Below are 186,776 nucleotides of genomic sequence, written 5' to 3'. Positions count from 1 at the left end.
CTTCTAAAGCTTCTGCTGCTCAAAAAGCTCAAGCTAAAAAAGCTTCAGCTGCTTCTGTAGCTTCTAAAGCTTCTGCTGCTCAAAAAGCCCAAGCTAAAAAAGCTTCAGCGGCTTCTGTAGCGTCTAAAGCTTCTGCTGCTCAAAAAGCACAAGCTAAGAAAGCTTCTGCTGCTTCTGTAGCTTCTAAAGCTTCTGCCGCTGCTGCAAAATAATCAGCTTCTTGCCTGATTAAAGAAAAAAGGACGGCTTGCCGTCCTTTTTTCGTTTCTCCACGAGGTTGTGCCGTGAAGTTGATTTGCACTAGTTTTGCTTTGCTCTGTGCGGCAGGGGTCGCGCTGGCAAATCCGTCTGCGCTCAGCAAAGAGCAGCAGGCGCTTTTTTTTGGTCACGATGATCGTACGATGATCAGTGCGCCTTATGCCGCACCTTACAATGCGATAGGCCGGCTGGAGGTAAAATCGGGTGGCACATGTACGGCCACGCTGATTGCCCCTGATGTCGCGATCACTGCGGCGCATTGCTTCTTGATGCAGCCGCGGCAGATTGATGCCGGGCGTTGGTTTATGGCGGGCTTTCACAATGGCCAGTATCAGGCACGCTATCAAGTCGTGGGCCAGCTATTTCATCCGCGTTTCCGCCAGGGGCTGACCTATAAAGGCGATGATGTGTATATCGCCCCTAGCGCCGCACCGTATGATATTGCGCTGATTAAGCTCAAGCTCAAAGACGGAACGCCACCCAGCCCGATGCAGCTGTTTCAGGGTAAACGCCAGCAGTTAATGCGCAGCATTTTGCAGCAAAACCAGCAGGTGAATCAGGGTGGCTTTGCCGAAGACCATGATACCCAGTTGTCGGTGCATCATGGCTGCCAGCTCACCCAGCTGCGCAGTAATGGCACGATCTTCCATCGCTGCGATACCTTGTCGGGTGATTCGGGTTCGCCAATCTGGCTGGATTTGCCGACCGGCCCTACGTTGATTGCCGTGCAAAGTTCGGCCCCGGATTGGTTTAACCGGGCGCTGGCCGATAATGTGGGCGTTACGGTCTTGCAATTGCCGGCCAAGGCGCAGCGCTGGCTGGCGCACTAGCCGTATCGCCGCCGCCTAGTAAGCGATACAATAGGCTGATTCGATTAAAAAAACAGTCACGGATTCATGACGATGGATATTCAAGCTTACATGCAGAATGTAGGCCGTCAGGCGCGGGCCGCTAGCCGCGCGATGGCCAAAGCCTCGACCGGCGCGAAAAACGCCGCGCTGAACGCGATTGCGGATGCAATTGAGCGCGATGCAGCGCTGTTGCTGGCCGCCAATCAGCAAGATATGGCGCAAGCTCGCGCAGATGGCCTGGAACCGGCGCTGCTGGATCGCCTGCAACTAACTGAAAAAACCATCGCCACCATGGCGCAAGGGCTGCGCGAAATGGTCGCGCTGCCCGATCCGATCGGCAATATGGGCGACTTTAAATACCGCCCTAGTGGCATTCAAGTCGGCAAAATGCGCGTGCCATTGGGCGTGATCGGCATTATTTATGAAGCCCGCCCGAACGTCACCGCCGACGCGGCCGGCCTGTGCATTAAATCGGGCAATGCCACCATTTTGCGCGGTGGTCGCGAGGCGTTTCATTGCAATCAGGCCATCGCCGCTTGCGTGAAAGAAGGCCTCGCCAGCGCCGGCCTGCCAGAAACAGCGGTGCAAATCATCGAAACCCCAGATCGCGCCGCGGTGGGCGAGCTGATTACGATGAGCGAATTCGTGGATGTGATCGTACCGCGCGGCGGCAAGGGGCTGATCGAGCGCATTAGCCGCGATGCACGCGTGCCGGTGATCAAGCATCTGGATGGCATCTGCCATGTGTATGTGGATGATGAAGCCGAGCTGGGCAAAGCCGTGCGTATTGCCGACAACGCCAAAACGCAACGCTACGCGCCCTGCAATACGATGGAAACCCTGCTGGTCCACCGCGTGGTGGCGGCACAGTTTTTACCGCAAATCGCCGCGATTTATCAGGCTAAAGGCGTTGAAATGCGCGGTTGTGCGGCGACGCAGGCGATTTTGCCAGCGGCCATTGCTGCCACTGAAGAAGATTGGCGTACCGAATATCTGGCACCGATTATTGCGATTCGCGTGGTGGATGATCTGCAAGCCGCGATTGATCACATCAATACCTATGGCAGCCACCATACCGACGCGATCATCACCGAAAACTACACCAAAGCGCGGCAATTCTTGCGCGAGGTGGATAGTGCCAGCGTGATGGTGAATGCCTCGACCCGGTTTGCCGATGGCTTTGAATATGGTCTGGGCGCCGAAATCGGCATCTCGACCGACAAAATCCACGCCCGCGGCCCGGTGGGGCTGGAAGGCCTGACCAGCGAAAAATGGATTGTGCTCGGGGATGGCGAGGTGCGCAGCTAATGAGCGTGCCGGCTGAATTGCTCGCGCTGCGCGCGCAAATTGACGAGCTGGATCAGCAGCTTTTTACTGTGCTGGCCGCGCGTTTTGCGGTTACCGCGCAGGTAGGGCAACTGAAAAAGCAGCACCAATTGCCGGCGCAAGATGCTGATCGAGAAGCGCAGCAGCTGGCCAAAACGGCGGCGCTGGCAGCCGCCACGGGTTTGGACCCGGCTTTTGCCCAGCGGCTGCAGCGCTTGATACTCGATGAGGTGGTCGCCCAGCATCAGCAGTGCTGAGCGTCTCGGTGATGCGCACTATCGGCGTTTTTGGCGGCACTTTCGACCCGATTCATTACGGACATCTGGCCTTGGCGCGGTGTTTACGCACTTCGCTGGCGCTGGATCAAGTGCGGCTGATCCCAACGGGTTTGCCGCCGCACCGGCCGGCACCACCGGTCAGCCCGCAGCAAAGGCTGGCGTGGGTACAGGCGGCGATTGCCGGTGAAAGCGGCCTGCTGGTGGATGATCGAGAAGTAAATCGCGAGGGGTATTGCTACACAATCGATACCCTGCTTGAGTTGCAGCAAGATACCCCTGACGCCTTGTTGGTGTGGCTGATCGGGGCCGATTCGTGGCGGCAACTGACGCGCTGGCACCGCTGGCGTGATTTATTAGAGGTCGGGCATTTAGTGATTGCGGCCCGGCCCGAGTATGCATTTAATGATTTAAGCCCTGATTTGGCAGCAGAATTTGCCGCTCGGCATGTAAATGCCACCCCGGCGCAGCTGTCTCGGGGTAAAATCAGTCAATTAGCCAGCCCGCTGCTGCCGGTATCGTCGACACTGATCCGCGACAAATTGTCGCGGGGGGAAGATGTCTCCGCACTGACCCCCGTGTCGGCCCTGCTGGTGGCCAGTGGGCTGTATTGTTTTAAGGAATAACTATGAATGAAATGGTAAGCGCCATGCGCGACGTGGCCGTGGCGGCCTTGGAAGACATCAAGGGCAAGGAAATCCAAGTCCTGGATACTACCCAACTGACCGATCTGTTTGAATGCATGATCGTAGCGACCGGCGATTCAAATCGTCAGGTGCGTGCCTTGGCCAACAATGTGTCAGTTGAGCTCAAAGCCAAAGGCTACGAAATCGTCAGTACCGAAGGTGAAGAGAGCGGCGAGTGGGTGCTGGTGGATGCCGGCAGCCTCGTGGTGCACGTGATGTTGCCACCGGTGCGCGATTATTACGATCTGGAACAACTGTGGGGCGGGCAAAAACCGACCTTCAATCCGCTGGGCCGGGCTTGGTCGGCGGTAGGCTCGGCAGAGTAATCTGCTGCAGGCAGGCAATGGCGGCGACAGGCCGCCATTGCTATTTGAAGCCTCACCCCGGCTTCCTTTGGCCGCCAGCTGAAAATGCAGCAGTACCATGCGCAGCGCCTAGAGCAATTAGATCTAACGATATAGCCAAAACGTCTTTTTGGTTTGGGAATTTCTCCGTAAATTCCATCTCCATTCTCTATCGATTTTGAAATCCTGAAGTTCACGCCATGAATACTTTGTCTGAAGCGCGGCTGACGCACTTAAAGCAGCTGGAAGCCGAATCCATCCACATTATCCGTGAAGTGGCCGCCGAATTTGAAAACCCGGTCATGCTGTACTCGATTGGTAAAGACTCAGCGGTGATGCTGCATCTGGCCAAAAAAGCCTTTGCGCCAGGCAAGCCACCGTTTCCGCTGATGCACGTGGATACCACCTGGAAATTCCAGGATATGTACAAGCTGCGTGAAAAACAGAAAGCCGAAGGCTGGAATCTGATCACGCATGTGAACGAAGAAGGCGTGAAAGCCGGCATCAACCCGTTCACCGCCGGCTCAGCCAAGCACACCGACGTGATGAAAACCGAAGGCTTGAAACAAGCTTTGAACAAATACGGTTTTGATGCGGCCTTTGGTGGCGCGCGCCGCGACGAAGAAAAATCCCGCGCGAAAGAACGCGTGTATTCATTCCGCGATAAAAACCACCGTTGGGATCCGAAAAACCAGCGCCCAGAATTGTGGAACATCTACAACTCGAAAGTCGATAAAGGCGAATCGATTCGCGTATTCCCAATTTCGAACTGGACTGAGCTCGATATCTGGCAGTACATCTTCCTCGAAAACATCGAAATCGTACCGCTGTACTACTCGGCTGAGCGCGAAGTAGTCGATTACAACGGCACGCTGGTGATGATCGATGACGAGCGCATCTTGCAATACCTGACGCCAGAGCAAAAAGCCTCCATCCAGAAAAAATGGGTACGTTTCCGTACACTGGGCTGTTACCCGCTGACCGGTGCCGTTGAGTCCAAAGCGCAAACGCTGCCTGAGATTATTCAGGAAATGCTGCTGGCGACGACTTCCGAGCGCCAAGGCCGTGCGATTGACCATGATTCAGCTGGGTCGATGGAGAAGAAAAAAATGGAAGGCTACTTCTAAACACGTCGATTCGCTGGCTGCGCGACTGCATGTCCGCGTTGTGCGCGCCTCGCAATCCGCATGGACTTGATGTCCATTTACGTTTGCTGCGGTGCTGACGCCTTGACCTGAAGCCGCTCGCGGCGCGACTGAACGTGTTTGCGGTAAGTGGCTCGCTACGGCCTTGAATTGAGTGACTCATTCAAGGTGAGCAATAAATAATTGAGATTGGAAGAACACCATGTCACATCAATCTGACTTGATCGCCAATGACATTCTGGCGTACCTGAAACAGCATGAAAACAAAGACATGCTGCGCTTTATTACTTGCGGCAATGTGGATGACGGTAAATCAACGCTGATCGGCCGTTTGCTGCACGACTCAAAACTGATTTTTGACGATCACCTCGCGGCGATTCAGAAAGACAGTAAAAAATTCAACACCACCGACCAAGAAATCGACTTGGCGCTGCTGGTGGATGGCTTGCAAGCCGAGCGTGAGCAGGGCATTACCATTGACGTGGCCTACCGCTACTTCAGCACTGAAAAACGCAAATTCATCATCGCCGACTGCCCGGGGCACGAGCAATACACGCGCAATATGGCCACCGGCGCGTCGACGTCGGATTTGGCGATTATCTTGATCGACGCACGTTACGGCGTGCAAACGCAAACCCGCCGCCACAGCTTTATCGTGTCACTGCTGGGTATCAAGCACGTGATCGTGGCCGTGAACAAAATGGATTTGGTGGATTTTAGCGAGGCGCGCTTCAACGAAATCCGCGCGCAGTATCTGGAATTTGCCAAAGAGCTGAACATCAGCGACATCCGCTTTGTACCGCTGTCGGCGCTGCGTGGCGACAACGTCGTGAATGAATCCGACAAAACGCCATGGTACGAAGGCGAAACACTGATGGGCTTGCTGGAAAGCGTGCAAATCAATAAAGACGCCAAGCTGGATGCATTCCGCCTGCCAGTGCAATACGTCAACCGCCCGAATCTGGATTTCCGCGGTTTCTGCGGCACGATTGCCGCGGGGCATGTCTTGCCGGGCGACGAAATCATCGCGCTGCCATCGGGCAAAAAATCGAAAGTTAAAGCGATTGTGACTTTCGAGGGCGAGCAAGCGGTGGCGTTCTCTGGCCAGGCGATTACGCTGACGCTGGAAGACGAAATCGATATTTCACGCGGCGATATGATCGTGCGCGCGCAAGAAGCGCAGCCGCACGTGGGCAGCGCGTTTGACGCCCACGTGGTGTGGATGAACGAAGCGCCGCTGAGCGTAGGCAAGGAGTATGTGGTTAAACTCGGCGGCAAACAATGCTTCGGGCGCGTTACCTCTATCCAGTATCGTATCGACGTGAACAGCCTTGAGCATATCGACGCCAGCGAGCTGAAACTGAACGAAATTGCCTTGGCGCGTTTCGAGCTGACTGCGCCGATTGCTTTCGACAAATACACCGAATGCCGCGGTACTGGTAGCCTGATCGTGATTGATCGCCTCAGCAACGCCACCGTGGGCGCCGGCATGATTGTGGCCCAGGCCGAAGCCGGTGGCGCCAGCGCCAGCGAGCTGGACGAGCTGAGCCGTCTGCGCGAATTTGAAGTCGAGCTCAATGCACTGGTGCGTAAATACTTCCCGCACTGGGAAGCCAAAGACGTGCGCGAGCTGCTGAAATAAACGCAGTAAGTCGCTAGATGACAACGGCAGCCCGCGGGCTGCCGTTTTTATTGGTTTTTTGTCATCGTTTCTTTATTGTTTCATCATTTTGCCGGCACAATAGCTGGTTTGTGATTCCATCCGCGTGGCCATGCCGGCCGCGCCAGAAGTGAGAAGTCGATGACCCAGTTTCATCGGGTAGTAATCCGCCTGCGCACCGTGCCGCTGGCGGTGGCCGATTGGTTGGCCTTTGATGCCGCCGGCCAGCTTTTGCAGCAGGGGCAAGGCACGCAATGGCCTGCGGCCGAGCAGCTTGATCTGGCCCTGCCGGCCGCCTGGCTGACCCAGCACCGTTTACGCCTGCCCGCCAGCAAAGACAAACAACGCCAGCAGCTGATTGCCCAAGCACTAGAAGACCGCGTGCTGGGGCCTTTGGCCGATTATCGCTGGCAAAGCCAGCGGCTGGGCGATGACACCTGCGTGTGGGTATGGCCAGCCGCCGAGCAACAGCGCTTAAGCGAATGGCTCGCTAGCCAAAGCTGGGCGCCACAGCGCTGGATTGCCGAATTTGCCCTGCTGCCGGTGCAAGATGATGTGCTGCTGCCGGCCGGAGAAGGCTGGCTGCTGCGTAGCGCCGGCCAATGCCTGTGGCTGGCCGATGCCAGCGAAGCCGAGCTGCTGTGCCCCACTGGCGCACCCGCCGCGCAAAGCCGGGCGGCGCTGGCCGCCCCAAGCAAAGACGCCGCAGTATTACTGCGCGGCAAGCTATCTGGGGTATCGCTCCGGGTGGATTGGCAACAATGGCGTTGGCCGCTATACCTGCTAGGTGTATTGCTGGTGTTGCTGTTGCTCGGGCAAATCATTCAGTGGCGCCAGCTGGCGAGCCGTGAGGCGAGCCTGCGCCAAGAGCTGCGCCAAACCTTTGCCAGCCTATATCCGGGCGTGCCGGTAGTTGATCCGGTGTTGCAATGGCAAAGCCTGCAGCAAAATCCGGCCAGCCAAGGGCAGGCCGATGCGCTGGCGCTGGCGCAAAAAATCGCCAGCCAGCTCGATGGCAATTTGGGCGTGGAATCGCTCGCCGCCAAAGAGGGCAACGTGAGTCTGATTTTGCCGGCCAGCCAGGCTGCGGCGATTCCGGCTCGCTTGCAGGCGCAGGGGCTGAAAGTCACTAGCCAAACCTTGCCCGATGGGCGTAGCCAACTGGAGATCACACCATGAGCGCCGCACTGCAACGCGCCCGCGCCTATTGGGCTAGCCGCTCGCCGCGCGAGCAGCGCTTTTTGCAAGGCTGGGCAGTGGCCATGCTGGGCTTAGGGCTGTATTTTGGCCTGCTTTCGCCGCTGTGGCAGCAGATTAGCCGCCTTCAGGTGCAGGTGCCGCGGCTGGAAGCCCAGCTGATGGCCATGCGAGCCACCCAGCCGGCGCTGGCCGCACCCGGCAAGGCGGCCACGGCCGATCTGCGTAGCGCCGCATTTAGTGCCATGTCGGCGCGCCAGCTCAGTGCCGATATCCGGCCGCTGGCGGCTGGGCAGGTGGAAATCAGCCTGACGCAACCCAATGCCACTGCCGCGGTGCTGCTGGCCAGCGCCTTGCGCAGCGAGCTGGCGGCTCAGGTAGTTAGTCTGCAATTAAAACAACAGGGCAGTGAGATTGGCTTAGTGCTGGTCTTGGCCCGCGCCGGCCGGAGCGAATAATGGCCCAGATTCCGTTTTACCGTCGCCGCTGGGTGCTGGGCAGCCTGCTGAGTTTAGCTTTTGTCTTGCTGCTGTTGGCACGCGCCCCGGTGGCCGCACTGGGCTGGGTATTGCCCGCCAATCTGACGTTGAGCCAAGCCAGCGGCACCCTCTGGCAAGGGCAAATGAGCGCGCTGGGGCTGGAAGGCGTGGCGCTGCAGCAAAACCTCAGCTGGCAATTCGAGCCCCGCGCTTTGCTGGCCGGGCAGCTGGCCTGGCAAATTCGCGGCCAAGCCGCCGCGAGCACCAATCCGGCCGCGAGTCAGGCTCGACTAGTGTTCGGCGCTGGCGGGGTGGCGCTGGAAAATGTCGACATCACTCTACCGCTGGAAGGTGCACTGCGCGCCGTGCCAAAAATCGCCGGCTGGGGGCTGGGCGGCACCGCGCAGCTGCGCAGCGCCCGGCTATCCAAGCAAGCCGGCGACAGCGCCGAGCTTACCCTCGATCCGCTATTTAGCCAGCTGGTGCCCGCACTGAGCCCGCTCACCACATTGCGTGCCAATCTGGTGATGAACGAAGGTGGCGCGAAATGGACGATCAGCCCACTGGGCAGCAGCGCCATCGCCGTACAAGGGCAGGGCGCCTTGCAATGGCTGGCGGGCGGCCGTGTCAGTAGCCAGGGCGAAATCAATCTGCAGCCGGATGAAAAAGTAAAACAACAGCTCGCGCCGCTCTTGCTGCAAATTCCGGCTACGGCGAATGGATATCAGATTAAGTTCTGATGTTGAAGGTGTGATGTTAGGGTGGTGATTTTAAGCTCAAGTTTGTGTTTAAGTTTTGAAATTCCACCTAGTTCTTTGCATTTGTGAGCTTGATAGCTTCTAACTTAACAGAATAAGTTTCAGAGCATAGTTTGGCTTCGTATATCTTGGGGCGATGTATCCGTCGCTCTGCCGCTTGAAGAACTCGTTCACGTACACTGTCTTTGATTCTTGCTCCCAAAATTATGCCATGCAGGCATGCAGATTCTAATCTGTATTGGCCTACAGATCGGTTGGGTAAGAAAACCCGCCACTCTTCCTCATATTTCCATACTTCGCTTTTGGTCAGGTAGGTCTTTTTAACCTCTTTCCACTCATCGGCCGCATCAAAAAGATAAATTTCTGGGCGCTCTGGTTTGTACTCAATTTTGAGTGCTTGATCGAAGAAACCGATATTTCTGTACTCAAGACATATCCCCTCGTGATTTGAAGCGTAGTGTGACCACATCAGGATGCTTGTAGGGCATGTGCTCACACAATATATTCGGGTTTTTTCTGCAAAGCCTAAATGCTTTTTAACTGCTTCCTGAAAGTCGGGATGACTAAGCTGGCGATAATATTTTTTACTACCTTCGTTTGCATACTGCTTCTTCTGATTGTTGCCAATCTCAGGGAAGAATGAATCATGTTTCTCAAGTATGAGGCTTCTAAATTTTTTGCGTGTAATTTCGGGGGGAGGAATGCGAATTTTGGGCGCACACTCGAAAGGGTCATTAAACTCGGCAGCAGTTGGTAAATAAATGCTGTCATCAACTATCTGGTCGATTAAATAGTCTAGCTGTGATTTTCCATCGCTATTACTCGTGGTGCTGACCCCACGGTACTTATAGAAAAAATCTGGTATTGATTCAGTCGTGAAGGGCATGGTTTGAAGCAGTTAATTTTTGAGCTGATTGATTTATTTTGGCGAACTAAGGCAATGACGCTGAGGCTCGAGGTTGAGTTTTTCCTGCAGCTGCTGCAATGGCGCATATGTGATGGACTTAATGCCACGCGCCTTAATGGCTTTGTGCAATGCCGGCTCTTGCCATGCCGCGTAGTCGCTTAGGCGCAAGGTTAGGTCGGGGATGGCGGCCTGTGCCGAAGGGCTGTCTTCGGCCGGATGAATGCCAATGGTGTGGACACCGCGCGGCAGCTGCTTGATCAGCTCTAGATAGCCCCGATAAGCGACGCCACGTTGGCGCATGCTCGGATTGTATTGCATTAAAAATGTATCGGGCGTGGCGATGGCGTTTTCAGACTGTATCTGCCGATGCACTTGATATTGCTCTGCAAGCGAGCCATGAAAGGATTGAATCACAACCGGGATGCCCGTTTCTTTGGGCAAGCTGGTGTAGATTTTGAGTAACTCGGGGGTGGCAGGCCAGAACACCATATGGGCATCCAGATGGGTGATTTTCAGTCCGGCGGCTTGCACCTTGGCAATTTGGGCGAGGAGCTCTTTTTTTACTTCGTCCGGTTTGGCGTGTGCGGCCAGCTCGGCTACCGTGGCCCATAAATTGCCTTGCGGATTGTAGAGCGAAGGCACTTCATCGCGTGATAACACGGCGCCCCACGGCTGCTTTTCCTGCCATTCATTAGTGAGCGTCAGGTGGACGCCCACCGCTAATTGACGCGCTTTGGCCCATTGCGCCGCTTGCGCAAAATTGGGTGTTGGCGGCATTAACGATAGATCCTGAATCTGGCCGGCATCAATGAGCTTGAATGCAGCTTTATCCAGATCAGGATGCATGCCCACGTCGTCGGCGTTCACAATCAGCGCGATGTCTTGATTGCTCAAGCCAATGCATTTGGCTAAGGGCGTGGCAAATCCGGGCTTGGCAATCAAGCCCGCGGCAATGAACAAACAAGTGAGTATTGCGCGTAGCGATGCCATGATTTGCCTCGACGAGAGTGATTAGTTACTGCGGGTAATCCTCAGCATTTCCTCCACGCTCGTGACCCCTTCCACTACCCGCTGGGCGGCGTCTTGGCGCAGGCTGTGCATGCCGCGGCTTTCGGCATAGTGGCGGATATCTTGTTCGTTGGCGGCGTTGTGGATATGGCTGCGCAGGTTTTCGTCCACCAGCAGCAATTCGTGAATGCCGGTACGGCCACGGTAGCCGGTGTGGGCGCAGGCGGGGCAGCCGACGGGGCGATATAGGGTAATACCTGCCTGGGTATCTATCCCTAGCTCTTTTAATTCATCACTGCTGGCGATATACCCCTGCTTGCAGCTGGTGCACAGCGTACGCACCAGGCGCTGCGCGAGCACGCCGATGGTGGATGAGGCAAGCAGGAATGGCTCGATGCCCATGTCCACCAAGCGGGTCATTGCGCTGGGGGCATCGTTGGTGTGCAGCGTGGCGAGTACCAAATGGCCGGTGAGCGAGGCTTGCACGGCGATTTGCGCGGTTTCCAGGTCGCGAATCTCACCGATCATGATCACATCGGGGTCTTGGCGCAGAATGGCGCGCAGGGCGCGGGCGAAGCTCATTTCGATGCGCGGGTTGACCTGCGTTTGGCCGATGCCATCCAGATCGTATTCGATCGGGTCTTCCACCGTCATGATATTGCTGTTTTTGGCATCCATGCTGCCCAGCGCGGCGTATAACGTGGTGGTTTTACCCGAGCCGGTGGGGCCGGTCACCAGCACAATGCCATGCGGCGCGGCGAGCAGGGTGGTGAGCTCGTTGAGCGTTTTTTCGCCCATGCCCAGCTTGGCTAGCTCCAAGCGGCCTGCCGATTTATCCAGTAAACGCAGCACGGCGCGCTCGCCGTGACCCGTTGGCAGGGTCGAAACCCGTACGTCGACCGGGCGGCCGGCAATGCGCAGATTGATACGGCCATCTTGCGGCAGGCGTTTTTCAGCAATATCAAGGCCGGCCATGACTTTAATGCGCGACACCAGCGCAGCATGCAGCGCGCGATTGGGCTCGATGACATCGCGCAGCGCGCCATCGACACGGTAACGCACCACCGAGCGGGTTTCGAATGGCTCGATATGAATGTCGGACGCGTTTTCGCGCAGTGCTTCGGTGAAAATGGCGTTGATCAGCTTGATGACCGGCGATGATTCTTCGGCCTCCATCAAATCAGACACTTCGGGCATATCTTGCACCAGCCGCGCCAGATCGGCCGATTCTTCAATGTCATCGACCAGATTTACTGCGCTGCTGCTGCCATGATCACCAAAATGCCGGTTGAGCTGCGCTTCAAATTCGGCGGCGGCCAGCGGCACCAGCCGGTGTGGGCCAAGCTGGCGGCGTAATTCGGCCAGCGCGGCCAGCTCGCCGCCCTGACGCCAGTACAGTGGGGTGAGGCCGTCTTCGGCTTGGCCATCCAATACGCCAAATTCGCGGGCGTAGCTGTAGCTTACGCGCCGGCTCATGGCTGTTTGGCCGCCGGTTGGCTAGCGGGCTGCGCCGCCGGTTTCACCGCGGGCGAATACACCGATACGCCATTGCTATCGGGCAGCTTGGCCGGCAATTGCACGCCCGGCATATCCTGCAAGAACCAATGCTCGCCCACTTTATAATCACCCTGCTGGTTGCGCAGATATTGATAGCGATCGTTGCTCAGCACCGCGCTGGCCCCGTTATCTTTGATCAGCACCGGGCGCAGGAAGATCATCAGGTTTACTTTTTGCCAGCTGCGGTTTTCGTATTTGAATAGCTCGCCCAGCAGCGGAATATCGCCCAGGCCCGGCACCTGATTGCCGCTATTATTCAGGCGATCTTCGATCAGGCCGCCCAGCACCACGATCTGGCCATCATCCACCAGCACCTTGGTTTCGATCGTGCGCACCTTGGTGGCCAAGCCGGCGCCGCCGGTATTCACCGAGTTATCAATGCTGGATACTTCCTGGAACACATTCAGCGTAATGATGCCGCCTTCAGACACCTGCGGGCGTACACGCAGCTTAATCCCGATGTCTTTGCGCTCCACGGTGACATACGGATTGGGGTTGCCGCCCACCGGCTGCTGCGAGCCGGTAATGATCGGGATATTCTGGCCGACGGTGATTTTGGCTTCTTCGTTATCCAGCATCAGCAGATTGGGCGTCGACAGCACATTGCCGTTGCCGCTGCTTTGCAGGGCCGAGGCAATCACGCCCAGTGAGGCGGTGCCTTTGGTCGGGTCGCCATTAAAGAGCCCAAAAGTGGCGCCCAGCGGAATGGCGGCCGGGTTTTTATTGATAACCGCGGTGGCGATATTACCCAGCGTATTGCTGCCGGTGGCGAGGTTAGACACCATGCCGCCGCCGATTTTGTCGTTACCGCCGCCCACCATCCACTGAAAGCCAAATTCCGATAATTTGGATAGATTCACTTCGGCAATCATGGCCTCGACGTAAATCTGGCTGCGCCGCACATCCAGCTTGTCGATCACCGCGCGCAGATTGTTATAGATATTCTGCGGCGCGGTAATGATCAGCGAGTTGGTCACGCTATCGGCCTGCACGCGCACGGTGGCGCCGGCCACTTGCACGGTGGTGCTGGTATTGGTGGGCGCGGGGCTGCTCGTGCTGGTGCTTGGGCTGCTATTGCCCGCGGTATTGCTGCTCATTGCGGTGCTGGTGGGGGCGCTGCTGCTGGCCGCGCTGTCGTCTTGGCCGGTGAGCAGGCCTTTGAGCGTGCCGGCCAGTTTGGCCGCTTCGGCATTGCGCAGGTACACCACATTGATGGCGCTGTCGTTGGTGGCGGCTTCATCCAGCTGGCTAATCAGGCTGCGCAGCTGCGAGGTTTGCGCGGCATTAATCGCGCGCACCATCAGCCGGTTGCCACGCGGATCGGGCACCACAATCGAGCGGCGCACGCCATCGTTTTGCGGAATGGCGCTGGCGACATTCTGCACGCTCACTTCCGGCATCAGGCGGGCGATGTTTTGCGCTGCATCCAGCGCCGAGGCGTGGTTGAGCTTGATGGTGAAGATTTCGCTGTTTTTCGGCTGATCGATATTATCGATAATCCGCGCCAGGCGGCGCACATTGTCGGCGTAATCCGTGACCACCACGGTATTGCTGGTGCCCGATTGGTAGGCGCTGATCAGGCTATTGGGCGTGGCCAGCGGGCGCAGCATGGTGGCCATCTGGTTGGCGCTTTCGTTATTCAGATTAAAAATCTGCGTGACGATCTGCTCGCCATTGGCGGCTTCGCCGCGCACCAGAGTTTTGTTGCTAAGTGATTTGCTGTCTGCCTCGGGCTGAATCTTGATTGCCCCGCGCGTTTCCACGGTGGCAAAGCCCGCCTGCCGCAGTGCCGATTGCAAAATCGGATACACCAGCTCTTTGCTCACCGGCTGGGTCGAAACGATATTGATCGTGCCCTTGACCCGTGGATCCAGAATAAAGTTTTTCCCCGAAATCAGGCTAATGGCTTTGACCGTCGTTTCGATGTCCGAATTGACGAAATTGAGCATGACCTTCTCGTCATTGGCCAGCGCCGGGGTCAGAAGCAGGGCACTTAGCAGGGTGCCGATCAGGGTGTGCTTGATGGTTTTCATGGATTTACGGTGTAGCTCAGGGTTTGCGCCTCGCCGGCGCGGACAATTTGTACGCTCACTGCGCTTTGCTGGCTAAACGCCGCATACAGCAGGGAGAGGTCTTCCAGTTTGGCCAAATTGCGGCCGTTCACGCTTTTGATAATGTCCCCATCGCGCAGCTGCAAGACGCTGGCCAGCGCTTGCTGGCTAGCCGCCTCGACGGCAATACCGCCGCTGGCATGGGTGGCCAGGCCCTTACTCCAGTTGGCCAGATTGCCGCCTTGCAAAATGCCGGTGAGCTGACCACGAGTGAGCGTGGTGGCCGGTGCGGCGCTGGCGGTAGTGGTACTCTGGGTGGGTATGGTGCTGTTGGTATTTCCGGTGTTGGCTTGTGGGGCAATACTCTGCTGCTCTAGAAATACTTTGCGGCGCTGGCCATTGAGCTCAAGCACGATATGATCGCGCTCGGCCGCCACCAGCTTGCCGTGGCTGCCGGCCTCTTGGCCAAGCTTCACTGCCACCGCACTGGCTTCCAGCCCTTCGATAATCGCCACGCCATTGGCGCCCGATACCAGTGCTTTTAGTTTCAGATTGCTGCTGGCTTCGCTTGCCACGCTGCTGGCCGGGCCACTAAACAGCCGGGCGATCAGATTGGGGTCTTGCTGCTGGGCGGCAGGCGCGGCGGCGGGGAGGCGCAGGCTGCGGCCAGCCTGGCTGGGCGTGAGCCCCAGCCACAATAAGCCCGCCAGTTGCCACAGCACCATACTGGCCAGCACGGCGCTGGCCAAGAGTGCCAATTGGCGGGAAGAGAGTCGGAAATTCAGTGCCATGGGTAAACTGCCGGGGCCAAAGTGGGGTGAAAGACCACCAGATCGCCCGCAAAGGTCATCAGTGATGTCAACTTGTCATGATTCTGCCATAGAATGTGCGCATTAAAGCACGGCAACATGACGTTCTGATGAGAATGACCGTGCCAAATGTCAATTGCATGACAAAATCGTCGCGCACCCGCGGGTGGGCGACAAACCACTGAACCCGAAAGACCTATTCATCGTGCCTGCCTATCGTTATCAGGCGCTGGCTGCCAGTGGCGGCCCGGCGCAAACCGGACAGATTGATGCCGAATCGCCCCGTCACGCCCGCAGCCTGCTGCGTGAGCAAGGCTGGCATGTACTGAGCCTGGAGCTGGCGGCGGCGCAAGGCGCCAGTGCCCAGCGGCTCAAGCTTGGTGGTGCCGAGCTCTCGACCCTCACGCGGCAGTTTTCGGCCTTGCTGGATGCGGGCCTCACCATTGATGAGTTGCTGGTGGTGCTGGCCGAACAGGCCGAGCAGGGCAAAACCCGGCAGATTCTGGCCGGCCTGCGCCACGATGTGCTAGCCGGTTTGCCGCTCTCCAGCGCCATGGATCAGTTCCCGCGCGTGTTTCCGCTTTTGTATCGCACCTTGGTGAAAGCCGGCGAAGAATCAGGCCGCCTGGGCGCGGTGATGGCGCGGCTGGCGGATTATCTGGAAGCGCGGGGTGAGCTCAATAGCAAAATCACCATGGCGTTTATTTATCCGGCCGTGGTGATCGGGGTGTCGCTGCTGGTGATTCTGGGCATGCTCACCTGGGTGGTGCCGCAGATGGTGCAGGTGTTCGAGTCGGCCAAGCAAACCTTGCCGCTACTCACCCGACTGTTGCTGTGGAGCAGCGCAGCGGTCAAAACCATTGGCCCGTATCTGGCGCTGGGCTTGCTGTTGGCCGGGGTGGCGGCGCATCGCGCGCTGCAAGATCCGGCCCTGCAATTGCGCTTTCATCGCTGGCGCTTAAGCTGGCCGGTGCTGGGTTATCTGGATCGGCTGGCCAATACCGCCCGTTTTGCCAGCACGCTCTCGATTTTGGTCGGCAGCGGCGTGCCTTTATTAAAAGCGCTGACCGCCGCCGAAGGGGTGATGAGTAATCGCCAGCTGCAATTGGCCGTGGGCGAAGTGGCCGGCCAAGTGCGCGAAGGGGTGAGCCTGGCGCGGGCGATGAAGGCCGCCAATGAATTTCCACCGTTGCTATTGCACTTGGTGGCCAGCGGTGAAGCCACTGGGCGGCTGGCGGCGATGCTGGAGCGCGCGGCCAGCGAGCAAAGTAAAGAACTCGATCGCAAAGTCACCACCTTCACCAGCCTGCTCGGCCCGCTGATGGTGCTGGTGATGGGCGCGATTGTGATGCTGATTGTGTTGGCGATTCTATTGCCGGTGTTTGAAATGAACCAATTAGTCAAATAAGGGAATGCCATGACAGCCGTTCAGATTCGCCATAGCACCACAGCGGATATCGAGGCGATTACGCGGATTTATGCCGGTAAAAAAGCCTATACCGGCACCTTGGGCCTACCTTATCCGTCGCCAGAAGTCTGGCAAAAGAAACTGGGTACGCTGCCTCAAGGCGCGTATAGCCTGGTCGCCGATTTAAATGGCGAAGTGGTGGGCAATTTATTTCTGGGTGTCGAGCAAAATCCGCGCCGCAAGCATGTAGCGATGTTCGGGATTTGGGTGCGCGATGATCTGCAGGGCCAGCAGATTGGCACCCAGCTGATGACGGCCGCGATTGATCTGGCTGACAATTGGCTCAATCTGCACCGGCTTGAAATCACCGTTTACACCGATAATGACGCGGCAATTGCCTTGTACCGTAAATTTGGCTTTGAGATCGAAGGTGAAGGCAAAGATTTTGCTTTTCGCGATGGGCGCTATGCCAATGTGTTTTATATGGGGCGAATTCGCCCCGTGGCATGATGTATTTGCTTGCAGGTTAAATAGATTGTTGTTGATGGGCTTATACCCCTATGGAGTATCTAATGAAAAAGAACCGTGGTTTTACGCTGATTGAGATTTTGGTGGTGGTATCGATTCTGGCGATTTTGGGCGCGCTGATTGTGCCCAAAATCATGGAGCGCCCCAACGAAGCTCGGATTGTGGCGGCCAAGCAGGATGTGTCGGCCATTATGGCTGCGCTGAAACTCTATAAGCTTGATAACGGCCGTTACCCAACGGCGCAGCAAGGCCTGAAAGCGCTGGTGGAAAAGCCTAGCACCGAGCCGGTACCGCAAAACTGGAAATCCTATCTGGATAAACTGCCGAAAGATCCATGGGGCCAGGATTATGTTTACCTGAACCCGAGCGCCCACGGCGCGGAAATCGATGTGCTGAGCTATGGCCCGGAAGGCCAGGCCGGCGCGGATAAGCCGGAAAACCTGATTGGTTCATGGCAGTAAGCGGCATTTGATGCACACGCCAAGCGCTTTTCGTGGCCAGCAGGGCTTTACCTTGCTGGAAATTCTGGTGGTGACGGCGATTATCCTGATCGCCACCAGCATGACGGTTTTTCAGTTTCAGCGTGGCTCGGGCTTGGCCGAGGCCGCGGATAAGCTGGTGCTGCAACTGGATACCGCGCGCGATGAAGCAATGGCCAAAGGCCGGCTAATCGGCTTTTCGAGCGATGGCGCGGCCTATCAATTCTGGTGGCAGAACGAGCGCCAGGAATGGGAGCCGCTCAGTAGCGAAGGCCTGCGCAATACTCGCCTGCCCGAAGGCGTGAAGATCGCCGCTTATCGGGTGAATCAGCAAAATCGCCCGCTGGGCGAGCGGGTGCTGCTGCCTAGCGATGGCGTGATCGAGCCCTTCGAGATCGAGCTACGCGCGGGCAGCGATAGCCTGCGCATTAGCGGTGATGTGATGGGGCGCATTGGGGTGGCCAGCGCCGCCGCGGCGGCAGAGCCATGAAAGCGCGCGGTTTTACCCTGATTGAAGTGCTGGTGGCGCTGGCGGTGCTGGGCATTACGCTGGCGGCCGCGGCCAAGCTCGTGATCGGCAGCACCGATTTGCTGATTGATTACCGCACCCGCACGCTGGCCAGCTGGGTGGCCAGTAATCTGATTAACGAACAACTGGCCCAGCGCGCCTACCCGGAAACCGGCGCGACCGAAGGCCGCGTGCAGCAAGGCGGAGAAACCTTTATCTACCGCATGAATGTCAGCCCCACACCGAATTACAGCTTCCGGCGGGTGGAGTTACAAATCCTGGCCGCCGCTGCGCCCACGCATGTGCTTTCCACGCAGGTGTACTATGCCACGCGCACCCAGTAATGCCGCCGGGGCCTTATCCAGCAAGCCTTGCACGGCCATACGCCGGCAGGGTATGTGCGGCTTTACGCTGCTGGAAGTGCTGGTGGCGCTGACGATTTTCGCCATTCTGAGCTTAATCACCTATCGCGGCGTGAATATGCTGGTGGATACCCGCACCGCCGTGATTGATGAAACGCGCTATTGGCGCGAGCTGACGCTGGCCTTCGAGCGCATCGAAGCCGATCTGGCGCAACTGGCGCCACGCCCATGGCGCGATGCGGCGGCAAGCTGGCAGCTGCCCTTGCAATCGGTGGAGGCGGTCGCCAATACGCCGGGCGTGGGGCTGGAATTTGTGCGTTTTGATGCGCAGCGCGCGCCCTTGCATGGGGTGTATCAGTGTCAGGGCGATCGCCTGCTGCTCTGGCTGTACCCGCGGCCCGATGTGGTGCGCGAGGATGTGCCGCGCCGCTACACCATGCTCAGCAATCTTACCCGCTGTGAATGGGCGTATCTCGATGCGCAAAATCAGTGGCAAAGCAGCTGGCGCAGTACTAGCAAACCGCGTGCGATTCGCGTGCGGCTGGGGCTAGCCCAGCGGGCGGGCGATTACGAACGGATTTTTCTGGTGCCATGATGCGGCTGCGTGGGGTGATGTCTCGGCAAACTGGGGTGGCGATTATCGCCGCGCTGATGGTGGCGGCGCTGGTGGCCTCGGTGGCCGGGCTATTGATGTTGCGCCAGCAGCGGGCCTTGCAGCAGCTGGAAATCCGCAAAGACACAGCCGAAGCGCGCGCGGCCACGTGGTCGGTCTTGCAGCTGGTGCGCCTGACTTTGCGCGATGATGCGCGGCTGGGCCAGCCCGATCATCTGCGTAAACCGTGGGCGGTGCCGATTCCGGAAATCAAAATCGAAAACGGTGGCCTGAGCGGCCGGCTGACCGAACTGAATGGCCGCTTTAATCTGAATAATCTGCGCAGCAGCAATGGCGAATTCGACCCCGCCGCGCTGGCAGCATATCGGGCGCTACTGGCCAATCTGGGCCTGCCGGCTAATCTGGCCGATAGCCTGCAAACGGCCTGGCAAGAGCGCCGGCGCCCACGGGCGGCTGGCGCAGCCAATCCATCCAGTGCGTCGCAGCCGGCCTCAGCCCCCGCCAGCGCGGCCGGCGCCGGCGAGCTGGTGCCGTGGCTGGAGCTTAACGATTTGCAAAGCGTGCCCGGCTATAGCGAGGCGATCGTGCGCCAGCTCGCGCCCTATGTGGTGACCCTGCCCGGCAATAGCGCGCTGAATGTAAATTTCGCCAGCGCCGAAGTGCTGGCCGCGTGGCTACCAAAACTGGGGGTATCGGGCGCTGAGCAAGTGCTGGCAAAGCGTCGCAGCCAATACTTCAATAGTGTGGATGAATTTGTCGCCGCCTTGCCGGCCAATCAGCAAGCCGATGTGCCGCGCGAACGGCTGGCGGTGAAAAGCGATTATTTCTGGGCTGATCTGGGTGCCCGCTTTGGCGTGGTGTTTTTGCAGCACCGTGCCTTGCTCGATCGCAGCCAGAATGAGATGCCCACCGTGCATTGGTTGCGCCGCGAATACGGGCCCTTGTGAGTCGCCTAGCGCAGCCACCGCGCTAGTCCAACCCAGCTTGACTCGCCACTGACACGCCAACGGGTTAAACTGCGCGCAACGATTAATCTGGAGGCATTGATATGTTCAAAACCGCTTTGCGCGCCTTGGCCCTGACGCTGGCTGCGACCGGCGCCGCGCACGCCGCCGATGGCAGCACCCTGACTTACAGCCTGACCCCGGTGCTGATTGGCGATTTCAATCTGGATTCGGGCGGTAAAGCCAGCGGCACCTGGATGACGGCTGATTTTGCCTACACCAAGGCACTGGATGCGCAGCGCCAGGTGGGCCTGAGCTTTGGTGCTGGCCGGCAGAATTGGTCGTTTGATCACCCCACCGCGTGGGGCGGCAAAACGCCATTTGAAACCCTGCATCGCTTTAATCTGGCGCTGAACTATCAATATGCCAGTGCGGATGGCTGGATTTACAATGTCGCCCCCGGCGTGAGCTACGCCGGCGAATCACAAGCCAAAACCAGCGATAGCCTCAGCTACGGCGCCACCGCTTTTGCAGCCAAAATGCTGCAGCCTGGCCTGTTGCTCGGCGTGGGGGTGAGCGCCTGGACTGGCCTGGATGACGCGAGCGTTTTCCCGTTTGTGGTGGTGAATTGGCAAATCAATGAAAACTGGCATCTGGGCAACCCCTTGGCCAGTGGCCCGGCCGGCCCGGCCGGGCTGGAGCTGAGCTACAAAGTAAATCCGAAATTTGAACTGGGCGTGGGCGGCACTTGGCGTAGTTTCGAGCATCGGCTGGCACAGAAAAACGCCGTGGCCGCCGGTGGCCGGGTGGAGCAAAACAGCGTGCCGGTGTTTGTGCGCGCGGGTTATCAATTTAGCCGCGAATTTGCGCTGGATCTGCACGTGGGTGCCGCCATGGCCGGTGAGATCATCATCGACAACGCCCAAGGGCAGGAAATCAGCAAGGAAAAGCACGACGCGATGCCGTTTGCCGCGATTTCAGTGTCTGGCCGCTTCTAAACCCGCGCTCCCATCCTCTCCCTGAGGGGAGCCTCGCTGCGCGAGTGTGGGTACCAATCTAAACCCGCTCCGGCGGGTTTTTTTACGCCGATTGCTGTGCTTACGCAAAAAACAACAGCCATCTATCGCTCAATAGGGCGTGAACACGAACTATGCTGAAATGCAGTCACGGCCAAACCGGCCGTATTGGCTTGCAAACGAGGTTGAGGCATGAAAACGGTACTGATTCTTTCGGCGCTGGGGCAGGATAAACCCGGCTTGGTCGAGCAACTGGCGGCGCTGATTTCGGCGCAGGGCGGCAATTGGCTGGAGTCTTCATTTGCCCGGCTGGCCGGCCAGTTTGCCGGCATCGTCAAAGTCGCGGTGGAGGGCGATGGCGCCACGCTGCTGGCGGCCGTGCAGGCCTTGCCCGATCTGGCGGTAAGTGCGGTGCTGGATCAGGAAGCCGACGCCGCGCCGGTGCAGCAATTTGGGCTGCATCTGGTGGGGCATGACCGGATTGGCATCGTCAAAGAAGTCGCTAGCATCCTGGCCCGCCAGCAGGTGAATGTGGAAAAACTCACTACCTGGCTGGAAAGCGCGCCAATGAGTGGCGATGTGATGTTTCATGCCCGCGCTGAGCTATCGGCACCGGTGCAGGTCGAGCTGGCCACTGTGCGCCTGGCGCTGGAAGCGATTGCCGACGATCTGATGGTGGAGTGGGTGGCATGAACTGGCGGGGTTGGCTCGCCGCTGCTTGCTGCCTGAGTGCGCTGCTGCCGGTTCAGGCCCAGCCACTGGTCACCGTGGTGGAGAGCTATCACCCCGAAAACAGCTGGGATCACGACTATCTACAGGGCATTAAAAGCAAACTGGATGGCGTGGCCGAGCTGGAGTTTCTATTTCTCGATACCAAACGTCTACCGACGGATGAACACCTCGAGCAAGCCCAGCGGGCGCTGGCCAGCATCCAAATCCAGCGCCCCAAGGTGGTGATTTTGGGCGACGATGCGGCGCTGGCGCTGATGGGCCCCAAGCTGGGGGTGATGAAAGTGCCGACGATTTTCCTGGGCATTAACGCCGACCCCACCAGTTATTTCAGCAAAAACCAATTACCCCCTACGATCAGCGGGGTGTTGGAGCGCCCGCAATACCGGGCCAACTTCACGCTGCTGCGTGAGCTGCTGCCGCACGGCAAGCGCTGGCTGGTGCTGCTCGATTCCGATCGCTCGGCCGAGATCTTGCGCAATGATCTGCTGGCGCTGAATGAAAAAGGCGTTGAAGTGCAGCTATGCCGTACCTTCGAGCAATGGAAAAGCGCCATCAAAGCCGCCGAAGGTGTTTACGATGCGGTGCTGATCGGCACGTATCAGGCGCTGATCGATCAAGACATGGCGCATGTGGATGCACGGCAGGTGATGCAATGGACGGCCAGCAATAGCAAATTACCGCTGTTTGGATTTTGGGATTTTCAAATTGGCCGCGATGCCGCTGCCGGTGGGGTGGTGATTACCGGCTTTGAACAAGGCGCGATCGCCGGCAGCATGGCGCGGGCGTGGTTGCTGGTGCCCAATCAAGTGCAAGCCATTCGCCCGAGTGCCGCCGGGCGCGTGATGCTCAGCCGTGCGCAGGCTGAGCGCTGGAAACTGCGGGTGAGCGCCGCCTTGCGCCAGCGCGTTAGCTGGCTGCCCTGAAATCGCTTATAGCTCGCCGGAGCGATCTTGCTGGCGAAAACCCGGTGCGGTGGGGCCGCTCAGGCCGCGCGAAAACGCAATCGCTTTGAATAATTCGCCCATTTCCGCATGCCCCAGCAGCTTTTGCAGCGCGGCGGCGGTGCGCAGGTATTCCACCGATTTACTATCGAGCTGGCGGGCCTGCTCGAGAATGCCGCAATCAATCAGATAGCTAGCCTGGGAGGTATAGCCGTCTAGCGCAAGCCCTGCTTGGTCTGCAGCGGTATACATCGCCGAAAAATCCACATGGCAGGTCAGATCGGTCAGCCCGGGGTGAAAGAAAGGGTCATGCACGGTGTGATGGCGATAGTGGCCAATTAATGTGCCCATGCGCCGCTCGGGGTGATAAAACTCGCCAGCCGGAAAACCGTAATCCAGCATCAGAATCAGCCCGCGCTGCAGGCTTTGCCCCAGCGCGCGGATAAAGCCCTGCGCTTCGAGCTGGATTTCGCTGCAATAGCCGTCGATTTGCGGCCAGCGGGCGCAGTGCGCCAGCAAGACCGGATCTTGGCACGGCCGGTTGGCCCAGCTCAGCTGGCCGTCAGTCAGGCACACCCCGCGCTGCTGCCAAACACCATCTACTAGCTGCATGACTTCGCAGGGCATGGCATCGAGCACTTCATTGCCCACCATCACGCCGGTGAATTCGGCCGGCAGACGCTCCAGCCACACCACTCGCTCGGCCAGATGCGGCACTAGCGTGCGCAAGGTAGCGAGCTGGCGCTCTTGCAGCTCGGCCGAGAGCTCCAGAATGGCGTATTGCGCCGGCAGTTGTTCCAGCCGTTCCAGCTCGGCCAGAATTTGCGCCGCCAGCTGCCCGGTGCCCGCGCCGATTTCCAGCACGGTGCCGCCGGCCTCGGCCAGTACATGGCCGATGGTGTGGGCGAGCGCCCCGCCGAATAGCGGCGAGAGCCCCGGGGCAGTAATAAAATCGCCTGCCGTGCCAAATTTGGCCGCGCCACCGGTGTAGTAGCCGAGCCCCGGGCTGTACAGCGCCAGCCGCATATAGTCGGCAAAGGAAATCCAGCCGCCGGCGGCGGTGATCTGGGTGGCGATATGGGACAGTAGCTGCTGGCTGCTGGCCAGTGCTTCGGCAGAAGGGGCGGGGAGCTGGGCTTCCTGTTGGCGCATGATCAAAGCGGGTCGAGGCAAAAACGTGGATTTTAGCATGCTCGCCCACTGCGCCGCTGGCCGCCAGCCGGCCGCTGCGGCACAATACTGATCAGTAGCGGTGGCTGAGGCGCCGCGTTGTGCAGACATTAAGGGATGGGTTTTGGCCATGGTGCAGGTGGAAGTGCTGATTGTCGGTGGCGGGATTGCCGGCCTCACGCTCGCGCAATGGCTTAGCGGGCTAGAGCGGCGCTGGCTGCTGCTGGAGCGCGGTGAGCTGGGCGGGTGCCTGCGCGAGAGCGACTATCCGCTCAAATGGGTGCCCGGCTTTGCCGACATTAGCGGGCGCGATTATGTTGCTCGCCTGCTGGCGCAAGTGCCCACCGAACACTGCCGCTCACACACCACGCTGGCCAGCATAGCCCCCAGCCCGGCTGGCGGCTGGCAGGGCAGGCTGAGTACCGGCGAAAGCTGGGCCGCGCAGCGGGTGGTGCTGGCCTGCGGGGTGGCGCCCTATGCGCCATTTGCGCCGCACCCGCGGCTGATTGTGGGGCCGGGCCTGAAGCAGCTGGCGCATTTGCAGGCTGGTGATGCAGTGGCGATCTTGGGTGGCGGCGATAATGCACTGGAGCATGCTTTGCTGCTGCATGCGCGAGGCTGCGTGGTAACCGTGTATACCCGCGGGGCGTTTCGCGCCTCGAAAGCGATGTATCAGGCTGCAAGCCATGCGGGTATTAGCTTGCAGCCCTATACCCCGGTAGATGAATTGGCTGAGGCGCCGGCTGGGCTGTGCCTGCCGCAGCTGGCTGGCCAGCCGGTGTATGCGGCGGTGGCCGTGTATTACGGCTATCGGCCACCGGCGATTTTGGCCGAGTTCCCCGCCCTGCGCGGTGCGTCGGGGGCGGGCTTGGCGGCGGGGGTAGCTATGATTGGCGATATGCGCGAAGACCCCGACCCCAACCTCTTGCTGGCGCAGGGGCAGGCGGCGCAGCTGGCGAAACAGCTGGATCGTCAGCTAGCCTAGCCTAGGTCTTTTCAGGTAAAATCCGAAACAATTCAATCATCTATCGCGGGGCTGGCAGATTGCGTGCAATCGGCGGCCCCGCGCGCTTTTGTCATGACCGAAAACACTGTCACGGCGGCGCTCGACGAGGCCGCTGAAGCTGCAAAAAAACAGCAATATAACTTCAACAAACTCGCCAAACGCTTGCGCCACCATGTGGGCGATGCAATCAACGATTTCAATATGATCGAGGATGGCGACCGGGTGATGGTTTGCCTCTCGGGCGGCAAAGACAGCTACACCATGCTGGATATTTTGCTCGGCCTGCAAAAATCGGCGCCGATCAATTTTTCGATTGTGGCGGTGAATCTGGATCAGAAACAGCCCGGCTTTCCCGAGCATGTGCTGCCTGAATATCTGAGCCAGCTGGGCGTGGAATACAAAATCGTTGAGGAAGACACCTATTCGATTGTGAAGCGGGTGATCGAGCCGGGTAAAACCACCTGTAGCCTGTGTTCACGCCTGCGCCGTGGTATTTTGTACCGCGTGGCCGATGAGCTGGGTGCGACCAAAATTGCGCTCGGCCATCATCGCGATGACATCTTGGCCACGCTGTTTCTGAATATGTTTTACGGTGGCAAGCTCAAAGGCATGCCACCGAAACTGGTGTCGGACGACGGCAAGCATATGGTGATCCGCCCGCTGGCTTACTGCAAAGAAAAAGACATCGAAAAATACGCCATCGCCAAAGAATTCCCGATTATTCCGTGCAACCTGTGCGGTAGTCAGCCGAATCTGCAGCGCCAAGTGGTCGGCGATATGTTGCGCGACTGGGATAAACGTTTTCCGGGCCGGCTGGAAAATATGTTCGCGGCCACCTGCAATGTGGTGCCTTCGCATCTGAACGACCCGAAAATCTACGATTTTGTCCACGCCAAAGCCGATGGGGTGGCGCGGGCTGATGGCGACAAGGCCTTTGATAAAGAAGAATTTGCCGATCCCGCACGGATTTCGATTCTGGCCAGCAAACCTGCGGCCAGCGCATGCGGGAGTGACGACTGATGCTGTTTCGCTCCAAACGGTTTTCTAAAGCCAATGATGATGACATCGTGATTGATGTGTCTGAAGAAGGCGGCGTGCGCAAACTGCATTTCGGTCAGGATGACACCCAGAGCGCGATGAAAATCAGCGCGCCCAATGAGTTGCTGCTGGCGTATTCGCGCTGCGTGTTTGCTAGCCTGCTGTTTGTTGAGCCGCCCAAAGACATGTTGCTGATTGGCCTGGGTGGCGGTTCGATTGCCAAGTGGGTGCATGAATATCTGCCCAGCACGCATCTGACCTGCGTCGAGCTGCATCAGCAGGTGATCAATGTGGCGCGCAGCATGTTTTATCTACCGCCCGATGATGAGCGCCTGAGCGTGTTGGCCGCCGATGGTGCGGCCCATGTGTATGGCATGGCCGATGATTCGGTCGATTGCATTGTGATGGATGCGTATTCGTCAACTGGCATCGCCGCGCCGCTGGCCAATGCCGATTTTTTCCAGGCTTGCCGCGATAAGCTCACCGACAACGGCGTGCTGGCCGTGAATCTGTGGAGTATTGACCGCAAATTCGAGCAATATTGTGCCCAGATTGGCGAGCTCTTTGATGGCCGCCTGCTGTGCTTGCCTGCGCGACAAAAAGGCAATGTGATCGCGTTTGCCTTTAAGCGTGGTCAAAACAGCCCGCAGTGGGAGCGTTTGACCGAACGGGCGAAAAAGCTGGAAAGCCAGTATGGGCTCGAATTTGGTGAGTTCGTCAGCGATCTGGCACGGATGAATCCGCATAATGATCGCCGGCTGTTCATCTAGGCCGCTGCTTGCCCGCATGGCGAAAGGCGCAAACGCAGGAAATGGTTTGCAAGATGGCCGGGATGTGAAAAAATTAAGGTAATCAACGAAATTCTGAAATAGGTAGTTTTATGCTCGACCGTGATGGCTATCGGCCAAACGTCGGCATCATCATCCTCAATCGCCAGAACCAAGTGTTTTGGGGAAAACGGGTGCGCGAGCACTCCTGGCAGTTTCCGCAGGGCGGCATCAAGCAGGGGGAAACTCCTGAACAAGCCATGTATCGTGAACTGGCCGAAGAAGTTGGCCTGTTGCCCGAGCATGTCGAGATTGTCGGCCGCACACGGGATTGGGTGAAATATGATGTGCCGACCAACTGGGTGCGCCGTGAGTGGCGTGGTACCTACAAAGGTCAAAAGCAAATCTGGTTTCTGCTGCGCTTGGTGGGCAGAGATTCGGATGTCTGCCTGCGCAAGACCGCGCACCCTGAGTTTGACGCTTGGCGCTGGAATGAATACTGGTCACCGCTGGAGGCCGTGATTGATTTCAAGCGGGGGGTGTATGAAGCTGCGTTGGGAGAGCTGGCGCATTACATTGGCCAGACTCTGACGCCGCCCAATCTGGGTAGTCATATCAGCAATTAAACACAATAACGGGTGGCCACGGTCGCCCGTTTTTTCTGCCGGTCATTCATGGATTTAGTCGCTCGTCAGGTCAGCGAGGCTTTGTGGCGCTCGCTGGCCTTTTTCAATGTTTTCCGCTTGCTGACCATTATCGGCTTGTTGGCAGGGATGTTTTTCTTTGCCCGCTCGCCGGTCAATGAGCTGGCCAATCCCGTTGATGCCGCCATGCTCTTGGGCGGCTATACCATTTTCGCCTTGTTGTTTACCGCCGGGATTGCCAAGCGCTGGCCCAGCTTTGATCTGCAGCTCTCTTATCAGGTCACGGTCGATGTCCTGATTATTGTGAGCCTGATGCATCTGGGTGGCGGGGTAAAGAGCGGACTGGGGATTTTGCTGCTGCCTTATCTCGCTGCCGCCGGCCTGATTGCGCGTGGGCGAATGACGCTGTTTCATGCTTCGGTCGCCAGTATTGCGCTGCTGCTCCAGATGTTGTGGGCCAATCTGACCCAAAGCGGTGAAGACTGGGCCTCTATGCCGACTGCACTCTTGTGTGTGGCCTCCTTTGCTGTGGCGTGGCTTGCGTTTCGCTTATCGCGCTACGCCGAAGAAAACCGCGCCTTGGCTGAACAGCGCAGCGTGGATTTGGCCAATCTCGCTCAGGTGAATGAGCGGATTTTGCAGGATGTATCCGATGGCGTGTTTGTGGTGGATGAGCATGAAACCATTCGCCAATATAACGAACAGGCCGTGCGGCTCACCGGCTTGCGGCCGGCGCTGGGCTCATCACTGGCGGCGGATGTGCCGGAGCTCGCCGGCCCCTTGCTGCGTTGGCGTGCCCAGCCCGGGGTGTCGGCCGAGCTGGTACAAACGGCTGATGGCCGCAATACCTTGCGGGCGCGCTTTGTACCGCTGAACGAGGGCGGTAACGGCAGTGTGCTGATTTATCTGGAAGATATGGCCCGGCTGCGCCGTGAAGCCCAGCAGCTCAAACTCGCTGCCCTAGGGCGGCTCACCGCGAATTTGGCTCATGAAATCCGCAATCCGCTGGGCGCGATTACCCATGCCGCGCAGCTGATGCAGGAAGAGGCGGATAATCCCCTGTTGCAAAAACTAACCCGCATTATCAATGACAACAGCCAGCGGCTAGAGCGGATGGTGAAAGATGTGCTGGAGCTCAACCGCCGTGATCGGGTCAAGCGGCAAGATATCAAGCTCGCCGAATGGCTAGCTACCTTCAACGAAGAGTTTATCTTGCAAGAAGCCGGCGTGCAGGCTTTGCAGATTGAGTGCGAGCCGCAAGTGCTGGTGCGCTTTGATTCTGGGCACTTGCAGCAAGTGCTGTGGAATCTGGCCCGCAATGGTTGGCGTTACTGTACGCAGCAGCCGGGTAGTCTAAAGTTGCTGGTAACTCGGCAGCATGAATTCTGGGTACTGGATGTGCTCAATGATGGCCCACCGGTGCCACCAGATGCCCAGTCGCAATTATTTGAGCCTTTCTTTACCACCGAAAGTAAAGGCACGGGCTTGGGGCTGTATATTGCGCGCGAAATTTGCGCTGCTAATGGTGCCTTGCTTGAATATCTGTCGCCTCCGCAGGGTGGGGCGTGTTTCCGCATTGTCTTTGGATATACCGATGGCCAGAAAATCTAAAAGCTTGCCCCGTGTCTTGGTGGTGGATGATGAAGTTGATCTGGCAGATCTACTGGAACTCACGCTGCTGAAAATGGGGCTTGATGTCGTCAAAGCCAATGGCGTGCAGGTGGCTAAAGGGCTATTGGATAGCCAGCGCTTTGATCTGTGTCTTTCGGATATGCGCATGCAGGATGGCGAAGGGTTGGAGCTGGTGCAGCATATTCAGGCGCGCAAGCTCGATGTCCCCATTGCCATTCTCACCGCCTATGGCAGTACCAATAATGCGATTGCCGCCTTGAAGGCGGGCGCTTTTGATTATCTGGCCAAGCCGGTGGCGCTGGAGCAGCTGCGCACCTTGGTAAAATCAGCCTTAAAGCTTGATGCGCCAGAGCCCGCAGTGAGCGTGCCCAGTGGCGATAATCCACTGCTTGGGCAATCGCCAGCGATGCTGCATGTGCAAGGGCTGATTGAAAAGCTCGCCCGCAATCAGGCGCCGGTGTACATCACCGGTGAATCAGGCTCGGGGAAAGAGCGGGCGGCGCGGTTGATTCATGCCAAATCCAGCCGCAGCGAGCAGCCCTTTGTGGCCGTGAACTGTGGCGCTATTCCAGAAACGCTGATGGAAAGCGAGTTTTTCGGCTACCGCAAAGGCGCGTTTACTGGCGCCAACGAAGACCGGGCAGGTTTTTTTCAGGCTGCCCATGGCGGGACTTTATTTCTGGATGAGGTGGCCGATCTGCCACTGGCCATGCAGGTAAAACTGTTACGCGCGATTCAGGAGCGCAAGGTGCGGCAGGTAGGCGGTGGGGCGGAAGTTGATGTCGATGTCCGGATTATCTCGGCTACCCACCAGAATTTAGCCAAATGCGTTGAGGCCGGTAAGTTTCGGCAGGATTTGTATTACCGCCTGAATGTGATTGAGCTCAAGATGCCGCCGCTGCGCGAAATGGGCGACGATATCTTGCTGATTGCGCGGGCGGTGCTGGCCAAACTGGCCCAGCGGCACAATATGGATGCGCCGCAATTGCAGCCCGATGCCCTACAAGCGCTGCGCCGCTATGATTTTCCCGGCAATGTGCGCGAGCTGGAAAACCTGCTGGAGCGCGCGCTGGCGCTCAGCGATGGCGAGCACATTACCGCCGAAGATCTGCATCTTTCTGATCCCGTTGCCACCGAGGCCGCCGCGCAGGCCGCCGATTTGGGGGAAACCTATCCGCTGCAGGATTATCTGGATCGGGTGGAAAGAGCGGCGCTGCTGGCGGCGCTGGCGAAAACCAATTTCAACCGCACCCAGGCTGCAAAATTATTGGGGATTACTTTTCGCAGCATGCGTTACCGGCTGGATCGGCTGGGCATTGCGCAGGAGTGCGATGAATAAGGCGATGCGTACCACTCGTCTACTGCGATCAACCGCTGGCGGTAGTTTGTAAGACTGGTTACTTAGCCTGCGCAATCAATGCGGTATGATCCGCGCCTTTTGTAAGCTTTTGCGCGGATTAGTCATGTTGAAGTCGGTACGGTGGTGGGTGTTGGGCGGGATGTTGTTGGTGTGGTTGAGCGGGGCATCGGCCGCGCCGACCCTGACCGTGGGCCTGATCGCCCATGGCGAGGCGGCCGAAGCGGTGGCTGCGTGGCAGCCAGTGCTGGATGATCTGGCCAAAGCCACCGGCCGGCCTGTGAAAGCTGTGGCCGCGAAAAACTACAGCGAAATTCTGGATGGCCTGAAGTCTGGCCAGATTCAAGTGGCGCGGCTCGGAAATAAAGTGGCGCTTGAAGCGGTAGAAACTGCGAATGTCGATGTATTTGGCCAACTGGTGCTGGCCGGTGGCATTGATAAATACTCCTCGGTGCTGATCACCCGTAAAGACAGCGGCATTAAGGATCTGCAGCAGGTCCTCTCGAGCAAAGGCCGCTATCGCTACGGCAGTGGCGATCGCAAATCGACCTCCGGTTTTCTATTGCCGCAGTACTATGCCTTTCTGAAAAACAATATCGTGGTGGAGCAGCACTTCAAAGCGGTGCGCTATGGTAATCATCAGGATAATTTCCTGGCTGTCGCGCGCGGTGAAGTCGATGTCGCCGCCAACAATACCGATGATCTGGTCAAATTTGCGCGCAAATTCCCGCAAGAGTCGGCCAAAATCAAAGTGATCTGGCAGTCGGATGCATTTAATTTCGATCCGCTGGTGATGCGCCGCACCTTACCGGCTGAGCTCAAACAAGCCATTAGCAGCTTCTTTTTGCAGTACGCCACCAATCCACAATACCCGAATGCCAAAGCCAATCTGGCCGCCGCCGATAGCCTGGCCGGCTTTAAGCCACTGGCCAACCGCGATTTGAAGCGCATTGCCGAAGTTGAGCTGTTTTACGCGCAATTTAGCACCACGCTGAATACCGCTTTGAGCCAAGCGCAAAAAGAAGTGCAGGAAAAAGCCTTTTACCGCCGGCATGAGCAATTGATCGCCCTCTTGGGGGGTGCGCGCTAAGCTCTGGCAGAGTAGGATGGCTGGCGAATCATTGTGTGGCCATCCTGTTATGCCGATTTCTTATCTGATCGATGCCCAAGGCTGGTGCGCTGGCGCGCGCCGGGTGTCTAGCCCGAATTGCGACGCGCGCAGCCAGCCGGTGGATATGATTGTGATCCACAATATCCACCTGCCACCGCAACCGCCGGGTACACGCGAATTTGCCGGTGATGATATCGAGCGCCTGTTTACCAATAGCCTCAATCCCTTAGCCCACCCTGCTTATCCCGAGCTGGCGCTGTTGCGGGTTTCGGCGCATTTTCTGATCCGCCGGAATGGCGAGCTAATCCAGTTTGTGTCTTGCGCTGAGCGCGCCTGGCACGCCGGCGTATCTAGCTGGGCAGGGCGGGAGCGCTGTAATGATTTTTCGGTGGGTATAGAGCTGGAAGGCTCGGATTATGTAGCTTTCGAGCCAATACAGTATGGGGTATTGCAGCAACTAGTCGATGCCTTGCAGCAACGTTATCCGATTGCGCATCTGGTGGGTCACCAAGACATCGCACCGGCGCGCAAGACCGACCCAGGCCCCTATTTTGACTGGCTACAATTGCAGGCTCAGCGGATGAAATTACGCCCGGCTGGCAACGAATGAAATAGCGCGCTGCTTTGGTGCATTGCCGCAACGAATGCCGCCAAATCATGCATTTAGCCGCCCACAGGCATATAATCCGCTTCCCGCTTTGGACGATTGAATCATCATGTCTCACCCAGATAGCCGTGATCCTAAAAAGCTAGCTGGCCTTGTGGTCGGCGCCATCGGTGTGGTGTATGGCGATATTGGCACTAGCCCGCTCTACACGCTAAAAGAATGCTTTAACGGCCACGTTCCTCTCGCGCTGAATGCGTTTAATGTACTGGGTATTTTGTCCCTGATTTTCTGGGGCCTGATGCTGGTCGTGACCTTGAAATACGTCAGCATCATTTTGCAGGCCGACAATCGCGGCGAAGGGGGGATTCTAGCGCTGATGGCCTTGGCCTTGCGTGCGGCGGGGGATCGCAAAACCACCGCATTCAGATTGGCCGTGCTCGGTATATTCGGCGCCGCCCTGTTTTCCGGCGAGAGCATTATTACACCCGCGATTTCGGTGCTGTCCGCCCTCGAGGGGATTAGCCTCGTTTCCCATACTCTAGAACCCTACATTCTACCGGTGGCGATTGCGATTATGATTGGGCTGTTCGCCATGCAGTCACGCGGCACGGCCCTGGTGGGTAAGCTATTCGGCCCGATTATGCTGACCTGGTTTGGCGTGCTGGCCCTGCTGGGGGTGATTAATATCGTGCAAGCACCGCAAGTGCTGGCCGCGGTGAATCCTTGGTATGCCGTACAGTTTTTTCTAGCCCATCCGTGGGTGGCCTTCGTGCTGCTGGGGGCCGTTGTCTTGTGTCTGACCGGGGTTGAAGCACTGTATGCCGATATGGGGCACTTTGGCCGGCCGGCGATCCGCTATGCCTGGTGTTTGCTGGTGCTGCCGGCCTTGGTGTTGAATTATTTTGGTCAGGGCGCTCTCCTGATCTCTAACCCCGAAGCAATCAAGAATCCGTTCTACCTGCTTGCACCAAGCTGGGCCCAATTGCCGCTGGTGGTCTTGGCGACCATGGCGACTGTCATTGCCTCACAAGCGGTGATTTCCGGGGCCTTCTCGGTGGCTAATCAGGCGGTACAACTGGGGTTCTGCCCGCGGATGGATATTCAGCATACTTCCGAGCGGGAAATGGGGCAGATCTATATCCCCGGGGTGAACTGGTTCTTGTTGGTGTCTGTCATTATTCTGATTTTGAGTTTCCGCACTTCTAGTAATCTCGCTGCCGCCTATGGTTTTGCGGTGACCTGCACCATGGTCATGACGACCTTGCTCGCGTTTTATGTGGCTGGGCATTATCTACAAGGGCAGAAAAAGTATCTGTACTGGGCTGTTTTATCTTTTTTGCTGCTTATTGATCTTGCGTTCTTCTCGGCCAATATCCTGAAGCTGCATGAGGGCGGCTGGTTCCCACTGATGCTGGGCTTGATCGCCTTTACGCTGATGATGACTTGGAAGCAGGGCCGCAAGATGCTGTCGGCCAAGCTGCGTGAGGGCGAAATGCCCTTGCCCGGTTTTGTAGAAAGCTTGGAAGCCTGCCCGCCGCAGCGTGTAGAAGGCTTGTCGATCTTTATGACTGCTAGCTCCGATTCGGTACCGCATGCCCTGCTGCATAATCTGAAGCACAATAAAGTGTTACATGAGCAAGTGGTATTTCTGACGATTCAGACCGACGATATTCCCTTTGTGCCCAGCCGTGAGCGGGTGGTGGTGCGCAAACTGGGGCAAACTTTCTATCAGGTCATTGCGACGTTTGGTTTTAAAGAAGAGCCAAATGTGCCGCTGGTATTGCAGCAGGTAACGCAGCTGCAGCCCGAGCTGGTCTTTGATGATATGAACACGTCGTTCTTCCTGTCGCGCGAGACGATTGTGGAGGCCAAATACCCATCAATGAGCTGGTGGCGCCGGCGGTTGTTTAGTTTGATGAGCCGCAACGCCACGCGGGTGACCAACTTCTTCAAAATCCCGCCCAATCGGGTGGTGGAGATGGGGATGCAGGTCGAGTTGTAATAAGTCGTTGAATTTGAATGGTGAAGAAGCAGTCGGCGTGGTGCCGACTGCTTTTTTTTCGGCCATCTGAGCCAGATTTCAAGGCCAGCGGCATGGCAAAAATACACCAAATGGCTGTGATTTTGTGCCGCGAGCCAAGTTGAGCTGCCGCATACACTGCGAGGCATCTGTCCAGCATCGCTGGATTTTTCAAAGTGTAGTGGAGGCAATCAGCATGAAAATCAAAACAACTGCTCTCGTTATTTCCCTGGCGCTGGCTGCCGGTTTTGCGCAAGCCGACGTGACTATCTCTGGTGACATGACCGGTGGGGTCAAACTGGATGATCGTGGTAGCGATAATAAAGACGGCGTGTATCTGGATGGCACTCTGTCGTTTGACGGTACGCACAAAATTGATGCGATTCCATCATCGATCATCTGGCGTTTGTCGGCTGGCGTAAACAACAGCAGCGGCGGCAGCAAACTGGATGACTGGGTGAGCGTGAAAGATGCTTATGTCGGTCTGCAAGGTGATTTCGGTACTGCGCGTATGGGCCGCTTGATGACACCAAGCTATGATGCACAAGATGCGCTGTTTACTGATACCGGTCTGAGCTGGTTGGCAGGTGACTATGGCCTGGGCCAAGCTACGCGGATTAACAATATCGTGCGTTATGACACCCCTGAGCTGAAAGGCTTCTCGGCGGGTGCGGCGTTTGGCTTTAAAGACTACAACGACGACGGTAACGGCTCAGGTAAAACCTATGACGTGGCTGCCAAGTACAAACTGGCTGGCTTGCAATTGGACGGTACTTACCAGAAACGTGATGGTGTTACGGATGATCTGACCGTGGGTAGCGCTTCTGCGACCCAAACATTCGATACCGAAACTTACTACGCGGGTGCACGCTATGAGCTGCAAAACGGCCTGGGCTTCACCGCGGGTTACAAACACAATATGTTTGACCCAGGTAACGCCAAAATGGAACAAGGCCAATGGTTGGCACAAGCGAGCTACAAACAAGATAAACACGCGGTTTATCTGAGCTACGCCAAACTGGACGATGTATCACTGAATGGTGCTAAACAAGGCGATTCAGGTGCCCAGGCGTACGTAGCCCGTTACAACTACTCGCTGAACAAAAACAACCTCGCCTTTGTGGAAGGTCGTTATGTGGAAAATGAAGCGAACTCTGCCATTGGCGCGGCCGACAATGCCTTTGACTACAGCGGTAAAGCCGGTCAAAACACTTCACGCGTGATGGTGGGTCTGAAATCATTCTTCTAAGCTTGCCGGCTTAGACTGCAGACGCAAAAAAGGGGGCTTAGCCCCCTTTTTTTATCGCATCAACCGAGCGTTAAGTTGAGTCAGTTGATGTAGATGGCGAATCTGATGCTGCGCGGCGGGATGACGCTGTCGGCCAGGGCTCAGCCAGACCGTGTGCATACCCAAGCGACGAGCCATCTGCAGATTATCTATACTGTCTTCGACCATGATGCAATCGCGTAGAGCCACAGCAAAATGCCGACTCATCTGCAAAAACGCCAGGCGTTGAGGTTGGGGTCGTAAGCCTACCGTATCAATCCCGGCAATGCCGGAAAATAGATCGGCGATCCCCAATTGCCCGAGCATCCAGCGGCCATACTCGGCCGGACCATTGGTAAACAGGTATTTATCACCGGTTAGCTGTAATAGGGTAGAGCGTAGGCGGGGCATCGGGTGCAGCGCCATCCCTAACTCGGCAAAGGGATGACAGGCTCGCAGAAAAGTGTGCGGATTAAGCTCGGGATGGTGGCGACGCAAACCCAGTAAAGTCGCACCGTAACGTTGCCAATAGCTGACCCTGAGATGGTTCGCCGTGTGGTGGTCGACCGCCAATTGCTGTTGCAGCCACTGCGTCATCGCCCGGTCAATCACCGGGAAGGCATGGCGGCTGGCGATGTGGAGGGTATTGTCGAGATCAAAAATCCAGTGCAAAGGGCGCATTGAGCAGAAAAAAGGCTGGCACACGGCCAGCCATTGTACGCATTTGTGCGGCGCTTAGCCGTAGATGTAATGGGTCATCTGCCCAATCACGAATTCTTGATCGGCAATTTTCTCGCGCACTAGATCGCCAATCGACAAAATCCCCATCACCCGATCGCCATCCAGTACGGGCAAGTGACGGATGCGTTTTTCGGTCATCAGCCCCAGGCAGTCATCCACATTGGCATTCAGTGGTACGCACAATAGCTTGTGCGTCATGATTTCCGAGATCGGGGTGCCGGCGGAAGTTTTGCCCATCAGCACTACTTTGCGTGCATAGTCGCGTTCGGAAAAAATCCCGACCAGTTTTGCGCCATCCATCACCAAAATGGCGCCAATATTGTGTTCGGCCATCACCTGCAAGGCCTGATACACCGTGGCGTTGGGTGAGACAGAGATCAGCTGTTCACCGCTTTTTTGATCCAGTAATTGTCGTGCTGTTTTCATTGGTGGCTCCCGTGCGTTTGGGTATTACCAATGTAGTTGGCTGCCTTGAATAGGCAAGAAAAAAGGCCGGCACAGCGGGGCTGGCCGACCTTGTTGCAGTGCTGCGATTTGTTATTTCGCGCGGATCATCGTACCCACACCTTGCTCGGTTAATACTTCCAGCAGCAGGGCGTGTTTGACCCGGCCATCAATGATGTGGACCGAATTCACACCGCTCTTGGCGGCATCGAGCGCCGAGCCGATTTTCGGCAGCATGCCGCCTGAAATTGTGCCATCCGCAAACAGCTCATCAATGCGACGTGCTGTCAGCTTGGTGAGTAAGGTGCCTTCTTTATCCAGGACGCCCGGGGTATTGGTCATTAGGATGAGTTTTTCGGCTTTCAGTACTTCTGCCAGCTTGCCGGCCACCAGATCGGCATTGATATTCAGGCTTTCACCACTGCTATCGACGCCGATCGGGGCAATGACCGGAATAAAATCGGCGGCATCCAAATGCTGCACGATGGCTGGGTCGATTTTCTCAATTTCACCCACTTGGCCGATGTCGACGGTTTCTTCGCCGGCTTCGTTTTTCAGCATCATTTTGCGCGCGCGGATGAAGTGACTGTCTTGGCCGGTTAAGCCAATTGCCTTGCCGCCGTGTTTATTGATCAGCGAAACGATCTCTTTATTCACATGGCCGCCCAATACCATCTCGACCACATCCATGGTTTCCGCATCGGTGACGCGCATCCCTTGGATGAATTCGCCTTTTTTGCCAATCCGGTCGAGCAGGTCATTAATCTGCGGGCCGCCGCCATGCACCACCACCGGATTCATGCCCACCAGTTTGAGCAGTACAACATCCGAAGCAAAACCTTCTTTCAGCTCTTCGTCGATCATCGCGTTGCCACCGTATTTAATCACGATGGTTTTATCGAAAAAGCGCTGAATATACGGCAGGGCTTCAGAGAGAATTTCGGCTTTGGTTTGGGCGGTAATGTCGCTCATGGCTCGCTCCGGCGGCAGATGAAAGAGTGCGGCGATTGTACCGCAGAACACCGGGCGTATTAGCCGTTTTTGCGCAATTTGCAGTGCATTTTTATACGCTGATTGGCGTGCTGAGCATGCTTGACGTTGACATACTCGAAGCGCATAATAAATGAACGTTCATTTATTTATTTCCGGTTATGAACTGCCCGCTCAAACGCTGGACTCGTCGTAAAGAAGCCCGCCCGCAGGAAATCCTGGTGGCGGCTTTGTCTTTATTTGTCGAGAAAGGCTATGCCGCCACCAAAATCGAAGACATTGCCCGCGCCGCCGGCGTCACGCGGGGCACGCCCTATCTGTATTTCGCCAATAAAGAAGAAATTTTCAAATCGGTCATTCGCGAATTGCTGCTTCCGCAAATTTCGCAAGGCGATGAAATCGTCAATCGCTGGCAAGGCTCGATTCGCGATTTGTTTGTTGAGTTGATGCATTTCTGGTGGACGCAACTGGGCGCCGAGCAATTATCGGCCATGCCCAAGCTGATGTTGGCCGAAGGCGGTAATTTCCCCGATGTGCTGGCCCTGTACCGCGAAGGCTATGTGCAGCCGGGCAATGCGCTGATCCGCCGGGTGTTGCAGCTTGGGATCGAGCGGGGTGAGTTTGCCGCGGTTGATTTGGATTACGCGCCGCACATTATTAGTTCGCCGGTGATTATGGCGATGATCTCGCAGCATTCGCTGCACTGTTTACCTGAACAATTCGATCCGAAACGTTATTTGCAAACGATTCTGGATATTCTGTTAACTGGACTGCTGCAACGCAAAGGCTAACCATGAACCGCCCTCTACTCGCTGTGCTGTTTGGCGCTCTTACCCTAACGCTGGCTGGCTGCCAGAAGCCGGTGGAAACCAAGCCGGAAATTCGCCCCGTGCGCACGCTCACGGTTAGTGCCAAAGAGGCGCATTCGGTGGGGGAGGTGTATAGCGGTGAAGTCAAAGCCCGGCATACCGTACCAATGGGCTTTCGGATTGGCGGCAAGCTCAATAGCCGGCCGGTGAATGTCGGCGATAGCGTGAAAGCTGGCCAGGTGCTGGCCAGCCTCGATCCGGGCGATGTGCGGCTTTCGGCCGATGCGGCACGGGCGCAACTGGAATCGGCGAAGGCGCAGCTCGCGCAAGCCGAGCTCGATTACAGCCGGGCCAAAGATCTATTGGCGCAAAAATTCGTCAGCCAAGCCGAAGTGGATAAACGCCAAACCTTGCTGACCGCCGCGCGCCAGCAATTTGAGCAAGCCCGCTCGCAAGCGCAGTTGGCGCAAAACCAGAGCAGCTACGCGCAGCTATTGGCCGATGTTTCAGGCGTGGTGACCGCTACGCAGGCCGAGCCCGGCGCCGTGGTGGCCGCTGGCCAGCCGGTGGTGTTACTTGCCAAAGATGGCGAGCGCGAGGCGGTCATTGATGTGCCGGAAGGCAAGGTGAAAGCCTGGAAGGTTGGGCAAAGCGTGAATGTCAGCTTGTGGGCGAATGAGCAGCTTAATCTGACCGGCACGATCCGCGAAGTAGCGCCGGCGGCCGATGCCTTAACCCGCACCTATCGGGTGAAAGTGACTTTACCGGCGAACGAGCAAATCAAGCTGGGTATGACGCTGCAGGTCAATCAGCAAAATGCTTCCCAGCCTATACCTAGTATCTCGCTGCCGTTAACTGCCGTGTTTGGCCGTGAACAGCAGCAGCGCGTCTGGTTGGTGAGCGCGGCGAAAGAGGGTACGGCCACCGTGAAAAGCACCCCGGTCAAAGTGCTGGAAATGGCCGGTGAAAGTGCGCAGGTGAGCGGTATTCAGCCCGGTGCGGTGGTGGTGACGGCCGGCGCGCATCTGCTGCGCGAAGGGCAAGCCGTGCGTGTGCTCGCCACGCCAGCCAAGGAGGCGCGCCATGACTAAGCCGGAAGCCGCGCAAGGCTTTAATCTATCCGCCTGGGCCCTCAAGCATCAGTCGCTGGTGCTGTATCTGATGGCGGTGCTGTCGTTGGCCGGGGTTCTGGCCTACACCCAGCTGGGGCAAAAAGAAGACCCGGAATTCACCTTCAAGGCCATGGTGGTGCGCGCCTTCTGGCCGGGCGCCTCGGCCTCGGAGGTCGAGCGGCAGGTGACGGATCGGCTGGAAGAATCGTTACAGGGCATTGGCTACATCGATTACACCAAGAGCTATTCGCGCGCCGGCGAGGCATTGATCACCATCATGCTGTACGAGAAAGTGCGCGGCAAAGAGGTGAACGATGCCTGGTATCAGGTGCGCAAGCGCGTCAACGACATCAAGGGCAATTTACCGCAAGGGGTGGTGGGGCCGTTTTTTAATGATGAATTCGGTGAAACCTATGGCAGCTTGTATGCCTTTACCGCCGATGGGTTTACGCCGGCCGAGCTGAAAAAATACGTCGAAAAGGTGCGCACCGAAATCCTGCGCATTCATGATGTGAATAAGGTGGTGCTGATCGGTACGCAAGACGAAAAAATCTATGTGCAGTACAACAGCAGCAAACTTGCCACGCTGGGGGTAACGCCATTTCAGATTAATCAGGTCTTGGCGGCCACCAATACCGTGAGTGCCGCGGGCACGGTGGAAGGGCGCGAAGAGCGGGTGTTTGTGCGGGTGTCGGGCGGGTTTGATGCCGTAGACACCATCAAAAACACACCAATCACCCTGAACGAGCGCACCTTTAAAGTGGGCGATGTGGCGCAGGTCTTCCGCGCCAGTATCAATCCGGCCACCACCAAAATGCGCTTTGCCGGTCAGGATGCGATTGGGCTGGGTATTTCGATGAAAGCCGGCGGCAATGTGTTGGCGATGGGCGAGCAAATCGACGCAACGCTGGCCAAAGTGCGGCAGGATTTACCGGTCGGCATCGAGTTTCACGCGGTCTCGGATCAGCCGGCGGTAGTGAAGCACGCGGTGAAAATCTTTATGCATTCGCTGCTGGAAGCGGTGGTGATTGTACTGGCGGTGAGCTTTCTCTCGCTGGGCTGGCGCACCGGGATTGTGGTGGCGTTATCGATTCCGCTGGTGTTGGCGCTGACTTTCCTGTGCATGAAAGTCTTTAATCTCGAACTGCAGCGCATTTCGCTGGGCGCGCTGGTGATCGCACTGGGCTTATTGGTGGATGACGCGATTATTGCCGTGGAGATGATGGCGCTCAAGCTCGAAGAGGGCTGGGATAAATTCCGCGCCGCCACATTTGCCTATACCTCCACCGCCTTCCCGATGCTGACCGGCACGCTGATTACTGCGGCGGGGTTTCTGCCGGTAGGCCTTGCTAAATCTAACGCGGGTGAATATACCTTCTCGATTTTTGCCGTGGTGGGGCTGGCGCTGATTATTTCCTGGGTGGTGGCGGTGCTGTTTACGCCGTATCTGGGTTATCACCTCTTGCCGGAGCATCCGCATGGGCAGCACGAAGCCGGCGCGCCGAATCCGCACAATGGCAAGTTCTACCAGCGTTTTCGCGCCGCGGTGACTTGGTGCCTCACTTACCGCAAAACCACCTTGGCGCTCACCCTTGGGGCATTTGTGCTGTCGGTCGGGCTGTTTGCCGTGGCGGTGCCCAAGCAGTTTTTCCCGGCCTCCAGCCGGCCGGAACTGATGGTCGATTTATGGCTGCCCTATACGGCGTCATTTGCCGCGACCGAGCATGAAGTGAAAAAAATCGAGGCGGTATTGCTGAAAGACCCCGATGTCGCTTCGGTCACCAGCTATGTGGGAGTGGGCTCGCCGCGCTATTACATGCCGCTGGATGAGCAAATGCCGAATATTAATTTTGGCCAGCTCACGGTCATGACCAAAGACGAGCATGTGCGCGAAAACGTACTGAAACGGATTAACACCCTATTTGCCAATGATTACCCGAATGTCCGTGGCCGCGTCACGCGACTGGAAAATGGCCCGCCAGTGGGGTATCCGGTGCAGTTTCGGATTATTGGTGCGGATGAAGCGCTGCTCAAACGCACCGCCGAAGAAGTCGCCGCGGTGATGCGCGCGCACCCTAATCTGCGGCAGGTGCATACCGACTGGGGCGAGCAGGTGAAAGTGGTTCGGCTCAATATCGACCAAGACAAGTTGCGCCAGTTGGGCCTCACCAGCCAGCAATTAGCGCAAACGCTACAAATGGCCATCTCCGGCGTGACTGCGACGCAATTGCGCGAAGACAACCTGCTGATCGATGTAGTGAGCCGGCTGGAAGACGCCGAGCGCACCCAGCTCGATTTCCTGCAAAACCTGCCGATTGCCTTGCCAAGCGGCCGTAGCGTGCCTTTGTCGCAACTGGCCAAACTGTCGCTGGAAAACGAAGAGAGCATTATCTGGCGGCGCAATCGCGTACCGGCGCTCACGGTGCGGGCGGATGTGATGGGCGCGCAGGCGCCAGATATTTCGATGGCCTTGTTGCCCAAAATGCAGGCGATTGAAGCGAAATTACCGGTGGGTTACCACATCGAAGCGGGCGGCACGCTGGAGGCCTCGAAAATCTCGCAAGATTCGATCGCGGCGGTGATGCCACTGATGCTGATCGTGGTGATGACACTGCTGATGCTGCAGCTGCAGAGTATTCAGCGCATGGTCATGGTCTTACTCACCGCGCCCTTGGGCATGATCGGCGTTACGTTGGCTTTGCTGATCTTCCGCGCGCCATTTGGCTTTGTGGCTACGTTGGGGGTGATTGCGCTGTCGGGGATGATTATGCGCAATTCGGTGATTCTGATGGATCAGATCGAGCAGGATATTGCCGCCGGCTCTACGCCTTGGGATGCGGTGATTGATTCGGCCGTGCGCCGCTTCCGCCCGATTATGCTGACCGCTTTGGCCGCGATTTTGGCCATGATCCCGCTCACTCGCGACACTTTCTGGGGGCCGATGGCGATTGCCATTATGGGCGGGCTGTTTGTCGCCACCGTCCTGACTTTGCTGGTGCTGCCGGCCTTGTATGCCGCCTGGTTCCGTTTACAACCGCCATCGGCGTCAACCTGAATCGCCGCCGCTGCGTTAAGTGCCATCTGATAAGGAAGACTTGCAATGATGAAATTCAAACCCCTGCTCCTCGCCATGGGGCTGCTTTCGCTCCATACCAGCGCGTGGTCGACTGATTTGCTGCAGGCTTGGCAATCAGCGGCGCAATTTGATGCGCGTATTTCGGCCGCCCGCAATGCGCAAATTGCCGGTCAGGAAAAAGCCAATCAAGGTCAGGCGCTGTTGTTGCCTAAGGTGACCCTGAGCGGTAATACCGCCTATGCGCGTAGCGAATATCAGCCGGGTCGCACTGTGCCCACTGCGCCGCATACCGAAAATGATGGCCAGACTTATGGCTATAGCATTAGTGCCGCCCAGCCGATTTATCGTGCCGATGCCTTTGCTTCGGCCGAACAATTAAAAAAACAAACCGCACTGGCCGATGTGCAATACCGCGCCGCCGAGCAGGATTTGATTTTGCGGGTCTCGAAAGCATATTTCGAATTATTGGCCGCACAAGAAAAAGTAACCCTCGCGCAGGCGCAAAAACAGGCGGTCAGCGAGCAATTGGCGCTGGCCAAAAAATCATTTGAAGTCGGTGTGGCCACCATTACCGATACCGATGAAGCGCAAGCGAGCTATGACAGCATTCTGGCCGCAGAAATTGCGGCTAAAAATGATCTGGATGTTAAAGCCAGCGCCTTTAGCCTGCTCACCGGTTTACCCGCAGATCAGCTGGCGCGGATTGGTGATCAGCATCAACCGGCGGCGCCTGAGCCAAATGATTTGAGTGTGTGGCTGAATAAAGCCAAAACCAACAGCCTCAATACGCAGGGCCAGCAAATTGCGCTGGAAATTGCCGAGCGGGAAATCGATAAATATAAAGCGCTCAGCGCACCAACCCTTGATCTGGTGGCCAGCTATGGCAATGATTGGACGGGGTCGGGTTTATCGCGCTCGGGTGCGACTGATCAAACCAGCAGCGGCGCGATTAAACTGCAATTATCGATTCCATTGTTCACCGGCGGTGACCGCTCATCTCGCTTGCGTGAAGCTGCCGCCAAGAAAGACGAACAAAAAGATAATTTGCTGGCCACTCAGCGTGATGCCGAACAAGCCACCAAACAATCCTTTTTGGGGGTTAATGCCGGGGCCGCGCAAATTCGCGCCTTGCAGCAGGTATTGAAATCCAGCGAAAGTTTGCTAGCTTCCAGTAAATTAGGCCGGGAAGTGGGCGTACGCACCACAATTGATGTGCTGAATGCCGAACAAAAATATTATGCCACCCGCTATGATCTGGTGGTGGCGCGTTACAGCTACCTTTATGCCAGATTACTACTGGCCGCGGCCGCTGGTGAATTAAGCGAAAAAGACCTGATCGGCGTGAATGAATGGCTGGTAAAAAATTAATATTTTAATTCGCTTAACTTGAATTATTGAAAACCGCACCGCATAATCTGAAAGGTCAGCTGTATAAAACTGTCTTTCTGGAGCAAAACATGGATTTGTCGAACCTCGATTATCAGCAATTGGTAGAACTGCGCGGTCAAGTTGAAGTTGAACTGGTACGTCGTAAAGAGCAAGAAAAAGCGCGCATTCTGAGCCAATTGCAAAGCGCTGCTGCGGCAAGTGGTTTCACCGTTGCCGAATTGATCGGTGAAGTCGCCGGCAAAAAAGGCGCCAAAAAAGCCGTTAAAGCGCAATACGCTAACCCAGCTGATCCAAGCCAAACTTGGACTGGCCGTGGCCGTAAACCACAGTGGGTACACGACCTGCTGGCCAACGGTGGCTCACTGGATAGCATCCGCATCTAATTGTCTGTTCGCAGGCAATGCTGAAAAGGGCAGCTTAGGCTGCCCTTTTTGTTCTGGCGCGTTAAGATAGGGCTGCCAGCCCTCTGTCTTTGGAATTGATCGAGTTTTATTCATGTCGCATCCCCTCACTGCCCAATTAAATCCCCAGCAAGCCGCCGCCGTGGCTTTGCCGGCTGAACACGCTCTGATTCTCGCCGGGGCCGGTAGTGGGAAAACCCGGGTGCTGACCACCCGCATTGCCTGGTTATTATCCACCGGACAAATCAGCCCATCCGGCTTATTGGCGGTGACCTTTACCAATAAATCGGCCAAGGAAATGCTGGCGCGGATTACCACTATGTTGCCACTCAATCCGCGTGGTTTATGGGTGGGGACATTTCACGGCCTGTGTAATCGCATGCTGCGTTTACATCATCGCGATGCCGGTTTACCGCAAGCCTTTGCGATTTTGGATACTCAGGAGCAATTGGCGGCGATTAAGCGGGTATTGAAGCTGTTTAATCTGGATGACGATAAATACCCGCCCAAAACCATCCAGCATTACATCAATGGCCATAAAGAAAATGGCCGCCGCGCTGCCGAGGTGGATGCCTGGGATGATTACTCGCGGCATTTGCGGCTGGTGTACGAAGAATACGAAAAGCAATGCAATCGCGAAGGCGTGGCCGATTTTGCCGAATTGCTGCTGCGCTGTTATGAATTGCTGAGCCACAATGCCGGCATTCGCGCGCATTATCAGCAGCGCTTTGCGCATATTCTGGTCGATGAGTTTCAAGATACCAATCGCTTGCAATACGCTTGGCTCAAATTGTTGGCTGGCGATACTGGGGCGATTTTTGCCGTGGGCGATGATGATCAATCAATCTATGCTTTCCGTGGGGCCAATGTCGGCAATATGCAGGATTTTCAGCGCGATTTTGCGGTGAAACATGTGATCCGGCTGGAACAAAATTACCGTAGTCACGGCAATATTCTGGACGCCGCCAATGCAGTCATTGCCAATAATCGACAGCGGCTGGGCAAACAGCTCTGGACCGATGCCAGCAGTGGCGAGCCGCTGCGGGTATTTGAAGGCGCCAGCGATTTTGAAGAAGCACAATTTATCGTTGAAGAAGCGCAAACGCTGATTCGCGAAGGCATGCCCGCCTCGGAAGTGGCGATTTTGTATCGCAGCAATGCCCAATCCCGCATTATCGAGCACGCGCTGTTTTCAGCCGGCGTGCCGTATCGGGTGTATGGCGGCTTGCGCTTTTTCGAGCGACAGGAAATCAAGCACGCGCTGGCTTATTTACGGCTGATTGCCAACCCATCGGATGATAATGCGCTCTTGCGGGTGATTAATTTCCCGGCGCGGGGCATTGGGGCCCGCACGGTCGAAAATATCCAGGAAAAAGCCCGGCTAGAAGGCTGCACGCTGGGGCAGGCCGCCTGCAATCTGGGTGGGCGTAGCGCGGCGGCGGTGGGTAAATTTATTCATCTGGTGGAAGCCATGCGCAATCAGATGGATGGCCTGCCGATGGCTGAGCTGGTGGATATGATGCTCGATCTATCGGGCTTGCTCAGCCATTACCGCAATGAAAAAGACGCCGAAGAGCGGGTGTCCAACTTGGAAGAGTTGATCAACGCTGCCGCCAGTTTCGAGCCGGAAGAAGAAAACGTGCTGATCGCCTTTCTGGCCCATGCCAGCCTTGAGGCGGGCGATCATCAGGCCAATGCCTATGAAGAAGCACTGCAGCTGATGACCGTGCATGCGGCCAAAGGGCTGGAATTTAAAGCGGTGTTCCTCTCTGGCTTGGAAGAAGGCCTGTTTCCGCACGATAACAGCGCCAATGATCCGCAGGGCCTCGAAGAAGAGCGGCGGCTGATGTATGTGGCGATTACCCGCGCGCGCGAGCGCCTTTACCTCACGTTGGCGCAAAGCCGCATGCTGCATGGGCAAACGCGCTACGGGGTGGCCAGCCGTTTTCTGGATGAAATACCGGGTGGCTTGCTCAAATATCTGAATCGCGGTTACGCGCCCAGTGGTTACAGCGCGCCGGCCAGCTATAGTGCACAGTATCCGGCCCCGAGTCACAAAGCCACGCCCGAGCATGGGCTGGCGATTGGCAAGCAGGTGGAGCATCCGAAATTTGGCCGCGGCGTGATCACCGATCACGAAGGCGGCGCCAACGGCAATGTGCAGGTCAATTTCGAGCAGCATGGCAGTAAATGGCTGGCCGTGGGCTATGCCAAGTTGAAACTACTGGATTGATCCCCCTTGGGGTATTAGTCGCTAGCTTAGATTTAATAAGGTATCGCAGGCGATACCGTTTGGGGTATGTATGCCAGCCAAGGTAAGGGCTTATTCCTTTGTCGATCGGGCGCCGATTGCCGCGGCCGATGAGCCGGTGAGCCTGGATGATCTTTCGGCCTTCCGGATTCTCGTCATCGACCACATCCCGGAAATGCGCGCCACGCTGAGCATGACGCTGAATCAGTTTGGCGCGCAAGCACTGGAATACGCCAGCCGCAGTGGCGAGGCGCTGGGCATGCTACGGCGCACGCCGTATGACATCATTCTCTGCGCCTACGATCTGGGCACGGGGTTTGATGGCTTGTATCTGTTTGAAGAAGCGCGCCGGCATGGGCTGCTCAAAGCCAGCTGCGTGTTTGTGATGCTCACTGGCGAGCGGCAGAGCAGCAAGGTGATCGGCGCTGCTGAGCTGGCGCCCGATGCGATTGTGCTCAAGCCTTTTACGGGCGACACCCTCTTTGCCCGCGTGCAGCGGGCCTTACGCAAAAAACAGCGCTTCAAACCGATTGACGCCGCTATCATTGCCCATGATTTTTTGCGCGCCATCAGCTTATGCGAGCGCGAGATCAGTGAAGGCGGTGATGACACGCTGGATTTCGTGCGCATGAAGGTGCATTTGCTGCTGCGCATTGCCGATTGGCACGCCACTCGCGATTTATGCCGCAGCCTGCTGGCGCGTAGCGATCTGGCCTGGGCCAAAATGGCGTTGGGCAAGGCGCTGTTTCAGCTGCGCGAATACGATGAGGCGCAGCAGATTTTCCGCCAGGTGATGAGCGAGCACGAGCTGGTGCTGGAAGCCTACGACTGGCTCGCGCGCGTGCAGCAGGCCCAGCATCAGGTGGCTGCAGCCAAACTCACCCTCTCGCAGGCGGTGCATAAATCACCGTATGTGGTGAACCGCATGCGCGAATTGGGCGAGGTGGCGCTGGCCGCTGGGGATGTGGCCCTCGCGGAGCAATCGCTGACCGAAACGGTGCGGCTGGCGCGGTTTTCTTTCTGGCCACAGGTCAGTGATTACAGTCAGTTGGCCGAATTGCAAATCGCCCGCGGCGATGTGGGCGCTGCGCGTAAAACCGCCGCCACCATCAAGCGCGATTTCCGGCAAGGCCCCGAGGCGGTGCTGGCCGAAGTGCTGGAAGCCGATGTGCTGTTAAAGCTTGGGGATCGCAGCAAGGCCGCGGTGCAGCTTGATCAGGCCTTGCACACTGCCAGCCTGCTGATCGAGCCGCCCACCGCGGCGGTGGCCTTGGGCTTAGCTAAAAGCTGTTTGGCGCAAAACCGGCATGAACAAGCCCGCCAGCTCACGCTGTCGGTGCTGAAAAACCGCCATGATGATCCGCAGCTGGCCGCCAAAGTGACGCGTATGTATCAGCAGCAGGGGCGGGAAGAAGAAGCACTGCAAATGATCGAAGAAACCGCCGCCAATATTGTCGAGATCAATAATGAGGCGGTCTTGCTGGCCAAACAGGGCAATCTGCAAGCGGCCGCCGAGCGCTTTCTGGCGGCCGTCAAAGACATGCCGGCCAATCTGCAGGTCTTGCTCAACACCATCAATGCGCTGCTCGCTTATGTAAACCAGCATGGCTGGCACGACAGCTATATGCAGCGGGCGAAAGAGCTGCTCACCCGCGTTAGCACGCTCGATCCGGCCAATGGCAAAGGCCTACAGATGGCCGAGATTTTCCGCAAAACCCAGCGCCGTTTTGGCATCAAAGGCTAAACCGGCGCGGGTGCTTTATGGCGCCGGGCTCGGGCTGGCTTGCAGCGCGCGCTGGATCAAGTCGGCGAGCTGCTGATAGCCAAACTCCTGCAGCGGTTGGCCGTTCACAAAATAGCTCGGGGTTTTGTTGATGCCCAGCGTGCGGGCATCGGCAATGTCTTGCGCCACGATGGCCTGTACACCCGGCGATTGCAGATCTTGCTGCAGCTGCGCCATATCCAGATTGAGCGTGGCCAGTTGCTGCAAGGCCAGTTGCAGATCCGCCTGATGATTGATTGCCCACTGCGCCTGCGTGGCCAGCAGTTTTTCCAGCGCGGGCCAGTATTGGCCCTGCTTGCGCGCTGCTTCCAGCGCTGCGACCACTTGCTCGGCGCCTGGGTGTAGGGGGGCATAACGCACCACAAGGCGAATTTGCTCAGGGTGTTTGGCCATCATCTCTTTCACAAAGGGATAAAACGCCGCACACGCTTCGCAGGCCGGGTCGAGAAACTCAACAAGCGTGACTTTGGCATTTTGCGCGCCGTAAATCGGCGAATGCATGCGTTGCAGTGCCTGAGGCTGGCTGGCGATCTGCGCCACCTGCTCGGCCTGGCGGTTTTGTTTCACGTACAAGGCCGCCACGATAAATAAAGCTAGCAGACCAAGAGCGGCACTAAGAAAAATCAGTTTGTGTTTCATGAGCGATGAGGGATCCGTACAGCGATTAACAACAGGCAGATCAGGGCAAAGCCCAATACCGACAGCAGCGGGATGGTGAGCCAGCCAAACCAGCTGATGCTCACTTCCGCGCAGCTACTGCCTTGGGCGCAAGGGCTGGCGCTGGGGCTAATCAGGCCCAGCTGCAGCAACCAGTGAAAAATCGCCGTGCCCAGGCCCACCACACTCAGCGGCAGGGCATAGCGCACCACACCCCGATCCAGCGGAAACAGCGCCGGCGCCAGAATCAACACCAGTGGAAACATCGCAATGCGCTGATACCAGCACAAGGTACACGGCGGCACCGCCAATACTTCGCTAAAAAACAGCGCCCCTAAGGTGCTGACTGCGGCCACCAGCCAAGCGGCAAAGAGCAGCCACCAATCAGTGTGGGCGGAACGGGCAAGAGGGTACATACAGCATCTGCCAGCTAAACAAGGGCAGACTAGGTTTGCTGACAAAAGTTTCGCCCAGCGCACTGGCAGGATTTACCTTGCCAGTGGCGCTGGGTTGCCGGAGGGCGGCTGGGGAAGTTCGGAAAGAGGCGTTGCTAGCCGCTGTGGGCGGGTATTAATCGGCGCGGGTGTCAATCAATGTGGGAGCCGATCAGTGAGGGCTTAGTCCATCCGCCAGCGAGAGCCGATAGGCGCGCCAAGCCGGAATCGCGCTGATGATCAGCCCCACGGCCAGTGTCAGCCCTAGCATCAGCCATTCCAGTAGGCTCGGGGCGGCAATGCCGATGTTAAGGCTATATACCTGCCGCAGTATTGGCCGGCAAGCAAATAACAGTGTGTAGAGCAGCCCCATACCCAGGGTGATGCCACTGATCAGCAGTAAAGCGGTTTCACCCATCACCAAGGCAAAAATCTGCCAGGTGCGTGCGCCCACCGAGCGCAAAATCGCCATTTCGCGCCGCCGCTCATTCAGGCCGGTAAGCAAGGCCGTGAGCATGCCCAACAGGCCAATCACCAGCACAAATGCCGCCACAAATTGCAGCGCTTGCTCAGCGATGCGCATCAGTTGCCAAAGCTCGGACAGCGCCACGCCGGGTAGGATGGCCATTAGTGTTTCATCCGGATATTGATTCACGCTGCGTTGATAGCCAAATAAACCGGTGCGTGATTTCAGGCCGACATAAAAGGCGGTAATCGAGCTGGGCGGCGGGATGGCGCGGCTTTCATCGGCCGCCAGCACACCGGAGCTGGCCAGCAGTGAGGCGCTGCCCGATTCCCAGCCCTCGTGAATGGCGGTCAGGCCATCCAGCGACACATGCACGGTGTCATCCACTGGTGTGCCAGTCGGGGCCAGAATGCCCACAATGGTAAAGGGCTGATCGCTATGCTCGGACAGCGCACCCTCGCCGCTGCCATGAGTGAGGACGATTTTTTGCCCTAGCTGATAACCCAGTTTGCGCGCCACCTGCGCGCCCAACACGGCATCATGCGTACGGCTAAACACTTGGCCACTGGCCAGTTGTAGCGGCCGGTTGTCGGCATAGCGCAGATGGCGGAAATAATCGGGTGTGGTGCCCAGCACGGCAAAGCCATGGTGGCTATCGCCCAGCGACACCGGCACCGTCCAGGCCACGCGGCGATCTTTGGCCAGCGCTTGGTAGCTGTCCCAGCCGATATTATTGGTAGCGCTGCCCACGCGAAACACGCTGTACAGCAGCAATTGCACCGAGCCGGTGCGGGCGCCGACGATCAGATCGGTGCCGCTCACGGTGTTGGCAAAGCTTTGCCGCGCTTCGGTCCGCAGCCGTTCCACCCCCACCAACAATAGCACCGACAGGGCAATGGTCAGCAGGGTGAGGCACACGGTGAGCCGGCGGTGCAGCAGCGAGCGCAGGGCGATTTTCAGCATACGGCCTCCGCTGCGGCTTGGTTGATGGCGGGCAGACTGAGCTGACGATCAAAATGATGCGCCAGCTGCGGATCATGGCTGACCAGCAAAATCGCGGTCTGTTGGGCATTGGCACAATCGAATAGCAGCTCGATAAAGGCATCGCGCCGCTCGGCATCCAGCGCCGAAGTGGGTTCGTCGGCAATCAACAGCTCAGGCGCACCAATCAGGGCGCGAGCCAAGGCCACGCGCTGTTGCTGGCCTACCGAGAGTGCTGCCACGGGGCGGGAGAGGTAAGCGGCTAAATCCAGCCGCGTCAGCAGCTCGCGCGCTTGCGCCTCGGGGCTACCCGCCAGCGTGGTGGCGCGCTGCCGCCGTAGGCGGGAAAACTGGCAACTCAGCAGTACATTATCCAGCACCGACAAATACGGTAGCAGATTAAATTGCTGAAACACATAGCCCAGATGATCCGCACGCAGATGATCGCGTTGGGGGCCGCTTAGCGCAGTGAGGTCGTGCCCCAGTAGGCGAACCTGCCCGCTTTGCGGGCGCTGAATACCAGTGAGCAAGGCCAATAGCGTGCTTTTGCCGCTGCCGCTGGGGCCACGCAGAAAGAGCCGCTCGCCGGCGGCCAGATTAAATTGTGCAAGCTGCAGCGTGGGTCGGGCTGCGCCCGGCCAGCTGAAGGTGACATCGGCCAGTTCAAGCAGCACGACCCTTTCCTTGTTCACAGCAGCGGCGGAGGGCGCCGCTTATTTCAATTTGATGCTGTCGCCTTTTTTCAGTGACAGCTGTTTTTGCCCCTGCGCGGTGGCCAGATTTACGGTCAGCTTTTTCAGGCCGGCGGCGTTTTTCCACAGTGGCAGGGCGATGTTGGTCGGGGCGCTGGTGCAATCAAAGCGGTATTCGGCTTCGATATCGCTGTGCGCGCCTTTGTTAAAAGTGGGCAGCGTCACTTGGGCCGGCGCGGCTTTACATTGTGCGGCGGCATCCGGCACAAACAACTCGGCGGGCTTATTCAGCAGGGTTTTTACCGCGGCGAATTTGGCTTTTTCGGCCTCGGTTTTCGGGGCGTGTTCAAACCCCAGCAAATTATCGGCCGGGCTTTCCAGCGTGATCAGCATTTGGCGCCCGTCAATCGCGACATCCAGCTCGGCCACACCGTGCACATGCGCGGCATGCTCATGAGCCGAGGCGAATAGGGGTATGGTCAGCAAAGCAATAGCAATACTTGATTTCATGGGTATACCTCAGTGGGGTGTTAAAGCGGATGGTGACTCGTGCGCCGCTTATTTGCTGGCTGCGGCGGGTTTGACATAGGGGCGCACTTCGGCGGCCGCCAGCTGGTAGCCCACGGGCACATCGGCTGCGCCATCGGCCAGCGCCAGATTGGCTTTGGCCGCTTTGATTTGCAGCTTGCCCGCCACCGTCACTGGCGCATACAGCTCGGTTTGCTCAAAGCCTTTCGGGTATTGCACCACGATCATCTGATTGGGCGGTGGCGCGGGTACGTGAATGCAGGCGCCAATCACCGGCACCAGCAAAAATTCGGTGATTTTTTTGCCGCTGAGTTTCAGGGGCAGCAAATAGCCATCGATCTGGATGTCCTGATTATTCAGGGTGGTGATCATTTCGCCGGTGCGTTTTTTCTCGAATTGCTCGATCTCGGCAATCAGTTTGTTCAGATCAGCGAAGTCTTCTTTGAGTAATTTGATGTCATTGGCGGTGAGATCGGCAGCTTTGAGCTTGCCTTTGTCGAGCATGCTTTTCACTTCGCGCTGCTGCACGGCGCGCATCAGGCGCATTTTTTGCGCTTGATCCATCTTGGCAATGCTGGCGCGCAGCGCCGGCGCATCGGGTTGGAGGTCAGCCCATTTCACAGGCTTGCTGTCGGCGAGGGAGAGTTGGCAGCACAGCGCAAACACAAGGCCGCAGGCCAAACGGAACAGGGAAGGCATGATGAATTACCGCAAAAAGGATGACTTATTGTAACTGAGTTGCATCTGAGTGGGGAGTATGCCGCACACAGATGAAAAATTGGTGACAAAAAATCCCTGCCTTACTGCACGGGTTTGAATTGCGGCTGCAAATTGCTGAGGATGGGGTCGAGCCGCTGGGCGGCTGCGGCATGCTCCGGCTGCAAGTACAAATACACAGCCAGCGGGGCAAATTGACTGATTTTCCAGCTGCGCTGCAGGCTGGAGAGCTCGCGCTGCAGCGGTACGGCGGAGCTGGTGACGCAGATCTGGCTGCGCGCCGCACGCACCATCGCCAGACAAGATTGCAGGCTATCCACCGGCCACAGCGTAGCCTGGCCGCGTAAGATTTGCTCCAGCTCACGTGAGCCACGCGGGTAGCTCACGCTGAGACCGTGTAAATCTTGCCAGCTATTGATGCGCTGTTGTTGGCTGAAGGCGTAGTAATGGCTGATGGCGAGCGGGGCTTGGAGGCGCAGCAGCTGAGGGTGGCGCAGGCCAAACGCTAGCGTGCGGGCCGGGTCGCCGGCAAATTGGCCGTTTTGCAATTCCAGCTCGGCGCGCTGGGCGGGGCGATAAGTCAGCGTGTAGCTCAGGCCCGCTTTGCCAAAGAGTAAATCCAGCCGCTGGCGTAAGATCCGCTCGGAGGGGCTGCCGGGCTCAATGCTGCTGACCAGTGGCAGCGGTTCGGCTGCCGCCACTGTAGAAAGCAAACCAAGGACTAAGCTAAGGAACACGCGCATGCCCCAGTATAGGCAGTGAAAGTGCGCGGTTCCGTGCATCTGCTTAGCCTGCCAGCTGCCGGCGGAACACCCAGCGCTCGGCCGTGCTGGCCTCGGGCGCAAGTGCATAGCCTTCCAGATCAAACTGACGCAGGGCGCTGGCCTCGGTGATGCCACGTTCGGCCGCGTAGCGCACCATCAGCCCGCGCGCGCGTTTGGCGTAAAAGCTGATGATTTTGTATTGCCCGCCTTTAAAGTCTTCAAACACCGGCGTAATCAGCTGCGCTTGCAGCTGCTTGGGCTTGATTGCCTTGAAATATTCATCGCTGGCCAGATTCACCACGGTGTCTTGCTCCAGCGCATTGACCGCTTCGGTGAGCTGCAGCCCCCAGAATTCATACAGATTTTTGCCGCCGGGGTTGGCAAGGCGCGTACCCATCTCAAGGCGATAGGGCTGCATTAAATCTAACGGGCGCAACAGGCCATACAGGCCCGATAAAATCCGCAGGTGCTGGCTGAGATAACCGAGCTGCGCCGCCGGCATGGCCTGAGCATTTAGCCCTTCGTACACATCGCCCAGAAAAGCCAGCACGGCCTGCTTGGCATTGGCGGGGGTGAAGTCGGGCTGCCAGCTTTGATAGCGGGTGTAATTTAGCTGGGCCAGTTCATCGGATAAATGCATCAGCTCGGCGATTTGCGCCGGGCTATAGTCGCGCAGCACGGCAATCAGCTGTGCAGCCTGCGCCAGATAGGCAGGCTGCGTGTATTCGCTGATCTGCGGCGGGGTGGTGTAATCCAGCGTTTTGGCTGGCGAAATCAACATCAGCATGGGGTTTGATGGGTATATGAATAAAGGCCAGATTTAGGCTGGCCTTGAGGTTGATACATGGGCTAGGTATGTGCAGGCTTAATTGACATCCACCCCGGCATCGCGCAGCTTGGCGGCCAGTTCCATCGCGGTTTTCACCTGCATTTTTTCCAAAATGCGCGCGCGATGTACCTCAACGGTTTTCATCGAAATCGACAAATCATCGGCGATTTGTTTGTTCAGGCGACCGGTGAGGATGAGCTTCATCACTTCGTTTTCGCGTGGGGTGAGGCAAGCCAGACGCTCGCCCACCGCGGTGCGGTTTTCCCATTCGCTGCGATGCAGCTGATCCATCGACAGGCAGCCTTCCACCAGATCGACAATATCATTATCCGAGAACGGCTTTTCGATGAAATCGGCCGCGCCCTGTTTCAGCGCGGCCACGGCCATCGGCACATCGCCATGGCCAGTCAGAAACACCACCGGCGGGCAGTAGGCAAATTCTTGCAGCTTGCCAAACAGCTCCATGCCGCCCATGCCGGGCATGCGCACATCCAGAATCAGGCAGCCGAATAAATCCGGGTTGTAGCTGGTGAGTAATTCTTCGGCGCTGGCAAACAGTTGCACCGAATGATTGCGGGTGGAAAACAGCCAGGAGAGGGCGTCGCGGATCGCGTCGTCGTCATCAACAATGGCAATGTGGCGATTCTGGCTCATGGCGCAAACTCCAGTTTTTGGCGTCGCCGGCACGGGCAGCCAGCCAGTGGGGACGCATAAATGACATATAGCCAGTATTGTGCATGATTCGCCTGCCTGTTGGGCAATTGGTGGTGAAAAATCGCTGCGGATTGCGACAAGGCAGGTTTGGGTGGCCTAAGGCTCGTAGGCTTCGTTTTCGAGCACCAGGGGCAGCGTAAAGCGGAAAATCGTGCCGCCGGCGGGGTTGGCCTCCACCCACAGCCGGCCCTGATGGTGCTCGATAATCGAGCGGCAGATATTCAGCCCCATGCCCATGCCACTGCCCTTGGTGGTGTAGAAGGGCTTGAAGAGCTGTTCCATCTGCTCATCGCTGATGCCGGTACCGCGATCAATAATGCTGACTGCCAGCATATCGTCCTGTTTGCGCAAGATGATCTTGAGCGCCCGATCTTTCACAGGCGTAGCGGCCATCGCTTCGATGGCGTTTTTGCTCAGATTAAACATGACTTGTTCCAGCATTACAGCATCGGCGTATATCGCTGGCAGCTCTGGGTCGCGCTCGACTTGCAGTTTGACTTGGGCTTTTTTGATTTCCGCGCCTAATAGGGTGAGCACAGTTTCCAAAAGCTCACTCACTTCACAGCGAGTGCGGTGCGGGGCGCGGCGCTGCACGAATTCGCGAATCCCGCGGATGATTTGCCCGGCGCGTTTGGCTTGCGCGGCCATTTTTTCAATTGCCTGATCCAGTTGCGCCACATTGGGCTCGGCTTGCGACAGCACATTGCGGCAGCCGGTGGCATAGCTGGCAATGGCGGCCAGCGGCTGGTTGAGCTCGTGCGCGAGGCTGGAGGCCATTTCTCCCATGCTGATCAGGCGGGTGGTTTGCTGGAGCTGCTCGTTTTGCTGGCGCTCTTGTTCTTGGGCTGTTTTAAGTACCGTGACATCGGTGGCGATTTCCAGCCACACTTCGGAGCCATCTACCCACACGCTGCTGCGGCTTTTTACCTGATACCAGCGCTGGTGAAAATCATCAAACCATTCGCCATCGACGGGCAGGCGTTTATGCCGGCTAACCACCGGAATATTGCAATAACGGCCGTGTTTTTCGGGGATATCAAAAGCGCGATCAAATTGCCGGTTGGACAGCAGCAGCTCGCCTGAATTGGCATCGGACACTGATACCGCGGCATCTAGGCCATTGAGCACCGCCACAAAGCGCTCATGCGACGCTTGCAGCGCCTCGCGCTCGCGTTGTAGCTCGGTAATGTCGTAAATTGCGCTAATCCAGCCAGTGTGCACACCTTCACCATCAATCAGCTTGGTGGCATATAGCCGCACATCAAAGCGCTCGCCATTGCTGCGCATAAAGCGCATCTGGTAGCCGGTGCTATCGGCACGGCCACTGAGAATCGCACGGTAAATGGCCATGCATTCTTCGATGTCTTCCGGCGGCCAGTAGGGCATGGGGTGCGAAGCGCCTAAGAGTTTTTCCTGCGAATAGCCCACCATCTCGCAAAACGCGCGGTTCACATAAAATAGCCGTCCTTCCAGATCCATGGCCCGAATGCCGGTGACCAGCGAGTTCTCCATCGATTCGCGCAGGGCTTGTTCCTGGCGCAACTGGGCTTCGGTGCGCTGGCGCTCTTTGATATGTCGGCGCAGCGCCCAGGTGGAGGCCAGCATCAGCAATGACAGCGCCCCCACCACCAGCGTGAGCGCAGTTTGCCAGTTATCACGTTTTTGCGCATACACATGCGCGGTGAGTTTGAGTTGATTGGGGCCCCAGGCCAGATCAATGCTGCTATTGAGGTGGCTGGCGTCGTGCGAGCGATCAAAGCGCCCAGCCAATAGTTTTTCTTGCTGCCATAGGCTGATTTGATAGCGCTGGGCAATCCACCATGGCACTTGTTGTTGCAACATGGTGCGTAAATTCAGCTGGGCAATCAGCACATGGCGGCCATTGAAATTGAGCGTAATCGGCACGGCGATGGCCAGTACCGGCATATCTTCGGCCACCATAATGATTTTGCTGTAGGCGCTGGGCGCGCCAGCCAGCACCGCATCGCGAATCGCGATCAGTTCCGGGTGGCGATAATCGGGCAGCTCGGCCACTTTGATTTCGGGCTCGCGCCAGCGCTGGCGGCCGGTTTCATCCACATATTCCAGTGCGATGATTTCAGGTGATTCTTGTAAGAGACTCAGCGTGCGGGCGGTGAATTCGGCCGAGGCCAGACCATCGGTGGCCATGCTGGCGGCCACGGTGCGCAGCTGGTGGGTGAAATTATCCACCCGGGTGGTGAGCGCCTGCTTTTGCCAGAGCAGATCCTGCGTCAGGCTGTTATTGCGTGCCGAGCGATCACTGTAGGCGGTAAAGATCAGGAAAATGGCCAGCGCAAGGCTGAAAAGCGCGGCGGCAAACGAGGGGAGTGTCAGCAGCCAGCGCGATTCAATGGTCTTGTGGGTGCCAAAGCGCGGGCTAGGCACTCGGCTTCACCTCATTGCGCAAAGGCTGGCCATTGGCTTGGTCGGTGATATTTTGCAACGTGGTTTCAGCGATGTTTTTCAGCGCCACATCGGTTAGATAGCCCTGATGTGAGGTGATAAGCACATTCGGAAAGGTGGTCAGCCGCGCCAGAATATCGTCTTTCAGCACGCTATCGGAGTGATCTTCAAAAAACACGCCTTCCTCATGCTCGTAGACATCCAGCCCCAAGCCGCCAATCTGGCCGCTTTTGAGCGCGGCGAGGGCGGCGCGGGTATCGATCAGGCCGCCGCGTGAGGTATTCAGAATAATCACGCCCGCTTTCATGTGCGATAGCGTCTCAGCATTGATTAAATGCTGCGTGCTGGCCATCAGCGGGGTGTGCAGCGACAAAATATCGCTGCCGGCCATGACTTCTTCGAGCGTCATAAAGGTGCAATCGACATCGCACGCTTTGGGCGGGTAGGGATCATAGGCCAATACCTTGCAGCCAAAGCCGCGGGCGATGCGGGCAGTGGCCAGGCCGATTTTGCCCGCACCCAAAATCCCGAAGGTTTTGCCGTGCAGATTAAAACCTTCCAGCCCTTCAAGCTGGAAATTACCTTCGCGCACCCGATTGTAGGCGCGGTGAATTTTGCGGCTGAGCGTTAGCAGCAGTGCAAAAACATGCTCGGCCACCGCCTCGGGCGAGTAGGCCGGCACACGCGTGACCGGAATGCCCAATTGCTGGGCCGCCACGAGGTCAACGCCGTTAAACCCGGCGCAGCGCAGCGCCACATGACGCACGCCGTATTTGGCGAGCTTGGCGAGTGTGGGGGCATCGAGGCGGTCATTCACAAACGGGCAGACCACCTCAAAACCATCCGCCAGCGGGGCCGTGTGGATGCCCAGCCGTTCCTCGAAAAACACCAGCTCATGCTGGTGGGCGGCATTGGCCGCTTCCAGGGTCTGGCGATCGAATCGTTTGCTGTCAAACACGGCGACCCGCATGGGGCTTACTCCTTAAAATTATGCGAAATGGTGGCGTCCAGATCGTGGCCCTGATAATGCAAGCCGCTGATCTTTTCGTCTAGTACCTTGCCCAGTGCGGTCGGGGCGTCTTCCGGATAGCGCACGCAGGCCAGCGCATTGCGCTCGCCGGCACCGGTTTCCAGGCGGATATCCAGCGGCGCAGGGGCGCCGAGTTGTTCGGTTAGCAGGCGGTGGACATCTTCTGCGGTGGTACTGACGGGCAGGTTACTGATTAACAACTGCATGGTGCTACCTCCGGTTAGTGAGAACGACGGGCCTGCCGACGCAATTCATCCAGCCGCCGGGCTGGGTTTTGGCCGGCAAGATATTCGGGGGCGATGGTTTCCAGCGCGCTGGGCTGCCAGCCCAAAATCGCCGCAAACCCTGCCGGATCAACATTATCCACTTGCAATGAATCTAAATTATCGTGGCTGACTGGGGGGTTGGGCAGCACACTCATCAAGGTGGCTTGCAGGCGCGCCGCCCAGTTTGGCAGCCCGATCACGCAGCGGGGGTGGCCGCTGAGGCGGCCGCTCAGCTGCACCAGCTCGCGCAGAGTATAGACTTTGGGCCCGACCAAATTCAGCGTTTGCCCAATCAGATCACGCCGGCTAACCGCCACGGCAAATGCTTCGGCCACATCGCCCACCCACACCGGCTGAAAGCGGGTGTCTGCGCCACCAATCGGCACCACTGGCGCAAACGCCTGCAGGCTGGCAAACAGATTCAAAAAGCTATCCTGCGCGCCAAACACCACCGAAGGGCGGAAGATCGTCCACGCCAGCTCGCTGGCGCGCACTTTGGCTTCGGCCTCGCCCTTGCTGCGCTGATAGTGTGAAGGGCCGTTCACGTCGGCACCCAGCGCGCTCATGTGCAAATAGCGCTGCACGCCGGCGCTTTTGCAGGCGGCGAGAATCTTTTCGGTAAGGAGTATATGGCTGCGAGCAAAGTCTGCTGCGCTTCCCTGCAATATACCCACCAGATTAATTACCACATCCTGCCCATGGCAGAGCTGAGCTAGCGTGGCCGGATCATGCACATTGGCATTCACCACTTCGCAGCCTGGCAACACCAGCAGATCGGCCTTGATGGCTTCGCGGTGGCGGGTCGGAACGGTGAGGCGATGGCCAGCCCGGGCGAGCTTGGCCGCAATCTGGCGACCGATAAACCCAGAGCCGCCAATCAATAGAATGGAAAGTGCCATTATTCAGAAACCTCCTGCGCGGAATTTTTGCCGGGAATCGCGGGCAGCCGTTTCAAGAGTTGGGTCGTGCTACCCGGGAAATAATGCGCATAATGCGTCGCATTGGTCAGCACCGCTTTGACATAATCGCGGGTTTCGTTAAACGGGATCGTCTCAATATAGATCGCCGCTTCCAATTCGCGCGCATCTCGCCATTTACCCGCATTGCCGGGGCCCGCATTGTAGCCGGCAGTGGCTAGCACCGGGTTGCCGCCAAACCGCTCGGTCCAGTAAGCCAGATAGTAGCTGCCCAATTGCGGATTGATCTCGGGGTCGCTCATATCGCTGAGTTTGAAATCGCTGAGATTCATTTTCTTGGCCACCCACTGCGCGGTGGCGGGCATCAGCTGCATTAGCCCGGTGGCGCCGGCGCTAGAGCGGATGTCGGCGATAAAGCGGCTTTCCTGGCGGATCAGCCCAAAGACCCATGCCGGATCAAGGCCATTGGCTTTGGCCGCACTCTCGACCGAAGCCCGATACGGCAGCGGGAAGCGCAAGCTGAAATCATTGAGCGTTTTCGGGCGCATGGCGGCGAAAATACTGCGGTCGTACATCTGATTGCGGCTGGCCAGCTCGGCGGCGGCGAGCAGTTGCTGATCGCTAAGCCCCCGCATGGCGGCGTTCCATTCGCGATTGGCCTCGATGCGCCAGCCCTGATCATTCAGCAGCAGCGCGCGGCGCACGCCGGGCACTTGATTAATCGCGGCCAGATCGTCTTTGCTGGCTTTGTAGCCCGGTACTGGCGCGCTTAAGATGCTGCCCAGCTCTTCGCGGGCTAGCAGGCCATAAAAGTCGATTTCCTGGCTTAATTCCGTCCACAGCGCATTGGCGGCGGCGGCTTTGTTTTGCGCCAGCAGCGCACGGGCTTTCCAATAGCGCCAGGCGCTGTCTTGTTGCTCATCGGCGGGTAGGGCGTTGATGCGTTGCTCAACCGTTTTCCAGTCGCCACTGCGCAGCGCGGCGCGGATGGTCCAGGCGCGATCATCGCTGCTTAAATCTTGTAAATGCCCGCGGGCGATCCATTGCGAGGCTTCGGGTAGATTGCGCCGGGCAGCGATTTGCCCCAGCTGCTGCCAGCCAAATTGCAGCTCGGCGGCTGGCAGACTGCTATCGCTCAGCAAACGGGCAGCTTGGGCCGGATTATTGCGAGCGATTTTCTCGACCGCAAACAGCCATAGCTCACGGCCAGCGCGGCTGCTGGTGTCGATTTCATCCACCCAGCGCTCGGGCGCGGTGTTGACGGTATTGAGATTGGCGGTGAGGACCGGCGTACTTTTTTTGCCTTTCTTCACCATCACCGGTGGGCGTGGCACCAGATACTCGGGGCTGCCCACGCGGGCCGCCAGCTGCCGGGCGAGGTCGAGCTGATTGTTGCTCAGCGCCTGCCGAATACGCCACCAGATGTCTTCTTCTTTGAGCAGACCTTGGCTAAATAGCGCTTCAAAGTAAGGGTTGCAGGCGCTAGCTTGGGGTTTGGCGCTAAACCACAGCTGGCGATGATTGGCCAGTGCGCTGAAATCATTGCGCTTGAGCATGGCTTGCTGTTTCAAGCAGATCTGCTCGGCGTTCCGGTTCTCAAGCCGGCTGTAATACACCTCGTATTGCGCCCAATCTTGGCGGCGGGCCAGCTCTTTAAGCCAGTCGGCCAGAAAGCGCTCGGCCAGAGGGCTGGGGGCGTAGCGGCTGAGAAACTGGCCGGCATCGCCATCGCTGGTTTGATTAATCTGGGTAGTGAGGTAGTAATAGCGCGGATACATTTCCAGCGGGTCGCCTACGCTTTGCTCGCTCAGCTGGGCGAGCGCAACCATATCGCGGGCGCGCGCGGCTTCGCGCAGCTCGTCAAGATTCATGCGGGCTTGGGCGCTGGCGGCCAGCAGGCAGCTCAGCATAATCAGGGTGGCTTTTTTTAACATGGACAGCAGCAATTTACAGTGGCGGGACGGCAGCGCTAAGGATAAACGAGGGCTGCAGGCTTGTCTTGCATCAATGGGGTGGTTTTGTTCAGTTTTGTGTAGGTAATTTGTGGCATCTGGCGCCGCCGAATGTTGCACTCAGCCCTGCTTGCCGCCGTGGCGTGGCACGGGGAGGGCAAAACCAAGTAGAATTAGCGAGTTTAGAAAATTGTAGCCGCGCATTTGGCGCCCAAAGAACACATGCTGACTTTTCAGGAAATCTTGTTAAAGCTCCAGAATTACTGGAGTGACCACGGTTGTGCCCTGCTGCAACCCTACGATATCGAAGTGGGGGCGGGCACCTTCCACACGGCGACTTTCCTGCGATCACTGGGCCCCGAGCCATGGAATGCCGCCTACGTTCAGCCTTGCCGCCGCCCGAAAGACGGCCGCTATGGCGAAAACCCCAACCGCTGCCAGCATTATTACCAATACCAAGTGGTGCTCAAGCCTTCGCCAGACAACATCCAAGAGCTGTATCTGGGCTCGCTGGAATACCTGGGTATTGATACCAAAGTCCATGATGTGCGCTTTGTGGAAGACGACTGGGAAAGCCCAACGCTGGGCGCCTGGGGGCTGGGCTGGGAAGTGTGGCTCAACGGGATGGAAGTGACGCAATTTACCTACTTCCAGCAAGTGGGCGGTCTGGATTGCAAGCCGGTATTGGGCGAGATTACCTACGGGGTTGAGCGTCTGGCGATGTATCTGCAAGGCGTGGATAACATCTACGACATCGTATGGACCGAATACCCGAACGGCCAGAAAGTCACCTACGGCGACATCTATCATCAGAACGAAGTCGAGCAATCGATTTACAACTTCGAGCAATCGAATGTGCCGTTCCTGTTTGATCAATTCAATCAGTTTGAAGCTGAAGCCAAGCGCCTGATCGAAGGTGGCCTTGCGCTGCCGGGCTTTGAAATGGTGATGAAATGCTCACACATGTTCAATCTGCTGGATGCGCGTGGCGCGATTTCGGTGACTGAGCGTGCAGCCTACATCGCCCGCGTGCGCAATCTGGCGCGGCTGGTGGCGCAGGCTTATTACGATTCGCGCGAAGCCTTGGGCTTCCCGATGTGCCAGCCGGTAGAGAAAGCCGCCAAATAAACGAAGGAGCCGCACATGCAACGTCTGTTATTGGGTTTACTGGTAGTGACTGTGGCAGCGTGCGGCAAATACGAGGACAAGGTGAGCGGCCCGGTGCCGGTGCCGGATCAAAAAGCCGACTGGCGCAGCTACGGCAAAATGCCGGACTTCGAAACCCTGGTGGATGTCAATTCGATCCAGCATGACGCCGGTTATGCCGACCAGAATTACACCTTTGTCTGGATGGTGCAGCGCTTTAACGAAGACCAGATTGATGGCACTTCCAAGGGCAAGTACCGCTACAAATACACCCGGCAGGCCATTGATTGCCCCTCTGGCAAGATGGCCGGCGTGGCGGTGTCGATGAATGATGCGGATGATCTGGAAGTCGCCCGCTACGATGTGCCGGGCTTTCAGTGGGAATTTGCGCCCCAGCAGCCGGGTACTTTCGGGGCGGATTTCGTGGCCCAAGTGTGCAAAATGATGGCCGAAAAAGATCAGGCCAAGCAAGCTGAAGAATAACTGAGGATGCTGCCAATGCAGCAAAAGCATATGAATCCAACCTTACTGATCGAACTGTTTACAGAAGAACTCCCTCCCAAGGCGCTGCCTAAGCTGGGCGCTACGTTTGCCGAAAGTATTGCGGCGGAGCTAGTGAAACTGGGCTTTGCCCCTGCCAGCAGCGAAGTGAACACTTTTGCCAGCCCACGCCGTTTGGCAGTCACTGTGGCCGATGTTGCGGCGGTGCAGCCTGAGCAGGCCATCGAAAAACGCGGCCCCGCAGTGAGCGCGGGTTTTAAAGATGGCCAGCCTAGCCCCGCCTTGCTGGGTTTTGCCCGCTCGTGCGGTCTGAGCGCCGAGCAGCTGGATCAGCTGGGCACCGTGCATGACGGCAAGCAGGATGTGTATGTGTTCCGTTCGGTGAAGGCGGGCGAGCCGCTGGCGACGGTGCTGGCCGACATCGTGGCGGCAGCGGTGAAAAAACTGCCGGCGCCCAAAATGATGCGCTGGGCCGATCGCGATGGCCAGTTTATCCGTCCGGTGCATGGCCTGATCATGTTGCACGGCGATGAAGTCGTGCCCGGTCAGGTGCTGCATTTAAGCTCAGGTCAAACCACACGCGGGCATCGTTTCCTGTCGCAGGGTGAGCTGACCATTGCCAATGCGGCCGGCTATGCGCGCCAAATGTATGAAGATGGCAAAGTGGTGGCCAGCTTCGCCGCCCGCAAAGCCCTGATCAGCGAAAAACTGCAGGAAGCCGCCGCTGCGCTCAATGCCCGCATCGCTGCCGATGAAGCGCTGTTTGACGAAGTCACCGCGCTGGTGGAATGGCCAGTGGTACTCAAAGGCGAGTTTGAAGCCGAATTCCTGCAAGTGCCGCAGGAATGTCTGATTCTTACCATGCAGCAAAATCAGAAATACTTCCCGCTGCTGGATGGCAACGGCAAGCTGATGAATCAGTTCTTGCTGGTGTCTAATCTGCAAACCAGCGACAGTAGCCACATCATTAACGGCAACGAGCGCGTGCTGCGCGCGCGTCTGTCGGATGCCAAATTCTTCTTCGAGCAAGATAAAAAAGCCCCGCTCGACAGCCGGGTGCCGAAGCTCGCTAATGTCGTTTACCACAACAAGATCGGCTCGCAGCTGGAGCGCGTACAGCGCCTGCAAGCGGTTGCCGGCGCCATTGCTGGTTTGCTTGGGGCCGATGTGGCCAAAGCCGAACGCGCGGCTTATCTGGCCAAGGCCGATTTGCTGACCGATATGGTGGGTGAATTCCCTGAGCTGCAAGGCATTATGGGTCAGTACTACGCCAAGCACGACGGTGAAGATACCGAGGTGGCGTATGCGGTTGAAGCCCATTACAAACCTAAGTTTGCGGGCGATACCCTGCCTGAAGGTGCGACTGCGCAAGCGGTTTCACTGGCGGATAAGCTCGAAACACTGGTCGGTATTTACGGGATTGGCCTGATTCCAACGGGCGACAAAGATCCATTCGGTCTGCGCCGTGCTGCGCTGGGCGTGTTGCGGATTGCACTGCAATCGCCGCTGGATCTGCGCGAATTGCTGCGCACTACGGCGGCGCAATTCCCGGCGGGCCTGATTGCCGAAGGCACCGTGGAAGGCCTGTATGGCTTTATGCTCGATCGCCTGAAAAACCTGCTGGCAGCCGATTATCCGGCGGCAGATATTGATGCCGTGCTGGCGCTGAAACCTAGCCGCATCGATGATTTGCTGGTACGTCTGGCGGCCGTGGCCGAATTTAAGGCCTTGCCCGAATCTGCCGCACTGGCGGCCGCGAATAAGCGGATTCGCAATATCCTGAAAAAAGTCGAAGGCGAAGTGCCAGCCCTGAACGCAGCCTTGCTGCAAGAAACGGCCGAGCAAGAGTTGTTTGCCGCGCTGCAAGCCTTGCAAGCGCCCGTGGCGGCAGCGCTGGCGGCCAATGACTTCACCAGCGCGCTCAAGCAACTGGCCGCGCTGAAAGCCCCCGTAGATGCCTTCTTTGATGGTGTGATGGTCATGGCCGACGATCTGGCGGTGCGTGGCAATCGTCTGGCGCTGTTGAGCGCGCTGGCCGAAGTAATGAATCGCGTGGCCGAGCTGTCGCTGCTGGCCGACTAAACCCCGGGCGGGCTTGCCCGCCCTTGCCGAGGAAGATGGATGCCTGCCATGAAGCCCGAAGCCAGCAAGCTGTTGATTCTTGATCGTGATGGGGTGATTAACGAAGACCGGCCGGACTTCATTAAATCGCCGGAAGAATGGCTGCCGATTCCGGGCAGCCTGGAAGCGATTGGCGAATTAACCCGCGCCGGCTGGACTATCGTGGTGGCCACCAACCAAAGCTGTATCGGCCGCGGCATTATCGATATTGATATGCTCAATCGCATTCACGCCAAAATGCACCGCGCGGTGGTGAATGCCGGCGGGCATATCGATGCGATCTTCTTTTGCCCGCATGCGCCCGACACTGGCTGTGAATGCCGCAAACCTGCGCCCGGCATGGTGCAGGATATCGCGCGGCGCTTTCGGGTGGATGTGGATGAATGTCTGATGGTGGGCGATTCGCTGCGCGATTTGCAGGCGGTAAGTCGTGCCGGCGGGCAGGCGCTGCTGGTGCGCACCGGCAATGGCCGAAAAACCGAAGCGGCTGGCGATTTGCCGGCCGGCACGCGTGTGTATGATGATCTGGCCGCCGTATGCGCCAGTTTGCTGGAAAACCCCAATTAACCACCTTGTTGCCCGTTCATGATCTGGTTTCGTTCTGCCCTGTATAGCCTTGGCCTGCTGGTATTAACCCCGCTGTTTACCTTGATTGCCATTCTGGTCTTGCCGCTGCCGGCGGTGACCCGCAATACCATTGTGGCCTGGTGGGCGCGGCTGATGTTTATCTGGCTGCGCATCACCTGCGGGCTGACCTTCAAGGTGGAAGGCGCCGAGAATATCCCGCATGGCCCGGCAATGATTATGTGCAAACACCAATCCGCTTGGGAAACCATGGCGCTGCAGCTGATTTTTCCGGCGCAGGTGTGGGTGCTAAAACGCGAATTGCTGCGCATTCCATTTTTTGGCTGGGGCCTGGCGGCCACTTCGCCCATCGCGATCGACCGTGGTCAGCGCGCCCAGGCGCAAAAACAGTTGATGGAGCAGGGGCGCGATCGGCTGAATAAAGGCCTGTGGATCGTGATCTTCCCCGAAGGCACGCGCATCAAGCCGGGTGAGCGTGGCCAATACAAGCAGGGCGGCGCCCGTTTGGCCAAAGATCTGGATGTGCCGATTGTGCCGGTGGCCATGAATTCGGGCGAATTCTGGCCGAAAAATTCGTTTTGCAAATGGCCGGGTGAAGTGACGGTGCGAATTGGTGCGCCGATTAGCCCTGAAGGCAAAAATTCGCTCACCTTGATTAATGAAGTGGAAAACTGGATCGAAGGTGAAATGGCGCAGATTACCGGCCGTGGGCCGTGTTATGTGGCGCCGAGCAAGGCCGAATAAGGGGTGTTGCCATGCAGGCAATATTTCGCCTGCCTCAGGGCGAAATACCCTATCAGGTATCGCGTAGCGCCCGCCGCCGCAGCATTGGTTTGAAAATCGATGCCGGCGGGCTGACCGTGATCTTGCCCGCCCGGGCGCCGCTGGCTGAGGCCGAGCGGGTGATTCAACTTAAACTCACCTGGATTCAAACCAAGCTGGCGCAGTGGACCGCGCAGCCACCTGCGCTGGGGCCGGCGCCGTGGCGTTGGGGTGATGAAGTGCGCTGGCTGGGCGCGCCGCGCCGCTTGCTGCCCGCCAGCCGCACACGGCTGACGGAGGCCGAGCTGCACTTGGCCGCCGCGCGCGAAGACTTGCTCACTCCTGCGCTCGTGCGCTTTTATCAGCGCAGTGCCCGCGCGTATTTTGCTGAACGCGTGCCATTCTGGGCTGCGCGGATGGGCTTGCAACCGCAGCGCATTTTGCTGACTTCGGCCCGCACTCGCTGGGGCAGCTGCACCAGCCAAGGCGCAATCCGCCTTAATTGGCGGCTGCTGCAGGCGCCGGCCGCGGTGATTGATTACGTGATAATTCATGAGCTGGCGCATCTGCGCGAAATGAATCATTCGGCGCAATTTTGGGCGCTGGTGGCGCAAGCCTGCCCCGATTGGCGGCAATATCGCGCCTGGCTGAAGACCCACGGTCAAGCCTTAATGGTACTGGATCAGCGCTAAATCCAGACCGGCTGTGCCACAGTTCACATCTACGGGTTAACCCTAATCTGGGCTTTGCTTGTCAGCTTTCATGCCAGCGTGGTAAATTGCTCTCGCGAAAATGTAGTCGAATTTTTCGCGCTAAAAATCAAGCAAAAGTATGAATAAAATCATTGGTTTGTGCGGGTTGTAAATCAGAAAATACTGATATGACTGCCAAGCCAGCTCACCAGAAACTGGAGAAGACAATGCAACAACAACGTAATGGGTTTGCTCTGCCCGTGCGTATTGCACTTGCCGTAGGTTGTTTGGGTGCCGCACAACTGGTATCAGGTCATGGCTCGATGGAAGTGCCAATCAGCCGTGTGCTCAGCTGCTTTAACGAAGGCCCGGAAAATCCAAAATCCGCCGCCTGCCAGGCCGCAGTAGCGGTATCGGGCCCACAATTTTTGTACGACTGGTCGGGTGTGAATCAAAACCCGAACGGCAACCATAAAGGCTTCGTGCCAGATGGCCAGCTGTGTGGTGGTGGTAAAGCCAACTACGCCGGCCTGAATCTGCCGCGTACCGATTGGCCAGTGACCAATATCGCGCCCGATGCCAATGGCAACTTCGAATTTATCTGGAATGCGCCAGCGCCACATACCACCAAAGACTGGGTGTTTTATGTGACCAAAGACAGCTGGAATCCAAACCAGGCGCTGTCTTGGGGCGATCTGGAACAATTCTGCCAGCTGGGCAATGTACCGGTAACTGCCGACAAGCGCTACAAAATGACCTGCCCGCTGCCAAAGAAAACCGGCAAGCACATCATTTATGTTACTTGGCAACGTAGCGATAGCCCAGAAGCGTTCTACTCGTGCTCGGATGTGAATTTCTCGGGTGCGGTGTCGACCTACAAAGAACTGGGGCAGATTCGCGCGCAGCAAAATCTGGCGCAAAGCACCAAAGTCACATTCCGTCTGTTTGATAACGCCGGTCGCGATCTGGAATCAGCGCAAATCATCGCCGATTACGATGCGCAAACCGGTGCCGACCTGACGCAAATGAACATCTGGCCGTATTTCCTGGCGCAGAAAGTGAATGGCAGCTCGAAATATGTGAGTGTGGGTGTATTGCAAGCCAATGGCTCGGTCGCGCCTGTGCAAACTGCGCAAGACAACCGCGTGTATAGCCGCTCAGGGGCCGATTACATCTTCCGCGTGGATATCGAAGCGCCGGCCGGTGTAACCCCTAAACCAAGCACGCCAACACCGGCTCCGGTGGTGACGCCAACACCAAAACCTGTGGTGACACCAACCCCAGCACCGGTGGTAACGCCAACGCCAGCGCCAGTGGTTACACCGACGCCTAAACCCGTGGTTACCCCAACTGCGGCTCCGGTGGTGACACCCACTCCGAAGCCAGTGGTAACGCCAACCCCTGCACCAGTGGTGACGCCAACGGCAAAACCGGTCGTGACCCCGACGCCGACACCAGCAACTGGCTCAACCTGCGTTGCAGCCTGGGAAGCGGGTAAAGTGTATGCCGCACCGGGCAACAAAGTGAGCTACGGTGGCCGCAACTTTGAAAACAAATGGTGGACCACGAACGAGAAACCTGATCCAAGCAGCCAGTGGGGTGTGTGGAAAGATCTGGGCGTTTGTAAATAAGTCCAAGTCCAGCTAGCCGCTAGGCCAAACCCGCGAGCAATCGCGGGTTTTTTATTGCCTATTTAATGCTCGGCGTGGGTGACAGCACTGGCGGGCTGCGTCGCGGCGGTTGAGGCCGCGCTAGCTTGGGCGGCGGCGTAGGCGAGCTCGCCGACGGCATAGGCGCCTTTGACGCCAGCTTTGCCGACGTCATAGCTCACCTCAACGGCCGTAGCAGCGACCGACACCGCTGCGCCGGCCACCATGGCGGTGGTGGTTACGACTGCGCATCCCGAAAGTAGCGTGGTGACGGCGAGGAAAAAGAGGCTTTTTTGCATCGGCTTGGCGAAGGTTCAAAGTGGGAACGGGATTGTGGGCTAGAATCGTCGATTCGTCGATCTGCCTGCTGAAAGTCTGTATGCCACGCCGCGTTTTAATCGCCAAGCTCACCTCGCTGGGCGATGTGCTGTTTACCCTGCCCATGGTCAGTGATATTCGCCGGCATCGTCCGGATCTGGAGATCGACTGGGTGATCGACGATACACTGGCCGACTTGCCCGCATTGCACCCCGGGGTGAGTCAGATTCATGCCATCCCTTTGCGCCGACTCAAGAAAATGCCCAAGCCCGAGCGCTGGCCGGCGCTGCGGCAGGCGGTGAAATCGCTACGCCAATCCCGCTATGAAGTGGTGCTCGATTGCCATGGCATGATTAAAAGTGCGGCGCTGAGCTGGCTGGCCAAGGCCGAACTCATCTACGGCCCGGCCGATGAGAGGCTGGGCGAGCGGGCGGCGCGCTGGGTATACGATCAGCGCATTGTGCCCGACCCCGCTTTGCCGGCGGTGCAGTGGTATCGGATGTTTGCGGGTCTCGCGCTGGGCTATCAGCCGCAGGGCTTGCCGGATTTTGGCTTGCAAGCTGCGCCTTTACGCGGGGAATGGTTGCCGGCAGGGCCGTATGTGCTAGGGTTTCACGCCGCCTCAAAAGCCGAAAAATGCTGGTCGGTGGAGTCATGGCAAGCCGTGGGGCAGCAGCTTGCTGCGCGTGGGGGGGCCTTGATTCTGCCGTGGGGCTCACCAGCAGAGCAAGGGGTGGCGCAAGCCATTGCAGCCGCCGTGCCCAAGGCAGTGGTGGCGCCGAAAATGACCGTGGCGGAGCTAGCGGGGGCCATGCTAGGGGCGCAGCAAGTAATCGGGGTGGATACCGGGATGACGCATCTGGCTGAAAGCCTGGGCGTGCCGACGATTGCCCTGTATACCGTGACTGATCCGGCGACTTACCACCCCTATTGGAATTTTGCCGCCCATGCCTTGGGTGGCAATGGCGAAGTGCCACAGGTGGATGAGGTATTAAAACTGCTAGCCTAGGGTATAGCTACCTGGGCCTTTAAGTATAAGGGCTTGCTGCATATACCCTGCTATCGGCCCATGCCACCCACTTGCTGTGCCAGATAGGTAGCGTAGTTGTCGGTCATGCCGCCGACAAAGTCCAGCACCCGGCGATAGGTTTCATACAGCGGCCAATCTTTACGCGGGGCATTGTATTCCATCAGATCAAGTACCCGTTTCATGCGGAATGGCATGTGAGTGCTCACTTTCAGCTCATACGAGGCTTTGCAAAAGGCATCGAGCAGGATGTCGAGACAGGTGAACGAGCCGACTTCGATTTCGATTTTGCGCCGCTCGTTAAAAATCCGATCACGGGCGAGCTGTTTGGCTTCATTAATCCCTTGGCGCATGGCGTAGGGGCAGTCATTGAGTAAATCGCCCTGATACGTGCCAGCCATTAGGCGCGGATAATTGGCCATGAAAGTCTCGGCTACTCCGCGGATGCAGCGATCAATTGCCTTGCCGCGCAGCAAGGAGATTTTGCGGCGGACCGAGGGGGCGGCCGCGACTTCCAGTTCCAGCAGACTACGCTCGCCACCGCAGATTTTCATCAGCAGTGGTTCTACGCTCTCGTAGGGCAACATGCCGATTTCGATGCCGTCTTCCAGATCGAGAATGGCGTAGCAAATATCGTCGGCGGCCTCCATCAGGTAGGATAAAGGATGGCGCGCCCACTTGCCGGGCGCTAATTCCGGCAGCCCAAGGCGTTGCGCTACTTCGGCCAGTAAATGCTGTTCACTCACATAACAGCTGAATTTGCCTTTGCCGCCGGCATGTTCGCTGGTCCACGGGTATTTGAGTGTGGTACCCAAAGTGGCGTAGGTGAGGCGCAAACCGCCTTCAAAACGATGGTTTTCCAGCTGGGTGATAATGCGAAAACCTTGCGCATTGCCTTCGTAGGTCATTAAATCGCGACGCTCTTCGGCGCTGAGGTTTTGCAGCAAATACGCGTGTTCTGGCCGGCGAAACCAGTCGCGGATCGCATATTCGCCGGCGTGACCAAAGGGCGGGTTACCAATATCGTGGGCAAGGCAGGCGGCCTGCACAATGCCGCCTAGGTCATATGGAGTGATATGGGCGGGTAGATCGTCTTTGAGGCGCTCGCCGATCAGTACCCCTAGGCTGCGCCCCACGCAGGCAACTTCAATACTGTGCGTGAGCCGGGTGTGAACGTGATCATTTTCGGTCATCGGGTGGACTTGCGTTTTGCGCCCCATCCGGCGAAACGGCGAGCAAAACACGATCCGGTCATGATCTTTATGAAAATTACTGCGGCCTGCTTCGTTATCCAGTGCTTCGCTGGCGTCGGTGCCCAATCGTGCGGCGGTGAGTAATTGCGCCCAATTCATGCTCATCGTGGTTTCGCCAGGAAAGTGAGTAAGTCCGCCAGTTTGAGTGGGCGGCTGTAGTAGTAGCCCTGAATTTGATCACAGCCATATTGCTGCAAAAGCGCAAGCTCCGCCGCTTGCTCCACGCCTTCGCCGGTCACCATTAATTGCAAACGGTGGGCCAGGGTAATGACGGTTTCGACAATCGCTCGGTCTTCCGCCGATTCGGCCAGCTGCATGACAAAGCTGCGGTCGATTTTTAGCTCATCAATGGGCAGGCGTTTTAAATACGCCAGCGATGAGTAGCCAGTGCCGAAATCATCCAGCGCCAGTTTGCAGCCCATCTGTTTAATTTGTTGCAGGTGTTTGAGCGAAAGCTCGAATTCTTCAATCACTGCCGATTCGGTAATCTCGAAAGTGACCAATTCGGCCGGAATACCCCACACGGCCATCGCATTGCCAATAAAGCCGGCCAGGTGTGGGTCGCGTAGATTGTTTGGCGCCAGATTGATGCTCAGTGTGCCTTGATAGCCCGCGAGGCGTAATTGCGAGAAATTGCGCAAACCGGTTTGAATCACCCAGTGGGTCAGCTGATCCATCAGCCCGAGATAATCGGCAACGCTGATAATTTCGTAAGGGGAGATACTGCCCAGGAGCTCGTCTTCCCAGCGCAGCAGGACTTCAACGCCGCTCACTGCGCCGCTGGCGGGGGTGATTTGCGGTTGAAAGGCTAAATGAAAGCGGTTGTCGTAGAGTGCATTGCGCAATGGTTGCTCGAGCCGTACCAATTGTTGGCCCAGCCAATCGCGATCAGGGTCGTAGACCCCAATATGCTCTTCGGCAAACTGATGGGCCGCAATCTTGGCTGCATCGATTAGCGCTTCGCCATCGCGGCCATGCTCCGGGGCCATGGCGATGCCGATTTGTGGGTAGAGCTTGAGCTCATCGCTGCCCACATCATGCAGCAAGGTTTTGGCCCGATGCGCAGCCAACAAGGCATGGCTGGTGCCATTTAGCTGGCCAAGCAGCAGCCCCACCGAGTGGGAATCGAGCTGAAAGATATGATCGGCCGGCCGCAATAAAGGCAGCAGGCGGCTAATCAGGCATTCAAGTAAATGATCGCGATAATGGCCGGGGTGCAGATGGCGTAATTCGAGGTAAATCAGCGCGCTTTGCTTGTCAGGCCCGCCGCGCTCTAGGGTTTGCCTGATGCATTCATCCAGTTGGCCCAGCGGGGTGAGTTTTTGCTTGATGGGATGCAAAGGGCGCGGATTGCTCATCGGCTACTCCAGGAAATACTCGCGCGGATCAATATTGTAAGCGCCCCGGCTCAATTCGCGCCGCAAAGAGATCGGCAAGCCATTCGGGGCCGTTGGATTGGTGATCAAATCTAGCGTGTGCGGTTTGGCGTAGGGCGTTTTATCCGGCGCCAGAATGACCATTAATTTGGGTTTTAGTCGGCGGACCCGGTTTTGGCCAATCACAATCCCGACTTCACCCGTTGAGAGCTCAACTAAGGTGCCGACGTGGAAAATGCCTATGCACTGCGCAAATTGCTCAACCAGCGCCGGGTGGAAATATTTTTCGCTCCACTTGTACAGCAGTTGCAGCGCTTCATGTGCGGGTTTGGCATCAGAGTAGGTGCGCTCGCTGGTGAGCGCGGTGAAACAGTCAACAATCCCCGCCATGCTGCCAAACATACCAATTTCTTCGGCTTTGAGCCCCTGTGGGTAGCCGCTGCCGTCATAGCGTTCATGATGGCGGGCCACCATATCCACCACATCCAGCGGTACGTTATCCATCTGCCCCAGAATATCGAGACTATGCTGCACATGGGTTTTCATCAGCATGAATTCGCCCGGCGTATAGCGCCCGGTGCGATTAAGCAGATCTTCGGGCAGGCGAATTTTGCCAATATCAAGCATCAGGCCAGCGAGGCCCAGCTTGCGTAGTTCCTCCACCGGGTAGCCCAAATGCCGGCCAAAGGCGAGCAAATACACGGCGGTATCGATCGAGTGTGAGTAGGTGTACTGATCGCGGTCTTTTAGCTGGGTGAGTAGCAGCAGGGCATTGGGGTTGCGTACGATCGAATCCACCAGATCGTTGACCACCGCATTGGCTTCTTCGATCTTGGGGTGTAGCTCTTTACGTACAGATTCCATAAAGCTGCGCATAAAGGTTTGCGAGCTTTTATGGACGGCCTGAGCTTTGGGAAGCTCGACTTCTACTTGCTCTTCGCGATCATACAGAATGACCTGCGTATTAAAGCTGCGGCGTGGCGTGGCGGTGTCGCGCTGAAACAAGCCAGCAAAGAGGCGGCGCAACTCCAGCAAGAGGCTGATCCGTTCGCGGCGCTCTTGTTCTTGCGGATTATGTTGCAGCAAAGCGCTGATGGGCGGGGCGCTAAACGCGGCTTTGTCGGATTTGGGTTTGATATCAAACAGCCCGGCCCAGCGATTGATGCCGCCATTCGAGCGGCTGAAATCGACCGTGACGTATTCGCAGTATTCGCGCAGCTGCTCCAGTTGCTGGTGCTGCTCGATCAGAAAGCCCTGTAGTAGAAATGGGGTATCCAGCCACGGCCGATCCAGCTCGGTGACATAGAGCCCAATTTGCAAGTCCAGAACGTGTACGCGGGTTTCCACAGGCAATTAGTTCTTACGAATGAGTCGCATTTCTATTGGTCTTGCCTGACTCAGAGTTGATCCAAAACGCTATTCTAGGGCAATCCATGGCCTTCGGGGCGAATGAAATGCGCTGTGCAGTTAGAGTAATCCCTACATTTTGCCGCCACACAGCCCTTTTTTCGCCGATTTCCCCCCCCATGGGAGCGAGTTTGCTAAAATGTCGCGGCTTTTTCGTGAGGATAATCATGGCGCTGCTCGAGATTCGTGATGTTGTAAAACAGTTTGGTGATTTTACAGCGGTCAACCACGTAAGCCTCTCAGTCGAGGCGGGCGAATTCTTTACGCTGTTGGGCCCATCGGGCTGCGGTAAAACCACGCTGTTGCGCATGCTGGCCGGCTTTGAGCAGCCTGATTCAGGTGAAATTCTGCTCGACGGCGTCAATATGGCCGGGGTGCCGCCCGAAAAACGCCCGGTGCATACCGTGTTCCAAAATTACGCGCTTTTCCCGCATATGACCGTGGCGCAGAACATTGCGTTCCCGCTGAAAATGGCCAAAGTCCCGGCCGAAGAAATCAAAACGCGAGTAGCCGAAGTGCTGGATGATGTGCGTCTCAGCCAGTTTGCCAGCCGCTACCCGCATGAAATGTCGGGTGGGCAACGCCAGCGGGTGGCAATTGGCCGCGCCTTGGTGAATCGCCCACGCTTGCTGCTTTTGGATGAGCCCCTCTCGGCGCTGGATGCCAAGCTACGCGAAGAAATGCAGATCGAGCTGATTAATCTGCAAAAAGAAATCGGCATTACCTTTGTGTATGTCACGCATGATCAGGGCGAGGCGCTGGCGCTGTCGCACCGTATTGCCGTGATGAATAAAGGCCAGGTGGCGCAGCTGGATGCGCCGGAAACCATCTACAGCTATCCGAAAAGCCGCTTTGTGGCCGATTTCATCGGTCAGTGCAATTTGCTGGATGCCACGATCAAATCAATTGGCGCCGACCGCATGCAGGTGGAAATCGCCGGGGTGGGTATTGCCGAAACGCTGCCGGTGGCGGGGGCGCAAGTGGGCCAAAGTGGTTGCCTGACCTTGCGGCCTGAAAAAATTAAGCTGGGCGCGACCTTGCCCACTGGCGACGCTGACGAAGTGCATTTCAAAGGCCGGGTGCATGATTGCCTGTACTTGGGCGATGTAACGATTTATATCGTTGAGCTGGAAAACGGCATGCTGGTTGAAACCATGCTACCTAACTCGGCACCAGGGCGGGCGAAGTTCTTTGATGATAATGATCAGGTGGAGCTGGCATGGCGCTATGACGCTGGCCACTTCATCTTGGCCTAAGGACGGGCGGTCATGGCGAAAAGCAATCGAATTAATAAATGGCTCATTTCCGGGCCACCGCTGCTGTATCTGATCATTTTCTTTGCAATTCCATCGTTGATCATGGCCTTTGCGGCCTTCCGTTATCCGGGTGATTACGGTGGCTTGCTGCCTTTGATTGGGCCAAACCCCGACACCGGCGCCAACGAATTGCTGGTGACGGCGGAAAACTGGCGCGACTATCTGACTTTCGATAATTTCGGCCTGTTTTTCTCAGACCCGATTTATATCGAGCTGTTTTTGAAGTCGTTCTGGTATGCCGGGATCACCACGCTGGTGTGTTTGCTGTTGGCCTATCCACTGGCTTGGCTGATCGCACGCAGCCCAAAGAAATACCGCGATCTGATGATCTTGCTGGTAATTCTGCCGTTCTGGAGCAACTTCCTGATCCGCGTGTATGCCTGGATGATTATTCTGGGGCCGCAGGGCTATTTCACCATGGCGCTCAATCAGGTCTTGGGTGTGGTGGGTTTAGGCCCGGTGCAGCTGATGTTTAGCCACTTTGCCGTGATTATCGTGCTGGTGTATGTGCACCTGCCCTTCATGGTGTTGCCGCTGTATGCCAATCTGGAAAAACACGATATGGCCTTGCTGGATGCTGCCCAAGATCTGGGGGCATCGGGCTGGCAGCGTTTCTGGAAGGTGACTTGGCCGCTATCCCTCCCGGGGGTATGGGCCGGCGCGGCGCTGGTATTTATTCCGGCGCTGGGGATGTTTGCAGTACCGGATCTCGTTGGTGGTACCGATGGCATCATGATCGGCAATCTGATCAAACAGCAATTCCTGGATAGCCGCGATTGGCCATTTGGCTCGGTGCTGTCGATTATGTTGACGCTGGCCGTATTGCTGCTGGCGGGGCTGGCGGCCATGGTTGGGCGCGGAGGTAAGCGCGATGCACTCTAAACAATCGAAATGGCTGTGGGCAGCGGCGCTGTTGGCCTATGCCTTTTTGTATGTGCCACTGATTATTGTGGTGGTGTATTCCTTTAACGATTCCAAACTCAATGCCGAGTGGGTGGGCTTTACCTTCAAATGGTATGAGCATCTGCTGCATAACGAGCAAATGCTGGTGGCCGCACGTAATTCGCTGTTGATCGCCATCGTGACCAGCTGCTGCGCCACGATACTGGGTACGCTGGCAGGCATTGCCATGCATCGCTACAAATTGCGCTTGCTGCCCTTGCTGGTACTCACGCCGATCGCCATTCCCGAAATCCTGATGGGCGTGTCGCTGCTGATCTTCTTTGTGATGCTGAATATGACGCTGGGGCTGGTATCGGTCACCTTGGCGCATATCGCGTTTTGTATCGGCTTTGTGGCGATTGTGGTGCGTTCGCGCTTGCAAGGGATGGATGATGCCTTGGTGGAGGCCGCGCGTGATTTGGGCGCGACGCCATTGCAGGCCTTCCGCCTGGTGACCATGCCGCTGATTATGCCCGGCATTATTGCGGGTGCACTGATGGCGTTTACCTTGTCGATTGATGATTTCGTGATCACCTTCTTTACCGCAGGGGCGGGTGCTTCAACGTTGCCGCTGCAGATTTATTCGATGATCCGGATTGCGGTTACACCGGAAGTGAATGCGATTTCAACGCTGTTGATGTTGCTCACGCTGGTGCTGATTGTGATTGCCAGCAAGGTGGCACCAAGCGCATTGCGGGCTGAATAAAGCCGCCTTATCGCGATTAAAAAGGCAGCGCAGCGCGCTGCCTTTTTTCTTGCCTGCGGGTAATCAAGGTCTTGTGCAAAAAACCGTCAACCGCATGCAGATTGCCGCGACAAGACAATAATTCGTGGCATAATCGCGCAACTTGGGGTGGCCAAGTTTTTCCACTTTTAATTCTTGATGGTGAACAAAATGAAAAAGTTCTTACTGGCCCTGCTGCTGGCCGCGGGCACCGCAAACGCTGAAGATGTATTGCATCTTTATAACTGGAATAACTACATCACCCCAGAAACCGTCAAGAATTTTGAAGCCAGCTGCAAATGCCGCGTGGTGCAAGATTACTACGGCGCGATGGAAGAAATGCTGGCTAAGCTCTCGGCTGGTGCGAAAGGCTACGACGTGGTCGTGCCAACCGGTTTTGCAGTGCAGCCCCTGGTGAAGCAGGGCTTGGTGCAACCGCTGGATAAATCCAAGCTGCCGAACATCAAAAATCTAAACCCATCGTTTATGAACAGCGCTTTCGACAAGGGCAATCAATACTCGGTGCCATACGCCTTCACTACCACGCTGGTGGGCTACAACGACAAAAAGATCAAAGAACTGGGCATCGATCCAAGCTCATGGGCGATAATTTTTGATCCAGCCGTATTGGCCAAAATCAAAGGCAAAGTGACGGTACTGGATGATAGCCGCGAAGTATTTGCCGCTGCGCTGATGTATAACGGCTTCTCGGCTAATTCGACCAAGCCAGAAGAGCTGAAAAAAGCCCAAGAGACTATCCTGAAAGCCAAGCCATTCTGGGCGGCGTTCAATGGGCAAAGCTATATCAAGGAGCTGACCCTGGGCAATATCTGGGTGGCGCACGGCTACTCGAACGATATGTTCCAAGCCAACACCGATGCCAAAGCGGCCAAGCGCCCATTCGGGATTGCCTACAGTCTGCAAAAAGAAGGTAACACCTTGTCGCTGGATAATATGATGGTGCTGAAATCAGCCCCACGCCCAGATCTGGCGGCCAAGTTCATCAACTTTATGCTCGATGGCAAAAATTCAGCCCAGCTGACCAATGCCATTGGTTCAGGCAACCCAAACGCGGCATCACAAGCGTTTGTGAAGCCTGAAGTGAAAGCCATTAGCGCGGTATTCCCAAGTGCCGACAATATGAAGAAACTGCAGCAGCTGAATGCGCTGGAAGGCAAAGCGCTGCGCGATCTGGGCCGGATGTGGACCCAAGTCAAAACTGCAAAATAAAATGAGCTGAACGACAAGCGGGGGCGTAAGCCCCCGTTTTTCTTCCTACGCTATGGCGCGATTTCCCCCTATCCGCTACCTCGCCCGCCAAGCCGAGCCGACTCGGGTGTCACCCTTCTTTGTGGCGGTGGCTTTGCTGCTGGTGCTGGTAGTGAGCCTGTTTCCCTTTAGCGATTGGCGCTTTACGGGCGAGCCGGTGTTTGCCTTTTACGCCTATCCGCTGCCGTACTACACCACCCTCTTTGATAACACGGTCAATGTGCTGGCGTATATTCCGCTCGGCTTAGGCTGGATGCTGCTGTTTCGGCGGCGCTGGTTTGCGGCGATTTTGGCGGTGTTGCTGTGCGCACTCACGTCCGCCAGTGTTGAATTTGTGCAGCAATTTTTGCCGGGGCGGGTGGCTTCGAATCTGGATATTCTAAGTAATACCGCCGGTGGCGTGATCGGAGTGGCCATTGGTTTGGTGCTGCGCAGTCGGCGCTGGATGCAGCGCTGGTTAATTTTCCGGCACGAAGTTTTAGCCCCTGGCCGGATGATGGAGTGGGGGGCGGTGTGGCTGGTGGTGTGGCTGGTGGCCCAACTTGACCCAAGCCAGCCTTTTTTGGGCGTGGTGGTCGAGCCACGTGGCTTGCCGCAGCCCTTTATTGCGCCGCTGGCGGATGCCGCACTATTTCTGCGCTTGCTGGAAGGCGGCGGCATGATGTTGAATCTGGTTGGGGTGGGCTTGTTTGTGTCGGTGCTGCTGGCATATCAGCGGGATTTCCCCCGTGCGATGTTTGCGCTCCTGGGTACTGCCTTGCTGCTGAAAATGGCTTTTGCCGGCATGTTGCTGCGGCCGGAGCAGTTTTTTGTCTGGCTGAATCTGAATATCGTACTGGGGGGCGTGGGCGGCGTGTTGCTTCTGGCTTTGTGTTGGCGCCTGCAGCGGCGCTATCGCGCCTTGCTGTCGGTGTTGTGTCTATCGCTGGCGACGGTGGTGAGCCTGGTGTGGCCGCTCACCCCGCAATTGTCGGCTACTTTGCCGCTATTTAAATGGCAGTATGGGCACTTGCTGCACTTTAGCGGGCTCTCACAAATCATGGGCGATCTATGGCCGTTTGTTGCCGTGTTGCTGATGCTGGTGTATCTACTCAGCCCACGCCGCAGTGATGAGTGGTACTAGGGTATATTGCTGTAGCCTTTATTGATTGTGCTTTATACGGCCATACCCCTTGGTTTGGCCTTAGGCGTCAACTTGCCGTGGCACGGCTGGATTATAAAACTGCTGCTGGCTGAGCAGTTTCTGGTACATATCGGGGTCTTTCCATTCGGCCTGGCATTGGGGCGAAAAGATGATGTCCTCAAGCCGAATGGTGCCCATGCGCGGGTTGTAGGCATCATCGCGGAAGGCTTGTGCGTAGCCGGTATCGGTTTCATGCGCAATGATCGAATGCAGGCGCACATCGGCTTCGCCATTGGCCATAATCGTTTGTGCCAGAATCTGGTCGATAATCACGAAAAACAGTCGCGCAAACTGTTCGGCCGAAGGGGAGACCGGCATCGCAATCCAGCGCGCCGAGAAGGTCTGGCACAGGCGGATGTACTCGGTATCGTCTTTATCCCAAAAGCACACTGCATGGTCGAACGCATCGATCACATCACGGATCGTGCCTTTCATTAAGCCAAAATCGTAAACCATCTGCCCGTGATCCAGCGCGCTGGCTTCCAGCAGCACTTCAACCTTATAGCTGTGGCCGTGAATGGAAGAGCGGCAACGCTCGGATGAGCAGTTGCGCACAATATGTGCATTTTCAAATTTAAATAGTTTACGAATCAACATTTTAACGCGCCCAAACGGTGAGGCATGGTTTTATCAGATGGCGCCCGAGGCCACAAGGGGCGATTTTACCAAGCCACCGCGTTTAATGCTTGTTTCCTTGCAGGGATAAGCCGCTGGGCGCCGTAGCCTAATACCAGTCCGTGGCGGGTACTTACAAAAAGACTTAGAAATCCAGTGGAAAGCAAAAAAGAAATCATAGTGTAAGTATTTGTGTGGACGAGGTGGAATTCACTTTTTTGAAACACTCAAGCAGGAAAAAAAGTGAAGGCATTTTGTCTGTGAAACTACTCACAGGCGCAATGAAAAGTTACATCAGCAAGCGCTAATGGTGTGGCGCGCTATTTTTATGTTGCAAAAAAAATCAATAAAAACAATAATATTTTGATTAAATTGTGCAGCGCACAACTCTATATTGCGGTTTTTATGTAGTTTTATGTAGTCCACAAAAAAAAGCTTCAGTGGCCTAACTCACAAGCCCAAATCGGGGTGTTGACAAGGTTTTTCTCGGCACGTTAAAACAGTCTCACTGGTTAGGCTCAGCCCTCAAAGCGAGCTGGCTAGCGGTAAAAATCACCAGATACTTACAATACGGTGACAAGCAGGCAGTTGGTGGGCAAGACCACTTATCCACTAGTGCCAATGCCATTTATAAAATCGGAGGAGACATTAATGTCCCGTTTTAATCGTCTTGCACTTGCTGCCCTGCCAGCTGCAATGTTCGTGGCCTACAGCTATGCCGCACCGTTGTGGCAAGAAGGCAATACGTACAATGCTGGCACAGTCGTTACTTATAAAGGCGTGGACTACTCTGCGCTGGTGACCCATACCGCTTATGTCGGTGCTGGCTGGACCCCTGATACCACCCCAACACTGTGGAAAGCAGTGGGTGCTTCAACTAACCCAACTGCTGCACCAACCACCGCACCAACCACCGCGCCGACTACAGCGCCTACTGCTGCTCCAACCGCAGTGCCTAGCGCTGCGCCAACCACCGCACCGACTGCTGCGCCAGCGGGTTGTGGCAATGTGGCGGCTTGGAATTCAGCGACTGCCTACACTGGCGGCGCTGTAGTTTCATATAACGGCCGTAAATTCTCGGCTAAATGGTGGACTCAAGGCCAAACGCCTTCTTCTACTGATCAGTGGGGTCCATGGAAAGATGAAGGTGCTTGTAGCGGCGCTACGGCTACCCCAGTGGTAACCGCATCACCAACGCCAGTTGTGACTGCGTCGCCAACGCCAGTCGTGACCGCAAGCCCAACGCCAGTAGTAACTGCATCGCCAACGCCGGTGGTTACCGCGTCTCCAACTCCGGTTGTGACTGCTCGCCCAACCCCAGTGGTAACGGCTTCACCAACACCTACGCCAGTGGTTACTGCAACCCCAACACCTGTGGGTTCGCCATCGCCAACGCCAGTGGTTACTCCAACCCCAACACCTTCAGTGACGCCACCCGCTGGCAGCCAAGACCAGTGTCGTCCAGTGGGTCTGGTTTCTGAAGTTGCAAACGTTCCATATTGTACTGTTTACGATACCAATGGCCGCGAGAAGCTCGCCAATGGTATGAAACGTCGCAGCATCGGTTACTTCACCAGCTGGCGTAATGGCGCAAACGGTCAGCCTGCTTACCTGGCTGCCGATGTGCCTTGGAACGACATCACGCACGTGAACTACGCGTTTGCGCACATCGACCAGAACTGGAAAGTTTCTGTCGGTACCGATGGCCCAACCAATGCCGCAACCGGCATGTCTTGGGATGATAAAGGTCCGAAATACGCGCTGGATCCATCACTGCCATTCAAAGGCCACTTCAACATGCTGAACAAGCATGCAGATGCCAAAGGCGTGAAACTGCTGCTGTCGGTTGGCGGCTGGGCTGAAACTGGCGGTTACTTCGATGATTCAGGCAAACGTATTGCTAGCGGTGGTTTCTATTCACTGACCGTGGATGAAGCAACTGGTGCGGTTCGCCAAGATCGTATCAATACCTTCGCTAAATCAGCGGCTGAATTCGTGACCAAATATGGTCTGGATGGTATCGATATCGACTACGAATACCCAACTTCAATGTCGGATGCGGGCAGCCCAGACGACTGGAAGATTGCCAATAAGCAGCGTGGCAAACTGTGGGACGGCTACATGGCGCTGATGAAAACGCTGCGTCTGGAGCTGGACAAAGCCGCTGCGGCCCAAGGCAAGTACTACATGCTGACAATTGCTTCACCATCTTCAGGCTACCTGCTGCGTGGCTTCGAAGGCTTCCAGGCACTGAAATACCTGGATTACGTGAACATCATGAGCTACGACTTGCACGGTGCTTGGAACCACTTCGTGGGTCACAACGCCGCGCTGTACGATACTGGTAAAGACAGCGAGATCGCTGATGCCAAGATCTACGACACTGCAGGCGATGGTAAGTACTACAACGCTCAGGGTTACCTGAACATTGACTGGTCATACAAATACTTCCGCACTGCATTGGCAGGTGGTCGTGTGAATATCGGTCTGCCTTACTACACACGTGGCTGGCAAAATGTAACTGGTGGCACCAACGGTCTGTGGGGTACTGCAGCGGTTGCTGATCAGAAGACTTGCTACAACGGTACTGGTGGCAACCTGGGTCCTGATGCGCTGAGCCCGAAAGCCGGTGCGCCATGCGGCTTCGGTGCACAAGGTATCGACAACCTGTGGTTTGACGTGGATGCCAACGGCAAAGAAATGTTTGCCGGTGCTAACCCACTGTGGCACGCCAATAACCTGCGTGATGGCTTGCCAACACCATACGTTGGTATCTATGGCCACGACCTGAGCAAACCAGAATCGAAAGTTCGCGGTACGTATATCGAGAACTACGATGACATCGCTCAGTCTTCATGGCTGTGGAACCCAACTACGAAAGTGTTCCTGTCGACCGAAAACGAAAAATCGTTCAAGGCTAAAGTACAGTACGCGATCGACCAAGGTGCCGGCGGTATCATGTTCTGGGAGCTGGCAGGCGACTACAGCAAACCATCAGAAAACGGTCTGGGTTACTACTACTTCGGTAGCACTCTAACTTCTCTGGCTGGCCAGATGCTGAAAAACGCTACACCGTACGGCGTACTGCCAGGCGATGAGAAGTTTGTTCAGCCAGCTGAGCAACTGGATGTTGATGTTGACCTCGTAGGCTTCCTGCCAAAAGGTGAAGACAACTACCCAATCCAGATTGGTCTGAAGCTGAAAAACAACTCGAATGTTGATCTGACTGGTGCGAAAGTGGCCTTTGATGTGGCGCCTTCGACTCCGCTGACTTCGTCAACGGTTGAGTTCCTGAAACCTTTCGCACCTCCAGCAGGTAAAGGGATCGAGAACCTGGTTGATATCTACAGCGGCGGTACTTGGTCAGCAACTGTAGCTTCAAACAAAGTAGGTAACGTAGGTGGTCTGCCAAATGCCTTCCATCGTCCAGCCTACCAACTGAAGCAAGGTACTGTGGGCACTACTTGGGGCGTGACTGACTTCGGCCCAGGTAAAACCATCACCATCGGTATGCGTATCTTCATGCCAATGCCAGTGCCAACCAACTTCACTCTGACGCTGCCTAACGGCAAAGTCTACGGTATCAAGCGCAAGTAATTCGCGCCCAATCCGCAAAACGCCACGGCTTGCCGTGGCGTTTTTTTATTTGGGCGGTGCAAATTGCGAGATAAATGAGCTGAGATTTTGGCCGACTGAGCAATACCAGTTGCTGACTTTGTGGCGGAGCGGCAGTTTTAAATCGGCTCATTCAGTAAGCTTTTTATTGTTGACGAATTTGTTCTTTATTTGTCAATATTGGGTAAGTATTGTGGGCGTGTGCTATGTCACAGTTGCAGCCAAAATAAGCCACTCCAAGAAAAAAATTAGGTAGTGAATGGACTTAAAACTACATCACGTTATTGAAAAAGCTACATCAACGAGCGCTAATGTTGCGGTGCACATCGCATTTTGCAGTGGTTTTACGCTATTTTTTCGTCTTTGGGTGAGGATTGTTGTGCGGCGCAATAATTCTTTTGTCATGTAGTTGGTAGTTTTTTTACAGAGTTTTTTTTGCTGTTGGAAAAAGACCACTTTTTAGATCACAGGGGGTGTTGACAAGGTTTTTGCTTTGGAGATTAATAGAGTCCAACACCGGTCAGCGAAGAATGCGCGGTGAAAAGAGCAGGTGCAGATCGATATATGCTTTCAATAATCTGACTGCACGGCGGATCTGGTTAGTACCAGTTGCATTGCGCGAGTAATGCCAAAAAACACACGAGGATGGAGACCCTTATGTCGCACTTTAATCGTTTTGCTGTAGCTGCTATTCCTGCTGCACTGATGGCCGTGGCCAGCTTCTCTTACGCTGCTGATGCGTGGAAAGAAGGTTCGACCTATAACGCAGGCACTGTTGTTTCATATGCCGGTAACGACTACCAAGCTCTGGTGACTCACACTGCCTACGTGGGCGCTAACTGGAACCCTGCTTCAACCCCAACACTGTGGAAACTGGTTGGTACTGGTTCTGCTACGCCAGCGCCAACCGCGACGCCAGTAACAACGGCTAAGCCAACCACGGCCCCAACAACTGCGCCAACCACCGCACCGACAACTGCTCCAACTACCGCGCCAACTACTGGCCCAGTAGCAGGTTGTGGCTCTGTAGCGGCTTGGAATTCAACTGCTGCGTATAGCGGCGGCGCAGTAGTTGCCTACAACGGCGGCAAATACTCAGCTAAATGGTGGACACAAGGTCAGGCGCCTTCTGCAACTGATCAGTGGGGCCCATGGAAATACGAAGGCGAGTGCGGCCCAGCTGTCACTGCGACGCCAACTGTAGCGCCAACACCAACCCCAGTTGGCATGACCCCAGCACCAACCGTAGCGCCAACTCCAACTGCAGTACCAACTGCAGCGCCAACTCCAGTAGCTACCTTGGCTCCAGGTCAAGAAGTGCCTCCACCTGCGCAAGCGCAAGTCGGCTCTTACTTCACTCAGTGGGGCGTGTATGGTCGTGACTACCAAGTTGCCGACATCATCTCTAGCGGTGCAGCTCAGCAACTGACCTTCATCAACTACGCCTTCGGTAACATCTACCAGAAAAATGGTGGTTACGAGTGCGGTATCGTGAACAAACTGGAACCAGGTGCAACTGATGCAAATGCACCAGGCGCTGGTACTGGTGGCGATGCTTGGGCCGACTTTGGTCTGACTGCGAAACGTCGTGTTGATCCAGCTGATCAAATCAAGTGGGACGACAAACTGGCCGGTAACTTCCGTGAGTTCCAGGCTTATAAGAAAAAATTCCCAGACACCAAACTGTTCATCTCTCTGGGTGGCTGGACTTGGTCGAAATGGTTCTCTGCTGCATCGAAAACCGACGCACTGCGTAAACAGCTGGTTAAATCGTGTATCGACATCTACATCAAAGGTAACTTGCCAGTGGTGGATGGCCGTGGTGGCGCAGGTTCAGCTGCGAACATCTTCGACGGTATCGATATCGACTGGGAATTCCCAGGTGTTCAAGGCGTGGGTTACAACACTGTAGCGCCTGAAGACAAACAAAACTTCACCCTGTTGCTGGCTGAATTCCGCAAACAACTGGATGAACTGGCTGCAGCTAACCAGAAGAAATACTACCTGACCGTTGCTATCGGTGTAGGTCGTGACAAGATCGAAATGACTGAGCCACGCGAGTACGCACGTTACCTCGACTGGATCAACATGATGACTTACGACTACAACGGCGGCTGGAACGCGCAAGGTCCGACTGACTTCCAGTCTCACCTGTACGCTGATCCAAGCAACCCACAGTACAAGTGCTCTGGCAAACCAGCCGACAAGTGCTACGGCGACCGCAGCCTGGTGTCTTACTACAACACCGATGACGCAGTGAACCTGCTGATCCAAGCCGGCGTGAATCCGAAGAAACTGGTGGTTGGTATTCCTAAGTACGGTCGTGGCTGGACTGGTGTGACCAACGTGAACAACGGTCTGTATCAAAAAGCGACTGATGCAGCACGCGGTACCTACGAGAAAGGCATCGAAGACTTCAAAGTACTGAAAAACGCTGCGGGTACTGTGTATGTACACCCAGTAACTAAACAGTCTTACAAGTTCGACGGTTCTACTTTCTGGTCGTACGATACACCTGAAGTGATCCAAACTAAGATCGACTACGCCAAAGCCAAAGGGCTGAACGGTGGTGTGTTCAGCTGGTCACTGGATGGTGACGACAGCGCAGCAACACTGTCGAAAGCCATGGGTAAAGCCCGTCAGTAATCTGGCACCAAGAACCCCCTCGCAAGAGGGGGTTTTTTTATATCTGCTCGTTAGAAGCAGAACTGAGCTAGCGAAGCCAAAGATGCGCGCAGCCGGGGATTTTCCCCACCAAAAACATATGGAGAAGATGAAATGTTGCACACAACCTCGCGCAAGTCGTTTGCGCTCAAGGCGCTGCCAGCAGCAATGCTGCTGGCAGCCGGCCTGGCTTCGGCCACCGATGTCGCCCCGTATTATGAAATGTGGTACGCGGGCAATAATCTCTCGCTAACACAAGCGCGCCAGCAGCTGGGGCTCAATTCCGTGACCTTGGCTTTTACCATTGCCAAGGGTAATAGCTGCGCAATCAGCAATGACGGGTCGGGTACAGACATACTCAACGGGGGTATGAAGACTGACATCGCCACCTTCCGCCAAGCGGGCGGGCGCGTGATAGCTTCGTTTGGTGGTGCTTCAGGCACGTATCTGGAAGCAGTTTGCTCGGTAGATGCCATGGTCAATTTGATCGACGGCATGATCACCACGCATGGCATTAAGGCGCTGGATTTTGATGTGGAAGGCGGCTCACTCAGCAACGCCACCTACAACAGCACTCGCTCGGCCGCAATCAAGCAGTTGCAAGCCAAATATCCCGATCTGTACGTGTCATTCACTTTGCCGGTGATGCCAACAGGCCTCACTACCGAAGGCGTGAACGCGGTGAAATCAGCCATTAACGCTGGCGTACGCGTGGATATGGTCAATGTGATGGCGATGGATTATGGTTCATCAGCCTCAGCCGGCAAGAAAATGGGTGATCTGGCCGTACAGGCCGCGCAAAGCACTTTTAACCAGATCAAGCCGCTGTTCCCCGGCCTCACTGACGCCCAAATCTGGGCCAAAGTGGGCGTGACGCCCATGCTGGGTGTGAATGATGTGCAATCGGAAGTCTTTGGGCTGGCCGATGCCCAGATCCTCACCGACTTTGCCAAACAAAAAGGTCTAGGACTGATCGCGTGGTGGTCATTCCACCGCGATAACAGCAGCAACGGTGCCAGCAAAGCCAATTTTGAATTCTGGAATATCTTCAAAAACGCACAAGGTGGCGTGGTTGCGCCTACGCCAACCCCGAGCGTAACCCCGACGGCAACGCCGGTGGTGACGCCTGTTGTGACCGCTACCCCCAAACCCGTCGTCACCCCAACGCCAACTCCAGGTGGGGTAGCCGCGTGGGATAAGAGCACGATTTATACCGGTGGCCAGCGTGTGGTCTACAACGGCGTGGTGTATGAAGCACAATGGTGGACGCAGGGCGAAGTGCCCGGTGCTGCGCAGTGGGGCCCGTGGAAAGTGGTGAGCGGTAGCACGCCGGTGCCAAGCAGCGCACCAACAACTGCACCGACGATTGCTCCAACCGCAGTGCCGACCACAACGCCAACGGCGCGTCCGAGCACGCCGACCCCAACCCCGGTCGTGACCGCGACCCCGGTGCCGGGCAATAGCTGCGCAGTTTGGGCTGAAGGTAGTACGTATAAGGCTGGAGACGTTGTCAGCTATAGCGGCCAGAGCTATACCGCCCTAGCTGCCCACACCGCTTATGTGGGCGCAGGCTGGACGCCATCGACAACGCCGACCTTGTGGAAAGTGGGGGGGGCGTGTGGTAATGCAACTCCCGCCCCGACCGCCACGCCAACGGCTACGCCAGTCGTAACTCCGGTCGTGACGCCGGCCGTCCCCACCGCAACCCCAGTCGTTACCCCGGGTGGCACAACGCCAACGCCGAGCGCCCCAGCCGTTACCAATACACCAGCGCCAACCGTACCGGGTGGCGCGGTTCCCGCGCCAAGTGAAAAGCAAGTTGGTTCTTACTTTGCCCAGTGGGGCGTGTATGGCCGTAGTTTTGAGGTGGTGGATTTTGTGAACAACGGCTCGGCCGCACAAATGACCTTCCTGAACTACGCTTTCGGCAATATCTATCAGAAAAACGGCGGCTACGAATGTGCAGCCGGGATCGATAAGCTGGAGCAAGGCGCGACCAACCCGAATGCACCCGATGCGGGTACGGGTGGCGATGCCTGGGCCGATTATGGCCGCCCACCGGCTCGGCAAGTAAACCCTGCCAATGCTATCACTTGGGAAACGCCGCTGGCTGGGAATTTCCACGAGCTCAAAGACCTGAAAGCGAAATTCCCGAACCTGAAAGTGTTTATCTCGCTCGGGGGCTGGACATGGTCAAAATGGTTCTCGGCGGCGGCGAAAACCGATGCACTACGTAAACAATTGGTCGCTTCGTGTCTGGATATCTATATCAAGGGCAATCTGCCGTCGTATAGCGGCCGCGGTGGGCCGGGCTCGTTAGCCGGCGTGTTTGACGGGATTGATGTGGATTGGGAATTCCCAGGCGTTGTCGGTCAGCCCTACAACACCGTTTCGGCGGAAGATAAGCAAAACTTCACCCTGCTGATGGCCGAGTTCCGCGCGCAACTGAATGCGCTGAGCGCCGCCAATGGCAACAAGAAGTACTATCTGACCGCGGCGATGTCGGCGGGGAAAGACAAGATCGAGATGACTGAGCCGGCTAAGTACAGCCAGTATCTGGATTGGATTAACCTGATGACCTACGACTTCCATGGCGGCTGGGAATACACCAGCACCACCTATGTGGATAGTGCGTATGAAAATCATGCCAATCCAAATGCCAAGACCGACTTCCACTCGAATCTGTACGCTGATCCGAAGAGCCCGAATTATCTCGATCCGGTAACCGGGCAACGGGGTGTGGCTTCGTATTACACCATCGATGACGCGGTGACCAATCTGACCGCGGCAGGCTTCCCGGCCAATAAAATTGTGCTCGGGGTGCCATTCTATGGCCGTGGCTGGACTGGGGTGCCGAACGTGAATAATGGTCTGTACCAAACCGCTACGCAACCGGCGCGCGGAACTTGGGAAGGCGGCATTGAAGACTTCAAAGTGCTGAAGAACGCCGCGGGTACGATTTATACCCACGATGTGACCAAGCAATCTTGGAAGTTTGATGGCTCAACCTTCTGGTCTTACGATACGCCGGAAGTGATCCAAACCAAGATCAACTACAGCAAGGCCAAAGGGCTGGCCGGGATGTTTAGCTGGTCGCTGGATGGCGATGACAGTAGCGCGACGCTGATGAAGGCGATGAGCAAAGTGAAGCAATAAGCGTCACCTTGTTCAGCCTTAAAGTGAAAGCCCGGCGCGAGCCGGGCTTTTTTGTGGCGCATGGGCCAGGCATTTTAAGGTGCCAATGGCCCGGGCACATCCAGACACCGATAGGCATGCAGCGTGGCGGCCGCGCCTTGCAGCGAAATCACATCGCGGCCCCAGGGCTTACGCTGCTTGGGTAGGTAGCGCAGCCAGGCCAAAGTGTTGGCGCTGCGGGTCACCAGCTGCTGCACGATGGGATCGTCTTGGCGCAAATAGCGCGCCAAGAGCTGCGCCTGTTCGGCCGGCCCCGCTCTGAGCAGATAACTGGTGGAATGCAGATAAAACAGCCAATCGCGGCTTTGCGCCTCAGCGAGGCTCAATACACTGAGCGGATCATCTTCAAAATCAATGAAATGCACCTGACCGGCGTGGAAAATAATATTCCGGGCAAAGGCCTGGCTTAAGGCTTGTCCGCAGCGGTGAGTGGCCAGAATCGCATTCAGGCCCGCCAGCCATACTTTGCGTTGATCGGCGGGCTGATGTGCGAGCAAGTGATCAATCGAGGTCTTGCCCACATTGCGCATCACCAGATAGCCGGGCTGTGCGGCCAGTAATTCGGGTACTAAGACACCGGCTGCATGCAAGGTTTGTAGTCGCCGCGCTTCAATCGCCTGGCCAGCGGCGCCACCCGGGGCGGGCACTGCGCACAGCAAGGGCTGGCGCAGACTGCGGGCGAGCAGATTGAGTAATGAATACGCCAGCGGGCGGTTGCGGCCTTCTTGGCGTTTCACAATCACGGCCTCGCCGGCCAGCTCTAGCGCTAGCACGCGACCATGCTGTTGCGCGATGGCGCGCTCGAGTTCGGTCTGTTGTTGCGGGCTAAGAAGGGTGAAATGCATGGCGGCCTCAAAGTGAAGCCGGCGATTGTACGCCGAAATGCCGCCGGCTGGCTGTAGCGGATTACCGCTGCAGCACCCACTGAATCAGTGGTCGCCATTCCTGGACGTCGCGCTGATTTTTGCTTGCGGGCAGATCAAACAAGGTCATGCCGCGCTGGATGGTTAGATTATAGAGCTGTGTATCGCGGATGGTGGCGATCAGCGGAATCTCGAATTGGCGCAAAAACTCGGCCAGCTGTTGCGTCGCATTGCTACGCGGGTTCACACGCATGGCGACGGCGGCCACTTGGACTTCTTCGCGGCGCACGGCCTTGGTTTCGGCCAGCTCCGCCAGAAAATCTTGGCAGGCCCATAAATCAAAGGCAGAAGGCAGAATCGGGATAATGACCCGGTCGACGACTTTCAGGGCTTTTTTGAGTTTGCTGCCGCCAAAGCAGGCGGGGCTATCCAGCACCGCCACTTGGCTGCCTTTGGGCGGGCGGGCGATTTGATCGCTGCCGATTTCCCAGCGCTCGATACGGGGTAGATTGCTCGGGCGGCGATCCAGCCAACGCTGGCTGGAGTGCTGGCGATCCAGATCGCCCAGCATCACCTTGGTTTCTTGCCACGAGAACCAGCTGGCCAGATGGGTGGAGAGGGTCGACTTGCCACTCCCGCCTTTGGGGTTGGCAATCAAGATCTTGCGCATATTCAATCACCAAGTAACAGGGGAAACATTATGGCAGGTAATGTCAGCTTTATTGTTACATATTTGTTAAATTATTACAAAATTAGGAAGCTTTAATGAAGATTGGGCTGGGTGTGGTGGAAAAGTTGCGTTTTATTTCGATGGGTATGTTGTTGTGTGGTTTGTTTGTCAATGGGTTGATTGATATACCCTGGTGGGGTAAAAAAACCCGCCTGCTGGCGGGTTTTTTGCTGAAAAACTAGACCGTTTATTTGGTCAGTTCCATCAGTTTGGCAAAGGCTTCGTCAAACTGTTTCAGGCCTTCAACCTGCAGCTGCTCGCCGGCCAGATTGTAGTTAATGCCCAGCTCGCGCACTTTCACCAGTGTTTGTACGGCAGCATCAATGCCGGTATCCAGCGTGTTTGCGGCTTCGCCGTGGTCACGGAACAGCGCCAGGGTGGCATCGGGTACGGTGTTCACTGTTTCTGGGCCGATCAGGTCTTCCACGTACATCACATCGCGGTAGGCTTTGTTTTTCGTGCCGGTAGAAGCCCACAGCAGGCGTTGTGGATTGGCGCCTTTGGCTTTCAGCGCGGCAAAACGGTTGCCGTGGAACAGCGCTTTGTAATGCTGGTAAGCCACTTTCACGAATGATTTAGCCACGGTGCCACGCAGAGCCAGCGCATCGGCCGTGCCAATGGCTTCCAGTTGTGGGTCGATCAGGCTATCCACGCGTGACAGGAATACTGAAGCCACGGCTTGCACTTTATCGATTGGCAGGCCGGCGGCCGCGCGCGCTTCCAGACCGCGGATGTAGGCGGTCAGCACGTTATCAACGTGTTTCAGGTTGAACATCAGGGTGATGTTCACGTTGATGCCAGAAGCGATCAGCTCTTCGAAGGCCACCACGCCAGCATCAGTGGCTGGTACTTTGATCATGGCGTTCGGGCGATTGATTTCCGCCCACAGACGTTTGGCGTTGTCGATGGTGCCTTGCGCGTCGTTCGCCAGTGTTGGAGATACTTCCAAGCTCACGTAGCCGTCTTGGCCATTGGTGGCGTCGTACATGGCGCGAGTCAGATCGCAAGTGGCTTGAATGTCCGGTACAACCAGCGCTTCGTAGCGTTGTTCGGCGGTCAGGTCCTGTTTTTTCAGTTCAGCCAGATCACCGGTATACAGCGGATCAGAAGAGATTGATTTGTAGAAAATCGCAGGGTTGGAGGTAACGCCGGCGATGTCGTCTTCGGCGATCAGCCGAGCCAGCTCGCCAGAGGCCAGAAGGCCGCGCGACAGGTTGTCCAGCCAGATGCGTTGGCCGAAAGGTTTGATTGCTGCGATTCTGCTCATGGTAAAAACCTCATTAGTATTGAACTGATGCAAACAGGGTGGAACGTCGTTGCAAAGGACATGGGGCATTATCACTGCAAAACAAGCCTGATGCCTTTGCGCAGGCGCAAAAAAACCGTGATTGCTGCAATGTACGGATAGTTGTCCGGCAGGGCAAGTGCTGGCCTTGGCTTGATCCACGTTGACGGCAACAAAAAGCCCGCACAAAGCGGGCTCGGTTTATTCGATGATGCGGGTGGCGGGAAACTTCACCGCAAATTCACTGCCTTTGCCTGGCTCGGAGGTGATGCACAGCTGCGCCTGATGGCGGTGCAGAATGTGCTTCACAATCGCCAGCCCCAGGCCGGTGCCGCCGGTATTGCGAGAGCGGCCGCGATCAACGCGATAAAAGCGCTCGGTCAGGCGGGGAATATGCTCGGGGGCGATGCCGATCCCGGTGTCGCGGCAGGTAAAGCACAGCATATCGTCGCGCCGCTCCCAGCCAATGGTGATCTTGCCGCCCGCCGGGGTGTAACGAATGGCGTTGGAAACCAGATTGCCCAGTGCCGAATGCAGCTCGTCGTTATTGCCGATCAGGCGGGCGCGTTCCAGCTTGCCGATTTCGACCGTATGCCGGCCTTGCGAGAGGCCCATGCCTTCGGTGCGCAGCAATTGCATTAGCTGCGGAATATCGACTTCCTCTTCGCGCACCTGCGCGCCGCTTTCCAGTTTGGAGAGCGTGAGCAAATCGTCCACCAGTCGCTGCATGCGCTGGGTTTGTTCGTACATCAGCTGCAAATGCGTTTCACGGGTTTGCGCATCTGACGCGGGCATATCGATCATGGTTTCGATAAAGCCACCCACCACCGTCAGCGGGGTGCGTAGTTCGTGCGAGACATTGGCCACGAAGTCGCGATGCACGGTTTGCACGCGCTCGAGCTGGGTAATATCGCGGCTGAGCAGCAGTTTGCGCGTTGAATCAAACGGCACCATCTGCGCCGAAAGCGTTTGCTCGGTGGGGCGGGTAGTGCGAATCACGATCGGGTGGCTAAAGTCTTCCTGCTTGAGGTATTCACGCAAGCTAGGGTGACGTAGCAAGTGTGTAATCGGTTGGCCGGTATCGGTTTTACGATTCAGCGCCAAATGATCGCAGGAAGCCGGATTGCACCATTCGATGCGATCGTACTCGTCCAGAATTACCACGCCATCGGGCAGCGCCTCGGCGGCCGATAGAAAACGATCCAGCGTATTGGCTAGCCGCTCTTTGGCTTTTTTCTGCTTACGCACTTCGGTGTAAAACTGATCGAAGACTTCTTGCCAGAGCAAAAAGCTGCTGGGCACATTATCGACTTGCGGGTTTTGCAGCCAGTGATACAGACGGTGCAAATTAAAAATATGAAACAGGCAGGTGAGTGAGACGACCACCAGGGCAAAGGTCAGCCCCCACTCCCGTCCGGCAATCCCGCCGATAAACAGCGCGATCAGGGTCACGGACAAATAAAAAACGATGGAGCGGAGCCAGAGCATTCGGTGCCTTTGAGAGCGGGCGTCAGGTCAGGGTAATGCAGTGCATTACCCCGAGGAACTGCGGATTGTACTTAATTGACAGACAGGCGGTAGCCTGAACCACGAACGGTTTGAATCAGATGATCGTGACCAGTTCCCTCCAATGAGGAGCGCAGGCGACGAATGTGCACATCGACCGTGCGCTCTTCCACGAATACATGGTCGCCCCACACCTGGTCCAGCAGGTGTGCGCGGGTATGTACGCGCTCAGGGTGGGTCATAAAGAAGTGCAGCAGGCGAAATTCGGTAGGGCCCAGATCCAGCGCCTTGCCATTGCCCGATACACGGTGAGTGACCGGATCAAGGCGCAGGCCTTGGATTTCCACTGGATCATCAGTGGCCTGCGGCGCACGGCGGCGCAGCACGGCTTTGATGCGTGCTTGCAGTTCACGTGGACTGAAGGGTTTGGTGATGTAATCGTCGGCGCCGGTTTCCAGCCCCGCGATTTTGTCTTGCTCGTCCGAGCGGGCCGTCAGCATAATTAGCGGAATGCCACGGGTACGTTCATCGGCGCGTAGTTTACGTGCGAAGTCGATGCCGGACATGCCAGGCAACATCCAGTCGAGCAGAATCAGATCGGGCAGGGCATTGCGTACAATGCTCTGCGCGCTTTCGACCGAGTCGGCACGCATGATGTGGTGACCGGCTTGGGTCAAGTTAAAGGCAATCAACTCCTGGATTGCTGGTTCGTCCTCGACCAGCAGAATGTTTGCGGCCATGACAGCTCCTCGCGCGATAAGTTCAATTCAGATTGGTTGCGAGAATAAGGCTTTAGTGTGAACTTAATATTACAAGTCTGCAAACTTATGGCATAAATTTCATGGGGTGAAAGCAATGTCACTTCGCTGGCGGCTACAAGGGCGGCGCGGTATCATGGAGGCTATTCAAATCAACCCTTTTGAGCTGGATATGGCCGGTTTGCACGCCAACACCCCGCAGCCCACCGAACTGACGCTGCATCAAGCTTCCCGAGTCCTGGAAATCGCCTTCGATGATGGCGCACGGTTTAGACTGCCGTGCGAGTACCTGCGGGTATTTAGCCCCTCGGCCGAAGTACGCGGGCACGGGGTTGGCAATGAAGTGCTGCAAGTCGGCAAAAAGCACGTCAATATCCGCGCGATTGAACCGGTGGGCCATTACGCGGCCAAACTGGTGTTTGATGATGGCCATGATAGCGGCCTATTTAGCTGGCAATATTTATACGAACTAGGCGCCCAGCAGGACGCCAACTGGCAACAATACCTGAGCGATCTCGCCGCCGCCGGCGCATCGCGTGAACCGCTGTAAGCAGCAAGGGCAAAGCAATGAGCGACGCGAAAACCCACTTCGGTTTTTCTACAGTCAACGAATCGGAAAAAGCGCAAAAAGTCGCCGAAGTTTTCCATTCGGTGGCCCAAAAATACGATGTAATGAATGACCTGATGTCCGCAGGTCTGCACCGGGCCTGGAAGTTCTTCACCATTGAAACCAGTGGCGCCAAGGCGGGTGATCGGGTGCTGGATATTGCTGGCGGCACCGGCGATTTATCCAAGGCCTTTGCCAAAAAAGTGGGTAAATCGGGGCAGGTGTGGCTGACCGATATCAATAGCTCGATGCTGGGCGTAGGCCGTGATCGTCTGCTGGATTCCGGATACCCCCTCCCGGTAGCTCAATGTGATGCAGAAAAGCTGCCGTTTCCAGACGAATACTTCGATATTGTTTCGGTGGCGTTTGGTCTGCGTAATATGACGCACAAAGATGCCGCGCTGAAAGAAATGTGCCGCGTGCTCAAGCCCGGTGGCCGTTTGCTGGTACTGGAATTTTCCAAAGTATGGGCGCCACTCAAGCCGGCTTACGATCTGTATTCATTCAAACTGCTACCGCTGATGGGCAAACTGGTGGCCAATGATCCCGATTCTTACCAATATCTGGCCGAATCCATCCGCATGCATCCGGATCAGGAAACCCTGAAAACCATGATGCGCGATGCGGGCTTTGGCCGCGTGGATTACCACAATATGACCGGTGGCGTGGTGGCGCTGCATAAAGGGACCAAATTCTGATGCTGCTGGCGCGCTTGCTCAATCATTTGCTGGCGCAAGCGCCAGAGCAGTTGCAGGCCCTGCAGCCGCTGGCCGGGCGTAGCTTTGCGCTGCAGCTACCGCTGCTGACTGCCACCGTGGTGGTGATGCCCGATGGCCGCTTGGCTGATTCGCAAGCCGAGCCGGAAGCTACGCTGACGTTGCCAACGGCGTACTTTCTCACCCGACTCACCGATCCACAAGCCGCATCGCGACAAGTTGTGCTGGCGGGTGATCCGGATTTGGCCGCCCGCGCCGGCGCCGTGCTGGGCGCGCTCGCCTGGGATGCAGCTGAAGATCTGTCGCGCTGGACTGGTGATATTGTGGCGCATCGGGTCGTGCGCTCAGGGCAAGCGCTGGCGCAATGGCCCTTGGCAGCCGGTGAGCGGCTGGCCACGGCCGCGGCAGAGTACGCGCGCGATGAAGCGCGCTGGCTGGTGCGTAAAGAGCAGGTGGCCGACTACTGTAGCGCGGTGGATACCTTGCGGCACGATGTGGCGCGACTGGAAAAACGGCTGGCCCGCCTGCAGGCGCGGCTGGCGGACAAAGGCGAATAATGCTGCGTTTTTTTCGCATTCTGTATGTGATTGTCCATTTCGGGCTCGATGAATTTTTGCTGGGGCACGAGCGTGTGCGTGGCTTGCGGCAGCTGATCGGCGCGCTGTTTTTCTGGCGCAAATTACCCGATAGCCGCGGTGTGCGTTTGCGGCTGGCGCTGGAATCACTGGGGCCGGTGTTTGTTAAATTTGGTCAGGTGTTATCGACCCGCCGCGATTTATTGCCCCCCGATCTGGCCAATGAACTGGCCTTGCTGCAAGACCGAGTGAAGCCCTTTGCCTCGGAACTTGCCATTCGGCAAATCGAAACCAGCCTGAATCAGCCGTTGGCGGCGCTGTTTGCCGAGTTTGATGCCACACCGGTGGCTTCGGCCTCGGTCGCGCAGGTGCACCGCGCCCGGCTGCATGCCCCTGAGGGGGGGCAAGGGCGGGCGGTGGCAGTGAAAGTGTTGCGCCCGGGTATTTTGCCGGTGATCGAAAGCGATCTGGCTTTGCTGCGCATGCTGGCGCTGTGGGTGGAAAAGCTATTTGCCGATGGCAAACGCCTGAAGCCCCGTGAAGTGGTGGCCGAGTTTGATCGCTATCTGCACGACGAGCTGGATTTAATGCACGAAGCGGCCAATGCCAGCCAGCTGCGGCGCAATTTTAAAGATTCCGATCAGCTGATCGTGCCCGAAGTGTTTTACGACTATTGCGCGCGCGAAGTGCTGGTGCTGGAGTGGATGGACGGTATTCCCATCGGCCGCATTGACGAGCTAAAAGCCGCGGGCATGGATTTGAAAAAGCTCAGCCGTTACGGGGTGGAGATTTTCTTTAGCCAGGTATTCCGCCACGGTTTTTTCCATGCCGATATGCATCCGGGCAATATCTTTGTGGCGCCGGATAACAGGTATATTGCGCTAGACTTTGGTATTGTTGGCTCGCTGAGCGATACCGATAAGCAGTATCTGGCGATTAACTTTCTCGCCTTTTTTAATCGCGACTATCGGCGGGTGGCGACGGCACATATCGAGTCGGGCTGGGTGCCGAAAGAAACCCGTGTGGAAGAGCTGGAAGCCGCAGTGCGCACCGTGTGCGAGCCCTTCTTTAATAAGCCGCTGAGCCAGATCTCGTTTGGTTTTGTTTTGCTGCGGCTGTTTGAGACTTCACGCCGGTTTAATGTGGAAATCCAGCCGCAGCTGGTGTTGCTGCAAAAAACCTTGCTCAATATCGAAGGGCTGGGCCGCCAGCTCGATCCAGACTTGGATTTATGGCAAACCGCCAAGCCATTCTTGGAGCGCTGGATGAATGAGCAAATCGGCTGGCGCGGTCTGCTCACCACGATCAAACATGAGGCGCCGCAGTGGGCGACCCTGCTGCCGACGTTGCCGCGCAAGCTCAACGAAGTCCTGAACCAAAACCACACCGAGCTCTTGCTGGCGGGCTATAAAGGGCTGATGTGGGAGCAGAAAAAGCGCAATTATCTACTCGGGCTGATCGCCGCTCTGCTGGCTAGTCTGCTCGCGACAATTTGGTGGTACTAACTCGGGAATCAGATGGCATGCAGCGGCGCAGCTTGGCTCCATCGGTATTGCGCCACTGGCTGGCCCCCATCGCGCTCTCGCTCAGTGTGCATGGGCTGCTGCTGTGGGCTTTACGCCCGGATTCGGGGTGGAGCGCGCCGTGGCCGGCGGCTACTACGGGCGGGGTAGGGGCGCTGAGTGTGAGCTTGGCCGCGCCGCCCTCGGCTGAGCAGGCTGCCGCCGAATCAGCGGCAATCCCTTTGCCAAATTTGGCCGACCCAGCTGCATTCACAACCGCTGCCTTGCAGTCTTATCAGCCAGCCCTTGATCTACTCGCCAGTGCACAACTAGCGCCAAGCCCCGCGGCGCCGTCTGCTGCCAGCATGGGGGCGCTGCCTAGCCCTGCGCCAGAGCGGCAAGAGGCGCTGGCATTGAATGAGCCGCAATTTGTACCCAGTGACTTTGCCCGCAGCCCTGCCGAGCTAGTGCTGGAGCTGGAGATTGATGCCACCGGGCTGGTGCAACAGATTCACGTGCTTAGCGGCAATATTCCCCCCGAAGAGCGCCACCCCATTTTGCGTAAAGTGGGCGCCATGAAGTTTCGCCCAGCCATTGAAAATGGACTGGGCGTCGCTTCCAGCAAAACCTATCGCATTGAATTTACCCACTAAGCTTGCGCCGAGCGGGGCACGTGTTTACCAGTTGTCTTCACCGGTATCGGCGGTATCGCCATCGTTATTTTTATCCCAGGCTTTGCGACCGGTGTGCCGCAGCTCCAGAATGCCGTTGCCACTTTGCGCGCCTTTGGGGGTCGCGGTGAGTGTGAAGGTGGAGCCATCGGCACTGCAGTTGCTCATCGCGATGTCGTAATACTTGGTACTGCCATCAATCGGCGACTCGGTATACGGTGGCGTTGGGCAGGTGGATGACGCTGAGTAGCGGCTGTTTTCGGTAAAACGCCGCTCCAGAATTTGTGCGCTTTGCATTAGCACCCCTTGTGCATCTGCCCGCCGGGTTTTGCGCACATAATCCTGATAGTTCGGGATCGCGATCGCGGCCAAAATGCCGATCACCGCCACCGTAATCATCAGCTCGATCAGCGTAAAGCCGCGTTGTGCCGCCAATGTGCGTGTCATTATTTGATTACCTCGCTCCAGTTCACCGGTACAACCACCCGTGAGTCACACACATTGATCTGTGTGGCATTGCCTAGTGGATCAACGTCGATGGCTTTTTCACACGCGCTGGTGGATTTCTTACCGTTATAGTTGCGGCCAAAGCCCCGTTCATCATTGAGGCCTGAAGGAATCGAGCCTTTGATGGTGGTTGTCCCGTTCGGGGTCGAGGTAGTCGACAAAAAGCCGACATTATTAATGCTGACTTTGGTGCCGGTGCCACTATTGGTAATCACAAAACGCGGGCGAGATTGGCCGCCATCATCCAGATTCAGTGCCATCAGCCCCGATTTAGAGGTAAATGCGCAGCTGTTGCTCACGTCTTCGGCTGGCGTCATGGTGTTAAAAACTACTGTGCCGCCCGAAATCCGTGGCATTCCGACGTGACGCTCTTCCCCAAGTGGGAAATTGGCATACCAGCCATATTGAATGCCAGCTGTGTATTTATTGTCATCGGAGCAATTACTTTGGAAAGTGCCGTCCTCTTTTTTCGGCAGGATGCAGCGGTATTTCTCAATGTCGCTGAGCAGCAAGCCGGGGATATTGAATTTGGTCAAATCAGCGCTATTGAACTGGGCAATTCTTTGCTCGACTAGGTTGGTGAGCGCAGGTGGGGTGTAGCTATTGCCCACTGCGGCATTGGTCATTACCCCATCGCTGCCGATGCTCAGTTCTGGATCAACAATGCCATAGAAACTATTGGCATCTGCTTGTCCGGTACAACTGCTGTTATAACGGTCGCAGTCTTCATAAAACTTGCCGGTGCCGAAATACACCATCAGCCGTTTATTGGTGATACTGAGTGAGGATTCGGCCTTTTTCTCCATGGCGATCGCCGGTGGGCTCACAATCGATTGCGCCTTATCACTCCGCACGGCACGGAACATCGGTTTACCACCGAGGCCAACCCGCCATTGCGCGGAGTTGGTGCTGCTCACATCAAATTTCCACAGATTGCCAAACATATCCCCGGCATAGATGTAATCAGCGGTGCCATTGCTATCAATGTCGGCCGCAGTTGGCGCTGACAAACCATTGCTATTGCTGAAAAGACCATTATTGCCCGCGATGGTGGCATCGACCGTCAGTTTCACTACTTTACCGTTCCACCCACTGCTGCCCGGGCCAGTAACATCCAGCATAAACAGGGTGGCGCTACCCGTGGTGCTGTTTAAACCATTGCCGGTAATCACATACCATTTGCCATCATTCATCTTGGTAATGAGCGGGCTAAATGGTTGGTAACCCATATCCGGGCTGCCTTTGGCTGTGTCGTTGCTATTGAAAAACTCCCAGCGGGTGACGCTGGAAATTACCGACGAACCCACGCTCAGAGGATTACTAATATCCAAGGCAAACAGCCCTTTGCCGCCAAAACCGGTGGTAGCGGCCAGTAGGGTGCGCCAAGTGCCATCGTCGGTTTTAACATCTTGCACGGCGGTTTGGCCATTCAGGTAATACTCGTGGCTATATGATTGCTCTTCGAGCTTGCGCAGCTTGTCGAATACAAAAGAGGGAATATAGCCAAAGCGCTCACGGCCATTGTGTTCCTGATTGGTGACCACGTCGTCCATAAAGGCGTGATACACCCCGCCATTGGCGCCGGCATACACGAAATTAATCCGGCTGGCCTGTTGGTTGGCAAATGCTGCGTAGCCTGTATCGGCATAATAGTCGGCGCGTGGTACAGGCCCCACCGCATAGGGTTGAGCGTCCAGAATGTCAGCAATGTAGTTGGTTTCATTCCCGACTTGTTCGCGCACCCGATATTTACCGCTGGTGGTCCCTTCGTTGCTGTTGTCACCACGGATGTATTTGGCGCGCGCTTCCATGCGCGGGGTTACCACAAAGCCACCAGGGTCACCATCTGGGTAATTGAGCGCTGCTTTTTGCGCTGATGAGAGCTGCGCCATTTCGGCTGCCGCATCAAAGGCCCGGCCAGTGCGGGTGTCCGGGTTCCAGGACATCAACACCCGTTCGATCGGTGGAATGAGTTTGCCGGGGTCGTTGGCATCCCAGTACACCGTACCCAGTTGCAGGCTATCGGTATTCAGCGCGAGCGCCGACAGATTACCGCTCCATTGATTGGCTTTGTAGGCGGTACGGTAAATCCGGTACTCCGAACTTTGCGAACTACTGCCGGCGGTGCTACCTACTGGGGCACTGGAGCGGGTGGTAGAATCAATCCGCGAGAATGCCCGATCTAGCTGTTCTTTCAACTTCAATGGGTTGGTAACCAAGAAGTAGTTATCCGGTACTCCATCACCATCGGCATCCCATTCGGCAATGTTATCCAGAACATCTTTGTTGGTGCTCCCTTCTGCGTCATCATCAATGAAGCCACCGTATTTAGCGGCGTACCAAAGTGGTGACTTCAGGTCGGTGATGGTGCTCGCCGCACTATTGGGCGTGAAGGTACGGGTGTCGGTGAGCGCACTCATATTGCCGGTGGCGCCGAACGGTGTGCCCGATGGGTTGCCAGTAGTGGCCGGCAGCGCATCCATCCAGTATTTCACATCGCGGCCACCAATATCTTTTACCACCAGATACACGCCATCTTTAGTCGAGCCAGACACCACGTAGCCCATGTGCTGATCAATCCCGCCTGCGGCGTAGGTCGAGTTGACCTTTACTTCGATGGTGTTGTTGGCCAAGAGGCGAATTTCATATTCGGCGATGGCATCCATATCATGGTCGCCACCGTATTCCACATCTTCAAAGTTGATGCGGAATTTATAGTAAGGGCGGCCAGCATTGATCGACGTATCGGTGGCAAAGCCGGGTACATTGCGGATGGTGTCGATGTAAAAATCGACAATCTGATTGGTTGGCCGATAGTCGCCCTGATTACCTGTGCCACCGCCATTGGAAGGCGACTTGGCAAACGGCGTGAAGACTACTTTTTGGCCCGCTACCGGAATCTCGATTTTGGGCAGGGCTGAAGCCAGGGCAATCGAGAAGGTGCTAATGGTTTGCTTCGATGGCGCTGCATTGATGTCATTTTTGCGGGCAAAGTCTGCCACAGCTGCGCTATAGAAAGTCCCGGCTTTGCCTGGTTCTTCTGGCAAGCCTTTTAGGCCAAAAAAGCTGCTAGCGGCTTTGGTGGTAGGGGCCTGATCATTATTCGTGCCATTCTCACCAATGATGACATTCTTGCTGCCTGAGCCAAATTCGCTTTGCCACATGGTGTCCAGAGTGCTCTGAATATTGAGGCTATTGCCGTTCAGGCTGGAATTGCTCAAATTGCCGTCGAAATTGGGATAAATATCGGATAGCAGGGTGATCACGGGCTTGGCGCAGACGTGGTTGCGGCGTTGCGAACCATTCATGCCATAGGGGTCGGTCCAGGCGGCAACCGAAAGGCCAACGCCGTTGCCCTTGGCATCGCTGGTATAGCCGGCGCTTCCACCAGCATAGTATTTCACGGTTTCCCATAGCATTTCTGCGACTGGGTTGCCCCAGCTACTGCAACGGCCATTGTTCAGTTGCTTAGAAAACGCATTGCCATAGCTACAGTCATCATCATTGGTACTGACGCCATAGTATTCGCGACTATTAGAAAAACCCTCGATCCGCATATTGTCGATATTGCGGATAATGCCGACGGTGCTAGTGAAGGTGCCATTGCTAGCGTTGATTTCGTCGCTGATGCTACCGATATTTTTACGCAGCACCCCGCCTTGGGTGTTGTCTGAGTAGCTGCCGGTAAAGAGTCCAAAGCGCATGCCATCGGCATCGCCGTATTGCTGGATCAGGCCATAGGGCTTGTAGGAAGTGCCATAGCGCTTGCACTCGTCTTCGAGCAGACCGGTTTTGCAGACTTGTACGCGCACGACATAATCGGTGAGATCGCTGGTCGGGATGTTGACGCGGTTATTCGAGCCATCCGCATATTGGGCATCCGCCACTGGGCGCTCGATACTGAGCCATTCCCATACCCGGCGGTTGCTGTCTTTAATGGTGCGCAAAAGCGGTGGGTTGAGATAACTGGTCTGGCAGCCATTCGGGGTGCAGCGCGTAGTGTTGGCAAACAGGTGGCGCCGACCGGATGCAGGTAAAGCCATTGGGGTATAGTCCTGAATGTCATAGCCATCAACGGCTACGCTCATATACTCCTTACCCCAGCTGTGCGCATCCTGCGGGATGAATGTGCGCTCCAGTACGGTGTCGCTGGCGGTATCCGTACTGCGTTTGCCGCCATACAAGACCCGGCGAATGGCGTCAATCCGTGAGGTGGTGAGGTAATTGAGAAAGTCACCACTCCAGCGCGCGCTGCTGAAACTGCGGCATTTTTTATTGCTGGTGGTGTTAATGGGTTCAAAGCGCGAGTTACTGCTGTTGTAGCTGTAGCACTTATAGCTATCGAAATAGCCGTAGTAATCGATCTTGAAGTTGCCTTTACCTTCGCTATAGCCTGGTTTGACCCGCCAGCCTTGGTAACCCACATCGTAAACGCCATCCCCATCCAGATCGGATGCGTCGTTGTAGGCCTCGTAATACAGCCGATGATCTTTACCCAACACCAGCATATTCAGCGGTGGCTCATTGGAGGACTGATACAGCGGGGTGAATGGGTCGCGCCCGCCCTGGGTCAGGTTATTCAGTGCCACCGCCTGCGCGAATACGGGCAGAAATAGCAGGCTGAGCATGAGAGATAAAGTGGTGCGTTGCATGATCAGACTCCTTAGCTCTCGCAAGCTTTGACAATCGATTTCAGTAATACCGAGCTATTGGCGTCGGCGCCGGTGCCTTGCGCCCAGACTTCGTAATAGGTGCAGTCGCCCTGGACATTGTTATTCATGTCGCGAATCGCCCAGCGTGGCTGGGCGGCTACGCCTGCCACGGTCTGGGTGATGGCCGTGTTGCCACCTTTGATCTTGTTGCAGCTGGTGTTGTCGATGGCGCAGGTGCCCGTGCCACTACCCCAGTTGGTACTATTGAGCAGGTAGGTTTTGGTGGCGTCTTCTTTGTTGCAAAGGCCATTACTGCAGCCAGAGGCTGGAAAAATCACTTCTTCGGTTAACTGGGCTTGCGCACGGCGCATGGCCAGCTGGGCCATTTCAAATGCTTGTGCACGGGCGCGGTTATTCCCGGCCGAGTGCTCCCGTAAGGTCGCGCTGCGGACGGCGTAGACTACTGTGATGGTGATTGCCACCAGAAACACAATGCTGGTGATCAGCACAAAACCATGCTGGGTATGCGTTGAGCGCATGTGGCCTCCCTAATTGGTCTTGTTACGCAAATACAAAGTGGTCGAGAAGGTGCGGTAGAGGTGACCGTCACTATCGTCCACTGATTGCTGTGCGTGGTTAGGGAAATCGCAGTTCAGGTAGGTTTTGCCCGAGCTGCTCACGGTAATTTTGTCGTCACTGCTACGCACGACCATACAGGCGCGTACCGCATAGACATTGGCCCAGTTGGTGGGGCTGTCGGTGTAGCTATCGGCCAGCCGGTCGCCATCGCTGTCCACGCCATAGGTGAGCTTGAAGTCAATGATATTGTCCGCCAGCACCTGCGAGTCAGTCACTGTTGTGCCGGCGCTATTCAATGTGCCGCAGCTGAGCTGATTGTTTTGAAAGCTGAGCCGATAGGCATATTGCTGGTTGAGTTTTAGTGCCGGGTAATCGGCATTGCCGCTCGTGTCTTGCGCACAAGTCACCATATTGCCTTCGGTGTCACCCAGAAAGCGCAGGTCGACGCTGGTACTGGTGCCTTTGATAAAGGCGCCAGCCGTCATGCCATAGCCAGCCGGAAAAGCTGTGGCCGCCGCTGCGGTCATATTGGCGGTATTTTGAAAGCCCGCCTGATAAATCATGCGTTGCAAGGTCGCGAGCGCATATTTGCCATCTTCGGTCATCCGGGCCAGCGCAGTCTGGCTGCGAAAGGTTTGCCGGGTTTGCAGATAAATATTCGCGATCCCCAGTGTGAGCAACAAAGCCAGCGTTAAGCCGACCATCAGTTCAACGAGGGTAAAGCCGGATTGGCGAGGTTTAAACATGCTGCCCCCTAGGAAATCGTCAGCGAGAAGCGGGTTAGATCCGGGGTTGGATCCTCTTTGGTCGGCTTTTCGTCCTGCCACCAAATTTTGACGACAAAGGGTGCTGTCGCGTAGGCCGCATTAGTGCTGGGTAGGCAGCCGGTTTTGGCCGCGAAATCTTCGCTGGTGCTATCGCGCACGGGTTCAGTACCGTCGTCCGGCGTCGTATCACGGCAAATAACCGCTCCACCAGTACTACCAAGGGGTAACGATGCCGCCACGAGGTCAAGCCAGGCTGCGAGCTCCGCGCGGGCGAGAGTTGTACTATTGCTGCTGCTTTCTGGGGTGTACCCGGTGGCATTGGCACAGCCGAAACGGCTGGTGGTGGTATTGAAGGTGCAGGTAAAACGGGCGTAGTCGGGGGATTTGGGCAGCAGTGGTGCGCCAGTGCCGTAGTAGCGGGCATCTGCGCCCGCTTCGGTGGAGGCGATGGTTTTGGCCCGATTGGCCTGTACCTGCTCAGCTAGACTGCTGGCTAAGTCGCTGGCCACTGAGCGTAAATAGGAGCTTTGCGTCGCACGCAGCGAATACGCCTGCAACGAGGCTAGCCCCAAAATCCCTACCGCCAGTACCACTAACGATACCAGCACCTCGATCATGATCATGCCACCTTGTTTCATTGCGGGCTCCTAGCTGCAGGTTGTGCCCAGATCACGACGGATGCGGCCAACCTTGTCGACCGTTACTGTGCGTGCCTTGGCGCCGCTGTTACATAGGGTAAACACGGTATCGCTGCTGCCGGCTAACACCACTGAACGAAAGCGCAGCGCTTTGGTGTTGTTGCTCACGCTGATGCTGCTGACGTTTTTCACTGCGTGGCCGATCTGCAGCAGTGTCTCGCCCGAGTCGTAGCTACTGTCGCCATCTGCATCTAGGAAAACGAGCCAGCCTGTAGTCCAGTTGGGCGTGCTGGTGACGCAAGTTGGCGTATCGGCCGTTGGATTGGCCGAGTTGCAGACCGAAATACTGGTGCCACGTTTGATCGCCTCTGTTTTGGCGTAGCTAAACACATTCAGCAGATCTTCTGAGGCGCCGCTCAGGGCGCTGTTTTTGGCAAACATGGCTAAGCTGGGGGCGGCAATCCCGGCAATAATGCCGAGCAAGGCCACCACGATCATCATTTCGATGAGTGTGAATCCGATTTCTTTGCGCACTGGGATACCCTCTGGTTTTCAAAATATTAGAATATTCTGATTTTCAACGTAAATAGGCGCGATACCCTTAATGAATAAACCATCTTGACGCGAAGCCCAATTTGGGCTGCTTAACGTGAGGCTTTGGCGAATGGAAGGTCGGCAGGCGAAGCCTATGTAAGTTATTGCGAGATTAAGTAAGGGCGAGCGCGGTGGGGTGTGCGGGTGATGATGATTTTAATTGTATGATTTTTATATGTTTTTATTTCCATCTTTGCTGCCCGTTGGTCTAAGGATGGCAAAGTGTAACAAGATCAGCCGCGGGTGCCGCAGCACCTGCCGTTTGGCGGGTTGCTGAACAAAAAGTGCTGGAATATTGCCTTGATAGGGTGTCGTGTTTCTAAAAAGAAACACTTTGGAGGGGCGGGAGAGCCCCCTGAAGTGAAATAGCCCTCAGGCGAATCGATGGCCGGTGGCGCGCCGGCTATTGCCGATTAGGCTGCCGGCGAGGGGCTGGCTTGATGCTGCTGCACATAGCGTTTGAATTCGCTTGCGGTAATTGCTGGCGACCACAAAAAGCCCTGGCCTTGCTCGCACCCAAGCTCTTGCAGCTTGGTGAGGGTGCGGGTGTCCTCAATCCCTTCTGCGATCAGGTGTAGGTTCAGGCTATCTGCCACTTGAATAATTGCCCGCACAATGGCCTCATCATGCGCGTCATCGCTCAGGCGGCGGATAAATGATTGATCAATCTTGAGGCGCTCGACTTCAAAATGCTTGAGGTAGCTCAGATTGGAATATCCCGTGCCAAAATCATCAATCGAAAAACTGATGCCTAGGCTACGTAGATTTTGCAGAATGGTTTTCAGGTGGGCCGAGTCTTCCAGTAGCAATGATTCGGTAAGCTCTAGCTCCAGCAGGTGCGCCGGTAAGCCCGTTTGCGCGAGGGCGTGATTGATTAGCTGCTCCACATCGCCACGGCGAAACTGGATTGGCGAGATATTAATCCCGACCACTAATTCACCGAGGCCTTCGTCTAGCCAGCACTTGGCCTGTCGGCAGGCCTCCAGCACAATCCATTCACCCATCTCGACGATCAGCCCAGAATTTTCTGCGACCGGAATAAACTTCCCTGGCGGGACTAAGCCGAGCTCTGGGTGGCGCCAGCGCACCAGCGCCTCCGCGCCGATAATTTGGCCGCTGCGCAAATCAAATTGGGGTTGGTAGTGCAGGGTGAATTCCGACTTGATCAGCGCCACGCGCATTTTCGAGGCCAGCTCCAGCTGCTCCGTGGCTTTGGTGTTCATGCTGTCATCGTAAATCCGGAATGCATTGCGCCCGGCGCCCTTGGCCCGGTACATCGCCATATCGGCTTTTTGTAGCAGGCTATCAAAGTCATCCTGCTGATCGTGGGCGACGGCGACGCCGATCGAGCAGGTAGCGGTAATGTTCAGCGGGCCGAGGGCCAGCGGCTCGGCCAGACGCTGGATCACCTGCTTGGCAATGTCGGCGGCGATTTCCGGTGCCGGAATGCATTCCAGAATAATCAAAAACTCATCCCCGCCTTGGCGCGCCACCGTATCGCTTTCACGCACGCAGGTTTGCAACCGCTCGCTCATGGTGAGCAGCAGCTGATCGCCGGCGGCATGCCCCAAGGAGTCATTGATGGTTTTGAAGTTATCCAGATCGATATACAGCAAGGCGGTTTGCTTGTGCGCACGGCGGGCCAAAGCCAGGGCGTGCTCGCAGCGATCGCGCGCCAGTAGCCGGTTGGGCAGCTTGGTGAGTGCATCGTGGCTAGCCAGAAACTCCACTTCTTTTTGAGAGCGGCGTACGCGTTGATTTTCACTGCGTAGCGAAGCCAGCGCATGGCGAAAATCGCGCATGATCAGCGCAATACTCATGCTCACCGTCACCATAATCAGGGTGACATCAATCCAGAATGGCCAGCCCGGAAGCGCTTCTTTGGCCACGCGCCAGCCTTGCGCCTCGGCAATCACCAGCAAGGTGATATTGAGCATGATTAGTGCAAACTCAAGCCAGAATAGCCACGGCGCACACAGCAGGCCGGTAAAAACCATGAGGGCAGGGTAGGCCAGTAGTGTCGGGTCGTGGGTGCCGGTACTGAGCCAATGAATGGCCGCCAGCACGGCCAGTAGGCTGAGGGTGAAGGTGGCGGATGCAGCTTGGGTATAGCCGCGCTTGGCCATGCCGTAGGCGCCTAGCGTCAGCACTGCGCCGCTCACCAGCAAAATGGCATCGCGCCAGTTGCCAAAAAACACATTGTGCGCGCTGCTGATCAGTAGGGCCACGATGGTAATGGTGATAAATTGCCCGAGCCGTCGCCGGCGGATGCCTTCAGTGTTGGGGTCAGAGCTGAGCAGGTATTTGCGCATGCGGGCGGGTGGTCAGAGTGAGGGCTTTTGCTTATCGGCAATGCGCCGCAAAATTAAAGGGCTGGGCGATAAAAAACGGCCCGAAGGCCGTTTTTTGTAGCGCAATTTTATTGCAACTTGGCCAGTTGCGCGGCCAGTTTAGCCAGTTTGTCATCTAGCTCGGCCAGCTGTGCCCGGTCTTTTTCGACCAAGTGTGCCGGTGCTTTGTCGGTGTAACCTGGTTTTTCCAGCTTGGCCACCAGCTTGTCGCGGGTGTCGGTGGTTTTGCCGATTTCCTTATTCAGGCGGGCGGTTTCAGCGGCTTTATCCACTTCCACTTTCAGCATCATGCGCGTGGTGCCGGCGACGGCCACCGGCGCATCATCGGCGGGCAGCGCGGCCACGATATTCACTTCCGACAGTTTGGCCAGTGGCTTCAGATAAGGCGCAAACTCGGCCATCTCTGTGCTGCCTTCGAGGAACATCGGCACTTTGACTGCTGGCGATAAGCCCATTTCACCGCGCAGATTACGGGCGGCAAAGGCCAAGGCTTTCAGCGTTTCGACCTTGGCGTCGGCGACCGCATCCACCCGGGATAGATCTGCCACCGGCCATTGGGCCAGCATCAGTGATTCGCTGTCTTTTTTGCCGGCCAGCGGCGCCACGGTTTGCCACAGCTCTTCGGTTATGAACGGCATGATCGGATGCGTGAGGCGCAGAATCGTTTCCAGCACCCGGATCAGCGTGCGGCGGGTAGCGCGTTGCTGGGCCTCGGTGCCGGTTTGCGTCGACACTTTGGCCAGCTCAATATACCAGTCGCAGTATTCGTTCCAGACAAACTCGTAAATCGCTTGCGCAGCCAAGTCAAAACGGAAAGTGTCGAGCGCTTCGGTAATCTGGCTTTCGGCTTGTTGCAGGCGGCCAATAATCCACAGATCAGGGAAGCTGTAATCCAGCTCGGCGCCGTCTTGCAGACCGCAATCTTTGCCCTCGATGTTCATCAGCACAAAGCGGGTGGCGTTCCAGATCTTATTGCAGAAATTGCGATAGCCTTCGCAGCGTTTCTGGTCAAAGTTGATCGAGCGGCCCAATGAGGCGAGCGACGCAAAGGTAAAGCGCAGCGCGTCTACGCCATAGGCCGGGATGCCATCCGGGAATTCTTTCTTGGTTTTTTCGGCGACTTTGGGCGCTTTCTCTGGGCGACGCAGACCGGTGGTGCGTTTTTCCAGCAGCGGCTCTAGCGCAATGCCATCGATCAAATCAACCGGATCCAGCACATTGCCTTCGGATTTGGACATTTTCTGCCCTTCCGCATCACGCACCAAGCCATGCACATACACATGCTTGAATGGCACTTTGCCAGTGAAATGCGTGGTCATCATAATCATCCGGGCCACCCAGAAGAAAATAATGTCGTAGCCGGTCACCAGCACGGATGATGGCAAGAACGCCGCCAATTCCGGTGTTTCCTGCGGCCAGCCTTGGCTCGAGAACGGCACTAGTGCCGAGCTAAACCAGGTATCCAGCACGTCGTCTTCACGGCGCAGTGTTTTGCCCGGGGCTTGCGCTTGGGCTTCGGCTTCAGTGCGGGCGACATACACTTGGCCATCTTCGTCATACCAGGCCGGAATCTGATGACCCCACCACAGCTGGCGGCTGATACACCAATCCTGAATATTATTCAGCCAGGCGTAATAGGTATTCACCCAATCAGCAGGCACAAACTGCACTTCGCCGTTTTTCACCACGTCGAGGGCTTTGTCGGTAATGCTGCGGCCATCCTCGGTCGGTTTGCTCATCGCCACAAACCATTGATCGGTCAGCAGCGGCTCGATCACCGTACCGGTACGGTCGCCGCGCGGCACCATCAGTTTGTGTGGTTTGGTGTCCAGCAACAGCCCTTGTGCTTCCAGATCGGCCAGCATGGCTTTGCGGGCTTCGCCGGTGGTGAGGCCGGCGTAGGCGGCCGGTAAATCGAGACTGCCCAAGGCGGCACCGTCAAAGCTGAAGATCTGGGCTTTGGCCAGAATTGTCGCTTGCAGGCTCATCACATTGATCAGCTGCGTGTTGTGGCGCTTGCCCACCTGATAGTCGTTAAAGTCGTGGGCCGGGGTGATTTTCACAAAACCGGTGCCAAAGGCTTTATCCACATATTCATCGGCAATGATCGGAATTTGCCGGCCGGTGAGCGGCAGCTCAACCTGTTTGCCCAGCAGATGCTGATAGCGCTCGTCGTCCGGTGCAATGGCCACGGCCACGTCGCCCAGCAGGGTTTCCGGGCGGGTGGTGGCCACGATGATGAATTCATCCGAATCCACCACCGGATATTTGATATGCCACATCGAGCCGTTTTCTTCTTCGGAAATGACTTCCAGATCCGAAATGGCGGTGCCCAATTTGGCATCCCAGTTCGACAGGCGTTTGCCGCGGTAGATCAGGCCTTCGTTGTACAAACGCACAAAGGCTTCGATCACGGCGGTCGACATGCTGTCGTCCATGGTGAAGTATTCGCGATCCCAATCCACCGAAGCGCCCATGCGGCGCATTTGCTGGGTGATGGTATTGCCCGATTCCTGTTTCCATTCCCAGACTTTGTCGAGGAAAGCGGCGCGGCCTAATTCATGGCGGGAAGTGCCTTTGGCATCCAGTTGGCGCTCGACCACGATCTGGGTGGCGATCCCCGCGTGGTCGGTGCCCGGCAGCCACAGGGTGTTTTCACCCTTCATGCGGTGGTAGCGGGTCAGGCCATCCATCACGGTCTGGTTGAAGGCGTGGCCCATGTGCAGCGTGCCGGTCACATTGGGTGGTGGCAGCTGAATGCAGAAGGCCTCGCGGGCGAGGTCCATATTGGGCTTGAAGTAACCCTGGCTTTCCCAGAACGGATACCAGCGTGATTCGATATTCTGTGGTTCGAAGCTCTTGGCGAGTTCCATGTCGGCGTGCTCAAAAATACGCGAAACCCCAGATTATACGTCAGTTGCGCAAGTGGGTGCGCGTGGCGGCGGCGTGAGGGGCTGGATAGGGTGCGGGGTAGTAGTTTGGTGAGTGGGTATTGCCGCAGAAGCCTTTATTGATGAGCTTTGGAAGGCAATACCCTTGGTTTGCGGGCTTAAAGTAGGCCTTTGCTGCGCAGCTCGGCCTGCACCAACTCGCTAATGCGCGGCGCGAGCTGGGCTTCTAGATCAAGGCTGATCTGGGTGGTGAGCTTGCGGAGCGTTTCTTCATACAGCTGATTCATCAGCGTACTGAAATGCTGTTTAGCCAGCTGTTCAACTTCACTGGCAATATCAATCGCCAGCTGCGCACCGACCATGGCCGTGATGTCATCAATCGCATGCTGATTGAGCGTTGGGGGTATGGCTTCGCTTGGCTCATCTGGTAAGGCTGCTGTGGCGATACTGGCAGGCGTATCGTGTTCGAGTGGCTGCAGGTCAGTAATGTCGTCCGCTGCAGCAATCGTTTCGGGCCGCTGCTCAGGTGCGGGGCTTGCTGTTTCCGCGGCGCCTGGCAACTGGGCTGAGGTTGTGCTTTCGCTGCTTGCTTCTGCCAGAGTCGAGGAGATGGCAAGGGGGCGCACCGCTGGCTCGATAAAGCTCAGGCTAGGTTCGCTGGCATCCAGATCGATATGCGCTTGCGGCGCGGCCGGAGCGGCGTATAAAACCAGCTCTTCTTCATCGTCCCAGTGCAGGCTGGCGCTGGACGGTGTGGTATTGGGTTGCGCCGTTTTGCTCGCTTCAAAGCTGGCGGCGGGTGGCAAATCGGGAACAGCGGCCCATTCCATCGCGCCGGCGGCGGACGCGGTAGGTTGCTCAGGCGCGGCCAGCGGTGAAGCGATGCGATGCGTGCCGTCCGCTAAGGCGTCAGGTGTTTCTACCCCTGCGCTTGGCGCTGGCGTTGAAGCTAACCCGGCAACCATGCCGGTGTTAGTGATGGTTTGCTCTAGAGGGGTGTCGTTCAGACTAAGGGCCGTGGCCTCCAGCGCGGGCGCTGCCCACTCGGTGAGTACGGGCGCGGCGGGCGCCAGATCGGCAATGGTCAGGTGGATTTCATCCCCAAGACTAATGCTGAGGTCATCCTCGGTTGCCAGTGTTGGCTCGCTGGCCAAATTGGAGGTGGCCGGTAGGCTGAAGTCTGAACTGCTGACTAGATCGGGCTGAGCGGCGCTTGGCTGGGGGGCTGCGTGCAGGGGCTCTGCGTGCAGTGGCGATACTGCCGGCGGCTCAGTCAGTGTTGCTGGTGGCGCAATTTCGATGACTTCGCTCTGTTCGGGCGCAAGTGCGATCTCGGCGTCGGCCACGCTCGGCGTGGTGTCGTCTTGCAGTTCTGGATTGCTGTCCAAGGGCTGGAGTAGCGCGTCCAGATCGAGTTGCGGAATTTCCGCAGCGGCGGCGCTGGTTTGCGCCAGCACTTGCTGGAAATCACCAATCGTGACGGGCTCCGCTACGCTCAGGATGGGCAGCTCGTCCAGCGGCAATACCAAATCGGTAGCGATAAATTCCGGCTCGACCAGCGCTTCCGGATCGCGCGGGGTGTGGATGGCCAGCTCGGGCAAATCCAGTAACTCGCGGGGGGGCTCGTTCAGGGCGGTGAGATCGAGCAGTGGCAAATCCAGAAATTGCGGCGCACTATTATTGGCTGCTGCGGCCGTTGGCGCGCTGGGGATGGTCAAGCTGGGGGCGCTGCTTTTCGGGCTTGGCGTATCAATGCGTGGCCAGCGGGCGGCGGTTTCGGGCCGGGTTGGGCTAGCTGGGGCGGTGGCAGGTTTCACCTGCACCGCAGGCGCTACCGCGGGCTCGGCCGGTACGGGGGCATTTGCTTGCGCTTCGGCGCGGGCCGGGTTGGGGCGAAATGGCAGCGGTTCGATATCGAGCGAAGGCTTGGCTTTGCTGGCTACCAGCGGAATCTCGGCATCGAGATGGCTAATGTCCGGCTCGCGATGATCGTGCACCCATTCGCGTTCCAGATGCGCGATTTTGTCGGCCAGATCGAGCTCAACCACCTCGGTAAGCGCGGGAATATCATCATCACTGACCGGCTGCGGCGCGCGGGCCACTTCGGTGAGGACCGGAATATCATCCTGCTGCGGGGCGGCACCATGCCGATGGCGGGCCATCAGGGCATCCATCTTGTTAAAGAGTGGATTGACCGAATCGTCAGCCGGCGGATTCTGCTCGGGCACGGTATAGCTCCTGCATGTCGGTGCCCTGCGGCGCGTAGCCTAGTTGTTTGTAGGCAGTCCAGCGCTGGCGGGCGGCCAGTTTTAGGTCTTCATCAGTATCGACAATTTCGATCAGACGGGCGCAGCGCTCAAGCTGGGTGACAACATGGTCAGTCCAGTTGAATAGCACATCGCGATCGTGCAGCAATTCTACCCGGTGATCAATCACGATGGGTGTTAGCCCGACCATTGCATCATCGGCGGCACAGTGTGGCAGAAAGCCGGTGGCGGGCACTTCCCACAATAGACGATCCAGCGCGGCGCTGGCGGCGGGCGAGCCGGTGAGGATCCACACCGTTTTGCCAGCGGCAATGGCTTTGCCTGCCAGTTGGCACAAGGCGCTTTCGCGCGAGCTGACATTAAAATAAAACGAGATTTCGGTCATGGTGTACTGGGTATTGCCTTGCGGGCTTTGTCGAAAATGGCCTGCAAGGCGATACCCTAAGGGTTACAGATTGCTCAGGTATTTCAGCAGCAAAGGTACTGGCCGGCCAGTGGCGCCTTTGGCTGCGCCTGATTTCCAGGCGGTGCCGGCGATGTCCAGATGCGCCCATTTTTGCTCTTTCACAAAGCGTGAGAGGAAGGCGGCAGCGGTAATCGAGCCCGCTGGACGGCCACCGATATTGGCCATATCGGCAAAGTTGGATTTGAGCTGCTCTTGATATTCATCGAACAGCGGCAGCTGCCACGCTTTGTCATCGGCTTGTTTGGCGGCTTTGAGCAGGGCGTGCGCCAGCTCGTCGTCGTTAGCAAACAGGCCGGTGGTGGTGTGGCCCAGCGCAATAATGCAGGCGCCAGTGAGGGTGGCAATGTCGATGATGCTGGCGGGCTCGAAACGCTGCACATAGGTCAGCGCATCGCACAAAATCAGCCGGCCTTCGGCATCGGTATTCAGAATTTCGACCGTTTGGCCACTCATGGTGGTGACGATATCGCCCGGTTTGGCCGCATTGCCCGCTGGCATGTTTTCGCATGCGGCAATCACGCCGACCAGATTGATTTTCAAATCCAGCTCGGCCACAGCGCGGAATACGCCCAGCACGGTCGCGGCGCCGCACATATCGTATTTCATCTCGTCCATGCCTTCGCCCGGCTTGAGCGAAATGCCGCCCGAATCAAAGGTGATGCCTTTGCCGACCAGGGCCACTGGCTTGGTTTTTTTATCGGCATTGCGGTATTCCAGCACGATCAGCTTCGGTGGCACGACCGAGCCTTTGGCTACGGCAAGGAAGGAATCCATTTTCAGTTGTTCGAGCTCTTCTTGCTCCAGCACATGTGCCGAGAAATCAAACAGCTCGGCCAGTTGCACGGCGGTTTCTGCCAGATAAGCTGGGGTGCAGACATTCGGTGGCAGATTGCCCAGATCGCGGGTCAGATTCATGCCATGGCCCAGTGCCAAGCCATAAGTGAGGCCGGCTTCTACTTCGGCCAGATCGGCTTTTTTCGGCGCTAGCAGGCTGACGGTGGCTAATTTACTAGCTGGGGCTGGCTCAGATTTGAACTGCTCGCAGCGATAGGCTTCCAGCATCAGGGCGTTTACCACTTCTTGGGCCACGGCTTGCTGGTCTTGTTTTTTGTAGCCGGCGGCGCTCAGGGCCACGCAGACGCTGGCGTTGCTGCTGGCGAGCAGGGCTTTGGCCAGCGCGCGCGCGGTGTCGCGCACGGCCGCTTCGGTGGGCTCTTTACCCAATTGCGCCAAAATGACGCGTTTGAAATCCAGGCCCGCTGGGAGGCCAAGGCTCAGTACGGCACCGGCTTTGGCGGCCAGTTCACCATCTTGAATCGCCTGGCTCAGAATGCCGCCGGCGGTGATATCCAGTTCCTTGCCAAAGGCGGGTAGCTTTTCACCGCAAACCGGTAATACTAAACAATCCGCAGATTCGGGGGCGGGGGAAACTATGGTAAATTCCATCTTTGCTGCTCCGGGGCAATTTCGATAACTAATCGATTATTCACTTCCACCACCGTCAAGTCAAAAGACAATCGCCGATGCTTTTTCGCAAAACCCTGATCCATGAAATGACATGGCTGGCCTTTGGCCTGTTTATTGTTTTGCTGCTGATCGTAATGACCTCGCAAGTGGTGCGCCTATTGGGCGAGGCCGCGCTGGGCGCTCTCGCTAGTTCGGCCGTGTGGGCGGTAATGGGTTTTACCGCCGTGCGCTACTTGCCCCTGCTGTTTTCCCTGATGTTGTTTATTACCATCCTCACCGTGATTACGCGCTTGTGGCGTGATCATGAGATGTTTGTCTGGTTTTCGGCCGGGCGCTCGATTTACAGCTTCATTCCGCCGGTTTTGCAGTTGGGGGTACCGGTGGTGCTGCTGATCGCCGCGTTGTCGCTGATCGTCTCGCCCTGGGCGCAACTCAAAGGACGCGAATACCGCGAAACCAGCCTGAAAAACGAAGAAGTGACCCAAGTGGCTCCGGGCGTGTTTCGCGAATCGCGCAATGCCGATCGGGTGTACTTTATCGAGAATTTTTCCAGCGAGCGCGGCGAGGGCGAAAATGTGTTTATGCAGATTCGCCGCGACGGCAAGCTAACCACCGTGCTGGCCGAACAGGGCGGAATTGAGGTCGACGACAACGGTGATCGCTGGCTGTGGCTCAAGCAGGCGAAATCATATCAAGCCACGCCCGGGGCGGCGCAATACGATATTCTGGCCTTTAGCGATGGCAAAATCCGCCTCGATGAGCCTAGTCGCCCGGTGACCAGTCCGGCGATTGAGGCCATGCGCACCAGCGAGCTGGTAAAAGAGCTAACCCCCCAGCGCTGGGCCGAATTGCATTGGCGGCTAGCGCTGCCGATTCAGGCGTTGATATTGTTGCTGGCGGCGGTGCCGCTGGCTTTTGCCAACCCGCGTGGCGGGCGCTCGTTCAATATTCTATTCGCGGCCTTGCTGGCTTTTTCGTATTACAACGCCATGAATGTGCTGCAGGCCTGGATTGCCACGGGCAGGGTGCCAGGCTGGCTGGGGATGTGGCCACTGCACGCTGCGGCGGCGCTGCTGACGGTTGGGCTGTATGTGTGGCGTAGTAAGGTAAGGGGCTGAAATGAGCCGGTTAGGGCGTTATGTATTAAGCACCATTAGCTGGTATGTGTTGCTCACCTTGCTGGTGCTGCTGGGGCTATTTGTCTTTTTTGATCTGATTGGCGAATTGCGCGATGTGGGCAAGGGCAGCTATCAGTTTCAGCATGCGCTGGTGTATGTCTTGCTCAGCGCCCCATCCCGGGCCTATGAGCTACTGCCGGTGTCTTTATTGATCGGCAGCATCTTTGCGCTGTCTAGCTTGACCGATACTTCGCAGATGACGGTGATGCGCGCGGCGGGGGTGTCGATGCTGCGCCTGGTGCGCTGGCTCGTCGTGGGCGGCGTGGCCTTTGGGGCACTCACTTTTGTCACCGGCGAATATCTGGCGCCGGTCAGTAATGACGCGGCGACGCGCTATCAGGTGGCCGCCAAAGAATCATTACTGTTTGGCCGCTTTCGCTCTGGCGTCTGGGTGAAAAACGATGATCAGATCATCAATGTGGCCGCCATGCAGCCGGATTTCACGTTGCAGGGCTTGCGCATTTATGTGCACGATCACCGCCACCAACTGCTGAAAACCTTAGATGCCGAGCGCGCGGTATACCAAGGTGATGGGCAATGGCAGCTCGAAAACGTGGTGCAAACGCGCTTTTTTATCGATCAGGTTCAGGTAAGCAAAGCCGCCCAATCGGCATGGACTAGCTCGCTGGACCCGAAAATGCTGGCGGTGTTGATGATTAAGCCCAAAGAAATGGCCGTCTCGGCTCTGGCCCAATACATCGACCACCTCAAACAAAACCGACAAAGCACTACGCGCTACGAGCTGGCAATGTGGAGCAAGATCTTTTATCCGGTGGCCTGTGTGGTGATGATGCTGATCGCTTTGCCGTTTGCGCTAGGTCAGCGCCGCAGTGGCAATGTGGGTGTGAAGATCTTCCTAGGGATTTTGCTGGGCGTCACGTTTAATTTTATTAACCAAATGATGGCGTATATTGGCGAGTTGTATCGCTTGCCACCACTCTTGGCGGCGATGTTGCCGACACTGGCTTTGGCCCTATTGGCCGGCTATTTCCTCTGGCGACAAGAACGCACCTAAAACAATCACGATTTGGTACTTTGGGATACCCCTACTATGTATGTCTTGCTAACTGGCGGCGCAGGTTATATTGGGTCGCATACCTATATTGAATTGGTCAAGTCTGGCTTTAAGCCAGTGATCTTTGATAATTTTTATAATGCCAAACCGGAAGTGCTCAATCGCTTGCAGACGATTTTGGGTGAAGAGATCCGTTGCATTCAGGGCGATATCCGCGATCGTGCCGCCATGGCGGCAGCGTTCGCGCAGTATGCGTTTTCTGCCGTGGTGCATTTTGCCGGCTGGAAAGCGGTGGGCGAATCGGTGGCCAAGCCGCTGGAGTATTACGACAACAATGTTGTCGGTACGCTGCGCCTTTTGGAGGCCATGAAAGCCGCTGGAGTTAAAAATCTGGTGTTCTCATCCAGCGCCACCGTGTATGGCGACCCGCACACCGTACCGATTCTGGAGCATTTCCCGCTCTCGGCCACCAATCCGTATGGCCGGAGCAAGCTGATGATCGAAGACATGCTGCGTGATTTACGCGTGGCCGAGCCCGAGTGGAATATCGCCCTGCTGCGTTATTTCAACCCGGTGGGCGCGCATGAATCGGGCCTGATTGGGGAAGACCCGCAAGGCATCCCGAATAATCTGATGCCATTTGTAGCGCAAGTAGCGGTGGGTAAGCGCGAAAAATTATCAGTATTTGGCGGCGATTACCCAACGCCGGATGGCACCGGTGTGCGCGATTACATCCACGTGGTCGATCTGGCCATCGGGCATGTCAAAGCGCTGCAAAAACTGGCCACTCAGCCGGGCAATGTGACGGTGAATCTGGGTACCGGCAATGGTTATTCTGTGCTCGATATGGTCAAAGCATTTGAAACTGCCTCGGGCCGCACGGTGCCGTATCAGATTGTGGCGCGGCGGCCGGGTGATATTGCCGCTTGCTACGCTGACCCGCAAGCGGCCTTCGAGCAGCTGGGCTGGCGCGCCGAGAAAAATCTGCAAGACATGTGCAATGACAGCTGGCGCTGGCAAAGCCAAAATCCGCAGGGCTACGGCGACTAATTCCCCCGCCCCGGCAACCTGCAAGCATCCGGCTGACTTCTCTCGCGCGTTCTAGCGTGCGTTTTCTATAGTGATGAAGTCTGTTGCTTGCCGGGTTGTGCATGCGTTTACCTTACCAGCAGCAGGGCGTTGCCTTGCTGCTTTTACTTTTTCTGCTCGCGGCGGTCGGTAGCTCGCTGCTGCTGCGCGAACTTAAAGCGCGCGAGCAAAGCGCGCTGCGGCAGCAACGTTCGGCCGAGGCCTTGCTCACGGCCCGCGCGGCGCTGGTGGCCTATTCGCTGACCCAGCCCAACGCAGGTGGCGTGCCGTTGCAGTTACCTTGCCCGTATATGAGTACGTCATTGGGCGAGGGTATTGCGGCCAGTAGCTGTGCGCATGGTGAAGTCGGCCGTTTGCCTTGGCGTACGCTGGGCATTCAAAATCCACTCGATGGCTGGGGGGAAACACTGTGGTATACGCGGGATAGTAATTTCCGCGCTCCGGCCAGCGGGCGGCTGCTCAATAGCGATTTACGCGCCACGCTGCAGGTGTATCAAAACGATGGCGCGACGCTGGCCACGGCAGCGGGCGAGGAAGCCGCCGCCATTTTATTTGCGCCTGGGCCCGGGATTTATGGCCAAGATCGCAGTAATCTGTGGAACGCCGCCGCCTATCTCGAAGCCCGTGCGGGGCGCAACAATGCCACGACCGGTGGCCCGTATATTCAGGGCAGTCTGGATGCCAGCTTTAACGATCAGCTGCTGATCATCAGCGCTAATGACTGGCTGGATCGACTCAAGCAGCGCTTGGCCAGCGAAATTAAACTGGCCTTGGAGAGTTATCGTGCCACCCACGGCTACTATCCGGCACCGGCGCGCATCAGCGACGCCCGCTGCAGCGATAATCGGCAGAACAGCGGCAGCAGTACGGATTGGTGCCCTAGTGTGGTGGGCGAATGTCGCGGCATCCTACCGCAAACCGATGAGAGCTATACCGCTATCAACTACCCCACCTGGTTTCGCAATAATCTCTGGCATCGTGCGGTGTACTACACCGTGGGCGGCACGGCCAGTTGTGGCGCGCTGACGGTGCAGCGCAGTGGCCAAGCCGATAGCCACCCCACCGTACTATTTATCTTACCCGGCACGCCGCAAGCCAACATCGCCCGCATTGCCGCTACGCAAACGACCAGCAGTGTGGTGAGTACAAATTTAAGTGATTATCTAGAAGACGCTGCCAATCAGGATGGCTGGTGGGGGGGGGCGGATGATGTCTACGTTTGGCCAAATGCGGGCAGCAATGATCGGCTGTTTACCATACCCTAGTGAGTATATGGGTCAGATCTATTGATGATAATACTTTTATGGCAATACCCCAGCACTCACCATGCGCCCCAGTACCAAAGTCGTCGGCAACCAGGCAGTGACATCGTCGTAACTCTCATCGGCGTTGCGGCTGATAAACGTGGTATCGCCATTGCTGTTTTCTAGCTGATCGCCTGTTGCGGCGGCCAAGCCCGAGCCGTCATTGGCATAGCCACCCAAACCATCCTTGCCATGGGAAACGAGTACTACCGGCAAATTATTCGCTACGATGGTGCCACCACTGCTCGCACGTACTGTGATATCGCCGCTACTGCTCAAATTGGGCAGGCTGCCGCTGCGCGAAAAGCTATTACTGACGCGATATGTCACTCGACGATCCCAGCCATCCACTTTACTGACCCCCAGCGTCACCCACGGCAGCGCACCGACGAGGCGATTGCAGCTGCCAGTACCGGTGTTCAAGTCTTCCAGGCCCTCGCCCGTGCCGCTAGTACTCGGATTGGCCGGGCAGGGCAGTCGCTTATTCTGCACCGCAAAGCCCAGTAGCGCCTCTTTGCTGTTCTCCAGCACAGTTTTCGTCTGCGCCAACCTGCGCGCTTCCAACTGCGCCCCTAATGGCCCCAGTAGCCCCGCCATGAGGAGGCCGACAATAACCAATACTACGGCCATTTCGACGAGGCTGAAGCCACTGCAAGCAGACTCTCGGAGCGAAAGATGTAAACACATAGTTGCTGCCCGTGTTCGTTTGATTGCAGTACTCTCGTGAGCCTTGAAAAATCTCATTTTTGAAGATAAAACTATTTAATAATTAATTGGTTACGGCGACGATCTTCGTAAAAACAGAGGTTTTGAGGACCCCTCTCCTTCGTATATTTAGTTGCCGTGTTTTTCTGGCCGGAATTCATCCTGGTTTATTCAAGCCATGCTGTTTTCCATTTCTCAATGTTATTTTGTAATATCCAGTTCTGGGTGACCTTTTCTTTTAAGGCTTGTCCGAGTTGCTGCAGTTTGGCTCTATCACGATTTAACCAGTTAATAGCCTCTACCCATTCGGAACTATTTTTAAGACGAATAATTGGAAAATCCCCTTGATACGGCTCAAGATCACTACATAGCACGGGTATTCCCAAGTGCCCAAACTCAATAATCTTTAGGTGGGATTTGCCTCTGTTGAATACACTGTCTTCTAGTGGTGCAATGGCTAAATCTAGGTTTAGTGATGCGAGTTTATTGGGATAGGCTTCAAACGTAACGCTAGGAACAATTTCTTTGACATAGGGTCTGATTTCATTTGGACACATACCAAAAAAAACCCAGTCGACAAAGCTTGAAGTATGCTGAATGACATCTTTAATGCAAAGAATATCTGCTCTATGGCTACTGCCTCCTGCCCAACCAATTCTCAGGCGTTCCTGATTGGGGGCTGAATTTGTTAGAGAGGCCCAACGGGTTATATCAATGAAGTTGTTGATGATACGAATATCTTTTACTTTGCTTGAGTAGTAATTCGCAAGAAATTCAGTGGTGGTTACGAGAAAGTCTGCATGTCGTAAAGCATTGTCACAAAGTTTGAGGCTAAGCTCAAAAGAAGGGTCTGTGTGAATTGGGTTGTGAAATGGAACTTCATGAATTAAATCATCTAGTTCAACGCCAAGACGACATTCAATATTTTTTTGACTGTAGTAAATTACTTGATCCGTCACTTTCTGAAATATAGGGCGTTGCAAAATAATACAATTTGGTCTAAGTAAAGATAGTTCGGCAAGTCCAAAGCCTTGAATCATCTTGTGATTCAAGCCTTGAATTGCAGTTGATTTTCGTAATTCACGCATAGGCTCTTCTAGGCGATATGCATGAACAGCTCCTGTGTCGTGTGAAATGGTAAGAATATTATTTTGTTTGGCTGTGGCAGTTAGTCTCAGGTTGGCAATATACTGTGTTTCTGGCTCCCAATAGCTATGGAGGTTGCACTGTCTGCTAAATGTTTTCCAAATTAGTGGATTTAAAAGCCAGCGCTGTTTAAATATGGTGCTTTCTCTATCGAACTCTGGCTTTCTAGCATTGAGTGTTGTTGGTTCGTATTTTGAGCGTAATGACTTGGATTCTTTGTGAATTAAAGCAGTTTCAGCTACAAATTGAATTGAAAAATCTTTAGCTGCTACCTTTAGGCATAAATCAATGTCTTGGTAAAATGTCGTGAGCTCCTCATCCATTCCACCGACTGTGTCGTATAAAGACTTATACATTGCGAGACATGCACCTGTTACAGCGGGAACCGCGTGAGAGGTCATGCCAAAAAACATGAAGGTTTCTTCGGCTTTCATTTTATAGAAGTAATGTCCAGCTACGCTGCCTAGGCCAACTCCAACGCTAGCATGTTGCAAAGAGCCATCTTCAAACAATAACGGAACGCCAACAACACCTACTCCAGGTTGCTGTAAGGAACCAATTATCTTAGTAAGCCACGCTGGGTCAATGATTACAGTGTCATTGTTTAGCTGGATTAATATTTCACCCGTTGCAACTTTGGCTGCGTTATTAATTAACTTCGAGTAATTGAACTTGCCTGGGTATTGAATGACCGTAATGTTTTCATGGGTTGATAAATTCTCGAGATATTCAATTGTTGATGATTGGGTGCTGCCATTGTTGATAATAATTATTTCATAGTTCTGGTAGCTGGTTAGCTCTTTTAGCGATGTAATGCACTCCGATAGATCAACTAAATTGTCCCTGGTTGGTATCAAAATGGAAGCTTTAGGGTTGCCTTTGGGTTGGTAGGTAATGCAATTGCCAAAGTTGTATTGAGCCTTATAGATATCTGCGGTTACATTGCAATTCTCTAGGTGCTGCTCAACTACTTTCAATTGTTCTGCCCAGCAATCTTCAGTCGGAAAGAAATTGTGTCCACCGTCTTTGTGGTGGAGGTAAATTATTTCATCAATTCGATGTGGGATGTTTTTAAACTCGATGGTAAATTGAAGTTTAAATTTATAATACGAGCTACTAAAAAGTTCAGGATCAAGCCGCAAAGATGTGCTTCTTGGATTGAACCAGAAGGCATCACCAAAGTAATCCATTCTGCGCAACAGCTCTGAATCAAATTCTGGCAGGCAAGTGGCTTTGCTCAGAGTGGGGAAAGAATCAATTACGAGTGAGTTCGAATACAGTGCAGCTGCATGTGTTTCATGGTATTCCGCGATCACTAATGTAAAGGCAAAAGAGGTTAACTGATCACCGGCTTCCATGATGGAACTTAATCCATCATGATCGAAAAGATAGTGGTTTAAAAGTTCGATGCTATCTTCTTCATCACTCAATTCATGCCAAATTGCATTATTTGGTAATGATATGACTGCTGGGGTAAATGCAATAATGTATAACTGCCAATTGTTATGCGTTTGATTCTCTAGGCTATTTATTGTTTCAAGCAAGAGGTTTTCCTTGCCTGGTAATAAGGTGCAACCAATTCGAATGCAGGTATCTTCAGTCTTGTAGCGGTTTTTAAGTTCTAACACATAAGACGCATCATATTTTCTTGCTTCTGCTGCAAGTTGTACAGACTCTAAAAATTGATTTGTTCTCGCGCGCTTAATTCCTTTTCGAATCTCTTTGGAGAACTCTTCATACGGTTCATCTATTGACGGAAGAGGTGCTTCAGGGAGGGTGAGGGTTCTGCTTGAGAGTGTGGGTCGAGTATTGATTAAGTTCAGTGCAGTTGGTGCATCGAATCTGCGAATATTTGCCGCAGCCACGGATTCGTGTAGCACAAGGCGCAATGAATCTAGCCCAGGCCAAATCTTCTTGAAAATGCAAATCGCGTTTAGTTCAATACTGATCAATGCGCAGCTGAGTAATTCAAGATTTCGAATTAGTGGGGTGATGGGGTGAGAGTGAGCCTCATGTACTATGATTGGTGCTGCAATGAATGGTGTATTATCAAGGCCGCATTGATTGATTAGCTCTTCTAAAAGCGGTTTGTTCGTCTGGATGTTTGGAGTTTTAATCCATAGCCACTTTTCATTTTCAAAGTCAATGAAGTCATTTAGTGAAATTTCATTCTTGTCTTTTGAGATTGCGAGGATTTTTTTGATTAGTTCTTCGTTGATTTCAATGATTTTCATTTTTTGTTATTTCGATAAATTGTTCTTCAAGGTTTTTCTTTGAGTGAAGTTCTATTATGTTTGCCCGTTCAAGCTTTAATTTTTCAAGTGTTGTCCATAAATTATCGGGGCCGCAGATTAATTGTTTTGTTTGATTTGAGGTTGGGGCGTTATAAGTAATTGTGTAGGAGGTGTTAGATTCTGATGTTTTGCCTATTTTTTTTATTTGGCCTTGGTGAATAAGTGCAAATCTGTCGGCAAGGCGTTCTACATCATGTAAAACGTGCGAGCTGAAGAAGAGAGTTCCACCCGTGGCCTTGTATTCGGCTAAACAATTGATAACTAATTGACGCCCTAAGGGGTCAAGGCCAGATAATGGCTCATCTAAAATCAGTAACTTAGGGTTGATTGCTAAAGCATGTGCTAATGCTGTTCTTTGAATCATGCCCTTTGAGAAGCTACGGATTGTTTTGTTTGCAACGTGTGCAATTTCAAATTTCTCTAGCCATCTTTTGCAGTTAACTTCAATCGAATGTGAGTCCAGTTTTGAATTATGAGCTTTGATTCCCATGCGAAGAATTTCTAAGGGGGTTAGGTAGTCATAAAGGTATGGACTTTCTGGAACATAACCTAAGCCAACCCGAGCTTTAGGTGAGCTGGCATCACAGCCATCAATGGTGGCTTTCCCGCTATTTGCGCGTAGTGCACCGGTTATAATTTTTATTGTGGTGCTTTTTCCTGCGCCATTAGCACCAATAAATCCAAATGCTTCTCCATGCTCAATGTTAAGATTAATTTGATCGAGTGCTTTGACTTTGCCTGTTAAACCTTTGCTATATGTTTTGCAAATAAAGTCGAGTTGAATGGCATTTGTTGTCATGGTGGGTGATTATTTTAAGTCTTTGAAATTAAACTCGCCTTTGGGGTCAATGATCAGTGTGCCGCCCAAAGGGTCTTTGATTTCTTTTAATTGGAGTCCGCTGCTAATTGCTTCGTTGATGGTGTTGATTTTTTTCTGATTCGTTTTCTCCCATTGACGTTTTTGGTTGTTTAGTGAAATTAAAATCTCTAGGCGTAAGGCTTTGTTTTCTAAAAACTTTGAAAAGTTTTTGTTTTTGGTTTCTTTCGCCATGATTCGCAATGTTTGAGCTGCCCTAGTCGTTTTTTTGTTTGCTAACCATTGTGCAGCTAAGGCATTCAAAGCGGTTTTTGTATGCTCATCTTTTATTTTTCTTGCAGAGTCGCGCAGGCTTTGTGCTGCAAGTTCTGTGTTTTTCTCAAAATGTAAAACATTAAAGGCATAAAAGAAAGCTGGCAATGGGTCTTGTGTGAGTGCATTGTTTGCCTTTTTAAGAATGTACTGGGCTTCGGTTAAGTGCCCATTCCATGGCAACGTTGCTGCTGCTAAATAATAGTTGTCGCTATTATAGGGGTTGAAAAAAGCAGCATCGCGTTGGAGTAATGCTTGGGTGGCAACCGTTTCTGGGGGTAAAATATCAACCCCTACGGTGAAAGAGCGTAGGGTATTGACATTGGTGGCTAAAAATCTATCGCCGAAAGACTGGATTAGTTGCGCGGGGGCAGGAAAATAAATGCTCAGATAGTCTCTGGTTTTATCTCTTGGACGCGGTTCCAATTGTTTATTGGCGTAGAGAAATGCTAATATTAAGCAAACAACTGAGAGTAAGTGAATTACTGATTTTGGCAATCGATTGTGCATCTATGCAAAATCTCTTCGATTAAAAAATAATATGCCGGCGGATAATATTAAGCCTGTGTAAGTCAATGATGCAACAATGGACCATGCCAGCGTCATCATATCTGGTGCGGCTCCGTAAAGTGGCCAAATTCTAACATCTAACCGATCTAGATCAGGAAGTAACCATACTAATTTAGAGAGTATTGGTGAGAATTGTGCTTGTAGTTTCTCATCACCATCGGCGCCTTGCGAAATGTAGTTTGACATGGGGCCAATCATTCTAGCTGCAATCGCAAAACCTAATCCACAAAGTAAAGGCATCAGTGAGGTCGTTGATGCAAGTGCAATAGTCACTGCAACAGCTGTAACTAGGCAAAGATCTAGCCACATCAACAGCATATTAGTAAAAAGCGGTAATCCCAATTGGAGTTGATGGGGTACTTGATAGCCCCAGCTTGCCATATGGACAATCCCAATTAGTAATGTGGTTAATAGCATCAAGCTGATTAATGCCATTGTGATGATGCCTAAATAGCGTCCTAATACATAACTGGATCTAGGGTGTGGGTAGGCAAGAACAAAAAAGACTGTTCGTTTTTCGATTTCTTTACCAATTAATTCTTGAGCCCATGAAAGGCAAACTAAAGTCATTGCAATTCGGATTGCTGAAATGCCAACATCGAGTGCCACTGCTTGTGGCTGTCGAGCTGAAAATGCTGCTGCCAGCCAAGCACAAGCAATCAGTGCTAAGCCAATTACAGCTGTGGTCATGAAAGCACGGCTGCGAATGCCTGCGCGCCAAGTGCTAATAAAGTGGGAAGTAACGCTGGAGGGCATTTTGTGTGAACGAGATTTAAATTTAAAGTTAAATTATTGCATTTCGAGGATGAATTTGAAAATCAAACTTTGTGACCCAAGTGCTACAAACAACAAAACCCAGACGATGCTGGGTTTTGTTGTTTGTAGCGGATTGGTTTAGCACGTACCGGTGGTGGTGCCGGTCAGTGAGCCTGAATCAGATGTTCCCGAGTAAATTGTTTTACCTTTAATCGAGCAAGCTTTGCTAACTGTTAGTAAAGTTGCTGAAGTTTCTGTGTAGTCAAGTTTTACATTTTTAGAACAATTGAATGTAAAGCCTGTTTGAATAAATGTACCTGCTGCGATTGTTGCAGGAGTTGGAGCTGTTGCTCCTGTGCATGGGCTTGCAGCTGATGCTGAGCCCGCTGCAGCAGCTGCTGCAATGGCAAGTAGAAGTTGGCTTTTTTTCATTTCAATCCCCTTAGTTTACAGTGCCATTGGCAACGGCTTGAGTCAGGAAGTTACGGCCGTCAGACTGAGCCGCTTTATCTTCACCCTTTTTAGTGTATTCAGAGAACTGAGGGATTGCGATAGCCGCAAGAATACCAATGATCGCAACGACGATCATCAGTTCAATCAGGGTAAAACCCTTCTGCATCTTTTTCATGATTTAATCCTAAGTAGTTAGGTACTGGGTGCTGCTTGAATAGTGTTAAGCACAAAGTGTGCCAGCTAGTCTTTGGCAAAACTGGCAATTGTTGCTGCCATGAAGTTACGAGCGTCAGACAGCGCGGTTTGATCTTCTGTTTGGCTGACATACTGCAAGTACTGTGGTACAGCGACTGATGCTAGGATGCCAATTACCGCAACCACAATGATCAATTCTAATAGGGTGAAGCCATTCATTCCTATTTGCCTTCTGAACATATTGCCAACTTATCAATTAGTTAGCATTTCTTGTGCCAAAGATGTGCGCCGTCAAATGTACATGCAAGTCGCCGGTTTGAATTTAGGCTGAGAGTTGACTTAGGATTGGATGGGACTGATTAAATGCTGGTTGCTTGAGCCGCGCCAAGGGAGTCTACTGGTGTTGGCTGCTTCGTATCGACCATCAATCAAAGTGTCTATGTACTTGAGGTTTTGTAATTGTTCAACTTCGCGGAGTGTATACCCCGTCCACAACCAAATATTCTTTTCCGGATACCGCGCCTTAAAGGCTTGGCACAGCGCCAAAATCGCATCGCGATTGGCGGGGTGGAGGGGGTCGCCGCCGGAGAGGCTAAGGCCGTCATGGTCGGCGCAGGCTTGCAGTAGCTCTTCCTGCACTTCGGCGGTGAAAGGCTTGCCGGCTTTGCGATCCCAAAGTGACTCATTGTGACAGCCGGGGCAGGCGTGGACGCAGCCAGTGACAAAAAGCGTCACTCTGAGCCCTGGGCCGTTCACCATATCGTAGGTGTAGTAGCGATCGTAGTTCATGGTGATCTCTGCTTGACGATACCTATAGCGGTATATTCTGAAAATCTAATATTTATGCGGTTTGGCGGGCTATACCTTCGCTAATTTGCGCTCGTTCACCGCTTCAAAATGCTTCACGCGGCGCATCACTTCTTTTTGTTTACCGGCGTTAAATGGCCGTGCATTGGGGCTGCCAAGGTAGCCGCAGACGCGGCGGGTGACGGAAAGTGTCGCACTGTCGGTGTTGCCGCAGTCTGGGCAGACAAAACCGGCCGCAGTGGCCAGCGCTTCGCCCATAAAACCGCAGGCGCCGCAGGCATCGACTGGGGTGTTGCTGCCAAAGTACGGCACTTTTTCGACTGCGTAATCCCAAATGCGCTCTAGTGCCAGCAGGTTGTGCTGCATATTCGGCAGCTCAACATAGGTAATATGCCCGCCGCTGGCGTATTCGGCGTAGCCGGCTTCAAAGTCGATCTTGGCGAAGGGGTTAACCTTGCGCAGCACATCCAGATGGAAGGAATTGGTGTAGTAGCCCTTGTCGGTCACTTCGGCAATCTCGCCAAACCGCGCGGCATCCAGTTTGCAGAAACGGTGGCACAGTGATTCACTCGGGGTGGAATACAGCGAGAAGCCGATGCCGGTTTCTTTTTTCCAACGCGTGGTGGTGTCGGCCATCACTCGCACCACATGGCGCAAGAAAGCCTGTGCTTCGGCACATTCGGCCGGATGCACGCCAAACAACAGCACACCCACTTCGTGCAAGCCGATATAGCCCAGCGAGATCGAGGCGCGGCCATTACGAAATAGGCTCATGATGTCGTCTTGCGGTTTGAGCCGCACGCCAAATGCGCCTTCGGTATATAAAATCGGCGCCACATTGGCTTTCACGCCGGAGAGACGCTGAATGCGGATATTCAGCGCTTGGTAGCATAGCTGCAGGCGGCTATGCAAAATCTCAAAAAAGCGGGTCTGGCTGCCTTGCGCCTCAATTGCAATGCGCGGCAGGTTCAGGCTGACCACGCCCAGATTATTGCGCCCATCCAGCACTTCGCGGCCGGCTTCATCGCGCCAGACCGACAAGAAACTGCGGCAGCCCATGGGCGAGACCGGCACGCTAGAGCCGGTGATCTGGCGGTTGAGCTTGGCCGAAATGATGTCGGGGTACATCCGTTTTGATGTGCATTCCAGTGCCAACTGTTTAATGTCGTAGTTCGGGTCGCTGGGTTTGAGGTTGATGCCGGCTTCCAGAAAGAACACCAGTTTCGGAAACACCGGCGTAGTGCCTTCCTTGCCCAGCCCTTTGATGCGCACGCGCAAAATCGCCTGCTGAATAATTCGCTCTGCCCAGCTAGTGCCCATGCCGAACGAGAACGTCACAAATGGCTGTTGGCCATTCGAGCTAAATAGCGTGTTGATCTCGTATTCGCAGGCCTGAATGCCGTCGTAGGCTTCTTTTTCGGTGCGTTCTCGCGCATAGCGTTCCGGCTCACTGATGCCATAGTCGGCGGCAATCGCGAGATTTTTCTCGTAGGTTTTCAGCACATACGGCGCCAGCGTTTGGTCGATATTCGGAATTGTGGTGCCACCATATTGATGACTGGCCACTTGGGCAATGATTTGTGCCGTCACCGCGCAGGCCACGCCGACGGATTTCGGGCTTTCGATTTTTGCGTTACCAAGGCGAAAGCCGTGTTCCAGCATGCCTTTCAGATCCACCAGGCAGCAATTGGTAAAGGGTAGAAACGGGGAGTAATCCAGATCGTGAAAATGAATATCACCGCTGTTGTGTGCTTCCAGAATGTCTTTGGGCAGGAAAGTGCTGGCAAATTGCTTGGAGACAATCCCGGCCATCAAATCACGCATTACAGGGAATACATTGGCGTCTTTATTAGCGTTTTCGGTGGTGGCATCCACATCCGTTTTATTCACCAAGCCCATCAGCTTGGCGTGCAGTTCTGAGCCCTGTGCGCGAATACGATCGCGATCGTGGCGATACTCGATGTAAATCCGCGCTACTTCCGGGTATTCCAGCATCAGGGCGTTTTCGACCAGCTGCTGAATCGTCGGGATGTCGAGCGGGCCTTGCTGGCTGAGCAGGCGGCAGGTTTCTTCCACTTGCTCGGTGATCCGTTCGGCCAGCGCCTCGGGCTGCGGATAGCACGCCGCCGAGGCCGCTTTGCGGCAGGCTTCAAAAATCTTGGCGCTATCGTAGGCGGCACGGGCTCCGTCGCGTTTGGTCACTTTGAGCATGATGGGCAAAATCCTCGCAAAAAAAGGGGCGCTAGGGCCAAAAAAGCGGGCGGGCGGTTGGCCCGCCCGAAATATGGCTCCGTGATGGTCTGCACGCAGACCGGAACAACCTGCACGACTTCAGCTAGGGCCGTTGTCGTGTTGAAACACAATATATTGTGTTTTTTGTGGCGGTGTTGCGCTAAATATTTGAGTTTTGATGAGGGTCAAATTCTGACGCGTACTGGCGCGGCAGCCTGTAAGGCGGGGGGGGCTCGTCGGCTGGGCGGGTGATATTGTGGCGCGGGGATGTAGTTGGCGCGCGGCGGTCTGGCGGTGTGGTCTTTGCGGAAATGAAAGGGGTATTGCTATAGGGGCTTTTGAATATATAGCCCCCAAGGCAATACCCAGGCGGTGTTTAGAGCATGTAGCGCGCGAGGTCTTCGTTGGCTGCTACGCCGCCGAGTTTCTGGCGCACAAAATCGGCATCGACCACCACGGCGCCGCGCTTGGCCTCGAACGAAACGTCTTCCAGTAGCCGTTCCATGATGGTGTACAGCCGGCGCGCGCCGATGTTTTCGGTGCTTTCGTTCACCTGAAACGCCATCGCTGCCATTTGCTGAATGCCTTCAGGCGTAAATTGCACCTCGATCTCTTCGGTGGCCAGCAGCGCCTGATACTGCTTGGCAAGGCAAGCATCGGTGCCGGTGAGGATGGTGGCGAAATCATCGACGGTGAGCGAGTTGAGCTCCACGCGGATCGGAAAACGGCCTTGCAGCTCGGGGATCAGATCGGAGGGTTTGGCCAGATGGAAGGCGCCGCTGGCAATAAACAGAATGTGGTCGGTTTTCACCATGCCATATTTGGTGCTGACCGTCGTGCCCTCGACCAGCGGCAGCAAATCGCGCTGTACCCCTTGGCGCGAGACTTCACCGCTGCTGCCTTCGGCGCGGGTGGTGACTTTATCGATCTCGTCGATAAACACAATGCCGTTTTGCTCCACGGCTTGCAGCGCTTCTTGCTTGGCATCGTCTTCGTTCACCAGCTTGGCGGCTTCTTCATCCACCAGTAGCTTGAGCGCGTCGGCGACCTTGAGTTTTTGTTTTTTGGTTTTGCCACCCATCGCGCCTTTAAACATCTGTTGCAGCTGATTGGAAAAATCTTCCATCCCCGGTGGGCTGAATACTTCCATGGTCGGTGGGGCGGCGGCGACGTCGATTTCGATGTCTTTGTCGTCAAATTTGCCTTCGCGCAGCATTTTGCGGAATTTCTGCCGCGTTTCGCTTTGGCTGTCATCGTGATTCACGCTGCCATAGCTGTTTGCCGGTGGGGGCAGCAGCACATCCAGCACGCGTTCTTCCGCCGCGGCTTCGGCTTTGACGCGGTTGCGGGCGATGGCCTGATCGCGCACCTGCTTGATGGCGATTTCCATCAGATCACGAATGATGCTGTCGACATCTTTGCCCACATAACCCACTTCGGTGAATTTGGTGGCTTCGACTTTAATAAACGGCGCATCGGCCAGCTTGGCCAGCCGGCGGGCGATTTCGGTTTTGCCCACCCCGGTGGGGCCGATCATCAGAATGTTTTTCGGGGTGATTTCATGCCGCAGTGGCTCGGCCACTTGCTGGCGCCGCCAGCGATTGCGCAAGGCAATGGCCACGGCTTTTTTGGCGGCGGCTTGGCCAACAATGTGTTTGTCCAGCTCGTGAACAATTTCCTGTGGGGTCATCTGCGTCATGCTGTGCTTCCTGGAGATCAATGCTGTATTAAATAATGCCGTGCCGCCGAATTTAAAGCCCCGCTTGGCGCGGCGCGCGGCGTAATGCCTGTCTATAGTAAGAGCCGGTCAATGCAGATGCGGGCGGCCTGTGACAGCGAAGCGATATTTTTATGGGGCGATGGCGGGCGTGGTGTTATTGCCTGCAGGCCTGCTGCTGGCGCTGGTTTTGCTGCCGCTGGAGCAATGGCCATTCCAGATTAGTAGCAGGGCGCTGGCGGTTAGCCTGAGTTGGCAGGGTATTGCGCTACTGGCCTTGGTATTGCTTTTTTGTATGGCTATACCCCTGGTATTTTCGGGGTTGTGGTTGTTGGCGCAACGTCAGCGCGTGTTGCAGCGCTGGCGCGCCGAGGGTGACCGCTTTTTGCACACTGCCCACACCGGCTGGTGGCAACCGCTGCTGCAGGCCTGTGGTCAGCGGCTGGCCGCGCAGGAGCTGGAGCTGATCGCCTTGCGTGAGCGTAACGAGCTGTTTGCCGATGCACTGGATGAAATCAACGACATCAGCTTGCAGCTGCGCCGTTCTGAGCGCCGCTGGGCGCTGGCCTTGGAAGCCACGGGCGATGGCATCTGGGAATGGGATGCCGAGCACGATCAATGGTATTTTTCCTCGCGCTGGAAATCCATGCTGGGCTACGCCGAGCATGAATTAGCCGATGAGCTGGCCAGCTGGCATGGCTTGCTACATCCGGATGATCTTGAAGCCGTCAAAAGCCAGTTTTTGCAATATGTGCAAATTCGCCCGCTGGAAGGCGAGCGCATCTTGGCGCTGGAATATCGCTTGCGCCATCAGGATGGAGGTTGGCGGGTGCTGGTGTGCCATGGCGTGGCCGATCGTGATGTCAGCGGGCGGGTGATTCGGGTGGTGGGCGCGCAGGCCGATGTGACCACCCAGCGCCAATTCACGGCCGAACTGGCGCAAGCCAAAGAAGAAGCCGAAGCGGCGCTGGGCCATTTGCGCCGCGCCCAGCAGCAAATGATCGAATCCGAAAAACTCGCCGCCCTCGGCGCGCTGGTGGCCGGGGTTTCGCATGAGGTGAATACCCCGCTGGGTATTGCGCTGACCGCCGCATCCACGCTAGATACTGAAACCCATACCCTGCAGCAGCAACTGGAAGAAGGCCATCTCAAGAAAAGCGATCTACAGCATTACGCCACTGTCGCTCGCGATGCGGCCACGCTGATTTTGCGCCATTGTGATCACGCCGCCGCGCTGATTCGCAGCTTTAAAAATATCTCGGTCGATCAGACGGCCGCGGTGGTCCGGGAATTTGTACTTGGCGATTATCTGGAAGAAATCTTGCAATCGCTGCGCCCCACTTTGCGCAAAACCCCGCATCAAATTGCGCTGAGCTGCCCGGCGGCGATTCAGTTGCGCGCCGATCCATCGGCCTTTACCCAGATCATTAATAATCTGGTGAATAACGCGATTTTGCATGCCTTTGCCCCCGAGCAAGCCGGGCAGATTCAGATTAGTGTGCGGGAACTATCTAGCACGGTGCTAGAGCTGCGCTTTCAGGATAACGGGCGTGGCATCGAGCCGGCCGCGCGAGCAAAAGTATTCGAGCCGTTCTACACTACAAAACGCGGACAAGGTGGCAGTGGCCTAGGCATGAGCATCGTGCACAATCTGGTGGTCGCGCATCTGAAAGGTTCGATCCATATCGAAGAAACACCGGGCGGTGGCGCGTGTTTTGTCATTCAGTTTCCCCGTCACGGTTTAGGGAGTACGACACAATGAGCATGCTGGACGACGACAACTGGCTGGAAGACGATACCCAGGTCGAAGAACAGAATAAGGTGCAGCCCTGGAATGTTTTGGTGGTCGATGATGAGCCTGATATCCATCACGTTACCAAGCTTGCGCTGACCAATATTGATTTTCTGAAGCGGCCGCTGAATATTCTGTCCTGTTACTCCGGCCGTGAGGCCGTCGAGTTATTGGCACAGCGCGATGATATTGCCCTGGTCTTGCTTGATGTGGTGATGGAAACCGAAGACGCCGGCCTGATGGTGGCGCGTGAGATTCGCGAAACCTTAAATAACCATCATATCCGCATCATTTTGCGTACCGGCCAGCCCGGCGTGGCGCCCGAGCGGCATGTGATCGAAAACTACGACATCAACGATTACAAAGCCAAAACGGAGCTGACTCGCGACAAACTGTATACCTCGGTGCTGGGTACTTTGCGCTCCTACAACGACATCATGCTGATCGAGCATCAGCGCCGCCAGCTGGAGGCCAACCGCCGTGGCCTGATCAAAGTCGTGGATGCTTCAACCAGTATTTTCCGCCTGCAGTCCATCCAGCAATTTGCCCAAGGCGTACTGGAGCAGCTGCAGTCCTTGCTGTTTTTTGAGCAAGACGCGCTGTACTTGGTGGTGAATGGGGGTATGGCTGCGTTAAGCCACGATAATGACCTAGTGGTGATGTATGCCACAGGGGGGTATCAGCAGTTTTGCGGCCAGCCACTCAGCGGCGCCGAGCTTAGCCGCCTGCAGCCGTCAATCGATGAGGCCATTAGCAAGCAGCAAAGCGTGTTTGCTAGTGATCATTTCGTTGGCTTTTTTATCTCGCCGCACGGGCCGATTAATCTGCTGATTATCGATGGCCCGGTCGAGCTATCACACCCCGATGCCAATCTGATCGATTTATTCTGCAAAAACGTGGCCATTGCCTACGAAAACCTGATGCTGAATAAAGAAATCGAAGACACCCAGCGCAGCATTATCTATCAGCTTTCCGAGGTGATTGAAAACCGCTCGAAAGATACCGGCAAACACATTCATCGCATGGCTGAGTTTTCCTATGTGTTGGCACTGGAGCTGGGCTTGAGCGAAGAAGAGGCGCAAATTATCCGCGCGGCCAGCCCGCTGCATGATATTGGTAAAGTGGGGATTCCCGATCAGGTGCTGAATAAACCCGGGCCACTCGATAGTGCCGAGCGGGCGGTGATGGATACCCATGCCCAGCTGGGCTATGACATGCTGCGCGAATCCAAGCCTCGCATTTTGAAAATGGCGTCGGTGATCGCCTATGAGCACCATGAGCGCTGGGATGGCAGCGGCTACCCGCGCAAACTGAAGGGCGACGAGATCCATATCGCCGGGCGCATTATTGCGCTGGCCGATGTTTACGATGCCCTAACACATGCGCGTTGCTACAAAGACCCTTGGCCGCGCGATCAGGTGCTCGAGACGATCCGCAGCGAATCGGGCAAGCATTTTGACCCGAAAGTGGTGGACGCCTTCTTTAAGTGTCTGCCCCGTATCGAGGAAATTCGCCAGACCCTCACCGATCACTGAGCCCGCGGGGGGCTGGTTTAGGGGTAGAATGGGCAGTTGGGTAAGCACTGCCCATTTTTTGTTGATTGCTCACTGGCCCCGATGATGACCGATTACCTTGAACGCACCTTGTCTGCCCGCGTCTACGACGTGGCGATCGAATCCCCGCTGGAATTTGCCCCGAATTTATCACGCCGCATGGGTAATACCATTTACTTCAAGCGTGAAGACATGCAGCCGGTATTCTCGTTCAAGATTCGTGGTGCGTATAACAAGATGGTGCAGCTGACCCCGGCCGAGCTGGAGCGCGGCGTGGTGGCGGCTTCTGCCGGTAATCACGCCCAAGGCGTGGCCATGGGGGCGCAACACCTGAAATGCCGCGCCACCATCGTGATGCCGGCGACCGCGCCCCGTATCAAGGTGGAGGCCGTGAGCCGCCGCGGCGCCGAAGTGGTGCTGGTGGGCGATTCGTATTCCGATTGCTACGAGCACGCGATCAAACTTGCGGCGGAGAGCGGCGCTACTTTTGTCCACCCTTACGATGATCCGGATGTCATCGCTGGCCAGGGTACGGTGGCGATGGAGATTTTGCGTCAGCACCCTGATCCGATTCATGCCGTATTTATCCCGGTGGGCGGCGGCGGCCTGTTGGCGGGGATGGCCGCGTATATCAAGCGCTTGCGTCCGGAAGTGAAAGTCATCGGGGTTGAGCCCACCGATGCCAACGCCATGTATCTCTCGATGAAGCTGGGCGAGCGCATTACCTTGCCCCAAGTCGGGATTTTCGCCGACGGCGTGGCGGTGAAGCAGGTGGGTGAAGAGACCTTCCGCCTGACGCAGCAATACGTGGACGACATTATTCTGGTCGATACCGATGCGATGTGTGCGGCGATCAAAGATGTGTTTGAAGACAACCGCTCCATTCTTGAGCCGGCTGGCGCGCTGGCCATTGCCGGGGCCAAAGCGTGGGCCGCGCGCGAGGGCGTGGAAGGCCAAACACTGATCGCGATTGCCTCAGGCGCGAATATGAATTTCGATCGCCTGCGCTATGTGGCCGAGCAAGCCGAAATGGGCGAGCAGCGCGAAGCCATTATGGCCGTGACGGTGCCGGAGCAACCCGGCAGCTTCCGCAAATTCTGTAGCCTGATCGGCGCGCGCAATGTCACCGAGTTTAACTACCGTTATGGTGCGGATGATCAGGCGCATGTATTTGTCGGCCTGTCGATTCAGCAGCGTCGTGAAGTGGTGGAGCTGATCGAAAAGCTGGCCCAGGAAGGCTTGCCGGCGCTGGACCTCACCGACAATGAAATGGCCAAGCTGCATATTCGCCACCTCGTGGGCGGACAGGCTCCGCAGGCGCTGCATGAGCGGGTGATCCGCTTTGAGTTTCCCGAGCGGCCGGGCGCGCTGCTCAATTTCCTCAATGGCATGAGCGATAACTGGAATATCTCGCTGTTTCATTACCGCAACCACGGCGCGGACTATGGTCGCGTGCTGGTCGGGATACAGGTACCGCCGGAAGACGATGCGGCCTTTGGCGAGTTTTTGTCCCGCCTGGGCTACCCGTATTGGCTGGAAACGGAAAATCCCGCTTATCAGCTGTTCCTCAGCGCCGGAAACGCGTAAGAAACGCCACACCGCCGGGGCCACAGTTGCCCCGCCTGCCAATCTGGCATACAACTACAACAGGCCTGCCGGTTAACGGCAGGCCGTTGTGATTGCGGGAGGTCATTTGTTGAAGCTGTGGTCCTGGATCAAGCGCTACACCGTTTTGCTAGCGGTCTTGGCTGGTGGTTTGCTGGTGCTGCTGTCGAGTGCCGCGCTGTTGTTGCAGCAGGTGGAAAGCACGGCACAGCATCAGCTCGAAGTGATTGCGGCCGGGCAGGCCAGCGAGCTCGAAGGGCGGCTGAATCAGCAGCAAGAAGTGTTGCTCGGCCTGCAGGCCGCGGTCACGCTCAACCCCGCGCTGGATCGGCAGCAGTTTTATGATCTGCTGCTGCAAAGCAATGTGCTGTACCGCCACCCCAGCTTGCTGGCCATGGCCTTGGTGCGACCGATTAGTGATACCCAAATCCAGGCGCATATTGCCGCCGCCCGCGCGGATAAACGCGTGGCCCCGCTGGCCTACAAAGACTATCAGCCCGGCCCGCTCATCGGCGAAAGCCCTTACCAAATTCTGGAATTCCTTTATCCGATCAACCGGATGACCGGCGATTTGCTCGGGCAAAATGTGCTGCAATCGCTGGCGCTGAGCGAAACCCTGATCCGCGCGCGTGATACCGGCCGGCTGCTGACCAGCCCCGTGTTTCGGCTGCCGGGCTCTGAAGAGCCGATGTTTGCCTATATCGCGCCGATCTATCGTGATTTACCCCCCGAGCCCTCCATGGATGATCGCCGCGCCCAACATGCCGGCAGTGTGGTGGCGCTGGTGCGCTTACGCGAGGTGGTGCGGCCGCTGATTCGCGGTAACTATGATGACCGTTTGAGCTGGCGCTTGGTTGATCAGGGCTATGCGCTAAAAACCTGGGTGCGGGCGCGGCCAGCCAGTGAGGTGATGCGCTACGAGGTAGCGCCTGAGCTGAAAATCACGCGTTCAACTACGCAGCTGGTGCATTTACCCGGGCGGCAATGGCAATTGCATTACGACTCGCACACCGAGTTTCTCAATGAACATCAAAATGAATGGCTGTTGATGGCGCTGGGCGTGGCGCTGCTTGGCTTGGCCGGGCTGGCGGGGCTGATGCAATACCTCTACAGCTCGCGGCATTGGGCGCTGCAAGTGCTGGAGCAAACCAAGGGTGATCAGTTGGAGCGGCAGCAGCAGGTGCAATACCTGTTGCAGGCGGTAGAACACACCCGCGATGCAGTGGTGTTGCGCCAGCCGGATGGCCGAATTTTGTATGCCAATGCCGCCGCAGATGCGCTGTTTTGCCCGCCGGGCGAGAAGCTGGCCGGGCAATATCAGGTGCTGTTAAGCCAATCCGAGCTGGGTGAATTACCCTTCCCGCAAAGTTTTGCCAGCCGCCACACGCTACCGGATGGCGAGCTGCGCCACCTCGAAGCCTATCTGCAGCCAATTCAGAATGACCGGCTGCAGCCCGTGGCCAATGCTTTGTTTGTGCGCGATATCAGTGTCGAATATGAACAAAGCCTGAGCCTGAAAAAGCAGGCGCAGCGCTTACAGGAAATGCTCGACCTCTCCAGCGATTGGTTCTGGGAGCAAGATGCCGAGGCCCGCTTTACGCTGGTGACTGGTGGCTTCTTTACCCGCTTTGATATCGCGCCGAATTTCTTCCTTGGCAAGCGCCGCTGGGAGCTGGGCACGGGTGGGCTCACGACGGCGCAGTGGGATGAGCATCGGCATGTGCTGGCCATGCACCGGCCGTATCGCGATTTTGAATACACCTCCCAACTCGGGCGCGAAACCATCATCGTCAGCGTCTCTGGCCATCCTTTGTATGGTGATGATGGCGAGTTTTTGGGCTATCGCGGCATTGGCCGGGATGTTACATCGGTACGGATGGCGCAGCGCGCCTTGCTGGCCGAGCAGCAGCGCGCGCAAGCCACGCTGGATTCAATCGCCGATGGCGTGATCACCACCGATGTGTTTGGCCGGGTGGATTACATCAATCCGGTGGCCTCATCCTTGGTGGGCTGGGAGCTCAGCGCCGCGCGTGGGCAGCCGCTGAGTGCCATTTACCAGACCGTAGACCGGCTCAGTCGCTTGCCGCTGCCTGATCTGATTGATGAGGTGTTGCGCGAAGGCGGGCAATACCACGGCGCGCGGCGCAGTGTGCTGCTGAATAAATTCGGGCTCAATTTCCAGATTGAAGAGTGCGGCGCGCGGATTCGCGATGAACAGTCGCACACGATCGGCGCGGTGCTGGTATTCCGTGATGTGAGTAACTGGCGGGCGCTGGATGATCGGCCGGAGATTGATTACTAGCCGGATGACTCGTGATGCCGCTTCGTGGCGTGCAGTCGGGCGACTGCCTTTTCGTTAGTTGTTAGGTTTGGGTGGGTATACGTCTGTAGGCTATGATCAATTTGGCCCGCAGCCATATACCCAAGTTGTTACTTAGTCAGCCAGACCTTCAAACAGCTTGGTCGACAAATAGCGCTCGCCAAAAGACGGAATAATCACCGCAATCAGCTTGCCGGCGTTTTCTGGCCGCTGCGCAACCTGAATCGCCGCCCAAGTGGCCGCACCGGCCGAGATGCCGCACAAAATCCCTTCTTGCGTGGCCATCGCCCGCGCGGTCGCAAAGGCATCGTCATTGCTTACGCGGATCACTTCATCGTATATCTCGGTATTCAGCACTTTGGGCACAAAGCCGGCGCCAATCCCCTGGATCGGGTGCGGGCCTTTGGCGCCGCCGCTCAACACTGGGCTGGCGTCGGGCTCGATGGCAATGGCTTGGAAAGAGGGTTTTTTCGCCTTAATCACTTCGGCGATACCGGTAATCGTGCCGCCCGTACCCACCCCGGAGATCAGAATGTCGATCTGACCATCGGTGTCATCCCACAATTCCAGCGCGGTGGTGTTGCGGTGCACTTCCGGGTTGGCCGGGTTTTCAAACTGCTGCGGCATAAAGTAATTGGCGTGCTCTTCGGTCAGCGCCTTGGCTTTGGCAATCGCGCCGCCCATGCCTTCGGGGCCTGGGGTCAGAATCAGCTCGGCGCCATAACCGCGCAGCAGCGCGCGCCGCTCTTTGGACATAGTTTCCGGCATGGTCAATACCAGCTTGTAGCCGCGCGCAGCGCACACCATGGCCAGACCAATACCGGTATTGCCTGAGGTTGGCTCCACAATCACGGTGTCCGGGCCCAAGAGGCCAGCGGCTTCGGCGGCATTGATCATGCTGACGGCGATGCGGTCTTTTACCGAGTGCGATGGATTAAAGTATTCCAGCTTGGCCACGATGGTGGCGCCCGCGCCGGCACTCACGCGGTTGAGTTTGACTAGCGGTGTTTTGCCGATCAGTTCGGTGACATTGTTGGCAATCTTCATAACCCCATCCTCATGCTGAATTAAGCGATAATCGCTAGATTGTAGACCGGAAATGACGGCCGGCAGAAGTAACTCTTCAGACTAAGGAAATAACATGCAGATTTATCGGGTTGGCGGCGCGGTGCGCGATCGTCTGCTGGGGCTGCCGGTCAAGGATGTGGATTGGGTGGTGGTGGGCGCCACGCCCGCAGCGATGTTGGCGCAAGGCTTTCAGCCGGTGGGCAAGGATTTTCCGGTGTTTTTGCATCCAGATACCCATGAGGAGTACGCGCTGGCGCGCCTTGAGCGTAAAAGCGGTCATGGCTATACCGGCTTTGAGGTGCACGCCAGCCCCGACGTGACGCTCGAAGAAGACTTGCTGCGCCGCGATCTCACCATCAATGCCATGGCCGAAGATGCTGATGGGCAATTGATCGACCCCTATGGCGGCCAGGCTGATCTGGCGGCGCGCACTTTGCGCCATGTCTCGCCCGCCTTTGCCGAAGACCCGGTGCGGATTTTACGTCTGGCCCGCTTTGCCGCCCGTTTCGGGTTTGCCACCGCGCCTGAAACCATGGCGCTGATGCGGCAGATGGTGGCCGCGGGCGAAGTGGATCATCTGGTGCCCGAACGAGTATGGCAGGAAATCGCCAAAGGCTTGCTGGAGGCGCGGCCCAGCCTGATGTTTGCGGCTTTGCGCGAATCCGGCGCGCTGGCGCGTATTGCCCCAGAGCTTGACGCCCTGTGGGGCGTGCCGCAACGGGCTGATTATCACCCGGAAGTCGATACCGGCCTGCATACGATGCTGGTGCTGGATTATGCCGCCGCGCAAGGCTGGCCGCTGGCCACCCGCTTTGCGGCTTTGTGCCACGATCTGGGCAAAGCCTTAACCCCAGCCGAAGTCTTGCCGCGGCATATTCAGCATGAAATGCGTGGGGTGCCACTGGTGGAGGCGCTCTGCCAGCGCTTGCGCGTGCCAAGCGAATGTCGCGATCTGGCGGTGCTGACTTGCCGTGAGCACACGCTGGTGCATACCGCCTTTGAATTACGCCCGGCCACGGTGTGGCAGCTGCTGCAGCGCTGTGATGCGCTACGCCGGCCCGAGCGCTTTGGCCAGCTCTTGGATGCTTGCCTTGCCGACGCGCGCGGGCGCTGGACGTTTGAAGATTGCGCCTATCCGCAGGCCGATTATCTGCGCGCCCTGCTGGCCGCGGCGGCGGCGGTGAATGCCGGCGCCATCGCTGCCGCGTGCGCCGACAAACGGCAAATCCCGCAAGCGGTGGAAGCTGCGCGGATCGAGGCGATTGCCGCGGCCAAAGCGGGCTATCCGCAGCCGGCCAGTTAAGTGGCTATTTTGTCAGTAAAATGTGTGGGTGTGGGGGGTGGTTAGATACCACTTTGGTCGGTGCTTTTGTGGCTGGATCAGGGTGGAGGTTGTGGCTTAAAACGGTCGTTTTGGCGGGTTTTCTTTGTGCGCCAGCTCACGGTGTGTAGTGTGCCTACTTGGCACTACTGCCAAATCTGGTATTATCTCGCTCAGTTTGATGTTGCCACTTCGTGGCAGTGTTCTACCGTTTTTTTTGCGCACATCGAGGGCTTCGGCTCTTGATCTTCCAACCGGCCTTTGGGCCGGTTTTTTTTATGCCTGCAGCACTGTGGTATCGGGCGCTCGCGCAAAACGGAAGGTGTTTTTGCCTGCGGTTTTGGCCACGTACATGGCCTGATCGGCGGCTTGCAATAATTCGGCAGCCCGTAGGGCGTGGGTGGGAAACTGGGCAATTCCAATCGATACGCCCACCTGCAGCGCCTGCCCACCCCAGTCTAGCGCTTGGTTTACCGCCGCAATCATCCGCTCGGCAATCTGGCTGCTGGCCAGCGCATCCATCGGGTGGTTGAGCAGCACAATAAATTCATCACCGCCAAAGCGCGCCACAGTATCGGCGCTGCGGGTTTGCGCCACGAGCCGCAGCGCTACCTGCTGCAAAACCCAGTCGCCGGCATCGTGGCCAAATTGATCATTGATTGGCTTAAAACCATCCAGATCCAGATACAGCAGGGCGATGTGTTTAGGTTGGCGCTGCGCGCTGATTATGAGTTGTTCCAGCCGCTCCATGGTCAGGGCGCGATTGGGCAGATTGGTGAGCGGGTCATGAAAGGCCAGATGGCGTATGCGCTCATCTTTTTGCCAGCGCTCGGTGATGTCATTGAGCATCCACACCAGCCGCGGCGCGGCGGACTCGTGCCCCGGCAGTGCAGCCACGGTTTGCCAGGCGAGAAAAGGGTGGCCATCGCGGCGCAGGTACCAGCTTTCGCCGGCCCATTGCCCATGCTGCTGGATCGCCTCTAGCAACGCCGGGTGATGGTCGGGGGCATCAGGCGGGTTCAGTGCACTCATCGAGCAGCCCAGCGCAGCGGGGGCCGGCCAGCCGGTGATGCGGGTAAAGGCGGGGTTGACAGAAATGATCTGCAATTGGGCATCGGTAACGACGATGCCTTCGCTGGCTGCCTCATACACACTGGCCGCCAATTGCAAATCGGCCTGCGCGAGTTTGAGTGCGCTGACATCACTGACCAGCACAAAAAAACCGATCACCTCACCCAGCAGATTGCAATCCGGGGTCAGATTCACCAAGGTGTGGCGCAAGACGTGTTGGTCAGTGGCCAGGCTGCGCTCAAATTGCTGGGCTTGCCCGGTTAATACGGCCTGAATGGCCGCTTCTTCGTTGGCAAACGGGGGGCTGGCAAGTATCACGCTGCCGATGATGGCCTCGCTCGTGCAGCCAAACCAATCTTGATACACCTGATTGGCAAAGCGGTAATGCAATTGCCGATCGACATAGGCCACAAGGCTGGGCAAGGCATTGGCAATGGTGTTTAAAAAGCGCTCGTTATCGGCGAGCGCCAAATTGGCCGCTTCCACCCGCTGGCGGGCATCGAGTAATTCGGCTTCAAATGCACTGCGCTCCTGCGCCACAAAAAACACCCAGCAATATTGCGGCCGCTCGGCACTGCCCGTTTGCTGGCAATTGGCCAGTACCGGTATCAGCTCGCCGTGTGGGCCTAAGAGTTTGAGGTAGATCTCGCGCAGCTCCCCGTCGCGCAAGAGCATGGGCCATAAATGGGTATGTAGAAAAATCCGCCCGGCCGGGGGCAGCAGTTGCTCTAGTCGCAGTTGCACCAGTTGCGCCGCTGGCTGCCCGGTAAGCTGACACAAGGCGACATTGACTGAGAGCAGCTGCCCCTGACCATCGCATTGCGCCAGCGGGCAGGGCACCTGATCGAGCTTGATCATGCTGGGGCGCTGGCAGTGGCCTGCAAAAAGCGGCGCATACTGGCAATCACCAGCTCGGGGTGGGACAGATGCGCGCAATGGCCGCCCACATCCAGCACTTCCAGCTGGCTATGCCGCAATGCCCGGTGCATGTATTCGCCCACGCTGAGCGGCACCAGTGCATCGCGTTCATGCTGAATAATCAGTGCTGGCGTAGTAATGCGTGTCAGCTCGGCGCGGGTGTCGGCAAAAAAAGTGGTGCGGGCAAAGACCCGTGCCACCTGCGGGTCGGTAGAGCAAAAGCTCTCGTTCAGTGTTTGCGTGGTCGGTGAATCTGGCGCGCCGGCGGCCAGCGGGGCCAGATAGTTGGCCCAACCGATGTAGTTCTGATCCATCAGATTCAGGAGCTCATTCAGATCGGCTTGTTCAAAGCCGCCAAAGTAATCAGGTGGATGGTTAAGAAAACTGGGCGAGGGGCCAATCAGGATCAGGCGTTTTATCAGCTTGGGTTGGGCGAGCGAAGCCAGTAGCCCCACCGAGGCACTCACCGAGTGACCAACGAAAGTGAGACCCTCGCTAATGCCCAGCGCGGCGCAGATTTCCAGTACATCGGCCACATACCCCTGCAGCGTGCTGTAGCGCTGCGCATCAAAGGCGGCGCGCGCAGAGCGGCCGCTACCGACGTAATCAAACAGGATAAGCCGGTATTCATCGGCAAAAGCCGGAGTGAGGCGCTGCCACATGGTTTGATTGCAGCCAAACCCGTGCGCGAGCAGCATCGGCTCACCATTTCCGAGTTGCTGGACATAATTGCGCTGCAGAATCTCCATCATCCCCTCCGCGCTACAAGCAGGCGTTCAAGTCGGCTTTTCACTATAGCCAAGCGCGGCTATTCATGCGGCCAGATTAAACTTGCTAGGGGTATTGCCCTTATTGTTATTTAAATAAATGCCTTCAGGGCAATACGGGTGATGGGTATTAGATACTGATGCTGTAGTCGCTGTCTTCTTGCCGGATGCGGCTATGGATCAGGAGCTCATGTTGCAGTGGCCGGTATTCCAGCCGATCGCGGCCAAGGTGCTTGGCCTGATACAGCAGCTGATCGGCTTGCTGTAATACTTCGCCCAGACTTTGGTTGCGCTGGCGCTCGACCAGCCCGCCGCTGATGGTCAGGGCGCGCGGGACTTCGAGGCAGTCGCGCGAGAGCCAACGCACGCCAGAGAGGATTTTTTCGCCCACGGCCACGGCTTGCTCCAGCGGGGTGTCGGGCAGCAGCACGACAAACTCTTCCCCGCCCCAGCGGGCAATCAGGTCTTCGGCCCGCAGCAGGCGCTGAATATGGCGCGCCACCGCCTGGATGGCCAGATCGCCGGCCGAATGGCCGTACTGATCATTGATGGATTTAAAATGGTCGATGTCTAAAAACAGCACCGATAGCGCACGCTGATGCCGGTCGGCGCTGCCAATGAGCCGCTGTGCTTCCTGCTCGAACGCCCGGCGGTTGGCCAGCCCGGTAAGCGGGTCTTGGGTGGCCATGCGCGCCAGTTCACGGTTGGCCCGCTCCAGCTGCGCGGTACGGCGGCCGACCATTTCTTCCAATAGCTCATTACTGCGGCGCAGCAGCTGTTCTTGTTCCTGCAGTGTGCGCAGGGTATTGGTGAGGGTGGACACATCACTCAAAATGGTGATGATCTGGGCGCTGCCATCGGGCTTGATCAGCGTTTTAAAGGCGGAATGCACAAACAGGGCGTGGCCATCTTTATGCCGCACCCGCCACTCGCTGGGCGCGGCGCGATCTTCGGTAAGCGCCAGCTGCAGGATTTCCGGCTCGCGTGCTTGGTCTTCTGGCAGCAAAATCAGGCCAAAGGTCTGGCCCAGTAGCTCCGCGCGCGAGTAGCCAAAAATACTGCAATACGCGTCATTCACATGCAAATAGCGGCCCGCCTCATCGGCAATGGCAATGCCGGAAGGGGAGAGATCAAACAGCGCTTGCAGGATTTCGGCGGTAATCATGCCGTGGCCTTCAGTCGGTGAGGGTGAAGTGAGAGCAGCACGGAAAAAAGTTCAATTTTGCGCCATCCATGTTGCTTTCGGATTAATCAGTTTGGCGAGCTTAGTGCGTAAATCATTTTGTTGGCGCTGCCCCGCGCGATACAGCACCACCGGGTCGAGTAGCGGCTGTGGGCCGATGGCCAGCTGCGCGACGTTATCCGGGCTGATGGTGTAGCGCCCCAGGGTTTTATCCAGCGGCCAAGGTAGATCTGGGAACACCACATACGCCAGCTCCGAGCAGACGATGCGTTCGTGCGTTAGCACGTCAAAATTAAAATCGTATTCCTTGCCCACTTGCGCCACGGTAGTTAGCGCGGCCGCTTGCAGATAATCGCGTTCACTGCGCTGGTTTTGCCGCAGCACTAACAGATCATCAATATCCAGAAAATGCTCTAGCCGGCTAATGGTCACGCCGCTGCGCAGCGCTTCAACAATGCGCCCACCCTGGCGGATTTTCTGCTGATGCGCGGCCGGAATCCGCTCCCATACACCCAGCTCGCGCAGTTGGGCTTCGCTGCCCAGCCAAATCGCCACATGGCCATAGTGGCCGGGGATCATTTTGTCGGTAAGGCGGAAAGGGGTTTTTTCCAGCAAGATATCCATTGGCTGAAGCTGGCTTTCGAGTTGCGCCTGTTCGCTGGCGGGCATATCACGCAATTTGCCGTTGCGGGTTTTAACCAGCCCCAGCATATTGCCAAAGCCCATGCTCAGCCCAAAGCTGACGGTGTTTTCCAGGCTTTTTTCCTGCTGGCTAAGATTGCTCACCAGCTGTTTCAGGCTGCCGCTGCTGAGCGCCAAGCTGTTTTCGCGGTGTAGCTTTACATACCACACCGTACTTTGGCTCAGCGCATAGTAGTCGTTTTCGGCCGGACTACTATCCAGGCCTCGCTCGCGGCGCTGCTGCATGAGTTGGTCAACAAACTCGGTCGCGCGCTTGAGGCGGGTGCGGTATTCGGCCGAGTAATAGTTATTCGAGAGCTGGCGCAGCGTCACATTGTTGCCGACATCGTAGGTCAGCAGATAGGCAATGGCCGGATTATTGCGGTAGGGCTCAATCGCGATCTGGTAGCTATCCATCAAAACCAGCGCCGCCGCCAGCCCACGTTGGATGTCTTCGAGCAGGGCCTGCCCGCGGGCATCGCCGGGGTTAATGTAGGCGCTGCGAATGCCTTTGCTCAGCGCCTGGGGCGGGTTATCCAAGATCAGCTGCGCATCGGTGGCTTCGTGCTGGCTTAATTGCAGATTGACATTGGTTTGAAACAGCGGCGCCATCTGGGTGGCATAAGGTAGCAGGGCGGCACGCAATTCGATGTAGCGCAGTGCCATTGCTCGTAGCTGATTGCTTTGCGCGCGGGTGAGCGGTGGCGTTTCGGCTTTGGTGATCTGATTTTTTACGGCAAATTGATAGGCCTGGTTGCGCAGCGATACCAGCTGCGCCACCTGTGATTGAAATTGACTACTGCTCTCGCTGGCCACCGCGCAGTGTGCCAGCAGTCCGAGCAGGATGCACATCCAGCGCATACGGCCTCCTGTATAGATGATGATGATGGCGTTAAGCGCTTATTTTGTAAATATAATCCCTAGCTCGTGTAGGGCTGTTGTTGCACTTTCTGACACTGTGTTCAATGTTGCTTTGCAGCATCTGTCGGGCTGTGCTGGGGCCGCGCTTGCGGCATAATCGCCGCATTCAGCCTAAGCGGAGGCTCTATCTTGCTGACCCCAACGATTTCCTTTGCGACTGCCTTGCGCTTCTGGTTCAAGCTGGGCTGCATCAGCTTTGGCGGCCCGGCCGGGCAGATTGCGCTCATGCATCGCGAGCTGGTGGAGGAAAAACGCTGGATTAGCGAGCCCCGCTTTACCCATGCGCTGAACTACTGCATGTTACTCCCCGGCCCAGAAGCCCAGCAGCTGGCCACCTATCTGGGGTGGCTGATGCATGGCCGCCTTGGCGGTATTGCCGCCGGCGCATTATTTATATTGCCTTCGCTGATTATACTGCTGGCAGTATCTGGGCTGTATGTCCATTACGGCAATGTCGGCTGGGTGGCGGCGGTGTTATATGGCATCAAGCCGGCGGTGACCGCGATCGTGGTGCAGGCGGTGTATAAACTGGGCCGGCGCACGCTACGGCGGGGTGTCTTGCTGGCGCTGGCGGGCGCGGGATTATTGGGTAGTTACTTGGGCGTGCCGTTTCCGATCTTGGTGGCCGTAGCCGCCTCGCTGGGCTGGGCGCTGGCGCGCTACGCGCCGACTGACTGGCCAGCGGCCAGCGCTGGGCATGCGGCGGCCGCTGAGCCCGCCGAATCGGCTGCAGCACTGAGCGCGCAGGCTGTGCATACCCGCTGGCGGCCACGTTCGGTGCTCGCGGTGGCGCTGACAGGGCTGGGCCTGTGGGCCGCTACGCTGGCGGCGCTGCATCTTTGGGCGGCGCCACTGTATACCCAGCTGGGCTGGTTTTTTACCAAGGCGGCCTTGCTAACCTTTGGTGGCGCGTATGCGGTGTTGCCCTATGTGTATCAGGGCGCTGTGCAGCACTTTGGCTGGCTGAGCGCCGGGCAAATGCTCGATGGCCTCGCGCTGGGGGAAAGCACGCCGGGGCCGCTGATTATGGTGGTGACTTTTGTCGGCTTTCTGGCAGGCTTTCAGACCGCCAGCGGCGGGCAAGACCCGTGGCTACTGGCGCTTGGCGCCGCGCTGTGCGTAACGTGGTTTACCTTTCTGCCCTCGTTTGTGTTTATCTTGGTGGGGGCGCCGCTGGTGGAAGCCAGCCGGCAAATCCGCAGCCTGCAAGCACCCTTGCTGGCGATCAGCGCACTGGTGGTGGGGGTGATGCTCAATCTGGCCCTGTTTTTTGCCGGGCATGTATTCTGGCCGCAGGGCTTCAGCGCTTGGCCGGATATGACTGCGCTGGGTCTGGGCCTTTTGGCAGCGTGGGCACTGTTGCGCTGGCAATGGTCGGTACCACGGGTGCTGGTATTGGCAGCGGGGCTGGGTCTGCTGCGCCATGCCTTTGGCGGATAAGGCTGGGCGTGAAGCGGGCGAGGGCGTAGAATCGCCGCAACTTGAAAAGGATCAACCCATGCAAAAGAAAGCCCTGAGCGAATTGCTCGAAATCATCGTGGATGGCAGCCTCGATCACGACGATATCCAGGCCATGCTCAATGAAGTGATCGCCGCCGCCGATGATGCGGCCGCCTATCTGGCCAACGATCCCCAATCGGCCTATCGGCCGGAGCTGAATCTGCCGCTGTGGCAGTGGGTGTTGCTGGAGCAGCTGGAAGACGGCCTGCTGTTCCGCGCCGATGATATTCCGGCCTTGTATGCCCAGATTATCGATGCATTTGGCGATGATGAACTCGAGCTGCCACTGGCCGGCCTGGACGGCCTGAGCGAACAAGCCGCCTTGTACAAGGTGCAAGATGAGCTGGAGCCGACCTTTACACTGGTGAATTTCAGCCAGCCTTTTGGCGCGCGCTGGCAAACGGTACTGGTGCGCAACCAGAAGCTGAGCCGCTTTCTGGATCTGGCCAAGGCGCTGGAAATCCCCGCCCGCCCCAGCGATCTGGCCTAAACGCCCGCTAGCAAAAAGCCCCGCAGTTGCGGGGCGCAGGCTGCTGGCACAGTAGTAGGACAATATTCTTCAAGTCTCGGCAAAGCCGAGCCCGGGAAATAGGCATTTAATCAGCAGCCTTGATGTTCTATTCCCACCCCTCCCGTCCCCTCCTTGAGGGGAGCCTCGCTGCGCGAGTGGAGCTAGTCATCAAGCAAAAAGCCCCGCAGTTGCGGGGCTTTTTTTCAACTAGACAGCAGCCTGGCTTAATGGCTATGCGCGCTGCTGGCGGCGCTGGCCGCATGGGCTGCGTGCGCCGTATGCTCAGCTTGTGCGCTGGCCTGACCGTGGTGGGCGTGTTCGCCATGGTGACCTTTGCCATCCATCTTCACCACGCCGACAAATGAATCCAGCTGTTGGCGTTCGGCATTGCTAAGGCTGGCTTCGGCTTGATTCAGCTTTTTCAGCAATTGCTGCGCGCTGCTGACGCTGATGCCCGCTTGGCGCAGCAGATCGCTACTCAGCGCGCCGGCGCAAAGCTGGGTTTGCCACTGGCCATGCTGTTTGCGTAGCACTGCGCGGCCACCGCGCTCGCCTTGCAGCCAACCGGCCAGCGCCGCATCACCCACTACCACCACCGGTTTGACCGTGAGTGGCGCATCGGGTTTTTCCCATTGCTGTTGCATGCCGCTGCGGATGTCTTCGATATCGCCAGCTCGCGCGAGGCCCGTGTGCAAGAGGCCCAGTACGGACAAGGCCAAGAGGATTTTCTTCATGCTGATCTCTTTTTAATGGCCGCTGTGCGCGTCGCCTTGGGGTTGATAAGTCATGTCTTCGACTTTGACTTGCACTTCCACCACGCCACCTTTGGCAAAGGTGAGCTTGAGTGGGAATTTCTCGCCGGCGACCAGTGGGCGTTTCAGGCCGAGCAACATCACATGGTAACCGCCGGGGGCGAGTTTGGCTGGGGCCGCTACGGTCACCGGCAGGCTGGCGATCGGGCTCATTTTCATCACGCCATCGGCCATTTTCATTTCGTGCAGCTCGGTTTTTTCAGCGATATCGCTATCGACTTTCACCAGCTGATCATCTTTGGTGGTTTTGATCAGCATAAAGGCGCCGGCATTTTTTGCGGCTGGCGCGGTGGCGCGCGCCCACGGGTGCTGAATAGTCAGATCACCCACGGTAAAACCATGAGCATAAGAGAGGGTCGTGGCGCACAGCAGTGCCGCGCCAGCAAAAGCGGCTTTCAACATAGGATGATTCCTTGCGGTCAATTTAGTTTTTATGGGGGTATAGCTTGCCAGAGTCGATTACAGCTGGGGTGGAGCCTGACTCGGGGGGAGGGTATAGGTTGGGTCCGCGATAAAAGAGCCTTCGAATCGCATCAGTCGGAGCGAGCTGACGTGCTCTCGAAACGAAGGCAAGGCGGTCAGCGCCGGCGGGGGCGCGAGGGTGCTGCTGGCCTGCACGGCGCAAATGGCGCACATCGGCAGGCCGGAAGCGGCGGGGGCACTCTCCGGGTTGGTGGTGCCTGGGATACTGGTTGTGGCAGTGAGGTTGGTGGGCTGATCCGCGCTTGCTGGGTTGGCGTTCCCCTTGGTGCTAGCGGCGCTGCCGAAGGTACGGCAGGTATTTTGTGCCAGCAGCTGATCGAGCTGGCTCGGCATGCTCAGGGCGTGCGCAAACGGCAATAGCAGGTGCAGGCTGAGCGCGATAAGCGCCAGCAACACCCAGCGGGGATTGCGCATGCGAGCCAGTGTGAGCATAAAAAAGTGAGCCGATTCAATGCCAAAGCAATGGCCGCCATTGTAGCGGGTGTTGTGGGTGCTGGATAGTGACGTGGCTTGATGGAAATCATGCATGTTGAAATGAATATTCTTCATCTTGGGGTGGCAATTTATCAATTAGCATTCATGGGTAAACGCAATTAGCATGAGTTTTGTTCATTATGAGTCGCCCAGCCACCCCCATTAGTTTCGAGTTTTTTCCGCCCAAAACCGCCGAAGGCGCAGCCAAACTGGCGGCCACCCGCGATCAGCTGGCGCAGTTTCAGCCCGAATTTTTCTCGGTGACCTTTGGGGCAGGTGGTACTACGCAAAGCGGCACTTTGCAGGCGGTGTGCGATATTCGTGCCGCCGGCTATGCGGCGGCCCCGCATTTATCGTGCATTGGCGCGACGCGCGAGTCGATTCGCCAGATTGTGCAAACCTATCAGGCGCATGGTATTCGCCATATTGTGGCGCTGCGTGGGGATATTCCATCCGGCATGGTGGATGTGGGCGAATTTCGGCATGCCAATGAGCTGGTGAGCTTTTTGCGCGCCGAATTTGGCGACTGGTTTCATATCGAGGTGGCGGCGTATCCGGAATGCCATCCGCAGGCCGAGAACGCACTGGCCGATATTCAGCATTTTGTGCATAAGGTGCGCGCTGGGGCGGATTCGGCGATTACCCAGTATTTTTTTAATGCCGATGCGTATTTTCGCTTTGTAGATGCGGTGCGGGCGCAAGGGGTGGAGATTCCGATCGTGCCGGGGATTATGCCGATTCAGAATTACAGCCAGCTGCAGCGCTTTTCCGATATGTGCGGTGCCGAGATTCCGCGCTGGTTGCGCTTGCGCTTGCAGGCGCTGGGCGATGATAGCGCGGCGATCCGCGCCTTTGGTCTTGATGTGGTCACCGAGCTGGCCGACCGGCTCTTGGCCGGCGGCGCGCCGGGGCTGCATTTTTATACGCTCAATAGCGCCGGGGCGGTGTCGACCATTTGCCAGCGGCTAGGCTATTGATTGTGTTTGATTGGGTATATGGCCACACGCCTTAATCGATAGGGATTTTGGCCGTATACGTGGTGGGGTTTATTGGCGAATCGTCACCCGGGCGGTCACGCCATCGGTGATCACATCCACGGTTTGGCCCACGGCGAAAGGTTGATCAGCGTCTTGCACAATCACTAGCCGCTCGCCGTTATCTTGCATGGCCACGGTGAGCTCTTTGGCCGGTTTGCGGGTGATCTGGTTTTCGGCCTGATTGCCCAGCCAGCCGCCCAGCAAACTACCGAGCACGCCACTTACCACCGAGCCGGTGCCTTTGCCGACATTATTGGCTGCCACCACGCCGCCAATGACCGCGCCGGCAATCGAGCCCACGCCGCTGGTGCTGTCGGCCATTTCGACTGTGCGCATGCTTTCAATCTTGCCCGCGCGGGCTTTGGCGACGCGCTTCATTTCGTCTTTGTGGTACACATTGGCCGAGTCGGCAGTGATACAGCCGCTCAGTAAACTACTGGCCGCCAATACGGCGGCAGCTAACAGGGTGGTGTGGCGCATGATGCTCTCCGGTGGGCCGGGGTAATCCAGCCAGTCTCATTTTGGATTGAATGGCTTTGAGTCTACCCGTCTGCCGCAAAATTCACTGTGGCATATGCACAATCGGCGGCTTTAGCTGCGCCGGCGGTACCAGCCGGTGAGCGAAAAGCGTTCGCGCCGGGCGGGTAACACTTCATGCTCGAAGCGATTAGATAGAAACACGACCAGCGTGCCGCCATGCGGGGTGACGTCCACGCTTTGCTCTTCATCGAGATAAATGCGCAGCTGGCCGCCATCTTCAGCTTGCCAGTCAGCAGCGTTGAGGTATTGCACCACGGTGACTACCCGGGTGTCTTGCTCACGATGCTGATCCAGATGGCGCTGGTAAAACGCGCCGGCCGGGTAACTAGCAAAATGCCATTCCAGCTCGGCAAGGCCCAGATACAGCTCGCGGTTGAGACTTTGCTGCAGTTCGGCCATCCGCGCGTTGGCTGCTTGCATGGCCGGATCGTGCTCATCGACCCACAGCACCGAATCGCCACGAATATCATCGCGAATCCCAAAGCCGCCCGCGCGGCCCACCCCGGCGCGGCTAAACTCGGCCTGCCGCGTTTGCGCCAGCTGACGCAGCTCGTCTACCTGCGGGCGGCTAAGAAAATCGGGGATCACCAGCCAGCCGGGGCCAGCCAGCGCATCGGCGATCGTTTGAAACACGGTGCTGTGCTGATTAGGGTTTGGGTTCATCTTTAGGCTCGGTCACCACTTTGGGGGCAATCAGAAAATCAATCGGTTTATGCCAGAAACGGCGCCAGAGCAGGCCGACGACCGGGCGCAATTCGCCCAGGCGGCGTTTGCGTGAACGCAGCGCCACCCACAGCGCCAGCACGAAGCTGGTGATCAGATTGGTGGCGCCAATCAAGGCCACGCCCAGCATGGCCCAGCCCAAAGTCCACCAGGGCAGCACAAAATCATTGGCGGCTAAGGCGTATGAAACATTAGCGGCCGAGAAAGTGATATGACGAATATCAATGGGCAGGCCCAGCAAAATGCCCACCGTACCAATGCAGCCCAGCATGCAGCCAAAGTAGAAATTACCCGCCAGCGCCCCGAGGTTGTGTTCGATATAGCGGCCAAACTGCTGACTGCGGCGCTCGCCGAAGAGTCTATTCAGGAGCGGTAGCGCGGCAATCCGCTCGGGGATGCGGTTATACAGGGCTTTATTGTCGTAATAACCGGAAATCAGCCCCGCTAGGAACAAACACACGCCCGCAATGGCCGCATGTGGCACCCCCAGCCCGGTGAGCGGTTTCAGATCGTTCAGTAGGTGATCGGCTTTTTCCAGCCCGACCACATGCACGCCGGTTTGTTGCCACCAGAACCAGGCAATCGCCAGCGCCACCGGCATGGCCAGCGCCACATTGCCCAAAATGGCAATCAGCTGGGTGCGGATCACTTTCACAATCAGCTCAACCAGATTGCTATAGCCCTCGAGCTTTTTACTGCCCGGTGGCGGCAGCGCCGCGGCGATGCTGGCGGCGGTCATGGCCGGCTGCTTGGTGGCAATCGTGCAATGCAGCAGGTGCACCAGCATAAAGCCCAGCGCGTAATTCATACTGAAGGCAAAGGCTTCCAGCAGCAGCGGTAAATGCGCTTTGGCGATCAGGATTTTGATCAGCGCCATAAAGCCGACCACCACCCCGGCCCCGGCGGCCGAGCGGAACATGCCCATCCACTCGCCGCGCGAATCGGTGGTGTAGTGCTCGCCGGTGTGGCTGGCGTGTTCGGTGATTTGCAGCGCCAGCAATTCGGTGTTTTCGCGCATCACATCGGTGACGCTGGTTTTGCGGTTTTCGGCCTTGACCAGCTCTTTAAAAAGCCGGATCAGCGGCGGGCCGTGCGGCGCGGTGGGGTCGACCAGCTCAAACAGTAATTTCAAGCGATCGATATGCTGCTTCAGGCGCAAGAGATGGTAAGTCAGGCTGACCGACACCCCGTTTTTCGAGGCATAGCGCCAGACCTTGCCCATGATGGTTTCGCATTGGCTCAGCAGCACCAGTAAATGCCGATGGTCTTCATCCGGCACTCGCCGGGCGGTGAGATCGTGGCGGTATTTCTCGATGTAAGCGAGGATTTCGGCATTAAGGCGCACAAAAGGCGATTCAAAGCGCTCGACTTCGGGGTGGTTGCGGATGATTTCCGGCTCTAACCCGATGGCCGAGATTCGGCAAGACAGCACCTGAATGGCCTCGAGCTGCTGCAGGCGGATGTGCGGGGGCAGCTCACCCGGGCCGAGTTCTTCCATATGCGCGGCGCGGCCCAGCTCATGCCAGACTTCGTCGGGAATCGCGTCTAGCCATTGATAATCATCGCGGCGATGGAAAATCTGCCCCAGCAAATCACTAAAGTGCTCAGGGTTGCTGATCGGGGGTAAGAGTTTGGCCCCGATCCGGCGTTTCACCGCGGTGACCATGCTTTCATTCAGCAAAATACCGGTTTCGGTATAGAGATCGACCTGGCGGGTGTTATCCAGCAGCGCAAACAGCGCTTTGCGTAGCCAGGCGCGATAGTCGGGGTGTTGCTCTAATAGGTAACACAGGGCACGAATATTATTAATCGCCGCCACGTGATCGTGGCTTTTGGCGGGGCGCAACGCCGCCACCAATTGAGTTAAGACCGAGAGTGAATCCTGGTCATTCTGGCTGTGTTGCATCTGCCGCAGCAAAACTTCCATGGCGAGGACCTCTGCAAAAAATAGGGTTAGTGCGGGCGCGTGGCCTGCTCTAATTGGGTGAGCCACAGCATGGCTTGGGCGCGACCCTGGCCGCACATTTCCAGCTGGGGCTGTAGCCCGGCACACACGGCCGGGCGATCGGGGTGGCCGAAAATCCGGCAGCGCAGCGTGTTATCCAGCTGCACGCAGGACACTCCGGCGGGCTTGGTCTTGGGAACTATATTCACATACACAGTAGCGTTTTGTGTGCCTTCATTCATTGTTAGGACGTTTTTTATAAGCTCTTGTAGAAAAAACTAACCGCAACAGAGGCCGTGGTGTCATGCACTTTTCTCCGATTAACCCCCTTGGGGTCGCGTAAAAACTGCTTATCAAAGAGCTTGGCCCACCATACCCCTTCACTTAAGAAGGTGTAATGCGTGACGTTGGGTAATATTTCTAGTGTGCTATTTGGAATTTGTGCTGCGTAGAGCTTGGCATTGTTTTCAGGCGCAGCCTGATCGTCTGCGCTACCAGCCACCAGATGAACTGGGATATCAATTGATTGCAGGCTTTCATCACTTACAACTCCCTTTGCTACGGGGGCGATGGCAAAAGCGGCTTTAATACGAGAATCGCGGTAGCATTCGTTGGCTTCTGGCCAAGCAGCGAGGATATGCGGATTGTTCTCGATGGCGTGCCAAACTTCGGCGATATTAAAACTCATCTCTGGTGGCAATTTGCAAATTGAGTCGGATTGATTGAGTTCGCAATGGCTTTTCCAGCGATTCATTTCAAGCCGGGCCCCCGCGCAAGCTAAAGCGGTAAAGCCCCCGATAGAAAATCCAGCTACGCCAATTCGTTCTGAATCAATTGCCTTGGCAAAAATTTCATCAGCTAATAAGTGATCAAGCAGGCAGCGAATATCTTTGGCACGCTCCCACCACAGGATCATGCCTTCGAGTAAATATTTTGGCTCTGCAGCGGTATTACCATGATGATTGATCGCTGCAACGATAAAACCTGCCGAGGCCAGTCTCACACAAAGCCACGCTATGCTTGCACTAGAACCGCCCGTACCATGAGACACCAGAATTAGTGGATAGCGCGGTTGTTGCTGACTGATCGTTGCATTGATTGCGTAATGGCCCGTTTGAAAAACGGCGATGCACTGTTTTTTGACTTTAGCGACTTCGTCGGTCGGATACCAAATCGTCGTAATGAGAGGGCGAGCCGAGCTAGATACCCAACTACGGCGACGCTCATCAATATAATCACGATAGGTCGCACCCACCGCAAATTGACCGATACTAGCCATCTGCATTAATTCCATTTAACTCACGCAATAGATCAATAAGCCTCTGCGGATACTATGTTCGTGGCTCAGCGCCAGGCGTTGTTGCGATTTCTAACTGAGTTAGATAAACCATTGCCTGATCTTGAGTTTCCCCACACATCTCAAACGAAGGTTGTAGCCCGGCACACACGGCCGGGCGATCGGGGTGGCCGAAAATCCGGCAGCGCAGCGCCTCATCCAGCTGCACGCAGGGCACGCCGGCGGGCTTGCCATTGGGCATGCCGGGAATCGGGCTGGTAATCGAGGGTGCGGTACAGCAGGCACCACAGTGTGATCGACATTGCATGCGGCGATTATACCCGATGCACACCTTGGCGCTGGCAGATGCGCAGCGCTGGCGGCTTTGGTACATTTTCACTGATAAACAAAACAAAAGATGGAGTGAGTATGTGGGGTCGTCTATCCGCCCTCGGCCTGCTATGGCTGGCCGTGGGCTCAACTGCGCTGGCGGCCGAGCCGGCGCCACTGTGGCAAGAATCTTTCGAGCAAAGCCCGAATTTACCCAGCGATTGGCAATGGTCGGCCTGGAAGCCCGAGATTTCCCGTGCCGAGATCAGCAAGCAGGCTGCGGCCGATGGCCAGCAGGTGCTGCATCTGATCAGTAGCCAGCCCAATCATGCGCGCCTGACCAAAACCATCGCCATCGAGCCCAATCGCCTCTATCGTTTTAGCGCCCAACTGAAGGCGCAAGGCGCGAATGCGGACAAACTGGCCGCGGTGCTGGGGGTTGATGGGATTTACGAAGCCAGCGAAACCGTGCGCGCAGCCGATCGCTGGTATCCACGCGAGCTCTATATCCGCAGCAATGACGCCAGCGCGGTCACGGTATCGCTCGGGCTGGGGCATTTTGGCAATGAAAATCAGGGCGAGGCCTGGTTTGATGCGGTGAGCCTGACTGCGGTGGAGGGGCTGCCCACCGGAGCGAAGGTGGTGGATTTGCCCAAGCTCGCGGCCAGTAGCGCAGCCAGCCCCGCCGTGCCGGCTGGGCGTACGCCCTGGTTGTGGCTCGGTGCGAGTTTGCTGGCGCTGGGGGGCCTGATTGCGGCTGTGGCGGCGCTCTTGGCGCGGCGGGATCAGCCGGCCACGGCGGAGGCGCGAGAATGAGCGCCGCCCATCTTGAGGCTGGGCCAGTCCCGGCGACCCAGCATGTGGCCATTGTGGATGGCTTGCGCGGGCTGGCAATTGCTTTGGTGATCTTGTTTCACTATTGGCAGATCACCTGGTGGGTGATTCCGCTGCCCTTTACCGGTGGCCAGCATAATCTGGAAGCGCTGCAAGTGGCCGGTGCGCTGGGGGTGGAGCTGTTTTTCTTTCTGAGCGCGTTTTGTCTTACCTACCCGCAGGCCAAAACCATGCTCGAAGGCGCGCCGCTGGCGAGTCTGGCGCATTACACCTATCGGCGGGCGATCAAGATTTTGCCTTCCTATTGGCTGGCGATGCTGATCCTGCTGGTATGTTTCCCAACGCTATATCCCACAAGCGCTGAGCGCGGATACTGGGTGGATGTATTGATGCATCTAACCTTCATCCACAATCTGTTTGCCGATACGCACTATTCGATCAACGGGGTGTTCTGGTCGCTGGGGGTGGAGGTGCAGTTTTATGTGCTGTTTCCATTGCTGGCTTGGGGTTTTCGCCGCCAGCCGTGGCTAGTGTGTGCCGGCATGGTGCTGCTGGCGCTGGCGTATCGGGCCTGGACGCATACCCAGCCGCTGGGCGAATTTTCGCACCTGAATAATCAACTGCCGGGCTTTCTGGATCTGTTTGCGGCGGGCATGCTCAGCGCCTATCTGCTGGTGTGGTTGCGGCAGGGGCCGGCCGTGTTGTGGGCGCAATTGCGCCCATGGTGTGCGGGGCTGGTGTTGCTGGCCTTGCTGGTGCTGGCTTTGTTGTTTGCCGATTTGAATCAGGCGCGGGGGGCGGCCGAAGGCTATGCGCTGTGGCAATCGGCGCACCGGCTGGCGCTGGCCGGCTTGTTTGTGGTGCTGGTGGTGGCGGGCAGCTACGCCCCGGCGCTGGTGCGTAGCCTGATTGCCAACCGCGTCACGGTTTGGCTCTCGCTGCTGTCCTACAACCTTTACCTCTGGCATCAGGTGGTGGCGCGGGTTATCAAGGAATATGGCTGGTGGCCGGCTGCGACCCCGGTGCCGATGGATGATCCCAGCTGGCGCTGGAGCATGTTTGTGGTGGCGTGGCTGGCGGCGCTAGCGTGGGCGGCGCTGCTCACTTATGGCTTCGAGCGCCCACTGTTGCAGTATGGTGTGCGTGGGGTGCTGGCCCGTTTGCGTACCCGCTGGCAGCAATTTCAGCAGGCTAATTTGGCCGAAGCCTAACTACGAGGCGTTTTAAACGCGACCTATGCGCCGAGCATAACAGTTTGGGTGATGTTTGTACGCAACAGTTTGGCCCCGCCTTCTGGCGGGGCTGTTTTATGCACCGAAAATATGACGCGATTGTTAAAAGCTATCTTTCCTTGGTCACGATAGGCTGCTAAACCGCATTTAGCCGTCGATTTGGGCGGTTTTCTGTCGTAAAAGTACGTAGTGATTAGGTGGGCTTGTAATCTTCGTGCGAGCTTTGTGTGGGTAATTTCGGTGAATAGGTAGTGATCTACGGGAAAACACCTACCAATCTGTTTTTGAGGTAGTTTGGATGGTTCGATGAATGGTATTTGGTGAATAAAATCAGTGTGTTGGTGCTGGCGGTGAGTGCTGATTGATGTGCTCTATTAGTGATACCCCTACTGCCGCTAGGTTTACCTGTTTGTGAAAAATTGTTGATGGAAATGTGAATTTTACATTGAGCGATTTTCGACCAATTACAGGGAGTCACCCACATGCAAACCAAATTTATCGCTGCCGCCATCGCTGCGGCTTTCCTCGCCGCTGGCGCCCAAGCTGACATCACTGTGGGCGGCTTTCTGCAGACCGAAGTAACCTACAACAAAGACCAAACCAACCACGACGGTAAAACCGATTTTTACCAAGGCCCATCGGATGTTGGCTCTTCGATCGATGTGAAAGGCACGCATGACATCACTGCGAGTGGCAAGCTGCAGTGGGAAGTGAGCACCTACCTGAGCAAAGACACCGACGTCATTCCTGCCGGTCTGGGCTTCTTCGGTGATCGCAAACTGTACGTACGCTGGGCCGATAGCTTCGGTACCGTTACTGTGGGTCGTGATGATTCTCCGATCCGTATGGGCTTCATTGGTTACGATATTTTCAACGGTTACGCTTCACTGGGTACGCTGTTTGATCGCGGCGCCGCTAGCCGTCCTTCGAAACAAATCAAATACGTATCGCCAAAAATGGGCGGTCTGACTGTTCGCGCCAGTGTGCAAGTGGATACCACCCAAGGCACCAATGAGCCAGATCAGGCTTTCTACACCAGCGTGGCCTACGATCTGAACCCAATGTTCGGTTTTGATCTGGGTTATGCCGCTGAGCGTGATCGTGGTGCGGTAAAAGGCAATGACCGTAATTCGGTACTGGCCGGCGTACGCGGTAAAGTGGCTGAAGGCCTGACTTACGGCGTGGTGTTTGTGAATACCGAAAAATGGGCCAACGAAAAAGCCGCACGTAGCAGCGGCTGGATGCTGGGTGAGAACATGCAATACGTGACCGGTGATCACACCTTCCGTATCGCACACACCTACGCGGACAAATCAGGTGCCAACCTGTTCCTGGCTGGTTACGAATACGCCTTGCCAGAAGTGACCATGGGCAGCAAAAAGATCAGCTCAGCGCTGTACCTGGAAGGCTCGCTCATCGATAACAAAGCCGATACCGACTTTGTACCAGGCTTCAAATCAAGCACCGTGGCCGGCAAAGATCCAGCAACTGTAGCGCTGGGTATCTACGTTAGCTTCTAAGCGTGTAGCAGCCCTAGGGCTTGGCTGAGCCAAGCCTAGGGCAATCGGCAATTATCGCGCACGAACAAGCGTCACATAATGGCTTGCATGCTGGCTCATCCAGCCCGCATTTCGCCGCTGTGCGGCCCTGCTGGCCTCTTGCTCGTGTCGCGCTTCGTATCCTTCTTGCTTAAGGAGTTGTTTCGATGAATCACAAATTACTGGCCAGCCTCCTGGCAATCGGTTTTGTAGCCAGCACTCAAGCTGCAGAAATCCCTAAAGGCGTTCAACTGCACGCCACTCAGGAACTGACCCGCACCAATGGTGCCGAGCCTGAAACTCTGGACCCGGCTAACGTGGAAACCGTACCGGCGGCCAATATCGCGATTGATCTGTTTGAAGGTCTGACTGCGATTAATGGCTCAGGCAAAGTGGTACCGGCCGTGGCCGAGAGCTGGAAGCAAACCGATGCGACCACTTGGGTGTTCAAGCTGCGCAAAGATGCCAAATTCAGCAATGGTCAGCCGATCACGGCCGATGATTTTGTGTATGCATTCCGTCGTTTCATCGATCCTAAGCAAGCTTCAAATTACAGCTCGGCTTTCGGCGTATTCTTTGCCAATGGTAAAGAAGCAGCTGAAGGCAAAGCACCTACCGATAAACTTGGCGTGCGCGCAATCGACAAAACCACGTTCGAAGTGAAAACCAATGGCCCAGTGGCTTTCCTGCCTGAGCTGCTGGCGAACCCTAATTTCGCACCACTGCATCGCGCAACTGTAGAAAAATTCGGTAAAGACTGGGTGAAACCGGGCAATCTGGTGGGTAACGGCGCTTACGTGCTGAAAGAGTGGAAAGTCAACAGCAAGATGGTGCTGGAGAAAAACCCGAACTACTGGAATGCGAAAAACGTGCAGATCACCAAAGTGAACTATCTGCCGATCGAATCGCAAGATGCCGCGCAAAAACTGTACCTGTCTGGCGAAGCCGACTGGACACTGGAAATCACCCCTAATAGTTTTGCCAAGCTCAAAACCGATTATCCAAAAGAGCTGCGTAACTCGCTCGGCCTGGGTATTCGCTACTACAGCCTGAACAACACCGACCCGCTGCTGAAAGACGTACGCGTACGTAAAGCGCTGAATCTGGTGCTGGATCGCGAGTTGCTGGCCAATAAAGTGACTGCCGATGGTCAGCCACCGGTGTACAGCATTATGGTGAATGGCGTAGCCGGGGCTAAATCCGTACCGTACGAGTGGGCGAAATGGCCTATGGCGAAACGCGTGGATGAAGCCAAAAAACTGTTGGCGGATGCTGGCGTAAAAGCAGGCACCAAGCTGACCTTCATCTACAACACCAACGAATACCACAAGAAAATGGCGATCTGGGCCGCTTCTGAGTGGAAATCCAAACTGGGCCTGGATACCCAGCTGGAAAACATGGAATTCAAGGTACTGGTGAAAAAACGTCATGACGGTGATTATCAAATCGCCCGCAATGGCTGGAGCGCGGATTACAACGACGCGACTTCATTCACCACCCTGGTGGAATGTGGCTCTGACCAGAACGACAACAAAAACTGCAATGCTAAAGCGCAGGAATTGTTCAAACAGGCCGCCGCGACCACTGATACCGCCAAACGCAGCCAGTTGTTGACCGAAGGCACGCGTCTGGTGATGGAAGACTATCCAGTGATTCCATTGCTGCAATACACCTATCCACGTTTGGTGAAAGCCTATGTGGGTGGTTACGATCAGGCGAACCCAACCGAACGTCGTCGTACGCAAGACCACTACATCATCAAACACTAAGCCTGGCTTAGTGTGGCAACCCCGTCTGCAATGCAGGCGGGGTTTTGTCTTTTGAAAGTGGCAAAACCTAGGGATACCACCTAGCTGTATTCCCTGATGAAGTAAATCTGCCTTGCTATGGCGATGTATACCCCTGGTTGCGATCTAGGGATATCCCGTAGAAAGGGCAGTTGGCGCAGCGAGATTTAATCCTGCGCAAAGTGTGGGGCACGCCAAGCCGTTACAACAGTAGGGTGCCCGCGCGTTGTTGAAGCTGCCTTCGGGCCGTCTTGCCATCGCTATCAAGGGATGGATTAACCCGCCTTGCGGGAAACGTTTTTGGAGTTTCACTATGTGGTCTTATGCGCTACGTCGCCTACTGGCAACGATCCCGACCATGTTGGCGGTGATTACCGTCTGTTATCTGCTTTTGCATGCCACGCCGGGCGGCCCGTTCGATACCGAACGCAAAGTGTCCGAAGCCGTGCTGGCCAATCTGAATGCCAAATACCATCTGGATTTGCCGCTGTGGCAGCAATACCTGTACTACCTCAAAGGCTTGGTGCAGGGCGATCTGGGGGCTTCTTTCCGTTATGCCGACTGGTCGGTGAACGAGCTGGTGGCTGCGGCCTTGCCGGTATCGCTGACCATCGGTGGTGTCGCCATGGTGCTGGCGCTGATTATCGGCGTGGCGCTGGGCGTAACTGCCGCACTGCGCCAGAACAGCATCGTGGATTACTTTGTGATGTTGCTGGGCAATGTTGGCAGTGCCGTGCCATCGTTTGTGATCGGCCCAGTGCTGGTGCTGATTTTCGGCGTGTGGCTCAAATGGCTGCCGGCCGGCGGCTGGCAAGGCTTTCAGCTCACCTATATGGTGTTGCCGATTGCGCTGCTTACCGTGATTAATATGGCCACCATTGGCCGGGTGATGCGCGGTAGCCTGATCGAAGTGCTGAACAGTAACTTTATCCGTACCGCCCGCGCCAAAGGCTTGCCGATGCACACCATCATTCGTCGTCATGCGCTCAAACCCGCCATGCTGCCGGTGGTGTCGGTGATGGGCCCACTGACGATTTCTTCGATTGCCTCGGCGGTCGTGACCGAAACCGTGTTTTCGCTGCCGGGCTTGGGCAAGCTGATTGTGAATGGTGCGTCAAACCGCGATTACACCCTGGTGTTGGGGCTGGTGGTGCTGGTTACCGTTTTTGCCGTGCTGCTAAACCTGATCGTTGATCTGGTGTATGCCGCCCTTGATCCGAAGATTCGCTACTAAGGGGGCCGCCATGAATCAAGAAAAAAACCAAGCTATTTTGCAGGCCGCCGCCGAGGCCGTAGCCGCGCCGCAAATCGCCAGCCGCAGCCCGTGGGCCGATGCGCGCCGCCGCTTTTTACGCAATAAAGCGGCCGTTGTCAGCCTGATCTTGCTGTCGCTGATTGCGCTGGCCTGTATTTTTGGGCCGATGTTCCTGCCGCATCAATTTGATACCACTGACTGGGATGCGATGGGCCTGGCGCCAACCTTGCACAATATGCACCTGTTCGGTACCGACGAAATGGGGCGCGACTTGCTGGTGCGCACGCTGATCGGCGGGCGGATTTCGCTGTTTGTCGGGCTGATGGCTACGCTGGCCTCGGTGACTTTGGGGATTTTGTGGGGCGCCACCGCTGGTTTTCTCGGTGGGCGGGTCGATAGCATCATGATGCGGATCGTGGACATGATGTATGCCGTGCCGTACCTGCTGATCGCCATTCTGATGGTGACGCTGCTGGGCCGCGAGTTTTATCTGGTGGTACTGACCATCACCGTGTTTAGCTGGATGGACATGGCCCGCGTGGTGCGGGGACAAACGTTGTCGCTGAAATCGAAAGAATTCATCGAAGCGGCGCGCTGTATCGGGGTACCGGTGCATAAGCAGATCTTGCGCCATATCGTGCCTAATCTCTTGGGCATTGTGGTGATCTACACGACGATTACTGTTCCCGGCGTGATTTTGACCGAATCGGTGCTGTCTTTCTTGGGCCTTGGGGTGCAAGAGCCGATGACCAGCTGGGGGGTGTTGATCCATGATGGCGCGGCCGTGATGGAAAACACGCCATGGATGTTGTTGTTCCCCGGTGTCATGCTGAGCTTGACGCTGTATTGCGCCAACTACATCGGTGACGGGATGCGCGATGCGCTCGACCCGAAAGATCGCTAAGGAAAGACCATGACATTATTACGAGTGAATAATCTGGGCGTGGATTTTGCCACGCACGATGGCCTGGTTAGCGCGGTGAACGGGGTGTCGTTTGAGCTGGATCGCGGCCAGACCTTGGGCATCGTGGGGGAATCGGGCTCTGGTAAAAGCCAGACCGTGCTGGCCATGATGGGGCTGTTGGCTAAAAACGGCCAGGCCCGCGGCGAAGTGCTGTTTGAAGGGCAAAACCTGCTGGGAATGTCGACGCGCGAGCTTAACCGCATTCGCGGTAATCGCGTGGCGATGATTTTCCAAGACCCGATGACCTCGCTCAACCCGTATCTGACCGTGGAACGGCAGATGACCGAGGTGCTGGAGCTGCACAAAAACATGACCCGCCGCGCGGCCAAAACCCGCGCCATCGAGTTGCTGGAAGCGGTGAAAATCCCTGAAGCAGCGCGCCGCGTGGATATGTATCCGCACGAGTTTTCAGGCGGGATGCGCCAGCGGGTAATGATTGCCATGGCCTTGCTGTGCGAACCGGAAGTGCTAATCGCTGATGAGCCCACCACGGCGCTGGATGTGACGGTGCAGGCGCAGATCATCACCCTGATGCAGGAATTGCAGCGCGATTTCGGCACCGCGATTGTGATGATTACCCACGATCTGGGCGTCGTCGCCGGCCTATGTGACCGGGTGATGGTGATGTACGGTGGCCGCGTGATGGAGCAGGGCAGCGCTGAGCAAATTTTCTATCAGCCTACCCATCCGTATACCGTGGGCCTGTTGGGCGCCTTGCCACGGCTGGATCACGATGGCGATACGCTGGTGTCGATTCCCGGTAATCCGCCCAATATGGCGCATATGCCTGCCGGCTGTGCCTTCTGCGAGCGCTGTACGCTGGCTGAGGCTCGCTGCCATAGCGAACGCCCGGCCTTGCAAACGCTGGAAGGCGGCATCTTGCGTGCCTGTCACAAAACATTGGCCGAAGTGAGCCAGCTGAAGGAGATGAGCCATGTCGGTTGAAACCGCAACTGTGGCCGAGCGCCAACCCATCCTGTCAGTGCGCGATCTGAAAGTGCACTTCAAGGTAAAGCACGATAAAGGCTGGCTGCCGTCTACCCGCACGCTCAAAGCCGTGGATGGGATTTCCTTTGATCTGTATGCCGGCGAAACTCTGGGGATCGTCGGCGAATCGGGCTGTGGCAAATCAACCCTGTCGCGCGGCATTTTGAATCTGATTCCGGCCACCGGCGGCGAAATCGTCTGGCTTGGGCGCGAGCTGCACAAAGCCGGCGCCAAAGAATGGCAAGCGGTGCGGCGCGAAGTGCAAATGATTTTCCAGGATCCGCTCGCCTCGCTTGATCCACGCATGACCGTGGCGCAAATCATCGCCGAGCCGCTGCACACGCATTACCCCGAGCTGGGTAAAGACGAAGTGATGCGCCGCGTGCGCGCGATGATGCAACGCGTGGGCCTGACCGAGCAGCAAATTAACCGCTATCCGCACGAATTTTCGGGTGGCCAATGCCAGCGGATCGGCATTGCCCGCGCGCTGATTTTGCAGCCCAAACTGATTATTTGTGACGAGCCGGTGTCGGCGCTGGATGTGTCGATTCAGGCGCAAATTATCAATTTGCTGAAAGAATTGCAGCAGGAAATGGGCTTGGCGCTGATTTTCATCGCCCACGATCTGGCGGTGGTGAAGCATATTTCCGACCGGATTTTGGTGATGTATCTGGGCCGCGAAATGGAGCTGGCTGAAAAACACGCGCTGTACGATCAGCCCAAACATCCGTACACCAAAGCACTGCTGTCGGCGATTCCGATCCCCGACCCTGAGCTGGAGCGCAAGAAAACCATCCAGATCTTGCAGGGGGATTTGCCATCGCCGATCAATCCACCATCAGGCTGTGTTTTCCGCACCCGTTGCCCGCAAGCCCAGCCGCTGTGCGCCGAGCAGCAACCACAATTGCGCGCGGTGAATGCCCGCACCCAGGTGAGCTGCCTGCTGGCCACTTCGGAGCAAGTGGCCTGAGTTTGAGCGAAAGTCGCAGCAAAATAAAAACCACCTCAGCGTACTGAGGTGGTTTTTTTATGGCTCAATGCGATTAGCCAGTTGGGCGGTGAGCCGACAGTGCTTTAGCTGATGTCAGTGATTTTGCCGATCAGCCCATCCCAAAATTCGAATTCAGAACGGCCGGAGAAATTGAGAATTTGCCCTTGTTGCAGGCCGTTGGGCAGGTCGCTGGCGACGACGGCGTGAAAGGCGATGTGCGCATGGGCAACGCCATCCAGGATTTCGAATGCTTCAATCCGCTGTTGTCTGGCTGAGAACAGGGCCAGCGATTGCTGGGCCAGCTGTTTGAGTGCCTCAATCCCTTCTGTACTGGCATTGACCACGCCGCCCGCGATGTTTTTGAACTCCACCTGTGGATGCATGCACGAGAGCATGGCATCAATATCCATGCGGTTATAGGCGTCGATATAGCGATCGACCAGTGCGCGAATTTCATTGGGTTGCAATTGGCACCTCCGTGCAGGGCTTGGTAGCGTGAGTGTTTGAGGGTACATCACTGATGCTACACGGGTTTTGCATGGCATTTTTTGCGTGCACTGAAGGCAATTGCAAGTGCCAATATAGGTGTGGGACGCGTTTTGTGGTGGGGTCGAGCAAGGCCAATAGTGCCGTGATATCCGCCGTTATCTCACTCAATTTATCGCTGGCGATGAGTGCCGAATGTACTGGGTATTGCTCTGTAGGCTAATTTCATCAACCTTTTTCGGGCAATACCCCTTGAGTTACTCAGCAGCTGTCGACGAGCTTGATCGGGCGCGGGCGGAGACCGCCAGAATCTGCACTGCGCCATTATCAAAGATCACCGGATACGCGCCAAATAGACTGTTCAGTGCCGGATAACGGCCGCGCTCGAAATCGCTAACGTAGATATAGTCCACCTGATATTGCGCCAGCAGCGCGGCGCGGCGGGCGGGGTCTTGGTACATCGCGGCGACATCGTCATGGCGCTGCTTGGTATTCAGGCCATGGAAGAACAAATACGTATCGGTGCCCACTACGATATTGCGGCCGGTGAGGGCGGCGACGGTGTTGTTGTGATTGTCGGCGGTGATAAACATCGCGTTGGCCGGGGTGCGGGCCACAATAAACTCGGCCGCTGCCACATGCGCGCCGCTGTAGGCGTTGTAGTTCGACACCCACTCGCGGGCAAGGGTGAGCGCACCCGAGATCGTGCCCAGCACAAGGCTCAGGACCAAGATCGCCGCCGCCCACAGATAGCGCTGCTGCAGCCGCCAGCGGCGGTACAGCGTGATGATTAGCGCGCTGGCAGTGATAGTGGCGAACACATACCAGATGTAAAACAGCTTGTTGTTATCGTACAAATTGGGTTGAAAGATCAGCACTTCGGCCACCAGATAAATCAGCGCCGGGCCAAATTGTAGCCGGGCCAGATCGCTATCCAGCAAACCGCCCAGCTGGCTGCGCCAGCGGCTGTGCGCCAGCAGTGCCAAGGCCGCCAGCCAAGCCAGATACACCACACCGATGTTTTTCAGGTAAAACCACAGATAGGGGTCGATTTTGAGTTCGTTCACCCAATTGAGATGCCAGTGCACAAAGCCGCCACCGGCAGTGGCTTGCGGGAAAGTCCAATACAGCAGCTGCCCAATCGCCACGGCAATCGCTGGCAGCCCATACCAGCACCAATCAGCAATCACCGTTAGCCATTGCTGCCGGCGCACGACCAGATCCACCCCGAGCCAGCCGAGCGAAATCAGGCCAATAGCCATAAACGAGTGGGTATGGATCATCGGCAGCAATCCCACCAAGGCTCCGGCGAGGATACCCCACCCCCGTTTATCGGCGCCGCTGGCGCGGGTAAAGCGTAGCAAGCTCCACAGTGTAAACAGCGCCACTGACCAGCCAGCCATGGTGGTCCGTTGCGGGATGATCATATCGGCGATCACGTTCGACCAGCGGATATTCATCTCATTGTAATTGGTGGGAGTTTTGTAAAACTCGGTCAGAATCTGCCCGAAGGTGTACTCATGCCAGCCAAAGAAATAGATAAACCCCAGCCCGCCATTCAGGAAAAACAGCAGGGTTGCCAGCTCGGTGGCGCGGCGGTCTTTGCTCACCTCCAGCGCCAGCAGCATAAAACACGCCACAATCAGCGCGCACATCAGTAGCGATGGCAGCAACAGCGCCCAGCGCAGCGGTAAGCCCAGCTGCAAGAGCGACGAAGACACCAGATTCACCAGAAACGGATAGCTCAGGCGCTGGCCGGGCAAAATGCTGTAATCGGGCGGGAAAACCTGCTGATGCGCCAGCGAGGTCACCATGCCCATATGCATTTGCAGATCGCCAAAAGTGGATTGGCCGACATCCAGGCCGGCCGGGCTGGGCTGAATCAGATGGGTGTGCAGCAGATAGGCCATCAGCAGCAGCAAAGGCAGCCCCAGCCACAGCAGGCTGCGCGCTAGGGCTTGATAATCCAGTGCCGGATTAGCCGCCAAGGGCTTGGCCTGCAGGGCCAAACCCGCCGCCAGGCCGAGTGACAGCGCCAAGCCCAAGCCATGCGCCAGTGGGGTAAAGCCCAGCAGAAAGGCAAAGGGCACTGGCGCCCACATCAGCGCGACTGTCGCCAAGACCAATCCCGCAGTGATGCGTACCCACAGCGGGTGCGTAGCCAATAAACGCTGACTGGCGTATTGCCAGCCGCCCAAATGCAAAATGAAATACAGCAGGGCCAACATGATTTAATCCGATGAAACAGAGGAAGCGGCGCGGAAAGTCCAGCAGCGGTTGCCGATGAAATTCCACACCAGACATAGGGCGGTGGTGAGCAGCTGGGCCGGCCAATAATGCAGCCCCCAGTGGGTAAAGCCGGCCATCAACGCGGTATTGAGCAAGAGCCCAATGCCGGCAATGACATAAAATTTCACCAGCGCGCTGCGGTGGGCGGTTTGCTCACGCTGGGCCTGAAAGGTAAAGCGGTAATTGAGTGCGTAATTAAGCAAGGAGCTGACGGCATAGCCCACGCCCGAGGCCGCGGCCGCGCGCCAGCCCAGCGCCTCGACCCCGAGCCACAAAATAGCGTATTGCAGCAGCGTTGCTACCGCGCCTACCGAGGCGAACGCCCCAAACTGGCGTGCCACTGCGGCCAGTGAAAACCCGCGCATCAATACACCCATCCACGAATAAACAGATAAATCGCCAAACTTAAAAGCCCGGCCAACGCGGGCTCCAGCCAGCGCCGGCGCGCGGGCGTGGCCCACATGGCCAAGAGTACCGCCAGCGGAAACAGCACCGACATATAACGCGGGCCGGATAAGAGCCAAGTGGGCGAAAACGAAATCACCGTATACACCAGCGCATAGGCCTGAATACTGGCCGGCAGGCGCCGCCGCCCCCAGGCCAAGAGCGCCAGTGCCCCGGCAAAACAGATTAGCGTAGGCAGCCAGATGCCAAACACCATATTGTGCGTATCGGTGAGCATGCCTTGCCAGATATTGGCGATGTTTTGCGCGAAAAAGCCAAAATCTTGCTGCCAGTTGGTTTTCTGCGCGATGCGAAACTGCCAGGCATTGCCAAAAATATGCTGGTTTAGCCACAGATAGCTGGCAAAGCCGCTGGCGGTGCCGATGAGTGCCAACAGGCGTTGCCACAGGGCAATCTGCTGCCGCTGCCGCCAGGCTTCGATAGCAATTGGCACTAACAATAAAATACCCTGATTGCGTGTGAGGGCGGCCAGGCCACCCAGCACGGCCACGCTATACCAGTCACCGCGGCGCAGGCGCCAAATGCAGCTGACGGTCAGCAAGAGAAACAGGCTTTCGGTGTAGGGCGCGCCATAAAAAAAGCTAAATGGAAACAGCGCCAGATACAGTACGCTACGCTGGGCCAGCTCGGCGTCGTGGGTTTCGTCTTCCACCCAGCGATACAGCACCAGAGAGGCCACGGTGAAACACAAAATCGATACCAGCGTGGCGGCAGCAAAAAAGTCGCTAGTCAGCAGCGCGCCCAGCCGCACCAGCCACGGGTAAAGCGGATAAAACACGATATGCAACGGGTTTTGCGGCGCGGTATAGCCAATTTCGGCGAGGGACAAATAATGCGGTGCATCCCATTTGGCCCAAATGTCATCCAGACTTGGCCAGAAACCGACATATTGGCCGCTCGTGCCCATGGCGCTCATATGAAACGCCCAGCCGAGCAAATACACCGCCAGCCGTATGCCCAGCGCCAGCAAGGCAATCTGCAGCAGTGGGTGGCTGCACCAGCGCGACGCGCCAAGCTCAGCCCGGCGGGGTAGGCTCATTCGGGCCGAGCGCCATAAGGCTTGCGCGCGGCGGGGTAGTAGGCCGCTGGCCTGGGCTAAACGCCAGCCTAAATGCAGGCTCAGTGCCAGCAGTGATAATGAGGCAACAATCGTAATCAGCGTGTGCAGCATGGTGGTGGCTCCAGCAGCAAGGGCGCAGAAAAAACCAGCGGGCGCGCCGCTGGTTGCTAGGTAGAAAAGGGCTTATTCCTGCTCGGGAAAGCCCAGACGGTCTTGCACGATATACAGTGGCCGGCGTTTGATCTCGTTGTAAGTGCGGCCCACGTATTCACCCAGAATACCGATGCACAGCAGCTGCACCCCACCCAAGAACAGAATCGCCACCATAATCTCGGCCCAACCTGGCACCCAGTGATCCGTAGTTAAGCGCACGACCAGAGTATTGATAATGCCCACCAGCGCAAAGAACGATGAAATCAAGCCTAGCGTTACTGCCAGCCGCAGCGGCTTGGTCGAGAACGACATAATCCCGTCGGTGGCAAAGCGCACCATTTTGCGCAGCGGATATTTGCTCTCGCCGGCAAAGCGCTCGGCGCGGCGGTAGGGTAGCGCCACTTGTTTGAAACCCACCCAGCTCACCATGCCGCGAATAAAGCGGTCGCGCTCGGGCATGGCTTTGAGTACATTCACCACTTTGCGATCCATCAGGCGAAAATCACCGGTATCCAGCGGAATCGGCACATCCGATAAACGATTCAGCACCCGGTAAAAAGCGCGCGCGGTAATCAGCTTAAATGCCGATTCGCCCGGGCGATCGACGCGAGTGCCATACACCACGTGATAACCGGTGCGCCACAGCGCGATCATTTCGCTGATGACTTCAGGTGGATCTTGCAGATCGGCGTCAATCAGCACCACGGCATCGCCGCTGGCAGCGTCAATCCCGGCGGTTACGGCCGTTTGGTGGCCGAAATTGCGCGCAAACCCAACGACGCGGATTTCTGGATTGGCTTGTTGCGCGGCGGTCAGTAATTCGCGGGTGCGATCTTTGCTGCCGTCATCGACAAAAATAAACTCCACCGCCATATCGCTGACGGTTTGGCGAAATTGCGCCAAGCGGCGCAGGGTTTCCCCAATTACTTCTTCCTCGTTGTAGCAAGGAATAACCACCGAGAGCAGTTGCTGCATTTTCCATCCTCCATCCGCAGGGCTGGCCGATGGGCGCAGGCGGCGGTTTTTTTGTAGTGTTGGCTGGTTTAGGTACAAGCCATTTTGGCTCAACCTTACATCATGCCGCCCAGCTTGAAAACCCCGCGGCGGCGGCTTTGTGGGGTGTCTCTCGATAAATGGTATTGCTATGCAAAATGGATGATGCGAATACGCCACAAAGCTTGATAAATAAACGCTTTAGCGCTTGCTGATATTCAAAATGTAATGCTGCTTTGCAGCAATGGCGGCAGGGCTTGTAGCGGCTGGATTTGTAAGAAAACCGCAGTGTGATTTGCACTACTGAGGCAGATGAATGGGCTGCGGGGGCCGCGGATCGGCGCTAGTCGTAAGGAAACAGACCCGTTATAGTGCAGCCTTGCCCAAACCCTGTTTTGATCGAGTTTTTGCTATGTCGCTGCCCAGCTTGCGCACCACCGCGTGCAAACAATGGATTTGCCAGTTCTGGCTGCTGTGCCTGTGTGTCTTGCTTGGCGCGCCCGTCTGGGCCAGCGGCGAATTACTGAAAAACGCCAGTGCCGAAGACAGCAGCCCTTCGGGTGGTGCGGCTGGCTGGACTTTCGATCACTGGACGCAGGGTGAGCCTAAAAGCACCGCTAGCCGTGATGAAAGTGTGTTTGTCAGCGGCAAAGCGGCACTGAAAATCAGTCTGCCGCAGGCCGATGACGGCAAGCTGGTGCAAACCGTGCCGGTGAAACCCGACACCTGGTACCGCATTAGTGCCAAGATCAAAACCGAAGGGGTGCCGGCCGATGCCGTGGTCGGGGCCAACCTCAGTATTGTCGATGCGATGGATCATTCGCCCGATCTGAAGGGCGATCAAGACTGGCGCGCGGTGGAAGTGTGGGCTAAATCCGGCCCCGAGCAAAAAGAGATCAAGCTGGCGCTGCGGCTCGGTTTTTATGGCAGCCTGACCACGGGTACGGCCTGGTTTGACGACATCAGCATGAGCGAAGGCACGCCCGGCGAAGGGGCCAAAGTCATCAGTATGACTCCCCCTCCCGCTGCGCCTGCCGCTGCGGCGCCGGCTACAAATACGGGTGGGGTATTGTCGGCAAGCGCAATCATGATGATCGTTATTGCGCTATACCTTGTGGGGGCATGGTATTTGCTGCAGCAACGCAATCGTCTGCAAGCGCGTTTTGGCCAGCCGGTGCAAGGCCGCTGGCCGGCGGTGAAATTGGCCCCGGCTTTATTGCTGATTGCCGCGGTGGTGCTCATCAAAGCGTATTGGGCCGGCAGCTACCGCGGGCATTCGTATGATATTGGCACTTTCAGCGCCTGGGCCTTTGATATGTACCAGCGCGGCTTTAGCGGCTTTTACCGGCCGGGCTATTTTGCCGATTATCCTCCCGGCTATATCACCGTGCTGGGCGGGGTAGGGGCGCTGGCCAACTGGTTCTCGTTCGGCTACGACACGCCGGCGTTTCTCACGCTGCTGAAAATACCCTCCATGCTGGCTGATGTGGCTGGCGCGCTGTTTTTGCTGTATGTCGGGCGCAAAGATGAACAAGTGCAGCCGCTGGCCTTGGTGGCAGCACTGTTGTGGTTGCTCAATCCGCTGGCGATTGTGACCTCGGCCTTCTGGGGGCAGGTGGATAGTATCTTCACGCTGATCTTGGCCGCTTCGCTGCTGATGCTGGAGCGCCGGCGCATTTTGCTGGCTGCCGCGCTGTATGCCGTGGCAGTACTGTTTAAGCCGCAAGCCTTGCTGGTGGGGCCGATTGCGCTGATCGGTTTGCTACTGGTGCGTGATGTACCCCTGCAGCTCAAAGCCGTGGGCGTGGCCGTGGCGACCTTTATTGTGCTGTCGCTACCATTTACGATTTCGCGCCCACCGCTGTGGATTTTCAGCCTGTATGGCGGCACGCTGGCCAGCTACGACTATCTGACCGTCAATGCCTTTAATCTGTATGCGATTTTTAATGGCAACTGGTTGCCGAACGACACCTTATTCCTGGGGGTACGGGTTGGGCTGTGGGCTTGGCTGCTAACGCTATCGGCGCTGGCCGCCGTGCTGTATGGCGTGGTGAAAGGCAAGGGCGAAGGCCGCTATCTGTATGGCGCGTTTGCGATCTACCTGCTGTTTTTTGTGCTCGGGCCGAAGATGCACGAGCGCTATCTATACCCGGCCGCCTTTATTGGCCTGACCGCGTTTATGGTGATTCGTGATCGGCGCGTGTTCTGGCTGGCGCTGGGCGCGAGCTTAACCACCTTTGTGAATACGCTGGTAACGCTGGATATTCTGGTGCGCTTTAACAGCACCGGCGTGCCGAATGACAATGTCTTTATGTTGCTGTGCTCGCTGGCGAATGTGGCCTTGCTGGTGCAGACCTTCCGCGTGGGTTATGCGCTGTTTTTCCGGCAGCAAGTGAATGTGCTGGCTGCGCCAGCGGCAGTCGAGCCCGCCGCCGCTGCAACTGCTGCGCTCGATACGCCGCCTGTGGTTAGCGTGCCGCTGGATCCGCCTTTGGCCCCGGTTAGCCGCCGGGCGTGGCTGGCGCTGTTGGGCATTTGTCTGGCCTATAGCGTGGCGGCCTTTACCTATCTGGGCAACCGGCAAGCGCCACAACAATTCTGGAATCCGCCGGCGGCCAGCGATTGGGCGGTGTTTGACTTGGGCCAATTGGCGTCGGTGGGGCAGTTGCAATATCACCATGGTTTGGGCGAGGGTGAATATGCGCTGCAATGGTCGGCCGATGGGCAAAACTGGGTGGCGAGCCCCGGTATTATCGTGAGCAACCGCTTTGCTGAATTACGCTGGCGCAATCTGGATATCAATCTGCCGGCGCGCTATCTGAAAATTGGCCTCAGCACCGGTGCTTTGCAGCTTAATGAGATTGCCGTGCGCGATCAGCAGAAAGCCCAGCTGCCGCTCAAGCAGATTAGCGGCCCAAGTGACGCGGTGGCGCTGATTGATGAGCAAGATAAAACCGTGGCGATCTCCACGGCGCTGAATGGTATGTATTTTGACGAGGTCTATCACGCCCGCAGCGCGTGGGAGATTTTGCAAAACATCAATGCCAGCGAAAACACCCACCCGCCGCTGGGCAAAATCATCATCGCCATTGGCGTGGCGATTTTCGGCATGAATCCATTTGGTTTCCGCGTGATGGGTACGCTGTTTGGGATTGCGATGCTGCCGGTGTTTTTTGGCCTGTCGCGCCGCTTGTTCCGCAGTGAAAACTTCGCCCTGCTAGCCACGGCCTTGCTGGCGGTGGATTTCATGCACTTCACGCAAACCCGGATCGCCACCATTGATACCTATGGCGTGTTCTTTATCTTGCTCAGCAGCTACTGGATGTTGCGCCTGATGCAGCATCAGCCGGCCGCGCACAACTGGCAGTCGGATCTAAAAGCGCTGTTCCTGTGCGGTTTCACCTTTGGTTTGGGCGCGGCCAGCAAGTGGATTGTGCTGTACCACGGCGTGGGGCTGGCTGGCCTGTATGTGTGGAATCTGTGGCGGCAATGGCAGGTGGCCAAAGAGCTGCCGCCAACGCTGCCGGGGCAACGCAATTACGCCAGCTGGGTGCAGCAGATGGTGCTGTATTCGCTGGTGGCCTTTATTGTGGTGCCGGCCATTGTGTATACGCTGGCGTATATCCCGCTGATGAAAGCCACCGGGGAAGGCATTGCCGGCATGCTGGCCAACCAGACCGGCATGTATCAATACCATAGCCAGCTGAAAGCCACGCATCCGTTCAGCTCGTTCTGGTACGAATGGCCAACCATGGTGAAGCCGATGTGGTACTACGGCGGCAGCGAATGGACGGGGCCGCTGAAAGTGTCCAGCATCAGCGCCTTTGGTAATCCAGTGACTTGGTATCTGGGCTCGCTGGCCTTTGTGCTGGCGCTGGTATGGCGACTGGCCTATGTCAGCCACGCCGGCTTTGCCCGCCGCTTTGCGCTGAGCCAAGGCCAGCTCTTGGCGCTGGGCTTTATCCTCGCCGCGGGGCTGACGCAATTCCTGCCATGGGCGCTGATTCCACGCAAACTGGTGTTTATCTATCACTTCTTTGCCAGTGTGCCGTTTATTATTCTGGCACTGGTGTGGTGGCTGCAGCGACTGCAGCTGGATTTCCCGCAGCAAGCCTGGGCCAAGTGGCTGCCATGGGCGACGGTGGCGGTGGCAACGCTGCTGTTTATCGCGTATTTCCCGGTGATTAGTGGCCTGCCGGTGGCGCGTGGCTGGGTCGAGTGGATCGCCAAAGGCCCGATCACCTTGTACTTCTAAGGCTGATTTGTAGCCAATAAAAAACGGCCCGTTTGGGCCGTTTTTTATTGGTGTATTGCCTGCAATCCTATTGATCTTCAGTGCTTCAGGCCTATACCCCACTTGGCTTTAGCCAAAAAGCTTGCCTTTCAGCATATCCAGCCCGGCATTGAGCAAATCATTGCCGGCCGGCAGCTGGCCGTTCGGGGTGAGCTGATCCACCAGTTGCGGCAGCAGATTGCTGATGGTGCCGGCGGCTTGTTCTGGGTCCACGCCCAGTTTGCTGGCCAGATTGGCGACAGTTTCATTGCCTAGCACGGCTTGGATTTGTTCGCTGCTGATCGGCAGGTTTTCCCCGCTGGCAATCCATGATTGGGCGATCTCACCCAGGCCGCCAGATTGGAATTTCTCTACCAGACCACTAACGCCACCTTGCGACTCCAGCAACGATTGCAGCGCCGCGCCTTGTTCGCCTTGCAAAAACTGCCCGGCCAGACTGTCGAATAAACTCATGTACCAACTCCTTGGGTGAGAATGTAGGCAGATACTATAAGCCAACTTTGACAGCTTGATGTCATCTTTGCTGGGTTAATTAATACCGCCGCAGGGTATTTGTTTGTATGTATTACGGATAAATGCGCTGATGCATATACCCTGATTAAAGCTTAACGGCAGGCGGAAAAGCGCGGCAAGGCGGCGCGGGCTAGCCTACACTGCAGGCATAGTCGCAGGTGAGTCGAGATGATCAAAAAAATCCCTTCCGATGCCCTGAAAGTCGGCATGTTCATTCATGATCTGAACGTCGACTGGATGAATCACCCCTTTGTTCGCAATCAATTTGCCGTGGCCGATGACAATGTGATCGCCCAGATCATGGCCACCGGCGTGCGCGAGGTGTATATCGATACCGAGCGCGGTCTGGATCTGGCCGATGCGCCCACGGTGGAAGAAGTGAATGCCGAGCTGGACGCCCAGCTGCTCAAATTAGCCGAAGAGCCGCCGCCGATTATCAAAGTTTCATTCGCCGAAGAGCTCACCCGCGCGCGCAAAATCCACAATCAAGCCACTAACGCGGTCAAAACCGTAATGCGCGATATTCGCCTTGGTAAAGCCATCGAGCTTGAAGGCGTGGCGCAGGTGGTGGAAGACATTACCGAATCAGTGCTGCGTAATAGTGGCGCGCTGGTGGGGCTGGGCGGGATTAAAGACAAAGACGAATACACATTTTTGCACTCGGTGAGCGTCTGCACCTTGCTGGTGACTTTTGCCCAATCGCTGGGTATGGATCGGGAAATGATCCGCCTGGCAGGTACGGGCGGGCTATTGCACGACACCGGCAAAATGAAAGTACCGAATGAAATTTTAAATAAGCCCGGGCGCTTAACCGACGAAGAATTCGCCATTATGCGCACCCACCCCGAAGAGGGCTGGTTAATCCTGAAAGACATCCCGGGCATGGAAGAAATCCCGCTCGAAATTACCCTGCATCACCACGAGCGCATCGATGGTACGGGCTACCCGCACAAACTACCGGGTGATCAGATCAGCCGGATGGCACAAATGGCCGCGGTGGTGGATGTTTATGACGCAATTACCTCCGATCGTTGTTACCACAAGGGCATGCCGGCACCGGAAGGCTTGCGTAAGTTATGGGAATGGAGCAAATTTCATTTCAACCCTGAGCTGGTGCAGGCCTTTATGCGCACGGTGGGGATTTATCCGGTGGGGACGCTGGTAAAGCTGGAATCGAGCCGGCTGGGCGTGGTGATTGAGCAAAACGAAGCCTCCATGCTGCAGCCCAAGGTGAAGGTGTTTTTTAGTTTGAAATCGAATACCTACATTCAGCCGGTGCTGGTGGATCTGGCGCGGCCAATGGGCAAGGGCGGGGCGGATAAAATCGTCGGCCACGAAAACCCGGAAAAGTGGGGTATCAATATCAGCCGCTTCCTCGGCGAGCAAACCTAAACCGCGGACAGGGCTTTACACAAGGAATCTGCATGTTTGCCGCAGCCGAACTCGGGCACAAACTCGATAAAGAACAATACAAACAAGCCGCCGATCAATTGCGTCAGCAGTTGCTCACCATCCAGTTTCAGCTCAAAGAGCGCGGCGACTTTCCGGTGATTATTCTGCTCGGTGGTGTGCCCACGGCGGGACGCGGGCAGGTGGCCAATTTGCTGCTCGAATGGATGGACCCGCGGCATATTGCCACGCACGCCTTTGGCCCTCCGACAGACGAAGAGCAAGCTCGCCCGCCATTCTGGCGCTATTGGCGCGTGTTACCGCCCAAAGGGCAGATGGCGATCTTATTTGGTGGCTGGTATAGCGGCCCAATGTGGAATGAGCTGCATCTGCAGCCCGGCTCGGCCGAATATGAGCACGAATTACTCAAAATCGTCCGGCTAGAAAAAATGCTGGCCGATGAAGGCGCGCTGGTGCTGAAATTCTGGCTGCATCTGCCGCAAGAGCAGCTAAAAAAACGCCTAAAGAAACTCAGTGGCGATGAGCGCACCGCCTGGCGGGTGGATGAAAGCGATCAATGGTTTTTAGAGCATTACGAAGCCATCATGCGCTCGCAACAGGATTTACTCCAGCGCACGAATCTGGCCGATGCGCCATGGCGGGTGATCGAAAGCTCGGATGAGCGCTACCGTGACATCACGGTCGGTACGCATATTTTGCAGGCCATTCAGCATCATATGGAGCGCGAATCAGTGCGGCAAAAACGGGTGGATGCCGCGCCGCTGATGCCATCGATTGATGGTGTGCGCCTGCTGGATAAAATTGCGCTCGATAGCGATCTGGATAAAGCGCGTTATACCGAAGAGCTGGAGGCCCTGCAGGGGCGGCTCTATCGGCTGACGCGCGAGCCGGCTTTTGCCAAGCATTCGGTGGTGTGTGTCTTTGAAGGGATGGATGCGGCCGGTAAAGGCGGCGCCATTCGCCGGATTACCGCTGCGCTGGATGCGCGGCAATACCGCACAATTCCGATTGCCGCGCCCACCGAAGAAGAACGTGCGCAGCCCTATCTGTGGCGCTTTTGGCGGCATTTACCGCCGCATGGGCAGATCACGCTGTTTGATCGCTCTTGGTATGGCCGGGTATTGGTCGAGCGGATTGAAGGCTTTGCCAGCCGCGCCGACTGGATGCGTGCCTATGGCGAGATTAATGATTTTGAAGCGCAGATCAGCGCCGCCAATGTCATTGTGGTGAAGTTCTGGCTGGCGATCAGTAATGAAGAGCAGCTGCGGCGCTTTAAAGAGCGCGAAGCGATTGAATACAAACGCTTCAAAATCACCGCCGAAGACTGGCGTAATCGCGAAAAGTGGGATGCCTATATCGAAGCGGGTAGCGATTTGATCGAGCGCACCGGCACGGCGCTCGCCCCGTGGGAAGTGATTGGCGCCAATAATAAATACCATGCCCGCTTGGCCGTATTGCGCCATTTGTGCGAGCGGATCGAGGCGGCCATTGCGCCACATAAGGGCAAAAAGAAATAAGCCACTCCATGCGTTTGTCCTATCCGCGGCCGGCTTGTATGCCGGCCGTTGGCATTGGCGGCGGCGCTTCACACCACACCCCCTGTAATCCGTTCCCGCTTTAGCAGCCCGCACGGTAGAATAGGCGCTCAACAGGAGGGCCTTGTGGCGGATTGGAGCATCTGGAAAACGCTGGAAGAATGGCGGAGCAAGCGGCATGAGCTTGATCCGGTCTTTGCACGCGCGGGCGTGGCGCCCGAGCTGGAAACCCTAGCGAACCGGATTGCCATTGATCTGCGCCGCTCGCCACCGACTAAGCCTTTGTTGTCGGGTGAGACTGATCGCGATGATAAGGCCATGTCGATGTATTTCGAGGCCTATTACCAGCATTTCGACGAACCTTTGTACAAGGTTGAATCGCTGGTGCGCATGCCCTGGGTGCCCGAGGCAGAGGCCAGTGGCCGCGCGATTTTGGCCGAAGTAGAGCGCATTCGCAAAGAGATGCGCACGCATCCGGGTACGCATCCGCCATTCGAGCCGCTGGATCAACTAATTCAGCATTATTTGCGCCTGGATGATCCTGATCTTAATCTGCCCACCGATGTCTTGGCGCAACGGCGCAATCAATTGATCGACATCGCGGGCTATCCGCTCTTGGTGCAGCACACCATCAAAACCCCCTATGACGACAGTATTCCACCGCTGTCCAGTCCGGCGTTTCGCGATCAGCTGCACGAAAAAATGCAGCAATATCTGGATCAGCCGTGGCTGCATTGCCGGGTGATTACTCAATGGTATTTAAGCTTGGCGCTGGATGCGGCGCTGGCGCATAAAAAGCATGATGCCACCGATGATGCGCGCATTCGCAGTATGCTCAAACGGCGTTGGCCAACGGCGTCGGTGCTGTTTCCCGAGCTTGAGCACATTGATCAGGTTTGGTACTTGCTGCTGGCGCTGGGCGCGATTGTGACGCTGCTGATGGAGCTGTGGTGGTTCGCGGTGCCGCTCTTGCTGTGGCTGAATCTGTCGGTGGGCGGGCATCGGCGTGAACATAAAGAAATGGAAACGCGCCGCGCCCAGCTGGTGTCGCGGGCGCAAAGCCTGAAAAAAGCCCGCGACCGCTTTTCGCACCAGCAGCTGCCGCTAGAGCGGCTGGCGCCGATTTTGCGGCAGCTGGATGAGCAGGGTGAATATTTTGATGATCGCGTTTTCGCGCTGATCGCGCTGCATCAATACACTGGCTAAAGTCGCTTAGCAGACTGCAGGGGTATTGCTTGCAGCGTTATCATTGGTGCGCGGTGTGGGCTTATACGCGATAGGGTATGCGATCTGCCCTTCGACAAACATCAGTAAATCACCATTCTGCAGCGCATACCATTGCTCATTGTCAGTCAGCGGCTCGGTGGCGATCATGGCCACCCGATCATTCGGGCTGGTTTCCAAAGAAAAATCCACCGCCATATCGGTGTCGCACAAATGCGCGCGAGTAAATGGCGCCTGCCGGATCAGAAAGTGCAGCTTGGTGCTGCAATGGGCAAACAGCGTTTTGCCGTTGGAAAGCAGGTAATTAAACGTGCCGCCGGCGGCCAGCTGTGCGCTTAACTCCTGCAAAGTGGCGTACAACACCTCGGCCGGCGGGCAACTGGCAAAGCGCTGTGCCAGCTCATTCATCAGCCAGCAAAATGCCTGCTCGCTATCGGTGCTGCCAATCGGCATAAACCGTGATGACACCGGCGCCGGAATGTGGGTGAGATTGCCGTTATGGGCGAAAATCCAGTTTTGCCCCCACAGTTCGCGCCCGAATGGGTGGGTGTTGGTGAGGTTGATCTCGCCCTGCGTGGCTTTCCGAATATGGGCAATGACGTTTTTGCTTTTGATCGGATAGGCGCGCACCAGATCAGCCACCGGGCTGCTGCTGGAGGGCAAATAGTCCAAAAATAAGCGGCAGCCTTCGCCTTCAAAAAAGGCAATGCCCCAGCCATCCGAATGCTCGTCGGTTAAGCCGCCGCGGCGGCGAAAGCCTTCGAACGAAAACACAATATCGGTCGGCGTATTGCAATTCATGCCCAGCAGCTGGCACATCATTTAACCCATTGTTCAATAAAGAGAAAAGCGTACAATAAAATCAGCGGTGCCGGCCGGGGCCGGCGGTGCAGGAGTGAGCAATGGCGCTGATTGCAAGCACTGGCTCTAGTATATCTGCCTCCGCGACGCTTGGCAGCGCCGCGCGTGCCGGTGCTGCGCCCAACCGCAGTGAAGATGCGGCCAAAACGCCAGGTTTAAGCGCTGGTCAGCTGCGCTTGCTGAGCCGGATTAGCCAGCTTGATACAGTCCAAGCCATTCCGCCGGGAGCGCTGAGTGCGGGCCCGAGTGTCCGCACCGAGATCTCACTGGCGGCGCGACAGATGCTGGCGAATTCCTGGCTGGATGATGGACTATTGCTAACTGGCGGCAGCGGGCGGAGTCTCGGCGCAGCTAGCACGGCGGCCAATATACCCACTCAGGGTATGGCTGGCAGTGGCCGGATTAGCAAGGCTTTGGGGCTATACATACAGGTGGCTAGTTTCTAGTGCCGTGCGCGCGCAAGAAAAAGCCCGCCAAATAGGCGGGCTTTTTTAACGCTAACAGCGGGTGGTGAGCTGATTTAGTCGGCGGCCGCCAGGGCGCCGGCGCCAATACTAAAGCCAACATCCACGTGCAGCACTTCACCGGTCATGCCTGAACACAGATCCGACAGCAGGAAGGCGGTGACATTGCCCACTTCTTCTTGCGTGACATTGCGTTTGAATGGAGTCGCTTCGGCGGCGCCTTTCAGCAGTTTGCCAAAGTTAGAAATACCTGCGGCGGCCAGTGTTTTGATTGGGCCAGCTGAAACGGCATTCACACGGATTTCTTTGCTGCTACCCAGCGCGGCAGCCATGTAGCGCACATTGGCTTCCAGGCTGGCCTTGGCCAAACCCATCACGTTGTAGTTCGGAATGGCGCGCTCGGCACCCAGATACGACATGGTCACCAGTGACGATTTTTCATTCAGCAATGGGCGCGCGGCTTTGGCCAGCGCGGCAAAGCTGTATGAGCTGATGTCATGGGCGATTTTGAAGTTTTCGCGGGTCACAGCATCGAGGTAATCGCCTTTCAGCGCTTCGCGTGGGGCGAAGCCAATCGAGTGCACCAAGCCATCAAAGCTTGGCCAGTGTTTGGCTAGATCGACAAACAGTTGCTCGATTTGCTCATCGCTACCCACATCACAGGGCAGTACGATGGTGCTGTTGAAATCAGCGGCGAGTTTAGCTACGCGATCTTTCAGGTCTTCGCTGACATAGGTGAAGGCCAGCTCAGCGCCTTCGCGGTGGCAGGCTTGCGCCACGCCATAAGCGATCGAGCGATCAGACAGCAGACCAGTGATCAGAATCTTTTTATTTGCGAGAAAACCCATTGGGCATTGTCCTCGTAATCAACAATCGGGCGATTATAAGCTTAAAAATCAATTCATGGCATAGGGTAGGGGTAAGTTGTGCAGCGCTGGGCCGTCCACGGCGCCCAGATGCAGGCCGTGTTCCAGGCTGGCAATCTGCGCCACTACCAGTACTTCCATCCCACCCGTTGGACTTGGCGCGGCCAGCATAATCTTGCCGCTGGCTTGCCCGTTCATCTCGCTACTAAACACATCCATCCCGGAGGTGGCGATGTCGCTGGCCACCTGCATGCGGAACATGCGGCGTTTCAGTTTGCCCAGATATTGCGTGCGGGCCACGATTTCTTGGCCCGGGTAGCAGCCTTTGGTAAAGCTGATGCCGCCAATCAATTCCAGATTGGCCATTTGTGGCACGAATTCTTCCTGTGTGGCGGCGGTGACCCACGGTACCCCGGCCTGAATTTCGCTGAGCGTCCAGACTGCAGTGCCGGCTGGCGTGGCGCCGGCGGCGCGCAATTGCTCCCACAGCGCGGGTAGCGCGCTGGTTGGCGCCAAGAGCTGGTAACGCTGGTTTTCCAGTGCAATCAGCTGCACATCGCCATGCATCGCACTACTAAATGTGGTCGGTAAGGTACCAAACAGGCCATTCAAGATCGCTTGCGCATGCGGGCCGGCAACGCCAATCTGGCCCAGCTCTTCCACCGTGCTGGCTTTGGTTTTGCTGCGCAGAATAAACATCGACAGGCGTTTTTGCAGTGCGGGCAAAATAGCCTGATCCAGCTGCAACAAATACTCATCGCCGTGGCGGATCACCATAAAGGTGGCTTGCATGCGGCCTTTGGGGGTGGAATAGCTGGAATACTGTACGCCACCTGCCGGCAGGGCGCGGATATCGCTAGAGAGTTGCCCTTGCAGGAAGGGCTGGGTTTCTTCGCCCTGAAAGCGGATTAAGCCAAAATGGCTTAGCGGCGTGATAGTGCAGCCTTGCTGATAAGCCTGCAATTCGGCATTGGCATCGCCAAATGTAGTAATGACATGAGGTTGGTCGGCCGCGCAGAGGGCGCCCAAAGTGGCATACCAGGTCATGGGTCAATCCTGTGGGTAAGCAGTCAAAGATAGATAGATGGGGATGATGGAAGATATTAACACGCCCCGGCGAGCGGGGCGTGGCTGAGACTTACTGGATGTCGCTGGCAGATTCGCTGGCGGGTTTGCTTTCGCCATTATTGGGTACCACCGTACCGGGGCGGTAGGCACCGCCACTGCGTAGCTCCGGCGCGCCCAGTGCGCCGCTCACCTGCAGCTGATTGCTCACGGTAATTGCGCCGGCGGCCAATTGCGAGGCTACATTGCCGGCCAATTTGCCATCGCGGATCAGAATTTCGCCGCGCGAGCGGAATTTACCCGCATCAAGGGTGACGCCACTGAGGCGCACGGCGCTGCCATTTACGGCCAGATTGCCCGAAAGGGTATTAAAGTTGGTTTGGCCGCCACGGCTTTGTATGGTTGGGCTCTGGCTTTTCAGCGGGGTTACCAGATCAAAATTACTTAGCATCCCATCTACCAGCACAAAGCGGGCATTAATCTGCGGTGTTTTGAATAGATCGCTATAGCCGCTGCCCTGATAGCGGAAGTTGGCCTCGGCATTCAGGCGGCCGCTGCTGCGGGTAATCGGGCTAAAGACCTGAATCAGTGGCTCGGCCTGAATATTCTTGCCAAAGAGCTGCCCAGCCAGTTGCCAGCCATTGCTCCAATCCAGCTTGGCATTACCGGTGACGAGTCCGTTGTAGAGATCCGCACGGATGTCGGCAATATCAATCCCTTGGGCGTTGGCGAGGCCAATCAGTTTTAAGTATTCAAACTTCACCGGGTGGCCCAGCGGCAGGGTCCAGCCTTTGGCATTAAATTGCACTTTAAATTGTTCGCCATCGGCCGGCTGCACTTGTAGCTCAGCCAAGCCATCGGCGGTGGTGACGACCAGATCGTCAATCCGGCCATCTGCTTTAAAGCGCAACATGCCATCCACCGGCCCAACCTGCTGTTTATCTAACTGCACGGTGGTTTGTAGTAGATCGACCTTGGCGATGCGCAGGCCTTCGGCCCCCTGCGGTTGCAGTCGTTTAGGCAGCTCAAGCGCGAAAGTGCGCGAAAAATTGGCGCGCTCTAGGCGCACATCGCGCAAATTACTTTGCCAGTTGAGTAGATTATTGAAGGTGACCGGAACTGCAATGGTGCCAATCTGGGCGATTTCCGCCTGATCGAGGATGACATTTTGCAGATGAAACTCAGGTTTCGGGCTGTAATGAAAACTGATCTCACTGACGCTGGCTTTGGTGTTGGTGAGCGCCGAAAGCTTTGATTCAATGTCGGTTTTGAACAGGCTGTAGGGAAAAATCAGTGGCGCAGAAGCCACAATGCCGCCAGTGATGGCCAGCCCAAGCAGAAAATTTTTAGCCATTGGGTTCGCTTTGGTCGATAAATTTATACGGTTTTTCTTGACTAATCCGTCGGGGGTCACTATTATACGCCCCATACCGATTCCCCGATAGCTCAGTCGGTAGAGCAACGGACTGTTAATCCGTGTGTCCCTGGTTCGAGCCCAGGTCGGGGAGC

The 186,776-nt window shown here is 56.4% G+C and carries 164 protein-coding genes, 1 tRNA gene and 3 pseudogenes; 87 read left to right on the top strand and 81 right to left on the bottom strand.

Annotated features, from left to right (window positions below):
- The 11 genes from L991_RS17440 to gspN form a co-directional block, all read left to right on the top strand.
- The coding region (locus L991_RS17440; RefSeq protein ID WP_197053807.1) for a hypothetical protein at positions 1-212 on the top strand (212 nt) is incomplete at its 5' end.
- Positions 213-401: 189 nt separating this feature from the next.
- Positions 402-1,088, top strand: a complete 687-nt coding sequence (locus L991_RS04735; RefSeq protein ID WP_197053806.1) for a serine protease — start codon at positions 402-404, stop codon at positions 1,086-1,088.
- A gap of 72 nt (positions 1,089-1,160) precedes the next feature.
- Positions 1,161-2,417, top strand: a complete 1,257-nt coding sequence (locus tag L991_RS04730) for a glutamate-5-semialdehyde dehydrogenase (protein WP_028450079.1) — start codon at positions 1,161-1,163, stop codon at positions 2,415-2,417.
- The gene (locus L991_RS04725; protein WP_028450078.1) at positions 2,417-2,692 is read left to right on the top strand and encodes a chorismate mutase; all 276 of its coding nucleotides are present in this window, start codon (positions 2,417-2,419) and stop codon (positions 2,690-2,692) included. Before L991_RS04730 ends, L991_RS04725 begins: the two co-directional genes overlap by 1 nt.
- 11 nt (positions 2,693-2,703) lie before the next feature.
- Positions 2,704-3,336, top strand: a complete 633-nt coding sequence (nadD, locus tag L991_RS04720; protein WP_047392881.1) for a nicotinate-nucleotide adenylyltransferase — start codon at positions 2,704-2,706, stop codon at positions 3,334-3,336.
- Positions 3,337-3,338: 2 nt separating this feature from the next.
- Positions 3,339-3,722: a ribosome silencing factor gene (gene rsfS, locus L991_RS04715; protein WP_028450076.1), complete on the top strand. Its 384-nt coding sequence runs from the start codon at positions 3,339-3,341 to the stop codon at positions 3,720-3,722.
- A 218-nt stretch (positions 3,723-3,940) separates the two neighbouring features.
- Complete coding sequence (gene cysD, locus L991_RS04710) at positions 3,941-4,867, top strand: sulfate adenylyltransferase subunit CysD (RefSeq protein ID WP_028450075.1); 927 nt, start codon at positions 3,941-3,943, stop codon at positions 4,865-4,867.
- A gap of 220 nt (positions 4,868-5,087) precedes the next feature.
- Positions 5,088-6,527 carry a sulfate adenylyltransferase subunit CysN gene (gene cysN / locus L991_RS04705; protein WP_047392750.1) on the top strand — a complete coding sequence of 480 codons (1,440 nt, stop codon included), beginning with the start codon at positions 5,088-5,090 and terminating at the stop codon, positions 6,525-6,527.
- A 159-nt stretch (positions 6,528-6,686) separates the two neighbouring features.
- Positions 6,687-7,724, top strand: a complete 1,038-nt coding sequence (gspL, locus tag L991_RS04700; protein WP_047392748.1) for a type II secretion system protein GspL — start codon at positions 6,687-6,689, stop codon at positions 7,722-7,724.
- Positions 7,721-8,200, top strand: a complete 480-nt coding sequence (gene gspM, locus L991_RS04695) for a type II secretion system protein GspM (protein WP_047392739.1) — start codon at positions 7,721-7,723, stop codon at positions 8,198-8,200. The genes gspL and gspM overlap by 4 nt, the downstream gene beginning before the upstream one ends.
- Entirely contained in the window at positions 8,200-8,961 is a 762-nt protein-coding gene (gspN, locus tag L991_RS16345; protein WP_052190613.1) for a type II secretion system protein N, read from the top strand. The genes gspM and gspN overlap by 1 nt, the downstream gene beginning before the upstream one ends.
- A gap of 67 nt (positions 8,962-9,028) precedes the next feature.
- On the opposite strand, the gene L991_RS04685 is transcribed toward gspN, so the two are convergent.
- From L991_RS04685 to L991_RS04665, 5 genes are read right to left on the bottom strand one after another with little or no spacing between them, the layout of a single operon-like run.
- Positions 9,029-9,865, bottom strand: a complete 837-nt coding sequence (locus L991_RS04685; protein ID WP_047392736.1) for a DUF2971 domain-containing protein — start codon at positions 9,863-9,865, stop codon at positions 9,029-9,031.
- A gap of 33 nt (positions 9,866-9,898) precedes the next feature.
- Entirely contained in the window at positions 9,899-10,876 is a 978-nt protein-coding gene (locus L991_RS04680; RefSeq protein WP_081986535.1) for a polysaccharide deacetylase family protein, read from the bottom strand.
- Positions 10,877-10,897: 21 nt separating this feature from the next.
- Positions 10,898-12,370 (bottom strand): type II secretion system ATPase GspE, encoded by a 1,473-nt coding sequence (gene gspE / locus L991_RS04675; protein ID WP_047392733.1) that lies wholly within the window; start codon positions 12,368-12,370, stop codon positions 10,898-10,900.
- The gene (gspD, locus tag L991_RS04670) at positions 12,367-14,484 is read right to left on the bottom strand and encodes a type II secretion system secretin GspD (protein ID WP_052190612.1); all 2,118 of its coding nucleotides are present in this window, start codon (positions 14,482-14,484) and stop codon (positions 12,367-12,369) included. The genes gspE and gspD overlap by 4 nt, the downstream gene beginning before the upstream one ends.
- Positions 14,481-15,293 carry a hypothetical protein gene (locus tag L991_RS04665; RefSeq protein WP_028450068.1) on the bottom strand — a complete coding sequence of 271 codons (813 nt, stop codon included), beginning with the start codon at positions 15,291-15,293 and terminating at the stop codon, positions 14,481-14,483. Before L991_RS04665 ends, gspD begins: the two co-directional genes overlap by 4 nt.
- A 154-nt stretch (positions 15,294-15,447) precedes the next feature.
- On the opposite strand from L991_RS04665, the gene gspF reads away from it, so the two are divergent.
- The 10 genes from gspF (at position 15,448) to L991_RS04615 (ending at position 22,824) form a co-directional block, all read left to right on the top strand.
- The gene (gene gspF / locus L991_RS04660) at positions 15,448-16,719 is read left to right on the top strand and encodes a type II secretion system inner membrane protein GspF (RefSeq protein WP_231550481.1); all 1,272 of its coding nucleotides are present in this window, start codon (positions 15,448-15,450) and stop codon (positions 16,717-16,719) included.
- A gap of 9 nt (positions 16,720-16,728) precedes the next feature.
- The gene (locus L991_RS04655; RefSeq protein ID WP_047392730.1) at positions 16,729-17,229 is read left to right on the top strand and encodes a GNAT family N-acetyltransferase; all 501 of its coding nucleotides are present in this window, start codon (positions 16,729-16,731) and stop codon (positions 17,227-17,229) included.
- Positions 17,230-17,291: 62 nt separating this feature from the next.
- Positions 17,292-17,708, top strand: coding sequence for a type II secretion system major pseudopilin GspG (gspG, locus tag L991_RS04650; RefSeq protein ID WP_052190611.1), 417 nt, complete (start codon positions 17,292-17,294; stop codon positions 17,706-17,708).
- 10 nt (positions 17,709-17,718) lie between these two features.
- Positions 17,719-18,216, top strand: coding sequence for a GspH/FimT family pseudopilin (locus L991_RS16340; RefSeq protein WP_052190610.1), 498 nt, complete (start codon positions 17,719-17,721; stop codon positions 18,214-18,216).
- Positions 18,213-18,578 (top strand): type II secretion system minor pseudopilin GspI, encoded by a 366-nt coding sequence (gspI, locus tag L991_RS04640; RefSeq protein ID WP_028450063.1) that lies wholly within the window; start codon positions 18,213-18,215, stop codon positions 18,576-18,578. The genes L991_RS16340 and gspI overlap by 4 nt, the downstream gene beginning before the upstream one ends.
- Positions 18,559-19,191 (top strand): type II secretion system minor pseudopilin GspJ, encoded by a 633-nt coding sequence (gene gspJ, locus L991_RS16335; RefSeq protein ID WP_052190609.1) that lies wholly within the window; start codon positions 18,559-18,561, stop codon positions 19,189-19,191. The genes gspI and gspJ overlap by 20 nt, the downstream gene beginning before the upstream one ends.
- A gap of 17 nt (positions 19,192-19,208) precedes the next feature.
- The gene (gene gspK / locus L991_RS04630; RefSeq protein ID WP_197053805.1) at positions 19,209-20,156 is read left to right on the top strand and encodes a type II secretion system minor pseudopilin GspK; all 948 of its coding nucleotides are present in this window, start codon (positions 19,209-19,211) and stop codon (positions 20,154-20,156) included.
- Between the two features lie 101 nt (positions 20,157-20,257).
- The gene (locus tag L991_RS04625; RefSeq protein WP_047392725.1) at positions 20,258-21,151 is read left to right on the top strand and encodes a DUF6268 family outer membrane beta-barrel protein; all 894 of its coding nucleotides are present in this window, start codon (positions 20,258-20,260) and stop codon (positions 21,149-21,151) included.
- Between the two features lie 210 nt (positions 21,152-21,361).
- Complete coding sequence (locus L991_RS04620; RefSeq protein WP_047392722.1) at positions 21,362-21,862, top strand: glycine cleavage system protein R; 501 nt, start codon at positions 21,362-21,364, stop codon at positions 21,860-21,862.
- A complete protein-coding gene (locus L991_RS04615) occupies positions 21,859-22,824 on the top strand; it encodes an ABC transporter substrate-binding protein (RefSeq protein ID WP_047392720.1) in 966 nt (321 codons plus the stop codon). Before L991_RS04620 ends, L991_RS04615 begins: the two co-directional genes overlap by 4 nt.
- A 6-nt stretch (positions 22,825-22,830) precedes the next feature.
- Here the strand turns inward: L991_RS04615 and L991_RS04610 are convergent, their stop codons facing one another.
- Positions 22,831-23,994: a class I SAM-dependent methyltransferase gene (locus tag L991_RS04610; RefSeq protein WP_047392860.1), complete on the bottom strand. Its 1,164-nt coding sequence runs from the start codon at positions 23,992-23,994 to the stop codon at positions 22,831-22,833.
- Between the two features lie 148 nt (positions 23,995-24,142).
- On the opposite strand from L991_RS04610, the gene L991_RS04605 reads away from it, so the two are divergent.
- The 10 genes from L991_RS04605 to L991_RS04560 all read left to right on the top strand — a co-directional run bounded on the left by L991_RS04605 (position 24,143) and on the right by L991_RS04560 (position 35,443).
- Positions 24,143-24,997 carry an FAD-dependent oxidoreductase gene (locus L991_RS04605; protein ID WP_047392718.1) on the top strand — a complete coding sequence of 285 codons (855 nt, stop codon included), beginning with the start codon at positions 24,143-24,145 and terminating at the stop codon, positions 24,995-24,997.
- Positions 24,998-25,090: 93 nt separating this feature from the next.
- Positions 25,091-26,038, top strand: coding sequence for a tRNA 2-thiocytidine(32) synthetase TtcA (ttcA, locus tag L991_RS04600; protein WP_051258989.1), 948 nt, complete (start codon positions 25,091-25,093; stop codon positions 26,036-26,038).
- Complete coding sequence (locus tag L991_RS04595) at positions 26,038-26,826, top strand: fused MFS/spermidine synthase (protein ID WP_052190608.1); 789 nt, start codon at positions 26,038-26,040, stop codon at positions 26,824-26,826. Before ttcA ends, L991_RS04595 begins: the two co-directional genes overlap by 1 nt.
- Before the next feature lie 110 nt (positions 26,827-26,936).
- On the top strand, positions 26,937-27,449 hold the full coding sequence (locus L991_RS04590; protein WP_028450054.1) for an RNA pyrophosphohydrolase: 513 nt from the start codon (positions 26,937-26,939) through the stop codon (positions 27,447-27,449).
- Positions 27,450-27,497: 48 nt separating this feature from the next.
- Entirely contained in the window at positions 27,498-29,078 is a 1,581-nt protein-coding gene (locus L991_RS04585; protein WP_047392711.1) for a PAS domain-containing sensor histidine kinase, read from the top strand.
- Positions 29,062-30,438, top strand: coding sequence for a sigma-54 dependent transcriptional regulator (locus L991_RS04580; RefSeq protein WP_047392704.1), 1,377 nt, complete (start codon positions 29,062-29,064; stop codon positions 30,436-30,438). The genes L991_RS04585 and L991_RS04580 overlap by 17 nt, the downstream gene beginning before the upstream one ends.
- A 124-nt stretch (positions 30,439-30,562) precedes the next feature.
- Entirely contained in the window at positions 30,563-31,546 is a 984-nt protein-coding gene (gene phnD / locus L991_RS04575) for a phosphate/phosphite/phosphonate ABC transporter substrate-binding protein (RefSeq protein ID WP_197053804.1), read from the top strand.
- A gap of 49 nt (positions 31,547-31,595) precedes the next feature.
- Positions 31,596-32,177 carry a 1,6-anhydro-N-acetylmuramyl-L-alanine amidase AmpD gene (gene ampD, locus L991_RS04570; RefSeq protein ID WP_047392852.1) on the top strand — a complete coding sequence of 194 codons (582 nt, stop codon included), beginning with the start codon at positions 31,596-31,598 and terminating at the stop codon, positions 32,175-32,177.
- A gap of 106 nt (positions 32,178-32,283) precedes the next feature.
- A complete protein-coding gene (locus L991_RS04565; protein WP_052190606.1) occupies positions 32,284-34,176 on the top strand; it encodes a potassium transporter Kup in 1,893 nt (630 codons plus the stop codon).
- Between the two features lie 214 nt (positions 34,177-34,390).
- Complete coding sequence (locus tag L991_RS04560; protein ID WP_047392702.1) at positions 34,391-35,443, top strand: porin; 1,053 nt, start codon at positions 34,391-34,393, stop codon at positions 35,441-35,443.
- Between the two features lie 51 nt (positions 35,444-35,494).
- Here the strand turns inward: L991_RS04560 and L991_RS04555 are convergent, their stop codons facing one another.
- From L991_RS04555 to argB, 3 genes are all read right to left on the bottom strand, one after another.
- Positions 35,495-36,142, bottom strand: coding sequence for a pyrimidine 5'-nucleotidase (locus L991_RS04555; protein ID WP_047392701.1), 648 nt, complete (start codon positions 36,140-36,142; stop codon positions 35,495-35,497).
- A 54-nt stretch (positions 36,143-36,196) separates the two neighbouring features.
- Complete coding sequence (locus L991_RS04550; RefSeq protein ID WP_028450047.1) at positions 36,197-36,628, bottom strand: CBS domain-containing protein; 432 nt, start codon at positions 36,626-36,628, stop codon at positions 36,197-36,199.
- Between the two features lie 111 nt (positions 36,629-36,739).
- Positions 36,740-37,618, bottom strand: coding sequence for an acetylglutamate kinase (gene argB / locus L991_RS04545; protein WP_028450046.1), 879 nt, complete (start codon positions 37,616-37,618; stop codon positions 36,740-36,742).
- Between the two features lie 179 nt (positions 37,619-37,797).
- On the opposite strand from argB, the gene L991_RS04540 reads away from it, so the two are divergent.
- From L991_RS04540 to L991_RS04510, 7 genes are all read left to right on the top strand, one after another.
- The gene (locus L991_RS04540; RefSeq protein WP_047392698.1) at positions 37,798-38,427 is read left to right on the top strand and encodes a TetR/AcrR family transcriptional regulator; all 630 of its coding nucleotides are present in this window, start codon (positions 37,798-37,800) and stop codon (positions 38,425-38,427) included.
- Between the two features lie 2 nt (positions 38,428-38,429).
- Positions 38,430-39,536 (top strand): efflux RND transporter periplasmic adaptor subunit, encoded by a 1,107-nt coding sequence (locus L991_RS04535; RefSeq protein ID WP_052190605.1) that lies wholly within the window; start codon positions 38,430-38,432, stop codon positions 39,534-39,536.
- Positions 39,529-42,612, top strand: a complete 3,084-nt coding sequence (locus L991_RS04530; RefSeq protein ID WP_047392694.1) for an efflux RND transporter permease subunit — start codon at positions 39,529-39,531, stop codon at positions 42,610-42,612. The genes L991_RS04535 and L991_RS04530 overlap by 8 nt, the downstream gene beginning before the upstream one ends.
- A gap of 45 nt (positions 42,613-42,657) precedes the next feature.
- Complete coding sequence (locus L991_RS04525; RefSeq protein WP_052190604.1) at positions 42,658-44,001, top strand: TolC family outer membrane protein; 1,344 nt, start codon at positions 42,658-42,660, stop codon at positions 43,999-44,001.
- Positions 44,002-44,090: 89 nt separating this feature from the next.
- Positions 44,091-44,405 (top strand): H-NS family nucleoid-associated regulatory protein, encoded by a 315-nt coding sequence (locus L991_RS04520; RefSeq protein ID WP_028450042.1) that lies wholly within the window; start codon positions 44,091-44,093, stop codon positions 44,403-44,405.
- 112 nt (positions 44,406-44,517) lie between these two features.
- Positions 44,518-46,656, top strand: a complete 2,139-nt coding sequence (locus L991_RS04515) for a UvrD-helicase domain-containing protein (RefSeq protein ID WP_047392693.1) — start codon at positions 44,518-44,520, stop codon at positions 46,654-46,656.
- Positions 46,657-46,726: 70 nt separating this feature from the next.
- On the top strand, positions 46,727-48,418 hold the full coding sequence (locus tag L991_RS04510; RefSeq protein WP_052190603.1) for a tetratricopeptide repeat protein: 1,692 nt from the start codon (positions 46,727-46,729) through the stop codon (positions 48,416-48,418).
- Between the two features lie 15 nt (positions 48,419-48,433).
- Here L991_RS04510 and L991_RS04505 read toward each other — a convergent pair whose 3' ends face one another.
- The 14 genes from L991_RS04505 to L991_RS04440 form a co-directional block, all read right to left on the bottom strand.
- Positions 48,434-49,096: a thioredoxin domain-containing protein gene (locus L991_RS04505; RefSeq protein ID WP_047392692.1), complete on the bottom strand. Its 663-nt coding sequence runs from the start codon at positions 49,094-49,096 to the stop codon at positions 48,434-48,436.
- Positions 49,093-49,530: a disulfide bond formation protein B gene (locus tag L991_RS04500; protein ID WP_047392691.1), complete on the bottom strand. Its 438-nt coding sequence runs from the start codon at positions 49,528-49,530 to the stop codon at positions 49,093-49,095. Before L991_RS04500 ends, L991_RS04505 begins: the two co-directional genes overlap by 4 nt.
- A 190-nt stretch (positions 49,531-49,720) precedes the next feature.
- The gene (locus L991_RS04495) at positions 49,721-50,977 is read right to left on the bottom strand and encodes an ABC transporter permease (RefSeq protein ID WP_047392688.1); all 1,257 of its coding nucleotides are present in this window, start codon (positions 50,975-50,977) and stop codon (positions 49,721-49,723) included.
- The gene (locus L991_RS04490; protein WP_197053803.1) at positions 50,971-51,669 is read right to left on the bottom strand and encodes an ABC transporter ATP-binding protein; all 699 of its coding nucleotides are present in this window, start codon (positions 51,667-51,669) and stop codon (positions 50,971-50,973) included. Before L991_RS04490 ends, L991_RS04495 begins: the two co-directional genes overlap by 7 nt.
- A 39-nt stretch (positions 51,670-51,708) precedes the next feature.
- Positions 51,709-52,197 (bottom strand): DUF2796 domain-containing protein, encoded by a 489-nt coding sequence (locus tag L991_RS04485; RefSeq protein ID WP_052190602.1) that lies wholly within the window; start codon positions 52,195-52,197, stop codon positions 51,709-51,711.
- 48 nt (positions 52,198-52,245) lie between these two features.
- Entirely contained in the window at positions 52,246-52,914 is a 669-nt protein-coding gene (locus L991_RS16330; protein ID WP_051258938.1) for a DUF3299 domain-containing protein, read from the bottom strand.
- 101 nt (positions 52,915-53,015) lie between these two features.
- The gene (locus tag L991_RS04475; RefSeq protein WP_156128982.1) at positions 53,016-53,669 is read right to left on the bottom strand and encodes a hypothetical protein; all 654 of its coding nucleotides are present in this window, start codon (positions 53,667-53,669) and stop codon (positions 53,016-53,018) included.
- A 49-nt stretch (positions 53,670-53,718) separates the two neighbouring features.
- On the bottom strand, positions 53,719-54,483 hold the full coding sequence (yaaA, locus tag L991_RS04470) for a peroxide stress protein YaaA (RefSeq protein ID WP_047392678.1): 765 nt from the start codon (positions 54,481-54,483) through the stop codon (positions 53,719-53,721).
- A gap of 78 nt (positions 54,484-54,561) precedes the next feature.
- Positions 54,562-55,179, bottom strand: a complete 618-nt coding sequence (locus L991_RS04465) for a response regulator transcription factor (RefSeq protein WP_028450033.1) — start codon at positions 55,177-55,179, stop codon at positions 54,562-54,564.
- A 156-nt stretch (positions 55,180-55,335) separates the two neighbouring features.
- Complete coding sequence (locus L991_RS04460; RefSeq protein WP_052190601.1) at positions 55,336-57,645, bottom strand: ATP-binding protein; 2,310 nt, start codon at positions 57,643-57,645, stop codon at positions 55,336-55,338.
- Entirely contained in the window at positions 57,638-58,633 is a 996-nt protein-coding gene (locus L991_RS04455) for a 2-hydroxyacid dehydrogenase (protein ID WP_047392676.1), read from the bottom strand. Before L991_RS04455 ends, L991_RS04460 begins: the two co-directional genes overlap by 8 nt.
- Positions 58,634-58,638: 5 nt before the next feature.
- On the bottom strand, positions 58,639-58,899 hold the full coding sequence (locus tag L991_RS04450; RefSeq protein WP_047392675.1) for a hypothetical protein: 261 nt from the start codon (positions 58,897-58,899) through the stop codon (positions 58,639-58,641).
- Between the two features lie 14 nt (positions 58,900-58,913).
- Positions 58,914-59,858 (bottom strand): complex I NDUFA9 subunit family protein, encoded by a 945-nt coding sequence (locus tag L991_RS04445; RefSeq protein ID WP_047392674.1) that lies wholly within the window; start codon positions 59,856-59,858, stop codon positions 58,914-58,916.
- The gene (locus L991_RS04440) at positions 59,858-61,810 is read right to left on the bottom strand and encodes a lytic transglycosylase domain-containing protein (protein ID WP_052190600.1); all 1,953 of its coding nucleotides are present in this window, start codon (positions 61,808-61,810) and stop codon (positions 59,858-59,860) included. Before L991_RS04440 ends, L991_RS04445 begins: the two co-directional genes overlap by 1 nt.
- 240 nt (positions 61,811-62,050) lie before the next feature.
- Here L991_RS04440 and glyQ point away from each other — a divergent pair, with 240 nt between their 5' ends.
- From glyQ to L991_RS17905, 7 genes are all read left to right on the top strand, one after another.
- A complete protein-coding gene (gene glyQ, locus L991_RS04435) occupies positions 62,051-62,956 on the top strand; it encodes a glycine--tRNA ligase subunit alpha (RefSeq protein ID WP_028450025.1) in 906 nt (301 codons plus the stop codon).
- Positions 62,957-62,971: 15 nt separating this feature from the next.
- Positions 62,972-63,457: a surface-adhesin E family protein gene (locus L991_RS04430; RefSeq protein WP_047392672.1), complete on the top strand. Its 486-nt coding sequence runs from the start codon at positions 62,972-62,974 to the stop codon at positions 63,455-63,457.
- Positions 63,458-63,487: 30 nt separating this feature from the next.
- Positions 63,488-65,557, top strand: a complete 2,070-nt coding sequence (glyS, locus tag L991_RS04425; protein ID WP_047392831.1) for a glycine--tRNA ligase subunit beta — start codon at positions 63,488-63,490, stop codon at positions 65,555-65,557.
- Between the two features lie 48 nt (positions 65,558-65,605).
- A complete protein-coding gene (gmhB, locus tag L991_RS04420) occupies positions 65,606-66,163 on the top strand; it encodes a D-glycero-beta-D-manno-heptose 1,7-bisphosphate 7-phosphatase (protein ID WP_047392828.1) in 558 nt (185 codons plus the stop codon).
- 18 nt (positions 66,164-66,181) lie between these two features.
- Positions 66,182-66,925, top strand: coding sequence for a 1-acyl-sn-glycerol-3-phosphate acyltransferase (locus L991_RS04415; RefSeq protein WP_047392670.1), 744 nt, complete (start codon positions 66,182-66,184; stop codon positions 66,923-66,925).
- 11 nt (positions 66,926-66,936) lie between these two features.
- Positions 66,937-67,635 carry a M48 family metallopeptidase gene (locus tag L991_RS04410; protein WP_047392668.1) on the top strand — a complete coding sequence of 233 codons (699 nt, stop codon included), beginning with the start codon at positions 66,937-66,939 and terminating at the stop codon, positions 67,633-67,635.
- Positions 67,636-67,862: 227 nt separating this feature from the next.
- Positions 67,863-69,266: a lytic polysaccharide monooxygenase gene (locus L991_RS17905; RefSeq protein WP_052190599.1), complete on the top strand. Its 1,404-nt coding sequence runs from the start codon at positions 67,863-67,865 to the stop codon at positions 69,264-69,266.
- Positions 69,267-69,328: 62 nt separating this feature from the next.
- Here L991_RS17905 and L991_RS04400 read toward each other — a convergent pair whose 3' ends face one another.
- The gene (locus L991_RS04400; protein WP_047392666.1) at positions 69,329-69,583 is read right to left on the bottom strand and encodes a hypothetical protein; all 255 of its coding nucleotides are present in this window, start codon (positions 69,581-69,583) and stop codon (positions 69,329-69,331) included.
- Positions 69,584-69,663: 80 nt separating this feature from the next.
- Here L991_RS04400 and waaC point away from each other — a divergent pair, with 80 nt between their 5' ends.
- Positions 69,664-70,611, top strand: coding sequence for a lipopolysaccharide heptosyltransferase I (gene waaC, locus L991_RS04395; protein WP_052190598.1), 948 nt, complete (start codon positions 69,664-69,666; stop codon positions 70,609-70,611).
- A 50-nt stretch (positions 70,612-70,661) separates the two neighbouring features.
- Here the strand turns inward: waaC and L991_RS04390 are convergent, their stop codons facing one another.
- Genes L991_RS04390 through L991_RS04380 form a run of 3 tightly spaced genes read right to left on the bottom strand, consistent with a single transcriptional unit; the run spans position 70,662 to position 74,605 of the window.
- The gene (locus tag L991_RS04390) at positions 70,662-71,987 is read right to left on the bottom strand and encodes a deoxyguanosinetriphosphate triphosphohydrolase (RefSeq protein ID WP_047392660.1); all 1,326 of its coding nucleotides are present in this window, start codon (positions 71,985-71,987) and stop codon (positions 70,662-70,664) included.
- Positions 71,984-73,240, bottom strand: coding sequence for a bifunctional diguanylate cyclase/phosphodiesterase (locus L991_RS04385; RefSeq protein ID WP_047392659.1), 1,257 nt, complete (start codon positions 73,238-73,240; stop codon positions 71,984-71,986). Before L991_RS04385 ends, L991_RS04390 begins: the two co-directional genes overlap by 4 nt.
- Before the next feature lie 3 nt (positions 73,241-73,243).
- On the bottom strand, positions 73,244-74,605 hold the full coding sequence (locus L991_RS04380) for an HD-GYP domain-containing protein (protein ID WP_028450015.1): 1,362 nt from the start codon (positions 74,603-74,605) through the stop codon (positions 73,244-73,246).
- A gap of 227 nt (positions 74,606-74,832) precedes the next feature.
- Here L991_RS04380 and L991_RS04370 point away from each other — a divergent pair, with 227 nt between their 5' ends.
- From L991_RS04370 to L991_RS04350, 5 genes are all read left to right on the top strand, one after another.
- Positions 74,833-75,921 carry an ABC transporter ATP-binding protein gene (locus L991_RS04370; RefSeq protein ID WP_047392655.1) on the top strand — a complete coding sequence of 363 codons (1,089 nt, stop codon included), beginning with the start codon at positions 74,833-74,835 and terminating at the stop codon, positions 75,919-75,921.
- Between the two features lie 12 nt (positions 75,922-75,933).
- On the top strand, positions 75,934-76,863 hold the full coding sequence (locus L991_RS04365; protein WP_047392652.1) for an ABC transporter permease: 930 nt from the start codon (positions 75,934-75,936) through the stop codon (positions 76,861-76,863).
- Positions 76,853-77,629, top strand: a complete 777-nt coding sequence (locus L991_RS04360; protein ID WP_047392649.1) for an ABC transporter permease — start codon at positions 76,853-76,855, stop codon at positions 77,627-77,629. The genes L991_RS04365 and L991_RS04360 overlap by 11 nt, the downstream gene beginning before the upstream one ends.
- A gap of 189 nt (positions 77,630-77,818) precedes the next feature.
- The gene (locus L991_RS04355; protein WP_028450011.1) at positions 77,819-78,877 is read left to right on the top strand and encodes a spermidine/putrescine ABC transporter substrate-binding protein; all 1,059 of its coding nucleotides are present in this window, start codon (positions 77,819-77,821) and stop codon (positions 78,875-78,877) included.
- 52 nt (positions 78,878-78,929) lie between these two features.
- Entirely contained in the window at positions 78,930-80,039 is a 1,110-nt protein-coding gene (locus L991_RS04350; RefSeq protein WP_052190597.1) for a VanZ family protein, read from the top strand.
- Positions 80,040-80,099: 60 nt separating this feature from the next.
- On the opposite strand, the gene L991_RS04345 is transcribed toward L991_RS04350, so the two are convergent.
- Positions 80,100-80,696, bottom strand: a complete 597-nt coding sequence (locus tag L991_RS04345; RefSeq protein ID WP_047392647.1) for a 6-carboxytetrahydropterin synthase — start codon at positions 80,694-80,696, stop codon at positions 80,100-80,102.
- A 639-nt stretch (positions 80,697-81,335) separates the two neighbouring features.
- Between L991_RS04345 and L991_RS18010 the strand changes: the two are divergent.
- Positions 81,336-81,563: pseudogene (locus L991_RS18010) on the top strand (carbohydrate-binding protein); the annotation flags it as partial.
- Here L991_RS18010 and L991_RS18005 read toward each other — a convergent pair.
- The gene (locus L991_RS18005) at positions 81,527-81,688 is read right to left on the bottom strand and encodes a hypothetical protein (protein WP_374749637.1); all 162 of its coding nucleotides are present in this window, start codon (positions 81,686-81,688) and stop codon (positions 81,527-81,529) included. The pseudogene L991_RS18010 and the gene L991_RS18005 overlap by 37 nt on opposite strands.
- On the opposite strand from L991_RS18005, the gene L991_RS17210 reads away from it, so the two are divergent.
- The 3 genes from L991_RS17210 to L991_RS16860 all read left to right on the top strand — a co-directional run bounded on the left by L991_RS17210 (position 81,666) and on the right by L991_RS16860 (position 90,149).
- Positions 81,666-84,311 carry a glycosyl hydrolase family 18 protein gene (locus L991_RS17210; RefSeq protein WP_156128981.1) on the top strand — a complete coding sequence of 882 codons (2,646 nt, stop codon included), beginning with the start codon at positions 81,666-81,668 and terminating at the stop codon, positions 84,309-84,311. The genes L991_RS18005 and L991_RS17210 overlap by 23 nt on opposite strands.
- A gap of 675 nt (positions 84,312-84,986) precedes the next feature.
- On the top strand, positions 84,987-86,975 hold the full coding sequence (locus tag L991_RS04330; protein ID WP_047392641.1) for a glycosyl hydrolase family 18 protein: 1,989 nt from the start codon (positions 84,987-84,989) through the stop codon (positions 86,973-86,975).
- A gap of 132 nt (positions 86,976-87,107) precedes the next feature.
- A complete protein-coding gene (locus L991_RS16860) occupies positions 87,108-90,149 on the top strand; it encodes a glycosyl hydrolase family 18 protein (RefSeq protein WP_081986526.1) in 3,042 nt (1,013 codons plus the stop codon).
- Between the two features lie 74 nt (positions 90,150-90,223).
- Here the strand turns inward: L991_RS16860 and L991_RS04320 are convergent, their stop codons facing one another.
- Positions 90,224-91,033: a hypothetical protein gene (locus L991_RS04320; RefSeq protein WP_047392633.1), complete on the bottom strand. Its 810-nt coding sequence runs from the start codon at positions 91,031-91,033 to the stop codon at positions 90,224-90,226.
- Between the two features lie 61 nt (positions 91,034-91,094).
- A complete protein-coding gene (locus tag L991_RS04315) occupies positions 91,095-91,721 on the bottom strand; it encodes a ParA family protein (protein WP_047392631.1) in 627 nt (208 codons plus the stop codon).
- A gap of 95 nt (positions 91,722-91,816) precedes the next feature.
- On the opposite strand from L991_RS04315, the gene L991_RS17205 reads away from it, so the two are divergent.
- The gene (locus L991_RS17205) at positions 91,817-91,963 is read left to right on the top strand and encodes a hypothetical protein (protein ID WP_156128980.1); all 147 of its coding nucleotides are present in this window, start codon (positions 91,817-91,819) and stop codon (positions 91,961-91,963) included.
- 5 nt (positions 91,964-91,968) lie between these two features.
- Here the strand turns inward: L991_RS17205 and tal are convergent, their stop codons facing one another.
- From tal to phoB, 3 genes are all read right to left on the bottom strand, one after another.
- On the bottom strand, positions 91,969-93,048 hold the full coding sequence (gene tal, locus L991_RS04310; protein ID WP_047392629.1) for a transaldolase: 1,080 nt from the start codon (positions 93,046-93,048) through the stop codon (positions 91,969-91,971).
- 219 nt (positions 93,049-93,267) lie between these two features.
- Positions 93,268-94,554, bottom strand: a complete 1,287-nt coding sequence (phoR, locus tag L991_RS04305) for a phosphate regulon sensor histidine kinase PhoR (protein WP_052190594.1) — start codon at positions 94,552-94,554, stop codon at positions 93,268-93,270.
- Positions 94,555-94,625: 71 nt separating this feature from the next.
- Positions 94,626-95,312: a phosphate regulon transcriptional regulator PhoB gene (gene phoB, locus L991_RS04300; protein WP_028450005.1), complete on the bottom strand. Its 687-nt coding sequence runs from the start codon at positions 95,310-95,312 to the stop codon at positions 94,626-94,628.
- 190 nt (positions 95,313-95,502) lie between these two features.
- On the opposite strand from phoB, the gene L991_RS04295 reads away from it, so the two are divergent.
- From L991_RS04295 to L991_RS04275, 5 genes are read left to right on the top strand one after another with little or no spacing between them, the layout of a single operon-like run.
- Entirely contained in the window at positions 95,503-95,880 is a 378-nt protein-coding gene (locus L991_RS04295; RefSeq protein WP_047392793.1) for a gamma-butyrobetaine hydroxylase-like domain-containing protein, read from the top strand.
- A 17-nt stretch (positions 95,881-95,897) separates the two neighbouring features.
- Entirely contained in the window at positions 95,898-96,635 is a 738-nt protein-coding gene (gene ubiE / locus L991_RS04290) for a bifunctional demethylmenaquinone methyltransferase/2-methoxy-6-polyprenyl-1,4-benzoquinol methylase UbiE (protein WP_047392627.1), read from the top strand.
- Positions 96,635-97,210, top strand: a complete 576-nt coding sequence (locus L991_RS04285; RefSeq protein ID WP_047392624.1) for an SCP2 domain-containing protein — start codon at positions 96,635-96,637, stop codon at positions 97,208-97,210. The genes ubiE and L991_RS04285 overlap by 1 nt, the downstream gene beginning before the upstream one ends.
- The gene (ubiB, locus tag L991_RS04280) at positions 97,210-98,733 is read left to right on the top strand and encodes a ubiquinone biosynthesis regulatory protein kinase UbiB (RefSeq protein WP_047392622.1); all 1,524 of its coding nucleotides are present in this window, start codon (positions 97,210-97,212) and stop codon (positions 98,731-98,733) included. The genes L991_RS04285 and ubiB overlap by 1 nt, the downstream gene beginning before the upstream one ends.
- Positions 98,734-98,750: 17 nt before the next feature.
- Positions 98,751-99,383 (top strand): hypothetical protein, encoded by a 633-nt coding sequence (locus L991_RS04275; RefSeq protein WP_047392620.1) that lies wholly within the window; start codon positions 98,751-98,753, stop codon positions 99,381-99,383.
- A 24-nt stretch (positions 99,384-99,407) separates the two neighbouring features.
- On the opposite strand, the gene L991_RS04270 is transcribed toward L991_RS04275, so the two are convergent.
- From L991_RS04270 to L991_RS04220, 11 genes are all read right to left on the bottom strand, one after another.
- A complete protein-coding gene (locus L991_RS04270) occupies positions 99,408-99,848 on the bottom strand; it encodes a type IV pilin protein (RefSeq protein WP_047392617.1) in 441 nt (146 codons plus the stop codon).
- The gene (locus L991_RS04265) at positions 99,848-104,560 is read right to left on the bottom strand and encodes a pilus assembly protein (RefSeq protein WP_052190593.1); all 4,713 of its coding nucleotides are present in this window, start codon (positions 104,558-104,560) and stop codon (positions 99,848-99,850) included. The genes L991_RS04270 and L991_RS04265 overlap by 1 nt, the downstream gene beginning before the upstream one ends.
- A gap of 11 nt (positions 104,561-104,571) precedes the next feature.
- A complete protein-coding gene (locus L991_RS04260; RefSeq protein WP_047392615.1) occupies positions 104,572-105,099 on the bottom strand; it encodes a PilX N-terminal domain-containing pilus assembly protein in 528 nt (175 codons plus the stop codon).
- A gap of 9 nt (positions 105,100-105,108) precedes the next feature.
- On the bottom strand, positions 105,109-105,885 hold the full coding sequence (locus L991_RS04255) for a PilW family protein (protein WP_047392613.1): 777 nt from the start codon (positions 105,883-105,885) through the stop codon (positions 105,109-105,111).
- 8 nt (positions 105,886-105,893) lie between these two features.
- Positions 105,894-106,544 carry a type IV pilus modification protein PilV gene (gene pilV / locus L991_RS04250; RefSeq protein WP_028449996.1) on the bottom strand — a complete coding sequence of 217 codons (651 nt, stop codon included), beginning with the start codon at positions 106,542-106,544 and terminating at the stop codon, positions 105,894-105,896.
- Positions 106,545-106,553: 9 nt separating this feature from the next.
- Complete coding sequence (locus L991_RS04245; RefSeq protein ID WP_028449995.1) at positions 106,554-107,078, bottom strand: GspH/FimT family pseudopilin; 525 nt, start codon at positions 107,076-107,078, stop codon at positions 106,554-106,556.
- Between the two features lie 473 nt (positions 107,079-107,551).
- Positions 107,552-109,450 carry a bifunctional diguanylate cyclase/phosphodiesterase gene (locus L991_RS04240; RefSeq protein WP_052190592.1) on the bottom strand — a complete coding sequence of 633 codons (1,899 nt, stop codon included), beginning with the start codon at positions 109,448-109,450 and terminating at the stop codon, positions 107,552-107,554.
- A gap of 107 nt (positions 109,451-109,557) precedes the next feature.
- Positions 109,558-112,362 (bottom strand): valine--tRNA ligase, encoded by a 2,805-nt coding sequence (locus tag L991_RS04235; RefSeq protein ID WP_047392611.1) that lies wholly within the window; start codon positions 112,360-112,362, stop codon positions 109,558-109,560.
- Positions 112,363-112,538: 176 nt separating this feature from the next.
- Complete coding sequence (locus L991_RS04230; protein WP_047392610.1) at positions 112,539-114,608, bottom strand: hypothetical protein; 2,070 nt, start codon at positions 114,606-114,608, stop codon at positions 112,539-112,541.
- Entirely contained in the window at positions 114,583-115,032 is a 450-nt protein-coding gene (locus L991_RS04225; RefSeq protein ID WP_047392608.1) for a DNA polymerase III subunit chi, read from the bottom strand. The genes L991_RS04230 and L991_RS04225 overlap by 26 nt, the downstream gene beginning before the upstream one ends.
- Before the next feature lie 63 nt (positions 115,033-115,095).
- Positions 115,096-116,559: a leucyl aminopeptidase gene (locus L991_RS04220; protein ID WP_047392604.1), complete on the bottom strand. Its 1,464-nt coding sequence runs from the start codon at positions 116,557-116,559 to the stop codon at positions 115,096-115,098.
- 77 nt (positions 116,560-116,636) lie between these two features.
- On the opposite strand from L991_RS04220, the gene lptF reads away from it, so the two are divergent.
- The 4 genes from lptF (at position 116,637) to L991_RS16325 (ending at position 121,127) form a co-directional block, all read left to right on the top strand.
- The gene (gene lptF, locus L991_RS04215) at positions 116,637-117,698 is read left to right on the top strand and encodes an LPS export ABC transporter permease LptF (RefSeq protein ID WP_047392602.1); all 1,062 of its coding nucleotides are present in this window, start codon (positions 116,637-116,639) and stop codon (positions 117,696-117,698) included.
- A 1-nt stretch (position 117,699) separates the two neighbouring features.
- Positions 117,700-118,773, top strand: coding sequence for an LPS export ABC transporter permease LptG (lptG, locus tag L991_RS04210; protein WP_047392599.1), 1,074 nt, complete (start codon positions 117,700-117,702; stop codon positions 118,771-118,773).
- A 36-nt stretch (positions 118,774-118,809) separates the two neighbouring features.
- Positions 118,810-119,823 carry a UDP-glucose 4-epimerase GalE gene (gene galE, locus L991_RS04205; protein ID WP_047392596.1) on the top strand — a complete coding sequence of 338 codons (1,014 nt, stop codon included), beginning with the start codon at positions 118,810-118,812 and terminating at the stop codon, positions 119,821-119,823.
- Positions 119,824-119,924: 101 nt separating this feature from the next.
- A complete protein-coding gene (locus L991_RS16325; RefSeq protein WP_052190591.1) occupies positions 119,925-121,127 on the top strand; it encodes a hypothetical protein in 1,203 nt (400 codons plus the stop codon).
- Positions 121,128-121,163: 36 nt separating this feature from the next.
- Here L991_RS16325 and L991_RS04195 read toward each other — a convergent pair whose 3' ends face one another.
- The 12 genes and pseudogenes from L991_RS04195 to hslU all read right to left on the bottom strand — a co-directional run bounded on the left by L991_RS04195 (position 121,164) and on the right by hslU (position 133,152).
- Positions 121,164-121,715, bottom strand: a complete 552-nt coding sequence (locus L991_RS04195) for a hypothetical protein (RefSeq protein WP_231550479.1) — start codon at positions 121,713-121,715, stop codon at positions 121,164-121,166.
- A 42-nt stretch (positions 121,716-121,757) separates the two neighbouring features.
- A pseudogene (locus L991_RS18000) lies at positions 121,758-121,853 on the bottom strand (prepilin-type N-terminal cleavage/methylation domain-containing protein); the annotation flags it as partial.
- Between the two features lie 185 nt (positions 121,854-122,038).
- Positions 122,039-125,251 (bottom strand): glycosyltransferase, encoded by a 3,213-nt coding sequence (locus L991_RS04190; RefSeq protein ID WP_047392591.1) that lies wholly within the window; start codon positions 125,249-125,251, stop codon positions 122,039-122,041.
- Positions 125,238-126,110 (bottom strand): ABC transporter ATP-binding protein, encoded by an 873-nt coding sequence (locus L991_RS04185; RefSeq protein ID WP_052190589.1) that lies wholly within the window; start codon positions 126,108-126,110, stop codon positions 125,238-125,240. Before L991_RS04185 ends, L991_RS04190 begins: the two co-directional genes overlap by 14 nt.
- Before the next feature lie 9 nt (positions 126,111-126,119).
- The gene (locus tag L991_RS17200; RefSeq protein WP_156128979.1) at positions 126,120-126,950 is read right to left on the bottom strand and encodes a hypothetical protein; all 831 of its coding nucleotides are present in this window, start codon (positions 126,948-126,950) and stop codon (positions 126,120-126,122) included.
- Entirely contained in the window at positions 126,951-127,766 is an 816-nt protein-coding gene (locus tag L991_RS16855; RefSeq protein WP_081986521.1) for an ABC transporter permease subunit, read from the bottom strand.
- 138 nt (positions 127,767-127,904) lie between these two features.
- Positions 127,905-128,198 (bottom strand): hypothetical protein, encoded by a 294-nt coding sequence (locus tag L991_RS17195; protein WP_156128978.1) that lies wholly within the window; start codon positions 128,196-128,198, stop codon positions 127,905-127,907.
- 79 nt (positions 128,199-128,277) lie between these two features.
- Positions 128,278-128,394 (bottom strand): annotated as a pseudogene (locus L991_RS17625) (prepilin-type N-terminal cleavage/methylation domain-containing protein); the annotation flags it as partial.
- 65 nt (positions 128,395-128,459) lie between these two features.
- Entirely contained in the window at positions 128,460-128,633 is a 174-nt protein-coding gene (locus tag L991_RS04170; protein ID WP_156128977.1) for a type IV pilin protein, read from the bottom strand.
- Positions 128,634-128,753: 120 nt separating this feature from the next.
- Positions 128,754-129,203, bottom strand: a complete 450-nt coding sequence (gene nrdG, locus L991_RS04165; protein WP_047392582.1) for an anaerobic ribonucleoside-triphosphate reductase activating protein — start codon at positions 129,201-129,203, stop codon at positions 128,754-128,756.
- Between the two features lie 69 nt (positions 129,204-129,272).
- Positions 129,273-131,432, bottom strand: a complete 2,160-nt coding sequence (nrdD, locus tag L991_RS04160) for an anaerobic ribonucleoside-triphosphate reductase (RefSeq protein WP_156128976.1) — start codon at positions 131,430-131,432, stop codon at positions 129,273-129,275.
- A 397-nt stretch (positions 131,433-131,829) separates the two neighbouring features.
- Positions 131,830-133,152, bottom strand: coding sequence for an ATP-dependent protease ATPase subunit HslU (gene hslU, locus L991_RS04155; protein ID WP_047392580.1), 1,323 nt, complete (start codon positions 133,150-133,152; stop codon positions 131,830-131,832).
- 172 nt (positions 133,153-133,324) lie between these two features.
- On the opposite strand from hslU, the gene L991_RS16320 reads away from it, so the two are divergent.
- The 4 genes from L991_RS16320 (at position 133,325) to L991_RS04135 (ending at position 140,422) form a co-directional block, all read left to right on the top strand.
- Positions 133,325-134,932 (top strand): sensor histidine kinase, encoded by a 1,608-nt coding sequence (locus L991_RS16320; protein ID WP_197053801.1) that lies wholly within the window; start codon positions 133,325-133,327, stop codon positions 134,930-134,932.
- Positions 134,929-136,497, top strand: a complete 1,569-nt coding sequence (locus L991_RS04145; protein WP_197053800.1) for a DUF3369 domain-containing protein — start codon at positions 134,929-134,931, stop codon at positions 136,495-136,497. The genes L991_RS16320 and L991_RS04145 overlap by 4 nt, the downstream gene beginning before the upstream one ends.
- 81 nt (positions 136,498-136,578) lie before the next feature.
- Positions 136,579-138,102 carry a threonine ammonia-lyase, biosynthetic gene (gene ilvA / locus L991_RS04140; RefSeq protein WP_028449983.1) on the top strand — a complete coding sequence of 508 codons (1,524 nt, stop codon included), beginning with the start codon at positions 136,579-136,581 and terminating at the stop codon, positions 138,100-138,102.
- A 106-nt stretch (positions 138,103-138,208) separates the two neighbouring features.
- Complete coding sequence (locus L991_RS04135) at positions 138,209-140,422, top strand: PAS domain-containing protein (protein ID WP_047392578.1); 2,214 nt, start codon at positions 138,209-138,211, stop codon at positions 140,420-140,422.
- Positions 140,423-140,554: 132 nt separating this feature from the next.
- Here the strand turns inward: L991_RS04135 and cysK are convergent, their stop codons facing one another.
- Positions 140,555-141,487, bottom strand: a complete 933-nt coding sequence (cysK, locus tag L991_RS04130; protein ID WP_047392577.1) for a cysteine synthase A — start codon at positions 141,485-141,487, stop codon at positions 140,555-140,557.
- A 94-nt stretch (positions 141,488-141,581) separates the two neighbouring features.
- Here cysK and L991_RS04125 point away from each other — a divergent pair, with 94 nt between their 5' ends.
- Positions 141,582-142,811 (top strand): multifunctional CCA addition/repair protein, encoded by a 1,230-nt coding sequence (locus L991_RS04125; protein WP_047392575.1) that lies wholly within the window; start codon positions 141,582-141,584, stop codon positions 142,809-142,811.
- 294 nt (positions 142,812-143,105) lie between these two features.
- On the opposite strand, the gene L991_RS04120 is transcribed toward L991_RS04125, so the two are convergent.
- The 4 genes from L991_RS04120 to L991_RS16310 form a co-directional block, all read right to left on the bottom strand.
- Positions 143,106-144,758, bottom strand: coding sequence for a bifunctional diguanylate cyclase/phosphodiesterase (locus tag L991_RS04120; protein ID WP_052190587.1), 1,653 nt, complete (start codon positions 144,756-144,758; stop codon positions 143,106-143,108).
- Complete coding sequence (locus L991_RS04115; protein ID WP_047392572.1) at positions 144,755-145,567, bottom strand: alpha/beta fold hydrolase; 813 nt, start codon at positions 145,565-145,567, stop codon at positions 144,755-144,757. Before L991_RS04115 ends, L991_RS04120 begins: the two co-directional genes overlap by 4 nt.
- Before the next feature lie 148 nt (positions 145,568-145,715).
- Positions 145,716-146,750 carry a sensor domain-containing diguanylate cyclase gene (locus L991_RS16315; protein ID WP_028449978.1) on the bottom strand — a complete coding sequence of 345 codons (1,035 nt, stop codon included), beginning with the start codon at positions 146,748-146,750 and terminating at the stop codon, positions 145,716-145,718.
- Between the two features lie 51 nt (positions 146,751-146,801).
- Positions 146,802-148,310, bottom strand: coding sequence for a YiiX/YebB-like N1pC/P60 family cysteine hydrolase (locus L991_RS16310; RefSeq protein ID WP_052190586.1), 1,509 nt, complete (start codon positions 148,308-148,310; stop codon positions 146,802-146,804).
- Between the two features lie 189 nt (positions 148,311-148,499).
- Between L991_RS16310 and chrA the strand changes: the two genes are divergently transcribed.
- Positions 148,500-149,810: a chromate efflux transporter gene (gene chrA / locus L991_RS04100; RefSeq protein ID WP_197053798.1), complete on the top strand. Its 1,311-nt coding sequence runs from the start codon at positions 148,500-148,502 to the stop codon at positions 149,808-149,810.
- A gap of 58 nt (positions 149,811-149,868) precedes the next feature.
- Positions 149,869-150,360 carry a hypothetical protein gene (locus L991_RS04095; RefSeq protein ID WP_156128974.1) on the top strand — a complete coding sequence of 164 codons (492 nt, stop codon included), beginning with the start codon at positions 149,869-149,871 and terminating at the stop codon, positions 150,358-150,360.
- Between the two features lie 245 nt (positions 150,361-150,605).
- Here L991_RS04095 and L991_RS04090 read toward each other — a convergent pair whose 3' ends face one another.
- From L991_RS04090 to L991_RS04080, 3 genes are read right to left on the bottom strand one after another with little or no spacing between them, the layout of a single operon-like run.
- Positions 150,606-151,115, bottom strand: coding sequence for a copper uptake system-associated protein (locus L991_RS04090; RefSeq protein WP_052190584.1), 510 nt, complete (start codon positions 151,113-151,115; stop codon positions 150,606-150,608).
- 12 nt (positions 151,116-151,127) lie between these two features.
- Positions 151,128-151,595, bottom strand: coding sequence for a copper chaperone PCu(A)C (locus tag L991_RS04085; RefSeq protein ID WP_047392564.1), 468 nt, complete (start codon positions 151,593-151,595; stop codon positions 151,128-151,130).
- Positions 151,596-151,652: 57 nt separating this feature from the next.
- The gene (locus L991_RS04080; protein WP_047392563.1) at positions 151,653-152,225 is read right to left on the bottom strand and encodes a hypothetical protein; all 573 of its coding nucleotides are present in this window, start codon (positions 152,223-152,225) and stop codon (positions 151,653-151,655) included.
- Between the two features lie 65 nt (positions 152,226-152,290).
- Here L991_RS04080 and metF point away from each other — a divergent pair, with 65 nt between their 5' ends.
- Positions 152,291-153,127 carry a methylenetetrahydrofolate reductase [NAD(P)H] gene (metF, locus tag L991_RS04075; protein ID WP_028449974.1) on the top strand — a complete coding sequence of 279 codons (837 nt, stop codon included), beginning with the start codon at positions 152,291-152,293 and terminating at the stop codon, positions 153,125-153,127.
- A 69-nt stretch (positions 153,128-153,196) separates the two neighbouring features.
- Here metF and L991_RS04070 read toward each other — a convergent pair whose 3' ends face one another.
- From L991_RS04070 to L991_RS16850, 6 genes are all read right to left on the bottom strand, one after another.
- Positions 153,197-153,667, bottom strand: coding sequence for a glycine zipper domain-containing protein (locus tag L991_RS04070; protein ID WP_047392560.1), 471 nt, complete (start codon positions 153,665-153,667; stop codon positions 153,197-153,199).
- 111 nt (positions 153,668-153,778) lie between these two features.
- Complete coding sequence (locus L991_RS04065; RefSeq protein ID WP_047392559.1) at positions 153,779-154,390, bottom strand: 2OG-Fe(II) oxygenase; 612 nt, start codon at positions 154,388-154,390, stop codon at positions 153,779-153,781.
- Complete coding sequence (locus L991_RS04060) at positions 154,374-156,377, bottom strand: site-specific recombinase (protein ID WP_047392556.1); 2,004 nt, start codon at positions 156,375-156,377, stop codon at positions 154,374-154,376. The genes L991_RS04065 and L991_RS04060 overlap by 17 nt, the downstream gene beginning before the upstream one ends.
- A gap of 26 nt (positions 156,378-156,403) precedes the next feature.
- On the bottom strand, positions 156,404-156,562 hold the full coding sequence (locus L991_RS04055) for a Fe-S-cluster oxidoreductase (RefSeq protein ID WP_231550478.1): 159 nt from the start codon (positions 156,560-156,562) through the stop codon (positions 156,404-156,406).
- Positions 156,563-156,651: 89 nt separating this feature from the next.
- A complete protein-coding gene (locus L991_RS04050) occupies positions 156,652-157,689 on the bottom strand; it encodes a prolyl oligopeptidase family serine peptidase (protein ID WP_052190582.1) in 1,038 nt (345 codons plus the stop codon).
- Positions 157,690-157,726: 37 nt separating this feature from the next.
- On the bottom strand, positions 157,727-157,999 hold the full coding sequence (locus L991_RS16850) for a YkgJ family cysteine cluster protein (protein ID WP_081986536.1): 273 nt from the start codon (positions 157,997-157,999) through the stop codon (positions 157,727-157,729).
- A gap of 101 nt (positions 158,000-158,100) precedes the next feature.
- On the opposite strand from L991_RS16850, the gene L991_RS04045 reads away from it, so the two are divergent.
- The 8 genes from L991_RS04045 (at position 158,101) to oppF (ending at position 167,568) form a co-directional block, all read left to right on the top strand.
- On the top strand, positions 158,101-158,817 hold the full coding sequence (locus L991_RS04045) for a hypothetical protein (RefSeq protein ID WP_081986515.1): 717 nt from the start codon (positions 158,101-158,103) through the stop codon (positions 158,815-158,817).
- Positions 158,814-160,046 carry an acyltransferase gene (locus L991_RS04040; protein WP_047392551.1) on the top strand — a complete coding sequence of 411 codons (1,233 nt, stop codon included), beginning with the start codon at positions 158,814-158,816 and terminating at the stop codon, positions 160,044-160,046. Before L991_RS04045 ends, L991_RS04040 begins: the two co-directional genes overlap by 4 nt.
- A 503-nt stretch (positions 160,047-160,549) precedes the next feature.
- Entirely contained in the window at positions 160,550-161,587 is a 1,038-nt protein-coding gene (locus tag L991_RS04035; protein WP_047392548.1) for a porin, read from the top strand.
- Between the two features lie 185 nt (positions 161,588-161,772).
- Positions 161,773-163,374 carry a peptide ABC transporter substrate-binding protein gene (locus L991_RS04030; RefSeq protein WP_047392545.1) on the top strand — a complete coding sequence of 534 codons (1,602 nt, stop codon included), beginning with the start codon at positions 161,773-161,775 and terminating at the stop codon, positions 163,372-163,374.
- Positions 163,375-163,705: 331 nt separating this feature from the next.
- On the top strand, positions 163,706-164,626 hold the full coding sequence (gene oppB, locus L991_RS04025; protein WP_028449965.1) for an oligopeptide ABC transporter permease OppB: 921 nt from the start codon (positions 163,706-163,708) through the stop codon (positions 164,624-164,626).
- A 10-nt stretch (positions 164,627-164,636) separates the two neighbouring features.
- Complete coding sequence (locus L991_RS04020; protein WP_047392542.1) at positions 164,637-165,551, top strand: ABC transporter permease; 915 nt, start codon at positions 164,637-164,639, stop codon at positions 165,549-165,551.
- 9 nt (positions 165,552-165,560) lie between these two features.
- The gene (locus L991_RS04015) at positions 165,561-166,556 is read left to right on the top strand and encodes an ABC transporter ATP-binding protein (RefSeq protein ID WP_047392540.1); all 996 of its coding nucleotides are present in this window, start codon (positions 165,561-165,563) and stop codon (positions 166,554-166,556) included.
- Complete coding sequence (gene oppF, locus L991_RS04010) at positions 166,546-167,568, top strand: murein tripeptide/oligopeptide ABC transporter ATP binding protein OppF (protein ID WP_052190581.1); 1,023 nt, start codon at positions 166,546-166,548, stop codon at positions 167,566-167,568. Before L991_RS04015 ends, oppF begins: the two co-directional genes overlap by 11 nt.
- A gap of 104 nt (positions 167,569-167,672) precedes the next feature.
- Here oppF and L991_RS04005 read toward each other — a convergent pair whose 3' ends face one another.
- From L991_RS04005 to L991_RS03985, 5 genes are all read right to left on the bottom strand, one after another.
- Positions 167,673-168,056, bottom strand: a complete 384-nt coding sequence (locus L991_RS04005) for a nuclear transport factor 2 family protein (RefSeq protein WP_197053797.1) — start codon at positions 168,054-168,056, stop codon at positions 167,673-167,675.
- Positions 168,057-168,332: 276 nt separating this feature from the next.
- Positions 168,333-170,303, bottom strand: coding sequence for a hypothetical protein (locus tag L991_RS04000; protein ID WP_052190580.1), 1,971 nt, complete (start codon positions 170,301-170,303; stop codon positions 168,333-168,335).
- Between the two features lie 3 nt (positions 170,304-170,306).
- On the bottom strand, positions 170,307-170,729 hold the full coding sequence (locus tag L991_RS03995) for a GtrA family protein (RefSeq protein WP_052190579.1): 423 nt from the start codon (positions 170,727-170,729) through the stop codon (positions 170,307-170,309).
- Positions 170,729-172,000, bottom strand: coding sequence for a mannosyltransferase family protein (locus L991_RS03990; RefSeq protein ID WP_047392535.1), 1,272 nt, complete (start codon positions 171,998-172,000; stop codon positions 170,729-170,731). Before L991_RS03990 ends, L991_RS03995 begins: the two co-directional genes overlap by 1 nt.
- 72 nt (positions 172,001-172,072) lie before the next feature.
- Positions 172,073-173,017, bottom strand: a complete 945-nt coding sequence (locus tag L991_RS03985) for a glycosyltransferase family 2 protein (RefSeq protein WP_047392532.1) — start codon at positions 173,015-173,017, stop codon at positions 172,073-172,075.
- Between the two features lie 430 nt (positions 173,018-173,447).
- Here L991_RS03985 and L991_RS03980 point away from each other — a divergent pair, with 430 nt between their 5' ends.
- Positions 173,448-177,290, top strand: coding sequence for a phospholipid carrier-dependent glycosyltransferase (locus L991_RS03980; RefSeq protein WP_047392530.1), 3,843 nt, complete (start codon positions 173,448-173,450; stop codon positions 177,288-177,290).
- 108 nt (positions 177,291-177,398) lie between these two features.
- On the opposite strand, the gene L991_RS03975 is transcribed toward L991_RS03980, so the two are convergent.
- The gene (locus tag L991_RS03975) at positions 177,399-177,782 is read right to left on the bottom strand and encodes a YidB family protein (RefSeq protein ID WP_047392527.1); all 384 of its coding nucleotides are present in this window, start codon (positions 177,780-177,782) and stop codon (positions 177,399-177,401) included.
- A gap of 228 nt (positions 177,783-178,010) precedes the next feature.
- On the opposite strand from L991_RS03975, the gene L991_RS03970 reads away from it, so the two are divergent.
- From L991_RS03970 to L991_RS03960, 3 genes are all read left to right on the top strand, one after another.
- Positions 178,011-179,234, top strand: coding sequence for an HD-GYP domain-containing protein (locus L991_RS03970; protein WP_028449954.1), 1,224 nt, complete (start codon positions 178,011-178,013; stop codon positions 179,232-179,234).
- Positions 179,235-179,266: 32 nt separating this feature from the next.
- Positions 179,267-180,769, top strand: coding sequence for a polyphosphate:AMP phosphotransferase (gene pap / locus L991_RS03965; protein ID WP_047392524.1), 1,503 nt, complete (start codon positions 179,267-179,269; stop codon positions 180,767-180,769).
- Between the two features lie 144 nt (positions 180,770-180,913).
- Entirely contained in the window at positions 180,914-181,993 is a 1,080-nt protein-coding gene (locus tag L991_RS03960; protein ID WP_028449952.1) for a hypothetical protein, read from the top strand.
- A 6-nt stretch (positions 181,994-181,999) separates the two neighbouring features.
- Here L991_RS03960 and L991_RS03955 read toward each other — a convergent pair whose 3' ends face one another.
- Complete coding sequence (locus L991_RS03955) at positions 182,000-182,830, bottom strand: class II glutamine amidotransferase (RefSeq protein WP_047392521.1); 831 nt, start codon at positions 182,828-182,830, stop codon at positions 182,000-182,002.
- Positions 182,831-182,913: 83 nt separating this feature from the next.
- Here L991_RS03955 and L991_RS03950 point away from each other — a divergent pair, with 83 nt between their 5' ends.
- Positions 182,914-183,318 carry a hypothetical protein gene (locus L991_RS03950; protein ID WP_047392519.1) on the top strand — a complete coding sequence of 135 codons (405 nt, stop codon included), beginning with the start codon at positions 182,914-182,916 and terminating at the stop codon, positions 183,316-183,318.
- Positions 183,319-183,392: 74 nt separating this feature from the next.
- On the opposite strand, the gene L991_RS03945 is transcribed toward L991_RS03950, so the two are convergent.
- The 3 genes from L991_RS03945 to L991_RS03935 form a co-directional block, all read right to left on the bottom strand.
- Positions 183,393-184,184, bottom strand: coding sequence for an enoyl-ACP reductase (locus L991_RS03945; protein WP_028449950.1), 792 nt, complete (start codon positions 184,182-184,184; stop codon positions 183,393-183,395).
- 48 nt (positions 184,185-184,232) lie between these two features.
- The gene (locus L991_RS03940) at positions 184,233-185,249 is read right to left on the bottom strand and encodes a folate-binding protein YgfZ (RefSeq protein ID WP_047392516.1); all 1,017 of its coding nucleotides are present in this window, start codon (positions 185,247-185,249) and stop codon (positions 184,233-184,235) included.
- A 91-nt stretch (positions 185,250-185,340) separates the two neighbouring features.
- The gene (locus L991_RS03935; RefSeq protein ID WP_047392513.1) at positions 185,341-186,621 is read right to left on the bottom strand and encodes an AsmA family protein; all 1,281 of its coding nucleotides are present in this window, start codon (positions 186,619-186,621) and stop codon (positions 185,341-185,343) included.
- An 81-nt stretch (positions 186,622-186,702) separates the two neighbouring features.
- Between L991_RS03935 and L991_RS03930 the strand changes: the two genes are divergently transcribed.
- Positions 186,703-186,775: transfer RNA gene (locus L991_RS03930), tRNA-Asn, on the top strand.
- Position 186,776: the final 1 nt, after the last annotated feature.

This window comes from Chitinibacter sp. ZOR0017, assembly GCF_000799095.1.
In the GTDB taxonomy this organism is placed as follows: domain Bacteria; phylum Pseudomonadota; class Gammaproteobacteria; order Burkholderiales; family Chitinibacteraceae; genus Chitinibacter; species Chitinibacter tainanensis.
Note: the sequence above shows the minus strand (reverse complement) of the source record. Positions and strands in the feature narration are given on the sequence as shown.

Coding starts and splice junctions, on each gene's coding strand:
- L991_RS04735 (WP_197053806.1), top strand. CDS start 402: ATGATCAGTGCGCCTTATGCCGCACCTTACAATGCGATAGGCCGGCTG.
- L991_RS04585 (WP_047392711.1), top strand. CDS start 27,498: ATGGATTTAGTCGCTCGTCAGGTCAGCGAGGCTTTGTGGCGCTCGCTG.
- L991_RS04610 (WP_047392860.1), bottom strand. CDS start 23,994: ATGCGCCAACAGGAAGCCCAGCTCCCCGCCCCTTCTGCCGAAGCACTG.
- L991_RS04170 (WP_156128977.1), bottom strand. CDS start 128,633: ATGAATGGCTTCACCCTATTAGAATTGATCATTGTGGTTGCGGTAATT.
- hslU (WP_047392580.1), bottom strand. CDS start 133,152: ATGACGCAGATGACCCCACAGGAAATTGTTCACGAGCTGGACAAACAC.
- L991_RS16315 (WP_028449978.1), bottom strand. CDS start 146,750: ATGATTACCGCCGAAATCCTGCAAGCGCTGTTTGATCTCTCCCCTTCC.
- L991_RS04450 (WP_047392675.1), bottom strand. CDS start 58,899: ATGCAGTTGTTAATCAGTAACCTGCCCGTCAGTACCACCGCAGAAGAT.
- L991_RS03975 (WP_047392527.1), bottom strand. CDS start 177,782: ATGAGTTTATTCGACAGTCTGGCCGGGCAGTTTTTGCAAGGCGAACAA.
- lptF (WP_047392602.1), top strand. CDS start 116,637: ATGCTTTTTCGCAAAACCCTGATCCATGAAATGACATGGCTGGCCTTT.
- yaaA (WP_047392678.1), bottom strand. CDS start 54,483: ATGCTGATGTTGATTTCGCCAGCCAAAACGCTGGATTACACCACCCCG.
- L991_RS04400 (WP_047392666.1), bottom strand. CDS start 69,583: ATGCAAAAAAGCCTCTTTTTCCTCGCCGTCACCACGCTACTTTCGGGA.
- gspD (WP_052190612.1), bottom strand. CDS start 14,484: ATGAAAACCATCAAGCACACCCTGATCGGCACCCTGCTAAGTGCCCTG.
- L991_RS04665 (WP_028450068.1), bottom strand. CDS start 15,293: ATGGCACTGAATTTCCGACTCTCTTCCCGCCAATTGGCACTCTTGGCC.
- L991_RS04620 (WP_047392722.1), top strand. CDS start 21,362: ATGAAAACGGTACTGATTCTTTCGGCGCTGGGGCAGGATAAACCCGGC.
- L991_RS04080 (WP_047392563.1), bottom strand. CDS start 152,225: ATGAAGAATATTCATTTCAACATGCATGATTTCCATCAAGCCACGTCA.
- L991_RS04595 (WP_052190608.1), top strand. CDS start 26,038: ATGCTGTTTCGCTCCAAACGGTTTTCTAAAGCCAATGATGATGACATC.
- L991_RS04190 (WP_047392591.1), bottom strand. CDS start 125,251: ATGAAAATCATTGAAATCAACGAAGAACTAATCAAAAAAATCCTCGCA.
- L991_RS04415 (WP_047392670.1), top strand. CDS start 66,182: ATGATCTGGTTTCGTTCTGCCCTGTATAGCCTTGGCCTGCTGGTATTA.
- glyS (WP_047392831.1), top strand. CDS start 63,488: ATGAATCCAACCTTACTGATCGAACTGTTTACAGAAGAACTCCCTCCC.
- L991_RS04225 (WP_047392608.1), bottom strand. CDS start 115,032: ATGACCGAAATCTCGTTTTATTTTAATGTCAGCTCGCGCGAAAGCGCC.
- L991_RS04315 (WP_047392631.1), bottom strand. CDS start 91,721: ATGCGCAAGATCTTGATTGCCAACCCCAAAGGCGGGAGTGGCAAGTCG.
- L991_RS04035 (WP_047392548.1), top strand. CDS start 160,550: ATGCAAACCAAATTTATCGCTGCCGCCATCGCTGCGGCTTTCCTCGCC.
- argB (WP_028450046.1), bottom strand. CDS start 37,618: ATGAGCGACATTACCGCCCAAACCAAAGCCGAAATTCTCTCTGAAGCC.
- L991_RS04385 (WP_047392659.1), bottom strand. CDS start 73,240: ATGAGCAATCCGCGCCCTTTGCATCCCATCAAGCAAAAACTCACCCCG.
- nrdD (WP_156128976.1), bottom strand. CDS start 131,432: ATGCTCAAAGTGACCAAACGCGACGGAGCCCGTGCCGCCTACGATAGC.
- L991_RS04115 (WP_047392572.1), bottom strand. CDS start 145,567: ATGGAGATTCTGCAGCGCAATTATGTCCAGCAACTCGGAAATGGTGAG.
- L991_RS16850 (WP_081986536.1), bottom strand. CDS start 157,999: ATGCAATGTCGATCACACTGTGGTGCCTGCTGTACCGCACCCTCGATT.
- pap (WP_047392524.1), top strand. CDS start 179,267: ATGTTTGCCGCAGCCGAACTCGGGCACAAACTCGATAAAGAACAATAC.
- L991_RS04500 (WP_047392691.1), bottom strand. CDS start 49,530: ATGTACCCTCTTGCCCGTTCCGCCCACACTGATTGGTGGCTGCTCTTT.
- L991_RS04320 (WP_047392633.1), bottom strand. CDS start 91,033: ATGCATTTCACCCTTCTTAGCCCGCAACAACAGACCGAACTCGAGCGC.
- L991_RS04655 (WP_047392730.1), top strand. CDS start 16,729: ATGACAGCCGTTCAGATTCGCCATAGCACCACAGCGGATATCGAGGCG.
- L991_RS03985 (WP_047392532.1), bottom strand. CDS start 173,017: ATGCAGCAACTGCTCTCGGTGGTTATTCCTTGCTACAACGAGGAAGAA.
- L991_RS04390 (WP_047392660.1), bottom strand. CDS start 71,987: ATGAGCATGAATTGGGCGCAATTACTCACCGCCGCACGATTGGGCACC.
- gspE (WP_047392733.1), bottom strand. CDS start 12,370: ATGAGCCGGCGCGTAAGCTACAGCTACGCCCGCGAATTTGGCGTATTG.
- L991_RS04040 (WP_047392551.1), top strand. CDS start 158,814: ATGAGCGCCGCCCATCTTGAGGCTGGGCCAGTCCCGGCGACCCAGCAT.
- L991_RS04125 (WP_047392575.1), top strand. CDS start 141,582: ATGCAGATTTATCGGGTTGGCGGCGCGGTGCGCGATCGTCTGCTGGGG.
- gspN (WP_052190613.1), top strand. CDS start 8,200: ATGGCCCAGATTCCGTTTTACCGTCGCCGCTGGGTGCTGGGCAGCCTG.
- L991_RS04030 (WP_047392545.1), top strand. CDS start 161,773: ATGAATCACAAATTACTGGCCAGCCTCCTGGCAATCGGTTTTGTAGCC.
- L991_RS04520 (WP_028450042.1), top strand. CDS start 44,091: ATGGATTTGTCGAACCTCGATTATCAGCAATTGGTAGAACTGCGCGGT.
- L991_RS04725 (WP_028450078.1), top strand. CDS start 2,417: ATGAGCGTGCCGGCTGAATTGCTCGCGCTGCGCGCGCAAATTGACGAG.
- L991_RS04580 (WP_047392704.1), top strand. CDS start 29,062: ATGGCCAGAAAATCTAAAAGCTTGCCCCGTGTCTTGGTGGTGGATGAT.
- L991_RS03990 (WP_047392535.1), bottom strand. CDS start 172,000: ATGCTGCACACGCTGATTACGATTGTTGCCTCATTATCACTGCTGGCA.
- ilvA (WP_028449983.1), top strand. CDS start 136,579: ATGATGACCGATTACCTTGAACGCACCTTGTCTGCCCGCGTCTACGAC.
- L991_RS17905 (WP_052190599.1), top strand. CDS start 67,863: ATGCAACAACAACGTAATGGGTTTGCTCTGCCCGTGCGTATTGCACTT.
- L991_RS04410 (WP_047392668.1), top strand. CDS start 66,937: ATGCAGGCAATATTTCGCCTGCCTCAGGGCGAAATACCCTATCAGGTA.
- L991_RS04445 (WP_047392674.1), bottom strand. CDS start 59,858: ATGGCACTTTCCATTCTATTGATTGGCGGCTCTGGGTTTATCGGTCGC.
- L991_RS04345 (WP_047392647.1), bottom strand. CDS start 80,696: ATGTTGATTCGTAAACTATTTAAATTTGAAAATGCACATATTGTGCGC.
- L991_RS04120 (WP_052190587.1), bottom strand. CDS start 144,758: ATGATCAAGCTCGATCAGGTGCCCTGCCCGCTGGCGCAATGCGATGGT.
- L991_RS04495 (WP_047392688.1), bottom strand. CDS start 50,977: ATGCTGAAAATCGCCCTGCGCTCGCTGCTGCACCGCCGGCTCACCGTG.
- L991_RS04070 (WP_047392560.1), bottom strand. CDS start 153,667: ATGCGCCACACCACCCTGTTAGCTGCCGCCGTATTGGCGGCCAGTAGT.
- L991_RS16330 (WP_051258938.1), bottom strand. CDS start 52,914: ATGCCTTCCCTGTTCCGTTTGGCCTGCGGCCTTGTGTTTGCGCTGTGC.
- L991_RS04440 (WP_052190600.1), bottom strand. CDS start 61,810: ATGTTAAAAAAAGCCACCCTGATTATGCTGAGCTGCCTGCTGGCCGCC.
- L991_RS04285 (WP_047392624.1), top strand. CDS start 96,635: ATGCTGCTGGCGCGCTTGCTCAATCATTTGCTGGCGCAAGCGCCAGAG.
- nrdG (WP_047392582.1), bottom strand. CDS start 129,203: ATGAACTACGATCGCTACTACACCTACGATATGGTGAACGGCCCAGGG.
- L991_RS17195 (WP_156128978.1), bottom strand. CDS start 128,198: ATGAAAAAAAGCCAACTTCTACTTGCCATTGCAGCAGCTGCTGCAGCG.
- L991_RS04020 (WP_047392542.1), top strand. CDS start 164,637: ATGAATCAAGAAAAAAACCAAGCTATTTTGCAGGCCGCCGCCGAGGCC.
- gspK (WP_197053805.1), top strand. CDS start 19,209: ATGTCTCGGCAAACTGGGGTGGCGATTATCGCCGCGCTGATGGTGGCG.
- L991_RS04455 (WP_047392676.1), bottom strand. CDS start 58,633: ATGCGGGTCGCCGTGTTTGACAGCAAACGATTCGATCGCCAGACCCTG.
- L991_RS04295 (WP_047392793.1), top strand. CDS start 95,503: ATGGCCGGTTTGCACGCCAACACCCCGCAGCCCACCGAACTGACGCTG.
- L991_RS04555 (WP_047392701.1), bottom strand. CDS start 36,142: ATGCGCCCTTTGCACTGGATTTTTGATCTCGACAATACCCTCCACATC.
- L991_RS04275 (WP_047392620.1), top strand. CDS start 98,751: ATGCAGCGGCGCAGCTTGGCTCCATCGGTATTGCGCCACTGGCTGGCC.
- waaC (WP_052190598.1), top strand. CDS start 69,664: ATGCCACGCCGCGTTTTAATCGCCAAGCTCACCTCGCTGGGCGATGTG.
- gspG (WP_052190611.1), top strand. CDS start 17,292: ATGAAAAAGAACCGTGGTTTTACGCTGATTGAGATTTTGGTGGTGGTA.
- metF (WP_028449974.1), top strand. CDS start 152,291: ATGAGTCGCCCAGCCACCCCCATTAGTTTCGAGTTTTTTCCGCCCAAA.
- cysD (WP_028450075.1), top strand. CDS start 3,941: ATGAATACTTTGTCTGAAGCGCGGCTGACGCACTTAAAGCAGCTGGAA.
- L991_RS04605 (WP_047392718.1), top strand. CDS start 24,143: ATGGTGCAGGTGGAAGTGCTGATTGTCGGTGGCGGGATTGCCGGCCTC.
- L991_RS04540 (WP_047392698.1), top strand. CDS start 37,798: ATGAACTGCCCGCTCAAACGCTGGACTCGTCGTAAAGAAGCCCGCCCG.
- L991_RS17200 (WP_156128979.1), bottom strand. CDS start 126,950: ATGCACAATCGATTGCCAAAATCAGTAATTCACTTACTCTCAGTTGTT.
- rsfS (WP_028450076.1), top strand. CDS start 3,339: ATGAATGAAATGGTAAGCGCCATGCGCGACGTGGCCGTGGCGGCCTTG.
- L991_RS04045 (WP_081986515.1), top strand. CDS start 158,101: ATGTGGGGTCGTCTATCCGCCCTCGGCCTGCTATGGCTGGCCGTGGGC.
- oppB (WP_028449965.1), top strand. CDS start 163,706: ATGTGGTCTTATGCGCTACGTCGCCTACTGGCAACGATCCCGACCATG.
- L991_RS04730 (WP_028450079.1), top strand. CDS start 1,161: ATGGATATTCAAGCTTACATGCAGAATGTAGGCCGTCAGGCGCGGGCC.
- L991_RS04220 (WP_047392604.1), bottom strand. CDS start 116,559: ATGGAATTTACCATAGTTTCCCCCGCCCCCGAATCTGCGGATTGTTTA.
- L991_RS03940 (WP_047392516.1), bottom strand. CDS start 185,249: ATGACCTGGTATGCCACTTTGGGCGCCCTCTGCGCGGCCGACCAACCT.
- L991_RS03935 (WP_047392513.1), bottom strand. CDS start 186,621: ATGGCTAAAAATTTTCTGCTTGGGCTGGCCATCACTGGCGGCATTGTG.
- L991_RS04060 (WP_047392556.1), bottom strand. CDS start 156,377: ATGGAAGTTTTGCTGCGGCAGATGCAACACAGCCAGAATGACCAGGAT.
- ttcA (WP_051258989.1), top strand. CDS start 25,091: ATGACCGAAAACACTGTCACGGCGGCGCTCGACGAGGCCGCTGAAGCT.
- ubiB (WP_047392622.1), top strand. CDS start 97,210: ATGCTGCGTTTTTTTCGCATTCTGTATGTGATTGTCCATTTCGGGCTC.
- L991_RS04255 (WP_047392613.1), bottom strand. CDS start 105,885: ATGTTTAAACCTCGCCAATCCGGCTTTACCCTCGTTGAACTGATGGTC.
- L991_RS04430 (WP_047392672.1), top strand. CDS start 62,972: ATGCAACGTCTGTTATTGGGTTTACTGGTAGTGACTGTGGCAGCGTGC.
- L991_RS03950 (WP_047392519.1), top strand. CDS start 182,914: ATGGCGCTGATTGCAAGCACTGGCTCTAGTATATCTGCCTCCGCGACG.
- L991_RS04370 (WP_047392655.1), top strand. CDS start 74,833: ATGGCGCTGCTCGAGATTCGTGATGTTGTAAAACAGTTTGGTGATTTT.
- L991_RS04355 (WP_028450011.1), top strand. CDS start 77,819: ATGAAAAAGTTCTTACTGGCCCTGCTGCTGGCCGCGGGCACCGCAAAC.
- cysN (WP_047392750.1), top strand. CDS start 5,088: ATGTCACATCAATCTGACTTGATCGCCAATGACATTCTGGCGTACCTG.
- L991_RS04350 (WP_052190597.1), top strand. CDS start 78,930: ATGGCGCGATTTCCCCCTATCCGCTACCTCGCCCGCCAAGCCGAGCCG.
- L991_RS04680 (WP_081986535.1), bottom strand. CDS start 10,876: ATGGCATCGCTACGCGCAATACTCACTTGTTTGTTCATTGCCGCGGGC.
- L991_RS04050 (WP_052190582.1), bottom strand. CDS start 157,689: ATGGAATTAATGCAGATGGCTAGTATCGGTCAATTTGCGGTGGGTGCG.
- L991_RS04145 (WP_197053800.1), top strand. CDS start 134,929: ATGAGCATGCTGGACGACGACAACTGGCTGGAAGACGATACCCAGGTC.
- L991_RS04330 (WP_047392641.1), top strand. CDS start 84,987: ATGTCGCACTTTAATCGTTTTGCTGTAGCTGCTATTCCTGCTGCACTG.
- L991_RS03980 (WP_047392530.1), top strand. CDS start 173,448: ATGTCGCTGCCCAGCTTGCGCACCACCGCGTGCAAACAATGGATTTGC.
- lptG (WP_047392599.1), top strand. CDS start 117,700: ATGAGCCGGTTAGGGCGTTATGTATTAAGCACCATTAGCTGGTATGTG.
- nadD (WP_047392881.1), top strand. CDS start 2,704: ATGCGCACTATCGGCGTTTTTGGCGGCACTTTCGACCCGATTCATTAC.
- L991_RS04590 (WP_028450054.1), top strand. CDS start 26,937: ATGCTCGACCGTGATGGCTATCGGCCAAACGTCGGCATCATCATCCTC.
- phoB (WP_028450005.1), bottom strand. CDS start 95,312: ATGGCCGCAAACATTCTGCTGGTCGAGGACGAACCAGCAATCCAGGAG.
- L991_RS04535 (WP_052190605.1), top strand. CDS start 38,430: ATGAACCGCCCTCTACTCGCTGTGCTGTTTGGCGCTCTTACCCTAACG.
- L991_RS04240 (WP_052190592.1), bottom strand. CDS start 109,450: ATGCGCAAATACCTGCTCAGCTCTGACCCCAACACTGAAGGCATCCGC.
- L991_RS04560 (WP_047392702.1), top strand. CDS start 34,391: ATGAAAATCAAAACAACTGCTCTCGTTATTTCCCTGGCGCTGGCTGCC.
- L991_RS04550 (WP_028450047.1), bottom strand. CDS start 36,628: ATGAAAACAGCACGACAATTACTGGATCAAAAAAGCGGTGAACAGCTG.
- cysK (WP_047392577.1), bottom strand. CDS start 141,487: ATGAAGATTGCCAACAATGTCACCGAACTGATCGGCAAAACACCGCTA.
- L991_RS03970 (WP_028449954.1), top strand. CDS start 178,011: ATGATCAAAAAAATCCCTTCCGATGCCCTGAAAGTCGGCATGTTCATT.
- L991_RS04615 (WP_047392720.1), top strand. CDS start 21,859: ATGAACTGGCGGGGTTGGCTCGCCGCTGCTTGCTGCCTGAGTGCGCTG.
- L991_RS04525 (WP_052190604.1), top strand. CDS start 42,658: ATGATGAAATTCAAACCCCTGCTCCTCGCCATGGGGCTGCTTTCGCTC.
- L991_RS04465 (WP_028450033.1), bottom strand. CDS start 55,179: ATGAGCCAGAATCGCCACATTGCCATTGTTGATGACGACGACGCGATC.
- L991_RS04360 (WP_047392649.1), top strand. CDS start 76,853: ATGCACTCTAAACAATCGAAATGGCTGTGGGCAGCGGCGCTGTTGGCC.
- L991_RS16310 (WP_052190586.1), bottom strand. CDS start 148,310: ATGCGCTGGATGTGCATCCTGCTCGGACTGCTGGCACACTGCGCGGTG.
- L991_RS04685 (WP_047392736.1), bottom strand. CDS start 9,865: ATGCCCTTCACGACTGAATCAATACCAGATTTTTTCTATAAGTACCGT.
- gspM (WP_047392739.1), top strand. CDS start 7,721: ATGAGCGCCGCACTGCAACGCGCCCGCGCCTATTGGGCTAGCCGCTCG.
- L991_RS04530 (WP_047392694.1), top strand. CDS start 39,529: ATGACTAAGCCGGAAGCCGCGCAAGGCTTTAATCTATCCGCCTGGGCC.
- phoR (WP_052190594.1), bottom strand. CDS start 94,554: ATGCTCTGGCTCCGCTCCATCGTTTTTTATTTGTCCGTGACCCTGATC.
- L991_RS04485 (WP_052190602.1), bottom strand. CDS start 52,197: ATGAAATCAAGTATTGCTATTGCTTTGCTGACCATACCCCTATTCGCC.
- L991_RS04000 (WP_052190580.1), bottom strand. CDS start 170,303: ATGTTGGCCCTGCTGTATTTCATTTTGCATTTGGGCGGCTGGCAATAC.
- L991_RS04510 (WP_052190603.1), top strand. CDS start 46,727: ATGCCAGCCAAGGTAAGGGCTTATTCCTTTGTCGATCGGGCGCCGATT.
- L991_RS03995 (WP_052190579.1), bottom strand. CDS start 170,729: ATGCGCGGGTTTTCACTGGCCGCAGTGGCACGCCAGTTTGGGGCGTTC.
- oppF (WP_052190581.1), top strand. CDS start 166,546: ATGTCGGTTGAAACCGCAACTGTGGCCGAGCGCCAACCCATCCTGTCA.
- L991_RS03945 (WP_028449950.1), bottom strand. CDS start 184,184: ATGGGTTTTCTCGCAAATAAAAAGATTCTGATCACTGGTCTGCTGTCT.
- tal (WP_047392629.1), bottom strand. CDS start 93,048: ATGAGCAGAATCGCAGCAATCAAACCTTTCGGCCAACGCATCTGGCTG.
- phnD (WP_197053804.1), top strand. CDS start 30,563: ATGTTGAAGTCGGTACGGTGGTGGGTGTTGGGCGGGATGTTGTTGGTG.
- L991_RS04015 (WP_047392540.1), top strand. CDS start 165,561: ATGACATTATTACGAGTGAATAATCTGGGCGTGGATTTTGCCACGCAC.
- L991_RS04565 (WP_052190606.1), top strand. CDS start 32,284: ATGTCTCACCCAGATAGCCGTGATCCTAAAAAGCTAGCTGGCCTTGTG.
- gspI (WP_028450063.1), top strand. CDS start 18,213: ATGAAAGCGCGCGGTTTTACCCTGATTGAAGTGCTGGTGGCGCTGGCG.
- L991_RS04625 (WP_047392725.1), top strand. CDS start 20,258: ATGTTCAAAACCGCTTTGCGCGCCTTGGCCCTGACGCTGGCTGCGACC.
- L991_RS04185 (WP_052190589.1), bottom strand. CDS start 126,110: ATGACAACAAATGCCATTCAACTCGACTTTATTTGCAAAACATATAGC.
- L991_RS04515 (WP_047392693.1), top strand. CDS start 44,518: ATGTCGCATCCCCTCACTGCCCAATTAAATCCCCAGCAAGCCGCCGCC.
- gspL (WP_047392748.1), top strand. CDS start 6,687: ATGACCCAGTTTCATCGGGTAGTAATCCGCCTGCGCACCGTGCCGCTG.
- L991_RS16325 (WP_052190591.1), top strand. CDS start 119,925: ATGCGTTTACCTTACCAGCAGCAGGGCGTTGCCTTGCTGCTTTTACTT.
- L991_RS16855 (WP_081986521.1), bottom strand. CDS start 127,766: ATGCCCTCCAGCGTTACTTCCCACTTTATTAGCACTTGGCGCGCAGGC.
- gspJ (WP_052190609.1), top strand. CDS start 18,559: ATGCCACGCGCACCCAGTAATGCCGCCGGGGCCTTATCCAGCAAGCCT.
- L991_RS04090 (WP_052190584.1), bottom strand. CDS start 151,115: ATGAAGAAAATCCTCTTGGCCTTGTCCGTACTGGGCCTCTTGCACACG.
- L991_RS17205 (WP_156128980.1), top strand. CDS start 91,817: ATGAAGATTGGGCTGGGTGTGGTGGAAAAGTTGCGTTTTATTTCGATG.
- L991_RS04265 (WP_052190593.1), bottom strand. CDS start 104,560: ATGCAACGCACCACTTTATCTCTCATGCTCAGCCTGCTATTTCTGCCC.
- L991_RS04235 (WP_047392611.1), bottom strand. CDS start 112,362: ATGGAACTCGCCAAGAGCTTCGAACCACAGAATATCGAATCACGCTGG.
- ampD (WP_047392852.1), top strand. CDS start 31,596: ATGCCGATTTCTTATCTGATCGATGCCCAAGGCTGGTGCGCTGGCGCG.
- L991_RS04505 (WP_047392692.1), bottom strand. CDS start 49,096: ATGAAACACAAACTGATTTTTCTTAGTGCCGCTCTTGGTCTGCTAGCT.
- gmhB (WP_047392828.1), top strand. CDS start 65,606: ATGAAGCCCGAAGCCAGCAAGCTGTTGATTCTTGATCGTGATGGGGTG.
- L991_RS16860 (WP_081986526.1), top strand. CDS start 87,108: ATGTTGCACACAACCTCGCGCAAGTCGTTTGCGCTCAAGGCGCTGCCA.
- ubiE (WP_047392627.1), top strand. CDS start 95,898: ATGAGCGACGCGAAAACCCACTTCGGTTTTTCTACAGTCAACGAATCG.
- L991_RS04365 (WP_047392652.1), top strand. CDS start 75,934: ATGGCGAAAAGCAATCGAATTAATAAATGGCTCATTTCCGGGCCACCG.
- galE (WP_047392596.1), top strand. CDS start 118,810: ATGTATGTCTTGCTAACTGGCGGCGCAGGTTATATTGGGTCGCATACC.
- glyQ (WP_028450025.1), top strand. CDS start 62,051: ATGCTGACTTTTCAGGAAATCTTGTTAAAGCTCCAGAATTACTGGAGT.
- L991_RS04270 (WP_047392617.1), bottom strand. CDS start 99,848: ATGACACGCACATTGGCGGCACAACGCGGCTTTACGCTGATCGAGCTG.
- L991_RS04085 (WP_047392564.1), bottom strand. CDS start 151,595: ATGTTGAAAGCCGCTTTTGCTGGCGCGGCACTGCTGTGCGCCACGACC.
- L991_RS03955 (WP_047392521.1), bottom strand. CDS start 182,830: ATGTGCCAGCTGCTGGGCATGAATTGCAATACGCCGACCGATATTGTG.
- L991_RS16340 (WP_052190610.1), top strand. CDS start 17,719: ATGCACACGCCAAGCGCTTTTCGTGGCCAGCAGGGCTTTACCTTGCTG.
- pilV (WP_028449996.1), bottom strand. CDS start 106,544: ATGAAACAAGGTGGCATGATCATGATCGAGGTGCTGGTATCGTTAGTG.
- L991_RS04065 (WP_047392559.1), bottom strand. CDS start 154,390: ATGAACCCAAACCCTAATCAGCACAGCACCGTGTTTCAAACGATCGCC.
- L991_RS04260 (WP_047392615.1), bottom strand. CDS start 105,099: ATGCGCTCAACGCATACCCAGCATGGTTTTGTGCTGATCACCAGCATT.
- L991_RS04095 (WP_156128974.1), top strand. CDS start 149,869: ATGCAAAAGAAAGCCCTGAGCGAATTGCTCGAAATCATCGTGGATGGC.